201 protein-coding genes, 1 tRNA gene and 3 pseudogenes (2 of these 205 running past the window's edge) are annotated in these 227,327 nt (G+C 73.3%); 128 read left to right on the forward strand and 77 right to left on the reverse strand.

Annotated features, from left to right (window positions below; genetic code table 11):
• From hisB to hisF, 10 genes are all read left to right on the forward strand, one after another.
• A protein-coding gene (gene hisB, locus ABUL08_RS02395; RefSeq protein WP_350934060.1) for an imidazoleglycerol-phosphate dehydratase HisB crosses the window boundary here: on the forward strand, positions 1-86 show its 3' portion. 526 nt of this gene lie to the left of the window's left edge; 86 of the gene's 612 nt are visible here — the last part of the coding sequence; its start codon lies beyond the left edge, outside the window; the stop codon is at positions 84-86.
• Positions 87-144: 58 nt separating this feature from the next.
• Positions 145-303 carry a hypothetical protein gene (locus ABUL08_RS02400; protein ID WP_350934061.1) on the forward strand — a complete coding sequence of 53 codons (159 nt, stop codon included), beginning with the start codon at positions 145-147 and terminating at the stop codon, positions 301-303.
• Between the two features lies 1 nt (position 304).
• The gene (hisH, locus tag ABUL08_RS02405) at positions 305-928 is read left to right on the forward strand and encodes an imidazole glycerol phosphate synthase subunit HisH (protein WP_350934064.1); all 624 of its coding nucleotides are present in this window, start codon (positions 305-307) and stop codon (positions 926-928) included.
• Positions 929-980: 52 nt separating this feature from the next.
• Entirely contained in the window at positions 981-1,304 is a 324-nt protein-coding gene (locus ABUL08_RS02410) for a hypothetical protein (protein ID WP_350934066.1), read from the forward strand.
• Between the two features lie 16 nt (positions 1,305-1,320).
• On the forward strand, positions 1,321-2,049 hold the full coding sequence (gene priA, locus ABUL08_RS02415) for a bifunctional 1-(5-phosphoribosyl)-5-((5-phosphoribosylamino)methylideneamino)imidazole-4-carboxamide isomerase/phosphoribosylanthranilate isomerase PriA (protein ID WP_350934067.1): 729 nt from the start codon (positions 1,321-1,323) through the stop codon (positions 2,047-2,049).
• Complete coding sequence (locus ABUL08_RS02420; protein WP_350934069.1) at positions 2,046-2,459, forward strand: RidA family protein; 414 nt, start codon at positions 2,046-2,048, stop codon at positions 2,457-2,459. Before priA ends, ABUL08_RS02420 begins: the two co-directional genes overlap by 4 nt.
• An 81-nt stretch (positions 2,460-2,540) precedes the next feature.
• Positions 2,541-2,987 carry a MarR family winged helix-turn-helix transcriptional regulator gene (locus tag ABUL08_RS02425; protein ID WP_350934071.1) on the forward strand — a complete coding sequence of 149 codons (447 nt, stop codon included), beginning with the start codon at positions 2,541-2,543 and terminating at the stop codon, positions 2,985-2,987.
• Positions 2,988-2,992: 5 nt separating this feature from the next.
• Positions 2,993-3,424, forward strand: coding sequence for an organic hydroperoxide resistance protein (locus ABUL08_RS02430; protein ID WP_350934073.1), 432 nt, complete (start codon positions 2,993-2,995; stop codon positions 3,422-3,424).
• Positions 3,425-3,471: 47 nt separating this feature from the next.
• Positions 3,472-4,470, forward strand: a complete 999-nt coding sequence (locus ABUL08_RS02435) for an NADP-dependent oxidoreductase (protein WP_350934075.1) — start codon at positions 3,472-3,474, stop codon at positions 4,468-4,470.
• Positions 4,471-4,544: 74 nt separating this feature from the next.
• Positions 4,545-5,312, forward strand: a complete 768-nt coding sequence (gene hisF, locus ABUL08_RS02440; protein ID WP_242792851.1) for an imidazole glycerol phosphate synthase subunit HisF — start codon at positions 4,545-4,547, stop codon at positions 5,310-5,312.
• 69 nt (positions 5,313-5,381) lie between these two features.
• Here hisF and ABUL08_RS02445 read toward each other — a convergent pair whose 3' ends face one another.
• Both ABUL08_RS02445 and yczE read right to left on the reverse strand, forming a co-directional pair.
• Positions 5,382-5,843, reverse strand: coding sequence for a hypothetical protein (locus ABUL08_RS02445; protein ID WP_350934077.1), 462 nt, complete (start codon positions 5,841-5,843; stop codon positions 5,382-5,384).
• Between the two features lie 152 nt (positions 5,844-5,995).
• Positions 5,996-6,661, reverse strand: coding sequence for a membrane protein YczE (gene yczE / locus ABUL08_RS02450; protein ID WP_350934078.1), 666 nt, complete (start codon positions 6,659-6,661; stop codon positions 5,996-5,998).
• A gap of 59 nt (positions 6,662-6,720) precedes the next feature.
• Here yczE and yczR point away from each other — a divergent pair, with 59 nt between their 5' ends.
• The 3 genes from yczR (at position 6,721) to ABUL08_RS02465 (ending at position 10,895) form a co-directional block, all read left to right on the forward strand.
• Complete coding sequence (gene yczR, locus ABUL08_RS02455) at positions 6,721-8,178, forward strand: MocR-like transcription factor YczR (protein ID WP_350934081.1); 1,458 nt, start codon at positions 6,721-6,723, stop codon at positions 8,176-8,178.
• A gap of 67 nt (positions 8,179-8,245) precedes the next feature.
• A complete protein-coding gene (locus tag ABUL08_RS02460; protein WP_350934083.1) occupies positions 8,246-9,523 on the forward strand; it encodes a low temperature requirement protein A in 1,278 nt (425 codons plus the stop codon).
• Between the two features lie 34 nt (positions 9,524-9,557).
• Entirely contained in the window at positions 9,558-10,895 is a 1,338-nt protein-coding gene (locus ABUL08_RS02465) for a low temperature requirement protein A (RefSeq protein ID WP_350934085.1), read from the forward strand.
• 51 nt (positions 10,896-10,946) lie between these two features.
• Here ABUL08_RS02465 and ABUL08_RS02470 read toward each other — a convergent pair whose 3' ends face one another.
• The 3 genes from ABUL08_RS02470 to ABUL08_RS02480 all read right to left on the reverse strand — a co-directional run bounded on the left by ABUL08_RS02470 (position 10,947) and on the right by ABUL08_RS02480 (position 14,605).
• Positions 10,947-12,773 carry an AMP-dependent synthetase/ligase gene (locus tag ABUL08_RS02470; RefSeq protein ID WP_350934087.1) on the reverse strand — a complete coding sequence of 609 codons (1,827 nt, stop codon included), beginning with the start codon at positions 12,771-12,773 and terminating at the stop codon, positions 10,947-10,949.
• A gap of 138 nt (positions 12,774-12,911) precedes the next feature.
• Entirely contained in the window at positions 12,912-13,850 is a 939-nt protein-coding gene (locus ABUL08_RS02475) for a terpene synthase family protein (RefSeq protein ID WP_350934090.1), read from the reverse strand.
• A gap of 125 nt (positions 13,851-13,975) precedes the next feature.
• On the reverse strand, positions 13,976-14,605 hold the full coding sequence (locus ABUL08_RS02480) for a TIGR03085 family metal-binding protein (protein WP_350934091.1): 630 nt from the start codon (positions 14,603-14,605) through the stop codon (positions 13,976-13,978).
• 152 nt (positions 14,606-14,757) lie between these two features.
• On the opposite strand from ABUL08_RS02480, the gene ABUL08_RS02485 reads away from it, so the two are divergent.
• Entirely contained in the window at positions 14,758-16,632 is a 1,875-nt protein-coding gene (locus ABUL08_RS02485; RefSeq protein ID WP_350934093.1) for an ABC transporter ATP-binding protein, read from the forward strand.
• Positions 16,629-18,413, forward strand: a complete 1,785-nt coding sequence (locus tag ABUL08_RS02490; RefSeq protein ID WP_350934095.1) for an ABC transporter ATP-binding protein — start codon at positions 16,629-16,631, stop codon at positions 18,411-18,413. The genes ABUL08_RS02485 and ABUL08_RS02490 overlap by 4 nt, the downstream gene beginning before the upstream one ends.
• Here the strand turns inward: ABUL08_RS02490 and ABUL08_RS02495 are convergent.
• From ABUL08_RS02495 to ABUL08_RS02520, 6 genes are all read right to left on the reverse strand, one after another.
• A complete protein-coding gene (locus ABUL08_RS02495) occupies positions 18,410-18,985 on the reverse strand; it encodes a TIGR03086 family metal-binding protein (RefSeq protein WP_350934096.1) in 576 nt (191 codons plus the stop codon). The genes ABUL08_RS02490 and ABUL08_RS02495 overlap by 4 nt on opposite strands.
• Positions 18,972-19,454 (reverse strand): SRPBCC family protein, encoded by a 483-nt coding sequence (locus ABUL08_RS02500; protein WP_350934098.1) that lies wholly within the window; start codon positions 19,452-19,454, stop codon positions 18,972-18,974. The genes ABUL08_RS02495 and ABUL08_RS02500 overlap by 14 nt, the downstream gene beginning before the upstream one ends.
• The gene (locus ABUL08_RS02505; protein WP_350934100.1) at positions 19,451-19,810 is read right to left on the reverse strand and encodes an ArsR/SmtB family transcription factor; all 360 of its coding nucleotides are present in this window, start codon (positions 19,808-19,810) and stop codon (positions 19,451-19,453) included. Before ABUL08_RS02505 ends, ABUL08_RS02500 begins: the two co-directional genes overlap by 4 nt.
• Before the next feature lie 114 nt (positions 19,811-19,924).
• On the reverse strand, positions 19,925-20,524 hold the full coding sequence (locus tag ABUL08_RS02510) for a TetR/AcrR family transcriptional regulator (RefSeq protein WP_350934102.1): 600 nt from the start codon (positions 20,522-20,524) through the stop codon (positions 19,925-19,927).
• Positions 20,521-21,276 carry an ABC transporter permease gene (locus tag ABUL08_RS02515; protein ID WP_350934104.1) on the reverse strand — a complete coding sequence of 252 codons (756 nt, stop codon included), beginning with the start codon at positions 21,274-21,276 and terminating at the stop codon, positions 20,521-20,523. The genes ABUL08_RS02510 and ABUL08_RS02515 overlap by 4 nt, the downstream gene beginning before the upstream one ends.
• On the reverse strand, positions 21,273-22,019 hold the full coding sequence (locus ABUL08_RS02520) for an ABC transporter ATP-binding protein (protein WP_350934105.1): 747 nt from the start codon (positions 22,017-22,019) through the stop codon (positions 21,273-21,275). The genes ABUL08_RS02515 and ABUL08_RS02520 overlap by 4 nt, the downstream gene beginning before the upstream one ends.
• 108 nt (positions 22,020-22,127) lie before the next feature.
• On the opposite strand from ABUL08_RS02520, the gene ABUL08_RS02525 reads away from it, so the two are divergent.
• From ABUL08_RS02525 to ABUL08_RS02550, 6 genes and pseudogenes are all read left to right on the forward strand, one after another.
• Complete coding sequence (locus ABUL08_RS02525; protein ID WP_350934107.1) at positions 22,128-22,517, forward strand: MerR family transcriptional regulator; 390 nt, start codon at positions 22,128-22,130, stop codon at positions 22,515-22,517.
• On the forward strand, positions 22,514-23,518 hold the full coding sequence (locus ABUL08_RS02530) for an aldo/keto reductase (RefSeq protein WP_350934109.1): 1,005 nt from the start codon (positions 22,514-22,516) through the stop codon (positions 23,516-23,518). The genes ABUL08_RS02525 and ABUL08_RS02530 overlap by 4 nt, the downstream gene beginning before the upstream one ends.
• Positions 23,519-23,678: 160 nt before the next feature.
• Positions 23,679-24,353: pseudogene (locus ABUL08_RS02535) on the forward strand (phosphoribosyl-AMP cyclohydrolase); the annotation flags it as partial.
• Positions 24,354-24,533: 180 nt separating this feature from the next.
• Positions 24,534-24,968 carry a phosphoribosyl-AMP cyclohydrolase gene (hisI, locus tag ABUL08_RS02540; RefSeq protein ID WP_350938451.1) on the forward strand — a complete coding sequence of 145 codons (435 nt, stop codon included), beginning with the start codon at positions 24,534-24,536 and terminating at the stop codon, positions 24,966-24,968.
• Positions 24,965-26,518: an anthranilate synthase component I gene (locus ABUL08_RS02545; protein WP_350934111.1), complete on the forward strand. Its 1,554-nt coding sequence runs from the start codon at positions 24,965-24,967 to the stop codon at positions 26,516-26,518. Before hisI ends, ABUL08_RS02545 begins: the two co-directional genes overlap by 4 nt.
• 44 nt (positions 26,519-26,562) lie before the next feature.
• Positions 26,563-27,171, forward strand: a complete 609-nt coding sequence (locus ABUL08_RS02550; RefSeq protein WP_377522856.1) for a Trp biosynthesis-associated membrane protein — start codon at positions 26,563-26,565, stop codon at positions 27,169-27,171.
• Here ABUL08_RS02550 and ABUL08_RS02555 read toward each other — a convergent pair.
• Positions 27,164-27,439, reverse strand: coding sequence for a hypothetical protein (locus ABUL08_RS02555; protein WP_350938455.1), 276 nt, complete (start codon positions 27,437-27,439; stop codon positions 27,164-27,166). The genes ABUL08_RS02550 and ABUL08_RS02555 overlap by 8 nt on opposite strands.
• Positions 27,440-27,929: 490 nt before the next feature.
• Between ABUL08_RS02555 and trpC the strand changes: the two genes are divergently transcribed.
• The 3 genes from trpC to trpA are packed head-to-tail and all read left to right on the forward strand — an operon-like array spanning position 27,930 to position 30,808.
• On the forward strand, positions 27,930-28,733 hold the full coding sequence (gene trpC, locus ABUL08_RS02560; protein WP_350934114.1) for an indole-3-glycerol phosphate synthase TrpC: 804 nt from the start codon (positions 27,930-27,932) through the stop codon (positions 28,731-28,733).
• Between the two features lie 34 nt (positions 28,734-28,767).
• Complete coding sequence (gene trpB / locus ABUL08_RS02565) at positions 28,768-30,000, forward strand: tryptophan synthase subunit beta (RefSeq protein ID WP_350934116.1); 1,233 nt, start codon at positions 28,768-28,770, stop codon at positions 29,998-30,000.
• A gap of 4 nt (positions 30,001-30,004) precedes the next feature.
• Positions 30,005-30,808 (forward strand): tryptophan synthase subunit alpha, encoded by an 804-nt coding sequence (gene trpA / locus ABUL08_RS02570; RefSeq protein ID WP_350934117.1) that lies wholly within the window; start codon positions 30,005-30,007, stop codon positions 30,806-30,808.
• Positions 30,809-31,718: 910 nt separating this feature from the next.
• Here trpA and ABUL08_RS02575 read toward each other — a convergent pair.
• Positions 31,719-32,597 carry an NUDIX hydrolase gene (locus ABUL08_RS02575; RefSeq protein ID WP_350934119.1) on the reverse strand — a complete coding sequence of 293 codons (879 nt, stop codon included), beginning with the start codon at positions 32,595-32,597 and terminating at the stop codon, positions 31,719-31,721.
• Positions 32,598-32,699: 102 nt separating this feature from the next.
• On the opposite strand from ABUL08_RS02575, the gene lgt reads away from it, so the two are divergent.
• Positions 32,700-34,010 (forward strand): prolipoprotein diacylglyceryl transferase, encoded by a 1,311-nt coding sequence (gene lgt / locus ABUL08_RS02580; protein WP_350934122.1) that lies wholly within the window; start codon positions 32,700-32,702, stop codon positions 34,008-34,010.
• Positions 34,011-34,022: 12 nt separating this feature from the next.
• The gene (locus ABUL08_RS02585) at positions 34,023-35,210 is read left to right on the forward strand and encodes an FAD-dependent oxidoreductase (RefSeq protein ID WP_350934124.1); all 1,188 of its coding nucleotides are present in this window, start codon (positions 34,023-34,025) and stop codon (positions 35,208-35,210) included.
• 49 nt (positions 35,211-35,259) lie between these two features.
• Here ABUL08_RS02585 and ABUL08_RS02590 read toward each other — a convergent pair whose 3' ends face one another.
• The gene (locus ABUL08_RS02590) at positions 35,260-36,105 is read right to left on the reverse strand and encodes a GNAT family N-acetyltransferase (protein ID WP_350934126.1); all 846 of its coding nucleotides are present in this window, start codon (positions 36,103-36,105) and stop codon (positions 35,260-35,262) included.
• A gap of 145 nt (positions 36,106-36,250) precedes the next feature.
• Between ABUL08_RS02590 and gltB the strand changes: the two genes are divergently transcribed.
• Both gltB and ABUL08_RS02600 read left to right on the forward strand, forming a co-directional pair.
• Complete coding sequence (gene gltB / locus ABUL08_RS02595) at positions 36,251-40,909, forward strand: glutamate synthase large subunit (RefSeq protein WP_350934129.1); 4,659 nt, start codon at positions 36,251-36,253, stop codon at positions 40,907-40,909.
• On the forward strand, positions 40,902-42,410 hold the full coding sequence (locus ABUL08_RS02600; RefSeq protein WP_350934131.1) for a glutamate synthase subunit beta: 1,509 nt from the start codon (positions 40,902-40,904) through the stop codon (positions 42,408-42,410). The genes gltB and ABUL08_RS02600 overlap by 8 nt, the downstream gene beginning before the upstream one ends.
• 681 nt (positions 42,411-43,091) lie before the next feature.
• On the opposite strand, the gene ABUL08_RS02605 is transcribed toward ABUL08_RS02600, so the two are convergent.
• Positions 43,092-44,624, reverse strand: a complete 1,533-nt coding sequence (locus ABUL08_RS02605) for a M1 family metallopeptidase (protein ID WP_350934132.1) — start codon at positions 44,622-44,624, stop codon at positions 43,092-43,094.
• A gap of 202 nt (positions 44,625-44,826) precedes the next feature.
• On the opposite strand from ABUL08_RS02605, the gene ABUL08_RS02610 reads away from it, so the two are divergent.
• Positions 44,827-45,612 (forward strand): SGNH/GDSL hydrolase family protein, encoded by a 786-nt coding sequence (locus ABUL08_RS02610; RefSeq protein WP_350934135.1) that lies wholly within the window; start codon positions 44,827-44,829, stop codon positions 45,610-45,612.
• 54 nt (positions 45,613-45,666) lie between these two features.
• On the opposite strand, the gene ABUL08_RS02615 is transcribed toward ABUL08_RS02610, so the two are convergent.
• A complete protein-coding gene (locus ABUL08_RS02615; protein ID WP_350934137.1) occupies positions 45,667-47,082 on the reverse strand; it encodes an alkaline phosphatase PhoX in 1,416 nt (471 codons plus the stop codon).
• A gap of 194 nt (positions 47,083-47,276) precedes the next feature.
• Between ABUL08_RS02615 and ABUL08_RS02620 the strand changes: the two genes are divergently transcribed.
• The 3 genes from ABUL08_RS02620 to ABUL08_RS02630 all read left to right on the forward strand — a co-directional run bounded on the left by ABUL08_RS02620 (position 47,277) and on the right by ABUL08_RS02630 (position 50,936).
• On the forward strand, positions 47,277-49,793 hold the full coding sequence (locus ABUL08_RS02620) for an FtsK/SpoIIIE domain-containing protein (protein ID WP_350934139.1): 2,517 nt from the start codon (positions 47,277-47,279) through the stop codon (positions 49,791-49,793).
• 2 nt (positions 49,794-49,795) lie between these two features.
• Positions 49,796-50,641: a hypothetical protein gene (locus ABUL08_RS02625; RefSeq protein ID WP_350934141.1), complete on the forward strand. Its 846-nt coding sequence runs from the start codon at positions 49,796-49,798 to the stop codon at positions 50,639-50,641.
• Positions 50,642-50,723: 82 nt separating this feature from the next.
• Positions 50,724-50,936 carry a hypothetical protein gene (locus tag ABUL08_RS02630; protein WP_350934143.1) on the forward strand — a complete coding sequence of 71 codons (213 nt, stop codon included), beginning with the start codon at positions 50,724-50,726 and terminating at the stop codon, positions 50,934-50,936.
• A 19-nt stretch (positions 50,937-50,955) separates the two neighbouring features.
• On the opposite strand, the gene ABUL08_RS02635 is transcribed toward ABUL08_RS02630, so the two are convergent.
• A complete protein-coding gene (locus tag ABUL08_RS02635) occupies positions 50,956-51,210 on the reverse strand; it encodes a flavin reductase (RefSeq protein ID WP_350934145.1) in 255 nt (84 codons plus the stop codon).
• Positions 51,207-51,494 carry a hypothetical protein gene (locus tag ABUL08_RS02640; RefSeq protein ID WP_350934147.1) on the reverse strand — a complete coding sequence of 96 codons (288 nt, stop codon included), beginning with the start codon at positions 51,492-51,494 and terminating at the stop codon, positions 51,207-51,209. The genes ABUL08_RS02635 and ABUL08_RS02640 overlap by 4 nt, the downstream gene beginning before the upstream one ends.
• Before the next feature lie 191 nt (positions 51,495-51,685).
• Here ABUL08_RS02640 and ABUL08_RS02645 point away from each other — a divergent pair, with 191 nt between their 5' ends.
• From ABUL08_RS02645 to ABUL08_RS02660, 4 genes are all read left to right on the forward strand, one after another.
• Entirely contained in the window at positions 51,686-52,453 is a 768-nt protein-coding gene (locus tag ABUL08_RS02645; RefSeq protein ID WP_350934149.1) for a helix-turn-helix domain-containing protein, read from the forward strand.
• Positions 52,444-52,638: a DUF397 domain-containing protein gene (locus tag ABUL08_RS02650; RefSeq protein ID WP_350934152.1), complete on the forward strand. Its 195-nt coding sequence runs from the start codon at positions 52,444-52,446 to the stop codon at positions 52,636-52,638. The genes ABUL08_RS02645 and ABUL08_RS02650 overlap by 10 nt, the downstream gene beginning before the upstream one ends.
• A 137-nt stretch (positions 52,639-52,775) precedes the next feature.
• On the forward strand, positions 52,776-53,087 hold the full coding sequence (locus tag ABUL08_RS02655; RefSeq protein WP_350934154.1) for a hypothetical protein: 312 nt from the start codon (positions 52,776-52,778) through the stop codon (positions 53,085-53,087).
• Entirely contained in the window at positions 53,084-53,488 is a 405-nt protein-coding gene (locus ABUL08_RS02660; protein ID WP_350934155.1) for a hypothetical protein, read from the forward strand. Before ABUL08_RS02655 ends, ABUL08_RS02660 begins: the two co-directional genes overlap by 4 nt.
• A gap of 15 nt (positions 53,489-53,503) precedes the next feature.
• Here the strand turns inward: ABUL08_RS02660 and ABUL08_RS02665 are convergent, their stop codons facing one another.
• Positions 53,504-54,469, reverse strand: a complete 966-nt coding sequence (locus ABUL08_RS02665; RefSeq protein WP_350934157.1) for an FAD-dependent oxidoreductase — start codon at positions 54,467-54,469, stop codon at positions 53,504-53,506.
• Positions 54,470-54,594: 125 nt separating this feature from the next.
• Between ABUL08_RS02665 and ABUL08_RS02670 the strand changes: the two genes are divergently transcribed.
• The 5 genes from ABUL08_RS02670 (at position 54,595) to ABUL08_RS02690 (ending at position 59,611) form a co-directional block, all read left to right on the forward strand.
• Positions 54,595-55,380, forward strand: a complete 786-nt coding sequence (locus ABUL08_RS02670) for a LysR family transcriptional regulator (RefSeq protein ID WP_350934160.1) — start codon at positions 54,595-54,597, stop codon at positions 55,378-55,380.
• Between the two features lie 79 nt (positions 55,381-55,459).
• Entirely contained in the window at positions 55,460-55,723 is a 264-nt protein-coding gene (locus ABUL08_RS02675) for a DUF6244 family protein (protein ID WP_350934162.1), read from the forward strand.
• A 218-nt stretch (positions 55,724-55,941) separates the two neighbouring features.
• Positions 55,942-58,170 carry a M48 family metalloprotease gene (locus tag ABUL08_RS02680; protein ID WP_350934163.1) on the forward strand — a complete coding sequence of 743 codons (2,229 nt, stop codon included), beginning with the start codon at positions 55,942-55,944 and terminating at the stop codon, positions 58,168-58,170.
• A gap of 12 nt (positions 58,171-58,182) precedes the next feature.
• Positions 58,183-58,575, forward strand: a complete 393-nt coding sequence (locus tag ABUL08_RS02685) for an effector-associated constant component EACC1 (RefSeq protein WP_350934165.1) — start codon at positions 58,183-58,185, stop codon at positions 58,573-58,575.
• 217 nt (positions 58,576-58,792) lie between these two features.
• Positions 58,793-59,611 (forward strand): esterase/lipase family protein, encoded by an 819-nt coding sequence (locus tag ABUL08_RS02690; RefSeq protein ID WP_350934167.1) that lies wholly within the window; start codon positions 58,793-58,795, stop codon positions 59,609-59,611.
• A 61-nt stretch (positions 59,612-59,672) separates the two neighbouring features.
• On the opposite strand, the gene ABUL08_RS02695 is transcribed toward ABUL08_RS02690, so the two are convergent.
• Entirely contained in the window at positions 59,673-60,548 is an 876-nt protein-coding gene (locus ABUL08_RS02695) for an aldo/keto reductase (RefSeq protein ID WP_350934169.1), read from the reverse strand.
• A gap of 111 nt (positions 60,549-60,659) precedes the next feature.
• Positions 60,660-66,476: a PAS domain S-box protein gene (locus ABUL08_RS02700; RefSeq protein WP_350934171.1), complete on the reverse strand. Its 5,817-nt coding sequence runs from the start codon at positions 66,474-66,476 to the stop codon at positions 60,660-60,662.
• A gap of 214 nt (positions 66,477-66,690) precedes the next feature.
• Between ABUL08_RS02700 and ABUL08_RS02705 the strand changes: the two genes are divergently transcribed.
• From ABUL08_RS02705 to ABUL08_RS02725, 5 genes are all read left to right on the forward strand, one after another.
• Positions 66,691-67,056, forward strand: coding sequence for a YciI family protein (locus tag ABUL08_RS02705; protein WP_350934173.1), 366 nt, complete (start codon positions 66,691-66,693; stop codon positions 67,054-67,056).
• A gap of 257 nt (positions 67,057-67,313) precedes the next feature.
• The gene (gene pyk / locus ABUL08_RS02710) at positions 67,314-68,762 is read left to right on the forward strand and encodes a pyruvate kinase (protein ID WP_350934174.1); all 1,449 of its coding nucleotides are present in this window, start codon (positions 67,314-67,316) and stop codon (positions 68,760-68,762) included.
• A 55-nt stretch (positions 68,763-68,817) separates the two neighbouring features.
• Positions 68,818-69,702 carry an acyl-CoA thioesterase gene (locus tag ABUL08_RS02715; RefSeq protein ID WP_350934177.1) on the forward strand — a complete coding sequence of 295 codons (885 nt, stop codon included), beginning with the start codon at positions 68,818-68,820 and terminating at the stop codon, positions 69,700-69,702.
• Positions 69,703-69,781: 79 nt separating this feature from the next.
• Positions 69,782-70,252, forward strand: a complete 471-nt coding sequence (locus ABUL08_RS02720; RefSeq protein WP_350934178.1) for an RrF2 family transcriptional regulator — start codon at positions 69,782-69,784, stop codon at positions 70,250-70,252.
• Between the two features lie 133 nt (positions 70,253-70,385).
• Positions 70,386-71,375, forward strand: a complete 990-nt coding sequence (locus tag ABUL08_RS02725; protein ID WP_350938457.1) for a sulfite exporter TauE/SafE family protein — start codon at positions 70,386-70,388, stop codon at positions 71,373-71,375.
• A 441-nt stretch (positions 71,376-71,816) separates the two neighbouring features.
• On the opposite strand, the gene ABUL08_RS02730 is transcribed toward ABUL08_RS02725, so the two are convergent.
• The 3 genes from ABUL08_RS02730 to ABUL08_RS02740 all read right to left on the reverse strand — a co-directional run bounded on the left by ABUL08_RS02730 (position 71,817) and on the right by ABUL08_RS02740 (position 75,175).
• Positions 71,817-73,250, reverse strand: a complete 1,434-nt coding sequence (locus ABUL08_RS02730) for a pyridoxal-dependent decarboxylase (protein ID WP_350934180.1) — start codon at positions 73,248-73,250, stop codon at positions 71,817-71,819.
• A gap of 375 nt (positions 73,251-73,625) precedes the next feature.
• Positions 73,626-74,636 carry an LLM class flavin-dependent oxidoreductase gene (locus ABUL08_RS02735; RefSeq protein ID WP_377522774.1) on the reverse strand — a complete coding sequence of 337 codons (1,011 nt, stop codon included), beginning with the start codon at positions 74,634-74,636 and terminating at the stop codon, positions 73,626-73,628.
• Positions 74,637-74,695: 59 nt separating this feature from the next.
• A complete protein-coding gene (locus ABUL08_RS02740; RefSeq protein ID WP_350934184.1) occupies positions 74,696-75,175 on the reverse strand; it encodes an Lrp/AsnC family transcriptional regulator in 480 nt (159 codons plus the stop codon).
• A gap of 83 nt (positions 75,176-75,258) precedes the next feature.
• On the opposite strand from ABUL08_RS02740, the gene ABUL08_RS02745 reads away from it, so the two are divergent.
• Positions 75,259-76,437 carry a trans-sulfuration enzyme family protein gene (locus ABUL08_RS02745; RefSeq protein WP_350934186.1) on the forward strand — a complete coding sequence of 393 codons (1,179 nt, stop codon included), beginning with the start codon at positions 75,259-75,261 and terminating at the stop codon, positions 76,435-76,437.
• A 122-nt stretch (positions 76,438-76,559) separates the two neighbouring features.
• On the opposite strand, the gene ABUL08_RS02750 is transcribed toward ABUL08_RS02745, so the two are convergent.
• Positions 76,560-77,327, reverse strand: coding sequence for a transcriptional regulator (locus tag ABUL08_RS02750; protein ID WP_350934189.1), 768 nt, complete (start codon positions 77,325-77,327; stop codon positions 76,560-76,562).
• A gap of 13 nt (positions 77,328-77,340) precedes the next feature.
• Positions 77,341-77,416 (reverse strand) — tRNA-Leu (locus tag ABUL08_RS02755).
• Positions 77,417-77,510: 94 nt separating this feature from the next.
• On the opposite strand from ABUL08_RS02755, the gene ABUL08_RS02760 reads away from it, so the two are divergent.
• From ABUL08_RS02760 to polA, 8 genes are all read left to right on the forward strand, one after another.
• Positions 77,511-78,125 (forward strand): ANTAR domain-containing response regulator, encoded by a 615-nt coding sequence (locus ABUL08_RS02760; RefSeq protein WP_242792733.1) that lies wholly within the window; start codon positions 77,511-77,513, stop codon positions 78,123-78,125.
• A 72-nt stretch (positions 78,126-78,197) separates the two neighbouring features.
• Complete coding sequence (locus ABUL08_RS02765) at positions 78,198-79,370, forward strand: hypothetical protein (RefSeq protein ID WP_350934191.1); 1,173 nt, start codon at positions 78,198-78,200, stop codon at positions 79,368-79,370.
• Between the two features lie 259 nt (positions 79,371-79,629).
• Complete coding sequence (locus ABUL08_RS02770; protein ID WP_350934193.1) at positions 79,630-80,793, forward strand: branched-chain amino acid ABC transporter substrate-binding protein; 1,164 nt, start codon at positions 79,630-79,632, stop codon at positions 80,791-80,793.
• A gap of 97 nt (positions 80,794-80,890) precedes the next feature.
• Entirely contained in the window at positions 80,891-81,841 is a 951-nt protein-coding gene (locus ABUL08_RS02775) for a branched-chain amino acid ABC transporter permease (RefSeq protein WP_350934194.1), read from the forward strand.
• Positions 81,838-82,992, forward strand: a complete 1,155-nt coding sequence (locus ABUL08_RS02780) for a branched-chain amino acid ABC transporter permease (protein WP_350934196.1) — start codon at positions 81,838-81,840, stop codon at positions 82,990-82,992. Before ABUL08_RS02775 ends, ABUL08_RS02780 begins: the two co-directional genes overlap by 4 nt.
• Positions 82,985-83,905: an ABC transporter ATP-binding protein gene (locus ABUL08_RS02785; protein WP_350934198.1), complete on the forward strand. Its 921-nt coding sequence runs from the start codon at positions 82,985-82,987 to the stop codon at positions 83,903-83,905. Before ABUL08_RS02780 ends, ABUL08_RS02785 begins: the two co-directional genes overlap by 8 nt.
• The gene (locus ABUL08_RS02790) at positions 83,895-84,605 is read left to right on the forward strand and encodes an ABC transporter ATP-binding protein (protein WP_350934200.1); all 711 of its coding nucleotides are present in this window, start codon (positions 83,895-83,897) and stop codon (positions 84,603-84,605) included. The genes ABUL08_RS02785 and ABUL08_RS02790 overlap by 11 nt, the downstream gene beginning before the upstream one ends.
• A gap of 133 nt (positions 84,606-84,738) precedes the next feature.
• Positions 84,739-87,438, forward strand: coding sequence for a DNA polymerase I (gene polA / locus ABUL08_RS02795; protein WP_350934201.1), 2,700 nt, complete (start codon positions 84,739-84,741; stop codon positions 87,436-87,438).
• A 10-nt stretch (positions 87,439-87,448) separates the two neighbouring features.
• Here the strand turns inward: polA and ABUL08_RS02800 are convergent, their stop codons facing one another.
• The 5 genes and pseudogenes from ABUL08_RS02800 to ABUL08_RS02820 all read right to left on the reverse strand — a co-directional run bounded on the left by ABUL08_RS02800 (position 87,449) and on the right by ABUL08_RS02820 (position 90,102).
• Positions 87,449-87,829, reverse strand: coding sequence for a MerR family transcriptional regulator (locus ABUL08_RS02800; RefSeq protein WP_350934203.1), 381 nt, complete (start codon positions 87,827-87,829; stop codon positions 87,449-87,451).
• A gap of 19 nt (positions 87,830-87,848) precedes the next feature.
• Positions 87,849-88,598 carry an SDR family NAD(P)-dependent oxidoreductase gene (locus ABUL08_RS02805; protein ID WP_350934205.1) on the reverse strand — a complete coding sequence of 250 codons (750 nt, stop codon included), beginning with the start codon at positions 88,596-88,598 and terminating at the stop codon, positions 87,849-87,851.
• A gap of 53 nt (positions 88,599-88,651) precedes the next feature.
• Positions 88,652-88,996 (reverse strand): annotated as a pseudogene (locus tag ABUL08_RS02810) (DUF3140 domain-containing protein); the annotation flags it as partial.
• On the reverse strand, positions 88,986-89,201 hold the full coding sequence (locus ABUL08_RS02815) for a hypervirulence associated TUDOR domain-containing protein (RefSeq protein WP_350934206.1): 216 nt from the start codon (positions 89,199-89,201) through the stop codon (positions 88,986-88,988). The pseudogene ABUL08_RS02810 and the gene ABUL08_RS02815, both read right to left, overlap by 11 nt.
• Before the next feature lie 100 nt (positions 89,202-89,301).
• Complete coding sequence (locus ABUL08_RS02820; RefSeq protein WP_350934208.1) at positions 89,302-90,102, reverse strand: class I SAM-dependent methyltransferase; 801 nt, start codon at positions 90,100-90,102, stop codon at positions 89,302-89,304.
• Positions 90,103-90,480: 378 nt separating this feature from the next.
• On the opposite strand from ABUL08_RS02820, the gene rpsA reads away from it, so the two are divergent.
• Entirely contained in the window at positions 90,481-91,977 is a 1,497-nt protein-coding gene (gene rpsA / locus ABUL08_RS02825; protein WP_350934210.1) for a 30S ribosomal protein S1, read from the forward strand.
• A 308-nt stretch (positions 91,978-92,285) separates the two neighbouring features.
• A complete protein-coding gene (gene coaE, locus ABUL08_RS02830; RefSeq protein ID WP_350934212.1) occupies positions 92,286-93,467 on the forward strand; it encodes a dephospho-CoA kinase in 1,182 nt (393 codons plus the stop codon).
• Between the two features lie 19 nt (positions 93,468-93,486).
• Here coaE and ABUL08_RS02835 read toward each other — a convergent pair whose 3' ends face one another.
• Complete coding sequence (locus tag ABUL08_RS02835; RefSeq protein WP_350934214.1) at positions 93,487-95,052, reverse strand: LolA-like protein; 1,566 nt, start codon at positions 95,050-95,052, stop codon at positions 93,487-93,489.
• A gap of 300 nt (positions 95,053-95,352) precedes the next feature.
• On the opposite strand from ABUL08_RS02835, the gene uvrB reads away from it, so the two are divergent.
• From uvrB to ABUL08_RS02855, 4 genes are all read left to right on the forward strand, one after another.
• Positions 95,353-97,461 (forward strand): excinuclease ABC subunit UvrB, encoded by a 2,109-nt coding sequence (uvrB, locus tag ABUL08_RS02840; RefSeq protein WP_350934215.1) that lies wholly within the window; start codon positions 95,353-95,355, stop codon positions 97,459-97,461.
• Positions 97,462-97,476: 15 nt separating this feature from the next.
• A complete protein-coding gene (locus ABUL08_RS02845) occupies positions 97,477-98,355 on the forward strand; it encodes a helix-turn-helix domain-containing protein (RefSeq protein ID WP_350934217.1) in 879 nt (292 codons plus the stop codon).
• Positions 98,356-98,379: 24 nt separating this feature from the next.
• Entirely contained in the window at positions 98,380-98,748 is a 369-nt protein-coding gene (locus tag ABUL08_RS02850) for a VOC family protein (RefSeq protein WP_350934218.1), read from the forward strand.
• Positions 98,749-98,854: 106 nt separating this feature from the next.
• On the forward strand, positions 98,855-99,766 hold the full coding sequence (locus tag ABUL08_RS02855) for a DUF5753 domain-containing protein (RefSeq protein WP_350934220.1): 912 nt from the start codon (positions 98,855-98,857) through the stop codon (positions 99,764-99,766).
• Positions 99,767-100,198: 432 nt separating this feature from the next.
• Here the strand turns inward: ABUL08_RS02855 and ABUL08_RS02860 are convergent, their stop codons facing one another.
• Positions 100,199-100,492: an antibiotic biosynthesis monooxygenase family protein gene (locus tag ABUL08_RS02860; protein ID WP_350934221.1), complete on the reverse strand. Its 294-nt coding sequence runs from the start codon at positions 100,490-100,492 to the stop codon at positions 100,199-100,201.
• Between the two features lie 99 nt (positions 100,493-100,591).
• On the opposite strand from ABUL08_RS02860, the gene pnuC reads away from it, so the two are divergent.
• The 3 genes from pnuC to ABUL08_RS02875 all read left to right on the forward strand — a co-directional run bounded on the left by pnuC (position 100,592) and on the right by ABUL08_RS02875 (position 103,678).
• Entirely contained in the window at positions 100,592-101,245 is a 654-nt protein-coding gene (gene pnuC, locus ABUL08_RS02865; protein ID WP_350934223.1) for a nicotinamide riboside transporter PnuC, read from the forward strand.
• Positions 101,242-102,321 (forward strand): AAA family ATPase, encoded by a 1,080-nt coding sequence (locus tag ABUL08_RS02870; RefSeq protein ID WP_350934224.1) that lies wholly within the window; start codon positions 101,242-101,244, stop codon positions 102,319-102,321. The genes pnuC and ABUL08_RS02870 overlap by 4 nt, the downstream gene beginning before the upstream one ends.
• Positions 102,322-102,679: 358 nt before the next feature.
• Complete coding sequence (locus ABUL08_RS02875) at positions 102,680-103,678, forward strand: TerC family protein (protein WP_350934226.1); 999 nt, start codon at positions 102,680-102,682, stop codon at positions 103,676-103,678.
• Between the two features lie 61 nt (positions 103,679-103,739).
• Here ABUL08_RS02875 and ABUL08_RS02880 read toward each other — a convergent pair whose 3' ends face one another.
• Positions 103,740-104,663 carry a C40 family peptidase gene (locus tag ABUL08_RS02880; protein ID WP_350934228.1) on the reverse strand — a complete coding sequence of 308 codons (924 nt, stop codon included), beginning with the start codon at positions 104,661-104,663 and terminating at the stop codon, positions 103,740-103,742.
• A 57-nt stretch (positions 104,664-104,720) separates the two neighbouring features.
• Entirely contained in the window at positions 104,721-105,818 is a 1,098-nt protein-coding gene (locus ABUL08_RS02885; RefSeq protein WP_350934230.1) for a mandelate racemase/muconate lactonizing enzyme family protein, read from the reverse strand.
• A gap of 44 nt (positions 105,819-105,862) precedes the next feature.
• Between ABUL08_RS02885 and ABUL08_RS02890 the strand changes: the two genes are divergently transcribed.
• Positions 105,863-106,660 (forward strand): tyrosine-protein phosphatase, encoded by a 798-nt coding sequence (locus tag ABUL08_RS02890; RefSeq protein WP_350938459.1) that lies wholly within the window; start codon positions 105,863-105,865, stop codon positions 106,658-106,660.
• A gap of 48 nt (positions 106,661-106,708) precedes the next feature.
• Here the strand turns inward: ABUL08_RS02890 and ABUL08_RS02895 are convergent, their stop codons facing one another.
• From ABUL08_RS02895 to typA, 3 genes are all read right to left on the reverse strand, one after another.
• Positions 106,709-108,979, reverse strand: coding sequence for a cellulose binding domain-containing protein (locus ABUL08_RS02895; protein ID WP_350934232.1), 2,271 nt, complete (start codon positions 108,977-108,979; stop codon positions 106,709-106,711).
• A gap of 242 nt (positions 108,980-109,221) precedes the next feature.
• A complete protein-coding gene (locus ABUL08_RS02900) occupies positions 109,222-110,088 on the reverse strand; it encodes a serine hydrolase (RefSeq protein WP_350934234.1) in 867 nt (288 codons plus the stop codon).
• 187 nt (positions 110,089-110,275) lie between these two features.
• Positions 110,276-112,144 (reverse strand): translational GTPase TypA, encoded by a 1,869-nt coding sequence (gene typA, locus ABUL08_RS02905; RefSeq protein ID WP_350934236.1) that lies wholly within the window; start codon positions 112,142-112,144, stop codon positions 110,276-110,278.
• Positions 112,145-112,640: 496 nt separating this feature from the next.
• Here typA and ABUL08_RS02910 point away from each other — a divergent pair, with 496 nt between their 5' ends.
• The gene (locus ABUL08_RS02910; protein WP_350934237.1) at positions 112,641-113,837 is read left to right on the forward strand and encodes a S53 family peptidase; all 1,197 of its coding nucleotides are present in this window, start codon (positions 112,641-112,643) and stop codon (positions 113,835-113,837) included.
• 120 nt (positions 113,838-113,957) lie between these two features.
• The gene (locus ABUL08_RS02915) at positions 113,958-114,842 is read left to right on the forward strand and encodes a transglycosylase SLT domain-containing protein (protein ID WP_350934239.1); all 885 of its coding nucleotides are present in this window, start codon (positions 113,958-113,960) and stop codon (positions 114,840-114,842) included.
• A 62-nt stretch (positions 114,843-114,904) separates the two neighbouring features.
• On the opposite strand, the gene ABUL08_RS02920 is transcribed toward ABUL08_RS02915, so the two are convergent.
• On the reverse strand, positions 114,905-117,040 hold the full coding sequence (locus ABUL08_RS02920) for an MMPL family transporter (RefSeq protein WP_350934241.1): 2,136 nt from the start codon (positions 117,038-117,040) through the stop codon (positions 114,905-114,907).
• A gap of 176 nt (positions 117,041-117,216) precedes the next feature.
• On the opposite strand from ABUL08_RS02920, the gene ABUL08_RS02925 reads away from it, so the two are divergent.
• From ABUL08_RS02925 to ABUL08_RS02940, 4 genes are all read left to right on the forward strand, one after another.
• Positions 117,217-117,732 carry a MarR family winged helix-turn-helix transcriptional regulator gene (locus ABUL08_RS02925; protein ID WP_350934243.1) on the forward strand — a complete coding sequence of 172 codons (516 nt, stop codon included), beginning with the start codon at positions 117,217-117,219 and terminating at the stop codon, positions 117,730-117,732.
• Between the two features lie 295 nt (positions 117,733-118,027).
• The gene (locus ABUL08_RS02930; RefSeq protein ID WP_350934245.1) at positions 118,028-118,852 is read left to right on the forward strand and encodes a hypothetical protein; all 825 of its coding nucleotides are present in this window, start codon (positions 118,028-118,030) and stop codon (positions 118,850-118,852) included.
• Between the two features lie 62 nt (positions 118,853-118,914).
• Positions 118,915-119,490 (forward strand): ArsR/SmtB family transcription factor, encoded by a 576-nt coding sequence (locus tag ABUL08_RS02935; protein WP_350934247.1) that lies wholly within the window; start codon positions 118,915-118,917, stop codon positions 119,488-119,490.
• Positions 119,487-120,743, forward strand: coding sequence for an MFS transporter (locus tag ABUL08_RS02940; protein ID WP_350934248.1), 1,257 nt, complete (start codon positions 119,487-119,489; stop codon positions 120,741-120,743). Before ABUL08_RS02935 ends, ABUL08_RS02940 begins: the two co-directional genes overlap by 4 nt.
• A 69-nt stretch (positions 120,744-120,812) precedes the next feature.
• Here the strand turns inward: ABUL08_RS02940 and ABUL08_RS02945 are convergent, their stop codons facing one another.
• Positions 120,813-121,016 (reverse strand): cold-shock protein, encoded by a 204-nt coding sequence (locus ABUL08_RS02945; protein ID WP_007072071.1) that lies wholly within the window; start codon positions 121,014-121,016, stop codon positions 120,813-120,815.
• A 184-nt stretch (positions 121,017-121,200) separates the two neighbouring features.
• On the opposite strand from ABUL08_RS02945, the gene ABUL08_RS02950 reads away from it, so the two are divergent.
• Entirely contained in the window at positions 121,201-121,875 is a 675-nt protein-coding gene (locus ABUL08_RS02950) for a class I SAM-dependent methyltransferase (protein WP_350934250.1), read from the forward strand.
• A gap of 99 nt (positions 121,876-121,974) precedes the next feature.
• Entirely contained in the window at positions 121,975-122,586 is a 612-nt protein-coding gene (locus tag ABUL08_RS02955) for a DedA family protein (protein WP_350934252.1), read from the forward strand.
• A 78-nt stretch (positions 122,587-122,664) separates the two neighbouring features.
• On the opposite strand, the gene ABUL08_RS02960 is transcribed toward ABUL08_RS02955, so the two are convergent.
• Together ABUL08_RS02960 and ABUL08_RS02965 are read right to left on the reverse strand one after the other, a co-directional pair.
• Positions 122,665-123,318 (reverse strand): MBL fold metallo-hydrolase, encoded by a 654-nt coding sequence (locus ABUL08_RS02960; RefSeq protein WP_350934253.1) that lies wholly within the window; start codon positions 123,316-123,318, stop codon positions 122,665-122,667.
• A gap of 7 nt (positions 123,319-123,325) precedes the next feature.
• Positions 123,326-124,042 carry a maleylpyruvate isomerase family mycothiol-dependent enzyme gene (locus ABUL08_RS02965; protein WP_350934255.1) on the reverse strand — a complete coding sequence of 239 codons (717 nt, stop codon included), beginning with the start codon at positions 124,040-124,042 and terminating at the stop codon, positions 123,326-123,328.
• A gap of 184 nt (positions 124,043-124,226) precedes the next feature.
• Between ABUL08_RS02965 and rsgA the strand changes: the two genes are divergently transcribed.
• The 3 genes from rsgA to ABUL08_RS02980 all read left to right on the forward strand — a co-directional run bounded on the left by rsgA (position 124,227) and on the right by ABUL08_RS02980 (position 129,101).
• Positions 124,227-125,279 (forward strand): ribosome small subunit-dependent GTPase A, encoded by a 1,053-nt coding sequence (gene rsgA, locus ABUL08_RS02970; protein ID WP_350934257.1) that lies wholly within the window; start codon positions 124,227-124,229, stop codon positions 125,277-125,279.
• A gap of 222 nt (positions 125,280-125,501) precedes the next feature.
• Entirely contained in the window at positions 125,502-128,447 is a 2,946-nt protein-coding gene (gene uvrA / locus ABUL08_RS02975; protein WP_350934259.1) for an excinuclease ABC subunit UvrA, read from the forward strand.
• Between the two features lie 165 nt (positions 128,448-128,612).
• Positions 128,613-129,101: a Rieske (2Fe-2S) protein gene (locus tag ABUL08_RS02980; protein ID WP_350934261.1), complete on the forward strand. Its 489-nt coding sequence runs from the start codon at positions 128,613-128,615 to the stop codon at positions 129,099-129,101.
• Between the two features lie 45 nt (positions 129,102-129,146).
• Here the strand turns inward: ABUL08_RS02980 and ABUL08_RS02985 are convergent, their stop codons facing one another.
• Entirely contained in the window at positions 129,147-132,374 is a 3,228-nt protein-coding gene (locus ABUL08_RS02985) for a penicillin acylase family protein (protein WP_350934263.1), read from the reverse strand.
• 167 nt (positions 132,375-132,541) lie between these two features.
• On the opposite strand from ABUL08_RS02985, the gene uvrC reads away from it, so the two are divergent.
• Together uvrC and ABUL08_RS02995 are read left to right on the forward strand one after the other, a co-directional pair.
• On the forward strand, positions 132,542-134,479 hold the full coding sequence (gene uvrC / locus ABUL08_RS02990; RefSeq protein WP_350934266.1) for an excinuclease ABC subunit UvrC: 1,938 nt from the start codon (positions 132,542-132,544) through the stop codon (positions 134,477-134,479).
• Positions 134,480-135,441: 962 nt separating this feature from the next.
• Positions 135,442-136,098 carry a C39 family peptidase gene (locus ABUL08_RS02995; RefSeq protein WP_350934268.1) on the forward strand — a complete coding sequence of 219 codons (657 nt, stop codon included), beginning with the start codon at positions 135,442-135,444 and terminating at the stop codon, positions 136,096-136,098.
• Positions 136,099-136,150: 52 nt separating this feature from the next.
• On the opposite strand, the gene recQ is transcribed toward ABUL08_RS02995, so the two are convergent.
• A complete protein-coding gene (gene recQ / locus ABUL08_RS03000) occupies positions 136,151-138,013 on the reverse strand; it encodes a DNA helicase RecQ (RefSeq protein WP_350934269.1) in 1,863 nt (620 codons plus the stop codon).
• Between the two features lie 248 nt (positions 138,014-138,261).
• Here recQ and rapZ point away from each other — a divergent pair, with 248 nt between their 5' ends.
• From rapZ to secG, 7 genes are all read left to right on the forward strand, one after another.
• Complete coding sequence (rapZ, locus tag ABUL08_RS03005; protein ID WP_350938461.1) at positions 138,262-139,140, forward strand: RNase adapter RapZ; 879 nt, start codon at positions 138,262-138,264, stop codon at positions 139,138-139,140.
• Positions 139,137-140,117 (forward strand): gluconeogenesis factor YvcK family protein, encoded by a 981-nt coding sequence (locus ABUL08_RS03010; protein ID WP_350934271.1) that lies wholly within the window; start codon positions 139,137-139,139, stop codon positions 140,115-140,117. The genes rapZ and ABUL08_RS03010 overlap by 4 nt, the downstream gene beginning before the upstream one ends.
• Before the next feature lie 54 nt (positions 140,118-140,171).
• On the forward strand, positions 140,172-141,152 hold the full coding sequence (gene whiA / locus ABUL08_RS03015; RefSeq protein ID WP_200212777.1) for a DNA-binding protein WhiA: 981 nt from the start codon (positions 140,172-140,174) through the stop codon (positions 141,150-141,152).
• 263 nt (positions 141,153-141,415) lie between these two features.
• Positions 141,416-142,420, forward strand: a complete 1,005-nt coding sequence (gap, locus tag ABUL08_RS03020) for a type I glyceraldehyde-3-phosphate dehydrogenase (protein WP_350934273.1) — start codon at positions 141,416-141,418, stop codon at positions 142,418-142,420.
• The gene (locus ABUL08_RS03025; RefSeq protein ID WP_350934276.1) at positions 142,417-143,640 is read left to right on the forward strand and encodes a phosphoglycerate kinase; all 1,224 of its coding nucleotides are present in this window, start codon (positions 142,417-142,419) and stop codon (positions 143,638-143,640) included. Before gap ends, ABUL08_RS03025 begins: the two co-directional genes overlap by 4 nt.
• Positions 143,640-144,431 (forward strand): triose-phosphate isomerase, encoded by a 792-nt coding sequence (gene tpiA, locus ABUL08_RS03030; protein ID WP_350934278.1) that lies wholly within the window; start codon positions 143,640-143,642, stop codon positions 144,429-144,431. Before ABUL08_RS03025 ends, tpiA begins: the two co-directional genes overlap by 1 nt.
• Before the next feature lie 95 nt (positions 144,432-144,526).
• Entirely contained in the window at positions 144,527-144,787 is a 261-nt protein-coding gene (secG, locus tag ABUL08_RS03035; RefSeq protein ID WP_350934281.1) for a preprotein translocase subunit SecG, read from the forward strand.
• A 125-nt stretch (positions 144,788-144,912) separates the two neighbouring features.
• Here the strand turns inward: secG and pgl are convergent, their stop codons facing one another.
• From pgl to tkt, 6 genes are all read right to left on the reverse strand, one after another.
• Positions 144,913-145,683, reverse strand: a complete 771-nt coding sequence (gene pgl / locus ABUL08_RS03040; RefSeq protein WP_350934283.1) for a 6-phosphogluconolactonase — start codon at positions 145,681-145,683, stop codon at positions 144,913-144,915.
• A gap of 84 nt (positions 145,684-145,767) precedes the next feature.
• Positions 145,768-146,784: a glucose-6-phosphate dehydrogenase assembly protein OpcA gene (locus ABUL08_RS03045; RefSeq protein ID WP_350934285.1), complete on the reverse strand. Its 1,017-nt coding sequence runs from the start codon at positions 146,782-146,784 to the stop codon at positions 145,768-145,770.
• 22 nt (positions 146,785-146,806) lie between these two features.
• Entirely contained in the window at positions 146,807-148,321 is a 1,515-nt protein-coding gene (gene zwf, locus ABUL08_RS03050) for a glucose-6-phosphate dehydrogenase (RefSeq protein WP_350934287.1), read from the reverse strand.
• 103 nt (positions 148,322-148,424) lie between these two features.
• Positions 148,425-150,065 carry a glucose-6-phosphate isomerase gene (locus ABUL08_RS03055; RefSeq protein WP_350934288.1) on the reverse strand — a complete coding sequence of 547 codons (1,641 nt, stop codon included), beginning with the start codon at positions 150,063-150,065 and terminating at the stop codon, positions 148,425-148,427.
• 73 nt (positions 150,066-150,138) lie between these two features.
• Positions 150,139-151,317, reverse strand: coding sequence for a transaldolase (tal, locus tag ABUL08_RS03060; RefSeq protein ID WP_350934290.1), 1,179 nt, complete (start codon positions 151,315-151,317; stop codon positions 150,139-150,141).
• Positions 151,318-151,333: 16 nt separating this feature from the next.
• Complete coding sequence (gene tkt / locus ABUL08_RS03065; protein WP_350934292.1) at positions 151,334-153,472, reverse strand: transketolase; 2,139 nt, start codon at positions 153,470-153,472, stop codon at positions 151,334-151,336.
• 267 nt (positions 153,473-153,739) lie between these two features.
• On the opposite strand from tkt, the gene ABUL08_RS03070 reads away from it, so the two are divergent.
• The 3 genes from ABUL08_RS03070 (at position 153,740) to ABUL08_RS03080 (ending at position 156,209) form a co-directional block, all read left to right on the forward strand.
• The gene (locus ABUL08_RS03070; protein ID WP_350934295.1) at positions 153,740-154,699 is read left to right on the forward strand and encodes a heme o synthase; all 960 of its coding nucleotides are present in this window, start codon (positions 153,740-153,742) and stop codon (positions 154,697-154,699) included.
• A gap of 253 nt (positions 154,700-154,952) precedes the next feature.
• Positions 154,953-155,288, forward strand: a complete 336-nt coding sequence (locus ABUL08_RS03075) for a hypothetical protein (RefSeq protein ID WP_350934296.1) — start codon at positions 154,953-154,955, stop codon at positions 155,286-155,288.
• Between the two features lie 9 nt (positions 155,289-155,297).
• A complete protein-coding gene (locus ABUL08_RS03080) occupies positions 155,298-156,209 on the forward strand; it encodes an ATP-grasp domain-containing protein (RefSeq protein WP_350934298.1) in 912 nt (303 codons plus the stop codon).
• A gap of 295 nt (positions 156,210-156,504) precedes the next feature.
• On the opposite strand, the gene ABUL08_RS03085 is transcribed toward ABUL08_RS03080, so the two are convergent.
• Positions 156,505-157,503, reverse strand: coding sequence for a COX15/CtaA family protein (locus ABUL08_RS03085; RefSeq protein WP_377522788.1), 999 nt, complete (start codon positions 157,501-157,503; stop codon positions 156,505-156,507).
• Between the two features lie 233 nt (positions 157,504-157,736).
• Between ABUL08_RS03085 and ABUL08_RS03090 the strand changes: the two genes are divergently transcribed.
• From ABUL08_RS03090 to ABUL08_RS03140, 11 genes are all read left to right on the forward strand, one after another.
• Positions 157,737-158,387: a helix-turn-helix transcriptional regulator gene (locus ABUL08_RS03090; RefSeq protein WP_350938464.1), complete on the forward strand. Its 651-nt coding sequence runs from the start codon at positions 157,737-157,739 to the stop codon at positions 158,385-158,387.
• Positions 158,384-159,814, forward strand: coding sequence for a Fe-S cluster assembly protein SufB (gene sufB / locus ABUL08_RS03095; RefSeq protein WP_350934299.1), 1,431 nt, complete (start codon positions 158,384-158,386; stop codon positions 159,812-159,814). Before ABUL08_RS03090 ends, sufB begins: the two co-directional genes overlap by 4 nt.
• 97 nt (positions 159,815-159,911) lie before the next feature.
• The gene (sufD, locus tag ABUL08_RS03100; RefSeq protein WP_350934301.1) at positions 159,912-161,054 is read left to right on the forward strand and encodes a Fe-S cluster assembly protein SufD; all 1,143 of its coding nucleotides are present in this window, start codon (positions 159,912-159,914) and stop codon (positions 161,052-161,054) included.
• Entirely contained in the window at positions 161,054-161,380 is a 327-nt protein-coding gene (locus ABUL08_RS03105) for a non-heme iron oxygenase ferredoxin subunit (protein WP_350934303.1), read from the forward strand. The genes sufD and ABUL08_RS03105 overlap by 1 nt, the downstream gene beginning before the upstream one ends.
• A complete protein-coding gene (sufC, locus tag ABUL08_RS03110) occupies positions 161,380-162,153 on the forward strand; it encodes a Fe-S cluster assembly ATPase SufC (RefSeq protein ID WP_350934306.1) in 774 nt (257 codons plus the stop codon). Before ABUL08_RS03105 ends, sufC begins: the two co-directional genes overlap by 1 nt.
• 5 nt (positions 162,154-162,158) lie before the next feature.
• Positions 162,159-163,463, forward strand: a complete 1,305-nt coding sequence (locus ABUL08_RS03115; RefSeq protein ID WP_350934307.1) for a cysteine desulfurase — start codon at positions 162,159-162,161, stop codon at positions 163,461-163,463.
• Between the two features lie 45 nt (positions 163,464-163,508).
• Positions 163,509-163,979: a Fe-S cluster assembly sulfur transfer protein SufU gene (sufU, locus tag ABUL08_RS03120; RefSeq protein WP_350934309.1), complete on the forward strand. Its 471-nt coding sequence runs from the start codon at positions 163,509-163,511 to the stop codon at positions 163,977-163,979.
• Positions 163,976-164,374: a metal-sulfur cluster assembly factor gene (locus ABUL08_RS03125; RefSeq protein WP_350934311.1), complete on the forward strand. Its 399-nt coding sequence runs from the start codon at positions 163,976-163,978 to the stop codon at positions 164,372-164,374. Before sufU ends, ABUL08_RS03125 begins: the two co-directional genes overlap by 4 nt.
• Before the next feature lie 354 nt (positions 164,375-164,728).
• Entirely contained in the window at positions 164,729-165,358 is a 630-nt protein-coding gene (locus ABUL08_RS03130; protein ID WP_350934314.1) for a LysE family transporter, read from the forward strand.
• A gap of 33 nt (positions 165,359-165,391) precedes the next feature.
• On the forward strand, positions 165,392-166,030 hold the full coding sequence (locus ABUL08_RS03135; RefSeq protein WP_350934315.1) for an acVLRF1 family peptidyl-tRNA hydrolase: 639 nt from the start codon (positions 165,392-165,394) through the stop codon (positions 166,028-166,030).
• 159 nt (positions 166,031-166,189) lie between these two features.
• Positions 166,190-167,407: an RCC1 domain-containing protein gene (locus tag ABUL08_RS03140; RefSeq protein WP_350934317.1), complete on the forward strand. Its 1,218-nt coding sequence runs from the start codon at positions 166,190-166,192 to the stop codon at positions 167,405-167,407.
• An 83-nt stretch (positions 167,408-167,490) separates the two neighbouring features.
• Here ABUL08_RS03140 and ypfJ read toward each other — a convergent pair whose 3' ends face one another.
• Positions 167,491-168,408, reverse strand: coding sequence for a KPN_02809 family neutral zinc metallopeptidase (gene ypfJ, locus ABUL08_RS03145; RefSeq protein ID WP_350938466.1), 918 nt, complete (start codon positions 168,406-168,408; stop codon positions 167,491-167,493).
• 247 nt (positions 168,409-168,655) lie between these two features.
• Here ypfJ and ABUL08_RS03150 point away from each other — a divergent pair, with 247 nt between their 5' ends.
• Positions 168,656-170,260 carry an ABC-F family ATP-binding cassette domain-containing protein gene (locus ABUL08_RS03150; RefSeq protein ID WP_350934319.1) on the forward strand — a complete coding sequence of 535 codons (1,605 nt, stop codon included), beginning with the start codon at positions 168,656-168,658 and terminating at the stop codon, positions 170,258-170,260.
• Positions 170,261-170,347: 87 nt separating this feature from the next.
• On the opposite strand, the gene ABUL08_RS03155 is transcribed toward ABUL08_RS03150, so the two are convergent.
• Positions 170,348-170,941, reverse strand: a complete 594-nt coding sequence (locus ABUL08_RS03155) for a cadmium resistance transporter (RefSeq protein WP_350934322.1) — start codon at positions 170,939-170,941, stop codon at positions 170,348-170,350.
• Between the two features lie 221 nt (positions 170,942-171,162).
• On the opposite strand from ABUL08_RS03155, the gene ABUL08_RS03160 reads away from it, so the two are divergent.
• The 3 genes from ABUL08_RS03160 to ABUL08_RS03170 all read left to right on the forward strand — a co-directional run bounded on the left by ABUL08_RS03160 (position 171,163) and on the right by ABUL08_RS03170 (position 174,300).
• On the forward strand, positions 171,163-171,390 hold the full coding sequence (locus ABUL08_RS03160) for a helix-turn-helix domain-containing protein (protein WP_007462679.1): 228 nt from the start codon (positions 171,163-171,165) through the stop codon (positions 171,388-171,390).
• A gap of 46 nt (positions 171,391-171,436) precedes the next feature.
• Complete coding sequence (locus ABUL08_RS03165; RefSeq protein WP_350934324.1) at positions 171,437-172,204, forward strand: enoyl-CoA hydratase/isomerase family protein; 768 nt, start codon at positions 171,437-171,439, stop codon at positions 172,202-172,204.
• A 113-nt stretch (positions 172,205-172,317) separates the two neighbouring features.
• On the forward strand, positions 172,318-174,300 hold the full coding sequence (locus tag ABUL08_RS03170) for an ABC transporter ATP-binding protein (RefSeq protein ID WP_350938468.1): 1,983 nt from the start codon (positions 172,318-172,320) through the stop codon (positions 174,298-174,300).
• 10 nt (positions 174,301-174,310) lie between these two features.
• Here the strand turns inward: ABUL08_RS03170 and mug are convergent, their stop codons facing one another.
• The 6 genes from mug to ABUL08_RS03200 form a co-directional block, all read right to left on the reverse strand.
• Positions 174,311-174,988, reverse strand: a complete 678-nt coding sequence (gene mug / locus ABUL08_RS03175; RefSeq protein ID WP_377522791.1) for a G/U mismatch-specific DNA glycosylase — start codon at positions 174,986-174,988, stop codon at positions 174,311-174,313.
• Entirely contained in the window at positions 174,985-175,746 is a 762-nt protein-coding gene (locus ABUL08_RS03180; protein ID WP_350934327.1) for an SDR family oxidoreductase, read from the reverse strand. The genes mug and ABUL08_RS03180 overlap by 4 nt, the downstream gene beginning before the upstream one ends.
• Positions 175,747-175,788: 42 nt before the next feature.
• Positions 175,789-176,223: a hypothetical protein gene (locus ABUL08_RS03185; protein WP_350938469.1), complete on the reverse strand. Its 435-nt coding sequence runs from the start codon at positions 176,221-176,223 to the stop codon at positions 175,789-175,791.
• 62 nt (positions 176,224-176,285) lie between these two features.
• The gene (locus tag ABUL08_RS03190; protein WP_350934330.1) at positions 176,286-177,104 is read right to left on the reverse strand and encodes a DUF692 domain-containing protein; all 819 of its coding nucleotides are present in this window, start codon (positions 177,102-177,104) and stop codon (positions 176,286-176,288) included.
• Positions 177,101-178,021, reverse strand: a complete 921-nt coding sequence (locus ABUL08_RS03195; protein WP_350934332.1) for a TIGR04222 domain-containing membrane protein — start codon at positions 178,019-178,021, stop codon at positions 177,101-177,103. The genes ABUL08_RS03190 and ABUL08_RS03195 overlap by 4 nt, the downstream gene beginning before the upstream one ends.
• Positions 178,022-178,125: 104 nt before the next feature.
• Positions 178,126-178,698: a TetR/AcrR family transcriptional regulator gene (locus tag ABUL08_RS03200; RefSeq protein ID WP_350934333.1), complete on the reverse strand. Its 573-nt coding sequence runs from the start codon at positions 178,696-178,698 to the stop codon at positions 178,126-178,128.
• Between the two features lie 88 nt (positions 178,699-178,786).
• On the opposite strand from ABUL08_RS03200, the gene ABUL08_RS03205 reads away from it, so the two are divergent.
• The 3 genes from ABUL08_RS03205 (at position 178,787) to ABUL08_RS03215 (ending at position 181,442) form a co-directional block, all read left to right on the forward strand.
• Positions 178,787-179,638 (forward strand): carbon-nitrogen hydrolase family protein, encoded by an 852-nt coding sequence (locus tag ABUL08_RS03205; protein WP_350934336.1) that lies wholly within the window; start codon positions 178,787-178,789, stop codon positions 179,636-179,638.
• A gap of 61 nt (positions 179,639-179,699) precedes the next feature.
• A complete protein-coding gene (locus tag ABUL08_RS03210; RefSeq protein WP_350934337.1) occupies positions 179,700-180,344 on the forward strand; it encodes an HAD family hydrolase in 645 nt (214 codons plus the stop codon).
• Between the two features lie 168 nt (positions 180,345-180,512).
• A complete protein-coding gene (locus tag ABUL08_RS03215; RefSeq protein ID WP_350934339.1) occupies positions 180,513-181,442 on the forward strand; it encodes a serine protein kinase RIO in 930 nt (309 codons plus the stop codon).
• 70 nt (positions 181,443-181,512) lie between these two features.
• Here ABUL08_RS03215 and ABUL08_RS03220 read toward each other — a convergent pair whose 3' ends face one another.
• Positions 181,513-181,761: a DUF2630 family protein gene (locus tag ABUL08_RS03220; protein WP_350934341.1), complete on the reverse strand. Its 249-nt coding sequence runs from the start codon at positions 181,759-181,761 to the stop codon at positions 181,513-181,515.
• Positions 181,762-182,018: 257 nt separating this feature from the next.
• On the opposite strand from ABUL08_RS03220, the gene ABUL08_RS03225 reads away from it, so the two are divergent.
• The 7 genes from ABUL08_RS03225 (at position 182,019) to ABUL08_RS03255 (ending at position 189,955) form a co-directional block, all read left to right on the forward strand.
• Positions 182,019-183,356: a cytochrome P450 gene (locus ABUL08_RS03225; RefSeq protein WP_377522859.1), complete on the forward strand. Its 1,338-nt coding sequence runs from the start codon at positions 182,019-182,021 to the stop codon at positions 183,354-183,356.
• The gene (locus ABUL08_RS03230; RefSeq protein ID WP_350934346.1) at positions 183,353-184,285 is read left to right on the forward strand and encodes a terpene synthase family protein; all 933 of its coding nucleotides are present in this window, start codon (positions 183,353-183,355) and stop codon (positions 184,283-184,285) included. The genes ABUL08_RS03225 and ABUL08_RS03230 overlap by 4 nt, the downstream gene beginning before the upstream one ends.
• The gene (locus ABUL08_RS03235) at positions 184,282-185,922 is read left to right on the forward strand and encodes a prenyltransferase/squalene oxidase repeat-containing protein (protein WP_350934348.1); all 1,641 of its coding nucleotides are present in this window, start codon (positions 184,282-184,284) and stop codon (positions 185,920-185,922) included. The genes ABUL08_RS03230 and ABUL08_RS03235 overlap by 4 nt, the downstream gene beginning before the upstream one ends.
• A gap of 102 nt (positions 185,923-186,024) precedes the next feature.
• Positions 186,025-188,466 carry a nitrate- and nitrite sensing domain-containing protein gene (locus ABUL08_RS03240; RefSeq protein WP_350934350.1) on the forward strand — a complete coding sequence of 814 codons (2,442 nt, stop codon included), beginning with the start codon at positions 186,025-186,027 and terminating at the stop codon, positions 188,464-188,466.
• A gap of 91 nt (positions 188,467-188,557) precedes the next feature.
• Positions 188,558-188,983 (forward strand): roadblock/LC7 domain-containing protein, encoded by a 426-nt coding sequence (locus ABUL08_RS03245; RefSeq protein ID WP_350934352.1) that lies wholly within the window; start codon positions 188,558-188,560, stop codon positions 188,981-188,983.
• The gene (locus ABUL08_RS03250; RefSeq protein ID WP_350934353.1) at positions 188,980-189,369 is read left to right on the forward strand and encodes a DUF742 domain-containing protein; all 390 of its coding nucleotides are present in this window, start codon (positions 188,980-188,982) and stop codon (positions 189,367-189,369) included. Before ABUL08_RS03245 ends, ABUL08_RS03250 begins: the two co-directional genes overlap by 4 nt.
• Entirely contained in the window at positions 189,350-189,955 is a 606-nt protein-coding gene (locus ABUL08_RS03255) for a GTP-binding protein (RefSeq protein WP_350934355.1), read from the forward strand. The genes ABUL08_RS03250 and ABUL08_RS03255 overlap by 20 nt, the downstream gene beginning before the upstream one ends.
• A gap of 37 nt (positions 189,956-189,992) precedes the next feature.
• Here ABUL08_RS03255 and ABUL08_RS03260 read toward each other — a convergent pair whose 3' ends face one another.
• The 3 genes from ABUL08_RS03260 to ABUL08_RS03270 are packed head-to-tail and all read right to left on the reverse strand — an operon-like array spanning position 189,993 to position 191,974.
• Complete coding sequence (locus ABUL08_RS03260) at positions 189,993-190,634, reverse strand: GNAT family N-acetyltransferase (protein ID WP_350934357.1); 642 nt, start codon at positions 190,632-190,634, stop codon at positions 189,993-189,995.
• A gap of 51 nt (positions 190,635-190,685) precedes the next feature.
• Positions 190,686-191,045, reverse strand: coding sequence for a hypothetical protein (locus tag ABUL08_RS03265; protein ID WP_350934359.1), 360 nt, complete (start codon positions 191,043-191,045; stop codon positions 190,686-190,688).
• Positions 191,046-191,074: 29 nt separating this feature from the next.
• A complete protein-coding gene (locus ABUL08_RS03270; RefSeq protein WP_350934360.1) occupies positions 191,075-191,974 on the reverse strand; it encodes a LysR family transcriptional regulator in 900 nt (299 codons plus the stop codon).
• A gap of 92 nt (positions 191,975-192,066) precedes the next feature.
• Here ABUL08_RS03270 and ABUL08_RS03275 point away from each other — a divergent pair, with 92 nt between their 5' ends.
• Positions 192,067-192,798, forward strand: a complete 732-nt coding sequence (locus ABUL08_RS03275; RefSeq protein WP_350934362.1) for an SDR family oxidoreductase — start codon at positions 192,067-192,069, stop codon at positions 192,796-192,798.
• A 54-nt stretch (positions 192,799-192,852) separates the two neighbouring features.
• Here ABUL08_RS03275 and ABUL08_RS03280 read toward each other — a convergent pair whose 3' ends face one another.
• Positions 192,853-193,626, reverse strand: coding sequence for a class I SAM-dependent methyltransferase (locus tag ABUL08_RS03280; RefSeq protein ID WP_350934363.1), 774 nt, complete (start codon positions 193,624-193,626; stop codon positions 192,853-192,855).
• Positions 193,627-193,743: 117 nt separating this feature from the next.
• Here ABUL08_RS03280 and ABUL08_RS03285 point away from each other — a divergent pair.
• Both ABUL08_RS03285 and ABUL08_RS03290 read left to right on the forward strand, forming a co-directional pair.
• Positions 193,744-194,091 (forward strand): annotated as a pseudogene (locus ABUL08_RS03285) (ADP-ribosylation/crystallin J1); the annotation flags it as partial.
• A 411-nt stretch (positions 194,092-194,502) separates the two neighbouring features.
• Positions 194,503-194,958, forward strand: coding sequence for a barstar family protein (locus tag ABUL08_RS03290; RefSeq protein WP_350934365.1), 456 nt, complete (start codon positions 194,503-194,505; stop codon positions 194,956-194,958).
• A gap of 36 nt (positions 194,959-194,994) precedes the next feature.
• Here ABUL08_RS03290 and ABUL08_RS03295 read toward each other — a convergent pair whose 3' ends face one another.
• Entirely contained in the window at positions 194,995-196,587 is a 1,593-nt protein-coding gene (locus ABUL08_RS03295) for an MFS transporter (RefSeq protein WP_350934367.1), read from the reverse strand.
• A 122-nt stretch (positions 196,588-196,709) separates the two neighbouring features.
• Between ABUL08_RS03295 and ABUL08_RS03300 the strand changes: the two genes are divergently transcribed.
• On the forward strand, positions 196,710-197,486 hold the full coding sequence (locus ABUL08_RS03300) for a TetR/AcrR family transcriptional regulator C-terminal domain-containing protein (protein WP_350934370.1): 777 nt from the start codon (positions 196,710-196,712) through the stop codon (positions 197,484-197,486).
• Positions 197,487-197,550: 64 nt separating this feature from the next.
• Here the strand turns inward: ABUL08_RS03300 and ABUL08_RS03305 are convergent, their stop codons facing one another.
• A complete protein-coding gene (locus ABUL08_RS03305; protein ID WP_350934371.1) occupies positions 197,551-200,406 on the reverse strand; it encodes an aconitate hydratase in 2,856 nt (951 codons plus the stop codon).
• Positions 200,407-200,638: 232 nt separating this feature from the next.
• On the opposite strand from ABUL08_RS03305, the gene ABUL08_RS03310 reads away from it, so the two are divergent.
• Positions 200,639-201,652, forward strand: coding sequence for a LysR family transcriptional regulator (locus tag ABUL08_RS03310; RefSeq protein ID WP_350934373.1), 1,014 nt, complete (start codon positions 200,639-200,641; stop codon positions 201,650-201,652).
• On the opposite strand, the gene ABUL08_RS03315 is transcribed toward ABUL08_RS03310, so the two are convergent.
• Positions 201,646-202,290 carry a hypothetical protein gene (locus ABUL08_RS03315; RefSeq protein ID WP_350934375.1) on the reverse strand — a complete coding sequence of 215 codons (645 nt, stop codon included), beginning with the start codon at positions 202,288-202,290 and terminating at the stop codon, positions 201,646-201,648. The genes ABUL08_RS03310 and ABUL08_RS03315 overlap by 7 nt on opposite strands.
• Positions 202,291-202,496: 206 nt before the next feature.
• Here ABUL08_RS03315 and ABUL08_RS03320 point away from each other — a divergent pair, with 206 nt between their 5' ends.
• Entirely contained in the window at positions 202,497-203,153 is a 657-nt protein-coding gene (locus tag ABUL08_RS03320) for a DedA family protein (RefSeq protein ID WP_350934377.1), read from the forward strand.
• Between the two features lie 77 nt (positions 203,154-203,230).
• On the opposite strand, the gene ABUL08_RS03325 is transcribed toward ABUL08_RS03320, so the two are convergent.
• Entirely contained in the window at positions 203,231-203,890 is a 660-nt protein-coding gene (locus tag ABUL08_RS03325) for a C39 family peptidase (RefSeq protein ID WP_350934379.1), read from the reverse strand.
• Positions 203,891-204,654: 764 nt separating this feature from the next.
• Between ABUL08_RS03325 and ABUL08_RS03330 the strand changes: the two genes are divergently transcribed.
• Positions 204,655-205,032: an ArsC/Spx/MgsR family protein gene (locus tag ABUL08_RS03330; protein ID WP_350934382.1), complete on the forward strand. Its 378-nt coding sequence runs from the start codon at positions 204,655-204,657 to the stop codon at positions 205,030-205,032.
• Between the two features lie 16 nt (positions 205,033-205,048).
• Here ABUL08_RS03330 and ABUL08_RS03335 read toward each other — a convergent pair whose 3' ends face one another.
• The gene (locus tag ABUL08_RS03335; RefSeq protein ID WP_242792532.1) at positions 205,049-205,240 is read right to left on the reverse strand and encodes a hypothetical protein; all 192 of its coding nucleotides are present in this window, start codon (positions 205,238-205,240) and stop codon (positions 205,049-205,051) included.
• A gap of 19 nt (positions 205,241-205,259) precedes the next feature.
• Between ABUL08_RS03335 and ABUL08_RS03340 the strand changes: the two genes are divergently transcribed.
• Positions 205,260-205,922, forward strand: coding sequence for a hypothetical protein (locus ABUL08_RS03340; RefSeq protein ID WP_350934384.1), 663 nt, complete (start codon positions 205,260-205,262; stop codon positions 205,920-205,922).
• Between the two features lie 40 nt (positions 205,923-205,962).
• The gene (locus ABUL08_RS03345; protein ID WP_350934387.1) at positions 205,963-206,352 is read left to right on the forward strand and encodes a hypothetical protein; all 390 of its coding nucleotides are present in this window, start codon (positions 205,963-205,965) and stop codon (positions 206,350-206,352) included.
• 4 nt (positions 206,353-206,356) lie between these two features.
• Here ABUL08_RS03345 and ABUL08_RS03350 read toward each other — a convergent pair whose 3' ends face one another.
• Positions 206,357-206,737, reverse strand: coding sequence for a hypothetical protein (locus ABUL08_RS03350; RefSeq protein ID WP_350934389.1), 381 nt, complete (start codon positions 206,735-206,737; stop codon positions 206,357-206,359).
• A gap of 144 nt (positions 206,738-206,881) precedes the next feature.
• On the opposite strand from ABUL08_RS03350, the gene ABUL08_RS03355 reads away from it, so the two are divergent.
• The 3 genes from ABUL08_RS03355 (at position 206,882) to pulA (ending at position 214,011) form a co-directional block, all read left to right on the forward strand.
• Entirely contained in the window at positions 206,882-207,553 is a 672-nt protein-coding gene (locus tag ABUL08_RS03355; RefSeq protein WP_350934391.1) for a cellulose binding domain-containing protein, read from the forward strand.
• Positions 207,554-207,638: 85 nt separating this feature from the next.
• The gene (locus ABUL08_RS03360) at positions 207,639-208,340 is read left to right on the forward strand and encodes a cellulose binding domain-containing protein (protein WP_350934392.1); all 702 of its coding nucleotides are present in this window, start codon (positions 207,639-207,641) and stop codon (positions 208,338-208,340) included.
• A gap of 169 nt (positions 208,341-208,509) precedes the next feature.
• Positions 208,510-214,011 carry a pullulanase-type alpha-1,6-glucosidase gene (gene pulA, locus ABUL08_RS03365; RefSeq protein WP_350934393.1) on the forward strand — a complete coding sequence of 1,834 codons (5,502 nt, stop codon included), beginning with the start codon at positions 208,510-208,512 and terminating at the stop codon, positions 214,009-214,011.
• 149 nt (positions 214,012-214,160) lie between these two features.
• Here the strand turns inward: pulA and ABUL08_RS03370 are convergent, their stop codons facing one another.
• The 3 genes from ABUL08_RS03370 to ABUL08_RS03380 form a co-directional block, all read right to left on the reverse strand.
• Positions 214,161-216,044, reverse strand: a complete 1,884-nt coding sequence (locus ABUL08_RS03370) for a hypothetical protein (protein WP_350934395.1) — start codon at positions 216,042-216,044, stop codon at positions 214,161-214,163.
• Positions 216,045-216,398: 354 nt separating this feature from the next.
• A complete protein-coding gene (locus ABUL08_RS03375) occupies positions 216,399-218,195 on the reverse strand; it encodes a hypothetical protein (RefSeq protein WP_350934397.1) in 1,797 nt (598 codons plus the stop codon).
• Positions 218,196-218,494: 299 nt separating this feature from the next.
• Positions 218,495-219,952: an aminopeptidase P family protein gene (locus tag ABUL08_RS03380; protein WP_350934399.1), complete on the reverse strand. Its 1,458-nt coding sequence runs from the start codon at positions 219,950-219,952 to the stop codon at positions 218,495-218,497.
• A gap of 156 nt (positions 219,953-220,108) precedes the next feature.
• Between ABUL08_RS03380 and asnB the strand changes: the two genes are divergently transcribed.
• Positions 220,109-222,070: an asparagine synthase (glutamine-hydrolyzing) gene (asnB, locus tag ABUL08_RS03385; protein ID WP_350934401.1), complete on the forward strand. Its 1,962-nt coding sequence runs from the start codon at positions 220,109-220,111 to the stop codon at positions 222,068-222,070.
• Between the two features lie 112 nt (positions 222,071-222,182).
• Here the strand turns inward: asnB and ABUL08_RS03390 are convergent, their stop codons facing one another.
• Complete coding sequence (locus ABUL08_RS03390; protein ID WP_350934402.1) at positions 222,183-223,337, reverse strand: lytic polysaccharide monooxygenase; 1,155 nt, start codon at positions 223,335-223,337, stop codon at positions 222,183-222,185.
• Positions 223,338-223,794: 457 nt separating this feature from the next.
• On the opposite strand from ABUL08_RS03390, the gene ABUL08_RS03395 reads away from it, so the two are divergent.
• Positions 223,795-224,727, forward strand: coding sequence for a carbohydrate kinase family protein (locus tag ABUL08_RS03395; protein ID WP_350934404.1), 933 nt, complete (start codon positions 223,795-223,797; stop codon positions 224,725-224,727).
• Between the two features lie 5 nt (positions 224,728-224,732).
• Here ABUL08_RS03395 and ABUL08_RS03400 read toward each other — a convergent pair whose 3' ends face one another.
• Together ABUL08_RS03400 and ABUL08_RS03405 are read right to left on the reverse strand one after the other, a co-directional pair.
• Positions 224,733-225,560, reverse strand: coding sequence for an MBL fold metallo-hydrolase (locus ABUL08_RS03400; protein ID WP_350934406.1), 828 nt, complete (start codon positions 225,558-225,560; stop codon positions 224,733-224,735).
• Positions 225,557-225,961, reverse strand: coding sequence for a thioesterase family protein (locus tag ABUL08_RS03405; RefSeq protein ID WP_350934408.1), 405 nt, complete (start codon positions 225,959-225,961; stop codon positions 225,557-225,559). Before ABUL08_RS03405 ends, ABUL08_RS03400 begins: the two co-directional genes overlap by 4 nt.
• A 163-nt stretch (positions 225,962-226,124) precedes the next feature.
• Between ABUL08_RS03405 and ABUL08_RS03410 the strand changes: the two genes are divergently transcribed.
• Positions 226,125-227,156: a phosphatase PAP2 family protein gene (locus ABUL08_RS03410; RefSeq protein WP_350934410.1), complete on the forward strand. Its 1,032-nt coding sequence runs from the start codon at positions 226,125-226,127 to the stop codon at positions 227,154-227,156.
• 5 nt (positions 227,157-227,161) lie between these two features.
• On the opposite strand, the gene ABUL08_RS03415 is transcribed toward ABUL08_RS03410, so the two are convergent.
• Positions 227,162-227,327 carry the 3' end of a PH domain-containing protein gene (locus ABUL08_RS03415; RefSeq protein WP_350938471.1) on the reverse strand. 1,175 nt of this gene lie beyond the right edge of the window, so 166 of the gene's 1,341 nt are visible here — the last part of the coding sequence; its start codon lies beyond the right edge, outside the window — the gene reads right to left on this strand; the stop codon is at positions 227,162-227,164.

Consider the following 227,327-nt stretch of genomic DNA (forward strand, 5'->3'; position numbering starts at 1 on the left):
AGGCCGTCTCCCGCGCCCTGCGCGAGGCCACCGCGATCGACCCGCGCAACGCGGGCGTGGTGCCGAGCACCAAGGGCGCGCTCTGATGAGCGCGAGGAGCGCAGCGCGGCGGAGCCCCGCGGTCGCGAACGAAGGGCCGTGCTGATGGGTGCCGTCCTGTTGATCCTGGGCGGGGTCCTGGTGGGCGGGGCCTGGTCGTTGCACAAGCAGGGCGCGTCCCGCGTCGCGGTGCTGGTCGTCGGCGCGCTGGCCGCGCTGGCCACCGTCGCCGGGCTGCTCTGGCTGCTGCCGGGGAGGAACTGACATGGCCAAGCGGATCGTGGTGCTCGACTACGGTTCGGGCAATCTGCGTTCGGCCGAGCGCGCCCTGGAGCGGGCCGGCGCGGACGTCACGGTGACCGACGACCTGGTCGCCGCCGCCGAGGCGGAGGGCCTGGTGGTGCCGGGCGTGGGCGCGTTCGCCGCCTGCATGGCGGGGATCGAGGCGCTCGGCGCCGGCCCGGTCATCGCCGAGCGGGTGGCCGACGGGCGGCCGGTGCTGGGCATCTGCGTGGGGATGCAGGTGCTCTTCGCGCACGGCGACGAGCACGGCGTGGTGACCAAGGGGCTGGGGCTGCTGCCCGGCGGGGTGACGAAGCTGGCCGCCCCGCGGCTGCCGCACATGGGCTGGAACACCGTGGCGGCGCCGGCCGGCTCGGTGCTCTTCGCCGGGCTGCCCGCCGACAGCCGCTTCTACTTCGTCCACTCCTACGGGGTGAACGACGTGGCCGGGCTGACCGCGGCGGGCGCGACGGTGACCACCGCCCACCACGGGACCGACTTCGTGGCCGCCGTGGAGCGGGGTCCGCTCTCGGCGGCCCAGTTCCACCCGGAGAAGTCCGCCGACACCGGGGCGGCGCTGCTGCACAACTGGCTCACCAGCCTGTGAGCGCGAGGAGTGAGCCGGGGTTGCGAGCCCGGTCGGCCGCGGTGAGCGCGAGGTGAGCAAGGAGCGGGCCCGCCGTCGGGCGGCCCGCCAGGCCGAGGTGGAGCGCGAGCGCGTCGTCCGCCGCCGCCGGGTGGCCCGGCGGGAGCGCCGGCGGGCGGTCGTACGCCGGTTGACGCCGAAGCTGCGGCGCGGCCGGACCGGCCGGCTGGCCCGGCACACCCGCGGTGAGCGGGCGGCGATCGTGCTGCTCACCGGGGCGGCGCTGGCCGCCATCTGGAGTTTCGTCGACGACCTGGCGCTGCGGTTGGCGTTGGTCGTGTTGTTGCTGCTGGTCCTGCCGGCGATCGTGGTGATCGCCCTGGACCGTCGTACCTGATGCGAGGAGAAGACCTGTGAGCCTCACCCTGTTGCCCGCCGTGGATGTCGCCGACGGCCAGGCCGTCCGGCTCGTGCAGGGAGCCGCCGGCAGTGAGACCGGGTACGGCGACCCGGTGGAGGCCGCCCTGGCCTGGCAGTCCGACGGGGCGGAGTGGATCCACCTGGTCGACCTGGACGCCGCCTTCGGGCGGGGCACCAACGCGCACCTGCTGGCCGAGGTGGTCCGGCAGCTCGACGTGAAGGTGGAGCTCTCCGGCGGGATCCGGGACGACGAGTCGCTGCACGCGGCGCTGGGCACCGGGGCGGCGCGGGTGAACATCGGCACCGCCGCGCTGGAGAACCCGGAGTGGTGCGACCGGGTCTGCGGCGAGTACGGCGACCGGGTGGCGATCGGGCTGGACGTGCGGGGTCGTACCCTCTCGGCGCGTGGCTGGACCCGCGACGGCGGTGACCTGTTCGAGGTGCTGGAGCGGCTGGACAAGGCGGGTGCCACCCGCTATGTGGTGACCGACATCACCAAGGACGGCACGATGCGCGGGCCGAACCTGGACCTGCTGCGCGAGGTCTGCGCCCGCACGGACGCCCCGGTGATCGCCTCGGGTGGCGTCTCGACCCTGGACGACCTGCGCGCCCTGGCGACCCTGGAGTCGATCGGCGTGGAGGGTGTGATCGCCGGCAAGGCGCTCTACGCCGGGGCGTTCACGGTGGCCGAGGCGCTGGAGACGTTGCGGACCGCCTCGTGACGACGGTGGCGGGTGACGACGGGGTGGTCACCCGGCTCGGCTCGGGCGGCCCGTGGGAGGCCGTGTACGGCTACGCGCGGGTGGTCCGGGCCGGGAGCCTGGCCTGGACGGCCGGCTGCACGTCGACGGTTGACGGGCGGGTGGCGCACGTCGGCGACGCGGCGGCGCAGACCGCGCAGGCGCTGCGCATCGGGCTGGACGCGCTCGCCGAGGTGGGCGCGGCGCCGGCCGACGTGGTCCGGACCCGGATGTACGTGACGGACCGGATCTATGCCGACGAGGTGGGTCGGGCGCACAACGCGGTCTTCGGGGCGGTCCGCCCGGCGGCGACGATGGTGGTGGTGGCCGGCCTGATCGACCCGGATCACCTGGTCGAGGTCGAGTTGGAGGCCTGGCTCGGCGACCGCTGATCCCGGCCGCCCGATGTGTGGGCGGCCACATCGCGCTCCGATCGGTTGTGCGCAACTTAATTGCGCGCTACGGTTCTGGACGTGACCGATGATCTGGTGCTGCGCCGGCAGGTGTGCTTCGCCCTCTATGCGGCGTCGCGCGCCATCACCGACGTCTACCGGCCCATCCTCGACGAGTTCGGGCTGACCTACCCGCAGTACCTGGTGCTGCTGGTGCTCTGGGAGCGCGGCGACGACGCCCCCACGGTCTCCGAGCTCGGCGCCGCGCTGCGGCTGGACTCCGGCACGCTCTCCCCGCTGCTCAAGCGGCTGGAGGCGGCGGGCCTGGTGGTCCGGACCCGCGCCGCGCGCGACGAGCGACGGGTGGAGGTGGGGCTGACCGCCGACGGTGCCGCCCTGCGGCAGCGGATGGACGAGGTGCCGCTGCGGGTCGCCCGGGCGACCGGCCTCACCGAGGCCGAGCTGGTCGGCCTCCGCGACACCCTCACCCGGGTCACCGAGACGATCCACCGACAGAAGGAGCAGTGATCCCCATGCAGGTGCTCTACACCGCCTCCGCGCAGGCCACCGGCGACGGCCGGGACGGCCACGTCCGCACCTCCGACGGCACCCTCGACCTGGACCTGGCGATCCCGAAGGAGATGGGCGGCGCGGGTGGCGCGGCCAACCCGGAGCAGCTCTTCGCCGCCGGTTACGCGGCCTGCTTCCACTCCGCGCTGCGGCTGGTGGCCCGCAAGGCCAAGGCCGACGTCAGCGGCTCCGTCGTCGACGCGCAGGTCGGCATCGGCCCAAACGGCAGCGGCGGCTTCGGCCTGACCGTCGCCCTCGTGGTGGACCTGCCGGGGATCGAGCGCACCGCCGCCGAGCAGCTGGTGGCCCAGGCTCACCAGGTCTGCCCCTACTCCAACGCGACCCGTGGCAACATCGAGGTCGCCCTCACCGTCCGCGAGGCCGCCGCGGCCTGAGCGCCCCCGCCGGCCCCCGACCATCGCGTACGAAAGGACGACAGCGTATGAGCACCAACCGTGAGATCCACCTGGCCTCCCGCCCGCAGGGCTGGCCGACCGCCGACAACTTCCGCCTCGTGGAGACCGAGGTGCCCACCCCGGGCCCCGGCCAGATCGTGGTCCGCAACCAGTTCATGTCGGTCGACCCGTACATGCGGGGCCGGATGAACGACGTGAAGTCGTACGTGCCGCCGTTCGCGCTCGACGCCCCGCTCGACGGCGGCGCGATCGGCGAGGTGGTGGCCGGCGAGGCGGACGGGATCGCCGTCGGTGACACCGTGCTGCACGGCCTCGGCTGGCGCGAGTACGCGCTGGTCGACGCCAAGGCCGCCCGCAAGGTCGACCCCTCCCTCGCCCCGGTCAGCGCCTACCTGAGCGTGCTCGGCATGACCGGCCTCACCGCGTACGCCGGGCTGCTGGACGTGGCCGCGATGAAGCCGGGGGAGACGGTCTTCGTCTCCGGCGCGGCCGGCGCGGTCGGCAGCATGGTCGGCCAGATCGCCAAGCTCAAGGGCGCCGGCCGGGTGGTCGGCAGCGCCGGCTCCAAGGCCAAGGTCGAGCGGCTCGAGGCGCTCGGCTTCGACGCCGCCTTCGACTACCACGACGGCCCGGTGAAGGACGCGCTGAAGGCCGCCGCCCCGGACGGCGTCGACGTCTACTTCGACAACGTCGGCGGCGAGCACCTGGAGGCCGCCATCGGTGCCATGAACGTGCACGGCCGGGCCGCCATCTGCGGCATGATCGCGCAGTACAACTCCACCGAGCCGCCGGCCGCGCCGCGCAACCTGGCGCTGGTCATCGGCAAGCGGCTCACCCTGCGCGGCTTCCTGGTCGGCGACCACGGCAACCTGCGCGACCAGTTCGTCGCCGACATGGCCGGCTGGCTGCGCGACGGCAAGCTGTCGTACGACGAGACCGTGATCGACGGCATCGAGAACGCCCCGGAGGCGTTCCTGGGCCTGATGCGCGGCGAGAACCTGGGCAAGATGCTCGTCCGCGTCTGAGCACACCCCCGTCGCGGCGGTGGCCGGCCTCACAGGTCGGTCACCGCCGCGTCGGCGTTGGATAGGCTCATCGCATGACGGTGGCGGTACGGGTGATCCCGTGTCTGGACGTGGACGCCGGGCGGGTGGTCAAGGGGGTCAACTTCCTCGACCTGCGGGACGCCGGTGACCCGGTGGAGCTGGCGGCGGCGTACGACCGGGCCGGCGCCGACGAGTTGACCTTCCTCGACGTGACCGCCTCCTCCAGCGACCGGGGCACCATGCTCGACGTGGTCCGCCGCACCGCCGAGTCGGTCTTCATCCCGCTCACCGTGGGCGGGGGCGTCCGCCAGGTGGCCGACGTCGACACGCTGCTGCGTGCCGGGGCGGACAAGGTCGGGGTGAACACCGCCGCGATCGCCCGCCCGGAGCTGATCGCCGAGATCGCCGACCGGTTCGGTCGCCAGGTGCTCGTCCTCTCCCTCGACGTACGACGGGCCCCGGCGGGGACGACGCCGAGCGGCTTCGAGGTGACCACCCACGGCGGTCGCCGGGGCACCGGCATCGACGCGGTCGAGTGGGCGGCCCGCGGCGCCGAGCTGGGCGCGGGGGAGATCCTGCTCAACTCGATGGACGCGGACGGCACCAAGGCCGGCTTCGACCTGGCGTTGATCGAGGCGGTCCGCGCGGTGGTCGACGTGCCGGTGATCGCCAGCGGCGGCGCCGGTCAGGTGGCGCACTTCCCGCCGGCGATCGGCGCGGGCGCGGACGCCGTCCTCGCGGCGAGCGTCTTCCACTTCGGCGAGCTGACCGTCGGCGAGGTCAAGGACGCGCTGCGCGTCGCCGGGCACCCCGTCCGCTGACCCCCGGTTCCGGAGCGGTCGGCTGCCCGGCCCGGCCAGTCGCACGACCCGCCTACGGGCCCGACGCGCTCAGCCGCGGCCGGAGTGGCCCTCGGGGGAACGGCGCGGGGACGGGATCGAGCGGACCACGTACTCCTGGACGGCGGCGGCGTGGTCGTCCTCGGCGAGACTCCACTCGGCGGTGCCGGGCTCGTGCCGGCGGCTGAGCACCCCCTGCACGGTGTCCACCGTGGTCGCCAGCCCGGCGCTCGGCCGGCTGCGCCAGAGCTGTTCGCCCTCGGGGGTGATCCGGAACCAGCCGTCGGAGACGCTGACCAGGCCGGCGCCGACGAGGCGCCGGACGGCCGTCTCCACCTCGTGGCGTTCGGGGATCGTCCGGTTGAGATGGTCGGCGGTGGAGAGCACGTCGGTCAGCCGCACCCCCTCGGGCCGCCGGGTCGACGCCGCCCGGCGGTGCCGACCGGCGCCGCTCGCGATCACCAGTGAGACGAAGATCCAGGCGTCGGTCCGCCGCCATCCGTTCTCCCCCATGCACGAATGATGCCCGCCCCCGGCGGTGGAGAAAACACCTACTTTTGAGGTGGAACATCAGCGCAGCTCAGCGCCGGTCTCCCCGGTCCCGTCCGGTGGCGACCGCCTCGCACACCGTCATTCCCCGGCGGTGCGGCCGTCGATCGTGGTGGTCAGGCGGTCTCGGCCGCGGGTGCGGTGGGGCGGAGCGCGACGGGCTCCGGTTCGGGGCGCGCCGCCACCGCGAAGATCGGGATGAAGAACTGGGCCAGCGGTCCGATGGCGAGCGCGTAGGCGACGGTGCCGATGCCGACCGTCCCGCCGAGCAGCCAGCCCAGCGCCAGCACGGTGACCTCGATGACGGTGCGGACCAGCCGCACCGAGCGGCCGGGGCGGCGGGCCACGTACCCGGTCATCAGGCCGTCGCGCGGGCCGGGGCCGAGTCGCGCGCCGAGATAGAGCCCGGTGGCGGCGCCGTTGGCGACGATCCCGACGACCAGCAGGCCGATCCGGACCGACCACGGGCTGTCGGCCGGCAGCAGGGCCACGGTGGCGTCGACGACCAGGCCGATCACCAGGACGTTGCTGATCGTGCCGAGGCCGGGGCGCTGCCGCAGCGGGATCCAGAGCAGCAGCACGACGGCGCCGACGGCGATGGTGACGGTGCCGAACGAGAATCCGGTCTGCCGGGCCAGCCCCTGGTGGAAGACGTCCCACGGGTCCAGGCCGAGTTCGGAACGGATCATCAGCGCCATGCTGACGCCGTACAGGACGAGGCCGGCGTAGAGCTGGGTCAACCGGCGGACTGGCCGGTACCGGAGATTGCCAATCGGTGCCATGCATGCCACCCTAGGTGCCAATCGCGGCGCTAGTTAAAGCCAATTTCGGAGGGGTGGCCATGACCAGTCAGGTACGTGGCGCTCAACTGGCTCGGCTGCTCGGCCAGTGGCACGCGCTCCCCGGCCGGCGGCGCAGCCCGGACTACGCCGCGCTCGCCGCCGCGGTCCGGGGGCTGCTCGCCGACGGCCGGCTCCCCCTGGGGGTACGCCTGCCGGCCGAGCGGGAACTGGCGGAGGCGCTGCGGATCAGCCGGACCACGGTCACCGCCGCGTACCGGGAGCTGCGGGAGAGCGGCCACCTGGCCAGCCGGCGGGGCGCCGGGAGCTGGACGATGCTGCCCGGCAACCACCGGATGGCCAGCACCGGCCTCTGGACCCCGCAGGACGACCGGGACATGATCGACCTCGGGGTCGCGGCGCTGGCCGCCCCGCCGGAACTCGTCCCGGCCGCCCGGGCCGCCACCGAGGACCTGCCGCGCTACCTGGGCGGGGCCGGCTACCACCCGACCGGGATCATCGAGCTGCGCGAGGCGATCGCCCGGGCGTACACCGAGCGGGGGTTGCCGACCAGTCCCGAGCAGATCATGGTGACCAGCGGCACCCAGCACGCGCTCGACCTGGTGCTGCGGCTGGCGCTGTCGCCCGGCGGCGGCGTGCTGGTCGAGTCGCCGACGTACCCCAACGCCCTGGCGGCGCTCGCCGCCCGCCGAGCCCGGATCACCACCCACGGCCTGGCCGCCGACGGCACCGGCTGGGACGCCGACCTGCTGCTGGGCAGCATCCGGCAGGGCCGGCCGAAGCTGGCCTACCTGATCCCCGAGTTCCAGAACCCGACCGGGCACCTGATGCCCACCGAGCTGCGCGAGCGGCTGGTCGGCGCGGCCCACGCCGCCGGCACCGACCTGGTGATCGACGAGTCCTTCGTGGACCTGCCGCTGGACGGCACCGCGCTGCCCCCGCCGGTCGCCACCTTCGACCGGCACTCCCGGGTGATCAGCATCGGCGGGATGAGCAAGCCCTACTGGGGTGGCCTGCGGATCGGCTGGGTACGCGCCTCCGCCCCGCAGGTGCAGCGGCTCGCCGCCGCCCGGGTCGGCGTCGACATGGCCAGCCCGGTGCTGGACCAGCTCGTCGCGGTGCACCTGCTGGCCGACGCCCCGGCCATCGTGGCCGCCCGCCGTGCCCAGCTCGCCACCCAGCGCGACGCGCTGATCGACGCGCTGACGTCCCGGCTGCCGGACTGGCGGGTCACCGTGCCGCGCGGCGGCGTCACCCTCTGGGTCGAGTTGGACGGGCCGATCTCCAGCGCGCTCGCCCGGGCCGCCGAGGAGGCCGGCGTACGGCTGGCGCCCGGACCCCGGTTCGGCCTGGACGGCACCCTGGAGCGCTTCCTGCGGCTGCCCTTCACGCTGCCGGCGGCGGACCTGGCGGAGGCCGTCGGTCGGCTCGCCGACGTCCGTTACGACCTGGACCGCGCGGGTCGCCCGCAGTGGCGGGAACCCTCGGTCATCGCCTGACGGTCCGGGGGCGCGCCGGACGACCGGAGGAGCCCGCCGCCGCGCGCCGGCTGGAAGACTGTCCGCCGTGACGGACGGTACGCGGCGGGCGCCGCGGATGCGGGTGATGACCGAGGGCTCCACGGTCACCCCGCTGGAGCTCTTCTTCGACCTGGTCTTCGTCTACGCGCTCACCCAGGTGACCGCGCTGATGGCCGGCGACCTCACCTGGCGCGGGCTCGGGCAGGGCCTGCTGGTGCTGGCCCTGCTCTGGTGGTGCTGGTGCTGCTACGCCTGGCTCGGCAACACCGTACGGGCCGACGAGGGCGTGGTGCGGGTGGTCCTCTTCGCGGTCATGGCCACCATGTTCGTGGTCGCGGTGACCATCCCGGAGGCGTTCGTCGACCTGCCCGGCGGGCTGCCCGGCCCGGTGGTCTTCGCCGGCTGCTACCTGGTGGTCCGGGTGCTGCACCTGGTGATCTACTGGCACGCCGCCCGGGGCGACGAGGGCCTGCGCCGGCAGGTGCTGCGCGCCGCGCTGCCGATGCTCGGCGGCGCCACCCTGCTCTTCACCGCCGCGCTGCTGCCGCAGCAGCTCAGCGACGACCCGCACCGGGTCGCCGTGATCCGCACCCTGCTCTGGGTGCTCGCCCTGGCGATCGACTACGGCGGCATCATGGCGATCGGGGCGCGCGGCTGGCGGCTCTTCTCGGCCTCGCACTGGACCGAACGGCACGGCCTGATCATCATCGTCGCGCTCGGGGAGTCCCTCGTCGCGATCGGCGTCGGGGTCACCGCGCTCCCCATCTCCTGGCCGATCATCGTGGCCGCCTTCCTCGGCGTGGCGGTCACCGCCGCGCTGTGGTGGGCGTACTTCGACGTGGTGGCGATCGCCGCCGAGCGGGTGCTGGCCCGCGCGGAGGGCGCCGAACGGGCCGCGCTGGGCCGGGACTCCTACACCTACCTGCACCTGCCGATGGTCGCCGGGATCATCCTGCTCGCGCTGGGCTTCAAGAAGGTCCTGGCGTACGTCGGGGACGACACCCACCACACCCTCGCCGACCCGCTGCACGGGCTGGGCCTGCTCGCCCTCTACGGCGGCGTGGTCATCTATCTCCTCGGCCACCTCGGCTTCCGGCTGCGCAACATGGGCTCGGTGAACTGGCCCCGGGTGGTGGCGATGGTGCTGCTGGTGGCGCTGCTGCCGGTGGCCGACCACCTGCCGGCGCTGGCCGCCCTCGGGCTGCTCGCCCTGGTCTGCGCCGGGATGGTGGCCGCCGAGGTGGTGCTCTTCGGGGCGTCCCGGCGGGCGCTGCGCGACGCCTTCCTCGACGAGCACGGGGCCGGGCCGGCGCCGGGGCGGTGACGGCGGCCGGGCCGATCCGCGGTGCGACGCCCCGGTGAGCTGGGAGACTGCGCGGGTGGGGAACGGCGGCGGCGGGGCCCGGTGGTCGCGGGGGGTGCAGCCGGGCGGGCCGGGATCCCGGACCACCCGGCTGGAACTCTTCTACGACCTGGTCTTCGTCTTCGCCTTCCTCACCGTCACCAGCATCACCGCCACCGTCCCCACCCCGGTCAACCTGTTCCGCTGCCTGCTGGTGCTGGCCCTGCTCTGGTGGTGCTGGACCGGCTTCGCCGGCCTGGGCAACGCGGTCCGCGCCGACCAGGGCGTCCTGCCGGTGGTCGGCGTCGTCACCGTGGCGGCCACCTTCCTGCTGACGCTGAGCATGCCGGGGGCCTTCGTCGACCGGCCCGGCGGACTGAACGGCCCGCTGACCTTCGCCACCTGCTATTTCCTGGTCCGCGCCGGGCAGCTCGCGATCTTCGGCTGGCTGGCCCGCGGCGACCCGGTCCGGCTGCGCCGGTGGCTGCTGCTGGCCGCCCTGCCCCTGGTCGCGACCGTCCTGCTGGCGGTCGCCGGGACGGTGCCGCAGCGGCTCGCCGACCGGCCGACGGCGATCGCCGTGCAGTTGGCGCTCTGGACCGCCGCCCTCGCCGTCGAGTACGGGGGCGGGATGACGCTGGGCGGCGCGTACTGGGTGGTGGTCTCGGCCGGGCACTGGGCGGAACGGCACGCCCTGATGGTGCTGGTGGCGCTCGGCGAGTCGATCATCGCGCTGGGGATCGGCCCGAAGTTCATCAGCGGGCTGCCGCTGACCTGGCCGGTGGTGATCGCCGCCGTGCTCGGCATCGCGATCACGGCGGTGCTCTGGTGGGCGTACTTCGACACCCTGGCCTTCGCGGTCGAGCAGGCCCTGCACCACACCCGCGAGCCGGCCGCGCGGGCCCGGATGGCCCGCGACGTCTACACCTGGCTGCACCTGCCGATGATCGCCGGGATCATCTTCTTCGCCCTCGGCATCAAGGACCTGCTGGCCGAGTCGGCGGCCCCGGACACCCCGCCCTGGGGCGAGCCGCTGGGCGGCTTCTGGATCGTCGTGCTCTACGGCGGCGTCGGGGTCTATCTGCTCGGTCTCGTCGCCTGCGCGCTGCGGGCGCTGCGGGTCGTGCACTGGCCGCTGCTGGTCGCGGTGGGGCTGCTCGCCCTGGTCGCGCCGGTGGCCGCCCGGCTGCCGGAGCTGGCGGCCCTGGTGCTGCTGGCGGTGCTCTGCCTGGCCGCGGTGGTCGCCGAGACGCTCAGCGAGGACGGCCGGCGGCGGCAGGTCCGCCAGCTCGCGCTGGAGGAGCAGCTCGCGGCCGAGGAGGAGCAGAGCCGCTGGCGACGGCAACACCTCTGACCGCCCGGTACGGCCGCACCCGCGCCGGGCGCGGCCGTACCGGGCGACGGACTACAGCTCGGCGAGGCTGCCGGCGTACATCTTGTCGATCTCCGCCGCGAAGTTGCTCTCCACGCCCCGGCGCTTGATCTTCAGCGAGGGGGTGACCTCACCGTGCTCGATGGTCAGGTCGCGGGGCAGGATGGTCACCTTCTTGATCGTCTCCCAGCGGTTGAGCCGACCGTTCAGCTCGGCCACGTACCCCTCGACCATGGCCTGCGCCTCGGCCGAGGCGACGATCTCGGCGTACGGCCGGCCCTCCAGCGGGCCGCCGGCCGCCCAGCCGATGATCGCGTCCGGGTCGAGGGTGACCAGCATGGTGCAGAAGTTGCGGGCCTGACCGATCACGATCGCCTGCGAGGTGTACGGGCAGATCGCCTTGAACATGCCCTCGATGTGCGACGGCGCGATGTACTTCCCGCCGGAGGTCTTGACCAGGTCCTTCTTCCGGTCGGTGATCCGCAGGAAGCCCTGGTCGTCGAGGCTGCCGATGTCCCCGGTGCGGAAGAAGCCGTCCTCGGTGAACGCGGCGGCCGTCTCCTCGGGCAGGTTGTGGTAGCCGCGCATCACCGGGCGGCCCCGGACCAGGATCTCCCCGTCGGTGTCGATCCGGCACTCCAGGTCGCCCATCGCCTGCCCGACCGTGCCGATCCGCAGCGCGTCCGGCCGGTTGACGAAGTTGCCGGCGCTGGTCTCGGTGAGGCCGTAGCCCTCGGAGATGGGCAGGTTGGCGGCGGCGAAGAAGGTGGCGATCTCCTGGCTCAGCGGGGCCGCGCCGGAGACCAGCACCCGGATCCGGCCGCCCAGCCGGGCCTGGAGCTTGCTGAAGACCAGCTTCTCCGCCAGGGCGTACTTCAGCTTCAGCCCGGCCGGGACCGGCTTGCCGGCCTGCTCCAGCGCGACCTTGGCGGTGCCGACCCGGACGCCCCAGGCGAAGATCTTCGCCTTGGCGCCGCCGGCGTCCCGGGCCGTGGTGACGGCCTTGTTGTAGACCTTCTCGAAGACCCGGGGCGCGCCGCACATCAGCGTCGGCCGCACCACGGCGAGCAGCTCGACCAGCTTGTCCACCCGCCCGTCGACGTACGTCGGCAGGCCGACGTGGGTGGCGCCGCAGAGCAGCGTCTTGCCGAACGAGTGGGACAGCGGGAGCCAGAGATACTGCAGGTCGTTGTCGCGCAGCAGGCCCACCTCGGCCTGCGCGACGCCCTCCCAGCACCAGCCGCCGTGCAGCAGCTCGACGCCCTTCGGGCGCCCGGTGGTGCCCGAGGTGTAGATCAGGGTGGCCAGGTGCTCCGGTCCGACCCCGGCGACCAGCATGTCGACCAGGTCCGGCTCGGCCGCCAGGGCCCGCGTCCCGCGCTCCTCCAGCTCGGCCAGGGTGAGCTGGGGGACCGTCGCGGCCGGGTCGGGGGCGCCGTCGAAGAGCACCACGTGGGTGAGCGCGGGCAGGTCGGCGCCGGCGATCTTCGCCGCCTGCGCCGGGTTCTCGGCGAAGAGCACCCGGGAGCCGGAGTCGGCGATGATGTAGGTCGCGTCCTCGGGTTCGGTGGTCGGGTAGACCGTGGTGGTCGCCCCGCCGGCACACATGATGCCGAAGTCGGCGATCACCCAGTCCAGCCGGGTGTTCGCCAGGATCGCCACCGGATCCTCCAGGCCGACACCGAGCCCGTGCAGTCCGGCGGCGACCGCCCGGGCGCGCTGCCCCACCTGCTCCCAGGTCAGCCAGACCGGGCCGGAGTCGTCCGGGGCCGGATGGGCGAACGCGTGGCGGTCGGGGGTCGCCGCCACGCGCTTGAGGAACATGTCCGGGATGGAACGGTACGGTACATCGAGAGCCATCGCTGTAGCCGCCTTCGAGGGTGGAGGCGTGACGGGGGTCACGTCGTTTTGCGGTTACCGAAGAGTATTGCCTGCACCCGGGGAGCGGCTAGTGCCGTCCGTCCCCTCCTCGGCCGTCCCGCCAGGTGGAACGGTTGCTCAGGCGTACCGGGCGGCGCGCAGCGACCAGTCGTAGGTGCCCCGGATCCAGTTGCGCCGGGCGGCCAGGAATCCGGCGGCGTCCGGGTCGCCGACGAGCGCCGCGTCCCCCTCGACGTACGCGGCGAGGGCGGTGTTGAACCGGGCGGCCGCCGTGCGCAGCGCCACCGCCTCGCCCGCGCCCGACTCCCGGGCGATCGAGGTGACCAGGTTCAGCGGATCCGCCCCGGTCCGGTGCTCCTTGCCGAAGGAGAAGATGTCGTTGCACCAGCAGACCAGGTCGGCGGCGAGCACGTCCAGGGCCGCCACCGCCGGCTCCGCGTGCCGACCGGGCCGGGCCGCCGGGCCGTACGCCAGGTCGGTGAGGGTGAACGCGGGCCGGGCGGCGCCGGTGTGCCGGCGCAGCTGGACGTACTCGGCGACCGCCGGGACCCGGTGGTGCTCCCGGTAACCCGCCTCCCACAGCAGCGCCAGCAGGTATTCCCGCAACTGGCTGACCAGGCGCAGCAGCAGCGCGGGGCAGCCGCAGGCGCGGGCCCGGCGGCAGATGTCGTCCAGTCCGGCGGCGAGCCCCCGGGTCGCCGGCGGCGTGCCCGGGCCGCCGTACCCGTCCAGCACGGCGAGCAGAGCCGCGACGGTGGGAGCCAGCCGGACCGGCGTGGCACCGAGACCGTCGTCGTCGCAGGCGTCGTCCATCACGAAGAGCCAGCCGATCAGGTCGGTCAGCAGCCGGAGCCGCTCCACCGGGCCGTCCGGGCAGGTCCGCCCGGCCAGTTCGGCGGCGGCGGCGCGGCGCAGCCGGCGCTCCCGTTCCGCCCCGGCGACCAGGCCCAGCGCCCGGGCCCAGGCCAGGCTCTCCCCGGCGACCCGGTCCGTCTCGGGGTGCCGGCGGGCCGGAAAGGGGGGTTCGTGCAGGGCCGAGACCGCGAAGCTCCGCATGGGTGCCCCCTGTCGCGCCGCCCCCGGGTGGGGCGGCGGGCAGTAGGTTACGGCAGTGGATATCGGCACACGTCACTGGGCGGAGGAAACTTCACTTTCTCCTGCTGACCGATCCGGCCCACCGCTCACAGGCCCAGCGGAGCCGTCCGCAGCCGCTCGGCGAGGGCGCCGGGCCCGTCGAGCTGCACCCGGGCCACCCGCTGCCGCCCGGAGAGGAAGAGCGTCAGCTCGCCCGGCGCGCCCACCACGCGCAGCCGCTCGCCGCCCCGGCCCACGGTCAGCTCGCCGTACCCCGGCGCCTGCACCAGCAGGTCCGCCGGGAAGCGGCGCAACGCCATCCGGGCCAGCAGCGCGGTGCGCTTCCAGAGCGTCGCCTGCAACCCCGCCGGCAGGTCCCGCGGCAACCAGCCGGGCCGGGCCCGCCGGACGTCCTCGTGGTGGATGAAGAACTCCATCGTGTTGGCCAGCTCGTCGGTGAGCGGGTTGCTCAGCGGACTCCACACCGGTGGCCGACGCACCCGCGCCACCAGCTCCGGATACGACCCGGCGGCCGTCCGGCGACGCACCGCCTCGCCGTAGCGGCGCAGCGGCGGCAGCAGGATGCCCCCGGCCGCGTCCGGGCGGCGCTCCCGGACGATCAGGTGCGCCGCGAGATCGCGGGTGGTCCACCCGTCGTCGATCGTCGGCGCGTCCGGTCCCAGTTCCAGCATCAGGTCGGCGAGCGCCTCGCGCTCCGACCGGGCGTACCGCGGCATGGGTCGATGGTAGGCGCGCCCACCCCCGCCCGCCTCCCGCGCGCCGACCGGCGGTACGACGTGACGGCGGACATATCCCCTCCGGGTCGGCGGAGCTGGCGTCGACCGGTAAGGATGAGGGGATACAACGTGACTTACGGCGGGGGAACTGCGTGGCGAGCGGGACAAGTCGGGACGTCCTCGGCAGAGGGCTGCGCGTGCTCGGTCAGGCGATCCGGGAACAGCCGCGGATCTTCACGGTCGCGGTGACCGGCAGCGTGCTCTTCGGCCTGATGGTGATCGCCAGCGCGTACGTCGTCGGCGCGGTCGTCGGTGACGTCGTGGTGCCGGCGGTCGCCCGCGGCTCGGTGGCGGTCGGCGCCCTGGCCCTGGCCGCGGCGGCGCTCTTCGGGATCAGCGTGCTGCGGGTGGTCGGCATCTTCGGCCGCCGGCTCGGCGCGGGCTACATGCAGTTCCGCCTCCAGGCCGCCTACCGCCGCCGGGTCACCCGCCGCTACCTGGACCTGCCGCTGGCCTGGCACCACCGCAACGCCACCGGCACCCTGCTCTCCAACGCCAACTCCGACGTCGAGGCCGCCTGGTACCCGATCGCGCCGCTGCCGTTCGCGGTGGGCACGCTGGTCATGCTGGTCGGCGCGGTCGTCTCGCTCTTCCTCACCGACTGGGCGCTCGCCCTGGTCGGGCTGGCCGTCTTCCCCGCCCTCTTCGCCCTCAACGTGGTCTACTCCCGCCGGATGGCGCCCCGCCAGGCCCGGGCCCAGCGGTTGCGGGCCGAGGTCAGCGGGATCGCCCACGAGAGCTTCGACGGCGCGCTGGTGGTCAAGACCATGGGCCGGGAGGCGCAGGAGACCGCCCGCTTCGCGTCCCGCGCCGGTGAGCTGCGCGACGCGCTGATCGCCGTCGGCAAGCTGCGCGGCGTCTTCGACCCGATGCTGGAGACCCTGCCCAGCCTCGGCACCCTGGCCGTGCTGGTGGTCGGCGCCTTCCGGCTGCGGCAGGGCGCGATCACCGTCACCGAGCTGGTCAGCGTCGCCTTCCTCTTCACCGTGCTGGCCTTCCCGGTCCGGGCCATCGGCTGGGTGCTGGCCGAGCTGCCGCGCAGCGTCGCCGGCTGGGACCGGGTGCGCCGGGTGCTCGACGCCACCGGCGAGATGCCGTACGGCGACGTGACGCTCGACCCGGCCGAGTCGGGGCCGGCCACCCTCGCCTTCCACGACGTCCACTTCGCGTACGAGCCGGCCGAGGCGCACCTGCCCGGCGCCGAGGTGCTCGGCGCGGTCGGCTTCACCGTGCCCGCCGGGAAGACCGTCGCCCTGGTCGGGCCGACCGGGGCCGGCAAGTCCACCATCGCCTCGCTCGCCGTCCGGCTGGTCGACCCCGACTCCGGCACGGTCACCCTGGACGGGCACGACGTCCGCGACCTCACCGCCGCCTCGCTCGCCTCGACCATCGCGCTGGTCGCCCAGGTGCCGTTCGTCTTCGACGACACCGTCCGGGCCAACATCGCCCTGGACCGCGCCGGGGTCGGCGACGACGAGGTCTGGGCGGCGCTGCGGCTGGCCGAGGCCGACGGTTTCGTCGCCGCGCTGCCCGACGGGCTGGACACCATGGTCGGTGAGCGGGGCACCTCGCTCTCCGGCGGGCAGCGGCAGCGGCTCACCCTGGCCCGGGCGCTCGCCGGCCGGCCCCGGCTGCTGGTGCTCGACGACGCCACCAGCGCCGTCGACCCGCGCGTCGAGGCGGCCATCCTGGCCGGCCTGCGCGCCCCGGCACAGGGCGGCGCCGCCGCGTCGATCCTGGTGGTCGCCTACCGGCGGGCCACCATCGCCCTCGCCGACGAGGTGATCTATGTCGAGCAGGGCCGGGTGATCGCCCGCGGCACCCACCCCGAGCTGCTCGCCACCGTGCCCGGCTACGCCGACCTGGTCACCGCGTACGAGCAGGCCGAGCAGGAACGCGAACAGACCCGCACGTACGAGGAGGTCACGCCGCTGACCTCCGGCCTGGAAGTCGAGGTTGACCGGTGACCACCACCACTGAGCCGGAGCAGGCCGCCGAGTCGACGTGGCGGACGCTGCGGCGGGGGCTGGCGCTCTCCCCGGAGCTGAAGACCGGGCTGGCCGGCACGCTCGGCCTGGCCCTGGTCTACATGGTGGGTCGGGTGGCGGTGCCGGTGGCCGTGCAGCGCGGCATCGACAACGGCCTGACCGCCCCGGGCGGCCCCGACATGGGGGTGGTCGGCACGGTCGCCGCGATCACCGCCGCCGTGCTGGTGGTCACCACCACCTGCGGCTACCTGATGATGCGGCGGCTCTTCACGGTCAGCGAGACCGCCCTCGCCGGGGTGCGGACCCGGGCGTTCCGGCACGTGCACGACCTGTCGATGCTGCACCAGCAGTCGGAGCGGCGCGGCTCGCTGGTCTCCCGGGTCACCAGCGACGTCGACCAGATCACCCAGTTCCTCCAGTGGGGTGGCGTGATCCTCATCGTCAACCTCGGCCAGCTGGTGGTCACCACGGCCGTCATGCTGGCGTACTCCTGGCAGTTGACCCTGGTGGTGCTCGGCGCGTTCGCCCCGGCGCTGCTGGTGATCCGGCTGCTCCAGCGCCGCCTCGCCGCCGCCTACGGCGTGGTCCGGCAGCGGATGGGCACGCTGCTCGGCACCATCGGGGAGAGCGTGGTGGGCGCGCCGGTGATCCGGGCGTACGGCATCGCCGGGCGGACCGCCCGGCGGCTGGACACGGCGATCGAGGCGCAGCGGCAGGCGCAGCAGCGGGCCATCCGGATCAGCATCGTCGGCAGCTCGGTGGGGGAGCTGGCGGCGGGTCTGGCGCTGGCCGGCGTGGTGGTGCTCGGGGTGCTCCTCGGCGTGGACGGCTCGCTCTCCATCGGCCAGCTCACCGCGTTCCTGTTCCTGGTGACCCTCTTCATCCAGCCGGTGCAGATCGCCACCGAGGTGCTCAACGAGGCGCAGAACGCCATCGCCGGCTGGCGCCGGGTGCTCGACGTGCTGGACGTCGCCCCCGACGTGGCCGACCCGGGCGAGCAGGGCCGGGAGCTGCCGCCGGGCCCGCTGGACATCCGCTTCGATCGCGTCACCTTCGCCTATCCGGGCGGCCCGCCGGTGCTGCACGACGTGCGGCTGGACATCCCGGCGAAGAGCCGGGTGGCGGTGGTCGGCGAGACCGGCAGCGGCAAGACCACCTTCGCCAAGCTGCTCACCCGGCTGATGGACCCGACCTCGGGCGACGTGCTGCTCTCCGGGGTGCCGCTGCGGGAGGTGCGCTTCGACTCGCTGCGGTCCCGGGTGGTGATGGTGCCGCAGGACGGCTTCCTCTTCGACGCCACCGTCGGGGAGAACGTCCGGTTCGCCCGGCCGGAGCTGACCGACGCGCAGCTCACCGCCGCCTTCACCGAGCTGGGTCTGGCCGACTGGCTGGAGGGCCTGCCGTCCGGGCTGGACACCCCGGTCGGCGAGCGTGGCGAGGCGCTGAGCGTGGGGGAGCGGCAGCTGGTCGCGCTGGCCCGGGCGTACGTCGCCGACCCGGACCTGTTGGTGCTCGACGAGGCGACCAGCGCCGTCGACCCGGCCACCGAGGTACGCCTCCAGCGCACCCTGGACGCGGTGACCCGGGGGCGGACCACCCTGGCCATCGCCCACCGGCTCTCCACCGCGCAGGCCGCCGACGAGGTGATCGTGGTGGACCGGGGCCGGATCGTGCAGCGCGGCCCGCACGACGAGCTGCTGCGGGATCCGGACTCGGTCTACGCCCTGCTCTACGCCTCCTGGCTGGAGCAGACCCGCTAGCGCGTCGACCCCCACTCCGGGTCCCGGCCGATGAAGCCCAGCAGCCGGCTCTGCGCGCCCGCGTCGTCCTGGACCGGGACCCGGGGACCGTACTGCCCGGAGGAGCGGATGAGCTGCTCCATCGGCTCCATGCCGGCCAGCAGCTGGGCGCAGAGGTCCGGGTCGAGGCGGTCGTCCTGGCCGGTGGCCCGGGCGAGGTCCCAGGTGTGCATGAACACGTCGGTCGTGTAGAACTGGTCGATCGCGCGGTCCAGCGGCAGCTCGCCGATGTGCGGGTTGGTGAGCCGCCGGTCGGCGGTGGCCGGGTCGTCGAGCAGCGCCTGCATGGCGTCGCACCGTCTCTGCCACGCGTCCACCGGGTCGTCGTCGACGGACGGGCCGGGCGGCAGTTCCACGCCGGAGCCGGCGCGCAGGAACGGCGGGAACCACTCGACGAGGTGGCGTACCACGTCGCGGGCGGTCCACCCGGCTACCGGTGCCGGCACCTCCCACGACCGGGTGCCCCGGACCCGGTCGGTGAAGCCCCGGGCGATCTGCCGGTGCCGTTCGGCGGGACGGTCAGGCAGCGTCACGGGTGATCAGCTCCTGCAGCTTGGCGTAGCCCTCGTTGACCCCGACCTCCATGCCGCTGCGGAGCCACGCGTCGCGGCCCTCGAAGCTGTCCACGAGGGACTGGGCGTGCAGCCGGGTGCGCCCGTCGCCGAGGTCCTCGAACCGCAGCGTCTCCAGGGCCACGCCGTCGGGGTCGCCCTCGTAGGTGAACGTCTGCACGATGCGGTCCGGCCGGATCTCGTGGAAGCAGCCGTGGAACGCGTGTTCCTCGCCGTCGCGGGAGGAGACGAACCGGAAGCTGCCGCCGGTGCGGGCGTCCCACTGGTCGATGCGCGTCGTCAGCGAGTTCGGCCCGACCCACTGCGCGAAGAGTCGGGGATCGGTGTGCGCCCGGAACAGTTGCTCGGGTGTGGCCGCGAAGTCTCGGGTCAGCCGGATGACCGGCACTGTCGGGTCCGCTTCGATCGTGGTCTCGGCCATGAGGTTCATGCCGCGCTCCCCTTCTGCTCGTCGTCGGTCGGTTGCTCGTTCAGCGCCGTCAGGACGGCGTCGAGGCGGCGGTAGCGCTCTTCGGCCTGCCGCCGGTAGCGCTCGATCCACTTCTCCATCAGGTCGAAGACCTCCGTCTCCAGCCGTACCGGTCGGGGCTGCGGACCGGGCAGGCGGCTGACCACCCCGGCGTCCTCGAGCACCTTGAGGTGCTTGTAGACCGCCTGGAGCGACATCTGGAAGGGCTCCGCGAGCTGGTTGACGGTCGCGTCGCCGGACGCGAGCCGGCTCACCATGTCGCGCCGGGTCGGGTCCGCGAGCGCGGCGAAGACCCGGGACAGCGTGTCGGCGGCCATCACCACCTGGCCTTTCAACTCATCGGTTGAGTCAGACCGTAGGCCGCGTCCGAGGATGCTGTCAACCACTGGGTTGAAAAAAGGGGAGCGGTCGAACGGGCAGGGGCCGCGCGGTCAGGCGGTCAGCTCGCCGGTGAGGTAGCGCTGCACGGTCGGGCCGATCGCTCCGACCAGGGTCTCCGGGTCGGCGGACGCGACCGGCTCCAGCCGGATCACGTAGCGCATCATGGCCAGGCCGGCGAGCTGGGTGCCGACCAGCGCGCCGCGCAGCGGCAGCTCGGCCGGGTCCAGGTCGAGTCGGTCGAGGACGCGGCGCAGCACCTGGGTGACCAGGAACTCGCGCAGCAGCCGGGCGCTCCACTCGTTGTTCACCGCCGAGCGGAGCACGGCGACCGCCGCCGTGCCGGCCGGGGAGTCCCACACCCCGAGGAAGGTGCGGACCAGCCGTTCACCCACCCCGTCGGCGCCCCCGGCCAGCACGCCCGACAGCAGCTCGGCCGGGTCGACGGGGATGTCGACGGTGGCCCGGAACAGCTCCTCCTTGGTGCCGAAGTAGTGGTGCACCAGGGCCGGGTCCACCCCGGCGGCGGTGGCGATGACGCGGATCGAGGCCGCGTCGAAGCCGCGCTCGGCGAAGGCCGTCCGCGCCGCCGCCAGGATCGACTCGCGGGTGTCCGGGTTGCCGGGCCGGCGGCCGGTCGGTCGGGCCCTCATCCGCTGCGCCGACGCAGCGTCGCCGCGGCGAGGACCAGCGCCGCCACGGCCGCCCCGGCCACGATCGCCACGTCGCGCCACATCGTCCCGGTCGGGTCCGCGTGCGCGCCGACCTCCTGCAACGCCTCGACCGCGTACGACAGGGGCAGCACGTCGCTGATCGCCTGGAGCCAGCCGGCCATCTCGCCGCGGGGCACGAAGAGCCCGCAGAGCAGCAGCTGGGGGAGGACGACCACCGGCATGAACTGGACGGCCTGGAACTCGGTACGGGCGAAGGCGCTGCACAGTAGCCCGAGCGCCACGGCCAGCACGGCGTTGACCGCCGCGATCATGACCACCAGCCAGCCGCTGCCCGCGGTGTCCAGGTCGAACAGTCGGTAGGCCACCACGGTGGCGATGCTCGCCTGCACTGCCCCGGCCAGCCCGAACGCGATGCCGTAGCCGAAGAGCAGGTCGAGCTTGGCCAGCGGGGTCGTGAGCAGCCGTTCCAGGGTGCCGCTGGTCCGCTCCCGCAGCATGGCGATGCTGGTCACCAGGAACATGATGATGAACGGGAAGAAGCCCAGCATGATCAGGGCGACCCGGTCGAAGACGGTGGGCTGCCCGGGCGGGGTGGGCTGGTCGACGTACATGAAGTAGACCAGGGTGAGCAGCACGGTCGGCACCACCACGAGCAGCGCGACGGTCCGCTTGTCGTGCCGCAGTTGGCGCAGGATGCGCCCGGTGGTCGCGACCAGGATGCGGGGGTTCATCGCTGCTCCTCCTGCCCGGCGTGCCCCTGGGCCGCCTCGTTGGCCCGGATCAGCCGCAGGAACGCCGCCTCCAGGTCGGTGACCCCGGTGGCGGCGCGTACGCCGTCGGGGGTGTCGTCGGCGATGAGCCGCCCGTCCCGGATCAGCAGCAGCCGGTCGCAGCGGGCCGCCTCGTCCATCACGTGGCTGGACACCAGCAGGGTCGTCCCGGCGGCCGCCATCTCGTGGAACCGGCTCCACAGGTCGGCCCGCAGCACCGGGTCCTGGCCGACGGTCGGCTCGTCGAGGACGACCAGTTCCGGCTCGCCGACCAGTGCGCAGGCCAGCGACGCCCGACTGCGCTGGCCGCCGGAGAGGGTACCGACGAGCTGGCCGGCCGCCTCGGCCAGCCCGACGTCGGCGACCGCCCGGTCGGCCTCGGCCCGGCCTCGACCGTGCAGGGCGGCGAAGTAGCGGGCGTTCTCCCGGACCGTCAGGTCGGCGTAGACGCTGGGGGCCTGGGTCAGGTAGCCGACGCGGTGCCGCAGCTGCGGGTCGCCGGCCGGTCGGCCGAGCACGGTGACCGTGCCCGAGGTGACCCGCTGCACGCCGACCAGCGCGCGCATCAGGGTGGTCTTGCCGCTGCCGCTCGGGCCGAGCAGCCCGGTGACCGCGCCGCGCGGCACCGCGCAGCTGATGCCGTGCAGCACCCGCCGTCGGCCCCGGTCGACGACCAGGTCGCGGACCACTGTCGCGTCCTCCATCGTCCCGCCTCTCAGAAACTCATCATCTGTTGAACTCAACGCTAGATGAGTTGTCCGTCCGCGCGCAACGGTTGACTTCGAGTGCCCTCGAACTGGAAGCCTGGGTGCGTGGACATCAGCACGCGGGAGATGAGCCTCACCGTCGGTGAGGCCGCGGAACGGGTCGGCCTGACCACCTACACGCTGCGCTGGTACGAGCAGGAGGGCCTGGTCGCCCCCGTCGGGCGGGACTCGGCCGGCCGACGGCGCTACACCGAGGGCGACGTCAACTGGCTGATGCTGCTCACCCGGCTGCGCCGGACCGGGATGCCGGTGCGGGACATGCGCCGCTACGCCGAGCTGGCCCGGCAGGGCGATCGCACGCTGGGCGCCCGGCGGGCGCTCTTCGAGGCGCACCGGGCCCGGGTACTGGGCCGGATGGCCGAACTGGAGGAGGACCTCAAAGTGCTCGACTACAAGATCGACGCGTACCGCAGGGCAGAGGAGGAGCAGGCATGATCCGGCGACGAGTGGGCGCGACCGGCCCGGAGGTCTCGGCGATCGGCCTGGGCTGCATGGGGATGAGCTTCGCGTACGGCACCGGTGACGACGCCGAGTCGACGCGGACCCTGCACCGGGCCCTCGACCTGGGCGTCAACCACCTGGACACCGCCGACATGTACGGCTTCGGCGCGAACGAGCGGCTGCTGGCCCCGGTCGTCCGGGCCCGCCGGGACGAGGTCTTCCTGGCCACCAAGTTCGGCAACCGCAGCTCCGGCGACCGCTTCGGCGGCACCGGCACCCCGGGCGCGTACGTGGACAGCAGCGCCGCCTGGGCCCGGGAGGCCTGTGACGCCTCGCTGAGCCGGCTCGGGGTGGAGACCATCGACCTGTACTACCTGCACCGGCGCGACCCGGCCACGCCGATCGAGGAGACCGTCGGCGCCCTGGCCGAGCTCGTGGCGGCCGGCAAGGTACGCCTGGTCGGGCTCTCCGAGGTCAGCCCGGCGACGCTGCGGGCCGCCCACGCGGTGCACCCGATCGCCGCCGTGCAGATGGAGTACTCCCTGTTCAGCCGGGACGTCGAGGGTGAGATGCTCGCGACCTGCCGGGAGCTGGGGGTGTCGCTGGTGGCGTACTCGCCGGTGGGCCGGGGGCTGCTCACCGGGGCGATCACCAGCCGCGAGCAGCTCGCCGAGGACGACTGGCGCAAGAACGTGCCGCGTTTCGCCGAGGAGAACCTGGACGCCAACCTGCGGCTCGTCGAGGCGGTCCGGGCGGTGGCGGCGGAGATCGGCTGCACCCCGGCCCAGGCGGCGCTCGCCTGGCTGCTGGCCCAGGGCGACGACATCCTGCCGATCCCCGGCACCAAGCGGGTGCGATACCTGGAGGAGAACGCGGCGGCGGCCGACATCCGCCTCGACCCGGAGCAGCTGGCCCGGCTCCGGGAGGCCGTACCGGCCGGCGCGGTGGCCGGGGAAAGGTACACCGAGGCAGGAATGCGAACCGTCGGGCACTAGCCTTGCCATCGGACACCCGGTCCGCCAACGGTCATTGCGCCGGAGATCGGGCATCCGGCACGATGGCCCGGTGGGTCCCGCTCCGTTGCCCGAGACCGGTTTCCTCGACGACTGGGCCGCCCGCCTGCGGCAGGCCGCCGACCGTCCCGTCGTCGGGATCATGCTGCGCGGCAGTCACGCCCGACGGGGCGCCACCGAACACAGCGACGTCGACCTCGACGTGCTCGTCGCCGCCGACGACCCACCCGCCGCCCCGGCACCCGGGGCGGCGGGCCGGCCGTCGACCGCACCACCCTCGGCCGGGTCGACCAGCCGGCCGTACGCCGTCCGCCGGGCCTTCCTCGCCGAGTTCGAGGGCCGGCTGGTGCACGTCTCGGTGGCCGCCCGCGACGTCCGCTCCTGGGTGCACCGGCTCGGCGAGCCGGCGGACTGGGCGTTCGGGCTGCCGGTGACCGCGCCCGCCCGGCTGATCTGGGCGGTCCCCGAGTGGCGACGCCGGATCGACCTGCCGGTGCTCTGTCAGCCCGCGGACGAGCCCCGGCTGGAGGAGCTGATCGCCACCCTGGGCAAGGTCGCCGGGGCGCGCTGGGCCGACGACCCGGTCGGGGTCCGGCTGGCCGCCGCCGACCTGGCCCGGCTCTGCCCGTCGGTGCTGCGGCTGGCCAACCCGTCGGTCCGGGTGGTCTCCCGCCGGGCCGCCTTCGCGGCGGCCCTGGACCTGCCCGTCGCCCCGCCCGGCTACCGCGACGACATGCTGCTCTGCCTCGGGCTGCGCCCCGGCTCCACCGGCCAGGTGGTGGCCGCCGCCGCCCGCCTGGTCACCGGGACCGTCCCGCTGATCCGCCCGTACGCCGGTCAGCTCGCCGAGACGGTCGGCGCCGACCTGGCGGAGGCGCTGCTCGACGGCCGGCTCGACCGCTACCTGGCCCAGCTCACCCGCTCCGTGGAGCGCACCGCGCCCGCGGGTCGGGACACGTCGCCGGTGCCCACCCCGCGTACGGGAGAATGGCTGACTGTGTCCCCATCCGACGCGCCGCTGACCGGCGCCCCCACCAGCTCCGGCGAGCCACCGGCCCCCGGTCCGGCCCGCCCGTCCCGGCTCGACCCGGCGATCGCCGCCCGGCTGCGCCGTACGCCCGACGGCCTGGTGGCCGCGGTGGTGCGCCAGCACGACTCGGGCGAGGTGCTGATGGTCGCCTGGATGGACGACGAGGCGCTGCACCGCACCCTGACCACCGGCCGGGCCACCTACTGGTCGCGCAGCCGCCAGGAGTACTGGGTCAAGGGCGCCACCTCCGGCCACCACCAGCACGTCCGCTCGGTCGCCGTCGACTGCGACGGGGACGCGCTGCTGGTCAGCGTCGACCAGGTCGGCGCGGCCTGCCACACCGGCCACCGGACCTGCTTCTTCACCGAGCTGCCGGTCACCTCGCCCGAGGCGGCGTCATGACCGACGGCACGGTCAGCCCCGACCAGGGCGCCTTCACCGAGCTGGCGGCCCGCTGGCGGGTCGTCCCGGTGACCCGCCGACTGCTCGCCGACGCGGAGACCCCGGTCGGCGTCTACCGCAAGCTCGCCGGCGGACCGGGCACCTTCCTGCTGGAGTCGGCCGAGCAGGGCGTCGGCTCGGCCGGGATGGCCTGGTCCCGCTACTCCTTCATCGGCGTCCGCAGCAGCGCCACGCTCACCGAGCGGGACGGCGCCGCCGTCTGGACCGGCGAGCCGCCCGCCGGGGTGCCGGCCACCGGTGACCCGGTCCGGGTGCTGCGCGAGACGGTCACCGCGCTGGCCGGTCCGGCCTGGGACCCGGCCAGCGGGATGCCGCCGCTGACCGGCGGCATGGTCGGCTTCCTGGGGTACGACCTCATCCGCCGCTTCGAGCGGCTGCCCGAGCTGACCGACGACGACCTCGGCGTCCCCGAGCTGGGCATGATGCTCGCCACCGACCTGGTGGTGCTCGACCACTACGACGGCTCGGCGATCCTCGTCGCCAACGCGGTGCTGCCGCCGCCGGACGCGCCGGGGCGGGACGCGCTGGTCGCGGCGGCGTACCACCACGCGGTGGGGCGGCTGGACGCGATGACCACCGCGCTGTCCCGACCGATTCCGCCCATGATCTCCACCGTCGGCCGGCCCGCCGTCGGCGAGGTGACCAGCCGGACCCCCGACGGCGGCTACCCGAAGGCGGTCGAGGCGGCCAAGGAGGCGATCCGGGCCGGCGAGTGCTTCCAGATCGTCCTGGCCCAGCGGTTCGAACGGCCGACCCACGCCGACCCGCTCGACGTCTACCGGGTGCTGCGCACCACCAACCCCAGCCCCTACATGTACCTGCTGCGCTTCGACGGCTTCGACATCGTCGGGTCGTCCCCGGAGGCGCACCTGAAGGTGAACACCGCGGCCGACGGCCGGCGGCGCGCGCTGCTGCACCCGATCGCCGGGACCCGGCCCCGCGGCGGCACCCCGGCCGCCGACGCCCGGCTCGCCGCCGAGCTGCTCAGCGATCCCAAGGAGCGCTCCGAGCACGTGATGCTGGTCGACCTGGGCCGCAACGACCTGGGCCGGGTCTGCCGCCCCGGCACCGTCGAGGTGCCGGAGTTCGCCACCATCGAGCGGTACAGCCACGTCATGCACATCGTCTCGACCGTGGTGGGCGAGCTGCGGGAGGACTGCACCGCCTTCGACGCGCTCGCCGCCACCTTCCCGGCCGGCACCCTCTCCGGCGCGCCGAAGGTCCGGGCCATGGAGATCATCGAGGAGCTGGAGCCGGTCCGGCGCGGCCTCTACGGCGGCACCGTCGGCTACTTCGGCTTCGGCGGCGACCTGGACATGGCGATCGCGATCCGGACCGCGCTGATCCGCGACGGGCGGGCGTACGTGCAGGCCGGGGCGGGCGTGGTGGCCGATTCCGATCCGGCCGCCGAGGACCAGGAGACCCGGAACAAGGCCGCCGCGGTGCTCGCCGCGATCGCCGCCGCCGAGACCCTCCGGCCGGCCCGGTGAGCGACCCGACCCCACCCACCGACCCGACGCCGTCCGCCGACCCGATCCGGCCCGTCGAGCCGCCGGTAGCGGAGACGTCGCGGACCGAGGGGTCGGCCGGCGCGTCGTCCGCGCGGGGGCGGCGCGAGCTGACGTACGCCGTGCTGTGCTGCCTGGCCGGCGCGGGCCTGGCCTGCTGGGCGGCGACCCGGACCTGGTCGGTGGAGCTGATCCCGCGCGGCGCGCTGCCGCCGTCGCGGCAGGTCCGCACCGGCACCGACCTGCTGCCCTGGCTCTTCCCGCTGGCGCTGGTCGCGCTCGCCGGTGGCGGCGCGGTGCTGGCCACCCGGGGGCGCGTCCGGCGGCTGCTGGGCGGTCTGCTGACGCTGCTCGGGCTGGCCGTCGCGGCCGGCGGCGGCTACGGCCTCACCGCCGACTTCGGCGGCCAGGTGAGCCGGCAGTGGCCGGCGCTCTGCCTGCTGGGTGGGCTGGTCGCGGCGGCCGGTGGCCTGCTCACCGCGCTACGCGGCGGCGGCTGGCCGGCGATGGGTGCCCGCTACGAGCGCCCGGCCGCGACGGCGGAACAGCCCGCCACGGCCGGTCCGGCGGTCGGCCGGGGCACCCGCGACGCGTGGGACGCGCTGGACCGGGGTGAGGACCCGACGGTCAGCTGACCGGCTGGCCGGTGCGGGCCTCGCGGCGGTCCCGGGCGGCGGCCCGGGCGGCGGCCAGCTCGGCGACCAGACGCTCCAGCTCGGCGCGCTGCTCGGCGCGGGCCCGGTCGGCGCAGACCGCCTCCCAGGCGTTGCCGCGGGCGGTACGCGTCCGGCCCTCGCCGACGACGGCGCGTTCGAGGGTGTGCACCATGCCGACCGCGAGCGAGGCGACGGTCCGGGAGATGGTGGTGAGTCCGATGCTCTGGTTCGGGCTGATGGTGCTCATGGTCACCCCGCACGGGATCGTGGGCGAAGGGTCGGCAGGCGCCTCATCGAGTCTGCCCGAGGAAGATGCTGCCGGGCTCACGTTTCGCCGTCGTGAAGCGCAGGTCAACTCTCCTGCGGCCGGTACGACCTGGGCAGGGCCGTTCGTCCTTGAGCTTCGTCACAGCATCGACGGAGATCACAGTTCTGCGTGCGACGCCCGGCCGTGATGAGATGAAGCATGGGCGATGGTCGATACGGAGCGGGGCGGTGCCCGACCGGTCGGGGTGACGCCGCTCGATGGGCGCGGTGGCGCTGCGTGACACCCCGTTCACCGCAAGTCGGCCATCATGCCACAGCCCATCTCGTGAGGAGCGCCATACCCCCGGCACTTGTCGCCAGGTGGCGCCACCTAGCATCGGCCCATGACACCCGGAGAGGGGAGTCCGTTGGTGACTGCTGAGCATGCGCACGCGGAGGGGGACGGAGCCGGATCGGCATCGTCCGCAAGCGTGCTCGACGAGATTCTGGCCGGCGTCCGCGAGGACGTGGCCCGGCGCCAGGAGCAGGTTCCGCTGGAGCGGATCCGTGAGCTGGCCGCCGCGGCGCCGCCGCCGCTGGACGCGTACGCGGCCCTGCGCCGGCCCGGCGTGGCCGTGATCGCCGAGGTGAAGCGCTCGTCACCGTCCAAGGGGCGGCTGGCGGAGATCGCCGACCCGGCCGACCTGGCCGGCGACTACGCCGCCGGTGGGGCCCGGGCGATCAGCGTGCTCACCGAGGGCCGCTGGTTCGGCGGGTCGCTCGACGACCTGGCCGCCGTCCGCGCCGCGGTGAAGGTGCCGGTGCTGCGCAAGGACTTCGTGGTCTCCAGCTACCAGGTGCACGAGGCCCGCGCCCACGGCGCCGACCTGGTGCTGCTGATCGTCGCCGCGCTGGAGCAGAACGCCCTGGTCGGGCTGCTGGAGCGGATCGAGTCGCTCGGCATGACCGCGCTGGTGGAGGTGCACACCGAGGAGGAGGCGGACCGGGCCCTGGAGGCCGGCGCGCAGGTGATCGGGGTCAACGCCCGTGACCTGCGTACCCTGGAGGTCGACCGCGCGGTGTTCGAGCGGATCGCGCCCGGCCTGCCCAGCAGCGTCGTCAAGATCGCCGAGTCCGGTGTGCGCGGTCCGCACGACCTGATCCGGTACGCCTCGGCCGGCGCCGACGCCGTGCTGGTGGGGGAGGGCCTGGTCACCCAGAAGAGCCCCCGCGAGGCGGTCGCCGAGCTGGTCAACGCCGGGAACCACCCGGCGACGCCCCGTCCGGTGCGCTGATCGCGCGCCGACACCTCAGCGAGAGGACAACGCGATGAGCGCCAACGTGTCGGCCCCGGCCGGCCAGGTTCCCGACGCCGCCGGTCACTTCGGCCGCTTCGGCGGGCGTTTCGTCCCGGAGGCGCTGGTCGCGGCGCTCGACGAGCTGGACGCCGCCTACCGCAAGGCGATGACCGACGAGGACTTCCTCGCCGAGTTCGGTGCCCTGCTGCGGGACTACGCGGGCACCCCGTCGCTGCTGTACACCGCTGAGCGGTTCTCCGCGAAGGCGGGCGCGCGCATCCTGCTGAAGCGGGAGGACCTGAACCACACCGGCGCGCACAAGGTGCGCAACGTGCTGGGCCAGGCCCTGCTCACCCGGCGGATGGGCAAGAAGCGGGTGATCGCGGAGACCGGCGCCGGGCAGCACGGCGTGGCCACCGCCACCGCCGCCGCCCTGTTCGACCTCGACTGCGTGGTCTACATGGGCGAGGTGGACACCGAGCGGCAGGCGCTCAACGTGGCCCGGATGCGGATGCTCGGCGCCACCGTCGTCCCGGTGACCACCGGCTCGCGCACCCTCAAGGACGCGATGAACGAGGCGATGCGGGACTGGGTCGCCAACGTCGACGACACCCACTACCTGATCGGCACCGCCGCCGGCCCGCACCCGTTCCCGGAGATGGTCCGGGACTTCGTGCGCGGCATCGGCGAGGAGGCCCGCCAGCAGTGCCTGGACCTGACCGGCGCGCTGCCGGACGCGGTCGCGGCCTGCGTCGGCGGCGGCTCCAACGCGCTGGGCATCTTCCACGCCTTCGTGGATGACGCCGACGTCCGGCTGTACGGCTTCGAGGCCGGCGGCGAGGGCGTCGAGACCGGTCGGCACGCGGCCAGCATCACCGGCGGCAGCTCCGGCGTGCTGCACGGCACCCGGACGTACGTGCTGCAGAACGAGGACGGTCAGACGATCGAGTCGCACTCGATCTCGGCCGGCCTGGACTACCCGGGCGTCGGCCCGGAGCACGCGTGGCTGCACGACAGCGGACGGGCCACCTACACGCCGGTCACCGACCGCGAGGCGATGGCCGCGTTCGAGCTGCTCTGCCGTACCGAGGGGATCATCCCCGCGATCGAGAGCTCGCACGCGCTCGCCGGCGCGTTGAAGATCGCCCCGACGCTCGCCGCCGAGCTGGGCCGGGAGCCGGTCATCGTGGTCAACCTCTCCGGCCGGGGCGACAAGGACGTGCACACCGCCGGCGAGTACTTCGGCATCCTCGACAAGGAGTGACAGCGTGAGTCGGATCGGGGTCGCCTTCGACAAGGCCCGTGCCGACGGGCGGGCCGTGCTGGTCGGCTGCATGCCGGCCGGGTTCCCCACCGTCGAGGGCAGCATCGCCGCGATGACCGCGATGGTCGAGGCCGGGGTGGACGTCATCGAGGTGGAGATCCCGTACTCCGACCCGGTGATGGACGGGCCGGTCATCCAGAAGGCCAGCGACATCGCCCTCGCCGGCGGGGTGCGTACCGCGGACACGCTGCGCATCATCGAGGCCGTCGCGGCCACCGGCGCCCCGGTGGTCACCATGACCTACTGGAACCCGATCGAGCAGTACGGCGTCGACGCCTTCGCCCGTGACCTGGCCGCCGCCGGCGGCACCGGGCTGATCACTCCGGACCTGATCCCGGAGGAGGCGGACGCCTGGCTGGCCGCCTCGGACGCCCACGGCCTGGACCGGACGTTCCTGGTCTCCCCGTCCTCCACCGACGCCCGGCTGAGGATGACCGTGGAGCACTGCCGGGGCTTCGTCTACGCCACCGCGATCATGGGCGTCACCGGTGCCCGGTCGCAGACCTCCGACGCCGCCCCGGTGCTGGTCTCCCGGCTGCGCGAGGTCACCGACCTGCCGATCGGCGTGGGTCTCGGCGTGGGCACCGGCGCGCAGGCCGGCACCGTGGCCGGGTACGCCGACGGCGTCATCGTCGGCAGTGCCCTGATCCGCTGCCTGCTCGACGCCGACGACGAGGCCGCCGGCCTGGCCGCCCTGCGCGCCCTCAGCGCCGAACTCGCCGAGGGCGTCCGCAACCCCGTCCGCTGACCGCCCGCCCCCGCCCGCCGTCAACGACCGTCGGTCGCCTGCGCCCGTGTGGCTCTGGCCGCCGTCGGTCCGCACCGGGTAGCTGTTCCCCGTCGGTCCACGCTTCGTGGCTGCGTTCGGGTGGCCGGGCTGCGGCGACTGCGGCGCGGTTTGCCCGCTCGCCTGCGGCTGCGCCGAGGTCGCGCCTGCCTGCCGCTGCGTCGGACGGTTGCCGGCATCGAGCAGCAGGGTGTTGCTCGGTCCCGCTGGCCGCACGGTCTTGCCGTGCCGCTCGGTGTTGCCGTGCCGCTCAATGTTGCCGTACCGCTCGGTGTTGCCGTGCCGACCGGTATTCGCCGGGCCGCTCGGCGCTATCGAGCCGTCCGGCTCCGCTGGCAGGCCGTGGGTGGCGCTGGCCATGAGGGTGGCGCTGGCTTCCCGCCGGTGATCGACGTCCGTTCACCTGGTGTCCGGTCTTCGGCGCGGACGCTACGAGTTTGATGACGTATTCGAATCACCGCTGGCCGCGGTTCGCCCAAGATCCGCCCTGTTTCCCGGAAAGAGTGGCTTCCCTGTCCGCGGTAGCCCCTCTTTCCCGGAAACAGGGCGATCCGGGGGCGGTCGCCGAGCTGCCAGGGGCGACCGCCGGTGGTGAGCAGCGGTGCCGAGGGGCGGTGGCGATCAGCGGTGCCGAGGGGCGGTAGTGAGCGGGGGTGCCGAGCAGCGGTGGCGAGGGGCGGTGGTGAGCGGCGGGTGATTCGTTTACGTCATCAGAGTTGTAGTCGGTGTGGAGTGGCTCGGGGGCAAGGCGCTCGTGGTGCGGGCAGTGGCGCGGAGGGGTGCCCGCCGATGTCCACGCCGCGCACCCTCGCCAGCTCCGCCCGGGAGCGCGTCTGGCGACCGGGAAGCCTGGTGTGGAGGGGCGTCCGGTTCAACGGCTGTGACCGGTCTGGGCACCACCCCGGTCAGTCCGCTGGGTGGGCGGGGTCGACTCCGTCGGCCCGGCCGACTTCGGCCCGGCCGAGTTCGTGCCGGCTGACTTCGTGCCCGCCGAGTCCGTGCGGGCTGAGTTCGTGCCGGCTGACTTCGTGCCCGCCGAGTCCGTGTGGGCCGAGTCGGTGCCGGCCGAGTTCGTGCCGGCTGACTCCGTGCCCGCCGGGTCCTGGTGGGCGGGCGCCCGCTCGGCAGCGTCGGCGATGAAGGTGGGGCGGCCCCGTCGAGGCGTCGGACCGGGCTCCGGCGGTGCCTGACGGAGCAGGTTCGAGCAGGCTGGTGCTGGTGCTGGTGCTGATGGCAGCGCCGAGGGCGGGGGCGGGGGTGGGGGCGGGAGCGCGGGGTCGGGCAACGGGCTTGAGTGGGCGGGTACCGGATCCGGGGTGTGGCGGAGGACGCCTGAGCGGCCGGCCCGCGCGTCGGCGAGAGCGGCTGCGGTGATCGGGGTGACGGGGTCCGGCGACTCGGTCGGCGGGTGCCAGCGGAGGCGGCAGCCGCCCGCCGGTTCGGCCGTCGGCCGGCCATGGTGGGCGCGGGCCCGGAAGACGTGCACCAGCACGTCCGGCACCGGGTGCGGGCGACCCGCCGGGCCGCTCCCGGCGCGGGTGAGCCGGTAGAGGCCCACGAGGTCGATCAACTCGACGTCCCAGCCGGTCTCCGCCCGGATCTCGCGGACCACGGCCACGGACGGGCACTCGGCGCGGTGCAGCCGGCCGCCGGGCAGCGCCCACCGCCCGCCCAGTTCCCGGCGGCAGAGCAGCACCCGGCCGGTGTCGTCGGTGACGACCGCGGCGACCGCCCAGGTGAGCCCGCTCATGGACAAAGAGCGTACGGCGGTGCAAACCAGAAGTCATCCGACCCGCGAGCCGCCCGGACCGGGGTGCCGCGGGGGTGGTCCGCCCCGGTAGCGTGTGCACCCGTGACCCTCGCCCCGATGACCCCACTGGCGGCCCTGCCCAGCCCCAGCACCGCCGTATGGCAGCTCGGTCCGGTGCCGCTCCGGGCGTACGCGCTCTGCATCATCGCCGGCATCGTGGTGGCCTGTGTGGTCACCGAACGTCGGCTGCGTCAGCGGGGGGTCGCCCCCGGCGCGGTGCTCGACATCGCGGTCTGGGCGGTACCCACCGGGATCATCGGCGCCCGGATCTACCACGTGATCACCTCGCCGGAGAAGTACTTCGGCGACGGCGGGCAGCCGCTCAAGGCGTTCGCCATCTGGGAGGGCGGCCTCGGCATCTGGGGCGCGGTCGCCGGTGGCGCGATCGGCGCCTGGATCGCCGCCCGGCAACTCGGCATCCCGTTGACCGTGGTGGCCGACGCGCTGGCCCCGGGCCTGCCGCTGGCCCAGGCCGTGGGGCGGTTCGGCAACTGGTTCAACAACGAGCTCTACGGCGGCCGCACCACCCTCCCGTGGGGGCTCGAGGTGCACGTCATGGACCCGGACCACCCCGGGCACGCGCTGCGCGACGAGTCCGGCAACCCGGTCCTGCAACCGGGGCTCTATCACCCGACCTTCCTCTACGAGGCGCTCTGGAACGTGGGCGTCGCCGTGCTGGTCTTCGTCCTCGACCGCAAGCTGCGGCTCGGCCGGGGTCGGGCCTTCGCGCTCTACGTGATGGGCTACACGGCCGGCCGGTTCTGGATCGAGCTGATGCGTACCGACGAGGCCAACCGGATCCTCGGCCTGCGGCTCAACGTCTGGACCGCCGGGCTGGTCTTCCTCGGCGCGCTGATCTACTTCCTCCGGGTCCGTGGGCCCCGCGGCTACCTGGTGCCGATCGGCGTTCCGGCCACTCCCGTCCCGCCCGCGGGCGGCGACGTCTCCCAGGTCGACCTCTCGACCCGGGAGGCCGGCCCGGCCACGGTCGCCCCCGAGGGTTACCGGGTGGTCAGCGAGGAGCAGTTCCGCACCTACCAGGAGACCGGCGAGGTCCCCGCCGAACCCACCCCCGCCGACACCGAACCCACGGCCACCGAGCCACCGGCCACCGAGCGCCGGGAGACCGAACCCACGGCCACCGAGCGCCGGGAGACCGAGCCCACGGCCACCGAACCGCCGGTCACCGAGCGCAGGGACACCGGGTCCAGGGACACCGGAGCCGGCGCGGGTCGTAGCGGGGCCGTCGGGCCCGCCGAGGTCGAGGAGGAGCCGGTCGAGCACGCGGACGCGCCGGGCTCCGCCGACCGGGCCGGTGCCACGGGCACCCGCCCCGCCGACCGGGACAGCTGAGCGGGGGTAGTCATGCGTACCGCGGTGGTGGTCGGCGCCGGTCTCGGCGGCCTGGCGGTGGCGGGTGCGCTGGCCCGCTCGGGCTGGCAGGTCACCCTCCTGGAGCGGGCCGACCGGGTCCGCCCGGAGCCGACCGCCGTCGTGCTCTGGCCCAACGGGGTACGCGCGCTGCGCGCCCTCGGCCTCGGCGCCGGGCTGGACGCCATCGCCACCCCGCTGCCCGACGGCGGGATCCGTCGCCCCGACGGGCAGTGGCTGGTGCAGCCGCGCCCCACGCCCGCCGAGCGGATGCCGGTGGTGGTGCACCGGGAGGACCTGCACGACGCGCTGATCGCCGGCCTCGGCGACCGGGTGGAGCTGCGTACGGGAGCAGCCGTCCGGAGCGTCCGGGCGAACGCCGGGGAACGGCCCGCCGTGAGCGACGGGGCGCGCACCATCGAGGCGGACCTGGTGGTCGCCGCCGACGGCACCGACAGCGAGATCCGTCGCCAGCTCGCCCCCGAGGCGGCCGTGGTCAGCTCCGGGTGTGCCGCCTGGCGGGCGGTCATTCCCTGGTACCAGGCACCGAAGCTCCCCGCCGACCAGCCGGTGGGCGGCGAGACGCTGGGGGCCGGCTACCGGTTCGTGGCCGCCTCGCTGGGCGAGCGCGGCGCCGCCGGCGGCTCCAGCCGGGGCGGCATCTACTGGGTGGCCACCGCCGCCGGCGCGCCCCGCCCCGAGCCGCCGGAGACCCAGCTCGCCCTGCTGCGGCGCTGGTTCGCCGGCTGGCCCGCGCCGATCGCCGAGCTGCTCGACGCCACCGACCCGGCCGACCTGGTGCAGCAGGAGATCCGCGAGCTGCGCCCGCTGCCCCGGGCGTACGGCTTCCCGGCCGGGCCGGGCGGAGTGGTGCTGCTCGGCGACGCCGCGCACGCCATGCCGCCACACCTCGGGCAGGGCGCCTGCCTCGCCTTCGAGGACGCGGCGACCCTCGCCTCGCTGCTGCGCGAGTCCCGGCTGCCCGACGCCGTGGCGTCGTACGACCGGCTGCGCCGGCCCCGCGCGGCGACCATGGTCCGGCAGACCCGCCGGATGTCGGCGGTGCTGCAGACCCGGGGACGGCTGGCGCTGCGCGCCCGCGACGCGGCCCTGGGCACGATCAGCCCCCGGCTGCGCAACACGGCCGCCTCCGCCGCCGCCCAGTGGCAGCCGCCGACCTGAGCGGCCGGTGGTGATCCGTGGCGACCGGTGACGACCGTCGGTCGGGCGGTCAGCCGATGACGGCGGCCGGCTCGGCGATGCAGGCGGTGCCGACGCGGCGGAACCCGACCCGCAGGTAGACCCGGGCGATCTCCTCGCTGCCGGCGGAGAGGAAGACCAGGTCGGTGCCGTCGGCGCGCAGCTCGTGGGCGAGGGTGGCGGTGACCGCCGCGCCGAGCCCCCGGCGGCGGGCCGACGGCAGGGTGGCCACGCCGGCGATCTCCGCGACGTCGTCGACGCGCATCGCCATCCCGCTGGCCAGCGCCCCCTCCTCGGGGGTCTCGGCGAGGACCGAGACGCGCCGGCCGTCGGCGATCCGGGCGCTCTCCTCGGCCAGCGCGGCCACGTCGAGCCGGGCCACGGTGGCGTCGCGCTCGGTGGGTCCGGCGTCGCCCCGGGCGGTGCCGCCGTGGGAGAAGCCGACCGCCGCGACGGCCCGGCGGATCGCCACGTCCGCGGCGAAGCCGGGGGAGGCCGGGTCGAGCACCCGCACCGGTACGTCGCTGAGCGTGGCCGGGTCGGGCAGGGCGGCCGGGTCGAGCACCATCAGCGGCGCCTCCAGCACGCTCAGCCCGGCGGACCGGGCGACCGCGAGCAGGTCGGGGGTGACCTCGTGCACCCATTCGAACGCCTCGGGGAGTCCCAGCTCCCGCTGCCGGGTCCGGACGGCGGTCACGTCGGCCAGCGACGGCGGCGTGGTGGCGCCCAGCCGCGGCCGGGCGTAGAACGGCCATCCGACGCCGTCGCGGACGAAGAGCACCAGGCCGCCGTACTCCTCGGTCCGGGCACCGTCGCGGGGCACCGCGTCGTAGAAACGCTCCAACCGGTCGACCAGCTCAGCACGTACGACATCCACCGCGCGAGACTACACGTCCCAGATGTTGGAAGTGTGATCAATCCGAACTGGCCTTGCGTGGTGCGCCCTAACGTAGACTCAATAAACCCACGAGGGCCGACGTCGTCCCGACCATGATCCAACCTGAGTGACGACAGGAGGCCCGGTGGCCTTTCCGTACCCTCTCAGCAGCCCGCAGTCGGCCCCGCCCGCGGCCGGGCTCTACGACCCCGCGCAGGAGCACGACGCGTGCGGTGTGGCCTTCGTGGCCGACCTGCACGGGCGCCGGTCGCACGAGGTCGTCGCGAACGGGCTCGGCGCGCTCTGCCGGCTGGACCACCGGGGCGCCCGGGGCGCGGAGCACAACACCGGTGACGGCGCCGGCATCATGATCCAGGTGCCGGACGCGTTCCTGCGCGCCGTGACGGACTTCCCCCTCCCGCCGGCCGGCCAGTACGCCACCGGCCTGGTCTTCCTCCCCGACGACGACGCCGCCGAGGCGCGCGCCCGCCGGGTGGTGGAGAAGTACGCCCTGGTCGAGGGCGCCGACGTGCTGGGCTGGCGGAACGTCCCGACCGACCCGAGCGGCCTGGGCGAGACGGCGCTGGCGGCGATGCCCCGGGTCCGGCAGCTCTTCCTCGCCGCGCACCGGCTCACCGACTCGCCCGCCGGCCGGGCCGGTTCCCCGCTGACCGGGCTCGACCTGGACCGGGTGGCGTTCTGCGTCCGCAAGCAGGCCGAGCGGGAGACCGCCGAGCGGGGCGTGCCGGCGTACTTCCCCTCGCTGTCCGGGCGGACCATGGTCTGGAAGGGCATGCTCACCCCCGACCAGCTCCCGGCGTACTACCCGGAGCTGACCGACGAGCGGGTGGTCAGCGCGATCGCGCTGGTGCACTCCCGCTTCTCCACCAACACCTTCCCGTCCTGGCCGCTGGCCCACCCGTACCGGTTCATCGCGCACAACGGCGAGATCAACACGATCCGGGGCAACCGGAACTGGATGCAGGCCCGGGAGGCGCTGCTGCGCAGCCCGAACATCCCGGGCAACATCCGCCGGGTCTTCCCGGTCTGCACCCCCGCCGCGTCCGACTCGGCCAACTTCGACGAGGTCCTGGAGCTGCTGCACCTGGCCGGGCGGAGCCTGCCGCACGCGGTGCTGATGATGATCCCCGAGGCGTGGGAGAACGACCCGGACATGCGCGCCGACAAGCGCGCCTTCTACCGCTTCCACGCCAGCCTGATGGAGCCGTGGGACGGCCCGGCCTCGGTCGCCTTCACCGACGGTGAGATCGTCGGCGCGGTGCTGGACCGCAACGGCCTGCGCCCGGGGCGCTGGTGGCGGACCGCCGACGGCCTGGTCGTGCTGGGCAGCGAGGCGGGCGTGCTCGACCTCGACCCGGCGACCGTGGTCGCCAAGGGTCGCCTCCAGCCGGGGAAGATGTTCCTGGTCGACACGGTCAACGGCCGGATCGTCTCCGACGACGAGATCAAGGCCGAGCTGGCCGCCGCCCAGCCGTACGCCGAGTGGCTGCACGCCGGCCTGATCGAGCTGGACGACCTGCCGCCGCGCGAGCACATCGTCTACACCCACGACTCGGTCCGGCGCCGCCAGCAGACCTTCGGTTACACCGAGGAGGAGCTGAAGATCCTGCTCGCGCCGATGGCGCGGGTCGGCGCGGAGCCGATCGGCTCGATGGGCACCGACACCCCGATCGCCGCGCTGTCGACCCGGCCGCGGCTGCTCTACGACTACTTCCACCAGCTCTTCGCCCAGGTCACCAACCCGCCGCTGGACGCCATCCGGGAGGAGCTGGTGACCAGCCTGGCGTCGACCATCGGCCCGGAGGGCAACCTGCTGGATCCGGGCGCGGCGAGCTGCCGGCAGATCGTGCTGCCCCACCCGGTGATCGACAACGACGAGCTGGCCAAGATCCTCTCCATCGACGAGGACGGCGACCTGCCCGGCTTCAAGGCGGTCCGGGTCTCCGGGCTCTACCGGATCCGGGACGGCGGCGCCGGCATCAAGGCCCGGCTGACCGAGATCTGCCGGCACGTCTCCGAGGCGATCGAGGACGGCGTACGGATCCTGGTGCTCTCCGACCGGGACTCCAACGCCGACCTGGCCCCGATCCCGTCGCTGCTGCTCACCGCGGCGGTGCACCAGCACCTGGTCCGGGAGCAGACCCGGACCCAGGTGGCGCTGATCGTGGAGTCCGGCGACTGCCGCGAGGTGCACCACGCGGCGGTGCTGATCGGGTACGGCGCGGCGGCGGTCAACCCGTACCTGGCCTTCGAGTCGGTGGAGGACATGATCTCCACGGGCGCGCTGGTCGGCGTGGAGCCGCGCAAGGCGGTCCGCAACTACGTCAAGGCGCTCGGCAAGGGCGTCCTGAAGATCATGTCGAAGATGGGCATCTCGACGGTCTCGTCGTACTGCGGTGCGCAGGTCTTCGAGGCGGTCGGGCTGGACACCCGGCTGGTCGAGCGCTACTTCCGGGGCACCCCCAGCAAGATCAGCGGAATCGGGCTGGCCGAGATCCACGCCGAGGTGGCCGCCCGGCACGCCCTGGCCTGGCCCGCCCCCGGCACCCGGACCTCCGACCGGCTGGAGGTCGGCGGGGAGTACCAGTGGCGGCGCGAGGGGGAGCTGCACCTGTTCAACCCGGAGACGGTCTTCCTGCTCCAGCACGCCACCCGCAGCCGCCAGTACGACGTGTTCCGGCAGTACACCGCCAAGGTCGACGAGCTGGCCGCGAAGGCCGGCTCGCTGCGGGGTCTGTTCACCCTGCGGACCGGGGTGCGTCCGGCGGTGCCGCTGGACGAGGTGGAGCCGGCCAGCGAGATCGTCAAGCGGTTCGCCACCGGCGCCATGTCGTACGGGTCGATCTCGGCGGAGGCGCACGAGACCCTCGCCATCGCGATGAACCGCCTCGGCGGCAAGTCCAACACCGGTGAGGGCGGCGAGGACGTCGACCGCCTGCGCGACCCGCAGCGCCGCTCGGCGGTCAAGCAGATCGCCAGCGGCCGGTTCGGTGTGACCAGCGAATACCTGGTCAACGCCGACGACCTCCAGATCAAGATGGCGCAGGGCGCGAAGCCCGGCGAGGGCGGCCAGCTGCCCGGCAACAAGGTCTGGCCGTGGATCGCCCGGACCCGGCACGCCACCCCGGGCGTCGGCCTGATCTCGCCGCCGCCGCACCACGACATCTACTCCATCGAGGATCTCGCCCAGCTCGTCCACGACCTCAAGTGCGTCAACCCGGCCGCCCGGGTGCACGTCAAGCTGGTCAGCGAGGTCGGCGTGGGCACCGTCGCGGCGGGTGTCGCCAAGCTCAAGGCCGACGTCATCCTGATCTCCGGCCACGACGGCGGCACCGGCGCGTCGCCGCTGAACTCGCTCAAGCACGCCGGCACCCCGTGGGAGCTGGGCCTGGCCGAGGCGCAGCAGACGCTGCTGCTCAACAAGCTCCGCGACCGGGTCACCGTGCAGGTCGACGGTCAGCTCAAGACCGGCCGGGACGTGCTGATCGCGGCGCTGCTCGGCGCCGAGGAGTTCGGCTTCGCCACCGCGCCGCTGATCGTCGAGGGCTGCGTGATGATGCGGGTCTGCCACCTGGACACCTGTCCGGTGGGCATCGCCACCCAGAACCCGGTGCTGCGCGAGCGGTTCACCGGCCGGCCGGAGTTCGTGGAGAACTTCTTCCTCTTCCTCGCCGAGGAGGTCCGCGGGTACCTCGCCGAGCTGGGCTTCCGGTCGATCGAGGAGGCGATCGGGCAGACCGAGCTGCTCGACCTCACCCCGGCCATCGACCACTGGAAGGGGCACGGGCTGGACCTGGCGCCCGTACTCCAGCTGCCGGAGCTGCCGGCGGACGCCGCGCGACGCGGCATCCGGGCCCAGGACCACGGCCTGGAACTGGCGCTGGACAACGAGCTGATCGCCCTCGCCGAGCCGGCGCTGCGTGACGGCACACCGGTCCGGGTCGAGGTGGCGGTGCGTAACGAGCACCGCAGCGTCGGCGCGATGCTCGGCGGCGAGGTGACCCGCCGCTTCGGCGGCGCCGGCCTCCCCACCGACACGATCGAGTTCCTGCTGCACGGCACCGCCGGGCAGTCGTTCGGCGCGTTCCTGCCGCACGGGGTCACCCTGCGACTGCACGGCGACGCCAACGACTACGTCGGCAAGGGCCTCTCCGGCGGCCGGCTCGTCGTCCGCCCGGACACCGCCGCGCCGTTCGCCGCGGGCCCGGCGCCGGCGGGGGAGCGGGCCGAGGACCAGATCATCGCCGGCAACACCATCCTGTACGGGGCCACGGCCGGCGAGGTCTTCCTGCGCGGCCGGGTCGGCGAGCGGTTCGCGGTGCGCAACTCCGGCGCGGTGGCCGTCGTCGAGGGGGTCGGCGACCACGGCTGCGAGTACATGACCGGCGGCACGGTGGTGGTGCTGGGCGAGACGGGGCGCAACTTCGCCGCCGGCATGTCCGGCGGCACCGCGTTCGTCTGGCAGCTCGACCGGCGTCGGGTCAACACCGAGCTGGTCGACCTCTCCCCGCTGCGGGACGAGGAGCGGGACCGGCTGCACGAACTCGTGCAGCGGCACTTCGCCGAGACCGACTCGGCCGTCGCCGAGGAGCTGCTGAAGCGCTGGCCGGAGGCGGTGCAGGAGTTCACCGCCGTGGTGCCCCGGGACTATCGCCGGGTGCTGGAGATCATGCGGGCCGCCGAAGCCGCCGGCCGTGACGTCGACGACGCGGTGATGACCGCGCTGACCCCGTCCGTGCCGCCCGTCACCCGGGTGGCGGCCCAGGAGGTTGCTCGTGCCTGACCCGAACGGTTTCCTGCGCTACGACCGGCGGCTGCCGGCCCGCCGTCCGGTGCCGGTGCGGATCACCGACTGGCGGGAGGTCTACCCGCCGGCCGGTGAGGAGCTGATCCGCGAGCAGGCCACCCGCTGCATGGACTGCGGCATCCCGTTCTGCCACGAGGGCTGCCCGCTGGGCAACCGCATCCCGGACTGGAACGACCTGGTCCGCACCGGCGGCTGGGACGCCGCGGTGGAGTCGCTGCACGCCACCAACAACTTTCCCGAGTTCACCGGCCGGCTCTGCCCGGCGCCCTGCGAGGCGGCCTGCGTGCTCGGCCTCGGCGGTCAGCAGCCGGTGACCATCAAGCAGGTCGAGGTGGAGATCGCGAACGCGGCGGTGGCCCGGGGCGGGCTGCGGCCGCACCCGGTGCCGGCGCCGACCGGCCGGTCGGTCGCCGTGGTCGGCTCCGGGCCCGCCGGGCTCGCCGCCGCGCAGCAGCTCGCCCGCGCCGGTCACGCCGTCACCGTGTACGAGCGCGACGACGCGATCGGCGGCCTGCTCCGGTACGGCATCCCGGACTTCAAGCTGGAGAAGGAGCACATCGACACGCGGCTGGCCCAGCTCGCCGCCGAGGGCGTGCAGTTCCGCACCGGGGTGAACGTCGGCGTCGACGTCACCGCCGACGAGCTGCGCGCCCGGCACGACGCGGTGCTGCTGGCCTGCGGCGCCCTCCAGGGCCGGGACACCCCGGAGACGCCCGGGCGGGAACTGCGCGGCGTGCACCAGGCGATGTCGCACCTGGTCGCCGCCAACCGGGTAGTCGCCGCGGCCGGCCAGGGCCGACCCGCCCTGGCGGTGCTGCCCGACGGCACCCCCATCGACGCCGCCGGCAAGCACGTGGTGATCATCGGCGGTGGCGACACCGCCGCCGACTGCCTGGGCGTGGCGCACCGGCAGGGTGCGGCCGGCGTACACCAGCTCGACCTCTATCCCGAGCCGCCGAGCAGCCGGGACGCCGAGCGGGACCCGTGGCCGACCTGGCCCTGGGTGCTGCGCAACTACCCGGCGCACGAGGAGGGCGGCGACCGGGTCTTCGCGGTGGCGGTGCAGGAGTTCGTCGACGACGGCACCGGCCGGGTCAAGGGGGTCCGGATCGCCGAGGTGACCGTGGAGAAGCGGGACGGCCGGCGGATCGTCACCGCGCTGCCCGGTTCGGAGCGGGAACTGCCGGCCGATCTGGTGCTGCTCGCCATCGGGTTCGAGGGCACCGAGCAGCAGCCGCTGCTGACGCAGTTCGGGGTCACCCGCAACCCGCGCGGCGCGGTCGACGCCCGGCCCGACTGGCAGACCGACGCGGACGGCGTCTTCGTCGCCGGTGACATGCACCGGGGCGCGTCCCTGATCGTCTGGGCGATCGCCGAGGGCCGCGCGGCGGCTGCCGCCATCCACACGTACCTGGGTGGGGTGGGCACGCTGCCCGCGCCGGTGGACCCGGCCCGCCAGCCGCTGGCCGCCCGCTGACCCAGGCCGTCGACTCCGGCCAGCCGGACCGCTTCAGTCGCCGACGAGGTGCACCACCGGACGGGTGCACCTCGTCGGCTTGCGGCCTGTCCTCGTCCCGGCCGGTGCTTCGTCGGCCGGCGGCCTGCACTGGTCCGGCCGGCGCTTCGTCGGCTGGCGGCCTGCACTGGTCCGGCCGGCGCTTCGTCGGCCGGCGGCCTGCACCGGTCCGGCCGGTGCCTCGTCGGTCCGCGGGCCTTCGCCCGGCTGCCGCTGTCGGAGATGTCCCGTCGAGCCCTCACCGGTGCTGTACCGCTGACGCTACGAACTTGATTACATCAATGGATCACCGTGCCGACGACTGACGGCGGACGTCGTCGAGCATGTTGGAACGCCGACGACCCCGACGGCGTCACCGCCTGATTCATTGATGTAATCAAGTTCGTAACGTGTCCGAAGACATGGCTGGTGTCCGATCGGGCGTGGGCGTGCGATCAGCCGGGGCTGCGCGGGGCTGCGCGGGGCGGTGCGGGGCTGCGCGGGGCGGTGCGGGGCGGTGCGGGGCGGTGCGGGGGCGGTGCCGGGCGGTGCGGGGGCGGTGCCGGGCGGTGCGGGGGCGGTGCCGGGCGGAGTTGGGTGGGGCGGGGCGAAGCCGGCCGGCCGCCCGTCCCCGGGACCTGGGGCGGGCGACCGACCGACGACTCAGTGCGCCAGCAGCTGACGCGCGTCCCGGATCTTCGTCCAGGACTTCGGCTGGGCGGGGGCGGCCATCCGGGCCGTGGCGGTGCTCAGCTCCGGCCGCCCGGCGGTGAAGAGCCAGGTGGTGAAGACGGCGTCCAGGTCCTGCCCGGAGAGGCGCTCGGCGAGCGCCTGGAACTGGGCGATGGTGCCGTTGCCGTAGCGGTGCCCGGCCGTCCACTCACGCAGGATCCGGAAGAAGGCGTCGTCGCCGACGGCCAGCCGGAGCTGGTGCAGCGCCATCGCGCCCCGGTCGTAGACCGCGTCGTCGAAGACCCGGTCGGCGCCCGGGTTGCCCGGGAGCACCTGCCAGAACGGGTCGTCGGCCGGGTAGCCGGCGTAGGTGAAGTCGAAGAGCTCCTGGGCGGTCCCCTCGCCCTGCTCCTCCGACCAGAGCCACTCGGCGTACGAGGCGAAGCCCTCGTTCAGCCAGATGGCGCTCCAGTCCGCCACCGACACCGAGTCGCCGAACCACTGGTGGGCGTTCTCGTGCACCACCACGTACGGGTTGGCGCCGCGCCGCCAGAAGCTCGGCCCGAACACCGGGCGGGTCTGCGTCTCCAGGGCGAAGCCGATGCCGTCGATCGGGCCGGCGACGCCGCCCTGCGCCTCGAACGGGTACGGACCGAAGATGCCGCTCTCCCAGTCGACGATCTCGGCGGTCCGCTCGATGCTGGCCCGGGCGGCCGGCTCCCGCTCGCCCAGCGTGGTGCTGTACGCGTTCACCACCGGCTGCCCGTTCGGCGCGGTGTCGGTGACGATGTCGTACTGGCCGATGGCGAGGAACGCCTGGTAGGTGGCGCCCGGCCGGGTGCTGCGCCAGCTCCACCGGGTGCGGTTGCCGGCCTCGGGGAGCGGGGCCCGGGGCTGGAGGCCGTTGCTGATCACCTCGACACCGGTCGGCACCGAGACGGAGATGTCCCAGGTGGCCTTGTCCTTCGGGTGGTCGTTGCTGGGGAACCACCACCAGGCCGACTCGGGTTCGTTGACCGCGAGCGCCCCGTCGGCGGTGCGTTTCCAGGACGTCCAGCCCGGGGTGGTCACCTGGGACGGGACCCCGGCGTACTTCACCACGACGGTGAGCTGCTGCCCGGCGGTGATCGGTCGGGGCGCGTCCACCACGAGTTCGTGGACGCCCTCGCGGTGGAAGGTGGCCGGCCAGCCGTTCACCCGGACCGACTCCACGTCGAGCAGGAAGTCGAGGTTGAACCGGGACAGCGCCTGGGTGGCCTTCGCCAGGACGGTGGTGGTGCCGCTGAGCCGGTCGGTGGCCGGTTCGTAGCGCAGCCGTACGTCGTAGTGGTCGACGTCGTAGCCGCCGTTGCCGTAGTCGGGGAAGTAGCTGTCGCCGAGGCCGGCGCTGCCGGGGGTGCCGGTGGCCGAGGGCGACGGCCGGCCGTGGCCCGGTGGGGCGGTGTGGCCGGGGGCACCGGTGCCGACGGTGCCGGCGGTGGTGACGGTCAGCGCGGCGATGGCCGCGGTCAGGACGCGTCGCACGAGGTGGACTCCCTCCATCGTGGTGTGGGGCACCGGCCAACCTAATCGACAGTTGTGAACATGTGTGTCCCGGCTCCGCGTCGTCGGCTATTCATTTTATGTCGATGTTTCGATAGTATTACCGGCCAGTAACACCACCATCACCTCTGGCCACGCGCGCGGTCGAAGGGCTCCACCACCCCTGTTCCGTGGAGGTCCCGTCATGCTCCGTCGCGTCCGCACCGCACTCGTCGCCGCTCTCGCCGCGACCCTCGGCGTCGTCGCCGTCCCCGGCGTCGCCCAGGCGGCCACCGTCAACTACGTCGCCCTCGGCGACTCCTACTCCTCCGGGGTCGGGGCTGGCCCGTACGACCTCTCCACCTGCCTGCGCAGCCAGAAGTCGTACGCCCCGCTCTGGGCCGCCGCCCACGCGGTCAGCAGCTTCCGCTTCCCGGCCTGCGGCGGCGCGGTCACCGCCGACGTCATCAACGGCCAGGTCAGCGCGCTGAGCAGCACCACTACGCTGGTCACCATCACCATCGGCGGCAACGACGCCGGCTTCTCCGACGTCATCACCAGCTGCCGCTTCGGCAGCACGTCGAGCTGCACCAACGCGGTGAACACCGCGAAGAGCTTCGCCACCGGCACGCTGCCCGGCCGGCTCGACGCCACCTACGCGGCGATCCGGAACCGGGCGCCGAACGCCCGGCTGGTGGTGCTCGGCTACCCCCGGCTGTTCGAGACGAACTGGTGCGGCCTGCTCGCCATGAGCACCTACAAGCGGACCATCCTCAACGAAGCCGCCGACCTGCTCGCCTCGGTCATCGCCGACCGGGCCGGCGCGGCCGGCGCCACCTTCGTCGACACCCGGTCGGCCTTCGCCGGGCACGGGGTCTGCGCCGCCGACCCGTGGAGCCACGACGTCAGCGGGGTCGTCGAGGCGTACCACCCGGACGCCGACGGCTACCGGTACGGCTACCTGTCGGCGCTGACCGCCGCCATCGGCTGACGTACGCCGACGGCCGGCACCCCACCCGGGGTGCCGGCCGTCCCGCGCGTCGACTCAGGACACGTCCGCGTTGCTCGGCCGCCCCCACGGGCCGGTGATGGCGAAGACGTAACCCGGGTCCTGGATGTTGGCGAAGAGGATCGTCCCGTCCGCGCTGAACGTCGGGCCGGTGAACTCGCTGGAGTTGATCTCGTTCCGGGCCAGCGGGTACGCCTTGCCCTGCGCGGTCACCCCCACCAGGTGCGACACCCCGTCGCCGTCCTCGGCCAGGATCACCCCGCCGTACGGCGAGACGGTGATGTTGTCCGGCCCGTCGAAGTTGCCGGCGTCGGCGTCCGGGTCGGCGTTCACCCCGAAGATGGTCTTCAGGGTGATCGACTCGGTGCGCGGGTCGTAGAACCAGACCTGGCCGTCGTGCTCGTTGACGCTGCCGTCGTCGGAGCGGGCGAAGCTGGCCACGAAGTACGCGCCGCCGTCCGCCCACCAGGCGCCCTCCAGCTTGCGGCTGCGGGTCACCTGCTCGTCGGTGAACTGCTTGCGCACCGAGACGGTCTTCGCGTCCCGGTCCGGCACGTCCACCCACTCCACCTTGTAGCGGGTGCCCGGAGTGGTGGCCTCGGAGAGGTCGGCGATGTGCCGGCTGCCGAGGGAGCAGCTCATCGCCTGGAGGCTGCCCGCCGTGTCACCGTCGGGGCGCTCCGCCAGGGCGCGCAGCGCGCCCTTGCCGGCCCGGAAGCCGGCCGGCGGCGTCCACCGGAAGTACAGGCCGTGCGGCCCGTTGGCGTCCTCGGTCAGGAAGATCGAGTGGGTGTACGGGTCGACCGCCACCGCCTCGTGCGCGTACCGGCCGAGGAACTTCAGCGGCACCGGGTTCTGGTTGGCGGCCCGGTCGTGCGGGTCGACCTCGAAGACGTACCCGTGGTCCCTGAGGTATTTCCCGACGGCCTTCTGCTCGGTCTCCTCGCAGGTCAGCCAGGTGCCCCAGGGGGTGATGCCACCGGCGCAGTTGTTGTGCGTGCCGGCCACGCTGACGTACTCGCGCAGCCGCCGGCCGTGCTGGTCCACCTCGATGGTGGTGGTGCCGCCCCGGGCACCCGGGTCGTAGGTCAGCCCGGCCAGCGCCGGCACGCCGTACGGCTCGCTGCCGCCGATCTCGTGGTTGTTGACCAGCACCGAGCCGTTGGGGCTGCGGAAGCAGCCGGTGCCGTCGGCGTCGCTCGGGGTCGGCTGCCCGGACTCCAGCAGCGTCGCGCCGGCCTGCGCCACGATCGTGTACGAGAAACCGGGCGGCAGGGCCAGCAGGCCCGCCGGGTCCGGGACCAGCTCGCCGTAGCCGACCGCCGGCCGGGTCGCGGCCCGGGCCGCCGCCGGTCCCGCGATGGCCTCCAGGTTGCCGGCCACCACGATGCCGAGGCCGCCGGCCGCGCCGCCGCGCAGCAGGGAGCGGCGGGAGAGGGGGGAGGAGGTCACGTCGTCGCCTTCCTGTTCACCAGTGTCGTTCCACCAGCAGGCAAGCCGTCCCGGGGGAACGGCGGGCCACGGGGCCGACGGCGCCGAGGTGAACAGTGGGCCAACCCTCCGTGCGGCCTCGCGCGCTGTGCCCATCCGGTACGCGTCCGTTAGGGTTCCTCCGATATCGGATCAGCGCGTCGGAGGGGCGGAGCGTGGGCAGGCTCGCGACGGCGTACGGGCAGGCGGTCGCCGCGCACCGGGAGGCGCTGCGGCGCTGGCAGCGGGCCCGTCAGGCGCTCGCCGCCGCCGGACCGGCCGCCCCCGGCAGTCCCGAGCTGGTGGCCCGGTTGGCCCGGCTCGGCACCGACCTCGCCGGCAGCGTCACCGCCGACCTCACCGCCGCGCCGGTCCCGGTGCGCATCGGCGAGGCGCGCAGCCTCGACGGCGGCTTCCCGGTGCTGGTGCCGCTGGCCGGCGGCACCCACCTGGCGGTGGACGTCGACGCGCGGGACCCACGGGTCGGTGAGCTGCTCCGCGCGGTGATCGTCCGGCTGCTGGCCGCCGCGCCGCCCGGCGCCGTCCGGGTCGCCGGGATCGATCCGGCCGCCTTCGGGGCCGCCTTCCTGCCGTTGCGTCCACTGCTCGACGCCGGTGTGCTCGCCCCGGCGGCCACCACCGCCACCGAGATCGCGGCGCTGCTCGACGAGGCGGAACGACACGCCCGGGCAGCCCAGCACGCCGGTGCGGCCGACCAGGAGCTGCTGCTGATCGTGGCCGCGTCGGCCCCGCCGCCCCGGGAGCTGGCCCGGCTCGCCGCGCTCACCCACGCCGGTCCGGCCGCCGCGGTCTGCGTCCTGCTCGCCGGGTGGCCACCGGCCGGGCCGGGTGGCGCGCCGCCGCTGGGCGCCACCACCGCACTGCGGCTCAACGAGCGGTACGCGCTGGTCGGTGACCCGCCCGGGCAGCCGTTCAGCGTCGACGGCAGCGGACTGGCCGCCCCCGTCGTGCTGGACGGCGACCCGGCCGCCGGCACGGTGGCCGCCCTCGGCACCCGGCTGGCCGCCGCCACCCGACGCGCTGAGGCGGTGCGCTTCACCGACCTGCTGCCCGAGCGGCGCTGGGCCGAGTCGTCGGCCACCGGTCTGCGGACCGTCCTCGGCCGCTCCGGTCGGCAACCCGTCAGCGTGGCCTTCGACGACGCCACCCCGCACTGGCTGGTCGGCGGCCGGACCGGCGCCGGCAAGACCGTGCTGCTGCTCGACGTGCTCTACGGCCTCGCCGCCCGCTACGCCCCGACGGAAGTTCAGCTGCACCTGCTCGACTTCAAGGAGGGGGTGAGCTTCACCGAGTTCGTCCCCACCGACCGGGACCCGTCCTGGCTGCCGCACGCCCGCGCCGTCGGCATCGAGTCCGACCGGGAGTACGGCGTGGCCGTGCTGCGCGATCTGCGTGAGGAGCTGACCCGACGGGCCGGCCTGCTCAAGCGGCACGGCGTCACCAAGCTCGCCGACCTGCCCCCGAACGCCCGGCCGCCCCGGATCGTCACCGTGGTCGACGAGTTCCACGTGCTGCTGGCCGGCAACGACGCGCTCGCCCGGCAGGCCGTCGACCTGCTGGAGGAGTTGGCCCGCAAGGGCCGCTCGTACGGGCTGCACCTGGTGCTGGCCAGTCAGAGCACGACCGGCATCGAGGCGCTCTACGGCCGGGCCGAGGCGATCTTCGGGCAGTTCCCGCTGCGGCTGGCGCTGCCCGGCGGCAGCGGCGTGCTGGACCCGCTCAACGACGCCGCGAAGACCCTCGCGGTCGGTGCCGCCGTGCTGAACACCGCCGGCGGGGTGGCCGGCGCGAACGTCGAGGTCCGCTTCCCCGACGCGCACGCCGCCGCCAACGACCTGGCGACGCTGCGCCACGAGCTGTGGGCGGCCCGGGCGGCGGGCGCGCGACCCCCCACCGTCTTCCGCGGGTACGAGACGCCCCGGCTCGCCGACGATCCGACGTGGACCGCGCTGCGGCCCACCACCGACCCGCCGCTCGCCCTGGTCGGCCGCACGGTCGACGTGGCCGGCAGCCCCGCCGCGTTCCGCCTGGACGCCACCCCCGGCCGGCACCTCGCCGTGGTCGGCACCGACGAGGTCGGCGTCGACGTGCTGCGGGCGACCACCCTCGGCCTGGCCCGGCAGCACGCCCCCGGCACCGCCCGGTTCCTGCTCGCCCCGCTCGCCGCCGGGACGGTCGACCGCGCCGACGACCTGGCGATGACCCTGGCCGCCGCCGGCCACCCCGTCGAACGCCTCGACGTCGCCGCCCTCCGCGCCCGCATCCCCCTGCTCGCCACCCCGCCCGGCGGCGCGCCGAGTCGGACATATCTGGTGGTGTTCGGGGTGGACGCGGCCTCCGCCACGCTGGCCGCCACCGACCCGGTCACCTTCCGTTCCGGCCACGACGAGCTGCGGGCCCTGCTGCGCCAGGGACCCGGGCACGGGGTGCACCTGCTCGGCTGGTGGCGCGGGCTGCGCCGGCTCGGCGAGGACCTCGGCGGCGCGCAGCACCGCGACGACGTGACGTGCCTGGTCGCGCTCAACGTGCCCGGTGGCGAACTCGGCCTGCACCTCGGCGTGCACGACCTGAGCTACACCCCGCGCGCCGGGCGGGCCCTGCTGGTGGACCGGCACGACCACCGGACCAGCCTGATCGTGCCCTTCGTCGACGACGCGGACGAGCAGGAGTGACGGTGCCCGGATTCGACGAGTACGCGGCCGTCGCGCGGCAGCTCTCCGCGCGGCGGCGCGGCGGGGAACAGGCGGTCGCCGCCGAGGCGGAACGTCGCCGTGCGTTGGCCGCCGCCGTCGAGCAGCTCGGTCAGCGGCTCGCCGCCCAGGGGCAGCGCCTCGACCAGCTCGGCCAGGCCATCGGCGTCGACGCGGCCGACCGGGCCGCCACGCCCGCCGTGCCGGTCGGGGTGACCCCGTCGGGCGGGACGGCCGGTGTCGCCCCGTCGGGCGGGACGGCCGGGGTGCCGGGGGAGGGGCAGTCGTCGGCCGGAACCGGGGCGGGCGGGACCGGCGGCGCAGCCGCCGCGCCGGGGCGGGCGGGGGTCGGGGCGTATCCGGACGGGGGCGTGGGGGAGACGGCCGTGCCCGCGCCGCGGCCGGCGGGGGACGATCCGGCGGCGGAGCTGGACGCGGCCCGGCAGCTCGCCGACTCCGCCGACCGGCACGGGCGGGAGGCCGAGGCGCTCGCGCACCGGCCCGCGCTGCTGCCCACCTGGTCGCCGCTGGCCCGGGCGGTCGCCGTGTACGCGGGCTGCGCCCTCGCCGGTGGCGTGCTGCTGCTGGTCGCGGCGGTCTCCCCGGCGACCCAGGCGCTCGGGCTGGGCCTCGTGCTCGCCGCGATGTGTACGGGCGTGCCGGTCGTCGCCTTCGTCGCCGGCCACCTGATCCTCGGTCGCTGGGGCAGCCCGGTGATCGGCGGTGACGTGCCGACCTCCCGGTACGTGCCGCTCGGCTTCGTGATCTGCGCGCTGCTCTCCCCGACCCTCTACTGCGCCTACATCCTCGCCTTCCGCCTCCTCCGCTGACCGCGCCGTCGCCGCCGGTCACCGGGTCGCCCGAGATCTTGGAAGTCTCCGGCCCTTCCCGGGGCACTTTCGCTCCAAGAAAGTGCTGGACAGGGCGATTGCCAGCAACAAGATCCTGGGCAAGAACTTCGTCACGAAGTACGGGACCAAGCAGGGAATCATCGTTCTCGGTCGGGTGGCGCCGTTCGGCATCGGCGCGGTGATCGGTGGTGGCGCCAACGCGGCCCTCGCCACCCTGGCGGTGCGGGCCGGCCGACGCGCCTTCGGCGAACCTCCGGCCTCCTGGCCCGAGTGAGTCGAACCCGGGCGCTCGGTCACTTCGCCGCCCGGACCCAGCCGAGGAAGCGCTCCTCCAGGCGTGGAGCGGTGCTCTGGTCGAGGTCGGCCAGGTGCTGCCGGGCGACCGTCATCAGCGCCGCCAGATGGACCAGCAGGCCCACCCGGTCGTGGCCGTACTCGCGCAGGAGCGACAGCCGTGCCCGCCCGCAGGGCCACGGGTGTGCGCAGGCACGGCAGAGCCAGGTCGGCGGCAGGGCGGTGTGCTCGCGTCGCCGGGGGAGGGTCGTCATCGGGCCACCCGCTCCCGCCTGAGGAGTGTCGCGTCCGGGCCGGACGGGACCGGGTCGGGCAGCCGGCGCAGGCCGTCGCGGAGGACGAAGAGTTCCCGCTTGGCGACCGCCTGCCCCTGCCGGCCGAGCTGGTAGACCTCGATCCACGTCCAGCCGTGGGGCGGGTGCCGGTCGGTCAGCTCGCGGACGACCCGGACGCGGATCGGGACGGTGAACTGCGGGGACGTCTCGCGCGTCAGCAGCAGCAGCTCACCGGCCCGGATCCTCGGGGCTGTCTCGGGCACCGCGTCCCCCTGTCCGGTCGGAAGGGGCCGCCCCAGTGTTCGCCTGTGGCGGCCCCGACGGGACGCGACCGCCGGGCTCCGCCTCCACCGGCCGCGCCGTCCTCTGTGGCAAGATTCCCGCGCGTCACTGGTCAGATACACCGCGTAGCGATATGGTCGGCGGATATTCGGGACGTCCCAACGGAGGGGCCGTGAACGACGCGTTGCGGGTGGCGCTGCACGAGACCGGACTCACCACAGAGGCACTTGCCGAGCGGGTGGGGGTCGACCCGAAGACGGTCGGCCGGTGGCTCAGCGAGGGGCGGATCCCGCACGGGCGGCACCGGGTGTCGGCGGCCGAGGTGCTGCGGCGGGACGTGTCGGACATCTGGCCGGACACATCGAGACGTCGTGAGCCGGTCTGGTTCCGTCCCTGGCAGGAGATCGAGCGGGAGGCGGTGTCGCTGCGCTCCTTTGAGCCGCTCGTGCTGCCGGGCCTGCTCCAGACCGAGGCATATGCCCGGGCCGTTCTTGACGGGGGCGGCCTGATTCCGCGCGCTGACGTCGAACGTCACCTGGCGGCCCGCCTCGCCCGGCAGGGCGTGCTGCGCCGGGACGACCCGCCGCAGTTCACCGCCGTCATCGACGAGGGAGTGCTGCGCCGACCGGTGGGCGGTCGGGAGACCATGCGCGAGCAGGTGCGGGCCTTGGTGGACGCCTGCGCCGAGCCGCACATCCGGGTCCACGTCGTGCCGTCCACCGTGGGTGTCTACGCCGGACTGAACGGGCCCTTCGTGATCGCGACCTGCCCGGACCATCGGGTCGCCGGCTATCTGGACAACCAGTTGCAGGGACAAGTGGCTAGCGATCCCGACGACATCGCGGCCATGATGACGGCGTGGGAGAACGTGCGCGGCGAGGCGCTCTCGCACCGGCAGTCAGTCGACCTTCTCAGGGAAGTGGCGCAGACATGGAGCTGATCGGCGCGCGGTGGCGCAAGAGCAGCCGCAGCAGCGGCAACGGTGGCAACTGCGTCGAGGTCGCCGACAACCTGCCGGGAGTGGTCGGGGTCCGCGACTCCAAGGACCCGACCGGCCCGGCCCTGACCTTCACCCCCGACTCCTGGCGGGCCTTCGTCACCCGGCTGGCCGACCGGCGCCCCTGAAACCCTCCTTGCCGGGAGCGCTGCCTCATCGAGGTCGCTCCGAGCCCGCCCGTCGCCCCACCGATCCCGTCCCGGCTGTCCGGCTGCCCGCGTGTCATTCTGGGGCGGCGTCGGTGCGATCCGTTAGCATTCCGGGTATGACCGGACCGGTGACCAAGAAGTCGTTCTCCTTGCCGCAGGACGTCGCGGAGCGCCTGGAGCGTGAGCCGAACGCCAGCGCGTACGTCGTCGACGCCGTGCGGGCCCGGATGCGCGCCGAGGACCTCGACGCCGAACTGGCCCGGCGTGGCATGACCGTGACAGCGGAGGGGCGGGCCCGCGCCCGGGCGCAGCGCGCACAAGTGGAGCAGGAGTGGTCGCCCGGCCGGCGGGCGGCGCTGCGGGAGCGGTCACGCCGGGCGGCGCAGGAGATGCTGGACGGCACCGACGGTAGCGCGTCCGCGGCATGACCGATCCGGAACTGCCTCCGGTGCGCCTGGTGCTGGACCGCTCGGCGCTGCTCGCCTACGTCGCCGGGTCGATGCACGTGGCCGAGCCGCTGCATGAGGTGGCGCAGGACGGTGTCCGCTTCGGTGTGCCGGCCGTCGCGGTGGCGGAGGCGCTGGCGATGATCGACGATGCCGGCGATCGGGCGGTGCTGCATCGGCTGCTGGAGCGTCCCGCGTGCGCGGTGCTGTCCACCTGGGGCGAGGAGTGGCAGGAGTTGGCGTACTGGCGCGGGGAGACCGGCCGGGTCGATCTCGCCGCCGCCGTCATGGCGGTGCTCGATCATGACGCCTGCGTCCTCACCAGCGAGGGCAAGGCATACGGCGACGGTGGCGACCTGCCGGCGATCGTCTTTCCGGGCTGACGGCACCTGACCGGGTCAACGGTCCAGGTCCATCCCGTCGAGGGCGAGCATCGCGACTTCGTCGGCGCAGCCCCAGGACAGCGTCACACCCGCGCCCCCGTGTCCGTACGCGTGCACCAGCCGCCGCCCGTCGGCGCTCGTCGCCTCGACGCGGGGCCCGCCGTGCCGGGCCGGTCGCAGCCCGACCCGCTCGCCGAGGACCGCCGCGTCGGCCAGCTCCGGCACCAGCGCCACGCAGCGGGCCCGGATCGCCGCCGACACCGCCGGATCTGGCCGGGTGTCCCACTCGCCCGGCTCGAAGGTGCCGCCGAGCACCACGTCGTGCCGTCGCGGGTGCACGTAGGTGATCCCCGCCGGGTTCTCCTCGTCCCGGACCGAGGTGGTCAGGCCCGGGTTGGCGACCAGCACGAGCCGGCCCCGGACCGGGTGCACGGCCGGGTCGTCGGCGAGCCGGCCGGCGGCCAGGCCGGTGGCGTTGACCACGGTGGGGGCGAGCGCGAAGCCGTCGGTGAGCCGCGTCAGCCGACCGGGCAGCACCCGGCCGCCGACGGCGACGAAGCGGTCCCGCAGCCAGCCCAGGTAGGGCAGCATCTCCACGGTCGGCGCGGTGAACCGCAGCTCCGCCGCGTACGGCCCCTCGCCCGGCCGGACGGTCAGGTCGCCGGTCGCCGCCGCCCACCACGGCGGCCCGTCCCACGGGCGGCGCAGCAGCATCCGGGTCGGCCGGGCCACCACGCCGGGCACGCCCGCCGCCGCCTGTCGGGCCAGTTCGGTGTGGGTGTCGGTGGCCCAGCGCAGCACCCGGGGGTCCGCCTCGGTGTGGCTGGGATACCAGACCGCGGCGGCCACCGCCGAGACGGTCTCCGCCGGGTCGTCGGCGGCGAGCAGGTCGACCCGGGCACCCCGTTCCCGCAGTCGGACCGCCGCCGTCATCCCGATGATCCCGCCCCCGACCACCAGCACGTCCGCTCGTTTCCGCATCGCCGGCCTCCCGCGTCCGGGCCGCTCCGGGACCGGGCGGCTGGACCCCGATCGTGTCGCCGGTGCCCGTCCGGCGTCCAAGAGGGATTCGGCCGGTGGCGATAAGCGGCGCTTATGCTCGCGGCATGGCTGTGTCGGATCCCGGGCGAGACGACCTGCGCCGGTGGCGCTATTTCGTGGTGCTCGCCGAGGAACTGCACTTCACCCGGGCCGCCGCCCGGCTGCGGATCGCCCAGCCGGCGCTCAGCCAGCAGATCCGGGCGCTGGAACGGCAGCTCGGCGTGCCGCTGCTGCGCCGCGACAGTCACGGCTGCACGCTGACCGGGGTCGGCGAGCAGGTCGCCGCCGAGGCCCGGCGACTGCTCGCCGAGGTGGACGCGGCCACCGCCCGGATCCGTGACCTGGTCGGCGGGCGCGGCGGGCGGCTGCGGCTCGCGTACACCCGCTCGGCCCGGGGCGGCCGGGTCGACGCGCTGGTGGCGCGCTTCCGGGCCGCGCACCCGGAGGTGGAGGTCGTCGCCGAGACGGGCTGGACCGCGCCCAACGTCGCCGGCCTGCTCGCCGGCCGTCGCCGCGTGCGGCGCGCCGAGGTGGCCGGGCTGCCGGCGGTGATGTGGCCCCGGGAGAACGGCCCCGGCATGTTCGACCGGACCGTCGCGCAGGTCTGGCCCGACGGCGGCTTCCACCTGGTCCGGCAGGAACCCGACGACGAGCAACTGCTGCGCGCGGTGGCGGGCGGCGACGTGGTCGCGGCCGTGCCGGCCGGCCGGGCCCGCGCCCTGAAGGTGCCCGGGGTACGCCTGCGCCGCTTCACCGCCCCCACCCCGACCGTGGACGTCGCCCTCGCCTGGCGGACGGACACCACCGACCCGGCCGTACGCCGCCTCGTCGCCCTGCTCGACGCCGGCTGACTGCCGTCCCGGCCCGTTCCGTGTCAGGATCTCCCCGTCGGCCTGCGGTGGCCGGAGTGGACGATGCGGGGGAGGGCGCGTGAGCGCGGCGCAGATCATCGCGAGGCTGGCGGCGGCGGCCCAGAAGCTCGACGAGGCGAAGGCCAAGACGGCCGCCGCCGCGCAGGACGCCGCCGAGGCGCGGGCGCTGGTCGCCGGGGCGCTCGAAGGGGTCGCGGCGGGGCCGCTGATCGGGGTGATCGACGCGTACCGGCAGGCGCTCAGCCAGGCCGTGCAGGGCGGCGAGCCCGCCAAGCAGCACGTCCAGGAGACCATCGCCAAGGTGCAGGCGCTCGGCAGCTGACCGGCGCTCGGCGGGACGGCCGGCGCGATCACGGGTAGCGACCGGTCCACTCAGGACGGTAATGTGCTCCGACGTCGAATCCTGGTGATCCGGTTCGACGCATTCTTTCGCCCGGCACTGTCCGACGGTCGGCCCCGCCGCCCGTCCGACCCGTCGTGCCGGGAGCCGTTCCGCCACCTGCCGCGCCGACGGGTGGCGACCGAGCCGAGGAGCCGCCGGTGCGCGAGCCGGAGCCCACAGCGGAGACCGGACCGCAGGTCAGGGCCGCCGTCGAGGAACCTTCCGCCGACCCGTCGCCCGCCGACGCGAGCCGGGGTCCCAACTTCGCCGACCGTCCCCCCGGCTACCCGAGCGCGTGGGTGTGGCTGCGCGCCGGCATCCTGCGGGACTGGCGGGGCGTGCTGGGCGCGTTCCTGGCCACCTGGTTTTATCTGCCGGTCGCCCTGCTCGCGGCGGTCTGGGGCGGCCTCGCCCTGGGCGCCGCCGGTCTCTTCGTGGGCGGCACTCAGCTCAGCGACGCCGTGCCGCCGGAGATACGCGACGCGCCGCTGGTCGGTGCCCTGCTCGACGCGTTCCTGAGCCGCTCCGGCGGCCTCGTCGGTGGCTTCCTCTTCTTCGTCGCGGGCTTCCTGGCCGGCATCCTGGCCGTGCTCGTCCTGCCCTGGCGGGACGCGTTCGACGAGCCGGCGAACCTGCTGACCGGTCTCGCCGGCGTGGTCGCCGCCGCCGCGCTGACCGGCGTGCTCTACACCCTCTACCGGGTGCTGCTGGAGCCCCGGCTGCTGGTCGTCTCCGGGGCCCGCCGGCTCAGCCGCCGCGAGGCCGACCGGCTCCGGCCGATCCTGTACGACTGCGCCCGCCGGCTCGACCTGCCGGGCGTGCCCCGGCTGCTCATCGAGGACGACCCGGTGCTGACCAACGCCCGTACCTACGCCCGGCACGTGGTCGTCACCACCAGCCTGCTCACCGAGTCCGACGAGGACATCGCGGCGCTGCTCAGCCACGAGCTGGTGCACTGGCGCACCGGGGACGAGGTGACCAGCGCGTTCGTCCGTGGGGTCGCGCTGCCGTTGGTGCTGGTGCACGCGGTCCCGACCTGGCTGATGCGGACCTTCCCGCACCCGGCCACCAACTTCGTGGTGTTCGTCTTCTTCTGGCCGGTGCTGCTCACCATGAAGTACGTGGTGCTGCCGCTGCACTCCCGGGACGTCCGGGCCGCCGAGTACCGGGCCGACGCCGGGGCCGTGCTCGCCGGCCACACCCGGGGCATGCGGGACATGCTGGAGCGGCGCAAGTCGTTCGAGAGCGGTCGTAGCGGCTGGGACGAGGCGGTCTGCGCCACGCATCCCCCGTCGGAGCTGCGGCTGGACCGCCTGGACCGGCTGAGCGCCGCCGCCACCGACCCGGCACGCGCCGGGTCGGACGTCGCCCCGGTCAGTGCCGCGCAGCTGTTCGGCCCGGCCGGTGGGATCGGCACCCCGCGCTCCTGGGTGGTGGTGGGCGTGGTGATGCTGGTCGCCTGCCTCGGCACTGGTGTGCTCGGGGTGGCGCAGTGGGCGCTGTTCCGGCCCGGGACGGTCGTCGACGACTACTTCGAGGCGCTCGCCGACCACGACGCGCGGGCGGCGCTGGAGCAGTTGACGCCCGGCGCCCGGTCGGCGGTCGGCACCGACGACCAGCTCGCCCGGATGGTCGAGGCGAAGAGCTACCAGCCGCCGACCGACGTCGAGGTGCAGTCGATCGACCGGGACGGCGACAAGGCCGTCGCCAAGGTCTCCTTCTCCCTGGCCGGCCAGCGAGGAACCGTCGAGCTGCCGCTGGAACGCCAGGAGTCGGCGACCCTCGGCCTGTTCCACGAGTGGCGGATCGCCACCGCACCCGCGACGCTCCGTCTCCCGGAGGGGATGCCCGGCCTGACGGTCGACGGGGTCGCGGTGCCGGCCGGTGGGGACGCGGGCGTCAGCGTGGCGCTGCTGCCGGGGGCGTACACGGTGGGTGGTCCGCGCACCCTGCTCAGCGAGACGCCGGCGCAGCCGGTGCTGGTCGTACCCGGGCAGGAGAGCGCGGGGAGCGCGGAGCTGGCGCCGACCGTCACGCCGGACGCCCAGCGGGCCGCGGAGGAGAGCGTGCGGCGCTACCTGGACGCCTGCGCCGCGAAGACGGTGGCCGCGCCGGAGGGTTGTCCCTTCCGGTACTACACCGGCAGCACGGTGAAGAAGATCGCCTGGAAGATCACCGCGTACCCGAAGGTCGAGCTGACCCTGACCGGTCCCACCACGGCCCGGGTGTCCACGCCGGCCGGAGCCGAGGGGTCGGCCCAGGCGACCGGCACCACCGCCGACTACTTCGGCGGCAGCACGCCGTTCACCGACGAGGACACCTTCGGGGTCAGCGGGGTCCTGTCGGTGGTCGACGGCAAGTTGACCTTCCTGCCCGGCGACGAGTGAGTGGAGAACCGAGTGAGCCACCCGTCCCCGCGGCCCGGCACGCCCGTCCGGCTGCTGCTGACCCCGCGCGCCAGCCGGCCCGTCCAGGTCGGGCTGCTGCCCTGGATCCACCGGCGTCCGGAGTTCCGGGCCGCCGTGCGGGACGCGACCACCACGGGTGGTCGCCCCGGCTTCAGTGACGCGGTGATCATCGCGGTGGTGGCGCAGGGACTGCTGCCCGGGCTCTTCAACCTGGTGCAGTCCTGGGTGGACCAGCAGCGTACCGAGGTGAGCATCCGCGTCCAGGTCGCCGACGCCGAGGTGGAGCTTCAGGTCAGCGGTCGCACGAACCCGACCTCGCTGCTGGAGCAGACCACCCGGGCGCTGCGCGAGGCGACCGGGGGCGGGGCCGACGGGGCGGCCTGATCGGCTGGTCAGCGCGGGGGTCGGGCGGGGACGCGCCCGGCCCCCGCGTCGTGCGCCCGGTATGCCGGAAGACACAGACCGCGCGACTTCTTGTTACCCGCGCGTAACTTTTCATTGACGGGTGTGAAACGCACCACGCATGATCGTGCCACCGATCGATCGGACCCCCCACCCACCCGTCCCGGCTCCCCGGGTACCTCCCACCGGAGGTGCAGCCATGCTGCTCCGAACGATCCTCGCCGCTACCGGCGTCGTCGCCGCCCTGCTCGTCCCGGCCACCGCCGCGCAGGCCGCCGACCGCACTCCCGCCAGCGCCGCCACCAGCACCGTCGCCCCGTCCGCCGCCGCTGACAGCGGGGCCGCGCTCGCCGCCGCCGACGCCAATCCCGTCATCGTCGTCGGCGGTCTGATCGGCGTCTCCATCGCGTACGAGCCGATCGCCGCCCGGCTGCGCGCCGACGGCTACCGGGTCTCCATCTACCAGCTGCCCAACCTCGGCTTCGGCGACATCCGCGAATCCGCCAAGGCTCTCTCGTCCTATGTGGACCAGGTCCGCGCCACCACCGGCGCGGCCAAGGTGGACCTGGTCACCCACTCCGAGGGCGGCCTCGTCTCCCGCTGGTACGTCAAGTTCCTCGGCGGCGCGACGAAGGTCGACCACTACCTCAGCCTCGGCAGCCCGCAGTACGGCACCTACGTCGCCAACATCCTCAAGTTCGTCGGCCTCGGCAGCTGCGCCGGCATCCCCGCCTGCCAGCAGATGTCCATCGGCTCCAGCTTCCTCGGCGACCTCAACAGCGGCGACGGCACCCCCGGAACGGTGCGCTGGAGCACCATCCGCACCTGGCAGGACGAGCTGGTCCGCCCCGTCGACAACGCGGTCCTCGGCGACGGCGCCAGCAACGTGCTCATCCAGTCGTGGTGCCCGCTGCGGGTCGTCGGCCACCTCGGCCTCGTCCTCGACGGCACCACCTACTCGGCGGTCCGTCAGGTGCTCGCCGACGCCGCGATCCGCCCCAACTGCTTCGCCCTCTGACCCGCACACCGACGGCCGGCCACCCCACCAGGGGCGGCCGGCCGTCCGGCGTACGCGAGGCTCAGGCGGCCTTGGCGAGCGACTCGAACTCGTCGTCGGTGAGCTGCACCTCGGCGGCGGCCACGTTCTCCTCCAGGTGCGCCACGGAGGACGTACCCGGGATGGGGAGCATGACCGGCGACCGGCGCAACAGCCAGGCGAGCGCGAGCTGCGCGGGCGTCGCGCCGTGGTCGGTGGAGATCGCGTCCAGCGGACCGCCCGGCTTCGCCAGGTTGCCGGTCGCGATCGGGAACCACGGGATGAACGCCAGGTCGTTGCGCTCGCAGTGGTCGAGCACGTCCTCGGCGCTGCGGTCGGCCAGGTTGTAGAGGTTCTGCACCGAGACGATCGGAGTGATCTTGCGGGCCGCCTCGATCTGCTCCACGGTCACCTCGGACAGCCCGATGTGCCGGATCTTGCCCTCCTGCTTGAGCAGGGCCAACTCACCGAGCTGATCCTCCAGCGGCACCTGCTCGTCGATCCGGTGCAGCTGGTAGAGGCCGATCGACTCCAGCCCCAGGTGACGCAGGCTCAGCTCGCACTGCTGGCGCAGGTACTCCGGGCGGCCCACCGGCCGCCAGTCGCCCGGACCCGAACGGGTCAGCCCGGCCTTGGTCGCGATCACCAGGTCGTCGGCGTACGGGTGCAGCGCCTCCTTGATCAGCAGCTCGGAGACGAACGGCCCGTACGAGTCGGCGGTGTCGATGAACGTGACGCCCAGCTCGTACGCCCGGCGCAGCACCCGGACGGCCTCCGCGGGATCCTTCGGGTCGCCCCAGACCCCCGGGCCGGTGAGCTGCATCGCCCCGTAGCCCAGCCGGTCGACCTGCAGGTCGCCGCCGATCCGGTACGTCCCCGACGCCTTCGCGGGCTGGGTGCTGCTGGCACTGGTCGCCATCACGGTCCTCCTGTGCGTCGTCGTCTGCGGCAAATCTAGTCACCGACCCGGTGCATTTCCCCAGGATCGCCGCCTTCAACGTCACCCACCGGATTGTGAGTGGGGACATCCTCAGCCGACGTGCCGCAGCACCACCAGCGCCTGGTCGTCCTCCGAGCCGGAGAGGTCGCGCAGCAGCGCGTCGGCGATCGCCTCGACCGGCTCGTCGCGCACCCCGACCAGCACCCGGTGCAGCGCCGCCACCCCCTCGTCGTACTCCCGGTCGCGCCGCTCCACCAGCCCGTCCGTGTACGCCACCAGCAGGTCACCCGGGCCGAACGGCATCGTGGTGACCGTCATCGGCTCCGTCACCATCCCCAACGGCATCGCGTTCACGGTGGTGACCGTCTCCGGCACCCCGCCCGGGCGCAGCAGCACCGGATGCGGGTGACCGGCCCGGGCCACGTGCACCACGCCGGCCGCCGGATCGACCACCAGCACCACGCAGGTGCCCAGGAAGCCGAAACCGAGCAGCTCGGTCAGCCGGACGAAGACCTCCGTCAGCGGCACGCCCAGCCGGATCAGCGTGTTGAGCATGGTCCGCAGCTGCGCCATGTCGGCCGCCGCCTCCACCCGGTGCCCGACCACGTCACCGAGCACCACGGCGAGCCGGTCGTCGCCGAGCCCGACCAGGTCGTACCAGTCGCCGCCCAGGTGCAGGCCGCTCATCGCCGGCTGGTAGCGGGTGGCGATCTCCAGCCCGCTCGGGGTGGTCAGGGCCGAACTGCGCAGCCGCCCGGCCAGCCGGGTCACCAGGTTGTGCTCGGCGGCGGCCAGCCGGACCCGCTCCAGGGTCTGCTCGCACAGGTCGGCGATGGTGTCCAGCAGCGCCAGGTCGCCCTCGCGCAACGGTCGCTCCCGCCGCCATCCGAAGCCCAGCGCCGCGATCGGCTGCCGCTGCGCGTCGAACAACGGCAGTGCCACCGTGGTCACCATGCCGTGCGCGCCGACCGGGTCGGGCAGGCCCGGGAACCGGGCGGCGAAGTCGGCCCGGTTGCGCAGGATGATCCGCTCCCCGTTGCGCAGCGCCCGGGCCACCGGCCGCGGGTCGTCGACGGTCAGGTCGTTGAAGGTGGCGGCCAGCCCGTCGGGCACCTCGCCGTTGTACCAGAGCCGGACCCGGCGCCCCTCGTCCCGCATCGCCAGCCCCGGCAGGGCCGCGCCGAGCGAGACCGGCGCGGCGGTGAGGATGACGTCGATCGCCTCCATCGTGGACCGGGCCACGCTCAACCGGGCGGCGAAGTCGGCCATCGCCTGCGCCGACCCGGTCAGCTCGGCCCGCTGCAGGGCCTGGCTGCAGAGCCCCGCCACCGCGTCCAGCAGACTGCGCAGCGCCTCGTCGTCGGTGACCGGCCGGTCCCAGCACACCTCCAGCGCGCCGAGCGCGCCGCCGTCGCCGTAGCGCAGCGGCAGGCAGACGCCGGTGGTGCCGTCGTCCCCGCCGAGCGGCAGCACGGCGTTGTCACGGACCGCCCGGGCCAGCGGCTCGTCGGCGTCCATCGGCAGCTCACCGGCGGGCGCGTCACCGCCGGCCACCTCCAGCACGGTCGCGCCCGGCGCGGCGATCGCCACCCGCAGCACGGCGGCGTCCACCACCGCCGGCGCGAGCGTGGTCACCGCGTCGACGATGGCCGCCCGGCCGCGCGCCGAGCTGAGCCCACCGGCCAGCCGCCCCAGCGCCTCCGCCTGCCGCAGCGTCCGCTGCCGGTCACTGATGTCCCGGGCCACCGTCGCCACGAAGGCGGTGGTGTGCCGGTCGTCGCCGGTGGTCACCGTGAACGTCTGGTGGTCGACCTCCACCTGCTCGCCGGTGTCGAGGCGGACCAGCCGGCTCTCCGCCCGGTGGTGGCCCCGGCTCAGCGCGGCCGGGATCAGCTGGTTGCGCCACACGTCGCGGGCGTCCGGGGCGGCGAAGTCCACCAACGCCAGGCCGTCCACGCCGTCGGTCCCGTCGAGACCGACCAGCGCCCGGCCGGCCGGGTTGACATAGACCGCCTGTCCGTCGGGGGCGGCGACCGCGATGAAGTCACCGGAGCGCTCCACCAGGGCCTGGAAGAGCCGCAGCTCGGCCTGGGTGGTCCGTTCGGCGGTCAGATCCATCGCGTACGCCAGCCAGCGCAGCGGCTGCCGCTGGAGGGCCACCACGCCGATCTGCACCGGCACCCGGCGCCCGTCGGCGTGCCGGTACTCCTTGTCGTAGGTCCGGGCCCGGCCGGTCTCCGCCAACTCGGCGAGCGCCCGCCGGTCCGCCTCCTCCCAGCCCGGGGGAGTGAGCCCCGGCCAGTCCAGCCGGCCCCGCGCCAGGTCCTCGCCGGTGTAGCCGAGCATCGCCAGGAACGCCTCGTTCGCCTCGGTGATCCGCTCGTCCTCGCCGCCGAAGACGGCCAGCACGTCGGTGGCGGCGAGCCGTTCGAAGCGGGCCCGTTCGGTGCCGAGCGCCTCCAGCAGCCGGGTGCGTTCGGTGACGTCGACGACGGTGAACCCGAGCCCCACCAGCTCCCCGGTGTCGGCGATCCGGATCGGGAAGTAGCTGGCCACCATGTGCTGGCGGCCGGTCGCCGGGGGCTCGGCGTCGGCGCTGAACTCCACCCCGACGATCGGCCCCTGCGCCAACGCCCGGCGCATCAACTCCTCTATCCGTGGCTCGTACATCGGCAGGCACTCGCTCGGCCGCAGGCCGAGGTGGTCGGCGGCGGGCAGCCGGTTCATCGCCGCCAACGCCGGATTCACCAGCAGGTAGCGCAGCTCGGTGTCGACCAGCCCGAAGCCGACCGGCGCGCTGTCCAGCAGGGCCTGGCTCACCGCCGCCGTACGCCGGGCCGACTCCTCGGCGCGCTGCTGGTCGACCCGGGCGGCGGCCTCGGCCCGCCACGCGCGTTCCCGTTCGGTGGCCTCGCGGACCGCGTTGCGCAGCCCCGCCACCGTCACGCCCTGCGCGTCGACCGTCTCCACCCGCTGCAACGCCTGGCTGCCGGCCACGGTGAGCAGCCCGCCGAGCATCCGCTCGTCCGCGCGGACCGGTCGGGGAGCGGGGAACTGCACCCAGTACGTCCACTCCCGGGTGGCGGTGCGGAGCCGGCCACCGACCCCCGGCACCTCCGAATCCGGGGCCGGCCCGTCGGGCTCCGCGCCGGTCAGCCGGGCCGCCACCGCCGGGTCCAGCCCGTCGACCCGCCCGGCGTCGCCGTACACCGGTCCGACGTCGTCCCGCCGGGCCAGCCAGGCCGTCCCGTCGAAGGCCCGGCCGAGGGCGTCCGCGGTCAGCGTGAGGACCGCCGCCTCGTCGGTCGCCCCGCCCAGCCGGTCGACCAGGGCGGCGGCGGCCCGGTGCCGCTGCGCCACCTCGTGCTCGGCGGTCACGTCCCGGACCGTGCCGACCAGCAGCACCCGGTCGTTCTCCGGATCCGGCACCTCGGTCGCGGAGACGGACACCCAGTACAGCCGGCCGTCCGGGTGCTGGAACGGCACCTCGTACCCGCCGACGTGCTCGTCGAGCAGGTGCACCAGGGCCCGGTCGAGCAGCGCCCGCTCCTGCGGGTGGGTCGCCGGGTCGGGCCACCACGGGTAGGGCGGCCGGTAGGGGCCGCCCGCCTGGCCGTACCCGGTGAGCCGCTCGAACGTTCCGTCGACCTGGAGGATCGTGCCGTCGGAGTCGGCCACCCAGACCCCGTCGGAGATCGACTCCACCACCTGGGCGGCCCACTCGCCCCGGCGCAGCCGGGCCCGGGCGCGGTCCAGGTTGGCCCGCACCCGGGCCAGCAGCTCACCCGCCGCGAAGGGCTTGACCAGGTAGTCGTCCGCACCGGCGGCGAGCCCCTCCATCGCGGCCTCCGGGCCCGCCCGGGCCGAGAGCAGCACCACCGGCAGGTCGGTGGTGCGCGGGTCGGCGCGCAGCGCGGCGAGCAGGCCGAAGCCGTCCAGGCGCGGCATCATCACGTCGGCCAGCACCAGGTCGGGCAGCTCGGTGGCGATCGAGGCGAGGGCGGCCCGCCCGTCGCCGAGGGAGCGGACCCGGAAGTGCGGGGCGAGCAACTGCGACACGTACGAGCGCAGGTCCGCGTTGTCATCGACGAGCAGCACCAGCGGGGCGTCGGGCGGGCCGGTCAGCCCGTCGTCGTCGACCGGAACGGTCAGCTCCCCGGCGAGCGCCGAGGCGGTGACCGGCACGGCGGTGACCGGGGCGCGTGGCGTTCCGTCGGCCCCCTCGCCGTACGGGATCCGGACGGTGAAGGTGCTGCCCGTCCCCTCGGTGCTGGCCACGTCGACCACCCCGTCGTGCAGGGTGACCAGCTCGCGGACCAGGGCCAGCCCGATCCCGGTGCCCTCGGCGGAGCGCCCGGCCGGCCCGGCGACCCGGTGAAACCGCTGGAAGAGCTGGGGAACCTCGGCGGCGGGGATGCCCACCCCGGTGTCGGAGACGGTGAGCCGGATCCGCCCGTCCTCGTCGGCCAGCCGCAACCGGATCGTCCCGGCCACCGTCGCCTTGAGGGCGTTGGAGAGCAGGTTGAGGACGATCTTCTCCCACATCACCCGGTCCAGGTACGCCGGGCGGGGCAGCCGGTCGCAGTCCACCTCGAAGGTGAGGCCGGCCCGCTCGACGGCCGGGGCGAAGGAGGCGGCCAGGTCCCGGGTGAACCGGCTGACGTCCACCGCGACCCGGTCGGGCGACAGCCGACCCGCCTCGATCCGGGTGAAGTCCAGGACGCTGTCGACCAGCCGGCGCAACCGGGCCGCGTTGCGGTCGACCAGTTCGAGCCGCTGCCGCAGCGCCGCCGGCAGCGGCTGCGCCGGGTCGGTGAGCGCGTCGCGTACCGGGCCGGCGATCAGGGTGAGCGGGGTGCGCAGCTCGTGGCTGACGTTGGCGAAGAAGGCGGACTTCGCGGCGTCCAGGTCGGCCAGCGCCTCGGCCCGCCGGTGCTCCGCCTGGTAGGCGGTCGCCCCGGCCAGCGCGGTGCCGATGTGCCCGGCCAGCAGCTCCACGAAGGAGCGGTAGTCGGCGTCGACCGGGCGACGCGGGTTCAGCCCGGCGACGAGGACGGCCGTCGGGGCGGCGCCACCGGGCTCCGGCACGGGCACCAGCGCCACCATCGGCGTGCCGGGGCGGTCCGGGTCCTGGGTCGGGTCGGCCGGCACCAGGCGGGTCTCGCCGGCGGCCAGCACCTCGGCCAGCGGCCAGGAGTCCTCGGCCCCGGCCGGCGTGGTGTCCTCGGTTCCGGCGACCTGCCGGGGCCCCGCGGCCCCGGTGACGACGAGCCGGACGAACGGCACGTCGGGATGACCGTTGATGATCTTGACGGCCCGTCGTCCCACCTCGTCCGGCTCGGCGATGTCGGCCAGCCCGGCGGCGAGGGCGCTGAGCAGTCGCAGCCGCCGGTCACCGACGACCTCGTCGGTGGTCTCGGTGACCGCGGTGAACACCCCGCCCGGCGTGCCCGACTCGTCGACGATCGGGCTGTAGGAGAAGGTGAAGTAGCACTCCTCGATGAAGCCGTTCCGGTCCAGCAGCAGCAACTGGTCCTGGTTCCAGGTCGCACCCCGCCCGGCCAGCACGTCGGTGAGCATCGGTCCGATGACGTCCCAGACCTCGGGCCACACCTGCGCCCCCGGGCGACCCAGCGCGTCCCGCTTCGACGCCCCGAGGATCGGCAGGTAGGCGTCGTTGTGCAGCATCACCAACTCGTCGCCCCACCACAGCAGGATCGGGAAGCGGGAGTGCAGGCAGATCATCACCGCCGTACGCAGGCTCGACGGCCACTGCTCGATCGGGCCCAGGGGGGTGGCGGACCAGTCGTGCGCCGCGATCGCCGCGCCCATCTCCCCGCCGGTGGCGTAGACGGTCCGCCACCGCGAGTCGCCCGGTGGAGTGCCGGCGGACGCGCCCTCGCTCACGCTGGGACCTCCGCTCGCCGACCTTCTCCTCACCACCCGGAAAAGTACCAGCGTCGAGCCGACCCGGCCGGGTTCGATCTTGGTGCTCGCCGATCTGCGCGGACGAACGGCGTGGCACGTCGAAGACCGGGCCGGCGCTCGGGGCAGTTGCGCCGAGCGGCCGACGCGCCGCCGCCCCGCGTGCGACCCTGGGCGTACGTCGGGAGGGGGCCTCATGACGGGCACGCCACAGGTCGACTTCGCGCTCGACACGTACGAGTGCATCGTGCTCTATCCCGGGCCGTCCGGTCGGGCGCTGCCCGAGGAGACGGTCCAGCGGCTCCAGGCCGAACACCTCCAGCACATGCAGGCCCTCCAGCGGCGCGGCATCATCCTGATCGACGGCTCGGTCGACGGCCCGGCCCGGGAGCCCGACCCGCCGATCGGATTCGGGCTGGCCCGTACCGGCTCGGTGGACGACGTACGCAGCGTGATGGAGGCCGACCCGGCCGTGCAGGCCGGGCTCTACCGGGTCGACGTGCTGACCTTCCTCTGCCCGGCGGGCTCGCTGGAGTTCCCGCTCGCCAAGACGCAGAGCTGACCGGCCCCTCCGCCGCCCCGTCGGGCCCGTTCCGCGCTCCGGTCGATCGACGGGACGGGGCGCTCGCCGGGAGCACTCCGGCGCAGCAGGTGCCCGGGCGGTACGATTTCCGCCGCGCGGTCGCCGATGCCCGCCACACACGACGTTCCGGTGCGGTTCCGTCCGCCCGCTGCGCGGTAATCGCGCGTCGTTGGACAATTGTTCCGCAGTCCGAAAGGGGTCGTCCGCCAGGCCGACCCGGAGGAGAGACTAGCCTGATGGGCGTGACACGCCGCGCGAAGATCGTCTGCACTCTTGGCCCCGCCACCTCGTCCCCGGAGCGCATCCGGGGACTCGTCGAGGCGGGTATGAACGTGGCGAGGCTCAACTTCAGCCACGGCAGCCACGCCGATCACGAGTCGGTCTACCGACTGGTCCGCGAGGCCGCCGACGCGGCCGGCCACCCGGTCGCCATCCTGGCCGACCTGCAGGGCCCCAAGATCCGGCTCGGGAAGTTCGCCGACGGCCCGCACGAGTGGCGTACCGGTGACTCCGTGGTGATCACCAGCGACGAGATCATCGGCACCAAGGAGCGCGTCTCCTGCACCTACCGCAAGCTGCCGCAGGAGGTGAAGCCGGGTGACCGGCTGCTGATCGACGACGGCCGGGTCGCCGTCGAGGTCAGCGACGTCACCGGCAACGACATCCGCTGCCTGGTCACCGAGGGTGGCCCGGTCTCCAACAACAAGGGCGTCTCGCTGCCCAACGTGGCGGTCAGCGTCCCGGCGATGTCCGACAAGGACGCCGAGGACCTGCGCTTCGCCCTCGGCCTCGGGGTCGACCTGATCGCGCTCTCCTTCGTCCGCTCGGCCGACGACATCAAGCTCGTCCACGCGATCATGGACGAGGAGGGTGTCCGCCGGCCGGTGCTGGCCAAGGTCGAGAAGCCCGAGGCGGTCGACCACCTCGAGGCGATCGTGCTCTCCTTCGACGGCGTCATGGTCGCCCGCGGTGACCTCGGCGTGGAGCTGCCGCTCGACCAGGTGCCGCTGGTGCAGAAGCGCGCCGTGCAGCTGTGCCGGGAGAACGCCAAGCCGGTCATCGTGGCCACCCAGATGCTCGACTCCATGATCGAGAATTCCCGGCCGACCCGCGCCGAGGCGTCCGACGTGGCGAACGCGGTGCTCGACGGCGCGGACGCGGTGATGCTCTCCGGCGAGACCAGCGTCGGCAAGTACCCGGTGCTCACCGTCAGCACCATGGCGAAGATCATCACCACCACCGAGGCCGGCTCGATCGGCGTGCCGCGGCTGCAGCACGACCCGCGTACGCACGGCGGCGCCCTCACCGTCGCCGCCTCCTCGATCGCCCGGGCCATCGGCGCGAAGGCCATGGTCGCCTTCTCGCAGACCGGCGACACGGTCAAGCGGCTCGCCCGGCTGCACTGCGACCTGCCGCTGCTGGCCTTCACCCCGGTTCCCGAGGTGCGCAACCAGCTCGCCCTCTGCTGGGGCGTGGAGACCTTCCTGATGCCGTTCGTCGAGCACACCGACGACATGTTCCGCCAGGTCGACCAGGCGCTGCTCGGCCTCAACCGGGCCAACCCCGGCGACTACGTGGTCATCGTCGCCGGCAGCCCGCCCGGCACCCCGGGCTCCACCAACACCCTCCGGGTGCACCAGCTCGGCTCGCTGGTCGACGCGGCCGCCGCCCGGGCGTTGCAGTGAGTGCGAGGAGTGAGCCGGGGTTGCGAGCCCCGCAGTCGCGAACAGAGGCGGTGCAGTGACGGACGGCGGGGTCGCCACGGGTCAGGCGGCGGTGGACCAGCTCCTGGAGGTGCTCGACCTGGAGCACACCGGCGAGATGACCTTCCGGGGGATGAGCCCCCCGGTCGGTCCGCAGCGGGTGTACGGCGGCCAGGTCGCCGGCCAGGCGCTGGTCGCCGCCGGGCGCACCGTCGACCCGGAGCGCTTCGTGCACTCGCTGCACGGCTACTTCGTCCGCCCCGGCGACCCCGCCGAGCCGATCGTCTACGAGGTGGAGAACGTCCGGGACGGCCGGTCGTTCTCGGTGCGCCGTTCGGTGGCGCTCCAGCACGGCAAGCCGATCTTCTTCATGTCGGCGTCCTTCCAGCGGCACGAGGAGGGGCTGGACCACCAGGCCCCCACCCCACCGGACGTGCCCGGCCCGGAGGACGTCCCGACCATGACCGACCGGCTGGCCCGCTATCCCGAGCGGCTGGGCATCTGGGGACAGATCCCCCGCCCGATGGACGTCCGCTACGTCGGCGAGCCCGGCTGGGTACGCCCCGGCGACCGGCCGGCCGAACCGCAGCAGCGGGTCTGGATGCGCATCGACGGCAAGCTCCCCGACGACCAGCTGCTGCACGCCTGCGCCCTCACGTACGCCTCGGACCTGACGCTGCTCGACTCGGTGCTGTCGGTGCACGGCGAGGTCTGGGGGCCCGGGGGAGTGGTGGGGGCGAGCCTCGACCACGCGCTCTGGTTCCACCGGCCGTTCCGGGCCGACGAGTGGTTCCTCTACGACTGCTGGAGCCCGTCCGCCTCGGGCGGGCGCGGCCTGGCCACCGGTCGGATGTTCACCACCGACGGCCGGCACATCGCCAGCGCCGTGCAGGAGGGCCTGCTGCGCCGGGTCGGCGCCTGACCGGCGGGTCGCCGTTCCGTGGCCGTTCGGCCGAGGGGCGGCGACCCGGCCGGCCGATCAGCGGACTAACCTGACCGGCATGCGTCTTTCCGCCCGGGTCGACTACGCGCTCCGCGCGGCCGCCGAGCTCGCCTCGGTCACCGACGGCGGGGCGACCGGGCGCAGCCGGCCGGTCACCGCCGAGCAGATCGCCCGGGCGCAGGACATTCCGCCGAAGTTCCTGGAGAGCATCCTGCTCCAGCTGCGCCGGGGCGGCATCGTGCACGCCCAGCGCGGCCCGGAGGGCGGCTACTGGCTGGCCCGGCCGGCCGGCGAGATCACCCTGGCCGAGGTGATCCGGGTCATCGACGGGCCGTTGGCGCACGTTCGCGGTCAGCGGCCGGAGCAGCTCGGCTACCAGGGAGCCGCCCGGGCCCTGCAGGACGTCTGGATCGCGCTGCGCGCCAGTGAGCGCGAGATCCTGGAGCTGGTCACCATCGGTGACGTGGCCACCGGCGCGCTGCCGTTGCGGGTCAACGAGCTGGCGGCGGACCCGCGCGCCTGGAGCTGACCGGACGCCTTTCCGGCACCCCGCCGGGCCGTCCGGCGCGTCCCACCAACCGGATAGGGGACTTGACCGGAGCGGCTTCGTGGCGCATTGTCGACCAAGTTGATAGGAGATGCCGAAAAGACAGGGGGCGCTCGTGCGCAAGCTGCTGATCCTCGCTCTGGTCGGGCTCGCCGCGCAGCTGGTCGACGGCGCGCTGGGCATGGCGTACGGGCTGACCTCGTCCACCCTGCTGCTCTTCGCCGGGGTGGCACCGGCCGCCGCGTCCGCCTCCGTGCACCTGGCGGAGATCGGCACCACGCTCGCCGCCGGGCTCTCGCACTGGCGGTTCGGCAACGTCGACTGGCGGGTGGTCGGCCGGATCGCCGTGCCGGGCGCGATCGGCGCGTTCGCCGGGGCCACCTTCCTCAGCTCGATCTCCACCGAGTCCGCCGCCCCCTGGATGGCCGGAATCCTCTTCACCCTCGGCGCGTACCTGCTGGTGCGCTTCTCCCGGCCGCTGCGCGCCAACCGGGCGGCCGGCCCGCTGCGGGCCCGCTTCCTCGGCCCGCTCGGCCTGGTCGCCGGCTTCGTCGACGCCACCGGCGGCGGTGGCTGGGGCCCGGTCGCCACCCCGGCGCTGCTGGTCTCCGGTCGGATGGAGCCGCGCAAGGTGATCGGCTCGGTGGACACCGCCGAGTTCGTGGTGGCCGGCGCCGCCAGCATCGGCTTCCTGATCGGACTGGGCTCCCAGGGCTTCCTGCTGCCCACCGTGGCGGCGCTGCTGATCGGCGGCCTGGTGGCCGCCCCGATCGCCGCCTGGCTGGTCCGGATCGTCCCCGCCCAACTGCTCGGCGCCACCATCGGCGGCGTCATCGTGCTGAGCAACGCCCGCACCCTGCTGCGCGCCGGTGAGGCCGACGGTGCGGTGCCCGCCGTGGTCTACGGCCTGCTCACCGCCGGCTGGGTGGTCGCGGTGGCCCTCGCGGTGCGGGCGCTGCGCCGTACCCGTCGGGCCCGGGCCCTCGCCGAGGCCGCGCTGCTGACCACCGACACCGTCACCGCGCCCGCCGCGGGCGCGGCCGGGGCGACGACGTCTGCCGCCTCGGAGCAGCCCCGGCCGCTGGCCGCAGCCGTCGAGGGCTGACGGTCGGCGTGGCGGGCGAGCGGGCGGGCCGGCGGGCGTGGCGGTCTGCCTGACGGCCGCGACGCGGGCCCACCGGCTTCAGCCGGCCACCCTTCTCCGGGCCTTTCCCCCACCTGCGCTGCCGCCGGGTACGAGCGGGCCGGTCGCTTTCCGTAACGTCACGCAGTGTGCGGTACTCGGTAGGGCGATCGGTCGCACGCCGCAGCCTTTGCTCTGCTGACACGGACGCAACACCAGAACCGACCAGCGAGAACAGGAAAATTGCCGGATGGCGATCTCCGTCGAAAAGTGACGGAGGGTTGGTGTTGCGTGGGTGTCAGCAGAGCAAAGGGAAGAAGGGCCGGGCCCTGCCCTCCGCTGGATATCACCCGGCGTGACGGGCTGTCAGCAGTCTCTCGCGGGTGGTGCGCGACGAACCCGGCCACCGGGCCGGTCAGCCCGTCAGCCCGTCAGCACGTCGGTGGCGGTCGCGGCGAGCAGGTCCCACGCCTCGTCCACGTGCTTCTCGGTGGTCAGCGGGGAGCCGACCGCGAGGCGGAGCGAGTACCGGCCGTCGACCCGGGTGTGCGTCAGGTGCACCCGGCCGGTGGCGTTGACCCGCCGCAGCAGCTCGGCGCTCACCTCGTCGGCCGCCCGCAGCCGGAAACAGACCAGCGAGAACGGGTGCGCGGCGGTCAGCTCGAACCGGTCGTCGGCCTCGATCCGCTCGGCGAAACGGTCGGCCAGGGCCACCCCGGAGCGGATGTGCGCCCGTAGGCCCTCCACGCCGTACCAGCGCAGCACGAACCAGAGCTTGAGCGCCCGGAACCGCCGACCCAACGGCACCTGCCAGTCCCGGTAGTCGATCACCGCGCCGGACTCGCTGGCGGCGTTGCGGAGGTATTCCGGCAGCACCGTCAGCGCCTCGATCAGCTCCCCTGCGTCGGCCACCCAGAAGGCGTCGCAGTCGAAGCCGGTGAGCAGCCACTTGTGCGGGTCGAAGCAGTACGAGTCGGCGTGCTCCAGGCCGTCGTGCGTCCAGCGCAGCTCCGGGCAGACCGCGGCCGCTCCGGCGTACGCGGCGTCGACGTGCAGCCAGATGCCGTACTCGGCGCAGATCGCACCGATCTCGGGCAGCGGGTCGATGGCGGTGGTGGAGGTGGTCCCGACCGTCGCCACCACGATCGCCGGCACCACGCCGGCGGCCCGGTCCGCCTCGATCGCCGCGCGCAGCTCCTCCGGACGCATCGCCTGGGTCCGCGGGTCCACCTCGACCGGGCGGACCCCGTCGGAGCCGAGCCCGGCGATCCGGGCCGCCTTCTCGATCGACGAGTGGCCCTGGGTCGAGGTGTACGCGCGGTAGCGCCGGTCCACCCCGGTCTCCCGCCACCGGCCCCCGCTGGCCCGGTGCAGCGCCACCAGCAGCGCCACCAGCGTCGCCGAGGACGCCGAATCCTGGATCACCCCGCCACCGCGACCGGTGGAGCGGAACCGCTGCGGCAGGTCCAGCAGCTCCGCCAACCAGTCCAGCATCACCGTCTCCAGCTCGGTGCAGGCCGGGCCGGTGGCCCAGAGCATGCCCTGCACGCCGAGCCCGGCGCTGACCAGGTCGCCCAGCACGCTCGGACCGGAGGTGTTGGCCGGGAAGTAGCCGAAGAAGCCCGGGTGCTGCCAGTGGGTCAACCCCGGCGTGACCACCCGGTCCAGGTCGGCCAGCACCGCCTCGATCGGCTCGCCGTGCGCTGTCGGGCCGGCCGACAGGGCGGCGGCCACCGTGCCGGGCGGGTCCTGGGAGGTCACCGGACGCTGCCCGAGCGTCGTCCAGTAGTCGGCGATCCAGTCGACGACCGCGTAACCGGCCCGCCGGAACTCCTCCGGGTCCATGTGCTCAGCCATGCCCCGAGTCGATCAGGTGGCCGGGCGCGGATCAAGGGCAGGGGCCGGTTGGGTGTCGAGAAAGCGTCGTCCCACGATCGGCGGGCGCGGAGCCGTCGTACCGTGCTGCTCGGCGCGGCAGCGGCCGTCACCCCCGTGGCCGGCGCGCTCACCACCGTCCGCCCGCGACGCCGGCTACAACGCCGCGCTGACCCACCGGACCCGGATACGAAGGCACCGGGTCGCCAGCCGCGGAATCCGCTCAGCCGGCGACCCGGTGCACCACACCGCAGCACCCCCGCGACCCGTCCCGATCGGGGAGTGCCGTACCACCACCGGGGATAAAACTAGACGCGCCGCGCGACGGTGGGGTGACGCCGCTGTGAAGAGCGTGTTTCAGGCTGCCCGGCGCAGGCCGCCCGCCACCTTCTCGGCGATCAGCTCGAACGAGCGGACCCGGTCGGCCACGTCGTACACCATCGTGGTCAGCATCAGCTCGTCCGCGCCGGTCCGGGCCAGCAGCTCGCCGAGCTGCCGGGCGACGGTCTCCGGCGAACCGGTCGCCTGACCCTCCCGGCGCTGCGCGACGAACTCCCGCTCCAGCTCCGTGTACGGGTAGGCCGCCGCCTCCTCGGGCGTGGCGAGGGGCTCCGGCCGCCCCGACCGCAGCTTGAGGAAGGAGAGCCCGGCGGGCCCGGCCAGCCAGTGCGCCCGCTCGTCGGTCTCGGCGCAGACGGCGTTCACCGCGACCATCGCGTACGGCCGGTCCAGCCACTGCGACGGCCGGAAGTGCTGCCGGTAGAGCGCCAGGGCGGGCAGCGTGTTCTGGGAGCTGAAGTGGTGCGCGAACGAGAAGGGCAGCCCGAGCAGCCCGGCCAGCTGCGCGCTGAACCCGCTGGAGCCGAGCAGCCAGACCGCCGGTTGCTCGCCGCGCCCCGGAGTGGCCGTGATCGGCCCCGGCTGCTCGCCGCTGAAGTAGTTCATCAGGTCCGCCAGCTCCCGGGGGAACCCCTCCGCCGACAGCCCCTCCATGGTGCGTCGCAGCGCCAGCGCGGTCACCTGGTCGGTGCCGGGCGCCCGGCCGATGCCCAGGTCGATCCGGCCGGGGTGCAGCGCCTCCAGGGTGCCGAACTGCTCGGCGACCACCAGCGGCGCGTGGTTGGGCAGCATCACCCCACCCGAGCCCAGTCGGATCGTGCTGGTGTTCGCGGCCAGGTGCGCCAGCAGCACCGCCGGCGCCGAACTCGCGATCGCCGGCATGTTGTGGTGCTCGGCCACCCAGAACCGGCGGTAGCCCAGCTCCTCGGTGCGTCGGGCCAGCTCGGTGGTGTGCCGCAGCGCCTCACCGGCGCTCGCGCCGGCAGCGACCGGGGCAAGATCAAGAACAGACAACGGTACGTCTATCACACCGTTCGCCAACTCCCCACGCGCCGGAATTGTTCCCCTCGCCGCTTACGTCACACCGGTCAGCCCACCCCGCGCGCCTGTTCGAAGATCAGGCTGGTCTGGGTGTGCTGCACCACCGGATCCACCGCCAGATGATCCAGCACGAAGTCCCGCAGCGCGTCGCCCGACGCCGCCCGTACGTGCAGCACGTAGTCCTCCGCCCCGGCCACGTGGAACACCGACACCACCCCCGGCAGTCGCACCGACCGGGCCCGGAACGCGTCCACCGCCGCCCGCTCGTGCGCGGTCAACCGCACCGACACCAACGCCTGCAGCGGCAACCCGACCGCCGCCGGGTCCACCTCGGCGTGGATCCCGCGGATCGCCCCGCACTCGCGCAGCGCCCGAGTACGCGTCAGACACGTCGACGGCGCCACCCCCACCCGCTCCGCCAGCGCGTTGTTCGGCAGCCGACCGTCGGCGGTCAGCTCGGTCAGGATCGCCCGGTCCACGTCGTCCAGCGCCGCGAAGCGCCGCACATCATTCTGTACAGCCAGCATCCGACCATCATTCACCGAACTTAACAACGTTGGAAGACGCCGTTACAGAATCTTGTTCGACACTATTGCCCTCGATCACTCTGATGTTCGACGCTTCCGCCATGACAGCCGTGGACACCCGAGCCGTGCACGCCGGGCGCGACGACCTCGCCGCCCTGGGCGTCCACGTGCCGCCCATCGACCTCTCCACCACCAACCCGCTGCCCTCCGTGGAGGACGGCGGCGACGCGTACGAGCTGCTCGCCACCGGTGGCACCCTCCCGCCCGGCGGCAGCGCCGTCTACCAGCGCCTCTGGAACCCCACCGTCGCGCGCTTCGAGAACGCCCTCGCCGAACTCGAAGGCACCACCGACGCCGTCGCCTTCGCCAGCGGCATGGCCGCCCTCACCGCCGCCCTGCTCGCCGCGACCCGCGACGGCAAGCGGCACCTCGTCGCCGTCCGCCCCCTCTACGGCGGCACCGACCACGTCCTCGCCACCGGCCTGCTCGGCACCGAGGTCACCTGGGCGCGCCCCGACGAGGTCGCCGCCGCGATCCGCCCCGACACCGCCCTCGTCATCGTCGAGACCCCGGCCAACCCCACCCTCGACCTGGTCGACATCACCGCCCTCGCCCGGGCCGCCGGCGACGTCCCGCTCCTGGTCGACAACACCGTCGCCACCCCCGTACTCCAGCAGCCGGCCCGGCACGGCGCCGCGCTCGTGCTGCACAGCGCCACCAAGAGCATCGGCGGCCACGGCGACGTGCTCGCCGGCGTCGTCGCCTGCGACGCCGACTGGGCCGCCCGGCTGCGTCAGGTCCGCGCCGTCACCGGCGCGATCCTGCACCCGCTCGGCGCCTACCTGCTGCACCGCGGGCTCCAGACCCTGCCGCTGCGGGTCCGCGCGCAGCAGGCCGGCGCGGAGAAACTCGCCGCCTGGCTCGCCGGCCACCCCGCCGTCGCGCGGGTCCACCACCCCTCGGCGCACGACCCGGCCGGGCTGGTCGGCCGCCAGATGTCCGGCACCGGAAGCCTGCTCGCCTTCGAGGTACGCGGCGGCGCTCCCGCCGCCGCGGCGGTCGCCGGGGCCTGCCGGCTGATCACCCACGCGGTCTCGCTCGGCGGCGTCGACACGCTCATCCAGCACCCGGCCTCGCTGACCCACCGGCCCGTCGAGGGGGAGGCCAAGCCCTGCGGCGGGCTGCTGCGGATCTCCGTCGGACTGGAGGACCCGGAGGACCTGCGCGCCGACCTGGAGCAGGCACTCGCCCGGCTCGCCTGAGCGCGGGGCCGTCCACCGGTCCCGCCTGTGGCATCGGGGTTCGCCGGTCATGGACTTCGGCCGACGGCACCGGGGCGTTCGCCGGTCGGGATCCGAGGCCGGCGGAGCCGAGGGTCCGTCGGTCAGGACTTGGGGCCGACGTGCCGGTCGAGGACGGCGACCGCTTCCCGGCGGGCGACGGAGAGCGAGTTGCGGCGGTTCATCTTCCAGGAGATTCCGAGCAGATCGAGAGCCCACTGACACAGCCCCATGATGTCGGCCGACTCGTTGGTGAACATGTAGCGCGGATAGACGTAGCCCTTGCCGCGCACGGTGACCCGGTTGGCGACGCGACAGCCGTCGGAGTGGAAGAGCCCGCGCAGGAACTCGCCGGGGTGCGCCTCGACGATCTCCCGTTGCCAGCCGGCGAGGACGATCGGGCGTTCGTGCTTCTTGCCGGGCCCGTGCTGCGGGAACAGGCACGGCCAGTGCTTGCCGTAGCTCTGGACATTGACGCAGCCCGGGTGCGGCACGCGCTGCACCTTTTCGGCTAGCACCGCCCGCATCGCGTCGTCACACGCTTCGATGAGACCCGGCCAGGTGGCCGTGCAGGAGATCCGAAGCACCGGCACGCGGGCGGTGGTCACCAGATGCCCGTCGCCCAGGTAGAGGCCGAGGAGATAGGCGTAGGCCGCCGGATTGGAGGGGGCAGAGTGGCCGTCCCGACAGCGGAAACACCGGAGGGCCGTGCCGAGCATGACAGGGTCTGGTCGATCCCTGCACCAGTGCCACACGGTGCGACAGCTCAGACTGACGGTCCGGGCGGCTTCGGCGACCGTGACGCCTGACAGGAAGACCTGCCGCGCTCGGGCGCGTATCTCGGGCGGATGCACAGGGGCATCCTCGAACACCCGTACGACATTTTGGTGCCCCCGGTGGGATTCGAACCCACACTGTATGGATTTTGAATCCATCGTCTCTGCCATTGGACTACAGGGGCCTTCGGTGTCTCGGCCCGAACAGGTTACCCACTACGCTAAGGGCGGTGGTACCCGGCACGGCGGGTACCGCGTACGAACTGGTGGGAGTGGCTCGTGGCCGAGACGGATGCTGAGCGCAGGCGCGTACTGATCGCCGAGGACGAGGCGCTGATCCGGCTGGACCTGGCCGAGATGCTGGTCGAGGAGGGCTACGAGGTCGTCGGCGAGGCCGGTGACGGCGAGACCGCCGTCCGGCTGGCCGAGGAGCTGAAGCCCGACCTGGTCATCCTCGACATCAAGATGCCGATCATGGACGGGCTGGCCGCCGCCGAGCGGATCGCCGGCGCCCGGATCGCCCCGGTGATCATCCTGACCGCGTTCAGCCAGCGCGACCTGGTGGAGCGGGCGCGGGCGGCCGGCGCGATGGCGTACCTGGTCAAGCCGTTCCAGAAGAGCGACCTGGTGCCGGCGGTGGAGATCGCGCTGTCGCGCTACTCGGAGATCGCCGCGCTGGAGGCGGAGGTCGCCGGGCTGACCGACCGGCTGGAGATCCGCAAGACCGTGGAGCGGGCCAAGGGCGCGCTGATGACCACCTACGGGATGACCGAGCCGCAGGCGTTCAAGTGGATCCAGCGCACGGCGATGGACCACCGGATGACCATGAAGGAGGTCGCCGAGCGGATCCTCGCCGAGACCGCCGGCGGCGAGGTGGCCCAGCCCACCGCCTGACCGGTTCCGGCGGCGGGATTCCGGCGCTCCGGAGGGGCCCACGTGTCGTCTCCGGTCGATACGATCGCGGCCATGCGTGCCCGGTGTGCACTGGCGGTGCTCGGCCTGGTGGCCGTGCTGCTCGCCGGTTGCCGGGCGTCCGGCCACGCCGCGCCGACGTCGCCGGAGCCCGCCCGTCCGGCCTGGCAGTCGGTGACCCTGCCCGTGCCGCCCGGCGCGCCGGGCCGACTGCTGCTGCGGGACGCGACGGCCTGCGCCGGCCGCTGGTTCGTGGTGGGCGCGCTGGTGGACGCCGCGGGGGTGACCCGTCCGGCGGCGTGGACCAGCGCCGACGCCGTCGGGTGGACGCCGCTGCGCCCGGTGCCGCGCAGCCCGTACGGGGCGGAGAACGTGCTGACCGCGGCGGGCTGCCGGGACGGTCGGCTGGCGGCGGTGGGTGGCCGCAGCGGCGGGGTGCACGGCAATCCGAGGATCAGCACCTGGCGGCAGTCGGGTGACGGGTCGTTGGTGGAGGTGCCGGCCGAGTTCGAGGTCTTCGGCGGCCCGGACGCGGTGAACGTGGGCCGGATCGCAGGTGGCCCGCGGGGCTGGCTGATCTCCGGCAACCGGTCCACCGGCGCGGCGGCCTGGCTCTCCGCCGACGGGTCGGACTTCCGGCTGGTCAGCGGGGTGCCGGGGTTGGCCGCCGACGGGGCCGGCCGGCCGTGGGTGTCCGACGGCGTGGCGACGGGGTCGGGGTGGCTGCTGGCGGGCTCGGTGCTGTCGTCGGGGCGTACCGGATCGGATCCGGTGGTGTGGCGCTCGGCGGACGGTCTGACCTGGCGGCGCGCGGTGTTGTCGGTGGCGGCGACCGACGAGGACCTGCAGCGGGTGGTGCGGCTGGGGGAGCGCGTGGTGGCGGTGGGTCGCCGGGGGGACGGGCTGGGGGCCTGGCTGGGCGACGGCGGGGCGTGGCGGGCGGGTGGCGGTTTCGGCGGGGCGGGTACGGACCGGCCGGGTCGGGTGTGGGCGTCGGCGGCGGTGGCCGGCGGGGTCCTCGCGGTGGTGGCGGGCGGGGCGACGGGCGCCGGGTGGTTCTCCCGGGACGGGGTGGCCTGGTCGTCGGTGACCCTGCCGGTGGCGGTGCCCGCTCGTAGTGACCGGACGGTGGCGGTGGCCGGCGGGGATGCCTCGGCGTTACTGCTGGTGGACGACGGGACGGGGGCGCAGGTGTGGCGTGCGGACGGCCCGTGGAGCCCCGGCTGACCCTCCCACCAGCGTGTTTCCGGTGGGTGTCGGATGTCCGCTTTTCCCCTTCGAGGGGGGCGTGTGTTACAGCACATCTGTGAATCCGACCACTCAACGTAACGGTTCGGTCAACCCCACCGTCCAGGGCTTACGGCGTGCCCCACAGGTGGGATAACGTCCCGCCCCAGACCGGGATCGCGGTCGGTCCGGCCATTCCCTCGCAAGGTCCAATTCGCGCTGGGTGGTCCGGGCCTTCGGACGGAGGAGGGTACGAGCCGTGAGGCAGAAGCTCGCTCGGGTGCTCGGTGGTGTGGCCATCGGCGCGCTCGTTTTCAGTGGCGCGGCCTGCAAGGCCGACAGCGGTAGTGAGGCCGGCGGCGGTAAGGGCGCCTGCGACCTGAAGATCGGCTTCTTCGGCCCGCTGACCGGCGACGCCGCGGGTCTCGGTATCCACATGCGCAACGGCACCAAGCTGGCCATCGACCAGTACAACAAGGACAACGCCGACTGCAAGGTCAACCTGAGCGAGTACGACTCGCAGGGTGACCCGGCGAAGGCCCCGGCCCTGGCCCAGCAGGCCGTCGGCGACACCAAGGTCGTCGGCATCATCGGCCCGGCGTTCTCCGGCGAGTCCGAGGTCGCCGACCCGATCTTCGACGAGGCCGGCCTGCCGATCATCACCCCGTCGGCGACCCGTCCGAGCCTGAGCACCAAGAACTGGAAGATCTTCCACCGGGGCGTCGGTAACGACACCTCGCAGGGCCCGGCCGCCGGTCGCTACATCAAGAACGTGCTGAAGGCCGACAAGGTCTACGTCGTCGACGACCAGTCGGCGTACGGCGCGGGCCTGGTGGACGAGGTCAAGAAGGTCATCGGCACCCCGGCCGGCCAGGACAAGATCCAGGTCAAGCAGACCAACTTCTCCGCCGTCGTCACCAAGATCCAGAGCAGCGGCGCGAACGTCCTCTTCTTCGGTGGTTACTACACCGAGGCCGGCCTGCTGCTCAAGCAGCTCAAGGGCGCGGGCTGGAAGGGCACGATGGTCGCCGGTGACGGTGTCAACGACGCCAACTTCATCAAGGTCGCCGGCGAGCAGGTCGCCGAGGGCACCATCCTGACCTGCCCGTGCGCCCCGGCCACCGCGGCCAAGGGCACCTTCGTGACCGACTACAAGGCGGCCTTCGACAACGCCGAGCCGGGCACCTACGCCGACGTGTCGTACGACATCACCAAGATCATGCTCGAGGGCATCAAGGCCGGTAAGACCTCCCGCGCCGACCTGCTGAGCTTCATCAACTCCTACAACGGCACCGGCGGCGCCACCGGCGTGACCTACAAGTTCGAGTCCAACGGCGAGCTGGACCCGGCCCAGGTCATCGTCTGGGCGTTCAAGGTGAACGCGGGCAAGGTCGTCCCCGACATCGAGATCCCGAAGGCCTGACCGGTTCTGTCCGGTCCCGCCACGGGACACCAGGTGTGTGCGGCCGGGAGTGTTTTCTCCCGGCCGCACCACTTGGCCGCACAGTTGGAGCCCCCACTTGAACTTCGATGAGCTGTTCGGGAACTTCCCGGCACTGACCATCACCGGGTTGGAACAGGGCGCGATCTACGCGCTCGTCGCCCTCGGCTACACCCTGGTGTACGGCGTCCTGCGCCTGATCAACTTCGCCCACTCCGAGGTCTTCATGGTCGGTACCTTCACCGCCCTGTGGACCTGGGAGGCCCTCGGCTACAACCAGAACTCGGCCGCCCCGTCGCTCGGGCCGCTGATCCTGGCGGTGGTCGCCGGCCTCGTGGTCGCGATGGCCGCCTCGGCGCTCACCGCGGTCACCGTCGAGCTGGTCGCCTACCGCCCCCTGCGCCGCCGCAACGCGCCGCCGCTGGCCTTCCTCATCACCGCGATCGGCGCCTCCTTCGTGCTCGCCGAGTCCTTCGGCATCGGCACCAGCCGTGCGCCGTTCGGCATGCCGGAGTTGATCCCGCAGAAGACGGTCTTCACGGTCTTCGGCGCCGGGATCACCAACCTCCAGCTGCTCATCCTCGCCGTCACGCTGATCATGATGATCGCGCTGGACCAGTTCGTGAACCGCAGCCGGCTCGGCCGCGGTATCCGGGCGGTCGCCCAGGACGCGGACACCGCCGCCCTGATGGGCGTCAACAAGAACCGCGTCATCCTGCTGGTCTTCGTGCTCGGCGGCCTGATGGCCGGCGTCGGCGCCCTGCTGTGGGACGTACGGTTCGGGTTCACCAAGTTCAACGTCGGCTTCCTGATCGGGCTCAAGTGCTTCGCGGCCGCGGTGCTCGGCGGCATCGGCAACCTGCGCGGCGCGCTGCTGGGCGGCCTGCTGCTCGGCGTGGTGGAGAACTACGCCGCCGGCCTCTTCGGCGGCGACTGGAAGGACTTCACCGGCTTCGTGCTGCTGATCGTCCTGCTGATGTTCCGGCCGACCGGTCTGCTCGGCGAATCTCTCGGGAGGGCGCGCGCATGACCGCCACCGTGGACAAGAAGCGGACCTCGGTCCTCAAGGGTCGCTGGGCGGCGATGCCGAAGCCGGTGCGGATGACCGCGCTCGCCGCGCTGGTCGTGCTCCTCTACATCCTGCCCAACAAGTGGTTCTACGAGTACCTGGGCTTCCCGATCGGCAGCGAGTACTTCGCGCTGTACACGACCCGGTCGGACTTCGCCGGCGTGCTCTTCGACACCGCGGTCTTCGTGCTGCTGGCGGTGGGGCTCAACGTGGTGGTCGGCTTCGCCGGCCTGCTCGACCTCGGCTACTTCGGCTTCTACGCGCTGGGCGCGTACACGGTGGCGTTGTTGACGTCGCCGGAGAGCCGGTTCGGCACGAACTGGCCGTGGCTGGCGGCGGTGCCGATCGCGGTCATGGTGGCGATGGTCTCCGGGGTGATCCTCGGTGGTCCGACCCTGCGGCTGCGCGGCGACTACCTGGCCATCGTGACCCTCGGCTTCGCCGAGATGATCCGGCTCTACGCCGCCCGGCAGGACGGCCTGCTCCAGGGCCAGCGGGGCATCCCCGCGATTCCGCACCCGCCGGGCAAGGGCTCGGACGGCAAGGCGCTCTTCGGGGTGGTCGACGCGCGCCCCTACTACTGGCTGATGCTCACGCTGATCCTGGTGGTGCTGCTGCTGATCCGGAACCTGGCCAACAGCCGGGTCGGCCGGGCCTGGGTGGCGATCCGGGAGGACGAGGACGCCGCCGAGATCATGGGCGTGCCGACGTTCAAGTACAAGCTCTGGGCGTTCGCGATCGGCGCGGCGGTGGCGGGCCTGACCGGCGCGGTCTTCGCCGGTAAGCAGACGTTCATCAACTCGGACCAGTTCGTGCTGGAGAGCTCGATCCTGGTGCTCGCCGCGGTCATCCTGGGCGGTGCCGGCAACATCAAGGGCGCGATCCTCGGTGGTGCCATCACCTGGTACCTGCCGGAGTGGCTGCGGGGCGTCGGTGACCTCATCGGGGTCAACTTCGACGCCGCCGAGTACCGGATCCTGGTCTTCGGTCTGGTCGTCATCGTGATGATGATCTTCCGGCCGCAGGGTATGGTGCCCAACCGTCGGCGGGCGGCCGAGTTCGCCGACCGGCGCAAGGAAGCGGTTCCCCAGGAGACGGTGCCCAATGAGTGAGCCGCAGATGCACAGCGAGCGGGACGAGACCAGCGAGCGGGACATCGCCGACGACGGTCGCAGCACCGTCGGCGTGCCGCCGGCGAAGGGGGCCGACCAGCCGGTCGAGCCCACCCCGGGCGACACCGCCCCGGCCGGTCGGGAGCCGCTGCTGGAGGTCGACAACGTCACCCTCCGCTTCGGCGGTGTGGTGGCCCTCGACAAGGTCGCCTTCACCCTCTACAAGGGCGAGATCCTCGGCCTGATCGGCCCGAACGGCGCCGGCAAGACGACCTGCTTCAACGCGATGACGGGTGTCTACCGGCCCACCGAGGGCGAGATCCGGTTCCAGGGGCAGCGCACCAACGGCAAGCGCCGGTCCTGGATCACCAAGGCCGGCATCGCCCGGACGTTCCAGAACATCCGGCTCTTCCCGGAGATGACCGCGCTGGAGAACGTGATGGTGGGCGCGGACGCCCACCACAAGACCAGCGTGATCGCCGCCATGCTGCGGCTGCCGCGGCACTGGCGGGAGGAGCGGGAGGGCCGGGAGGAGGCGTACCGGCTGCTGCGCTTCGTCGGCATCGAACGCCGCGCCGGGGACCTGGCCCGCAATCTCTCGTACGGCGAGCAGCGCCGGCTGGAGATCGCCCGGGCGCTGGCCACCAAGCCGACCCTGCTCTGCCTGGACGAGCCGGCCGCCGGCTTCACCCCGGCGGAGAAGGAGGAGCTGAACGGTCTGATCCGTAAGATCCGGGACGACGGCACCACGGTGCTGCTGATCGAGCACGACATGCGACTCGTCATGGGTGTGACCGATCGGATCGTGGTGCTGGAGTTCGGCAAGAAGATCGCCGAGGGCCTGCCGGCCGAGGTCCGCGAGGACCCGAAGGTGATCGCGGCCTACCTGGGGGTGCCGACCGATGCTGCTTGAGATCAAGGACCTGACCCTGCTGTACGGGCGGATCCAGGCGCTGCACGGGATCAGCCTGCACGTCAACGAGGGCGAGGTGGTGGCGCTGATCGGCGCGAACGGCGCCGGCAAGACCACCACCATGCGCGCGATCTCCGGGCTGCGCCCGGTGGCCCAGGGCTCGATCGTCTTCGACGGCACCGACGTCACCCGGATGCGCGCCGACCTGCGGGTGGCGCGGGGCATCGGGCAGGCGCCCGAGGGTCGCGGCGTCTTCCCCGGCATGACCGTGCTGGAGAACCTGGAGATGGGGGCGTACACCCGCCGGGACAAGGGTGGCATCGCCGAGGACATGAAGATGGTCATGGACCTCTTCCCCCGGCTCGCCGAGCGGCGCAAGCAGGCCGGCGGCACGCTCTCCGGCGGTGAGCAGCAGATGCTGGCGGTCGGTCGGGCGCTGATGGCCCGACCGCGGCTGCTGCTGCTGGACGAGCCGTCGATGGGGCTCGCCCCGATGCTGATCCAGCAGATCTTCGAGATCATCACCCGGATCAACGAGCAGGGCACCACGATCCTGCTGGTGGAGCAGAACGCCCAGCAGGCGCTCTCCCGCGCCCACCGGGGCTACGTGCTGGAGACCGGCCGGATCGTCAAGGAGGGGTCCGGCCAGGACCTGCTGCACGACCCCGCGGTCAAGGAGGCGTACCTCGGCGTGGCCTGAGGTCGTACCGTCGGCGGCCGGTCGTCCCTCCCGGGGCGGCCGGCCGTCGCGTTTGCTCCCGGCCGTCGCTTTCCGGCGGCGACGCGGTGCCGCCGGCTCAGGGATGTCGGGCGTACGGACTAGAGTCGCTGCCGTGACAGCTACGACGCCGCGCCTGCTCCTCGTCGACGGACACTCCCTGGCATACCGGGCCTTCTTCGCCCTGCCGGTGGAGAACTTCTCCACCACGACCGGGCAGCCGACCAACGCGGTCTACGGCTTCACCTCGATGCTGATCAACGTGCTCCGCGACGAGCAGCCCACCCACATCGTGGTGGCGTTCGACGTCTCCCGCCGCTCCTTCCGCACCGAGAAGTACGCGGAGTACAAGGCCGGCCGCAGCGAGACCCCCAGCGACTTCAAGGGCCAGGTCAGCCTGGTCAAGGAGGTCCTCGCCGCGCTGCGCATCCCGGTGGTGGAGCGGGAGGGCTACGAGGCCGACGACGTCATCGCCACCCTCGCCTGCCAGGCCCGTGACCAGGGCATGCAGGTGCTGATCAGCACCGGTGACCGGGATGCCTTCCAGCTCGTCGGCGACGACGTCACCGTGCTCTATCCCCGTAAGGGCGTCTCCGACCTGGCCCGGATGGACCCGGCCGCGATCGAGGCGAAGTACGGCGTCGGCCCGCAGCGCTACCGGGACCTGGCCGCCCTGGTCGGCGAGACCAGCGACAACCTGCCCGGCATCCCCGGCGTCGGCCCGAAGACCGCCGCCAAGTGGATCAACACGTACGGCGGGGTGGAGGGCGTCATCGCCCGGGCCGACGAGATCAAGGGCAAGGCCGGTGACAGCCTCCGCGAGCGGCTCGCCGACGTGATCCGCAACTACGAGATCAACTGCCTGGTCTCCGACCTGGAGCTGCCGGTCCGCCCGGAGGACGCCCGCTGGCAGGGCTGGGACCGGGAGGCGGTGCACCAGGTCTTCGACACCCTCCAGTTCCGCATCCTGCGCGACCGGCTCTACCAGTACCTGGAGGCCGTCGAGCCGGAGGCCGAGGCGGGCTTCGACCTGGCCGGCGAGAAGCTCACCGAGCCCGGCGCGCTCGCCGGTTGGCTGGAGACGCACGCCCCGGCCGGCACCCCGGTCGGGCTTGCCGTCAAGCTGGACACCGGTCCCAACCGGCGGCACACCGCGAGCGTGACCGGGATGGCGCTGGCCACCGCGGCCGGGGCGGCGGCCTGGTTCGACCCGGCCACGCTGGACCCGGCCGACGAGTCGGCGCTCGCCGGCTGGCTGGCCGACGGCGAGCGGCCTAAGGTGCTGCACGACAGCAAGCCGGCCGTGCTGGCCTTCGCCGCGCACGGCTGGGAGCTGGCCGGGATCGCCCGGGACACCCAGATCGCCGCCTACCTGGCCCGACCCGACCAGCGCTCCTACGACCTGACCGACCTGGCGCTGCGCTACCTGCACCGGGAGCTGCGGGTCGACGCGCCGGAGACCGGTCAGCTCACCCTCGACGGGCTGGGCGTCGACGGCGAGGCCGAGCAGAACCTGATGCTCCAGGCCCGGGCCACCCTCGACCTGGCCGACGCGATCGACGCCGAGCTGTCCCGCGACGGCGAGCAGTCCGCCCGGCTGATGGCCGGCGTGGAGCTGCCGCTGATGCGGGTACTGGCCACCATGGAGCGCACCGGCATCGCCGCCGACACCGACTACCTGTCCGAGCTGGAGGCGCACTTCGCCGCCGAGGTGAAGGCCGCCGCCCAGGGCGCGTACGCGGCCGTCGGCCGGGAGTTCAACCTCGGTTCGCCCAAGCAGCTCCAGGAGATCCTCTTCGGCGAGCTGGGGCTGCCCAAGACCAAGAAGATCAAGACGGGTTACACCACCGACGCGGACGCCCTCCAGTGGCTCTACGCGCAGCAGCCGCACCAGGTGCTGGAGCACCTGCTGCGCCACCGGGACGTGGCGAAGCTCAAGTCGACGGTCGACGGGCTGCTCAAGTCCGTCTCCGACGACGGCCGGATCCACACCACGTTCAACCAGACGGTGGCGGCCACCGGCCGGCTCTCCTCCACCGAGCCCAACCTGCAGAACATCCCCATCCGCACCGAGGAGGGGCGACGCATCCGTCGGGCCTTCGTGGTGGGGGAGGGCTACGAGTGCCTGCTCACCGCCGACTACAGCCAGATCGAGATGCGGATCATGGCGCACCTGTCGTCGGACGACGCGCTGATCGAGGCGTTCAACTCCGGCCACGACTTCCACGCCGCCACCGCCTCGTCGGTCTTCGCCGTCCCGGTCGACCAGGTCACCGCCGACCAGCGTCGCAAGATCAAGGCGATGAACTACGGCCTGGCGTACGGGCTGAGCGCGTTCGGCCTCTCCCAGCAGCTCGGCATCACCGCCGAGGAGGCCCGGGGCCTGATGGAGAACTACTTCACCGGCTTCGGCGGCGTCCGCGACTACCTGCACGAGGTGGTGGCCCGGGCCCGGCAGGACGGCTACACCTCCACCATCCTGGGCCGCCGGCGCTACCTGCCCGACCTGGTCAGCGACAACCGGCAGCGCCGGGAGATGGCCGAGCGGATGGCGCTGAACGCCCCGATCCAGGGCTCGGCGGCCGACATCATCAAGGTCGCCATGCTGCACGTGGACGACGCGCTGCGCGACGCCGGGCTGCGGTCCCGGATGCTGCTGCAGGTGCACGACGAGCTGGTCTTCGAGGTCGCCCCCGGCGAGCGGGAGACGCTGGAGGCGCTGGTCCGCAGGCAGATGGGCGAGGCGTACCCGCTGTCGGTGCCGCTGGAGGTCTCCGTCGGCGAGGGCCGCGACTGGAACAGCGCCGACCACTGACCCCGGCGGGTCAGGGGCGGGGTGGACCGTCCGGGGCCACGGAACCGGCGGCGGTGTGCAGGACGGCGGCGAGCCGGTCCCGGATCGCCGCCTGGGCGGCGATCCGGGCGTCGAGGACAGCCAGTCGCTCCCGACCCACCCGGATGCCGGCGGGGGAGGGGGCGGCGGTCGCCACGTCCCCGTCCAGGCAGGGCAGGAAGACCCGCACGTCGTCCAGGGTCAGCCCCGCCGCCAGCAGGTGCCGGACGTTGCGGACCCGGACGACGGCCCGCTCGTCGTAGTGCCGGTAGCCGTTGGCCGCCCGGCACGAGTCGATCAGGCCGTGCTCCTCGTAGTGACGCAGCGCCCGTGGCGTGGCGCCGGTGCGCCGGGCCAGCTCGCCGATCCGCATCCCGCTCCTGTCCCCTCGCTCACGCGACCACCGCGCCGCCGTCGACCGGCAGCACGACGCCGGTGACGAAGCCGGCGTCCGGGTCGCAGAGGCGCTGGATCGCCCAGGCTACTTCCTCGGGTCGGCCGACCCTGCCCAGCGGGGTCCGGGCCAGCTGCCACTCGCGTACCGCCGCCCGGCGTTGCGGGGTGAGTCCCTGGTGCACGCCGATCGGCGTCTCCACCGCCCCGGGCGCCACCGCGACCACCCGGACCCCGCGCGGCGCCAGCTCCACCGCCCAACTGCGGGTCAGCGAGTCGAGGGCGGCCTTGCCGGCCGCGTACACCGAACTGCCGGGCCAGGCGCGCTGGCCCACCGACGTGCTCACGTTGACCACCACGCCTCCGGTCGCGGTGAGTGCGGCGAGCGCGGCGTGGACCAGCCGTACCGGCGCGAGCAGGTTGGTCTCCAGCTGGCGTCGCGCCGCGGCCTCGTCCAGGTCGGCCAGCGCGCCGCCGCCGGCCACGCCGGCATTGTTGACCAGGACGTCGAGGCGGCCGTACCGGTCCAGAGCGGCGTCGACGATCAGCCGGGGCGCGTCGGGTGCCGTGACGTCCGCCGGCAGCGGCACGATCCGCGGCCGCTCGCCGGCGGTCTCGGCCAGCGGTGCCGCACGTCGGCCCACGGCGAGGACGTGGGCGCCGGCCTCGGCGAAGGCGCGGGCGGTGGCCCGGCCGATGCCGGTGCCGGCCCCGGTGACGACGACGACCCGTTCGACTGTTCCGGTCATGCCGGCGATCCTCCGACCCTGCCGTCAACGGCAGGGTCAAGCCGGCCGGGTCAGCCCTTGAGCGGGTCGTGGCCCCAGTTCATCAGCGACCAGCGCCACTTGGTGTCGCGGATGTCGCCGGAGGGGCGCTGGGCCATGTGCCGGTGCACGTAACCGACCACCTTGCGCATGTGCTGGTAGTCGGCCGAGGAGAGTTCGGCGCGCTTGCGGCGCAGCAGGTCGATGATCCGTCGGCCGGACTCGTGACCGACGGACTCGCCGCCGCCCGACTGTCCGCCCTTGTGCCAGCCGACCCGCTTCGACTCGTCGGTCTCCAGCCAGCTCGACAGCTCACCGGGCTTCATGTTCACCGCCTCGGTGAACTCCCGATAGATCTCCTGCTCGTCGTCACCCTTCACGGCGCAGCACCTCCGGCCGGTGGGCGACGTCGCGGCCCGAGTCGTCGTTGCGGATCCGGTACTGCGGGTCCTCCGGCGACGCGTCCACCGCGTGCCCGCGTACGTGGGTCCGCTCGGTGATCTTCTCCTCGACCACGCCGTACGCCCGCCCGCTGTGGCTGGCCCAGGAGACGTGGTCGCCCGTTCGGAACTCCTTCTCGGCCATGCCGGTCGGGTACCCGCCGGTCCGGCCCGAAAACGCCGGACGGCGACCGGCGGAGTGATCTCTCGATGACCGACTCGTGCCGCCGCCCGCCCGGGCTGCGTCAGGCCGGCTTCTCGGCGACGAAGATGGCGGTGCCGGGGAAGAGCCGGCCGCGCAGCGGGCTCCACTGGCCCCAGATCCCCTCGTGCCCCGCGGGCCACTCCGGCTCCACCAGGTCGAGCAGGCGGAAACCCGCCCCGACCAGCTCCCTGATCCGGTCGCCGAGGGTGCGGTGCTGCTCGACGTAGGTGGCCACCCCGTGTTCGTCCTGCTCGACGTACGGGGAGCGGTCGAAGTAGGAGTGGACGGCGGTCAGCCCGCCCTCGCCGGGGTCGTCGAGGAAGATCCAGCGCATCGGGTGGGTCACCGAGAAGACCCACCGGCCGCCGGGGCGCAGCACCCGGGACACCTCGCGCATCACCGCCGCCGAGTCGTCGACGAACGGGATCGCGCCGAACGCCGTGCAGACGACGTCGAAGGCGGCGTCGGCGAAGGGCAGGGCGAGCGCGTCGGCCTGCACCAGCGGCACGCGTACGCCGGTGGTGGCGGCGGCGCGGGCGGCGTGCCGCAACATGCCGGCGGAGAGGTCCAGGGCGACCGGCCGGGCACCCTGGGTGGCCAGCCAGCGGGCGGCGGACGCGGCGCCGCAGCCGAGTTCCAGGACGCGGCGGCCGCCGACGTCGCCCAGCAGGTGGGCGTCGGCCTCGCGCAGCCCCTCGGGACACCAGACGAAGTCCACGTCGCCCAGGAAGGCGCCGTGCTCGGCCTGGTAGTCGTCGGCGTCGGCGTCCCACCAGCCGCGGTTGGCGCGGCGCACCTCGCCGTCGCCGACCCGGCGTCGGGTCACCCTGTCGTCATCCACCCGGGTCACGCTAGGCCCCGGCCGCCCCGGTACGGTCACCGGCCGCCCCGGCGCGTCGCCACCGCCCGACACGGATGGGGCTGATGTGACGGACGAGACAGCGATGGCCCCTTACCGCGCGAAATCTCCTCTTTCGCAGCTGGCGCGGGTGCGACAGGACGGGAGGCCTTGCACGCTGTGGTAATGCAGCGGGTAGGCTAGACGATGCGCTCGCGGATCGTGTGCCTCGGCAGGGAGCAGGTGCGCGGTCACCGGAGCCACTAATGATCTTCACTTGGCGATCGTTCGGTGTGCCCGGCGGCGGATCCGTTGGCGCGAAATGGTCACTGCGACACCACGCCTGCTGTGACAACCCATCCGACCGGAGCAACCGCCCACATGACGAGCAGCATCGAGGCCCCCTCGAGCGCCACCCGGGTCACCCACGACGATCTCGGTTCCGAGGAGGCTTTCCTCGCCGCGATCGACGAGACCATCAAGTACTTCAACGACGGCGACATTGTCGAAGGCACCGTCGTCAAGGTCGATCGGGACGAGGTCCTGCTCGACATCGGCTACAAGACCGAGGGCGTCATTCCCTCTCGGGAGTTGTCGATCAAGCACGACGTGGACCCCGCCGAGGTCGTCTCGGTCGGTGACCACATCGAGGCCCTGGTCCTCCAGAAGGAGGACAAGGAGGGTCGTCTGATCCTCTCCAAGAAGCGGGCGCAGTACGAGCGGGCCTGGGGCACGATCGAGAAGATCAAGGACGAGGACGGTGTCGTCCGCGGCTCGGTCATCGAGGTCGTCAAGGGTGGTCTCATCCTCGACATCGGGCTGCGTGGCTTCCTGCCCGCCTCGCTCGTCGAGATGCGGCGGGTGCGTGACCTGCAGCCGTACGTCGGCCGCGAGCTCGAGGCCAAGATCATCGAGCTGGACAAGAACCGCAACAACGTGGTGCTGTCCCGCCGGGCGTGGCTGGAGCAGACGCAGTCCGAGGTGCGCACCGAGTTCCTCAACAAGCTGCAGAAGGGCCAGGTCCGCAAGGGCGTCGTCTCCTCGATCGTCAACTTCGGCGCGTTCGTCGACCTCGGCGGCGTGGACGGTCTGGTGCACGTCTCCGAGCTCTCCTGGAAGCACATCGACCACCCGTCCGAGGTCGTCGAGGTGGGCCAGGAGGTCGAGGTCGAGGTCCTGGACGTCGACCTGGACCGCGAGCGGGTCTCGCTGTCGCTGAAGGCGACCCAGGAGGACCCGTGGCGGCAGTTCGCCCGCACCCACGCGATCCAGCAGATCGTGCCGGGTAAGGTCACCAAGCTGGTCCCGTTCGGCGCCTTCGTCCGGGTGGACGACGGCATCGAGGGCCTGGTCCACATCTCCGAGCTGGCCGAGCGCCACGTGGAGATCCCGGAGCAGGTCGTCCAGGTCGGCTCCGAGGTCATGGTCAAGGTCATCGACATCGACCTGGAGCGCCGCCGGATCTCGCTGTCGCTCAAGCAGGCCAACGAGGGCTTCGTCGAGGGCGAGGAGCACTTCGACCCCACCCTCTACGGCATGGCCGCGACGTACGACGCCGAGGGCAACTACATCTACCCGGAGGGCTTCGACCCGGAGACGGGCGAGTGGCTCGAGGGGTACGACAAGCAGCGCGAGACCTGGGAGAACCAGTACGCCGAGGCCCGTCAGCGCTGGGAGGCCCACACCAAGCAGGTGCAGACCTCCCGGGCCGCCGACGCCGAGGCCGCTGCCAACCCGGCTCCGCCCGTGTCGACCGGTGGCACCACCACCTCGACCAGCTCGTCGGCCCCGAGCCGACAGGCCGAGGAGCCGGCCGGCACCCTGGCCACCGACGAGGCGCTCGCCGCTCTGCGGGAGAAGCTCGCCGGCGGCAAGTGACCGCTGCGACACCTCCGGCCCGGCGCGTCTGACGACGCGGCAGGCCTGAGACGTCACTGACGACGGGCCCCGCCCCCACGATCCGGTTCCACCGGGTCACCGGGGGCGGGGCCTTCGCCATGTCCAGCCCGCCCCGCCCCGCCCCCGGGCGTCCGTGGTTCGACAAGATCGTCTGATGGTCCCGGCACTCGTGGCCGGCGTGTCGATGCCGGGACGTGCAAACGATCACGCGAGCGCCAGCGGCCGGTGGGGGACATGCGGTGGGGTGCCGGGTTGGCGGTGGGCGGGGGATCGGGTTGACTGGTCCGGTGCTGATGGTGGGACTGACCGGTGGGATCGGATCCGGCAAGAGCGCCGTGTCGGCGCGGCTCGCCGCGCTCGGGGCGGTGGTGATCGACGCCGACCGGATCGCCCGCGAGGTGGTCGCGCCCGGGTCGGCGGGGCTGGCCGAGATCGTCGCCGCCTTCTCCGACCGGGTTCTCGACGCCGACGGGGCGCTCGACCGTGCCGCGCTGGGCCGGCTGGTCTTCGCCGACGAGGCGGCCCGCCGCCGGCTGGAGGCGATCACCCATCCTCGGGTGCGGGCGCGTACGGCGGAACTGGCCGCCGCCGCACCGGCGGACGCGGTGGTGGTCAACGACGTGCCGCTGCTGGTGGAGGCGGGGCTCGCGCCGACGTACCACCTGGTGGTGGTGGTGCAGACGGCGGTGACCACCCGGCTGGCCCGGCTGACCGGCGCCCGCGGCATGGACCGGGCGGAGGCCGAGCGGCGGATCGCCGCGCAGGCCGACGACGCCCGCCGGCAGGCGGCGGCGGACGTGGTGCTGCCGAATGACGGCACCCTGGACGAGCTGCACGCCGCCGTGGACACCCTCTGGCGGGACCGGCTGGTGCCCTACGAGCGGAACCTGCGCGAGCGGCGGGCGGTGCGGCCGGAGCCGGCCACCCTCACCGAGGCCGACCCGACCTGGCCGCAGCAGTACGCCCGGCTGGCCGCCCGGATCCGGCACGCGGTCGCCCCCGCCGACCTGCGGGTGGACCACGTCGGCTCGACGGCGGTGTCAGGGCTCGCCGCCGAGGACGTGATCGACATCCAGCTCACGGTGGGGTCGCTGGCCGAGGCGGACGGGCCGCTCGCGGAGCGACTGGCCGCCGCCGGGTTCCCGCGCCTGCCCGGCGAGCGGTGGGACAGCCGGCGCCCGGCGGGCGACGACCGGTGGGCGGAGCGGTTGCACGGCAGCGCCGATCCCGGGCGGCCGGTCAACCTGCACCTGCGGGTGGCCGGGTCGCCGGCGTGGCGGTACGCCCTGCTGCTGCGCGACCACCTGCGTGCCGACCCGGACGAGCGTTCCGCCTATCTGCAGCTCAAGCGGGAGCTGGTGGCCGCCGCCCCGGACGCGGCGACCCACGGGACGTTGACGGACCCCTGGTTCGACGAGGAACACCTGCGGGCCGAGGAGTGGGCCGCGCAGACCGGCTGGCGGCCCTGACCGGAGGCGACGCGCGGGTTCAGCGCCGCCGGGGTCGGGGTGCCGGAGCAGGTACGGGCGGCCCGCCCGTCGGCAGCGCCGGCACCGCCGCGGGGCTCAGGTCGAGCTGCGCCCACAGCCCCGGCCCGGTCCGTAGTTCCACTCGGCGCAGCAGACCCGTGCGGTCGATCCAGTAGCGCAGCGCCGGTGACCTCGGTACGCGTACCTCGATGACGTCGACGGTGCGGTCGGCCACCCGGTCGTCGCGCAGCCGGACGGCCGAGTGGGCGGGGACCGCCGTCGCGCCCGCCCGCAACGCCGTGGCCACCAGCCGGTCCAGGTCGTCGCCGGGCGGCCGGGCCGGGGACCAGGTGAGGCCGCTCGGCGGGGGGAGCGGGGGCCGGGCGGCCGGGTCGGTGTCCGCTCCGGCGGGCAGCTCCACCCGGCTGACCCGTCCGGCCCGGTGCCGCAGCAGGGTCCGGTCCGCCGGTGCGGCCACGTCGCCCACGCCCAGGTACGCCGTCTGCCCGGCCCAGTTCAGCCAGCCGCCGCCGCGCAGGTTCCGGGTCGGGTCGAGCGGCGCCGTCAGGGTCAGCGTGGCCCCACCGGCCGCGCGGAGTCGGGCCGGTAGCCGGGCCAGCCGCTCGGTCTCGGCCTCGGCGAGCGCCCGGGGCAGCCCGGGGTGACCCCCGAGCGCGTCGATCGGGCGCAGCGTCGGGCGGTCGCTGCGGGCCAGCTCGACCGTGACGGGAGTGCCGTCAGGCAGCGGACCGGCCAGCCGGTGCAGCCGGGCGTCCGGGTCGAGCCAGAGCCGGAACTCGGGGCCGCCCGACGCGGCGCTGCCCGGGGTGTCAGGCGGCAGCGGCGCCCGGAGCACGTCGACCGGCGTGCCGGCGACGGTGTCGCGGCCGGTCCAGCGTGCGGCGGCGGGGAGCGTCGCGACGTCCGGCGCCGTCCGCGCCGCGCCGAGGTCGAGGAGCAGGTCCACCACGGAGGCCAGGTCACGCCCGGCGGGCGGCGCGGGCAGCCGCCACCGGTCGGTCGGGGGGACCAGCGGCGGCGGTGCGGGGGTGGGCGCGGCGGCCGGGTCCGGGCGGGCCAGCAGCGCCGCGCCGGTCGCCTGGACCAGGCCGCGGTCCGTGCCGGCGCCCGGTCCGCCGACGTCCAGGTAGACCAGCGGCCGGGACCAGTCGACCCAGCCGACCAGTTCGGTACGCCCCGACCCGCGGCCCACCGTGACGTGCACCCCCGAGCGGACGTCCCGGTAGTTGGTGACCCGTACCGCGGCGAGTCGTTCGGCCTCGGCGGCGGTGAGCGGGCGGGCCGCGTCGGCCGGCTCGGACGCCCAGTCGGGCAGCCCGACGACGAGCGCCGCCGCGGAGGCGGTGGCGAGCACGGCGAGCGCCAGCAGGGTGATCCGCCGGTGTCGGCCCGGCCCGGTGGCCTGGTCGGTCGGGTCGTCCCCGTCGGGCTCGGCGCCGCCGTCGGCCGGTGCGGTGTCGGCCGCCCCGCTGTCGGCCGCTCGGGTCTCCGTCGCGGGCGCGGGCGGGTCGACCGGTCGGGAGGCGTGGACGGGTCGGATCGGTCCGGCGGGGGAGGTCTCCACGAGTGGAGAACGCGCCGGCCGGTCGGGGGTGACGAGCAGGGGCGCTCGCGGCGGCCGGTCAGCGCCTCCAGCGCGACCACGTCGGGCGCGCACTCCGGTGATGTCCAGGTGCTGCGACCCACTGTGCCGGGGGCGGCGGCCCGCGTTGGGGCGACCACCGGCCCGGTCGGCCGCCGCGAGCGGCCTACGACGAGAGCGTAGCCCCGTGGGATGGTCCACACAACGGGAATATCGAAGGTGGTCAGGCGGCCGGGGTCGGCTCGCCCCGAAGTGTCGGACCTCCGGCGTACCGTGGTGGTCATGGCGCTCGACATTCCCCGGCTGGACGGCCGCTTCCAGGTCGTCAGCGACTTCCAGCCCGCCGGCGACCAGCCGGCCGCCATCGACGAGCTTGAGCGTCGGGTCCGGCGTGGTGACCGTAACACGGTGCTGCTCGGCGCGACCGGCACCGGCAAGAGCGCCACCACGGCGTGGCTCGTCGAGCGGCTGCAACGCCCGACCCTGGTGCTCGCCCCCAACAAGACGCTCTGCGCCCAGCTGGCCAAGGAGTTCAGCGAGCTGCTCCCGCACAACGCGGTCGAATACTTCGTCTCCTACTACGACTACTACCAGCCCGAGGCCTACATCCCGCAGACCGACACCTACATCGAGAAGGACTCCTCGATCAACGAGGAGGTCGAGCGACTGCGGCACAAGGCGACCATGTCGCTGCTCACCCGGCGGGACGTGGTCGTGGTGGCGACCGTGTCGGCGATCTACGGCCTCGGCACCCCGGAGGAATACCTCGACCGGGCGGTCCGCATCCGGATCGGCCAGGAGATCGAGCGGGACAAGCTGCTGCGCCGGCTGGTCGACATCCAGTACACCCGCAACGACATGGCCTTCCAGCGGGGCACCTTCCGGGTCCGCGGCGACACGCTGGAGATCATCCCGGCGTACGAGGAGCTGGCGCTGCGGATCGAGTTCTTCGGCGACGAGGTGGAGAAGCTCTACTACCTCAACCCGCTCACCGGCGACGTGGTGCGCGAGGCCGACCACCTGCTGATCTTCCCGGCGACCCACTACGCGGCCGGCCCGGAGCGGATGGAGCGGGCGATCGGCGACATCGAGGTCGAGCTGGCCGAGCGGCTGGCCGAGCTGGAGCGGCAGGGCAAGCTGCTGGAGGCGCAGCGGCTGCGGATGCGCACCACCTACGACATCGAGATGATGCGCCAGGTCGGCTTCTGCTCCGGCATCGAGAACTACTCCATGCACATCGACGGTCGGCTGCCCGGCAGCCCGCCGCACTGCCTGCTGGACTACTTCCCCGACGACTTCCTCACCGTCATCGACGAGTCCCACCAGACGGTCTCCCAGATCGGCGGCATGTACGAGGGCGACGCCTCGCGCAAGCGGATGCTGATCGACCACGGCTTCCGGCTGCCCAGCGCCGCCGACAACCGCCCGCTGCGCTTCGACGAGTTCCTGGAGCGGGTCGGGCAGATGGTCTACCTCTCCGCCACCCCCGGCGCGTGGGAGCTGGAGCAGGCCCAGGGGGAGTATGTCGAGCAGGTGATCCGCCCGACCGGGCTGGTCGACCCCGAGGTGGTGGTGAAGCCCACCAAGGGGCAGATCGACGACCTGATGCACGAGATCAAGCTGCGTACCGAGCGGGACGAGCGGGTGCTGGTCACCACGCTGACCAAGAAGATGGCCGAGGACCTCTCCGACTACCTCCTGGAGAACGGCATCCGGGTGCGCTACCTGCACTCCGAGGTCGACACGCTGCGCCGGGTGGAGCTGCTGCGCGAGCTGCGCAAGGGCGAGTACGACGTGCTGGTCGGCATCAACCTGCTACGGGAGGGGCTCGACCTGCCCGAGGTCTCCCTGGTGGCGATCCTCGACGCCGACAAGGAGGGCTTCCTGCGCAGCGGCCGGTCGCTGATCCAGACGATCGGCCGGGCGGCCCGGAACGTCTCCGGCCAGGTCCACATGTACGCCGACAAGATCACCCCGTCGATGGCCTCGGCGATCGACGAGACGAACCGGCGGCGGGACAAGCAGATCGCGCACAACGAGGCGAACGGGATCAGCCCGGAGCCGCTGCGGAAGAAGATCCACGACATCCTGGACGACATCTACCGCGAGGCCGAGGACACGGAGAACAGCCGGGTCGGCGGCGCGGCGCGGCAGTTGTCCCGGGGCAAGGCGCCGGTCAAGGAGACCCGCAGCCGCAGCCGGGGCGGGGCCGCCACGCCGTCCCGCGAGGGGATGGCGCGGGCCGACCTGGCGAACCTCATCCAGGAGCTCAACGACCAGATGCTCGCCGCCGCGCGGGAGTTGCAGTTCGAGCTGGCCGCGCGGATCCGCGACGAGGTCGCCGACCTCAAGAAGGAGCTGCGCGGGATGGACGCGGCCGGCGTGCGCTGACGGGACGGGGGCGGGGTGGAGGCGGTGCTCGCCGAGGCGGTCGTCGGGCTGCCGGACCCCCGCCTGCGCCCGTACGTGGACCGTTACCTCGGCTACCGCGAGCGCGTGCCGCACCTCCTGGCACGCCGGGAGGCGGCCGGCGCCTTCGTGGTGCTGATCCTCGGCTGGGGCGACCCGATGGACGTGGTCGACCACCGGCACGCCGGACGCGGCGCGTACGGGGTGGACTCGTTCGTGGCCGGGCCGTTCGACGCGTACTGCACGACGCGGACGGCGGGTCTGGGGGTGGGCGTGCAGGTGCTGCTCTCCCCGCCGGCAGCCCGTCGGGTGCTGGGCGTGCCGCTGGGCGAGCTGACCAACCGGGCGGTGCCGGCCGACCGGGTGCCGGGCGGGGCCGGGCGGGGTCGGCGCGACGAGGGCTGGCTGGGCCGACTGCGGGACCGGTTGGCGCAGGCGCCGGACTGGCCCCGCCGGTTCGCCCTGCTCGACGCGGCGCTGGCGGACCGGCTGGCCGACGCCGTCCCGGTCGACCCGGCGCTGGCCGGTGCCTGGCGCCTGCTGGCCGGCAGTCGGGGGCGGATCGGGGTGGCGGAGCTGGCCGCGGAGGTGGGCTGGAGTCGGGGGCACCTGGCCGGCCGGTTCCGCCGCGAGCTGGGCCTGCCGCCGAAGTCGGTGGCCCGCCTGCTGCGCTTCCAGGCCGCGTACGCGTCGCTGGGGCGGGAGCTGATCGCCGCGCCGGGGGTCGCGCCGGTCCACGGTGACGGCTGGGCGGAGCTGGCGGTGCGCTGCGGCTACTACGACCAGTCGCACCTGATCCGCGAGTTCCGGGAGTTCACCGGGGAGAGCCCCACGGGGTTGACGGTGGCCGGCCGACATTCGTCCAATCCCGGCTGACCGCGCGGGCCGCAGACTCGACGTATGAGCAGCATCTTCCCGGTCTTCCGCTATCCCGACGCCCACGCCGCCGTGGCCTTCCTCCGGGACGCGTTCGGCTTCACCGTGCAGGAGGTGCACGAGGGCCCCGACGGCGACCTGCGGCACGCCCAGCTCCGCTACGGCGACGACCTCGTCATGCTGGCCTCCGGGGCCGGTCCGCAGGTCCGCCCCGCCGATGACGACCACCGGATCTACGTGGTCGTCGACGACATCGACGCGCACCACGCGCGCGCGGCGGCGGCCGGCGCGGAGATCGTGGTCGCGCCCTTCGACACCGACTACGGCTCGCGGGACTACACGGCCCGCGACCTGGCCGGCAACGTCTGGTCCTTCGGCACGTACCGGCCCTGACGCCGGGACGCGTCACGAGAGGGCGCAGTCGCCCGGTTGCGGTGTGCGAGCAAGGTATTGCCCTGTGTGACGGTCATGCGTACGCTCCCTCGGTGGGGAGGCACGGATGCCGTCATCAGCAAGTCCCGTCATCCGGCGGGCGCGACTCGGCGCGGAGCTGCGTCGGCTGCGTCGCCGGGATGCGCTCACCCTGGAACAGGTCTGCGGCCGGCTGGGGTGGGCGTCCACGTCGAAGCTGTCCCGCATCGAGCTGGGCCAGAGCCGACCCGACCTGGCCGACGTGCTCGACCTGCTCGACGTCTACCAGGTCCCGCCGGATCAGCGGGAGGCGCTGATCCTCATCGCCCGGGACGCCGCCACGAGCCGCGGCTGGTGGAAGGGGCTGGGCGAGATGGGGGAGCGCCAGCGCGGCTACGCCGAGCTGGAGTCGAGCGCGGCGACCATCGTGGAATACCAGCCCGCCGTGGTGCCGGGGCTGTTGCAGACCCCGGCGTACGCGCGGCTGCGGGTGGCGGCCGGCGCGCTGTTCTGCCCGGAAGTCGACGCGGAGGCCGACGTACGGGCCCGCGCGCTCCGGCAGGACCTGGTGCGCCGGCCCGATCCGCCCCGGTACACGGCGCTGCTCGACGAACGGGCCTGCGACCCGGGTGGCGTGCCGCTCGACGTCTGGCGCGAGCAGTTGCGGCACCTGATTGCCCTCGCCGACCGGCCGCACATCACCATCCGCCTGCTCTCCCGGGACGCCCGTCCGCACGGCGACGTGCACCCGCTCGCACCCTTCTCGTACTACGCCTTCCCGGACCCGGCCGACCCGCGCACGGTGATGGTGGAGACCCTCACCACCGACCTGCGGCTGGTGGGCGAGGAGGACATGGCCCGCTACGAGCGGCTGATCGACTGGCTGCTCGCGGCGGCGCTCAGCGCCGAGGAGACGGTGGCGGAGCTGGCCCGGCGGGTGGAGCTGCCGGTGGTGCCCCGGCCCCGCGTCCCGGTCGCGGGCGGCGCGGCGGAGCACTGAGCGCCGCTCACCGGTGGCGCCCGAACCCGCCCTCGGAGTCGATCACCTGCCCGGCGAGCCAGCCGGCGTCGGCCGAGCAGCGGAACCGGACCGGTGGGAGGTCTCGTCGCCCAGTTCGGCCAGGAGCGCCGGGACACAGGCCGGTGCCGGGCATGGCCGCAACCGGTCACGGCCGCGCGGACCACCGGGCCCGGCGCCCCCGATGCCCGTCGGGACCGGCGGCCCGCGCGTTCGGGCGCACGCTAACCCAGCGGTACGACAGCCCGAGCCCGACCCGGCGGCCCGACAGCTTCAGCCCCACCGCCCGAAGACCGCTCCCGCCGACAACCCAGTCCGACGGACCGGGCCGACGCGTCAGGCCGACAGCCCAGTTCGACGGATCGGACCGACGCGTCAGGCCGGCAGCCCGAGCCGACAGCCCGAGCCGGCGGGTCAGGCCGGGACGTCGACGAAGTGCTCGACCAGCGGCGGGCCGGCGAAGTGCGGGCCGATCAGCGCCCGCCACTGCTGGAACCGCTCGGTCTGGCGGAAGTTGACGTCGTGCGCCTCCACCGAGTCCCACTCGACGAGCAGCACGAAGCGGGACGGCGACTCGACGCCGCGGGTCATCCGGACCGACCGGCACCCCTCGGCGCCGGTGATCACCGGGTACGCCTCGGCGTAGGCGGCGGCGAACTCGTCCTCGTGCCCGGGGGTGACATCGATCAGCGCGACCTCAAGAACCATGACCGAAGCCTCGCACGTCGTACGGGCCCGGGTGTGCCGCGGGGTCTGTTCCGGTGCGCTTTCCCGCTCTAGGGTGGGCGGGCACACGGGGAGGAAGACATGATCGACTGGCTCACCGGCACGGCGTTCAGCGTGGCCGGCACCGCGACCACCTGGGCGGAGGTGCTCGGCTTCGGCACCGGCGTGGTGAACGTCTGGCTGGTCGCCCGGCAGCACATCGCGAACTGGCCGATCGGCATCGCCAACGTGCTGCTGCTCATGCTGCTGTTCTGGACCGCCGGCCTGTACGCCGACGCCGGCCTCCAGGTCGTCTACGTCGTGCTCGGGGCGTACGGCTGGTGGCACTGGCTCTTCGGCGGCGAGCGGCGCAGCCGGCTCACCGTGGCCCGGACGGGGCGACGGGAGTGGTGGGGCCAGGCGGTCGCCGGGGTGCTGCTCACCGCCGTCCTCTGGGTGCTGCTGGACCGGCTCACCGACTCGACGGTGCCGCTGGCCGACGCGGTCACCACCGCGCTCTCCCTGCTCGCCACCTACGGTCAGACCCGCAAGCTGGTGGAGAGCTGGTGGCTCTGGATCGTGGCCGACCTGATCTACATCCCGCTCTACGCGTACAAGGGTCTGTGGTTGACCGGCGGGCTCTATCTGATCTTCCTGGCGCTCTGCGTGGTGGGGTTGCGGGCCTGGCGGGCCGACCTGCGCCTGCGGTCGACGGCGACCGCCGTGCCGCCCGGCCCGGCCCCGGTGGCCGCGTGAGCGCGCCGGTCGAGGGCCGGGAGTTCCGGCACGGGCTGGTGGTGGGGAAGTTCTACCCGCCGCACGCCGGGCACCACGCGCTGATCGAGGCCGCCGCGGCCCGCTGCGCGGCGGTCACCGTGGTGGTCGCGCCGTCCCGCCGGGAGTCGGTCCCGCTCGACGAGCGGGTCTCCTGGCTGCGGGAGGCGCACGCGGCCACCCCGTGGGTCCGGGTGGTCGGCCGGTACGACGACCACCCGGTGGACTACGCCGACCCGGCGGTCTGGGACGCGCACTGTGCGGTGTTCCGGGAGGCGGTCGGGGCGGAACCGGTCGACGCGGTCTTCTCCTCCGAGACGTACGGCGGGGAGCTGGCCCGCCGGTTCGACGCCGTGCCGGTCTGCGTCGACCCGGACCGGCGGGCGGTGCCGGTCTCCGGCACCGCGGTCCGGGCGGACCCGGCGGGGCACTGGCGGTGGCTGCACCCGGCGGTGCGGGCCTGGTTCGTCCGCCGGGTCGTGGTGGTGGGCGCGGAGTCCACCGGCACCACGACGATGGCCGCGGCGCTCGCCGCCCACTACGGCACCGCCTGGGTCCCCGAGTACGGCCGGGAGCTGACCGCGCGCAAGCTCGCCGGGCTGCGGCGGCACCGGCCGGCGGCGACGGTGGCCGAGGTGTCCTGGGGGCGGGACGACTTCGTCGAGGTGGTCCGGGCGCAGCAGGCCGCCGAGGACGCCGCCGCCCGGGTCAGCGGGCCGCTGCTGTTCTGCGACACCGACGCCCGGGCCACCGCGGTCTGGGAGGAGCGGTACCTCGGTTCCTCGTCGGCGGCGGTCCGGGCGGCGGCCCGCCGACCGGCGCTCTATCTGCTCACCGACCACGAGGGTGTCCCGTTCGACGACGACGGCCTGCGCGACGGGGAGCACCTGCGGGCCTGGATGACCGGCCGGTTCCGGGCCGAGCTGGCCGACTGCGGGGTGCCGGTGGTGGAGCTGCGCGGCCCGCATCCGGAGCGGCTGGCGACCGCGGTGGCGAGCTGCGACGCGCTGCTGGCCGCCGGCTGGTCGCTCGCCGACCCCCTGGTCCCCACCTCCTGATCCACAGGCGGAGCCAGGGATCGACGTCACACCTAGCCTCCTAGGACGCACTACGCGGTGCGCGCCACCGCACACCGGAAAGTGATGCCATCGTCAATCCGGGTCGCCGGAGATGCGCCGGACACCCGGGATGGTGAACAATGGCGGCCGAGGAGGGGAGTATTCCCCCGCGACAGAGTCGTCAGCACGGACGTCCGCCGACCCCCGGCGACACGACCCGGCTCCGTCGGTCGCCGACCCGTCACCGGGCCGGTGGCGGAAGAGACCTCCGACAGTCACCAGAGTCAGCGTCGACGCACCCCGGCCCCTCACCCGGCGTACGGTGTGCCCGACGCTGCGTGTCTGCCGGAGGATGGAATTGAACGTGTCCGGATACGTGTGGGCCGCGACCCTCGTCGCGATGACGGCGGTTCTGCTCGTCGACCTGCTGATCATCGGTCGGCGACCGCACGAGCCCAGCGTCCGTGAGTCGAGCCTCTGGGTCGCCTTCTATGTCGGGTTGGCCCTGCTCTTCGGCGTGGGACTCTGGCTCACCGCCGGCGCCGGCGCGGCCGGCCAGTTCTACACCGGGTGGCTCACCGAGTACAGCCTCTCGGTGGACAACCTCTTCGTCTTCGTGATCATCATGGCCCGGTTCGCGGTGCCCCGGCAGTTCCAGCAGAAGGTGCTGCTCATCGGCATCGTGCTGGCGCTGGTGATGCGCGGTGGCTTCATCGCCGCCGGCGCCGCGCTGATCGCCCAGTTCTCCTGGGTCTTCTACATCTTCGGCGCGTTCCTGATCTACACCGCGATCAACCTGGCCCGGCAGGGCGAGCCGGACGAGGACGAGTTCAGCGAGAACCTGCTGATCCGGTGGAGCCGCAAGGCGCTGCCGCTGTCGCGGACCTTCGACGGCGCGCGGATGACCACGCACGAGAACGGCCGGCGGCTCTTCACCCCGATGCTGATCGTCATGATCGCCATCGGCACCACCGACCTGATCTTCGCGCTGGACTCGATCCCGGCGATCTTCGGCATCACCCAGGAGCCGTACCTGGTCTTCACCGCGAACGTGTTCGCGCTGATGGGGCTGCGGCAGCTCTACTTCCTGCTCGGTGGGCTGCTGGACCGGCTGATCTACCTCAGCTACGGCCTGGCCGTGGTGCTCGGCTTCATCGGGGTGAAGCTGGTGCTGGAGGCGCTGGCCGACAACAACCTGCCGTTCATCAACGGCGGCGAGCACGTGGCCTGGGCGCCGCACATCCCGATCTGGCTCTCCCTGCTGGTCATCCTCGGCACGCTGGCCGTGGCGACCGCCGCGAGCCTGGTCAAGTCGTCCCGGGACCGCCGTCGGGAGCTGGCCGAAGCGCGCCGCTGACCGGCACGTCGCACGCGGGGGCGCTGCCGGGGACGGGAGCGCCCCCGCGACGCGTACGGGGTCAGACCCGGTGCGCGCCGACCAGGGTGGCCAGCCGGTCGGCGGGAAGCTGCTCCTCGACCACCCGGCGCTGCCGGTAGCAGGCGTGCAGCATCCGCCGTCGCTCGCCGTGCGGCTCGCCGGTGACGATGCCGACGTGGTGGATCCGCCGCCCGGGCCGGGCGAAGAAGTAGAGGTCGCCGGGGCGCTCGTCGCCGAGGGCCAGCGGGGTGGTGGCCTCGGCCTGGTCGTCGGCGTCGCGGGGGAGGACCAGCCCGAGTCGGCGCCAGGCCAGGTGCACCAGGCCCGAGCAGTCGATGCCGTGGCGGGTGAGGCCACCCCACACGTACGGCACGTCCCGCAGCCGCTCGGCCACGGCGAGCGCCTCCTTCGGCTCGGGCCGTTCGGCGGGGAGCAGCGCCAGGTCCCCCTCGGGGGCCCAGAGCCGCTCGGTGTGCCCGGGGACGTGCACCGGGCGCCGGCCGTCCACGGGTCGGCAGGCCGGGGTGAGCCGGGTGCCGAGGGCGACCCCGGCGAGCGCCACCGGCCCGTCGGCGCTGCCGTGCAGGGTGGTGGTGAGCGCGTCGACCACCAGGGGAGTGGCCGGTGTCCCGGTGTCGTCGGCCGGGGGAACGGTCAGCTGCGCCGTGGGCAGCCAGCCGGGGTAGCCGCGCGGGTCGTGGGAGGCGGCCGGCTGGCCGAGGGCGACGACCTGCGCCCAGCCGTCCGCGCGCAGCCCGGTGACGAGCACCCGCTCACCGAGCAGGAGCTGGCTCAGCACGCACTCGCCGACCCGTTGGTCGGGGTCCATCCCGGCGACCCAGGCGGCCGTGTCGGGGGCTGCGCCGAGTGCCGGGCGGTCGACGGGGCGTACCGCGTCGGGGGAGGTCCAGAGGGTCGCCACCGGCACCCGGACGACGGCCTCGCGGCCCGGTTCCAGCTCCACGCCCACCCCCAGCTCGTGCCGCTCTCACCGGGACCCTATGAAAGATTCCAACGAGCATCAACCACGAGTTTGCATCTTTGCTTCAGAGACGGAGGTGACGCCCAGGCCGGGAGCGTCGGGCAGCAGGACCGTCGCACCGTCGTACCGGATGCCGCCGCGCACCGGTGACCAGGCCAGCCACCAGGCGGCGTCGAGGTCGGAGACGACCGTGGTGCCGTACGCCGCGACCAGGCTCGCCGCCGCGCCGATGCCGATCTGGCTCTCCATCATCGAGCCGACCACCGTGCCCACCCCGTGCGCGGCGGCCAGGTCCAGCAGGGTCCGGGCGGTGTGCAGGCCGCCGCACTTGGCGAGCTTGACGTTGACCATGTCGGCCGCCCGACGGCGGATCACCTCGACCAGGTCCCGCACCCCGAAGACCGACTCGTCGGCGAGGATCGGCAGCTCCACCCGGTCGCTGACCCAGGCCAGCCCGTCCAGGTCCCAGCGGGCGACGGGCTGCTCGACCAGCTCGACGTCGAGCCCGGCGTCGGTGATGCCCCGGATGATCCGGACCGCCTCGCGCGGCGTCCAGCCCTGGTTGGCGTCCAGCCGGATCCGCACCTGCGGCCCGACCGCCGCGCGGACCGCGCGGACCCGCTCCAGGTCGCCGCCGGCGTCGGTGCCGACCTTCAGCTTCAACACGCCGAACCCCTCGCTGCGGCGCTGCCGGGCCGCCGCCGCCAGCTCGACGGCCTCGCCGGCGGCCAGGGTGACGTCCGTCGGCACCCGCAGGGCGGTGCCGCCGAGCAGCCGGACCAGGGGTACGCCGAGCCGGCGCGCGGCCAGGTCGTGCAGCGCCACGTCCACGGCCGCCTTGGCCGACTCGTTGCCGGCCACCGCCCGTTGCACCTCGGCGCAGCGGGCCACCAGGTCGTCGGCGTCCCGCCCCGCCAGCGCCGGGGCGATGACCTCCCGTACGCACGCCTCCGCGCCGGCGATGGACGCGCCGGTCACCTGCCAGACCTGCGGCGCCTCGCCGAAACCGGACCGCCCGTCGTCGTCGATCAGCTCCACGACCAGGGTGTCCACCGTGGTGGTCCGGCGCAGCGCGGTCACGAACGGGGTGTGTAAGGGGGCGGAAAGCCGGTGGGTGCGTACCGCGGCGATCGTCATGTGCGGCACCCTATACGCAGGTGAGCGCGAACAGGGGAGAGCCGATGGGGCAGCGGGACTGGGAACTGGTGGGCGCGCCGAACGCCCGTGACCTGGGTGGCCTGCCCGCGGCGGACGGGCGGCGGGTACGGGCGGGCCGGCTGATCCGGACCGCCGCGCTGGGCCGGCTCACCGACGAGGACCTGCCGGTGCTGGGCAAGCTCGCCCCCGCCTGCGTGGTGGACCTGCGGGACGCCTCCGAGCAGGACGTCGCCCCGCCGGACCGGCTGGTGGGCGACCCGACGGTGGTGCACCTGCCGGTGCACGATCCGGCGCATCCGGTCTTCACGTACGTCTCGGCGGTGCTGCTCGGCCACGACCTGGGCGCGTACGACGAGCTGGCGGCCGAGGGCACGCCTGCGGCGATGGCGGCGATCTACCGGTGGTTCGTCACCGGGGAGTCGGCGCGGGCCGGGTTCGGGGCGGCGGTGCGGCTGGCGGCGCAGGAGCGCAACCTGCCGCTGCTGTTCCACTGCTCGGCCGGCAAGGACCGCACCGGCTGGCTGGCGGTCGTGCTGCTGACCGCGCTGGGCGTGGACGACGCGGCGATCCGGGCCGACTACCTGCGGCACAACGAGCTGACGGTGAGCCTGCGGGAGGTGCTGCTGGAGGCGATGACCCGGCGGCGGCCCGAGCTGGACCCGGCGGCGGTCCGCCCGGTGCTGGAGGTGCGGCCGGAGTACCTGGACGCCGCGTACGACGAGGTGCGGCGGGTGCACGGGTCCTTCGAGGCGTACCTGCGGGACGGGTTGGGGGTGACCGACGAGGTGGTCGGCGCGCTGCGGGACGCCCTGCTGGAGTGAGGGTGCCGCCGGTCGGGGCGGGTGTCGGACCGCCCCGACCGGCGGGCCTCAGGCCACGGTCACGTTGTCGAGATAGACGGCGGAGGTGCCGCTGCTGTCGGCGGGGCTGATCACCTGCACCCCGACCTCCCGGACGTCGCCGAGGTTGGCCACCCCGGCGAGGCTGAGGGTGAGCGTGGAACCGGCGGGGGTCAGGGCGACCGGTCCGCCGTCGTACCAGGTCCAGGAGGGGCCGGTCTTGACGTACACCTTGACCTGGACGCCGCTGCCGGCGTTGCCCCAGCCGGCGAGCTTGGCCGACACCCGCAGGGTGGTCCGGCCGCTCAGGTTGGCCGCCCCGGTCCGGGCCAGGTACGCGGTCCGCGCGCCGAGGGTGAGGTCACCCTTGAGCGAGTGGGTGCCGGAGGTGGCCCAGTCGGTGACCGACCAGGGTCCGCCGGCCAGGTTGGTGCCGCCCCAGCCGTCGGTGCCGGACTCGAAGTCCCAGAGGGTGGTGCCGACGCTGGAGCCCTCGCCGGTCTTCAGCGCGGGCGAGGCCGGGCCGGCGACGCCGTCGACGGTGTAGCCGGTGACCTGGTACCAGGCGGCGGTGGCCGGTGCGGAGGTGTCGGTCCACGGGGTGTTGTTGTCCGACGCGCACTTGTCGCAGACGGTGGTCCAGGGTCCGTCGGCGCCGGTGGTGGAGCGCCGCACGGTGTAGCGGGCGGCGGTGCTCGCCCCGCGCCAGGCCAGGGCCACCCCGCCGCCGGTGCGCTGGGCGCTGGTCAGCAGCGGTGCGCCGGGCGCCGGCACCGGCGGTACGGCGACGCCACTCATCGCGTACTGGAAGCGGCGGATGGCGTCGGCGCGGCCGCGCATCGTGGCGTCGTCGCCCGGGTAGTGCAGGGTGTAACCGTCGTTGTGCTGCACGTACCCGAAGTCGTCCCGGTGCGGGAAGATCTGCCAGAACAGTGCCCCGGTGACGTTCGGGTCGCCGACCAGCGGGTCGAGCTTGGCGCTGGTCACGTCGGTGGAGCCGTACTCGCCGGCCAGGTAGACCTTGCCGTGCGAGGTGATGTCCCGGGCGTCGTTGCGGATCTGGTCGGCGGAGTTGAACGGGTAGTAGTGGGCGTCCACGATGTCCACCTCGTCGACGCCGTACTCCTGGCCGCTCCAGTGCGAGGCGACCAGGGTCTGCGGGGAGAGCTGCTTGAGGTGCGCGGAGATGGTCCGGATCCAGGTGGTGTTCACGCCGGTCAGCTCGTTGCCCAGCTCCCAGGCGAGCACCGTCGGATCGTCCTTGAAGGCCGTCTTCGTGTACGGGTTGACGTGGTTGAGCAGGTGGTCGATGTACGCCTCGAACGCGGCGACCGCCCGTGGGTCGGTGTAGAACGCGTCCTCGGGCAGGCCGAGCCAGTCGGTGAAGTCGTGCCGGCCGCCGTGGTACCAGTGCCAGTTATCGGTCAGCGGCACCACCAGGTGCAGTCCGCGTGACCTGGCGGCGGCGACGGCGTAGTCGATGGAGGCGAACGCCTGGTCGTTGAACTGGCCGAGCTTCGGTTCCAGGGTTAGCGGGTGGGCAGTGGAGATGCCGAGGGTGTGCGAGCGGACCACGGTGGCGCCCATCGCCTTGGCGGTGTCCAGGCCGTCGTCGATCCGGAAGGTCGTCGGGTAGGCGATGCCGCCGACGTTCTCGTCCAGCCCGAGCCAGCTCAGGTTGACCCCGCCGAACCGGAACGGCCGCCCGTCGAGCAGCAGCTTCGTGCCCTGCCGGGTGACCCGGCCGATGCCGGGCGGGTCGGTCGGGTTCGGGTCACCGGTCGGGCTGGTGCTCGGGCTGGTGCTGGGGCTCGGGCTGGTGCTGGGGCTCGGGCTGCTGCTCGGCGACGTGCTGGGGCTGGTCGACGGCGTGGTCGTCGGGGCGGGCCCGGTGCACGGGTCGCCGTTGAGGGTGAACGCGGTCGGCGCGGGGTTGCCGCCGGTGTAGTTGAGGCTGACGCCGGCGGTGGTGGAGGCGCCGGTGCCGATGGTGGCGTTCCAGTCGGCGTTGCGCAGGGTCACCGCCGCGCCGGTCTGCTGGTAGCTGCCGTTCCAGCTGGAGGTGACCTGCTGGGTGCCGGGGAAGGTCCAGCCGAGCGTCCAGCCGGTGAGGCTGGCGCCGTGGTTGGTGACGGTGACGTCGACGGTGGCGCCGCTGCCCCAGTCGTTGGTGGGCTGCCAGGTGACCGTGCAGGCGGTGGTGGCGGCGTGCGCCGCGGGCAGGGCGACGACGGCGCCGGCCAGCAGGGTGGCGGCGGCGCAGCCGAGGGTGAGGGGTCGGTACCGGGCGCGGAGGCGCATGAGGTGATCTCCTCGCGGTTCTGACTGAATCGGTTAAGGCAAGCCTGCCCGCGCGTCGACATCGACGCGAGGCTCGCCGGGGTGGCCGAGACGTTCTCGGATCGGGTGCCTGCGCGGGCTGCCCGGGCCGCGCGCCGCCGTCGTCCTCCGGCTCAGGGCCGACGGCAGCACGATGGTATTTCTGAACCGGTTCAGTAGTCAACGGCGGTCGATGTCCCGGCGCGCCGGTGGGGAGGTGGGGGTCAGGCCGTCAGGTCGTGGCGGGCGGCCCAGACCTGGGCGGAGATGTCGGCGATCAGCCGGCAGGCGTCGTCCTCGACCTGCTCACCGTCCGGCCCGCCGTCGGCCAGGTCGGTGGTGGTGCAGACGACGATCACGTACGGCGGCGCGTCGGGCGGGTAGACCACGCCGGCGCCGTGCCGCACCCCGCGTACCCAGCCGTTCTTGTGCGCGATCGGGGTGCCCTCGGGCAGCCCGGAGGCCAGGTCCTCCCGGTGCTCCTGGGCGAGCAGGACGTCCCGCATCGCCGCGCAGGCTGCCGGGGAGGCCAGCGGCCCGGGCGTCTCCGCGCCCCGGGCCAGCGCGTCGAGCAGCGCGGCCAGATCGCCCGCGGTCACCAGGTTGGTGATGCCGGCCTCCCGTGCGGCGAAGTCCTCGATGCCCCGGCCGGTCACGCTGTTCCGGGCTCCGCCCAGCGCCCACGCCTGCGCGACGGCGGGCAGCCCGACCCGGCCGATGACGATGTTGGTGGCCAGGTTGCTGGACCGGACGATCATCCGCTCGGCGAGCCAGCGCAGCGGCGCCGTCCCGCCGACCCGCTCCCACACCGCCTCGTCGTTGTCGTAGTGCCGGGCGCAGGAGAACCGGGGGGCGCCCGGCAGCGCCGAGTCGAACGCGTTCCGCACCGGGATCGGGGCGTCCAGGTCGAGCGTGCCGGCCTCGGCGGCCCGGTGCAGCGCCACCAGCACGGCGAGCTTCATGGTGCTCGCCGCGTAGTGGGTGGCCGCCGGCAGCCGGGTCCAACTCGGCGCCGCGCCGAGCCGTGCCACGTACGCCGAGACGGTGCCCGGCACCCGGTCCAGGTGCGCGTCGAGGTCAGCCCAGATCATGCGGCTGACCGTAGCCGATCAGGGCGGAGCCGGTCTGCCCGGTGGTCGTCGCCGGGCTGCGCGACGGCCATCGGAGACGTCGGCCTGCCCGACGGCCTCGGAGACGTCGGCGTCCGCGACGGCCATCGGAGACGCCGGAGCCCGGACCACCGAGGGGCGGTCCGGGCTCCGAGGGTGCTGACGGTCGTCAGCCGGCGTGCTTGCGGCGGGCGGCGGCCCGGCCGCGCTGCTGCTGGTCCAGCACCACCTTGCGGATGCGGACCGCGGTCGGCGTCACCTCGACGCACTCGTCCTCGCGGCAGAACTCGAGGGCCTGCTCCAGCGACAGCTTGCGCGGCGGGATCAGCTTCTCGGTCTCGTCGGAGGTCGACGCCCGCATGTTCGTGAGCTTCTTCTCCTTGGTGATGTTGACGTCCATGTCGTCGGAGCGGGAGTTCTCCCCGACGATCATGCCCTCGTACACCTCGGTGGTGGGCTCGACGAAGAGCTGGCCGCGCTCCTGAAGGTTGATCATGGCGAACGGCGTGACCACGCCCGACCGGTCGGCGACCAGGGAGCCGTTGTTCCGGGTCCGCAGCTCACCGAACCACGGCTCGTACGACTCGAAGACGTGGTGCAGGATGCCGGTGCCGCGGGTGTCGGTGAGGAACTCGGTCCGGAAGCCGATCAGGCCCCGGGCGGGGACCAGCCACTCCATCCGGATCCAGCCGGTGCCGTGGTTGACCAGCTGCTCCATCCGGCCCTTGCGGGTCGCGAGGAGCTGGGTGATCGCGCCCAGGTACTCCTCCGGCGCGTCGATGGTCAGCCGCTCGACCGGCTCGCAGGTCTTGCCGTCGATCTCCCGGGTGACCACCTGCGGCTTGCCCACGGTCAGCTCGTACGACTCGCGCCGCATCTGCTCGACCAGGATGGCCAGGGCCAGCTCGCCACGGCCCTGCACCTCCCAGGCGTCCGGCCGCTCGGTCGGCAGCACGCGCAGCGACACGTTGCCGATCAGCTCCTTGTCGAGCCGGTCCTTGACCATCCGGGCGGTGACCTTGGCGCCCTTGACCCGGCCGACCAGCGGCGAGGTGTTGGTGCCGATGGTCATCGAGATGGCCGGCTCGTCGACGGTGATCAGCGGCAGCGGCACCGGGTTCTCGGCGTCGGCCAGGGTCTCACCGATCATGATCTCCGGGATGCCGGCGACCGCGATGATGTCGCCGGGGCCCGCCGAGTCGGCCGGCTTGCGCTCCAGCCCCTCGGTGATCAGCAGCTCGGAGATGCGGACCCGCTGGGTGCTGCCGTCGGTGCGGCACCAGGCCACCGTCTCGCCCTTGCGGATGACGCCCTGCCGGACCCGGCACAGCGCCAGCCGGCCGAGGAACGGCGACGCGTCGAGGTTGGTGACGTGCGCCTGGAGCGACGCGCCCTCCTCGTACGCGGGCGGCGGGATGGTGTCGAGCAGGGTGCGGAACAGCGGCTCCAGGGAGGTGCTGTCGGCCGGCACCGCGCCGTCGGCGGGCTGGGTCAGCGAGGCGATGCCGTCGCGGGCGCAGGCGTAGACGATCGGGAAGTCGATCTGCTCCTCGTCGGCGTCCAGGTCGAGGAAGAGCTCGTAGGTGTCGTCCACGACCTCCTTGATCCGGGCGTCGGGACGGTCCACCTTGTTGATCACGAGGATGATCGGCATCCGGGCCTTGAGCGCCTTGCGCAGCACGAAGCGGGTCTGCGGCAGCGGGCCCTCACTGGCGTCCACCAGCAGCACCACACCGTCGACCATGGTCAGGCCCCGCTCGACCTCGCCGCCGAAGTCGGCGTGGCCGGGGGTGTCGATGATGTTGATGGTGACCGGGTCGGACCCGTCCGCCGGCAGGTACCGCACGCCGGTGTTCTTGGCCAGGATGGTGATGCCCTTTTCCCGCTCGAGGTCCATCGAGTCCATGACCCGCTCGGTGGTCTCACCACGGGCGCCGTAGGCGCCGGCCTGCCGCAACATGGCGTCGACCAGGGTCGTCTTGCCGTGGTCGACGTGGGCGATGATGGCGACGTTGCGGAGGTCGGTGCGAAGCTGCATACCCTCCATACTCCTGTCTGCGGTTGCCGGGACACGGGTCGGGGTGGCCCCCGAGGTGCCCGGATCTCTGCCGAAACTGCTGTTCCGACCGTTCCCGGCGGTCGGCACGCCGGTCCCCGTCGTGCGGGTACCGGATGTCCGACCTGCCGAGCTGACCGCGGGGGTCGGCCGTCCCTGGTGATGCACCTGGTCAACCGCGACGGTCGTCGCGGCGGGACCGGGGTGATCTTCGGTCTGCTGGTGCCGGGAGGGCACCCCCGCTGCTGGTCGGCTTCCTAGCGTACGCGGGGCCGCCGCGGGGCGTGCCGGCGCTGCGGGCTGACGGCGGTGGCCGTGACAGGCGACACATTTCCTCGTCGCGCACCGGAGTGGCGCAGTAACGCCGACGGGGCGAAAAACGCTCCGTAGTCGATCGATCAACTTCCATTGCTTGCCCCGAGCAACGGGCTTACGCTCCTGCGCAGGTCAGCTCCTCCCTCCCCATTTGGAGAGCCACATGCGCATCACCCGTCGCATGGCCGGCCTCGCCGTCGCGGTCACCGCCGCGTCGTCCTGGCTGACCCTCGCCAACCCGGTGCAGGCCCAGTCGCCCACCGGCGCCGCCCACGCCACCCTGCACTCCTGCGCCGCCCCGGCGGCCGGGACGGCCGCCTGCCACGCCGTCCTGCGCACCGACGTCGCCCCGCTCGCCGGTGGCGGCACCGCCGCCGCCACCCCGTCCGGCTACGGGCCGGCCGACCTCCAGTCGGCCTACCGGCTGCCGTCGGCCACGGCGGGCGCCGGCCAGACCATCGCCATCGTCGACGCGTACGACGACCCGACCGCCGAGGCGGACCTGGGCGTCTACCGCAGCCAGTACGGCCTGCCGCCCTGCACCACCGCCAACGGCTGCTTCCGCAAGGTCGACCAGAACGGCGGTGCCACCTACCCCCGCAAGGACGGCGGCTGGGCGCAGGAGATCTCGCTGGACCTCGACATGGCCTCGGCGGTCTGCCCCAACTGCAAGATCCTGCTGGTCGAGGCGAAGACGAGTTCCTTCGCCAACCTCGGCGCCGCGGAGAACACCGCCGCCCGGCTCGGCGCCACCGTGATCAGCAACAGCTACGGCGGCTCGGACGCCTCCGACGCCACCTACGGCTCCTACTACAACCACCCGGGCGTGGCGATCACCGTCAGCTCCGGTGACAGCGGCTACGGCGTCGAGTACCCGGCCTCGTCGCACTACGTCACCGCGGTCGGCGGCACCTCGCTGACCCGCTCCGGCACCACCCGCGGCTGGACCGAGACGGTCTGGAACGGCGCGGGCAGCGGCTGCTCGACGTACAACACCGCGCTCAGCGGGCAGGCGTCGGTCGGTACCGGCTGCGCCAAGCGGGCGGTCGCCGACGTCTCCGCCGTGGCCGACCCGAACACCGGCGTCGCGGTCTACGACAGCACCGCCTACCAGGGGTACGTCGGCTGGCTGGTGTTCGGCGGGACCAGCGTCTCCGCGCCGGTGATCGCCGGGGTCTACGGGCTGGCCGGCAACGCCGCCTCGATCGACAACAACTACCCGTACGCGCACGCCGGTTCGCTCTTCGACGTCACCTCCGGCACCAACGGCAGCTGCCCCACCACCCAGTGGTGCACCGCCCGCGCCGGCTGGGACGGCCCGACCGGCCTCGGCACGCCCAACGGGGTGGACGCCTTCTGACCCGTCCCCGGTGACGGTGGGCCCGGCGCGGAACGCGCCGGGCCCACCCGCGTCCGACGGGGCTTCGCGGGATCCGGCTTCTTGTTAGGGTCCGCTGACAGCCACGGGGGAGGGGTCGGGATGCGTCGATTCATGGGCCGGGCGGGAGCGGCGGTCGTCGCCGGCCTGCTGCTGGCCGGCGGGATGACCGGGTGTGGCGGCGAGGAGCGCACGCCCCGCGGGGTGGCCGCGCCGGTCGAGCTGCCCACCGAGCAGCCCGTCGAGGCCGCCGCCGACGAGCCGAGCGAGGCCCCGCCCGCGGTGGAGGCGATGGGCGTCGCGCCCAGCGCCCGGCCCAGCGCGAGCGTCCGGCCCGGTCTCACGGCGAAGCCGAGGCCGAAGCCGACCCGGACGGCCGCCGGTCCGCTGGCCGTCCCGAAGCCGCCCACCGAGACCCGGGTGCCGCCGCCCCCGCCGAAGCCGGCGCCCAGCGGCTGCCAGCCCAGCCACAAGGGCACCCCGGCGACCCGCAGCCAGGTCAAGGCGGCGCTGGCCGACGCGGCGGCGAAGACCTACTGGCCGACCTCCGCACCGGACATCGCGATCCCGCTGACCCTGCTCAAGGCGACCGCCTGGCAGGAGAGCGGCTGGCAGTCCGACATCGTCGCCTGCGACGGCGGGATCGGGCTGATGCAGGTGATGCCGGCCACCGCCGACTGGATGAACCAGCGCTTCGGCGAGTCGTACGACATCGACGACTACCGGGACAACGCCTACCTGGGCGCCAACTACCTGGCCTGGCTGACGAAGTACATCGGCGACATGTACTTCGAGTCGGACTACCGACTGGACGCCTCGCTGTGCACCGCGGAGCTGGACTCCTGCCTGCTCAACGCGGTGATCTCGGCGTTCAACTACGGGCACGGCGCGGTGGCCCGCGACGGGGAGCCGCTGGCCGTCCCCAACCCGCAGTACGTGCGCAACGTGCGGGCGCTGATGACCGAGTGCGTCTGCCTGAGCTACTGACCCGCCCGCGACGGGGGCCGTGGCGCAACGTCCGCCACGGCCCCCGTCGGGTCGGGAACGGGTCAGTCCCGGGCGGTGACCGGCTCGGCCGGCGTCGGCGTCCGGTCGGTCGGGGCGTCCGGCTCCCGGTGGATCCGGCCCGGCCACCAGAACCGGTCGCCGAGCACGAACGCCAGCGCCGGCACGAGCACCGTACGGACCAGCAGGGTGTCGAGCAGGACACCGATGCAGACGATGATCCCGATCTGGGTCAGCGTGATCAGCGGGAGCACACCGAGGACGGCGAAGACCGCGGCGAGCAGGATGCCGGCGCTGGTGATCACCCCGCCGGTGACCCGCAGGGCGGAGAGCATGCCGTCGCGGGTGCCGGTCCGCCGGGCGTCCTCGCGGGCCCGGGTGACCAGGAAGATGTTGTAGTCCACGCCGAGCGCCACCAGGAACACGAAGGCGAGCAGCAGGACCCCGCTGTCCAGGGCCGGGAAGCCCAGCACGTGGTCGAAGAGCAGCCACGCCGCGCCGAGGCTGGCGAAGAACGACGCGATGACGGTGAGCACCAGTAGCAGGGGCGCGAGCAGGCCGCGCAGCAGCAGCACGAGCACCGCGCCGACGAGCAGCAGGATGATCGGCAGGATGAGCCGCTGGTCCCGACCGTTGGCCTCGTCGGTGTCGTAGGTGGCCGCGACGGTGCCTCCCACCACGGCCCCGTCGAACCGGTCCACGCCGTCGACCGTCGGCGGGGCCGAACCTGGCACGGCGGTGACCGCGTCGCGGAGCGCCTCGATCGTCCGGTCGGAGGCCGGGGTGCCCGGCTCAGCGTCCAGCACCACGTCGACCTGGGCCACCGTGCTGCCCGCGTCGCCGGGGCGCGCGGAGGCGACCCCGGGCACGGCTGCCGCGGCCCGGGTGACCGCCGACACCGCCGACGGGGTGGTGAGCACGGCGACGGGCTGCGTGGTGCCGGCGGGGAAGGCCCGGGCGAGGGTCTCCGCACCGGCCACCGCCTCGGGCTTCACCCGGAACTGCTCGGTCTCGGAGAGCCCGGTCCGGATGCCGAGGCTGCCGAGGGCCAGGCCGGCGAGCAGCAGCGTCGAGAGCACCGCGACGGGCACCGGACGGCGCACCACGGCGGCACCCAGCCGACCCCAGAGCCGGCCCTCGCGCACCTGGTCGCCGACCCGGGGCACGAACGGCCAGAACAGGCCGCGGCCGAAGATCACCAGCACGGCGGGGAGGACGAACAGCGCCGAGAGCATGGCGAACACGACGCCGGTGGCGCAGGCCACGGCGAGCGCCCGGTTGGTCTCCTGCTCGGACAGCAGCAGGGTGAGCACGCCGAGGACGACGGTGCCGCCGCTGGCGAGGATCGGCTCGGCGGTGCGGCGCAGGGCGGCCCGCATGGCGGCGAAGCGGTCCTGCTCGCGGTGCAGTTCCTCCCGGTAGCGGGCGATCAGCAGCAGCGCGTAGTCGGTGGCGGCGCCAAAGACCAGGACGCTGGCGATGCCGGTGACGGCCCCGTCCTGGAGGTGGATGCCGACGGCCGGGACGATGGTGTCGACGGCGCGCAGGGTGAGCTGCTCGGTGGCGGCGACCACCACCAGCGGCACGATCCACAGGAACGGGCTGCGGTAGGTGACCAGCAGCAGCAGCGCGACGACCGCGGCCGTGACGAGCAGGAGCGTGGTGTCGGCGCCCTCGAAGACCTTGGTCAGGTCGGCCGTGAAGGCGGGTCCGCCGGTCACCTCGACGGTGAGGGCGTCGGGCAGCGCCTGGAGGGACCCGCGGAGCTGGTCGACGGTCTGCGCCACCTGCTCCTGGCCGCCGGCGGTGGAGAGCGGCACGGCGACGAGCGCGACGGTGCCGTCCGGGGAGACCTGCGGCGGGCTGACCCGACCGCCCACCGCGAACCGGGCCAGCCCGGCGGAGGCGCTGGTGAGGGCGGCGCGGTCCGGTTCGGTGAGCGCGCCCCGGTCGTCGCGGCTGGCGACCACGATGGCGGGCTGCACGTCGCTGGAGGGCAGCTCCCGCTGGAGTCGCTCGACCTGGGTCGACTGCCACTCGACGGAGAGGCCGGTGGCGGAGACGGGCGTGGGGTTGTCCGGTTTCGGCAGGCCGAACACGGCCGCGCCGATGGCGATCGCGGCGACCACGGTGAGCCATGCTGCCAGTCGGCCGCGGGCTACGCGGGTGAACAGAGACATCGGGTGCCCTCACGGTACGTGGACGGTAAAATCTCGACTGCCGAGAGTTTCGCTCATCAAGAGTAACCGGGCAACTCGAAGGGGCGGCTCCGAGACCGGCGGGATCGTCCGGGTCGTTCTATGCTGCTGAACGGCCTGTTGACAGGGGGGATCGACGAGACGTGGCAGCGCACGGCATGTATCGGCGACGGGACGACCGGCGCGGGCAGATCATCGCGGACATCGCCAATGACCTGCGCCGCTACTCCGTCGACGCGCAGCACGTCGGGCACGCCTTCGCCGGCCTGCACGGGCTGAACGCCACCGACCTGCACGCGCTGATCGCGGTGATGGACGCCGAGCTGGCCGGCGACCCGATCACGCCCGGCCGGCTCGGGGAGCAGCTCAACCTCTCCTCCGGCTCGGTCACCGCCCTGATCGACCGGTTGGAGCGCGGCGGGCACATCCGGCGCGACCGGGACACCGCCGACCGGCGCAAGGTCTTCCTGCACTACGCCGACCGGGGCGCCGCCCTGGCGATGGAGTTCTTCCGGCCGCTCGGCGCCCGGACCGACCGGGTGATGGACCGCTTCAGCGACGAGGAGCTGGAAGTGGTGCACCGCTTCATGGCCGAGATCAGCGCCTCGGTACGCGAGCACCGGGATGCCGTCCGCGCCGCCCGCCCGGAGGCGCCCCGCCGGGCGGCGGACTGACCGGAGCGGTCGTGCACTGTCGACTGTCCCGCTCGGACGCCTCGACGTAACGCTGGGTTCACGTTTCCCACGGGCATCCGGCCGCCCCGACCAGCTGGTGCCAGGGTGGCGTCCACAGTCGCCCGCAGTTCCAGATAGTGCGTCTGACCTGGGCATACATTCGATCCCCCAGATATCCTCTGGTCAACTGCTCGACGTCGCGCACCACTTCACCCGGCTCAACCCGATCGCCCTGTCGCCTACAGGGTGTGACTGTCGTGCCCGTTTCCCGATCCAACCCCGGAGGGGGGACCCGATGACGCGGGCTCCTGCCAACCTGTTGGCCGTACGCAGTCTGCTGCTCACCTATCTCAACGTGGACCCGAACACCGAACGCAGCCAGGATCTTGAGCCGGCCGAGGTCGGCATCGTCGGCGACCCCGACCACCGTGGTGGTTACCACTGCGGTTCCGACCGGGTGGTGCCCAACGACTACTCCGTGGTCGAGTCCCTCCGGGACTCCAGCGGGCTGACCCTCGACGCCGCCGCCCTCGACGTGGGGATGTTCGAGGTCCGGGTCAACGGGGTGACCCACAACCTGTTCACCTTCTCGAGCTGGTGCGTCGCCCAGTGCGTCGCGGACACGCCCGACAGTCGGGACCTCAGATCGATCATCTACTCACCCGACGGCCGGACGGTGAAGCGGTGGGACCGACTGAACAGGCGGAGCACCGGCGACGACAGTCACCTGTGGCACACCCACTTCAGCTTCTTCCGCGACTCGATCAAGGCGGGCCGGGACCAGACCCCGCTGTTCCGCCGCTACCTGACCACCATCGGACTCATGGAGGACACCATGCCGCTCACCGAGGCTGACATGCCGATCATCCGCGCCGCCCTGCACAGCACCGAGATCGGTCGGACGGGGGTGACCTTCGGGCAGGTGATGGACCTGATGCGGGGGGTCCCCGGCCAGATCGCCACCTTGCAGAGTCTGATCAACACGAAGGACTTCGTCGACGAGCAGGCGATCGTCTCCGGGATCCTCGCCACCCTCACCCCGCAGGCCATCGCCGCGGCCATCCCGCCGACGATCGCCAAGCAGGTGGCCGACGAACTCGCCGCCCGCCTCGTCGCCTGACCGGCAACACTTATTGCGCAACGGCTCTTGTCCATCTCTCGGATGGGTGAGACGGTGTCGGTGTGACCGATCGCTCCGTACGACAGATCACCGACTCCCGGGTCCTGGCGGCACTGGCCCACCCGCTGCGCTGGCGGTTGATGGACCTCCTCAACGTGGACGGTCCGTCAACCGTCGGCATGCTCGCCGAACGCACCGGCCAGGCACCCGCGAACGTGAGCCACCACATGAAGGTCCTGGCCGGCTGCGATCTCGTGGCCGAGGCCCCGGACCGGGCCCGTGACCGGCGGGAACGCTGGTGGCAACTGGTCGACCGGTCGCTGCGCTGGTCGACCGCCGACTTCGCCGCCGACCCCGCGGCCCACGCCGTCGCCGACGCCGCCACCTCGCTGCACCTCGACCGGCACACCACCCAGGTCCGTGCCTGGTACGCCGCCGGCGAGGCCGCGCACAGGGCCTGGGAGGACGGCCCCTTCGTCGCGAACCGGTGGCTGCGCCTCACCCCCGAGGAACTCGCCGAACTGGGGCGCGAGGTCGTCGATCTGCTGGCCCGCTGGGCGGACCGGCCGACGCCCGACGACGGCCGCGATCGCGAGCCCGTCCTCGTCTTCGCCTACGGCGTGCCGGGACAGCCGTGACCAGTGCCCCGGCGACCGTGCCGGCCGGGCTCCGGGGGCACCGGGACTTCCGGCTGCTCTGGACCGGTCAGGCGGTCAGCGCCGTCGGCAGCAACGTGACCGCGGTGGCCCTGCCGCTGGTCGCGGTCGCCGTCCTCGACGCCGGCACCTTCGCGGTGGCCGTCCTCACCGCCGCCGCCTGGCTGCCCTGGCTGCTGGTCGGCCTGCCGGTCGGCGCCTGGGTCGACCGGCTGCCCCACCGACCGGTCATGATCATCTGCGATCTGGTGTCGCTGTTGCTCTTCCTGAGCATCCCGGTGGCCGCCGTCGCCGGCCTGCTCACCGTGGGCCAGCTGCTGGCGGTCGCGCTCGGCGGTGGACTCGCCCGGGTCTTCTTCGAGACCGCCGACCAGGCCTACCTGCCCACCCTGCTCCGGCCCGAGCAGGTGCCGGCGGGCAACGCCCGGATCCAGGCCACCCAGACGGCCAGCTACGTGGTCGGGCCCGGTCTCGCCGGGGTGATCGCCCAGGCGGCCGGTGCCGTCACGGCGCTGCTGGTCGACGCGGTGAGCTTTCTCATCTCGGCGGTCTGCCTGTGGCGGATCCGCGCGGTCGAGCCGGCGCGTCCGCCGGCCCGGACCGGGGCGTCACTGCGACAGGAGATCGCCGTCGGCGTGCGGTTCGTCGCCCGCGACCCGTACCTGCGGGTGTTGGCGGTCTTCGGGGCGGCCAGCAACATCGGGCTGGTGGGCTACCAGGCCGTCCTCGTGGTGTTCCTGGTCCGGACGGTCGGCCTCCCGCCCGGCCAGGTCGGTGTCCTGATCGGACTGACCAGCCTCGGGGGCGTCCTCGGCGCGACCATCGCCACCGCCGTCGCCCGCCGGGTCGGCACCGCCCGGGCACTGCTGCTCGCCGGGGCGGGCACCGGACCGCCGGCGCTGCTCGTCCCGCTCACCGGCGCGGGCCCCCGGGTGGCCTGGCTGCTGCTCGGCGGGGTCGTGGTCAGCCTGGCGGTCGCGGTGGGCAACGTGGTCAAGGGCAGCTTCCGTCAGACGTACACACCGCCGGCGCTGCTCGGCCGGGTGACGGTGAGCATGCACCTGCTCAACTACGGCACCATTCCGCTGGGCGCGGTGGCTGCCGGCGCCATCGGCGGCGCCTGGGGTCCGGGACGGGCGATCTGGATGCTGACCGGCTGGCTGGCGGTGACCCCGCTCATCCTGCTGCTCGGTCCGCTGCGCCGCCGCCGTGAGCTGCCGCTGCGACCGGCCTGATCTGCCCGGAAACTGCCCCGGACGCGCTGCGGCGGCGGTCGGGAACCGACCGCCGCCACCGGCACGGAGCTACATCGGGCGGACGTTGTCCGCCTGCGGCCCCTTCTGCCCCTGGGTCACCTCGAACTCGACCTTCTGGCCTTCGTTGAGTTCCCGGTAGCCGCTCGTCGCGATGGCCGAGTAGTGGACGAACACGTCCGGGCCTCCGCCGTCCTGCTCGATGAAGCCGAAGCCCTTTTCCGAGTTGAACCACTTGACCGTGCCGGTTGCCATGCAATCTCTCCCTGTTCAATGCGGGTGAACACCGACCGTGCGGTCGGTGATCGCCCATTACCTCCCCGACAGTAGCCCCCCGGAGGCGGATTTGCTGCCGGAAGTGCCGTCGTAGTTCCATCGAATCCTCTCGGCGGGCCGGAAAGTGGCACCCCGGGCGGCGGGACAGGGCATGCTTGCCTCGATGAGAAGCCCCGCGGCGCTGGCCGAACTGGAACGTGAGATCGCCGCGCCCGGCGCCGGGCTGGACCGGCTCCGGTTGACCGAGACGCCCTTCGTGCCCGAGGTCCGGCTGCACCTCGCCGAGGACGCGATCGTCTGGTGGGCCCGGATGGAGGCCGACGCCGGTCACACCCTGCCGCCGCCGTACTGGGCGTCGGCCTGGCCGGGTGGGCAGGCGCTCGCCCGGCACCTGCTCGACCACCCCGGGCTGACCGCCGGTCGGCGGGTGCTGGACCTCGCCGCCGGTTCCGGTCTGGTGGCGATCGCCGCCGCGCTCGCCGGGGCCGAGCGGGTGGTCGCCAATGACATCGACCCGTACGCGGTGGCCGCCGTCACGGTGAACGCCCGGGCCAACCGGGTCGCCGTCGACGTCACCGCCGGTGACCTGCTCGACTCCCGCGTACAGGCCGACCTGCTGCTCGCCGGGGACGTCCTCTACAGCCCGGAGATGGTCGCGCGGGTGCTGCCGTTCCTGCGCCGGGCCGCCGCCGACGGCGTCGAGGTGCTCATCGGTGACCCGGGCCGGGGCCACGTGCCGGCCGAGGGAATGGAGGTGGTGGCGAGCTACCCGGTGCCCACCACCGAGCCCTTCGTCGAGTCGCCGGTCCGCCGGGTCCAGGTGCTGCGGCCGCACTGACCGTCGCCCGGCTCGGGGTCGACCCCGAGCCCGGGATCAGGGCGCGGTGGGGGATCCGACCCGATGTCCGCGGCCGCCCGCCGGCCATAGCGTACGGGCATGACGGAACTGCTGGCCCAGGTCGGGGAACTGCCCACCACCGCACTGATGGGGCTGCTCGGCGTGGTCATGCTCGCCGACGCCGTACCCCTGGTCGGGGTGCTGGTGCCCGGCGACGCGGCGGTGCTCGCCGCGGTCGGCGCGGGACGCCCGGCCACCGGGCCGGCGACCGTGCTGGCGGTGGTGGCCGGCTGCCTGGCCGGCTGGTCGCTGAGCTTCCTCGCCGGCCGGCGCTGGGGCGACCAGCTGCGGGTCAGCCGGGTGGGCGGCTGGATCGGCGAGTCCCGGTGGGCCGCGGCCGAGGCGGTCCTGCGCCGCGGCGGCGGGCGGATGGTGCTGGTCGCGCCCTTCCTGCCGGTGCTCAACGCGGTGCTGCCGCTGGCCGCGGGCGGGCTGCGGATGTCGTACCGGAGGTTCCTCGGCTGCGCGGCCGTCGGCGCGACGGCCTGGGCGGGGCTCTATGTGGCGCTCGGCACGGCGGCCCGGGCGGTGGCCGCGCTGCTGCCCGGCGCGCCCAGTCCGACCGTGCTCACCATGCTGGTCGGCCTGGTGCTCGCCGTCCCGGTGCTGCTCGCCGCCCGGCACCGGCTCCGGGCGGCGGGTGCGGCCTGACCTGGCGGGAACCGCCCGGGGGACACGGGGCCCGGCGGGCGGGTGGCCGGTGCGACGAGGGTCGCACCGGCCGGGCGGTCACCAGCCGCGGGCGCGCCACTGCGGCAGGGACGGCCGCTCCGCGCCGAGCGTGCTGTCGCGGCCGTGACCGGGATAAAACCAGGTCTCGTCCGGCAGCGTGGCGAAGAGCTTCCGCTCCACGTCGTCGATGAGCTGGCCGAAGCGCTCCGGGTCCTTGTCGGTGTTGCCGACCCCGCCCGGGAAGAGACTGTCGCCGGTGAACAGGTGCGGCGTCCCGGCCGGGTCGCGGTAGAGCAGCGCGACGGAGCCCGGGGTGTGCCCCTTGATGTGGATCACTTCGAGGGCGCAGTCGCCGACCGGGACGGTGTCGCCCTCGGCGAGCGGGTCCGCCTCGATCGGCAGCCCGTCCGCGTCGTCGGTGTGCACCAGCGCCCGGGCGCCGGTCTTGGCGACGACCTCCTCCAGCGCGACCCAGTGGTCCATGTGCCGGTGGGTGGTGACCACCGCGGCGAGCCCGCCGTCGCCGACCAGTTCGAGCAGCCGGGGGGCCTCGTTGGCCGCGTCGATCAGCACCTGCTCGCCGGTCTCCCGGCAGCGCAGCAGATAGGCGTTGTTGTCCATCGGGCCCACCGACAGCTTGGTGATGGTGAGCCGGTCGAGTTCGCGTACGGCCGGCGCACCGCCGGGCGTGACGTCTCCGGTGTAGGTCATGCGTCCTCTATATCCACTCGGGAGGGGTCGGCAGGGTGCCGTCGGGGGTGACCGTGAGCGCCTCGCCCGCGCTGCGGCCGATCAGCCAGGCGGCCAGCTCGGCGGCGGGCCCGGCGACCGTGGGCGCGTCCGTCGGGTCGCCGACGACCAGCTCGTGGGCGCTGCCGTCGAAGCGCAGCAGCATGGCCGGCGCGTCGGCGCGGTCGGCCAGGCCGCCGGCCACCTCGTGCAGCAGCCGCTGGGCGAACGCCTCGGACCAGTCGCCCGGCCGGTAGCCGGCGGCCAGGTCCACGTGGTGCACCTCGACCTCGCGCAGCCGGCCCCAGACCAGCGAGGCGGCCGGCCACGGGCCACGCCGGGTCTCGACGGTGGCCGCCCAGGCCGCCACCGGCATCGCGGCCACCGCCTCGGTGAACCGCTCCGCGCTGCGGCGCAGGTCGGACAGGAGCGCGGCGGGCGGTCGGGCGGCGCCCGCCTCGATGTCGGTGGCCCGGGTGGCGGCGCTGGCGTACATCGGGATCGACTCACCGGTGCGGGCCGAGGTGAGCAGGTTGACGAAGGCGTCGGCGTTGCGGGCGAGGTGGGTCAGCACGTGCCCCCGGGTCCAGCCCGGCAGCAGGGAGTCGGCGGCGACGTCCGCGGCGTCGAAGGCGCCCACGACGTGCAGCAGGCGGGCGGTGGCGTCGTCCAGGTCGCCGGTCAGCAACAGGGGATCGCTGGTCACCCGTCGACCCTAGCGGTCGGACGGCGTACGCGTCGTCGGGGAAATCGCTTTCGGCGCGTCGCCGGTCCACCTACCGTCGGCACTCGGACGAACGCGGCACCGGAAGTCGGAACGGAGGTGGTGGCCATGCCGGGATCAGCACGCGTGCGCCGCCCGCCACCCCCTCCACCCCGATGAGGATGCCATGACCATCGACCTGACCGCCCTCGGCTGGGACGCCGGGTGGGCGGCACACGTACGACGACGCAGCGACCACCGGCCGGGCCGGGTGACCCGGGTCGACCGGGGGGTCTGCACCGTGCTCCGCGCCGACGGACCGGTCCGCGCCAGCCTCGGCGGTGGTGTGCTGGCCGCCGCCGCCCGGGACCTGACCGCCCTGCCCAGCGTGGGCGACTGGGTGCTCGTCGGCAGCTGGCCCGACGGGCGGGCGACCATCGAGTCGGTGCTGCCCCGGCGCACCGCGCTGATCCGCCGCACCGCCGGCAAGGACGCCGTCGGGCAGGTCCTCGCCGCCAACCTGGACAGCGTCGCGATCGTCGAGGCGGTGCACCCGGAGCCGGACGTCGCCCGGATCGAGCGGGCGCTCTCCCTGGTGCACTCCTCGGGCGCCCGAGCGCTGATCGTGCTCACCAAGGCCGACCTGGCACCGCACCCGGAGGCGATCGCCCGGCAGCTCGCCGCCGTCGCCCCCGGGGTGCCGGTGCTGCCGGTGAGCGCGGAACGCGGCACGGGGCTCGACGTGCTCCGGCCCGAGGTCGCGCCCGGGCGCACGCTCGGCCTGCTCGGCCCGTCCGGCGCCGGCAAGTCGACCCTGGTGAACGCCCTGGCCGGCGCGGTGGTGATGCCCACCCAGGCGGTCCGCCGGGTGGACGGCAAGGGCCGGCACACCACCACCTGGCGCTCGCTGGTCGCGGTGCCCGGCGGCGGCGCGGTGGTGGACACCCCGGGCGTACGGGCGGTCGGTCTGCTGGACGGCGTGACCGGCCTGGACCGTGCCTTCGCCGACATCGTCGAGCTGGCCGCCGGCTGCCGGTACGCGGACTGCGGGCACGACGGCGAGCCGGCCTGTGCGGTGCGGGCGGCCCTGGAGACCGGCGAGCTGCCGGTGCGCCGCTGGGAGAACTGGCGGCGGCTGCAGCGGGAGGTGGCCTTCGAGACCCGCCGCCGGGAGGCCCGGCCGACCGGCGAGCGGCGGGGCGGTCGGCGCGGGGGCCGGCGGCGCGAGGTGCGGCCCTGAGGGGGCGCGGGTGACCGGTCGGGCGGGGCGTGACGCGTCTCGCCCGACCGGGTTGAACTGGGGGAATGTGTGGGCGCGGGAAGTTGTCGTACCTCGGGGCTAGAGTTGCCGGGGCGTTCTTCCTGCGTCCCTGACCGCTTGCAGATCGCCTCCTGAACCGCCCGGAAGCACCCCGGAGCGGACAGAGTCACCTCATCTTCTTCACCCGGGAGTACACGGACCGTGGCCGACCGACTCATCATCCGTGGCGCGCGCGAGCACAACCTCCGTGACGTCAGTCTCGACCTGCCCCGGGACGCCCTGATCGTCTTCACCGGGCTCTCCGGATCGGGCAAGTCGAGCCTGGCCTTCGACACGATCTTCGCCGAGGGGCAGCGCCGCTACGTCGAGTCGCTCTCGTCGTACGCCCGGCAGTTCCTCGGCCAGATGGACAAGCCCGACGTCGACTTCATCGAGGGGCTGAGTCCCGCCGTCTCCATCGACCAGAAGTCGACCTCGCGCAACCCGCGCTCCACCGTCGGCACCATCACCGAGGTCTACGACTACCTGCGCCTGCTCTTCGCCCGGATCGGCGAGCCGCACTGCCCGGTCTGCGGCGAGCGGATCTCCAAGCAGAGCCCGCAGCAGATCGTCGACCGGGTGCTCGCCATGACCGAGGGGACGAAGTTCATGGTGCTCGCCCCGGTCGTGCGCGGCCGCAAGGGGGAGTACGTCGACCTCTTCGCCGAGCTCCAGTCCAAGGGCTACGCCCGGGCCCGGGTCGACGGCGTGGTGCACCCGCTGACCGAGCCGCCCAAGCTCAAGAAGCAGGAGAAGCACACCATCGAGGTGGTCATCGACCGGCTCACCGTGAAGCCGAGCGCCAAGCAGCGGCTGACCGACTCGGTGGAGGCCGCGCTCGGTCTCTCCGGCGGTCTCGTCCTGCTCGACTTCGTCGACCTGGCCGAGGACGACCCGGAGCGGGAGCGTCGCTACTCCGAGCACCTGGCCTGCCCCAACGACCACCCCCTGGCGATCGAGGACCTGGAGCCCCGGGTCTTCTCCTTCAACGCGCCCTACGGCGCCTGCCCGGAGTGCACCGGCCTGGGCACCAAGAAGGAGGTCGACCCGGAGCTGGTCGTCCCCGACCCGGAGCGCACCCTGCGCGAGGGTGCCATCCAGCCCTGGGCCACCGGCCACAACCTCGAATACTTCCTCCGCCTGCTGGAGGCGCTCGGCGAGAGCCAGCACTTCGACGTCGACACGCCCTGGCGGGCGCTGCCGTCGCGGGCGCAGAAGACGATCCTGCACGGCTCCGACGACCAGGTGCACGTCCGTTACCGCAACAAGTACGGCCGCGAGCGCTCCTACTACACCGGCTTCGAGGGCGTGGTGCAGTGGATCGAGCGCCGGCACACCGACACCGAGTCCGACTGGTCGCGCGACAAGTACGAGGGCTACATGCGGGACGTGCCCTGCGCGGCCTGCGGCGGCACCCGGCTCAAGCCGGAGGTGCTCGCGGTCACCCTGGCCGGCCGGAGCATCGCCGAGGTCTGCAACCTGTCGGTGGGGGAGGCGGCCGACCTGCTCGCCGGCATCGAGCTGACCGACCGGCAGAAGATGATCGCCGAGCGGGTGCTCAAGGAGATCAACGCCCGGCTGAAGTTCCTGCTCGACGTCGGTCTGGACTACCTCTCCCTGGACCGCCCGGCCGGCACCCTCTCCGGCGGCGAGGCGCAGCGCATCCGGCTCGCCACCCAGATCGGCTCCGGCCTGGTCGGGGTGCTCTACGTGCTGGACGAGCCGTCGATCGGCCTGCACCAGCGGGACAACCACCGGCTCATCGAGACGCTGATCCGGCTGCGGGGGCTGGGCAACACGCTGATCGTGGTGGAGCACGACGAGGACACCATCCGGGTCGCCGACTGGATCGTCGACATCGGCCCGGGCGCCGGTGAGCACGGCGGCCGGATCGTGCACAGCGGCTCGGTGCCCGCTCTGCTGGAGAACGACGAGTCGGTGACCGGGGCGTACCTGTCCGGGCGGCGGTCGATCCCGACGCCGTCGGCGCGCCGGCCGCAGACCCCCGACCGGGAGCTGGTGGTGCACGGGGCGCGGGAGCACAACCTGCGCAACCTGACCGTCTCCTTCCCGCTCGGCCAGCTGATCGCGGTCACCGGGGTCAGCGGTTCGGGCAAGTCGACGCTGGTCAACGACATCCTGCACGCGGTGCTCGCCAACCAGATCAACGGCGCCCGGCTGGTCCCCGGCCGGCACACGCGGGTCACCGGCCTGGAGCACGTGGACAAGGTCGTGGGCGTCGACCAGTCGCCGATCGGCCGGACGCCCCGGTCGAACCCGGCCACCTACACCGGCGTCTGGGACCACGTCCGCCGGCTCTTCGCCGAGACCACCGAGGCCAAGGTCCGGGGGTACGGTCCGGGCCGGTTCTCGTTCAACGTCAAGGGTGGCCGCTGCGAGGCGTGCTCCGGCGACGGCACCATCAAGATCGAGATGAACTTCCTGCCGGACGTCTACGTCCCCTGCGAGGTCTGCAAGGGCGCCCGCTACAACCGGGAGACCCTGGAGGTGCACTACAAGGGTCGGACCGTCTCGGACGTGCTGGAGATGCCGATCGAGGAGGCGGCCGAGTTCTTCTCCGCCATCCCGGCCATCCACCGGCACCTCAAGACGCTGAACGACGTGGGCCTGGGCTACGTCCGGCTCGGCCAGCCCGCGCCGACGCTCTCCGGCGGCGAGGCGCAGCGGGTCAAGCTCGCCTCCGAGCTGCAGAAGCGCTCCACCGGGCGGACGGTCTACGTGCTCGACGAGCCCACCACCGGCCTGCACTTCGAGGACATCCGCAAGCTGCTGATGGTCCTGGAAGGGCTGGTCGACAAGGGCAACACGGTGATCACCATCGAGCACAACCTCGACGTGATCAAGACCGCCGACTGGGTCATCGACATGGGTCCCGAGGGCGGTCACCGGGGCGGCACCGTGCTCGCCACCGGCACCCCGGAGGAGGTCGCCGAGGTGGCCGAGAGCCACACCGGTCAGTTCCTGCGCCAGGTGCTCAAGCTCGACGGCGAGGCGAAGGGCGCCCGGGCGGCCACCACCCGGGCCGCCAAGGCCAACGGCGGCGCGACCAGGTCGCGGGCCCGCAAGGCCGTGGCCGCCGCGCGCTGAGCGACGGTACGACGCACGCGGAACGGGCGGACCGGAAATTCGGTTCGCCCGTTCGCATTACGCGCTCCGTGACGCGCCGGTGTGAACCGTGCGGCACAGTGGTGCGTGTCCACAGTCGTGGCCGCGGATCACGAGGGGCGGCGGCAGCCGAGAGGAAGGTCGGAGATGAGTGACGATCAGCAGCTGACCGGGCCGGGGAGTCAGACGCGCCGCGCCCTGCTGGCGGGCGCCGGTGCGGTCGGGGCGGCGGTCGTGCTGGCCGCCTGCGGCAGCGACGACGACTCCGGCGCGGGGACCTCCGCGCCGACCAGTGGCGGCCCGGGCGCGAGCAGCGCCGGTGACCCCGCCGGCGGCGGCCGGGACAGCTCGGCGCCGCTGGCCCGTACCACCGACATCCCGGTCGGCGGCGGCGCGGTCTACGCCAGCAGGGGTGTGGTGATCACCCAGCCGGAGCCGGGGCAGTTCAAGGGCTTCGACCCGATCTGCACCCACCAGCGCTGCCCGGTGTCGAACGTCGACGGCGGCACCATCAACTGCACCTGCCACAACAGCCGGTTCTCCATCACCGACGGCTCGGTCAAGGCCGGCCCCGCCCCGCGCCCGCTCGCCCCGAAGAACATCAAGGTCGAGGGCGACCAGATCTCCCTCGCCTGACCCGTCCCGGCCGGCGCGGGGTGTCCCGCGCCGGCTGGGGGCCGGTCACTGCGCGTAGACGGCCAGCTCCCAGAGGGAGAAGCCGTAGGAGGTGGCCCGGGTCAGGCCGTGCATCCGGACGTACCGGGCGGTGGTCGCCGGGAAGGCCGCCACGTCGGTGCCGCCGTCGCCCGCCGTGGTCGACCAGACCGGCCGCCAGGTCGTCCCGTCCGTCGACAGCTCGATCCGGTACGACCGCGCGTACGCCGCCTCCCAGGCCAGCGCCACCCGGCCGACCGGGCGGGCCGACCCGAGGTCCACGGTGAGCCACTGGTCGTCGGACCAGGCGCTGCCCCAGCGGGTGCCCAGGTCGCCGTCGACCGCCTTGCCGGGGCCGAGCAGGAACTGGCTGCTGGACGCGGTCACCGGCCGACCGGCGGCGAGGTTGGACAGGTCGTCGCCGCGCTTCGCCGGGAACGAGACGACCTGCTGGTAGGTGGGCCGGTTCTGCCAGGCGATGGTGGCGTGTTTGATGCCGCCCAGCGGCGACTGGACGATCGCGTCGGCGCACCACTGGTCGCCGGCGGCGCAGGAGGCGTCACCGGGATAGACCTCGCCCGCCGGGGTGGCCGCCGCGCTGCGCAGGGTGTCCAACAGGATCTGCCGGCAGCCGGCCAGGTCGCCGCCGCCGCAGTAGGGGCGGCCCAGCCCGCCCCGGACCGGGTCGCCGAGCACCGTACGCAGGTCCTTGTCGACCCAGCCCCACCAGCCGTACTGGAACGACGAGCCCTTGTGGGCCTGGGACTCGTTCGCCGAGCCGGGCAGGTCGGACCCGTCGCCCTGCTGGTGGCCGGAGGGGGACTCGTTGATCTGGAGGGCGTTGACCAGCGACTGGTAGAGGCCGGCGCCGAGCGGGGCGGCGAACATCCCCCGGACCAGCAGCGGCCACCAGGCGTCGAAGGTGCGGATCGCGTCGGCGTGCTGATAGACCTTCGACCCCTTGGCGGTCTCCACCCGCAGCGCGCCGGCCTGCCGCCACGCCTTGAGGCGGCTGATCTCGGTGGCCAGGGCGGGATCGGTGACCGGCTGGCTCTCCAGCACCCGGATCAGCTCGTCGAGCACCTCGGCGCCGCGCAGGTCGGTCAGGCCGGCCTGCTCCACCAGTGAGGTCAGCGAGGCCCGGTCGAAGGTCCGCCCGGCCGCCAGGGCCGCCTGCACCGGCCGGTCCAGCAGGTCCGCCCGCTGTACCGCGCCGAAGCTGAAGTTGCCGTCCGCCGCGCCGAAGTCCGCGGCCTGCTTGTTGTTCCAGCTGACGTAGTAGTCCTGGTCGACCGAGTGCGGGTGCGCCGCGAGCGGGGCGTACGCGGCCGTGTTGGTGGTCGGGTCGTAGCCCTGCCACTCGTACGCCGGCTCGGCCCGCATCGGCAGGTTCGGATCGGACCCGGCGGCGCGCACCGGGTTACGCCCGGAGTTGAAGTAGGCCGCCTGGGTGGAGTTGACGTAGAACCAGTTGAACGCGTAGTCGACGCTGTTCGCGGCGGCGAAGAAGGCCTCCGCCGAGCCCATCTGGCCGGGGTCGTTGAAGAGCTGGAAGCCGATCGCCGAGTCGGCCTCGTGCCGGTACGTCGAGCGGAGCTGGGTGAACGCGTGCGGCCGGCCGCCCACCGTGCCCCGCCACGCCACCAGCCCCAGCTTCGTCCGCCAGGCCACCAGCTGGTACGACCCGGCCGGGGTGCTGTCGGCGACGGTGGGACTCCACCGGTTGACGTGCGCGAGCCGCTCCATCGGCAGGCAGGCGCCCCGGTAGAGGTAGTGGTCGGCGGCGAGGGTCGGCGCGCTCCCGTCGGTGGTGCAGAGCGGCAGCGCGTACGTGTCGGTGATGTCGTGGACCGACGAGGTGGCGCTCCATGCGTAGTCCTGACCCCGGCCGAGCAGCACATAGAGGTTGAGCCCGGCGAACGCGGCACCCCGGGCGCTGATCCCCGGTCCCTGCAGCTCCTGCACCATGAGCAGCTGCGGGGAGAAGTAGCCGGTCTGCGGCCCGAACACGGCGACCGGGTGGCCGGTGGCCGAGTGCGCGGCGCTGACCAGGACCGCGTTGGACATGCCCCGGTGCTGCGGGGAGATGGTCAGTCCGGACAGCGCGGCGGCCAGCTCGGAGGAGCCGGTGGCGGCGGTGCTGCCGGCCGAGCCGGTCGGGTCGGTGACCACCGGTTCGGGTCGGGTCGAGCCGGCGTCCGGAAGCACCACGCCGGCCGCGTCGGCCGGCGCGTCGCCGTACGGGAAGCGCTGCCCGTCGTGCAGGGTGAGCACCGCCTCGGGGTCGTTGCGGCCCCGGAACGCGGTCCACACCTTGTCGCCCTCGACCGTGCCGTAGCGGGCGCGGGCGGCGATCCGGACCAGCGCGGACTGCATCTCGTTGCCGCCGCCCCCACCGAAGAGCCCGCCGACCACCCCGGCGATGGCGATCAGGTCGGTGAGCTGGAACGGCTCCGGGCCGCCGGCGTTGGTGACCGCGTCGAGGTGCCCGGTGAGCACGTACTCGCCGGGGCAGTTGCGGTTCGCCATGCAGACGCCGATGTAGGCGTTGATGCCGGCGATGTACTCCTGCACGTCGGCGTAGAGCTGCTCGCCACGCGGTCCCTTGGCGCGCAGCCCCTCGACCTGGGCCCGCAGGTCGTCCTCGGTGTAGGGCGAGCTGCGCCAGACGCTCTGCTCCAGCGCCCGGTTGCCGGGGGCCCCGCCGGCGAACGAGGTGAGCGTGCCGCGGCCGACGTGCCGGAGCAGGTCCATGGTGAAGAGCCGGTCCTCGGCGCCGGCGTATCCGGCGCCGTACATGGTGCCGCCGCGGGTGGTGCCGGTGACGTGCGGCACTCCGGTCGCCCGGTCCCGCACGATGCGGACGTCGGCGCGGGGGGAGTAGTCCCGCTCGACCTGGGTGGGCGGTACGCCGAAGGACGCGTCGGCGAAGAACGTGCCGATCTGCTCGGGGCGCAGCCCGGCGTACCCGTAGACCAGGTCGGCGTAGCGGCCGAGCTGGTCGGCGGAGTGCCGGGGCAGGGTGCCGAGGGTCTGGTTGCCGAGGATGTCGACGAGCGTGGCGTTGCCGTTCTGGCCGGGCGGCAGGATGTCGCCGCACTCGCCGAGGCAGTGGTCGCCGGGGGCGAAGAGGCCGGTGGTGGGGGTGGCGGCCGTGGCCGGCGGGGTCGGGGACGCGACCAGGCCGGCGGCCACGAGGAGGCCGGTGGTGAGGCCGGCGAGGAGCCTGCGGGGGGTGGTGGGGGGACGGTGCATGTGATCCTCCGCGGGGGATGGGGATCATTACACGAAGAACATTCGGATACCGGATGGTAACGTCGATCGCCATCGAATTGGAAGTGGTCGATGCCGGTGGGCCGCCGTGCGGGCCGGCCGGCTCGCCGCGAACGGGAGTGTCGGAAGCAGCGACTAATCTCGGAGCCGTGGCTGATCCCTCGACCTACCGTCCCGCGCCCGGCACCATCCCCGAGTCACCGGGGGTCTACCGGTTCCGTGACGGCACCGGCCGGGTGATCTACGTCGGCAAGGCGAAGAACCTGCGCAGCCGGCTCAACTCCTACTTCGCCGACCTGTGGGGGCTGCACCAGCGGACCCAGCAGATGGTCACCACCGCCGAGTCGGTCGACTGGGTCACCGTCGGCACCGAGGTCGAGGCCCTTCAGCTCGAATACACCTGGATCAAGCAGTACGACCCGCGGTTCAACGTCCGCTACCGCGACGACAAGTCGTACCCGTACCTGGCGGTCACCCTCGACGAGGAATACCCGCGGCTCCAGGTGATGCGGGGCGCCAAGCGCAAGGGGGTGCGCTACTTCGGGCCGTACTCGCACGCCTGGGCGATCCGCGAGACGCTCGACCTGCTGCTGCGGGTCTTCCCGGCGCGGACCTGCTCCTCCGGGGTGTTCAAGCGGGCCGCCCAGGTCGGTCGCCCCTGCCTGCTGGGCTACATCGGCAAGTGCTCCGCGCCCTGCGTCGGCACCGTCTCCGCCGCGCGGCACCGCGAGATCGTCGACGACTTCTGCGACTTCATGGCCGGTCGCACCGACACCATGGTCCGCAAGCTCGAACGGGAGATGATCCAGGCCAGCGAGGAGCTGGAGTTCGAGCGGGCCGCCCGGCTGCGCGACGACGTCGCGGCGCTGCGCCGGGCGATGGAGAAGCAGACCGTCGTGCTCGGCGACGGCACCGACGCCGACGTGGTCGCGTTCGCCGACGACCCCTTGGAGGCCGCCGTCCAGGTCTTCCACGTCCGCGACGGGCGCATCCGCGGCCAGCGCGGCTGGGTGGTGGAGAAGACCGAGGAGCTCAGCGCCGGCGACCTGGTGCACCACTTCTGCACCCAGGTGTACGGCGACGAGCAGGGCGAGGGCGACGTGCCCCGGGAACTGCTCGTCCCCGAACTGCCCGCCGACGCGGAGGCGCTCACCGACTGGCTCTCGGCCCACCGGGGCAGCCGGGTGTCCCTGCGGGTGCCGCAGCGCGGCGACAAGAAGTCGTTGATGGAGACGGTGGAACGCAACGCGAAGGACGCCCTCGCCCGCCACAAGCTCAAGCGGGCCGGCGACCTGACCACCCGCAGCAAGGCGCTCGACGAGATCAGCGACGCGCTCGGCATGCGGACGTCACCCCTGCGCATCGAGTGTTTCGACGTCTCCCAGATCCAGGGCACCGACGTGGTGGCCAGCATGGTCGTCTTCGAGGACGGGCTGCCCCGCAAGAGCGAATACCGCCGGTTCATCGTCCGGGGCGCCACCGACGACCTCTCCGCCATGCACGAGGTGCTGCGCCGACGCTTCGCCCGCTACCTGGACGCGCGGGCCGAGAGCGGGGAGATCGGCGAGGAGACCGCCGGCGACCCCGACCGGCCCGGCATCGACCCGACCACCGGGCGGCCGCGCAAGTTCGCGTACCCGCCGCAGCTCGTCGTGGTCGACGGTGGCGCGCCGCAGGTGGCCGCCGCCGCGCAGGCCCTCGCCGAGCTGGGCATCGACGACGTGGCGCTCTGCGGGCTGGCCAAGCGGCTGGAGGAGGTCTGGCTCCCCGACGACGAGTTCCCGGTCATCCTGCCCCGCACCTCCGAGGGCCTCTACCTGCTGCAACGGGTACGCGACGAGGCCCACCGGTTCGCCATCACCTTCCACCGCCAGCGCCGTTCCAAGCGGATGACGGAGTCGGCGCTGGACACCGTCCCCGGCCTGGGCGAGGTACGCCGCAAGGCGCTGCTGCGGCACTTCGGCTCCCTCAAGCGCCTCTCCGCCGCCACGGTCGAGGAGATCACCGAGGTTCCCGGGGTGGGCAGACGGACCGCCGAGGCCATCCTCGCCGCCCTCGACGACACCCCCGAGCCCCCCAAGCCCTGACCCGGCTGCCACCCGGAGGCCCGGTCCCGTCGCGTCCGCGTCGACCGTCCGCCGTCCGCCGTGCGCCGTGCGCCGTGCGCCGTGCGCCGTGCGCTGTCCGCTGTCCGCTGTGCGCCGTCCGCCGTGCGTCGTCCGCCGTCCAAGATCGCGCTCAATGGTGGATCGAGTGGCATCCGACGCCGCTCGATCCCACTGTTTCCTGGATCGAGCACGCTCTTGGCCGTGGGAGGCCGCCCGGGGACGCGGCGCCGTCCGGTGGAACGTCATGGAGGTTTCCGGGCGTGGGTGACCTACACGGCGTTCCACCGACCGCTCCGTCTCGCCGCTTCTGGTCGGAGCGCCGCAACCACCCTGCCGCGTCCTGTCCGCACGTCCGCGCGAGATGTGCCGATCGTCCGGTTCCGGGCTCCGGGCTCCGGGCTGGTCGGCGGCTGGTTCCGGGTTCCGGGCAGGTCGGGGGCGGCTGGGTTCGGGTTCTGGGCCCGTGGGCGGCGGCTGGTTCCGGGTTCCGGGCCGGTCGGCGGCGGCTGCGTGGTTGGTGGCGGTTCGTCCCGTGGTCGGGGCCACCCGACGGGCGGAATCATGCCGGGGGTGGGGTCGTTGAACATGGCAGACCGCGCGGCATCCCGGCCCCCGAGCCGGTGACCGCCGGTCGGAATGACCGGCCACCGGCCGTCGTTACATCCCCGGGCCGCGAACACCGGGTCCCCACCGGCGAGGCCGTGGGAATGAGTCCCCGCCGCCGGTCGTTACATCCCCGGACCGCGAACACCGGGTCCCCACCGGCGAGGCCGGGGGAATGACTCCCCGCCGCCGGTCGTTACATCCCCGGGCCGCCGAGCAGGTCGACCACGACCGCCGGACACCCCGAAGACTTCCCCCCTTTTTCGCGGCACCCCGCGCACCCCCCGGTGCGTCGGCGTGTGTGCCGCGCACCCCCGAATGGAAGGCGTGATCTGATCATGGCTACCACTCTGCTGCGCAAGACCGTCCTGACCGCTGCCGGTATCGCCGCCACCGCCGGTGGCATCGCCGGCCCCGCCATCGCCGCCCAGGCCGCGCCGGCCGAGAAGGCCGCCTCGTCGGTCACCACCGACCGCCGTCACGGCGGCGGCGAGCGGGAGCTGAACGTGCGCTACGAGGCGCAGCCCAACTTCTACTACTGCGGCCCCGCCGCGACCCGCAACGCCCTGAGCGTCCTCGGCAAGAACATCGACGTCGACGCCATGGCCAAGGAGATGGGCACCACCGAGGCGGGCACCAACTCCATCAACGACATCACCCCGGTGCTCAACAAGGAGACCGGCAAGCACTACCGGTCCGTCGAGATCCGGGACAGCAAGGCCGACGACAAGCAGACCGAGACCCTGCGCGCCGACATCGTGCGTACCGTCGACGACGGTCGGGCCGTGGTGGCCAACATCGCCGGCACCGCCACCGACACCGACGGTGTCACCCACTCCTTCGAGGGCGGGCACTACATCAGCGTCGTCGGGTACCGCGACGGTGGGAAGACCGTCACGATCGCCGACTCCGCCAACCCGGACACCGCCGCCTACCGGATCAGCGTGGACAACCTCGCCGACTGGATCGCCACCCGCGGCTACACCGCCTCCTGACCGGCAACAACCGAAAGGGCCGTCCCCACCACGGGGACGGCCCTTGTCGTCGTCAGGCGTCGGTGGTGAGGACGGCGAGGATCTGCTCGCCGTACTTGGCGAGCTTGTTCTCGCCGACACCGCTGATCCGGGACAGCTCGGCCAGCGAGGTCGGGGCGTCGGTGGCGATCTGCCGGAGCGTGGCGTCGTGGAAGATCACATACGCGGGGACGCCCTGTTCCTTGGCGGTGGCCGCCCGCCAGGCGCGCAGCCGTTCGAAGAGCGACCCGGCGGCCGGGTCCAGTTCGGCGACCACCGTGGCCGCGCCGCGGGGCTTGGCCGAGCGGCTCGACGGCGCCTTCTCCGGCTCGCGCCGGAGGGTCACCGTGCGGCGGCGACCCAGCACCTCGGCGCTCGCCTCGGTGAGCGCCAGGGTGCCGTAGTCGCCCTCGACCGCGAGCAGCCCCTCCGCCAGCAACTGCCGGACCACGCCCCGCCACTCCGCCTCGCGCAGGTCGGTGCCGATGCCGAAGGTGGAGAGCTGGTCGTGGCCGTACTGAGTGATCTTGTCGGTCTGCTTGCCGAGCAGGATGTCCACGCAGTGGCCCGCGCCGAAGCGCTGGTTGCGCTCGCGGTCGAGGCGGAAGACGGTGGAGAGGAGCTTCTGCGCGGCGACGGTGCCGTCCCAGGACTCCGGCGGGCTCAGGCAGGTGTCGCAGTTGCCGCAGGCCGTCGTGGTCGTCTCGCCGAAGTATTCGAGCAGCTGCACCCGCCGGCAGCGGACCGTCTCGCAGAGGGCCAGCATCGCGTCCAGGTGGGCGGCCAGGTTGCGCCGGTGGGCCAGGTCGCCCTCCGACGTCTCGATCATCTTGCGCTGCTGCACCACGTCCTGGAGCCCGTACGCCAGCCAGGCGGTCGACGGCAGGCCGTCCCGGCCGGCGCGGCCGGTCTCCTGGTAGTAGCCCTCGACCGACTTCGGTAGGTCGAGGTGGGCGACGAAGCGCACGTCTGGCTTGTCGATGCCCATCCCGAACGCGATGGTGGCCACCATGACCAGCCCGTCCTCGCGCAGGAAGCGCTGCTGGTTGGCGGCGCGGGTCGCCGCGTCCAGGCCGGCGTGGTAGGGCAGCGCGGCGATGCCGTTCTGCACCAGGAACTCGGCGGTCTTGTCCACCGAGGCGCGGGAGAGGCAGTAGACGATGCCGGCGTCGCCCGGATGCTCGTCGCGCAGCAGGCTCAGCAGCTGCTTGCGCGGCTCCCGCTTGGGCACGATCCGGTATTGAATGTTGGGCCGGTCGAAGCTGGCCACGAAGTGCCGGGCGTCGGTGAGGTTGAGCCGGGTCGCGATCTCCGACCGGGTGGCGCTGGTCGCGGTGGCGGTCAGCGCGATCCGCGGCACCCCCGGCCAGCGTTCGTGCAGCATCGACAGGTTGAGGTAGTCGGGGCGGAAGTCGTGCCCCCACTGCGACACGCAGTGCGCCTCGTCGATCGCGAAGAGCGCGATGCGGCCGCGTTCCAGCAGCTGGAGGGTCGACCGCACGGCCAGCCCCTCTGGGGCCAGGTAGAGCAGGTCCAGCTCGCCGGCGACGTACGCCGCCTCGACCCGCCGGCGCTCGGCCAGGTCCTGCGTCGAGTTGAGGAAGCCGGCGCGGACGCCGACCGCGGTGAGCGCGTCGACCTGGTCCTGCATGAGCGCGATCAGCGGCGACACGACCACCGCGACACCCGGCCGGACCAGGGCGGGGATCTGGTAGCAGAGCGACTTGCCGCCACCGGTCGGCATCAGCACCAGCGCGTCGCCGCCGGCCACCACGTGCTCCACCACCTCGTGCTGGAAGCCGCGGAAGGCGTCGTAGCCGAACACCCGCCGGAGCACCCCGGCGGCGTCCTCGGCCCGCGGGTCGGTGGCGGTGACCAGCTCGGTGGGGGAGACCATTCGCGCAGTCTACGAGCGTCCCCCGACACCCCGTCCCGCCCCGCGCCGCCGTGGCGGTGACCGGCGGGAACCGGACAACCGGTTGTTCCGGTCGTCACCCCGTGGAATCCCGGGCGGGGTCCCAGCCGTTAGAGTCGCTGATTGACCACGCGCGGCCGACCGGCCGCGGCGCCACGGCCAGGGGGTAACGGGTGAGCGAGGCGCGGACGACGGCGGACCTGGTGCCGACGGGGACGGCGGTGCCGGCGGTGGCCGGGCAGCCGGCGGAGGAGACCAGCCTGGTGGTGGTCACCGGCCTCTCCGGCGGCGGCCGCAGCACGGTGGCCCGGGCGCTGGAGAACGTCGGCTACTACGTGGTCGACAACCTGCCCCAGGCGTTGCTGCTGGACATGGCCGAGCTGGCCTCCAAGGCCGGCGGCGCGGCCCGGCGTACGGCGATGGTGCTGGACGTCCGGTCGCGGGCCTTCTCCACCGACCTGGCCGGCGCGATCCGGGAGCTGAAGGAGCGCGGCTTCTCGCCCCGGGTGGTCTTCGTCGACGCCGACGACGAGGTGCTGATCCGCCGCTTCGAGAGCGTGCGCCGCTCGCACCCGTTGCAGGGCGAGGGGCGGCTCGCCGACGGCATCGCCAACGAGCGGGCGCTGCTGGAGGAGGCCCGCGACCAGGCCGACGTGATCATCGACACCAGCCACCTGAACGTCAACCAGCTGCGCCGCCGGGTCGAGGAGCTCTTCGGCGGCGAGGACGCCCGTCAGCTGCGGGTCACCGTGCTCTCCTTCGGCTTCAAGTACGGCCTGCCGCCGGACGCCGACTTCGTGCTCGACGCCCGGTTCCTGCCCAACCCGTACTGGGTGCCGGAGCTGCGGGAGCACACCGGGCGGGAGGAGGCGGTCAGCTCGTACGTGCTCGGGCAGGAGGGCGCGGACGCCTTCGTCTCCGCGTACGCGGACCTGGTCAACGCCACCACCGCCGGCTTCGAGCGGGAGGGCAAGCGCTACCTGACCGTGGCGGTCGGCTGCACCGGCGGCAAGCACCGCAGCGTCGCCATCGCCGAGGAGCTCTCCGGTCGGCTGCGCCAGTCCGGTCTCTCGGCCAACGCGCAGCACCGGGACCTGGGGCGGGAATGACCCGTACGAAGGTCGTCGCCTTCGGTGGCGGGCACGGGCTCTCGGCGTCCCTGCGGGCGCTGCGGCACTGCGTACCCGAACTCGACCTGGACATCACCGCGGTGGTCACCGTCGGCGACGACGGCGGCTCCAGCGGCCGGTTGCGCGCCGAGCGGGGCGGCCTGCCCCCGGGTGACCTGCGGCAGGCCCTGGTCGCGCTGGCCGGTGACCACCCGGCCACCCGGCGCAGCGCCGACCTCTTCCAGCACCGCTACGCCGCCGTCGGCGGCCCCGGCGCGGTCGCGGGGGACGGGCTGGCCGGGCACGCCGTCGGCAACCTGGTGCTGTGCGGCCTGATGGAGCAGCTCGGCGACCCGGTGGCCGCCCTCGACCACGCCGGCGCGATGCTCGGCGCGGTGGGCCGGGTGCTGCCGATGTCCCGGCAGCCCGTCGGGATCGAGGCCCGGGTCCGTGGCGCGGCCCCGGACCGCCCCGACGAGATCCGCACCGTACGCGGCCAGCACCAGGTGGCGGTGACCACCGGGCAGGTCGAGTCACTGCTGCTCACGCCCGCCGCCCCGGCCGCCTGTGCCGAGGCGGTCGCGGCGATCGGCGCGGCGGACTGGTTGATCTTCGGGCCGGGCAGCTGGTACACCAGCGTGCTGCCGCACCTGTTGGTGCCGGGGCTGGCCCACGCGATCGTCGCCAGCCCGGCCCGACGGCTGGTGACCCTCAACCTGGTGGCCGAGAAGGAGACCCGGGGGCTGTCCCTGGCCGACCATCTGGCCACCCTGCGCCGCTATCTGCCCGAGCTGAAGCTGGACATGGTGCTGGCGGACTGCACGGCGGTGGGTGACCCCGAGGCGGTCGAACGTGCGGCAGAATCGCTGGGTGCCCGGCTGGTCCTCGCTCCCGTCGCCGTCCTCGACGGCACACCCCGTCATGATCCGGCTGCCCTGGGCGCCGCGCTGGTGCCTGTCCTGGGCGCCGATCGTTAAGCACGTACGTAATCACCGGCGACACGCCGGTACCGGTCCGTGGAGGGGCGCACTATGGCGATGACGGCTGCGGTCAAGGACGAGCTGAGTCGGGTCGACGTGCCCAAGCCCTGCTGCCGGCGGGCGGAGATGGCCGCCCTGCTGCGCTTCGCCGGTGGGCTGCACATCGTGTCGGGTCGCGTGGTGGTCGAGGCCGAGCTGGACACCGGCGCGGTGGCCCGGCGGCTGCGGCGGGAGATCGCCGAGGTCTACGGCTACCCGAGCGAGATCCACGTGCTCGCCTCCGGCGGGCTGCGCAAGGGCAGCCACTTCATCGTCCGGGTGGTCAAGGACGGCGAGGCGCTGGCCCGCCAGACCGGGCTGCTCGACGTGCGGGGTCGTCCGGTGCGGGGCCTGCCGCCGCACGTGGTCGCCGCGAACGTCTGCTGCGCGGTCTCCGCGTGGCGGGGCGCGTTCATGGCCCACGGCTCGCTGACCGAGCCGGGCCGTTCCAGCGCGCTGGAGATCACCTGCCCCGGCCCGGAGTCGGCCCTCGCGCTGGTCGGCGCGGCCCGCCGGATCGGCATCGTGGCGAAGAACCGCGAGGTCCGCCAGGTCGACCGGGTGGTGGTCAAGGACGGCGACGCGATCGCCGCGCTGCTCACCCGGATCGGCGCCCACTCCAGCGTGCTGGCCTGGGAGGAGCGCCGGGTCCGCCGCGAGGTGCGGGCCACCGCGAACCGGCTGGCCAACTTCGACGACGCCAACCTGCGCCGGTCTGCCCGCGCGGCGGTCGCCGCGGCGGCCCGGGTCACCCGCGCGCTGGAGATCCTCGCCGAGGACGCGCCCAACCACCTGACCTCGGCCGGCCGGCTGCGGCTGGAGCACCGGCAGGCCTCGCTGGAGGAGCTCGGCGCGCTGGCCGACCCGCCGTTGACCAAGGACGCCATCGCCGGCCGGATCCGCCGGCTGCTGGCGCTCGCCGACAAGCGGGCCCGCGACCTGGGCATCCCGGATACGGAAGCGGCCGTCACGCCCGACATGCTCGTGGTCTGATAGGACGGTGGGTCGCCACTCTGCGAGCGGGATCACCACCCGACGCAGCGCGGCGCCGCACGCTCGGATAGGGTCGCTGCGTACGGCAAGGGGGCCGCGCACAGGCACTCCTCGCCGTGCTCACCGCCTCCGGCGGTCAGGTCCTCCAGACCGCGGCGAGGTGGCCGAGATGAACCGTCAACGGCCGGCTCCAACGGTCGGCGAACAATCTCCGCCGGTCGGGGTCTGACGCCGGCGGACCAGAACGCGAGGAGATGGGACCTGTGACCATCCGGGTTGGCATCAACGGCTTCGGCCGGATCGGCCGTAACTTCTTCCGGGCAGTGCTGGCGTCCGGCGCTGACATCGAGGTCGTCGCGGTCAACGACCTGACCGACAACGCGACTCTCGCCCACCTGCTCAAGTACGACAGCATCCTGGGCCGCCTGCCGCACGAGGTGAAGGCCACCGCCGACGAGATCACCGTGGGCGGCAAGACCATCAAGGCGTACGCCGAGAAGGACCCGGCGAAGCTGCCGTGGGGCGAGGTCGGCGCCGACGTCGTCATCGAGTCCACCGGGTTCTTCACCGACGCCACCAAGGCCAAGGCGCACGTCGACGGCGGGGCCAAGAAGGTCATCATCTCCGCCCCGGCGAAGAACGAGGACGTCACGGTCGTCATGGGCGTCAACCACGACCAGTACGACCCGGCCAAGCACACCATCATCTCGAACGCCTCCTGCACCACCAACTGCCTGGCCCCGATGGCGAAGGTCCTGCACGACACCTTCGGCATCACCAAGGGTCTGATGACCACCATCCACGCGTACACCCAGGACCAGAACCTGCAGGACGCGCCGCACAAGGACCTGCGTCGGGCCCGGGCCGCCGCGCTGAACATCGTCCCCACCTCGACCGGTGCCGCGAAGGCGATCGGCCTGGTGCTGCCGGAGCTGAAGGGCAAGCTGGACGGTTACGCGCTGCGGGTGCCGATCCCGACCGGCTCCGCCACCGACCTGACCGTCGAGGTCGGCCGGGAGACCACGGTGGACGAGGTCAACGCCGCGCTGAAGGCCGCCGCCGAGGGCCCGCTCAAGGGCTTCCTCAGCTACAACGAGGACCCGATCGTCTCCGCCGACATCGTCACCGACCCGTCGTCGTGCATCTTCGACGCGCCGCTGACCAAGGTGATCGGCAACCAGGTCAAGGTCGTCGGCTGGTACGACAACGAGTGGGGCTACTCCAACCGCCTCGTCGACCTCGTCAAGCTGGTGGGTCAGTCGCTGTGACGATCCGCAACCTCGACGACCTGCTCGCCGAGGGGGTGTCGGGTCGGCGCGTGCTGGTGCGCGCCGACCTGAACGTCCCGCTCGACAAGCAGACCGGTGAGATCACCGACGACGGCCGGATCCGGGCCGTCCTGCCGACGCTGAGCGCGCTGGTGCAGGCCGGCGCCAAGGTGGTCGTCTGCTCCCACCTGGGTCGCCCCAAGGGCGCGCCGGACCCGCAGTTCAGCCTCCGGCCGGTCGCCGGCCGGCTGGGTGAGCTGCTCGGCGCGCCGGTGCACTTCGCGGAGGACACCGTCGGTGACTCCGCCCGCTCCACCGTGGCGGGCCTGGCCGACGGTCAGGTCGCGCTGCTGGAGAACCTGCGCTTCAACAAGGGCGAGACCAGCAAGGACGAGGCCGAGCGGGGCGCCTTCGCCGACCAGCTCGCCGCGTTCGGCGACGCGTACGTGGACGACGCCTTCGGCGCCGTGCACCGCAAGCACGCCAGCGTCTACGACGTGCCGGCCCGGCTGCCGCACGTGGCCGGCCGGCTCGTGCTGCGCGAGGTCGAGGTGCTCGGCAAGCTGACCGGCGAGCCGGAGCGCCCGTACGTGGTGGTGCTCGGCGGCTCCAAGGTCTCCGACAAGCTGGCGGTGATCGAGGCCCTGCTGCCGACGGTCGACCGACTGCTCATCGGCGGCGGGATGTGCTTCACCTTCCTCAAGGCGCAGGGCCACGAGGTGGGCTCCTCGCTGCTGGAGGAGGAGATGGTGGAGACCTGCCGCAACCTCCTGGAGCGGTCCGAGGGCAAGATCATGCTCCCGGTCGACGTGGTGGCCGCGGACGCCTTCGCCCCGGACGCCGCGCACGACACGGTGCCCGCCGACGGCATCCCGAGCCACCGGCTGGGGCTGGACATCGGCCCGGAGACGGTCGCCGGCTTCGCCGCCGCCATCAAGGACGCCGCCTGCGGAGAACCCGGAGGTGCGCGGACGATCTTCTGGAACGGCCCGATGGGTGTGTTCGAGATGCCGGCGTTCGCCAACGGCACCCGCGGGGTGGCCGAGGCGATCGCGAAGGCCGACGCGTTCAGCGTGGTCGGCGGCGGTGACTCCGCCGCGGCGGTCCGCGCCCTGGGCCTCGACGAGTCGTCGTTCGGGCACATCTCCACCGGTGGCGGCGCCTCCCTGGAATACCTGGAGGGCAAGACCCTCCCTGGCATCGCGGCGCTGGAGGACTGATGGCGGGCTTCACCCGCCGGCCGCTGATGGCCGGCAACTGGAAGATGAACCTGAACCACCTCGAGGCGAACCTGCTGCTGCAGAAGTTGGCGGCGAGCCTCACCGAGAAGCACCTCACCGACGTCGAGACGGTGGTCCTGCCGCCTTTCACCGACCTGCGTACCGTGCAGACCGCGGTGGACGGCGACAAGCTGCTGATCGGCTACGGCGGGCAGGACCTGTCGCCGTACCAGTCGGGGGCGTACACCGGGGACATCTCCGGTGCGATGCTGGCCAAGCTGGGCTGCACGTACGTGGTGGTCGGGCACTCCGAGCGGCGGCAGTACCACTACGAGGACGACGCGATCGTCAACGCCAAGGTGGCCGCCGCGCTGGCCAACGGGCTCACCCCGATCCTCTGCATCGGCGAGGGGCTGGAGATCCGGGAGCAGCTGCGGCACGTGCCGCACTGCTGCGACCAGCTCGACGGGGCCCTGAAGGGGCTCACCCCCGAGCAGGTCACCAAGGTCGTCGTGGCGTACGAGCCGGTCTGGGCGATCGGCACCGGCAAGACGGCCACTCCGGAGGACGCCCAGGAGGTGTGCGGGGAGGTCCGCAAGCGGCTGGTCGAGACCTACGGCCAGGGCACGGCGGACCAGGTCCGGATCCTCTACGGCGGTTCGGTCAAGTCCTCGAACGTCGCCTCGATCATGGCTCAGCCGGACGTGGACGGGGCGCTGGTCGGGGGTGCGAGCCTGGACGCCGAGGAGTTCGCGAAGATCTGCCGGTTCCCGGAGCACATCGCCCGCTGATCGCTCGCTATCCTTGACCCTGCCCGTCCGCAGGCCGGTGCCGCGTGCCCGACCAGCCCGGGCAGATGATCGCTACGAGAGGACTGACCGCAACCATGCCGATCGCGTTCGCATACACGTTGATCGTGTTGTTGATCATCACGAGCATCATGCTCACCCTGCTGATCCTGCTGCACCGAGGTAAGGGCGGCGGGATGTCGAGCATGTTCGGCGGTGGCGTCAGCTCCAGCCTCGCCGGGTCGTCGGTGGCCGAGAAGAACCTCGACCGCTACACCGTCCTGGTGGGGATCGTCTGGTTCGCCTGCATCGTGGGGATCGGCCTCTGGCTGCGCCTCCAGATGAGCAGCGGGTCCTGACCGGCGGCGTCAAGGTCGTATCTTCTGCGCGCGGTCCGTCACGACGGGCCGCGCGCAGTGCTTTGTCCGCCGGTGTCGCACGCGAAGGGGCCCCTGCCAGTGGCAGGGGCCCCTTCGTCGCAGGATCAGCGGAGGCTGCGCAGGCGGGCCGGCACGTCGGCCGCCGCCGCCCGGTCCAGCAGCCAGAGGGTACGGGCGACGCCGTGCGCCCCCGCCGCCGGCAGCTGCACCGGACCCGCCCCGGCCAGCGCCATCCCCACCGCCCGGGACTTGTCCGCCCCGCTGGCCACCAGCCAGACCTCCTCGGCGGTGTTGATCGCCGTCAGGGTGAGCGTGGTCCGCACCGGCGGCGGCTTCGGGCTGCCCCGCACCGCGCTGACCGGCCGGCTGTCGTGGTGCACGGGGTGCTCCGGGAAGACCGACGCCACGTGCCCGTCCTCGCCCACCCCCAGCATCAGCACGTCGAAGTGGGGGAGCGCGGCGTGCCCCGGGCGGGCCGCCGTGGCCAGCTCCTCGGCGTACCGGGCGGCGGCCCCCTCGGGGTCGTTGCCGGCCGGGCCGTCCGAGGCCGGCATCGGGTGGATCCGGGCCGGGTCCAGCGGCACCGCGTCCAGCAGCGCCGCCCGGGCCTGGGTCTCGTTGCGCTCCGGGTCGCCGGCCGGCAGGAAGCGCTCGTCGCCCCACCAGACGTCGACCCGGGACCAGTCGACGGCGTCGCGGGCCGGCAGCGCCGCCACCGCCCGGTACACCGCTGCGGCGATCCGCCCGCCGGTCAGCACCACCGAGGCCTGGCCCCGGTCCGCCTGCGCGTCGAGCAGCTTCACCACCAGCCGGGCCGCCACCGCCTGCGCCAGCAGATCGGCGTCGGCGTGGACGGCGACACTCGCCTCACTCATTCGTTGTGCCTTCGTGTTCCGACCGCAACGCGGTCACCTGTCGCTGTCCGGCCGCCGAGCGGCCCCGTACGCCGTCGACCGCGCTCACTCGTGCGCGGTCGCGCCGGCGTGCGCGCTGATCCCCGCCTCGGCTCGCTGGGCGGTCGCCGGGTCCTTCCACACGTGCCGCCGGTGGGCGGGGCGCTGGTCCAGCCCGGAGAGGCCGGCGGTGGCGCCCAGCGCCTCCGCGTAGACCTGGTCGGCGTCGAGCCGCCGCAGCTCCTCGGCCAGCTCGTCACCGAGCGGCCGACGCACCAGCGGCAGCGTCCGGTCGTCCTGGCCGGTACGCCGGAACCGCGCGATGCTGTCGTCCCGGCTCAGGGTCAACTCGTCGCCGTTGGCGCAGCGCAGCTGCACCTCGCGCATCCGCGGGTATTCGTCGGTGTGCTCCCAGACCGGGTCGATGCCGAGCCGGGCGGCCAGCCAGCCGCGCATCAGCGCCGCCGTCGGGTCGGTCCGCGGTGCCACCACGGTCGCCTCGGTGACCCGGGCCTGGGTGGTGTCGAACGCCCCGGCGACCAGGGTGCGCCACGGGGTGATCCGGGTCCACGCCAGGTCGGTGTCGCCGGGGGCGTAGTCCACCGCCCGCTGCTTCAGCGCCGCGATCGGGTCGGCCGCCTGCGCCGCGTCGGTGATCCGCCGGTCGGCCACCACGCCGAGGAAGTCGGTCGAGATCTCCACCGGGGGCTCGCCGTGCCACCAGGTCACCACCGGCACGTCCGGCACCAGCAGCGGCATCACCACCGACTCGGCGTGCAGGGCCAGCCGCCCGTACATCCGGGTGACCACGGCCTCGCACGGGCCGAGCCGGCCGCCGACGACGATCTCGGCGTCCAGCCGGTTACGGTCCCGCTCGACGTCGGAGCGGACCACCACGATGATCCGGCACGGGTGGGCGGCCGCCGCGATGGTCGCCGCCGCCTCCGCCTCCCGGACCTGCTTCTCGTCCGCCACCACGATCAGGGTGAGCGCCATGCCGCTGGCCACCCCGCCGGCGCTGCGCCGCTCGGCGGCGAGCGCCTTGACCACCTCGTTGCCGGTGGTGTCCCACAAGCCGATCAACGGATCCTCCAGCTCTGCTCGGTCATGCCCGCCGCCAGGCCCGGCCCTCGCGGGCCAGCATCTCGTCGGCCGCGCGCGGCCCCCACTCACCGGCCCGGTACGGCTCCGGCTTCGTGCCCGTCCAGGCGTGCTCCAGCGGGTCCACGACCTGCCAGCTCTGCTCCACCTCGGCGGCGTCCGGGAAGAGCGTCCGGTCGCCGATCAGCACGTCCAGCACCAGCCGCTCGTACGCCTCGGGGCTGGACTCGGTGAACGCCTCGCCGTACTGGAAGTCCATCGCGATGTCGCGGACCTCCATCGTCGTGCCGGGCACCTTGGAGCCGAACTTCAGCACCACGCCCTCGTCCGGCTGGACCCGGATGACGAGCTGGTTGGGGCCGAGCGACTCCATGTCCGCCGGGTTGAACGGCAGGTGCGGCGCCTTCTTGAACATGATGGCCACCTCGGTGACCCGGCGGGGCAGCCGCTTGCCGGCGCGGATGTAGAAGGGCACCCCCGCCCAGCGGCGGTTCTGGATGCCGAGCCGGACGGCGACGTACGTCTCGGTGGTCGAGTCGTCCGGCACGCCCTCCTCGTCCAGGTAGCCGACGGCGCGCTCCCCGCCGACCCAGCCGGGCAGGTACTGGCCGCGGACGGTGTCCCGGGCCACGTCCTTCGGCACCGTGATGGCCTTGAGCACCTTGAGCTTCTCGGCGCGGATCTCGTCGGCGTCGAAGCTGGTCGGCTCCTCCATCGCCACCAGGGCGAGGAGTTGCAGCAGGTGGTTCTGGAGCACGTCGCGGGCGGTGCCGACGGTGTCGTAGAAGCCGGCCCGGGTGCCGATGCCGACGTCCTCGGCCATGGTGATCTGCACCGAGTCGACGTACTTGGAGTTCCACAGCGGCTCGAAGAGGTTGTTGGCGAACCGCAGGGCCAGGATGTTCTGGACCGTCTCCTTGCCCAGGTAGTGGTCGATCCGGAAGACGTCCTGCCCGGTGAAGACGTCGTCGACCAGGTCGTTGAGCTCCTTCGCGGAGGGCAGGTCGTTGCCGAACGGCTTCTCCACCACGACCCGCCGCCAGCCGCCGGACTTGGCGTTGTCCGCCATGCCGGTGCGGGCGAGCTGCTTGAGCACCACCGGGAAGGCCGCCGGGGGGATGGAGAAGTAGAAGGCGGCGTTGCCGGGGATGCCGTGGCTGGTGCGCAGCTCGTCCAGCGTGGTGGCGAGCTGGTCGAAGGCCGCGTCGTCGTCGAACGAGCCGCCGACGAACTTGATGTTGCCGGCCAGCCGGGCCCAGACCTCGTCCCGCCAGGGGGTGCGGGCGTGCTTGCGGGCCGCCTCGCAGGCCAGGGTCTCGAAGTCACCGTCGCCCCAGTCCCGCCGGGCGAAGCCCAGGACCACGAAGCCGGGCGGCAGCAGTCCCCGGTTCGCCAGGTCGTAGACCGCCGGCAGCAACTTCTTCCGCGCCAGGTCACCGGTGACGCCGAAGATCACCAGAGCGCAGGGCTCCGGGATCCGGGGCAGCCGCCGGTCCTGGGGGTCGCGCAGCGGGTTCAACGTATCTCCTCGATTCGCGACTGCGGGGTTCGCGGCACCGGCTCGCTCGTCGCGCTCACCGGTGTCCCCTTGCCCCGCGGGGTTCGTCTCGTCCATCGTCACGTCAGTGCCGTCCGGCCGCAACGAGGAGCTGGGCGATGCCGGCCGCCCGGTCGGTCAGGTGCAGTCGCAGCACCGGTCGGTCCCGGTCGGCGAGGGCCTGCCGGTCGCCGGCGGCCTGCGCCGCCTGAAGCTCCCCGAAGGTGTACGGACGGCCGGGCACCGGCAGATCATCGGCGACCGCGCCGGTCAGCTGAAGATGGCTGCCGACGGCGGGACCGCCCTTGTGGTACTGGCCGGTGGAGTGCAGGTAGCGGGGGCCCCACCCGAAGGTCACCGGCCGGGCGGTGGCCGCGGCGAGCAGCGGGCGCAGGCCGGCCACGTCGGCGTCCGCGTACCGGTCGAGGTACGCCGACACCGCCAGGTAGCCGTCGTCGCCGAGCCCGTCGAGCAGCCACCGCAGCAGGCCGGCCAGGTCGCCGGGGGCGCCCGCCGGGGCGTACGCCTCGATCGCGCCCTCGGTGAACGACGGCGTCTCGGCCGGGGGACCGGCGGCCAGCAGGCGGGCGGTGTTGTCCTTGCTCTCCGCGACGTTCGGCTGGTCGAACGGGTCGACCCCGAGCACCGCGCAGGCGACGGCGGTGGCGTACTCCCAGGTCAGGAACTGGGCGCCGAGCGGCCCGTTGACCGCGACGTCCGCGCCGCCGCCCCCCGGCACGTCACCGGCCGGCAGCGCGCCGCCGTAGGCGACGGTGAGCACGCCGGGACCGGTCGCGCCGGGCGCCTGCGGGGACTCGACGACGACCGGCAGCAGGCCGAGGCCGGCCTTGCCGGTGGACTCGGCGAGCAGCTGTTCGACCCAGTCGCCCAGCCCGTCCAGGCCGGTGCCGTCGTCGACCAGCGCGACGGTGTCCCGGCCGGTGGTGGCCGCCGCGCCGAGCGCCGCGCCCAGGGCCAGTGCCGGGTTGTCCCGGTCCCGGCCCAACGATTCGCCCAGCGCCTCGGCGTCGTCGAGCAGCTCCATCACCGGCACCCCGGCCAGCGCCGCCGGGACCAGGCCGAACGCGGTCAGCGCCGAGTACCGGCCGCCCACCTCCGGATCGGCGGGGATGGTCACCACGCCCAGCTCGGCGGCGATCGCCGCCAACGGCGAGCCGGGGTCGGTGACCACCACGACGTGCCGGGCGGCCTCCGCCTCGGTCATCCCCGCGTCGAGGAAGGCCTGCCAGTAGGCCCGCCGGTGGCTGTCGGTCTCCACCGTCGTGCCGGACTTGCTGGAGATCACCACGACGGTGCGCTCCAGCCGGTCGGCCAGCGCCGCGCGGACCTGCCCCGGGTCGGTGGTGTCCAGCACGGTCAGCGGGCGGCCCAGGGCGCGGGCGATCACCTCGGAGGCCAGCGAGGAGCCGCCCATCCCGGCGAGCACCACGTGGTCCAGGTCGGCCAGCTCGTCGATCAGCTCGGCGAGCTGGGGGAGCAGCTCTCGGCTGCGCAGGTGGGTGTCCAGCCAGCCGAGCCGGGTCCGGGCCCCGTCCTGCGCCGCCGGTCCCCACAGGGTGGGGTCCTTCGCGGCGAGCCGGCCGGGGACGTCCCGCTCCACCAGGGCCGCCCGGACGGACGCCGGCGCGGACCGGTCGACCGGGTCCGCGCCGTACACGGCCAGCCCGGCCGCCGCGTCCACCGGGCCGGTCAGCAGGTCGCTCATGTCGCCACCGGACCGGGCCGGACGACGGCGGGGCGCGCCCCGGGAGACCCCGGGGCGCATCCGACGCCGATCGTCACGCGTTGCCCCCGGCCTGCTGGGCGGCCTGCGCGTTGCCCTTGGCGGCCCGGCCCGGCTTGCCGGTGCCCTTGGCCGCCTCGGTCAGCGACTTCTTCACCCCGTCGAGCAGCTCCAGCCAGCTCGCCTCGAACTTCTCCACGCCCTCGCGCTCCAGGGTGGCGATCACGTCGGCCATGTCCACGCCGACGGCCTGGAGGTCGGTGAAGACCTTCCGGGCCTCGTCGTACGAGCCGGTGATGGTGTCGCCCCGGGTCTCGCCGTGGTCGGCGTACGCGTGGATGACCGACTCCGGCATGGTGTTGACCGTGCCGGGGGCGATCAGCTCCTCGACGTAGATCACGTCCCGGTAGTCCGGGTTCTTCGTCGAGGTGGAGGCCCAGAGCGGGCGCTGCGGGTGGGCGCCGGCGTCGGCCAGGGCCTGCCAGCGCGACGAGGAGAAGACCTCGCTGTAGCGCTCGTACGCCAGCTTGGCGTTGGCGATCGCGGCCTTGCCACGCAGCGCCTTCGCCTCGTCGGAGCCGATCTTCTCCAGCCGCTTGTCGACCTCGCTGTCGACGCGGGAGACGAAGAACGAGGCGACCGAGCCGATCTTGGACAGGTCGTGCCCGTTCGCCTTCGCCTGCTCCAGGCCGGCGAGGAAGGCCTCCATGACCGCCGAGTAGCGGTCCAGCCCGAAGATCAGCGTCACGTTGACGCTGATCCCCTCGGCCAGAGTCGCCGTGATCGCCGGCAGGCCCTCCTCGGTCGCCGGGATCTTGATGAAGAGGTTCGGCCGGTCGACCAGCCACCAGAGCGCCTTCGCCTCGGCGACGGTCTTCTCCGACTCGTGGGCCAGCCGCGGGTCGACCTCGATCGAGACCCGGCCGTCCACCCCGGCGCTGCCGTCGTACGACGGGCGCATCACGTCGCAGGCCCAGCGCACGTCGTACGTCGTGAGCATGCGGACCGCCTCCTCGACCTCCAGGCCACGGGTGGCCAGGTCCTTCAGCTGCCAGCTGTACTCGTCGGCGTCGCTGAGCGCCTTCGCGAAGATCGTCGGGTTGGTGGTCACGCCGGCCACGTGGCACTCGCGGCGGAGCTGGTCCAGCCCGCCGGAGCTCAGCCGTACCCGGGAAAGGTCGTCGAGCCAGACCGCCACACCCGCGGCGGTGAGTTCGCTCAGCTTGTCCGTCATGCCGTCCACGCTCCCCTCAGTTGCCGGTCGTGAAACCGGTGATGTCGCCCACCCGGGTCAGCGCCGCGTGCGCGGCGGCCACGATCCGGTCGGGGGTGAACCCGAACTGCTCGAAGAGCACGGTGTGCGGGGCGCTCGCGCCGTAGTGCTCCAGGCTCACGCTCTCGCCGCTGTCGCCGACGATCCCGCGCCAGGACATCGCGATGCCCGCCTCCACGCTCACCCGTGCCTTTACCCCGCGCGGCAGCACCGACTCCCGGTACGCCTCGTCCTGCTCGTAGAACCACTCCTGGCAGGGCATCGAGACGACCCGGGTGGGGGTGCCGTCGGCCTCCAGCCGCTCCCGGGCGGTGAGGCAGAGCTGCACCTCGGAGCCGGTGCCGACGATGATCACCTGCGGCTTGCCGTTGGACGCCTCGGCCAGCACGTAACCGCCCTTGGCGGTGCCCTCGGCGGGACCGAACTGCTCCCGGTCGATGGTCGGCAGCGGCTGGCGGGACAGCGCCAGCGCGGTCGGCCGGTCGGTGTGCTCCAGCGCCTGCCGCCACGCCCACGCGGTCTCGTTGGCGTCGGCCGGGCGGACCACGTCCAGGCCGGGGATGGCCCGCAGCGCGGTCAGGTGCTCCACCGGCTGGTGGGTCGGGCCGTCCTCGCCGAGGCCGATCGAGTCGTGCGTCCAGACGTACGTCACCGGGAGCTTCATCAGCGCCGCGAGCCGGACGGACGGGCGCATGTAGTCGCTGAAGACCAGGAACGTGCCGCCGTACACCCGGGTGCCGCCGTGCAGGGCGATGCCGTTGAGGATCGCGCCCATGGCGTGCTCACGGATGCCGAAGTGCAGGGTGCGGCCGTACTCGTCGCCCGGGAAGTCCTTGGTGGCGTGCACCGCCGGGATGAAGGACGGCTCGCCCTTCATGGTGGTGTTGTTGCTCTCCGCCAGGTCGGCCGAGCCGCCCCAGAGTTCGGGCAGGACCGGCGCCAGGGCCTCCAGCACCTTGCCGGAGGCGGCCCGGGTGGCCACGCCCTTCGCGTCGGTCGGGAAGGTGGGCAGCGCGTCGGTCCAGCCCTGCGGCAGCTGCCGGACGGCCATCCGGTCCCAGAGCGCCTTGCGCTCCGGGTTGGCCTTCGCCCACGCGTCGAAGGCGGTGGTCCACGCGGCCTGCGCCTCGGCGCCCCGCTCCAGCACCTTCCGGGCGTGCCCGAGAACCTCCTCGTCGACCTGGAAGGTCTGCTGCGGGTCGAAGCCGAGGATCTCCTTGGTGGCCTTCACCTCGTCCGCGCCGAGCGCGGAGCCGTGGATCTTGCCGGTGTTCTTCTTGTTCGGCGCGGGCCAGCCGATGATGGTGCGCAGCGCGACGAACGAGGGACGGTTCGTCTCGGCCTTCGCGGCCAGCAGCGCCTGGTGGAGCGCCTCGACGTCCTCGTGGTAGTCGTCCTGGTCGGCGTCGCCGCGCCGCCAGTCGACGGTCTGCACGTGCCAGCCGTACGCCTCGTAGCGGGCCGCGACGTCCTCGCTCTTGGCGATCCGGGTGTCGTCCTCGATCGAGATCTCGTTGTCGTCGTAGATCACGCAGAGGTTGCCCAGCTGCTGGTGCCCGGCGAGCGCGCTGACCTCGTGGGAGATGCCCTCCTCGATGTCACCGTCGGAGGCGATGCACCAGATGTCGTGCCGGAACGGCGAGTCGGCGCGGTCCGGGTCCGGATCGAAGAGGCCGCGCTCGCGGCGGGCCGCCATCGCCATGCCGACCGCGTTGCCCAGGCCCTGGCCGAGCGGGCCGGTGGTGGTCTCCACGCCCGGGGTGTGCCCGTGCTCGGGGTGACCGGGGGTGAGCGAGCCCCACTGCCGCAGCGACTTGAGGTCGTCCAGGGCGAGCGGGTAGCCGGAGAGGAAGAGCTGGATGTAGAGGGTCAGGCTGGAGTGCCCGGCGGAGAGCACGAACCGGTCCCGGCCCGGCCAGTTCGGGTCGGCCGGGTTGTGCCGCATGACCCGGTTGAAGAGCAGGTACGCCGCGGGCGCGAGGCTCATCGCGGTGCCGGGATGGCCGTTGCCGGATTTCTCGACGGCGTCCATGGCCAGTACGCGGACGGTGTCGACGGCCCGGCGGTCGAGGTCGGACCAGTTGAGTGCGGGTTGCTCGGGTCGGTTGGCAGCCACGATGGTTGTGCTCCTCGGCAGATGGGCGGAACCCTCACTGATGACCCTATCGAGCGGTCCTAAACGTCCGCCCGGGGATCACCGCATGCTCTTCGGCAGGTCTCCGGCGGCATCGGCCCTTGCGCCGCGACTGTGACGCCCCGCACCGTTGTCGGGTCGCCCGGGCAGCACAAACGACGACGCGTAGTGTGTGGGGCGGTGTGTGGACCCCGACGGGTTCCGACCGACCCCGATCTCCCCCCTGCCGATGCCGGAAGGTGGCAATCCGTGAGCATGATCACCGAGCGCCCCGTCAGCAACCCTGCCGGGCAGCCGCCGGTGCGCACGGGGGCCGCGGTGCCGGCGACCGGGCGGCGGGACGTCCGCGCGGTCGTCTCGGCGTACGTGGCGCTGACCAAGCCCCGGATCGTCGAGCTGCTGCTGGTGACCACGGTGCCGGCCATGATGCTCGCCGACGGCGGCATGCCGTCGCTGTGGCTGGTGGCCGTGGTGCTGATCGGCGGCTCGCTGGCGGCCGGCGCGGCCAGCGTCATCAACTGCTACATCGACCGGGACATCGACCAGTTGATGCGGCGCACCAAGCGCCGCCCGCTGCCGGCGCACACCGTGTCGCCGCGCAACGCGCTGGTCTTCGGGCTGGTGCTCGCCGTGGTCTCGGTGGCGCTGATGGCCGTGGCCACCAACTGGCTGGCGGCCGGGCTGACCCTGGCGGCGATCGCCTACTACGACCTCGTCTACACGCTCTGGCTCAAGCGGACCACCGCCGCGAACACCTTCTGGGGCGGGGCGTGCGGGGCGGCGCCGGTGCTGATCGGCTGGGCCGCGGTCACCGGCTCGCTGTCGCCGGCCGCGTGGGGGCTCTTCGCGGTGGTCTTCTTCTGGCAGATGCCGCACTTCTACGCGCTGGCCATCAAGTACAAGGCGGACTACGCCCGGGCGGGCATCCCGATGCTGCCGGTGGTGGCGTCGGTGCGCCGGGTCAACACCGAGATCATCGTCTTCTCGTGGCTGACCCTGCTCTCCTCGCTCGCCGTCTGGCCGCTGGGGATGAGCCCGATCTACGGGGTCACCGCGCTCGTGGTGGGCGGCATCTTCGTGGTGGAGGCGCACAAGCTCTGCCGGCGGGCGGCCCGGGGCGAGGCGGTCAAGCCGATGCGGCTGTTCCACTGGTCCACCACGTACCTGACGATCCTCTTCGCCGCGGTGGCGCTCGACGCGCTGCTCTGAGCGGCCGGGGCGCGGTACCGGAAGTGGCCGGATCTCCGCAGGTCCGGGATTTCATCAGAATTTTTTTCGCCCTGAGTTCAGGTGGCTCAAGTCGGACAGATTGTGACGATCTCCCCCGCCCGTTTCGCCCTTCCTTATCCGGACATGCCCGGTCAAATTACCTGCGGTCTTCCTTAAACCAACAGGTAATTGGCATCACAAATAGTTCATGGTTCTCGCACATACGGGTGGGACTCTGCTTAGGCTTCGCGTCATGGCAGATGGTTCCGATACGACGCTGACGGCTCAGCAGGCCGCCCCCGCCCAGGCCCCCAACGGTCTGGTTTCGGGCATCAAGTCGTTCGCCGCCGGTCACGGCGGGGCGAAGGCGGTCATCGAGTACGTCGGCAAGCGCGGTGCGCGAATCGTCCTCGTGGGTGAGGACGGCGCGTGGGCCGACCAGTTCGCGGACGACACCGTCGTCGCGCGGCAGGCCTGCGCCACGGCGGGGGTCACCGTCGAGAACACCTGGGAGCGGGAACTGATGGACCAGATGCGTCCGAGCAACGACCTGTGGCGGTCGATGGCCCGGCGCACGATGGCCCGTTAGACACATAAATTGACCGATCACCACCAGTCGACCCGGGGGAGACCCCGGGTCGCTCTCGTCACCTGTGCCGCGCTGCCCGACCTCGACCCGGACGACCGGCTCGTGCTCGCCCCCCTCGCCGCCCTCGGCGTCGCCGCGGAACCGGTGATCTGGGACGACCCGAGCGTGGACTGGTCCCGGTACGACCTGGCCGTGCTCCGCTCACCGTGGGACTACGCGCTGCGGCGCGACGAGTTCGTCGCCTGGGCGCAGACCGTCCCGCACCTGGTCAATCCCGCCGAGGTGGTCCGCTGGAACACCGACAAGCGCTACCTGGCGGAACTGGCCGCGGCCGGCGTACCGACCGTGCCGACGGCCTGGGTCGAGCCGGGGGAGAGCTGGGTCGCCGCCGCCGGGTCCGGGGAGTACGTGATCAAGCCGGCGGTCAGCGCCGGCAGCCAGGACACCGGCCGGTACGACCTGGCCGACCCGGAGCACCGGGCGCTCGCCGAGGCGCACGTCGCCCGGCTCTCCGCCGCGGGCCGGGTCGGCATGGTCCAGCCCTACCTGAGCGCCGTGGACACCGAGGGCGAGACGGCCCTGCTCTTCGTCGCCGGGCCCGACGGCCTGACCTTCAGCCACGCCATCCGCAAGGGGCCGATGCTGACCGGTCCCGACCGGGGCGAGGCCGCGCTGTACAAGCAGGAGCGGATCGACCCCCGGACCGCCACCCCGGAGCAGCTCGCGGTCGCCGAGCGCGTCCTCGACGCGGTCCCGGGCGGCACCGGGTCGCTGCTCTACGCCCGCGTCGACCTCATCCCCGGCCCGGACGGCTCCCCGGTCCTGGTCGAGCTGGAACTCACCGAGCCCAGCCTCTTCATCGGCCACGCCGACGGCGCCCCCGACCGCCTCGCCACCGCCATCACCACCCACCTCCCCTGACCCCCCGGCCCGGGCCTCAACCCGACCCCTCCCCCCGCACGACGCGCCCCGCGCGCTGTGCTCCCGCCCCGCGCGCTGTGCTCCCGCCCCGCGCGCTGTGCTCCCGCCCCGCGCGCTGTGCGCCCGCCCCGCGCGCTGTGCGCCCCAGCCTCGCGTGCCGCCCATGATTCGCGCAGTTTCCGGGAAAGAGGGGCTTCGGTCCTGCCGGAAGGCCCTTTTTCCGGGAAACTGCGCCCTCGGCCCGGGTGGGGTGCGGTCGCCCCACTGGCGGGGCGGGTGGGGCAGGTGGGGTGGGTCAGGCGGCGGCGGTGACGGGCTCGGCGGGGGCGGCGGGCGTCGTGGCCGGGGTGGTCGGGCGTCGTTCGCGGGTGGACCAGAGCACCGCGAGGGTGGCGAGCAGGACCAGGCAGGAGCCGAGCATGTGCGCGGCGACCAGCGCCGCCGGCAGGTGGGTGAAGTACTGCACGAAGCCGATCAGCCCCTGACCCAGCTCCACCGCCACCAGCACCCCGGCGGCCCGGGTGGCCCGCGTCGCGCCGACCGTCTGGAAGGCGAAGACCAGCGCCACGGAGAGCCCGATCAGCAGGAAGACCCCGTCGGCGTGCACCTGGGAGATCGCCTGCGGGTCCAGGCCGTTGCGCTTGGCGCCCAGGTCGCCGGCGTGCGGGCCGCTGCCGGTCACCCAGGTGCCGACCACCAGGACGGCCGCGCTGACCAGCGTGGTGAGCAACGCGAGGGTGCGCAGCGGGCGGGGCACCGCGGGCACCGCCGGGACGTCCGGGTCGACGGTCCGCCGCCAGAGGGCGTACGCGAGGCCGATGACCACCATCGAGAGCAGGAAGTGCAGGCCCACCACCCACGGGTTGAGGTGGGTGCGCACGGTGATCCCGCCGAGGATCGCCTGCGCGGGGATGCCGAGGAAGACCGCCACCGAGAGCCGGACCAGCTCCTTGCGCCGCGGCCGGTACGCGAGCGCCGCCAGGACGGTGGCCAGCGCGATGACGCCGACGACGAAGGTGAGCAGCCGGTTGCCGAACTCGATCACCCCGTGCACGCCCATCTCGGCGGTGGTGGTGTACGACGTGTCGGTGCAGCGGGGCCAGGTGGGGCAGCCGAGGCCGGAGGCGGTGAGGCGGACCGCCCCGCCGGTCACCACGATCGCCACGTTCGAGATGATCGAGGCGTACGCGAGGCGGCGCAGCAGCGCGATCGACACCGATCGGTCGAGCAGGCGACGTAGCGCGGCGGGGGCCGGGAACCGGACGGATCGCTTCACGGAGCGAATCCTACGCACCGTAGTGGTACCCGATCGGGCGACTCGGCGCGGTCGGTGGTCGGGATCACCGGGACCCGGGTTTGCGGGCCTCCGGCGAATTACGTAACGTTGCCGTTGTGAAAAACGCGGCGGCGCTCTCCGGGCACCAGCCGACGACCGCTCCGGCCGTCGGCGGGGCGCGGCGTGCCGTCCGGCGCGCCGAGCCGGATTCCACCGCCACCGACCTCTCCACCCGGGACCGGGTCACCCAGCTGCTGCTGGAGCGGGGTGCGACCACCGCCGCCCAGCTCGGCACGGCGCTCGGGCTCAGCCCGGCGGCGATCCGCCGGCACCTCGACGCGATGCTCGCCGACGGCGACGTCGTCGCCCGCGAGCAGGCCGTGCGGGGCAGCCGTGGTCGGGGCCGCCCAGCCAAGGTGTTCCTGCTGACCGACGCCGCCCGGGTCCGCTGCGGCACCCACCACTACGACAACATCGCCACCGCCGCGCTGCGCTGGATCGCCGACAACGGCGGTGCCGACGCGGTCGAGGCGTTCGCCGCCGACCAGGTGGCCGCCCTGGAGGACCGCTGCCGGGCCGCGATGGAGGACGCCGGCACCGACCCGCTCGCGCGGGCCGAGGCGCTCGCCGGCGCGCTCACCGCCGAGGGCTACGCTGCCAACGCGTCCACGATCGCCTCCGGCGGCCAGCTCTGTCAGCACCACTGTCCGGTGGCGCACGTGGCCGCCGAGTTCCCCCAGCTGTGCGAGGCCGAGACCGCGGTGATCTCCCGTCTGGTCGGCACCCACGTGCAGCGCCTGGCCACCATCGCGCACGGCGACGGGGTGTGCACCACGCACATCCCCGGCCAGCTGCGTGCCCAGTCCGGAAACACCGTCACCACTGTGAGGACAGATAGATGACCGAGCAGATCGTTCAGCCCCTGACCCAGGAGGAGCAGCTCGCCGCCCTCGGTCGTTACGAGTACGGCTGGTCCGACCCGGACGCCGCCGGGGCTGTCGCCCAGCGCGGCCTCAACGAGGCGGTGGTGCGGGACATCTCGGCGAAGAAGAACGAGCCGGCCTGGATGCTCGACCTGCGCCTGAAGGGCCTGCGCCTGTTCGGCCGCAAGCCGATGCCGGCCTGGGGCGCCGACCTCACCGGGATCGACTTCGACAACATCAAGTACTTCGTGCGGTCCACCGAGAAGCAGGCCACCAGCTGGGAGGACCTGCCCGAGGACATCAAGAACACGTACGACCGGCTGGGCATCCCCGAGGCGGAGAAGCAGCGCCTGGTCGCCGGTGTCGCCGCGCAGTACGAGTCCGAGGTGGTCTACCACAAGATCCGTGAGGACCTCGAGGAGCAGGGTGTCATCTTCCTGGACACCGACACCGCGCTGCGCGAGCACGAGGACGTCTTCAAGGAGTACTTCGGCACGGTGATCCCGGTCGGCGACAACAAGTTCGCCGCGCTGAACACGTCCGTGTGGTCCGGTGGCTCGTTCATCTACGTGCCGAAGGGCGTGCACGTGGAGATCCCGCTGCAGGCCTACTTCCGGATCAACACGGAGAACATGGGCCAGTTCGAGCGGACCCTGATCATCGTCGACGAGGGTGCGTACGTGCACTACGTCGAGGGCTGCACCGCGCCGCTCTACTCCTCCGACTCGCTGCACAGCGCCGTCGTGGAGATCATCGTCAAGAAGAACGCGCGCTGCCGCTACACGACCATCCAGAACTGGTCGAACAACGTCTACAACCTGGTCACCAAGCGCGCCGTCTGCCACGAGGGCGCGACCATGGAGTGGGTCGACGGCAACATCGGCTCCAAGGTCACCATGAAGTACCCGGCGGTCTACATGACCGGCGAGCACGCCAAGGGCGAGGTGCTCTCGGTGGCCATGGCCGGCGAGGGCCAGCACCAGGACGCGGGCGCCAAGATGGTGCACGCCGCGCCGCACACCAGCAGCACCATCGTGTCGAAGTCGATCGCCCGTGGTGGCGGCCGCACCTCGTACCGGGGGCTGGTGCAGGTGCTGGAGGGTTCGCACAGCAGCCGGAGCACGGTCAAGTGCGACGCCCTGCTGGTCGACACCATCTCCCGCTCGGACACCTACCCGTACGTCGACATCCGCGAGGACGACGTGTCGATGGGTCACGAGGCGACCGTCTCCAAGATCAGCGACGACCAGCTCTTCTACCTGATGAGCCGGGGCCTGAGCGAGGACGAGGCGATGGCGATGATCGTGCGCGGCTTCATCGAGCCGATCGCCAAGGAGCTCCCGATGGAGTACGCCCTGGAGCTCAACCGCCTGATCGAGCTCCAGATGGAGGGCGCGGTCGGCTGACGCCGCCGCCGCCCGGCCACGGACGGACCCGGACCCGGTACACCGGGTCCGGTCCAGCCCGCTTCGACCCTCCGATTCATGACAGACCAAGGAAGAGATGACTACCCAGGCTTCCGCGCCGCCCAGCACCAAGTCGCAGGCGCTCCGCTCGTACGACGTCGCCGACTTCCCGGCCCTGACGGGCCTGGAGGAGGAGTGGCGTTTCACCCCGCTCAAGCGCCTGCGCGGCCTGGTCGGCGGGGCGCAGGCCGCGACCGGTGCGGTCCGGCACGAGTACGGTGACCTGCCCGAGGGCGTGACCGTCTCCCGGGTCGGCTCCGACGACCCGCGGATCGGCAGCGTGCTCACCCCGGTGGACCGGATCAGCGCGCTCGCGCACGGCGCGGCCGACGGGGCGCTGCTGGTCGAGGTCGCCCGGGACGCCGTGGTGGCGGCGCCGGTGAACCTGCGGGTGGTCGGCGAGGGCGCCGAGGGCGTGGCCTTCGGGCACACCTTCGTCGAGGTCGGCCGGTTCGCCGAGGTCACCCTGGTGCTGGAGCACGTCGGCTCGGCCACCCTGGCCGACAACGTCGAGGTGTCGGTGGCCGACGGCGCGAAGCTGACCCTGGTCACCGTGGCCGACTGGGCCGGCGACGCCGTCCAGGCGCAGCACCTGAAGGTCAAGCTGGGCCGGGACGCCAAGGTGATCCACGTCCAGGTGAGCCTCGGCGGCGACCTGGTCCGGCAGTACACCAGCGTGGAGTACACCGGCCGGGGCGGCGAGGCCGAGCTGTACGGCGTCTACTTCGCCGACTCGGGCCAGCACCTGGAGCACCGCCAGCTGGTCGACCACACCGTGCCGGACTGCCGCAGCTACGTCGGCTACCGGGGCGCCCTGCAGGGCGAGAGCGCGCACACCGTCTGGGTGGGTGACGTGCTGATCCGGGCCGAGGCGACCGGCACCGACACGTACGAGATCAACCGGAACCTGCTGCTCACCGACGGCGCCCGGGCGGACTCCGTACCCAATCTGGAGATCGAGACCGGCGAGATCGCCGGCGCCGGCCACGCCAGCGCGACCGGCCGCTTCGACGACGAGCAGCTCTTCTATCTGATGGCCCGGGGCATCCCGGAGGGCGAGGCCCGCCGCCTGGTGGTCCGCGGCTTCTTCGCCGAGCTGATCAACAAGATCCCGGTCGAGGAGCTGCGCGAGCGGCTCGGCGACGCGATCGAGGCGCGCCTCACCAAGGCCGGTGCCTGATGATCAGGGTCTGCTCGACCGAGGACCTGCCGAAGGGCAGCGTGATCAGCGCCGAGGTGAACGGCACCAAGCTGGCCCTCGTGCACGGCGAGGACGACCGGTTCTACGCCGTGTACGACGAGTGCTCGCACGCCGCCGTCGCGCTCTCCGAGGGGGAGGTCGAGGGGTGCACGCTGGAATGCTGGCTGCACGGATCCCGTTTCGACCTTCGTACGGGTGAGCCCTCCGGCCTCCCCGCCACCGAACCCGTTCCCGTCTATCCCGTCGAAGTCCGCGACGGCGACATCTACGTCAGTCTGACGCCGAGCAATGGAGTGACCCGCTGATGAGCACCCTGGAGATCCGCGACCTGAAGGTGTCGGTCAAGCTGCCCGAGGGTGAGCTCAAGCCGATCCTGGCCGGTGTCGACCTGACCGTCCGGTCGGGGGAGACCCACGCGATCATGGGCCCGAACGGCTCCGGCAAGTCCACCCTGGCGTACTCGATCGCCGGCCACCCCAAGTACGAGATCACCGGCGGCTCGGTGACCCTCGACGGCGAGGACGTGCTGGCCATGTCCGTCGACGAGCGGGCCCGCGCCGGCCTCTTCCTGGCCATGCAGTACCCGGTCGAGGTGCCCGGCGTCTCGGTCGCCAACTTCCTGCGGACCGCCAAGACCGCCATCGACGGACAGGCGCCGAAGCTGCGCACCTGGGGCGGCGAGCTGCGCGGCGCGATGGAGAAGCTCCAGATGGACCCGGCGTTCGCCCAGCGCAACGTCAACGAGGGCTTCTCCGGCGGCGAGAAGAAGCGGCACGAGATCGTGCAGCTGGAGCTGCTCAAGCCGAAGATCGCCATCCTCGACGAGACCGACTCCGGCCTCGACGTGGACGCGCTGCGCGTGGTCAGCGAGGGCGTGAACCGGGTGCGCGACACCGGCGACACCGGCCTGCTGCTGATCACCCACTACACGCGCATCCTGCGCTACATCAAGCCCGACTTCGTGCACGTCTTCGTCGCCGGCCGGATCGTCGAGCAGGGCGGCCCGGAGCTGGCCGACAAGCTCGAGGAAGAGGGCTACGAGCGGTACGTCGCCGGAGCCGGCGCGGCCCGGGCCTGACTCCGATGACCTCCCTGACCATCCCGGCGGGCATGCCGCAGTACGACGACGTGCCCCGCTTCGACGTGGCGCGGGTGCGGGCCGACTTCCCGATCCTGGACCGGGAGGTCAACGGGCACCCGCTGGTCTATCTCGACAGCGCCAACACCTCGCACAAGCCGCGTCAGGTGCTCGACGTCCTCGCCGAGCACTACGCGCTGCACAACGCCAACGTGTCGCGCTCGGTGCACACCCTGGGCACCGAGGCGACCGAGGCGTACGAGGGGGCGCGGGCGAAGATCGCCGCGTTCGTCAACGCGCCGAGCGTGGACGAGGTGGTGTTCACCAAGAACTCCACCGAGGCGATCAACATCGTGGCGTACGCCTTCTCCAACGCCTCGCTGCGCGCCGACGCCGACCCCCGGTTCCGGATCGGCCCCGGCGACGAGATCGTGATCTCGGAGATGGAGCACCACTCGAACATCGTCCCGTGGCAGCTGCTCGCGGAGCGGACCGGCGCGACCCTGCGCTGGTTCCCGCTCACCGAGTCCGGCCGGCTGGACGAGTCGGGGCTGGCGGAGCTGGTCACCGAGCGGACGAAGATCGTCTCGCTGGTGCACGTCTCCAACATCCTCGGCACGGTCAACGCGACCGCGCGGATCACCCAGCGGGTCCGTGAGGTGGGGGCGCTGCTGCTGCTCGACTGCTCGCAGTCGGTGCCGCACATGCCGATCGACGTGGTCGACCTCGACGCGGACTTCATCGTCTTCACCGGCCACAAGATGTGCGGCCCGACCGGCATCGGCGTGCTCTGGGGCCGCGGCGAGCTGCTGGCCGCGATGCCCCCGGTCATGGGCGGCGGCTCGATGATCGAGACGGTGTCGATGGCGCGGTCGACGTTCGCCGCACCGCCGGCCCGGTTCGAGGCGGGCACCCCGCCGATCGCCGAGGCGGTGGCGCTCGGCGCGGCTGTCGACTATCTCACCGGCGTCGGCATGCGGGCCGTCCAGTGGCACGAGAAGGAACTGACCGCGTACGCGTTGGACGCCCTGGCCACCGTCCCCGGCCTGCGGATCTTCGGTCCGACGGTGCCGGTCGGGCGGGGCGGGACCATCTCGTTCGCGCTCGGCGACATCCACCCGCACGACGTCGGGCAGGTCCTCGACTCGCTCGGCGTGCAGGTGCGGGTGGGTCACCACTGCGCCAAGCCGGTCTGCACCCGGTACGGCGTACCGGCCATGACGCGGGCGTCGTTCTACCTGTACACCACGACCGAGGAGGTCGACGCCCTGGTGTCGGGCCTGGAGCAGGTGCGGAAGGTGTTCGAATGAGCCGGGCGACGCAGGAGCCGGGCGAATCGACGGGAGTCCAGCCTGATGCAGCTTGAGTCTCTTTACCAGGAGATCATCCTGGATCACTACAAGCACCCGCACGGCCGTGGCCTGCGTGACGCCGACGAGCCGGGGGACCGGGTCGCGGAGGCGCACCACGTCAACCCGACCTGCGGTGACGAGATCACCGTCCGGGTGGCCACCGACGGCGACGCGCTGCACGACATCTCGTACGACGGCATGGGCTGTTCGATCAGTCAGGCCTCGGCGAGCGTGCTGCACGAGCTGCTGCGCGGCCGGGACGCGGGAGAGGCGTTCGCGGTGCACGCGGCGTTCGTCGAGTTGATGTCCGGCCGTGGCCAGGTCACGCCGGACGAGGACGTGCTCGGTGACGGGGTGGCGTTCGCGGGTGTCGCCCGCTACCCGGCCCGGGTCAAGTGCGCGCTGCTGCCGTGGATGGCGTTCAAGGACGCCGCGGCACGCGCCGGTGTGAACCCGACGGAGGTTAAGGCATGAGCAGCGAAGAGACCAGCACGCCGGAGGCCGGCGCGGTGGCGACCGACGACGCGGCGGCGGCCGGCCGTGGGAAGGCCGCCATCGCCGACATCGAGGAGGCGATGAAGGACGTCGTCGACCCCGAGCTGGGCATCAACGTGGTCGACCTCGGCCTGGTGTACGGCGTACACGTGGACGACGAGAACGTGGCCACGCTGGACATGACGCTCACCTCGGCGGCCTGCCCGCTGACCGACGTGATCGAGGACCAGGCCCGGCAGGCGCTGACCACCGGCCCCGGTGGGGGACTGGTCGACGACATCCGGATCAACTGGGTGTGGCTCCCGCCGTGGGGCCCCGACAAGATCACCGACGAGGGGCGGGACCAGCTCCGCTCCCTCGGCTTCAACGTCTGACCCCTGCGGTCGACAGCCCCGCGAGCGCGGTGCCCCTCCCGGGGTGCCGCGCTCGCGCCGTCGACGCCCCGCCCGCGCCCCGCGGCGGCCCAGCATGATCGTTTGCATCTCCGGGCACCGACACGCCGGCCGGGAGTGCTGGGAGCTGCAAACGATCTCCGCCCCGCGCCCCGCGCCCCGCACCCCGCACCCCGCGCCCCGCGCCCGAAAACCCGTTTCCGGTACGGCGTCGGCCCGGCCAGAATGGCCCGGTGACCGATCTCCGCAGCCGCCTGCTCCTGCCCGCCCACGCCGTCGTCGGCGGGGCGCGACAGCAGTGGGTGACTGTCGGGGGGTGGTCCGGGCCCGCCCGTCATGGGTGAGGCCTTCCTCGCCGGTCTGCTGGCCGGCTACGGCGTCGCCATCCCCGTCGGCGCGATCGCGATCCTCGTTCTCGGCCTCAGCGCCCGTACCTCCTTCCGGGTGGGTGCCGCCGCGGCCCTGGCGGTCGCCACCGCCGACGGTCTCTACGCGGCCCTCGCGGCGCTCGGCGGCGCGGGACTCGCCGGGGTCGTCGCCCCGGTCGCCGGCGAACTGCGGGTGGTCGCCGCGCTGGTTCTGCTCGGGCTCGCCGGCCACGGCCTGCGCGCCGCCTGGCGGGCCCGGCGGCCGGCCCCCACGCCCGCGCCGGCGCGGGCCGGGCTCACCACCCCGGGTCGGGCCTTCGTCGGCGTGCTGGGGCTGACCCTGCTGAACCCGACCACGGTCGTCTACTTCGCGGCGCTGGTGCTCGGTCGACGGGACACGGCCGACCCGGACGCCACCACCGCCGCTCTCTTCGTCGCGGGCGCGTTCCTGGCCTCGGCGAGCTGGCAACTGCTGATCGCCGGTGGCGGCTCGCTGGTCGGCCGGGCGCTGGCCGGACCCCGTGGCCGGCTGGTCACCGGGCTGGTCTCCAGCGCGCTGATCGCCGCGCTGGCCGTCGCCACGCTGCTGCCGGGGTGACCGGGGGTCGGCGGCGTGCCGTACGGTCGGGCGGTGACCAGTCGACCCGCAGCCGGGGGCGGCCGGTGGGTCGAGGTCGACCCGACCCGCGTCGCCCGCTGGGTCGAGGGCTTCGCCGACCGGCACGGCCCGCCGACCACCACCACCGAGGCGTACGGGCTGCTGCTCGCCGCCCCGGACGGCGCGACCGCCGAGCTGCACTCCCCGCCCGGGGCGCCGCCCACCGCCGACGTGGCCGGGTTCGTGGCCGCCGCCGTCGCACCCCGCCGGCTCGGCCTGCTGCTGGCCCGCAAGGGCGCGGTGGCCGTCGGTGTGGCGGCGGGGGAGAAGCTGCTCGTCTCCAAGGTGGACACCCGGTACGTGCAGGGCCGCACCGCCGCCGGCGGCTGGTCGCAGCAGCGGTTCGCCCGGCGGCGCGACAACCAGGCGAAGGCGGCCCTGGGCGACGCGGCGGAACTGGCCGTACGCCTGCTGCTGCCGGAGGTGTCGAGCCTGGCGGCCCTGGTCTGCGGCGGTGACCGGCGGGCGGTGGAGACGGTGCTGGCCGACCGCCGGCTGGCCCCCCTCGGCGCGCTGCGTGCCGGCCGCCTCCTCGACGTGCCGGAACCCCGGCACGCCGTCCTGGTCGCGGCCGTCTCCGCCGCCCGAGCGGTCCACATTCTGGTCCGCTGAGCGGCGGAGATCCCCGCAAGACGGTCAATCCCCTCCGGCGATGATGCATCGAGCTGAGCCGATGCATAAGGTCGGTGTCACGAAGTGGTGGGCCTCCGGGCGGCCCACCGGGGCAGCTTCGTCGTCCAGGCACCGACTTCGTTGGGAGAGAACACCCTCATGAACGCACATCAGTACGGTCGGCTGCGGGCCCGGTGGCGCCGTGCGACCCGACTTCTCGCCGCAGCGGCGGCGATGGTCACCGGAACCGCCGCGCTCACCACCGCGCTGGCGGTCGGCCCCGCGTCCGCCGCCGTCAGCCCCGTCGAGGGCGGCACGCTGGCCGCCCCGTCGGTCACCGCTGTCACCGCGGGCCTCGCACACACCTGCGCCACCACCGCCGACACGGCGTTGTGGTGCTGGGGCGCCAACTACGCCGGACAGCTCGGCGACGGGACCACCGCGAACCGGACCACCCCGGCCCGGGTCGGCACCGCCACCGGCTGGGCCGGTGTCGACGCCGGCGCCAGTCACACCTGCGCGGTACGGACCGACAGGACGCTGTGGTGCTGGGGCGGCAACAACCGGGGCCAGCTCGGCGACGGGACCACCACGAGCCGGAGCGCCCCGGTGCGGGTCGGCACCGCGACCACCTGGGCCCGGGTCAGCGCCGGCTACGAGCACACCTGCGCCGTACGCACCGACGGGACGCTCTGGTGCTGGGGCTTCAACCGGACCTCCCAGCTCGGCGTCGGCACCTCGCCCTGGACCGCGACCAGCCCGCTCCAGGTCGGTACGGCGACCACCTGGGCGGCCGTCACGACCGGCTTCGCGCACACCTGTGCGGTACGCACCGACGGGACGCTCTGGTGCTGGGGTTACAGCTCGGACGGGCAGCTCGGTCTCGGCACCCTGGGGTCGCAGACCACGCCGGCGCAGGTCGGCACCGCGACCGGCTGGAGCGGCGTGACAGCCGGCTACGCGCACACCTGCGCGGTCCGCAGCGGCACCCTGTGGTGCTGGGGTGACAACGGCTACGGGCAGCTGGGCGTGGGTAGCGGCTACCAGACCGCACCGGTCCAGGTCGACGCGACCAGCACCTGGCGCGGGGTCGGCGGCAGCAGCGACACGACGTGTGCCGTGCGCACCGACGGCAGCCTCTGGTGCTTCGGCAAGAACACCACCGGGCAGGTGGGCGACGGCACCACCACCCACCGCTCCACGCCCACCCGGGTCGGCTCCGCCACCACCTGGACCGACAGCCTCGCCGTCACCGAGCACGGCTGCGCGGCCCGCACCGACGGCAGCCTGTGGTGCTGGGGCGACAACAGCGGCGGCCAGTTGGGTGACGGCACCACCACCGGGCGGTCCGCCCCGGCCGTGGTGACCCTGGCCTGACCGGCTGACACAGCTGTGCCGTCGGCCCGGCCGCTGTCCTTGGTGGCAGCGGCGCGGGCCGACGGCACGGTCCTGCGGCGTCGTTACTGGCCGCTGCCGAAGGTGTCGCAGGCCTTCGGGTCGCCGGTCGAGTAGCCCTTGGTGAACCACTGCTGGCGCTGCTCGGAGGTGCCGTGGGTGAACTCGTCCGGGTTCACCGGGCGGCCCGCCCGCTTCTGGATCGCGTCGTCACCGATCTTCTCGGCGGTGTCGATCGCCTGCTGGATGTCCTGCTCGGTGATGCTCTTGAAGATCTTCTGACCCTTCGCGTCCGAGGTGCCGGTGGCGTTCTTGGCCCAGGCGCCGGCGTAGCAGTCGGCCTGAAGCTCCAGTTTCACCGAGAGCGCGTTGGCGTTGTTCGGGTCGCGCTGCTGCTGGCGGCGCATCTGCGCCTCGGTGCCGAGCAGGTCCTGCACGTGGTGGCCGTACTCGTGGGCCAGCACGTACGGCTGAGCGAACTCACCCTCCGCGCCGAGCTGGTCGGCGAGCAGCTTGTAGAAGGTCAGGTCGATGTAGACCAGGTCGTCGGCCGGGCAGTAGAACGGCCCGACGCCCGAGTCGGCCTGCCCGCAGCCGGTGTTCACGCCCTGGCTGAAGAAGACCGTCTTGGACGGCTTGTACTGGTCGCCGAAGACCTCCGGCATCGCCTTCGTCCAGTACGCCTGGATCGAGTTGACGTAGAGGGTGTTGCGGCAGTCGAGCTGCTTCAGGGCGTCCTGCGCCGAGCACTTCTGCTCCAGCGAGGTGTTGTCGCCGGTGTCGGAGCCACCGCCGCCGTTGGTCGCCGCGTTGAGGCCGAAGCCGCCGCCGACCAGGGCGACGAGCACGGCGATGATGATGCCCACGATCCCGCCCCGGCCGCCGCCGATCGGGATCGGTATGCCCATCCCGCCGCCGCCACCGGATCCTCGCCGGTCGTCCACCTGGCTGGTGTCGACCTGCGCGTTCTCGTTCAGCTCCATGTTGACCCCGATCACCGATCAGTCAGTGTGTGGTGGTTGGTACCGGACCGGGTCCGGACGGCGAATTCGGTACCCGATGATCTTGTCCGGTAATCCGCAGGAGCGCCAGACGACGCCCGGTACACTTGACGGGTGCTGCGCTGCGAAGGCTGAACGGCCCCGCGCCGACGGGAGGAAACGAACCCGCCGGCGCTTTCGCGTGCCCTGAGTCAGCCCTTCCGGAACCCCGAGAGCGAGTACCACCACCATGATCACTGCCACCGGTCTGGAACTGCGCGCCGGTTCCCGGATCCTGCTGTCCGACACCACGCTGCGGGTGCAGCCGGGTGACCGGATCGGCCTGGTCGGGCGCAACGGTGCCGGCAAGACCACCACGCTGAAGGTGCTGGCGGGCGAGGGACAGCCGTACGCCGGCCAGATCGACCGGCGCAGCGCGATCGGCTACCTGCCGCAGGACCCCCGCACCGGCGACCTGGAGGTCACCGGCCGGGACCGGGTGCTCTCCGCCCGGGGCCTCGACGTGCTGATGGCGCAGATGAAGGAGCTGGAGGCGAAGCTCGCCGAGGACACCGACGAGAAGCTGGTCCGCCGCTACGGCGCGCTGGAGGACCAGTTCGCCGCCCTCGGCGGGTACGCCGCCGAGGCCGAGGCGGCCCGGATCTGCTCGAACCTCGGCCTGCCCGACCGGGCCCTGGCGCAGACCATCGGCACCCTCTCCGGCGGTCAGCGCCGCCGCATCGAGCTGGCCCGGATCCTGTTCCGCGACGCCGGTGAGAACGGCGGCGGCATCCTGCTCCTCGACGAGCCCACCAACCACCTCGACGCCGACTCGATCACCTGGCTGCGGGGCTTCCTGGCCAACCACAAGGGCGGCCTGATCGTGATCTCCCACGACGGCTCGCTGCTGGAGTCGGTGGTCAACAAGGTCTGGTTCCTGGACGCCACCCGCTCGGTCGTCGACGTCTACAACCTGGGCTGGAAGGCGTACCTGGAGGCGCGGGAGACCGACGAGCGGCGCCGCCGCCGGGAGCGGGCCAACGCCGAGAAGAAGGCCGGTGCGCTGATGGCCCAGGCCGACAAGATGCGGGCCAAGGCCACCAAGACCGTCGCCGCGCAGAACATGGCCCGCCGCGCCGAGAAGCTGATCTCCGGCCTGGAGGAGGTGCGCCACGCCGACAAGGTGGCCAAGGTGCGCTTCCCGACCCCGGCGCCGTGCGGCAAGACCCCGCTCACCGCGAGCGGCCTGTCGAAGTCGTACGGGTCGTTGGAGATCTTCACGGACGTCGACGTGGCGGTGGACCGCGGCTCCCGGGTGGCCATCCTCGGCCTCAACGGCGCCGGCAAGACCACCCTGCTGCGGATGCTGGGCGGCCTCCTGCCGCCCGACACCGGTGAGGTACGCCCCGGCCACGGCCTGCGGCTGGGCTACTACGCCCAGGAGCACGAGACCCTGGACGTGGACCGGACGATCCTGGAGCACATGCGCAGCGCCGCCAGCGACCAGAACGACACGGACCTGCGCAAGATCCTCGGCGCGTTCCTCTTCTCCGGGGAGGACGTGGACAAGCCGGCCGGTGTGCTCTCCGGCGGCGAGAAGACCCGGCTGGCCCTGGCCACGCTGGTCTGTTCCGGCGCGAACGTGCTGCTGCTGGACGAGCCGACGAACAACCTCGACCCGGTCAGCCGGGAGCAGGTGCTCGACGCCATCGCCCGCTATCCCGGCGCGATCGTCCTGGTCACCCACGACCCGGGCGCCGTCCTGGCCCTCAAGCCCGACCGCGCCATCCTCCTGCCCGACGGCGACGAGGACGCCTGGTCCGACGACCTCCTCGAACTCGTCGAACTCGCCTGACCCGCGTCGACCACGAGGCCGGCGGCGGTCTCGGAGATCCACACCCGCCGCCAAACTCATGATCAACGGCGGGGAGTGGCGAGTGGGTCAGGACAGGAGGCGGGGGAGGACGCCGGAGGTGACCAGGATGGTCGCGCCGATGGCGATGAAGACCGCCGGCACCAGCCGGTGCCCGACCCGGCCGACCAGCCGGACCACCGTCGGGTGGCTGCCCAGCAGGGCGGCGACGGCGCACCAGAGCGCGACCAGCACGGCGAAGACGAGCAGCCACACCAGGCCGGTGGCCGGGTCGAGGGAACGGAACACCGGCACGTAGACCGCGATGTTGTCGGACCCGTTGGCGATCGTCACCCCGGCGACACCGAGCAGGCTGCCCACCACGGCCGGCGGTGCGTCGTCGTCGGCGCGACTGACCAGGGCGCGGATCCCCAGCCCGATGGGCAGCAGGCCGAGCAGGCCGGTCCACGGGTCGGGCACCACCAGCAGCCCGGCGGCGACCACCACCGCGGCGGTGACCAGCGCGCCGATGCCGAGATACTGGCCGGCCACGATGTGCCAGGGGCGGGGCCGCCCGGCGCTGCGCGCGGCCACGAAGAGCACGGTGAGCACGACGATGTCGTCGAGGTTCGTCGCGGCGAAGACGGCGGCCGCGCCGGCCGCGGCGGCGAGCGGGTCGATCACGCCCGGCAGGGTACGGCCCGGCGTCGCCCCCGGCGAGCCGTGAGCGCTCCCACCCGCGGGTGATCTCCGGTCGGCCGGTCGGAAGGTTCACTCTATCGGGAAGGTGACATCGCATAGCGTGTCGGTTGGCGAAGAGTTGATATCTGGCGCATGATCGTTCGAGGCGGTCTAATAGGTGGGACCGTATCCGAACCGCACAGTCTGGGACGTGAGGAATCAGCATGGCAGCCACTGGCACAGCCACCAGCACTGAGAAGGGTCGCCGGATCGTCGGAGCCGAGCGTCAGACGCTCGCCAAGGACCTGGTAAAGCGGTACACCTCCGGTGAGAGCATCCGTGCGCTCGCGGCCTCCACCGGCCGTTCCTACGGATTCATCCACCGGGTGCTCACCGAGTCCGGGGTGCAGCTGCGGCAGCGCGGCGGCGCCCGGCGCCGGAAGAAGGCGTGACCCGCCCGCCAGCGTCGTCCACCAGCGTCGTGCTCCGGTTCGTCCGGTGACCGCCGAGACGACCGGGGTACGACTCGACTGCGACGGGCCGGTCGCCACGGTCACGTTGTGCCGGCCCGACGTGCTCAACGCCCAGACCCCGGCCATGTGGCGCGCGATGAGCGACTTCTCCCGGGACCTGCCGGGCGACGTGCGCGTCGTCGTCGTACGCGCCGAGGGGCGGGCCTTCTCCGCGGGCCTGGACCTGTCGGTGGCCGGTGCCTCCGGCCCCGGGTCCTTCGCGGAACTCTCCACCCTGCCCGAGCAGGAGTGTGCCGACCGGATCGCCGGCTACCAGGGCGGTTTCACCTGGCTGCACCGGCCCGACGTCATCTCGGTGGCGGCCGTGCAGGGGCACGCCATCGGCGCCGGATTCCAACTCGCCCTCGCCTGTGACCTGCGGGTGCTCGCCGAGGACGCCAAGCTCTCCATGGCCGAGGTGACCCTCGGTCTGGTGCCCGACCTCGCCGGCACGAAGCGTCTGGTGGAGCTGGTCGGCTATGCCCGCGCACTGGAGATCTGTGCCACCGGCCGCCGGATGGACGCCGCCGAGGCAGACCGGATCGGCCTGGCCAACCTGGTCGTGCCGACCGCCGAGCTGGACGCGGCGGTGCGGGACCTGACCGCCGGCCTGCTCGCCGGCAACCGGGACGCCGTGGTGGAGATCAAGGCGCTGCTCGCGGGCGCCGGCGGGCGCTCCCACGCCGAGCAGCAGCGCGCCGAGCGGGAGGCCCAGACCCGCCGGCTGCGTGACCTCGCCGGTCGCGGAGAATAGTAAGGACCGTTCGGGAAGATCCGGGTTACTCGCGAGGTTGTCGTAGTCGTCGGGAGAATTGACCCGGACGACGCGTGCTGCCCACGACCCGGAGGTGACGAGTGTCCAGTCCGATGCACGGCGGGGGCATGGCGGGCTGGAGCATGCTCCGGTCGATGCGCAGCCAGGACGAGGTCTCCGGGCACCAGCTCAAGCGCGGCACCGCCAAGCGGATCGTCGCCTTCGCCCAGCCCTACCGGCGCGACATCGTCGTCTTCCTGGTCACCGTGGTCATCTCCGCGGTCATCGGGGTGGCGACCCCGGTGCTCGCCGGTGACGTGATCAACGCGATCAACCGGGGCGGCACCGAAGCGGGCGCGGTGGTGATCCGGCTGGCCCTGGTGATCGGCGCGCTGGCGGTCGCCGACGCGCTCTTCTCCCTCGCCCAGCGGTGGTACTCGGCCCGGATCGGCGAGGGGATCATCCTCGACCTGCGCACCCGGGTCTATGACCACGTCCAGCGGATGCCGCTGCAGTTCTTCACCCGGACCCAGACCGGCGCCCTGGTCAGCCGGCTCAACAACGACGTGCTCGGCGCCCAGCGGGCCTTCACCTCGACGCTCTCCGGGGTGGTCAGCAACGTCATCCAGCTGGTGCTCACTGCCGGCGTGATGTTCACCCTCTCCTGGCAGATCACCACGCTCTCGCTGGTCATGCTGCCGATCTTCATCATCCCGGCCCGCCGGGTCGGCAAGCGGCTCGCCGAGATCACCCGGGAGTCGTACAACCTCGACGCGAAGATGAACGCGACGATGACCGAGCGGTTCGGCGTGGCCGGGGCGCTGCTGGTCAAGCTCTTCGGCTCGCCCGAGGTCGAGGCGCGCCGCTTCGCCGGCCGCGCCGAGCGGGTCCGCGACATCGGCATCCAGTCCGCCATGTACTCGCGGACGTTCTTCGTGGCGATGCTGCTGGTGGCCTCCCTGGCCCAGGCCCTCACCTACGGCCTCGGCGGCTGGCTCGCGGTCACCGGCGCGGTCAGCGCGGGCACCGTGGTCACCCTCGCGCTGCTGCTCACCCGCCTCTACGGCCCGCTGACCGCGCTCTCCAACGTCCGGGTGGACGTGATGAGCGCCCTGGTCTCCTTCGACCGGGTCTTCGAGGTGCTCGACCTGCACCCCGGCATCGAGGAGAAGCCGGGCGCGGTGCCGGTCCCCCGGGGCAACGGCCGGGTCGAGTTCCGCGACGTGCGGTTCCGCTACCCGAGCGCCGCCGAGGTGTCGCTGGCCTCCCTGGAGGAGGTCGCCACCCTGGACCGGACGATCAACGAGCCGGTGCTCAAGGGGGTCTCCTTCGGCGTGGAGCCGGGGCAGATGGTGGCCCTGGTGGGCCCGTCCGGCGCCGGCAAGTCGACGCTCTCCATGCTCATCTCCCGGATCTACGACGTCACCGACGGCCAGGTGCTGGTCGGCGGGGTCGACGTCCGGGACGCCACCCTCGCCTCGCTGCGCGACGAGATCGGCGTGGTCACCCAGGACTCCCACCTGTTCCACGAGACCATCGCGGAGAACCTGCGCTACGCCAAGCCGGACGCCACCGACGACGAGATCTGGGCCGCCCTGGCCGGCGCGCAGGTCGCCGACCTGGTCCGCTCCCTGCCCGACGGGCTGGAGACGACGGTCGGGGAGCGGGGCTACCGCTTCTCCGGTGGTGAGAAGCAGCGCATCGCGATCGCCCGGCTGCTGTTGAAGGCCCCGTCGATCGTGATCCTCGACGAGGCCACCGCGCACCTGGACTCCGAGAGCGAGGCGGCCGTGCAGCGGGCGCTGTCGGTGGCGCTGACCGGGCGTACGGCGCTGGTGATCGCGCACCGGCTCTCCACGGTCCGGGACGCCGATCAGATCCTCGTCCTCGACGGGGGGCGGATCGTCGAGCGGGGCCGGCACGACGAGCTGGTCGCCGTCGGTGGGCTCTACGCCGAGCTCTACCGCACCCAGTTCGCGGTCGCCGACTCGCCCACCCCGTACGCCGGGCCGGAGCAGCCGGACCCGGTGGTGCGGACGGTGCCGATGGGCACGTACGTGGCGGAGGAGGCCCTGCCGCCCGCCGTCGCCAACTGACCCTGGCGGGTCAGGCCCGCTCGCCGCGGGTCGCCGCGCGCAGTTCACCGAAGGCCGCGCCGAGGGTCTCGGCGGTGAAGTGCGCGTTCAGTCCGCTCGGGTTGGGCAGGACCCAGAGCCGGGCCCCGCCGAGCAGCTCCGGCTGCGGCCCGAAGGTCGCCTTCGGGCGGGTGAAGCCGATCCGGTAGGCGGTCACCCCGACCACCGCGACCCACCTCGGCCGCCACCGCGTCACCTTGGCGGTGAGCAGCTCCGCGCCGGTCACCAGCTCCGCCGCGCTCAGCTCGTCGGCGCGGGCGCTGGCCCGGGCCACCATGTTGGTGATGCCCAACCCGAGGCTGAGCAGCTCGTCCTGCTCGCTCGGGTGGAGTTGGCGAGGGGTGAACCCGCCACGGTGCAGCGCCGGCCAGAACCGGTTGCCCGGGCGGGCGAAGTGCCAGCCGGTCGCCGCCGACCAGAGACCCGGATTGATCCCCACGAAGAGCACGTCCAGCCCCGGACCGAGGAGATCCGGAAGGGTCCGGTCGGCCGCCGCCGCCAACTCCGCCCTGCTCGGCCTCCCACCTCCCCTCACCCTCACCCCCGCCGCACCCTCCTGGTGATCAAGAGGTTTGCGTCCCGTGGAGCCCGCCTTCGTGACGCGAACTTCTTGATCACCGGGGCCGGGGCCGGGGTCGGGGGTGGTCATAGGGTGCGGAGGGCGCCGCCGTCGACCGGGACGGTGACCCCGGTGACGAAGCCGGCGGCGGGGGAGAGCAGGAAGGCGGCCACCCGGCCGAACTCGGCCGGCTCGCCGATCCGGCCGAGCGGGATGGCCGCCTCGGCCTCGGTCCGGGCCCGCTCGGGGTCGCCGGTGGCGGCGAAGAGTTCCCGGTTGCGGTCGGTGAGGATCCGCCCCGGCAGCAGGCCCACCACCCGGACGCCCCGGGGGCCGTACTCGTCGGCGATGTCCTTGGCCACGCCGGCCAGGCCGGGGCGCAGGCCGTTGGAGATGCCCAGGCCGGGCACGGGGCTGCGGGCGGAGGTGGAGAGGACCAGCCCGATCGCGCCCCCGTCGGTGAGGGCGGCGGCGACCGTCCTGGCCGCGCGGACGGTGCCGAGGAAGACCGTCTCGAAGGACTCGCGCCACTGCTCGTCGGTGACCTGGGCGGCGGTGCCCCGGGGCGGACCGCCCACCGAGATCAGCGCGCCGTCGAGGCGGCCGAACTGCTCGCGGGCCGCGGCGACGAGCCGGTGCGGGGTGGCCGGGTCGGTGAGGTCGGCGGTCAGCCCGATCGCGTGTTCCGGGCCGCCGAGCGCGTCGACCGCGGCGGCCACCCGCTCGGGGGCCCGCGCCGAGACGACCACCTTCGCGCCGTCGGCCACCAGCTGCTCGGCGGTGGCGAGGCCGAGGCCGCCCGAGGCACCGGTCAGCACGTACACCCGGTCGGCGAGTCCGAGATCCATGACGCCGATCCTGCCGTACTCCGTGCCGGTCCGCAGCGGGGGTCAGCCGGTGGCGGGGCGGAGCAGGCGTACCCGACCGGCGAGCTGCACCGCGACGGCGCCGCCGGCCCGGGCCACGGCCGGCAGCCGGCGCGGCCGGGGCGCGCGCCGACCGTCGTAGCGGGTGGCCGCCTCGCGGGCGACCAGCTCCTCCGCGCCGAGCGGCGGGAGCGTGCCCCGGTCGCGCAGCTCCCGGGCCAGGTCCCAGCCGTCGCGCAACGAGCCGTTGGTGGGGCGGCCGGCCGCCCAGTCGGCGAAGGTGCCGGGCCAGTCTGCGCCGAGGCCGGCGGCGAGCAGTGGCCAGTGCCGGGCCACGTCGCCGGCCCGTTTGCGCAGCAGCGCGCGGCGGGCGACGTCGACCGGGACCGGGTCGAAGCCGGGCGGCGTCGGGGCCCCGGCGACCAGGGACGCGACCAGCGCCGCCTGCCGCGCGGCCAGACCGGTCCCGGCGTCGGGGGCGGTGTCCCCGCCGGTGCGACCCGTCGGTCGTTCCCGGCCGGTCACGTGACCACCGGGAAGCCGCCCGCGACGGCGAGGGCGTCCAGTTCGCCGCGCAGCTCGGCGGCGGGCGGGTAGCAGCCGTCCCGTTCCAGCAGCAGGGCCGGCGGCCGACGCCGCGCGCACAGGTCGCGGACCAGGTCGAGCACCTCGGCGGGGACCGGGTCGGTGTGCGTGTCGTGATAGAAGCCGCCCTGCTCGGCGCCGCCCGCGACGTGCACGTAGGCGATCCGCTCCAGCGGCAGCCGGTCCAGCAGGGCCGCCGGGTCGCCGCCCCGGTTGCGCGCGTTGGCGTGCACGTTGGCGATGTCGAGCAGCAGCAGCGCCCCGGTGGCGTCCAGGATCTCGGTCAGGAAGTCGGCCTCGTCGAGCTCGTCGTCCGGCCAGTCGAAGAGCGCGGCGATCGGTTCGAGGGCGATCGGCACCGGCAGCTCCGCCTGCGTCCGCCGTACGTTCGCCACCACCGCGGCGACCGCCTCCCGGCTGCGCGGCAACGGCAGCAGGTGCCCGGCCTCCAGGCCGCCGGCCCGGACGAACGCGATGTGCTCGCTGACCAGCGGCGCGTCGACCGCCGCGGCCACCCCGGCCAGGTGGGCCACCCGCGCGGCGTCCACCGGCTCGGCGCCGCCGAGCGACAGCTTCACCCCGTGGGGTACGACGGTGACGCCGCGTCCCCGCAGCTCGGCCAGCTCGGGCGGGAGCGGGCCGGCCGGCGCGACGGTCTCCGCCACCACCTCGACGAAGCGCAGCCCGGGCAGGCCGGCCACGAAGCCGGCGATCTCCGGCCGCCAGCCGATCCCGATCCCCGACGGCGTCGTCATCCGCCGCACCCGCCACCGCCGCAGCCGCCGCCCCCGCAGGAACTGCCACCGCCGCACGAGCTGCCGCTGCTGCAGGAACTCCCGCCGCCGCACGAGCTGCCCGACGAGCCGGTGCCGGTCATCGCCTGGCGCTGCACCTCGGCCTGCGCCGCGAAGCCGGGGTCCATCGCCCAGATGGTGGCGGTGCCGAAGAGCGCCACCCCCATCGCGGCGTCGGACGGACCGTAGGTGGCGTAGGCGGGGGCGGCGGACGGCCGCAGGAAGGTGTGCCGGCGACGCAGCTCGCGCAGCTCCCGGTTGGCGGCGCGGGTGCGCCAGGGCACCCGGGCCAGCAGCAGGAACGCGATGAACAGTGGCACCAGGGTGAGCATCAGGAAACCGGCCGGTTTGCCGTGGGAGAGGCCGGTGACGAGCCGGAAGCCGCCGAGCAGCAGCAGGGCGAAGATCAGCATCGGGCCGCGCCGGACGGCGTTGCGGCGGGCGGGGGAGAGGGCCAGCCCGCGCTGCTGGAGGCCGTCGCGCAGCTGCTCCAGCGCCCGGGCCACCCACTCGTCGCCGCGCAGCTCACGGGCGGTGAGGTTTCGGCCGGCGGCGTTGTAGATCGCCTGGTCCAGCGGGGTCACCCCGGCCGGCATCGACCCGGCGACGGTGAGGCGCCGGTCGACGCCGACGCCGACCACGCCGCTGCGGCGCAGGCCGCCCAGGGCGGTCCAGACGGCGAGCTGGTCGCCGCCGTTGAGGTAGGCCACCTGCTGCGGACCGAGTGGGGCGCTGCCGGCGGTCGACGGACCGGCCAGCGCGGTGAGCCGGTGCACCAGGCTGCCGACGACCAGCACGGCCGCCGCCAGGAGGTACCACCGCAGGAAGACGGGGCCGGGGATGCCCCAGGTGTCGCCGGGTGCCGCGAGGACCGTCATGATCTGCTCCTGTCGCGAGGGGTGCGCGGCCCCATTGTGGAGCAGCCCCGCCAGGGATGATCCGGTGGAGCGGTCGAGTTACCGGACCGAGATCCGGCGCCGGCTCAGCGCCGGCGGACCGCCTCCTCGACGAGGTCCAGCACCGGCCCCAGGTCGCCGGCCGGTCGACCCATCGCCAGGTGCAGCACCAGCCCGTCGTACGCCAGCTCCAGGAACTGGGCCAGCACGTCGATCGGTACGTCCTCACGCAGCACCCCGGCGTCCCGCTGGCGGACCAGCCGCTCCCGGGTGGCCTCGGCGATGGCCGCGGAGCGTTCCGCCCAGCGTCGGGCGAACGACGGGTCGGTGCGCAGCCGGCGGGAGACCTCCAGCTGGCTGCCGAGCCAGCCGGTGGTGTCCGTGGAGCCGGCGCGGGCGAGCAGGTCCCGCATCACCTGGACCAGGCCGTTGCGGGCGACCGTCTCCACCATGGCCGCGGCGTCGTCCTCGGCGACGGCGAGGAAGAGCGAGTCCTTGTCCCGGAAGTGGTGGAAGATCGCGCCGCGGGAGAGGCCGGTGGCCTCCTCCAGGCGGCGTACGGTGGCGCCTTCGTAGCCGTGCCGGGCGAAACACGCCCGCGCGGCGCCGAGGATCTCCTGCCGGCGCGCGTCGAGCTGGTCCTGGCTTACTCTGGGCACGGGTCGATCGTGTCAGGTGCCCCGACGGTACGCAAACCGTACGTACGGCTTGGGATCTGCCGGTGCCGTTCCGGTCTACGATCAGCCGGTGACCCCGCTTCCCGCGCGCCCGCTGACCGTGGCGACCGTACAGGCCCAGCCGGTCCCGGGTGACCTCGCCGGCAACGCCGTCGCCGCCGCCCGGTGGACCGACCGGGCCGCCGCCGCGGGTGCCCGGGTGGTCGTGCTGCCCGAGCTGTTCCTGCCGGCGTACCACCCGCCGACCCTGGCCGCCGACCCGACCGGCACCGACCTGGCCGCCACTGCCGACGGGGCGGTGCATGACCCCCGCCTGGACCCGCTGCGGCAGGCCGCCCGGGGCGGCGGGACGACCGTGGTGCTCGGCGCGGCGGTCCGCCACCCCGACGCGCGCCGGACCATCTCCTCGCTGGCCGTCGACCCGTCCGGCGCCGTCCGGGTGGCGTACGACAAGCAGCAGCTCTGGGGCGGTGAGCGCGACCTCTTCGACGCCGGCCGACGCGGCGCCACCCTGCTCGTCGACGACTGGCGGCTGGGTCTCGGCATCTGTTACGACGGCTGCTTCCCCGAGCACGGCCGGGCCGCCGCCGACGACGGCGCCCACGGCTACCTCTGCCCGAGCGGCTACCTGGCCGGCTCGGCGCACCGGCGCGACCTCTACTACGCCGCCCGGGCCCTCGACAACACCATGTACGTGGTCTTCGCCAACGCCGTCGGCGGCGCCGACCCGTGGCGGTTCAACGGCGGCGCGGCCGTCTACGACCCCGAGGGACGCCCACTGGCCCGGGGCGCCGACACGGGGGAGGAGCTGCTGGTGGCCGAACTCGACCCGGCCGCGCTCGCCGCCACCCGGTCGGCGCACAGCATGCTCACCGACCGCCTCCCCGACCAGGGCCTCCCCCGATCGGTGCTGCGCGGCTGACGGACGGTGCAGGGCAACTCGGCCCTGTCGGCGGCGGGTCGCAGTCCCGTAAGGTGCCCGAGTGCCGCTGCTCCTGCTCGACCTGGACAACACCCTGCTCGACCGGGCAGGGCCGTTCCGTGCCTGGGGTGAGCGGTTCCTGGCCGGCATCGGCGCGCCGGCCGCCGACATCGACTGGCTGCTCTCCATCGACGCGGACGGGCTGACCGACCGGTGGGACGTCGCGGACGCCATCCGGGACCGGTACGCGCTCCGCATCCCCTCCATCGACCTGGTCGAGGAGCTGCACGACGGGGTGGTGGCGAACACCCGGCTCGACCCCCTCGTGGCCTGCGCGCTGCGGATCGCCGACGACGCCGGCTGGGTGCCGGTGGTGGTCACCAACGGCACGGCCCGCCAGCAGGACGCGAAGATCCGCGGTACGGGACTGGACCGCTACGTCGCCGACTGGGTGATCTCCGAGGAGGTCGGGGTCAGCAAACCCAATCCGAGGATCTTCGCGCTCGCCGCGCAGCGGGCCCGGCTGCCGCTGCGCGGGGCGTGGGTGGTCGGGGACAGCCCGGAGGCGGACATCGGCGGCGCGGCCGCCGTGGGCCTGCCCAGCGTCTGGCTGCACCGGGGCCGGAGCTGGTCGGACACCCGGTTCGCGCCGACCCGCACGGTGGACGGGCTGATCGCCGCGGTGGCCGTGGTCCTCGGCGGCTGAGCGGGTCGTAAATCGGTTGACCACGGCGTGAGCCGCCGGTGAACATGGGGGCCGCGCGACGGGCGCTGCCGGGTGTCACCCGGTCGAGGAGAGGAGGTCGGTCATGGCCGTCTTCGCAGGGTCGTACCACCTGCCTCCATCAGCCTCGATCGAAGGATCATCCCCACCTTGCGTGAACACGACACCCCGGCGCCCGAGCGCCGTGGCCGCGGCAGACGCCGCTTCGACGACGACGAACCCACCTTCCTGAAGCGCGGCCGGCCCGCCGAGCCGGCCCTCGCCGAACCCGACGACGAACCCGACCCGCAGGGCCGCTGGTCCACCTGGGACCAGGCCGTGCACGGGCCGGAACCACACCCCGACTGGCTGGTCACCGAGCTGGCCGCGAAGGACACCGAACTCGGCGTGCTCAAGACCGGCAAGGAGGCGGACGTCCACCTGGTCCGCCGCGCCGTGCCGGACACCGACCGCTCCTGCCTGCTGGCCGCGAAGCGCTACCGCGACGCCCAGCACCGGCTCTTCCACCGGGACGCCGGCTATCTGGAGGGCCGCCGGGTCCGCCGGTCCCGGGAGAACCGGGCCATGGAGGGGCGTACCGCGTTCGGTCGGCAGATGATCGCCGGGCAGTGGGCGGCGGCCGAGTTCGGCGCCCTCGCCCGGCTCTGGGAGATCGGCGCCGCCTCCGGGCGGATCGCCGTGCCGTACCCGGTCCAGTTGATCGGCACCGAGCTGATGCTGGAGTTCGTCGGGGACGCCGCACAGGGCGAGGCGGCACCGCGGCTGGCCCAGCTCCGTCCCGACGCCGCCGGGCTGCGCGACCTCTGGGAGCAGCTCGTCGACGCGCTGGTGGTGCTGGCCCGGGCCGGCTACGCCCACGGCGACCTGTCCCCGTACAACCTGCTGGTGCACCGGGGGCGGCTCGTCATGATCGACCTGCCGCAGGTGGTCGACGTGGTGGCCAACCCGCAGGGCGCGGAGTTCCTCGCCCGCGACGTCCGGGTGGTCGCCACCTGGTTCGTCGCCCGCGGCCTGCCGGCCGGGGACGCGGACCAGGCCGCGCTGACCGAGGTGCTGCTGCGGGAGGCCGGCCTGCGCTGAGCGCGGACGTCCCGGGCGGGGGCCACCCCGCCCGGGACGTCTCCGTCCGTCCCGCCGGCCAGCGGGCGGGTCACTGCAGGTAGCGCTCCACCTCCGACAGGGGCCGCTCGCCCTGGGCGTCGGGGTCGCCGTGCGCCTGCCGGGCCGCCCGGCGGCGGCGCAGCAGGTCCCAGCACTGGTCCAGCGACTCCTCCAGCGCCCGCAGCCGCTCCTTGGCGTCGTCGTCGGTGCCGGACTCGTGCTCCTGGGCGGTCGAGCGGAGCCGGTGCTCCTCGTCGACCAGTTCGGAGATCCGGTTCAGGATGGTCTTGTCGTCCATGCCCCTGAGCCTGGCACAGGGGACCGGGCCGCGCTCAGCTTCTTTCCGGGTGGCGCCGCGATGTTCCACCTGCGGAATTCTCACCACGAGCAGGTCTGGAGGATCTCTCGCGTCGGTGACATGCTCATGACTCACCGGAGCGGCCCGACTCCACAGGTGACCAGCCGATGTGGACGAGGCGTGCCGAGACGAGGAGAGCTGGGATGTCCGACGCGGTGAGCGGTGATCCCGCCCCGACCGCCGGCAGGGCGGTCAACGTGCCCGTACGCCGGGCGCTGCCCACGCTGCTGAAGGACCCGCTCGGGGGACTGGTGCGGATCGCCGACGAGGCGCGGGGCCAGGTCGTCCGGCTCAACCTCGGCACGTTCCGGCCCTGGCTGGTCAGCCACCCCGAGCACCTTCAGCGGGTGCTGCGCGACAACGCGGCCAACTACGTCCGCGACGACCGGGGCCTGCTCTGGCGTCCGGTGCGCCGGGTGGTCGGCGAGGCGATCCTGGTCGCCGAGGGGGAGGTCTGGGAGTCGAGCCGGGCCGCCCTGCAACCGCTGTTCACCGCGAAACGGGCGGAGACCCTGGTCGAGCGGATGGCGGAGGCGATCGGCGAGGCCGTGGACGACTGGGTCGAGCCGGCCCGGGCGGGCCGCCCGATCGACGGTGCGCGGGAGCTGAAGACGCTGGTCCTGCGGGCCACCATGCGGGTGCTCTTCGCCGACCGGATCTCGCTCGCGGACGCGCTGCGGATCAGCGCCGCCCTCGACACGGTGACCACCGCGATGATGCCCCGCCTGGTGGCGCCGTTCGTCCCGTACGCGGTGCCGATGCCCGGCGACCGGGCGTTCCGGGAGGCGGTCCGCACCATCGACCAGGTGGTGCTGCCGATCATCCGGTCGGTCCGGGCCCGGCCCGACGACGGCGACGACATCATCGCCACCCTCTGCCGACCCCGGCCGGACGGGCGGGTGCCCGACGAGTACCAGATCCGGGGCGACGTGGTGGCGATGTTCTCGACCGCCACCGAGACGACCATCGCGCTGCTGTCCTGGCTCTGGCCGGTGCTGGCGACCCAGCCCGACGTGGCGGCCACGCTCCACGAGGAGGTCGACCGGGTGGTCGGCGACGGGCCGGTCCGCCGGGAGCACCTCGGCGAGCTGCGCTACACCCGGATGGTCCTGGACGAGCTGCTCCGGCTCTATCCGGCCGGCTGGCTGATCCCCCGGACGGCGGTCGCGGACGACGTGCTCGGCGGCGTCCGGATCCCCGCCGGGGGCACGGTGCTGGTCAGCCCGTACGTGACCCAGCGGATGGCCACCTTCTGGCCGGACCCGACCCGGTTCGACCCGGAGCGGTTCGCCCCCGACCAGCCGCGCCGCCGCTACCGCTACGCGCACTTCCCGTTCGGCGGCGGCCCCCACCGGTGTCTGGGCCAGTACCTGTTCCTGCTGGAGGCCCAGCTCATCGTGGGCACCGTGCTCAGCCGGTTCCGGTTCCGGCTGGCCGGGCCGGCCGACCTGACGCCACGGATGGGTGCCTCGCTGTCGCCCCGGCAACGGATGGCGCTCACGCTCACCCCGGCGCGCGGCCCGGTCGGCCGGTGACCGCCCCACCGGCGGCGGCCAGCGGCACGCTCGACGGCGGAGCGCCGTCGGCCTCGGTGGCCGAGCAGGGCCGGATCTGCGCCCTGGCCACTCGGGGGCTGCGCGACCTCCAGGACGTCGCCGCCCGCCATCCGGGGCTCTTCTCGGCCGAGACGTTCGACCCGGCGCTGCTCAGCTCGGTGGCCACCGCCATCGCCTTCACCGCGCCCTGGTATCCGGCGTCCCGGCTGCGCCTCACCACCCGGGTGCTGCTCTGGGTCTTCGCCGCCGACTGGGCGATCGACACCCGGGCCGGCAGCGCCGACGAGGTGCGCCGTACGGTCGCGGAGTGCCTCGCGGTGGCCGACGGCGCGCCGCCGCCGCCGGGCGCGGAGCTGGCGCACCTGCTGGCCGAGATCCGCGACGAGCTGACCACCGCGCCGGCCTGGGCCGCGCTGCGCACGGTGTGGCGGGACGAGCTGGACCGGATGTTCCGCGCGGTGGCCCGGGAGTGGGAGTGGAAGAACCTGCCGGCCGACCCGGTGACCGGCCGGCCGGCGCTCAGCCTCGACGGGTACCTCGACAACGCCGACAACCTGGCGTGTTCGTTCGTCAACGTGACCCACTGGATCGCGGTGGGCGACCCGGACTGCGTCGACCACCTCACCGAGCTGCGCAGCGTCGGGCGGGACGTGCAGCGGGTGCTGCGCCTGGTCAACGACCTGGCCACCTACCGGCGGGACGTGGAATGGGGTGACCTCAACGCGCTGCTGCTGGTCGCCGAGCCGACCGAGGTCACCGACCGGCTGACCGAGCTGGCCGCCGACTGCCGGGAGCGGATCTCCGCGCTCGCGGACCGCAGCCCCCGGCAGGCCGAGTACCTGCACCGGCAGATCTCCTACACCAGCGGCTTCTACCAGCTCTCCGACTTCTGGGGGGCGGCCCGGTGACCGGGCCCGCCGCGTCCGCCGTGGTGCCGCTGCGTCGCGCGGACGCGCTGGTCGAGCAGCTGTCGCGGCAGCCGTGGGGGCAGGTCGACCCCTCCACGTACGAGACGGCCCGGCTGGTCGCGGACGCGCCCTGGCTGCCCGGGCACCCGGCCCGCGTCGCGCACCTGCTGCGCGGGCAGCGGGCCGACGGCGCCTGGGGACCACCCGAGGGGTACGCGCTGGTGCCGACCGTGAGCGCCGTCGACGCGCTGCTGGCGGAGCTGGCCCGGCCGGGGGAACCGGCCGCCGGCCTGCTCGACGCGGTGGCGGGCGGGCTGCGGGCGCTCCGCGGTCCGCTCGCCCGGCTCGTCCTGCCGGACACGCCCGGCGCCGACCTGATCGTGCCGGCGCTGGTCGGCTCGATCGGCGAGCGGCTGGACCGGTTGGACGGGGGCCTCCGGCACCGGCTACCGGTCGGTCGGCCGGCGCTGCCTCCCGGTGTCACCCGGGAGCGGCTCGACCGGATCCGGGCGGTGGTGGCGGCCGGTGCCGACCTGCCCGCCAAGCTCGCCCACTTCGTCGAGGTGCTGGAGCTGCCGGCGGGGCGGCTGCCCGGCGCGCACGGCACCGATCCGCTGGCGGTGGGCGCCTCCCCGGCGGCGACGGCGGCCTGGCTCGCCGCGGCCGGCCCGTCCGACGGGGCGGCGGCCCGGGACTTCCTGACCGGGCTGGTGCGGCACGGCGGCGGCCCGGTGCCCTGCCCGACGCCGATCACGGTCTTCGAACGGGCCTGGGTGCTCAGCGCTCTGCTCCGGGCCGGCCTCCCGGTGGTCCCGCCGGCGGTGCTGGTGGAGAGCCTGGCCGTGGCGACGGGGAGGAGCGGCATCGCCACCGGGGCCGGCCTGCCGACGGACGCGGACACCACCGCCGTCGCCCTGGACGCGCTGGGCCGGCTCGGCCGCCCCGCCGACCCGGCCGTGCTGTGGGAGTACGAGACGGACGAGGGGTTCTGCACCTGGCCGGGGGAGGACGGCTTCTCGGTCACCACGAACGCGCACGTCCTGGACGCCTTCGCCCGGCACCTGCGCCGACACCCGGGGGCGGGTGCCCGGCACCGGGCCGTCCCGGCGCGCCTCGCCGGGGTGCTGCGGGAGCGGCAGGGTGCCGACGGCGGCTGGCGGGACCGCTGGCACGCCTCTCCCTACTACGCCACCGCGTGCTGCGTGTCGGCACTGGTCGACTCCGGGGCCGGTCCGGCGGCGACGGACGCGGTCGCCGCGGCGGTCCGCTTCGTGCTGCGGACGCAGCGCCCGGACGGCTCGTGGGGGCGCTGGGCGGGCACCGTGGAGGAGACGGCGTACGCCCTGCACGTCCTGCTCGCCGCGCCGTGGGCCGCCGCCGGGGTGACCGCCGCGATCGCCCGTGGCTACGGCCGGCTGATCGATCCGTCCGACGGGCCGCATCCTCCACTGTGGTACGGCAAGGAGTTGTACCGCCCGGTGGCCGTCGTCGGGGCGGCCGTGCTTGCCGCCACGCAGCTGGCCTCGGAACACCTGCTGGGCGTGGGGAGAGAGCTGCCGATCCGGGAGCCGGCGAGGGTGCGCGGAGCGGGTGCACCGGACATTCAGCGACTTGAGGGTACCTGTGGACACTGCTAGCGTACGCACAGCCTGCGGCCCCCTGGACGGCACTGGCAGGACGAGCCCCCTCTACATGATCATGCGTTGACGAGCTGATCAGCGCCCTGTCTGGACGGTCCGATGCGTTCTCGCGGTACCAGCATTCGCACCAAGATCGTCGCCCTCCTGCTCTCGCTGGTCGCCCTCTGGGCGTTCGCGGCGTGGATCACCGTGCGGGACGGCTTCAATCTCCTCGGCGTGCAGATGCTCAACAGCAAGGTCTATGTGCCCAGTGAGCCGCTGCTGCGCCAACTGCAACTGGAGCGTCGGCTCGCCACCGCGTACCTCAGCATCCCCGCCGCGCCGCAGCGCGACGCGTACCAGGCGGAGCAGCGCCGGGCCGAGGAGCTGGCCGCCACCTTCGAGGGCTCCGTCAAGGACTGGCAGGTCGACCTGGCCGGCAGCACCCTGCTGCGCAGCCGCCTCGACCAGTCGGTGCAGCGGCTGAACGCGCTGCGCGACCTGCGCAAGGCCGTCAACGAGCGGAGCATCGACCGGGTGGCCGCCGCCCAGGGCTACACCGAGGCGATCGAGTCGATCTTCCAGGTCTACGACGTCACGGGCAGCCTGGACGACAAGGAGATCGCGGCCGACGCCGCCGCCCTCATCCAGCTCAACCGGATGAAGGAGCTGATCTCCCAGCAGGACGCGCTGGTCAGCGGCCTCTCCGGCAGCCGCCGGATCAGCGGCCCCGAGTACGCCCGGTTCTCCTCCCTGGTCGGCGCCGAACGCTTCCTCGGCACCGAGACCGCCGCCCGGCTCTCCCCGGACGACCAGCGGCGCTACCGGCAGCTCAGCGAGGGCGAGGCGTTCAGCCGGCTGCGCTCGACGCAGGACCAGATCATCCGGGACGGCCGCCCGAGCGACGTGCTGCCCTTCGACGACGCCCGGTGGCGGGCCACCGTCGACCCGGCGCTGAACGCCGTCGACGAGGTGGTGAGCGCGGGCGGTGACGGCATCGTCAGCCGGGCCACCGGCACCGCGATCATGGTGATCGTCCGCCTGGTGCTCGCCACCGGTCTCGGTCTGCTCGCCGTCATCGCCTCGATCGTCATCTCCATCACCACCGCCCGGACCCTGCTGCGCCAGCTCGAACGGCTGCGCGAGGCCGCGCACACGCTGGCCGAGGAGCGGCTGCCCGGCGTGGTCGAACGGCTCGGTCACGGCGAGGAGGTCGACGTCGCCCGCGAGGCGCCGCCGCTGCAGTTCGGCGACGACGAGATCGGGCAGGTGGGCCGGGCGTTCAACGCGGTGCAGGAGACCGCGATCCGGACCGCGGTCGAGCAGGCCGAGCTGCGCCGCAGCGTCCGCGAGGTGTTCCTCAGCCTGGCCCGGCGCACCCAGGCGCTGGTGCACCGCCAGCTCACCCTGCTCGACGCGATGGAACGTCGGGAGCACGACGCGGAGGAGCTGGAGGACCTGTTCCGGGTCGACCACCTCGCCACCCGGATGCGGCGCAACGCCGAGAACCTGATCGTCCTCTCCGGCTCGACGCCGGGCCGGTCCTGGCGACGCAACGTGCCGATGGTCGACGTGATCCGCGGTGCGGTCGCGGAGGTCGAGGACTACACCCGGGTGAACGTGCTGCCGCTCGGACGGGTGTTCCTGGCCGGTCGCGCCGTCGGTGACGTCATCCACCTGCTGGCCGAGCTGATCGAGAACGGCCTCTCCTTCTCGCCGCCGCACACCAGCGTCGAGGTGCGCGGCCAGATGGTGGGCAACGGCTTCGTCATCGAGATCGAGGACCGCGGGCTCGGCATGCCCGAGGAGGACCTCGCCGCCGCCAACCACCGCATCGTGGACCGCTCCGAACTCAACCTCGCCCAGGCCTCCCGGCTCGGCCTCTACGTGGTCAGCCGGCTCATCGAGCGGCACGGCGTACGGGTCCGGCTCAAGGAGTCCCCGTACGGCGGGACGACCGCCGTGGTGCTGATCCCGCTCGAACTGGTCACCGCCGACGCGTCCGGCCCCGTCGCCGCCGACCCGCCGTCCCGCCCGGCCGGTGTCGACCCGGTCGCCACCCCGGTCGCGGCCGGACCGTCCGGGCCGGTCGACCCGGCCCCGGCCGCGGTGGAGGTGCGCACCGCCGCCGTCGACACCGTCCCCACCGGCGACGGCGCGACCTCGGGCGCACCGTCGACCCTGCCGACCCGGACCCGGCGCCGGCAGCCGGCGCTGGAGGAGCCGACCGTCTCCACCGGCCTGCCGACGACGACGCCGGCCGAGCCGCAGCCGGCGGTGCCGGCCGCGACGCCGCCGACCGGGTCGGCCGATCCGCAGCGCACCGACTCCGGGCTGCCGGTACGGGTACGGCAGGCGAGCCTGGTGCCGGAGCTGCGGGACGAGACGTCCGACCCGGACGCCGACGACGACGCGACCCGCCCGCCGGAGCAGGTGCGGCGGATGATGGCCTCCTACCAGAGCGGCACGAGACGCGGGCGTACCGACGCGGCGCGGCTGGTCGGCGGGGCCGGCCGGGAGGCGGGACCGGCGTCGGACACCGCGGACGAGCAGACGACCTGACGAGGGCGTCCGCCCGACGGCACCGGTCGCCGGGCGGACGACGACCACGGACGAGAACGGCGACACCAGCCGGGGGAGAAGAGGACGACGAGTGGCGCAGAAGACCGCAACGAGTTCCGACCTGACGTGGTTGCTGGACGACCTGGTCGGCCGGGTGAAGCAGGCGGAGCACGCCGTCGCGCTCTCCACCGACGGGCTGCTGATGGCCGCGTCGAAGGGGCTGAGCCGGGACGACGGCGAGCACCTGGCAGCCATGGCGGCCGGCATCCAGAGCCTGGCCCGGGGCGCCGGCAAGCGGTTCGGCGGCGGGCAGGTGCAGCAGACCATCATCGAGATGCAGTCGTCGTTCCTGTTCGTCACGGCGGCCGGCCGTAACGCGTGCCTGGCGGTGCTCGCCTCCGAGGACGCCGACGTCGGCCTGATCGCGTACGAGATGGCGATGCTGGTGACGCGGGTCGGCAAGTTCGTCGCCTCGCCGACCCGTGAGGTGTCGCCCGGCGAGAACCTGGCGCGATGACCGCCCCCGGCGAGCCCGCCGCACAGGAGTGGGTGGACGACCATGCGGGCCCGGTGGTCCGCCCGTACGCGGTGACCGGCGGCCGGGCCCGCCCCGTCACCGGCACCTTCGACCTGATCTCCCTGGTCACGGCGACCCGGGCCGACGTGGGCTCGGAGGCCGGCCTGGGTCCCGAGCACGTGGCCATCGTGGGCCTCTGCCAGCGGATCCAGTCGGTGGCCGAGGTCGCCGCCCATCTGGACCTGCCGGTGGGCAGCGTCCGGGTGCTCCTCGGCGACCTGGTGGCCCGCAATCTGGTCCGGGTCCGTGAACCACGGGCCACTTCGGCCGGTCTTCCCGACGAGAGCGTTTTCGAGGCGGTAATCAATGGACTACGTGCGCTCTGAGCGGCCGGCCGGCGCGGCGCCGCTGCCCACCGCGATCAAGATCCTCATTGCCGGCGGCTTCGGTGCCGGCAAGACCACCATGGTCGGCGCGGTCAGCGAGACCCGGCCGCTGCGGACCGAGGAGGTGCTGACCGAGACCGGCATCGGCATCGACGACCTCTCCGGCGTGGAGGACAAGACCACCACCACGGTGGCGATGGACTTCGGCCGGATCACCATCAGCGACGACCTGGTGCTCTATCTCTTCGGCACGCCCGGACAGGACCGGTTCTGGTTCGTCTGGGACGAGCTGGCGCTCGGTGCCATCGGCGCGGTGGTGCTCGCCGACACCCGGCGGCTCGCCGACTGCTTCCCGTCGATCGACTACTTCGAGGAGCGGGGCACCCCGTTCGTGGTGGCGGTGAACTGCTTCGAGGGCTCCCGGGAGTTCCGATTGGACGAGGTGCAGACCGCGCTGAACCTCGACCCGGGCGTGCCGGTGCTGCTCTGCGACGCGCGGCAGCGGGAGTCCAGCAAGGAGGTCCTCATCACCCTGCTGGAGCACGCGATGAAGACCCGCGAGGCCCGCCGCCGCGCCGCCGACTGACCCACCCGACCGGCGTACGCGATGCCGCCCGCCCCGGTCACCCGCCGAACATCGGGCGGCAGGCCCGCAGCCCCTGGACCCGCACCGGGGGTCGCTCCTGCCGTTCCCAGTTCTGCCGGGTGAGCCGGAGGCGGTCGGACACGACCGCCTCGCCGTCGCGGGCGTCGACCGAGATGCCGTCGGGCTCGTAGCCGAGCTTGCGGGAGACCCGCTGGGACGCGTGGTTGTCCTGGAACACCTCGGTGCGTGCCGCCCGCGCGCCGAGGTGGTCGAAGGCCAGCGTGAGCAGGCCGATCCGCGCCTCGGTGCCGTGACCCCGGCCGTGGTGGTCGACGCCCAGCCAGGAGGAGGTCGAGACCTCGCGGAGCACCGCGAAGTCCCGGGCGCGCAGGGTGACCATGCCGAGCGGCTCCCCCTGGTGCAGCACCGCGAGTCCGAGGCTCCACTCCGCCGCGCTCCACCCCGCAAGCCGGCTCCAGTGTCCCTGGAGCACGGACCGCGCCCGGTCCTCGGGGCCGCCGTCGGTCCACGGCGTCAGGAACGGACGTTCGTCCGCCCGGTGCACACCGTTGGCGGCCACCTCGGCGAGCCGCGCCAGTTCCTCCTCCCTGGGCAGCCGGAGTTCGAGGCGTGGCGTGACGATGGTCAGGCCGTACGGGGGCCACAGGTCAGCGAGCACGGCACCGATCATCGACGGTGCGGTGGGTACGGCGCCATCTGGTTCTCGGGGCTACCGCAGCCAGCGCAGCGCGGCGTCGGCGGTGTCCTCGGGCGTGCTGTTGAAGGCGATGGCGGCGCCGGGTGCATGCCGCCGGACCAGGTTGACGACCTGCTCGAAGAGTTCGAGCAACGGCTCGTGCTTACGGATGCCGCCGCCGACCACCACGCAGGCGTAGTCCTTCGCGGCCAGCGCCGCGACGATCGTCGCCTCGGCGGTCTCGTCCGGCACGACCAGACACAGGTCCGCCTCGATCCCGTGCGCCTCGAACCTGGCCTGGCCACGGGCGATGGCCGCCACCACCGGCTCCGGATCCCAGCCCGGGATCCGGACCGGGTCGAGGCCGATCACCAGCACTGGTCCGGATGCCATGTGTCCTCCTGTCGTCGTCCGACCGGGTCCTAGACCGGCACCAGGCCGGGTTCCGGGGCGGGGTGGCCGGCGTCGCCGTACGACAGGCGGGTGGCCGTCCGGACCAGCGCGGCGAGGGCACGGGACCGGCTCTGCGGTGGCCAGGCGATCACCGTGGTCACCGCCGGGGCATCCGTCACCGGCACGGTGGTGAGATCGTCACGGAGGTGGACCCGGCACGACTCGGGCAGCACGGCCACGGCGCGGCCCAGCGCGATCAGTTGATAGAGCTGCGCGTGGTCCCGCACCTGCGGGCCCGGGCCCTCCGGGTAGCTGCCGTCGTGGCGTGGCCAGCGCGGCAGCGGCAGATCGGCCAGCGCGGCGACCTCGGCCACCCGCAGCTCGGCCCGCCCGGCGAGGGGGTGCCCGACCGGCAGGACCGCGACCTGCTGCTCGGTGCGCAGCTCCTCGCTGTCGAACCCGCTGGCCGAGTCGAACGGCCGGTGCAGCAGCGCCACGTCGGCGCGTCCGTCGCGCAGCAGCCGCTCCTGCTCGCCGATGCCGCAGAGCAGCACCTCGACGGTGACCGCGTCGGGCTCGGCGGCGTACGCGTCGAGCAGCCTCGGCAGCAGCTCACCGCTGGTGCCGGCCTTCATGACCAGGACCAGGCCCGGCTCGCCGGAGGCGGCCAGGGCGGCGCGGCGGGTACGGCGGCCGGCGGCGTCGACCGCGTCGAGTGCCGCGCGGGCCTCGCGCAGCAGCACCGAGCCGGCCGCAGTGAGGCTGACCGCGCGGCTGGTGCGGTCCAGCAGGGTGACGCCGAGTCGCCGTTCGAGCTGCCGGATGGCCCGCGACAGCGGCGGCTGCGCCATGCCGAGGCGGGTCGCGGCCCGCCCGAAGTGCAGTTCCTCGGCGACCGCGACGAAGTAGCGCAGCTCCCGCGTCTCCATCCGACCAGCGTACCCGCACCGATACCCGTCAGGTATCGCTGGACACCTGGACGGTGTTGGTGGCCGGCCCGGTCGCGGCCAGCATGGGTGTCATGAACGAACGGACGATCGCGCTGGTCACCGGCGCGAACAAGGGAATCGGATACGAGATCGCCGCGGGTCTGGGCGCCCTCGGCTGGAGCGTCGGCGTCGGCGCCCGGGACGAGCAGCGCCGGGAGGAGGCGGTGGCGAAGCTGCGGGCCGCCGGGGTCGACGCGTTCGGCGTACCGCTGGACGTGACCGACGACGCGAGCGTGGCCGCCGCCGCCGAGCTGGTGCGGGAGCGTGCCGGCCGCCTCGACGTGCTCGTCAACAACGCCGGCGTGACCGGCGGCATGCCGCAGCAGCCCAGCACGGTCGACCTGGCGGCGGTGCGGACGGCCGTGGAGACCAACGTCCTCGGCGTCCTGCGCGTCACCAACGCAATGCTGCCGCTGCTGCGCCGCTCCGCGTCACCCCGGATCGTGAACATGTCCAGCGGCGTCGGCTCCCTCACCCGGCAGACCGCCTCCCTCGACGAGCGCGAGACGGGCCCGCTGTCGGCCGCGTACTCGCCGTCGAAGACCATGCTCAACGCGGTGACCATCCAGTACGCCAAGGAGCTGCGCGACACGAACATCCTGATCAACGCCGCCTGCCCGGGCTTCGTAGCGACCGACCTCAACGGGTTCCGCGGCGTGCGTACCCCCGAACAGGGCGCGGCGGTCGCGATCCGGCTGGCGACGCTGCCCGACGACGGCCCCACCGGCGGGTTCTTCGAGGACGCCGGGGTGGTGCCCTGGTGAACGCCGGAGGGCCCCGTTCCGCGCGGTCGCGGAGCGGGGCCCTCCCGGGGTACGTCAGCCCGCGTCACCGCTGCTGCGTCGCGCGAGGTGGACGGTGACGTCGGCGGTGACCTCCACGGCCTCCGGCAGGACCCGGACGATCCGGTCGAAGACCTGCTCGCGCGCGGCGGGCGGCAGGGTGAGATAGGCCGAGACGGTGGAGAGCAGACCGACGAAGTCGTGGGCGGTCATCGTCAGGCGTCGCTCGATGACGGACTGCCGCACGTCGGTGAACCAGGCGGACCGGGCGAGTTCCGTGCCGGGCCACTGGAGGACCTGGTCGGCGGGCGTCCCGTCGGGAGACGGCACCTCGTCGCTGTCCAGGAACGGCGCCCGGGCCGCGTGGACGGCCTCCGCCACGGCCGGGTCGGCCAGCCGGAGCGGTCCACCGAACGAGGCGAAGACCCCGCCCGGTTCCAGCAGCGCGGCCATCCTCGACCACCGTCCCTCCGGCCTCGTCCAGTGCAGCGCCGCCGCCGCGTACACCAGCCCGTGGCTCTCGCCCGGTGGCAGGTCCTCGAAGGCGGCCTGCACGGTGCGGACCCCCGTGGGCACCTGCCGCCGTAGCTCGGCGAGCATGGCGGCGTCCGGTTCGGTCGCGGTGACCGCGATTCCCCGCCGGGCGAACAGCCGGGTCGCCTTGCCCGTCCCGGCACCGATCTCCAGGGCGGTCCGCACCGGCCGACCCGCGTACGTCAGCACCAGGTCGGCGAGCGCCGCCGGATATCCCGGCCGGAACCGCTCGTACGCCTCCGCCACCGTCCCGAAACTCAGCGCACGCCCGGTCATGCCGAGCATCCTGACACGGTGGGCCCCGTCGACGCCCGGTCTTTCGGGGCCGTCGGCGCACACCGCCGGGTCGGAAAACGGTGGCGTGCGCGCCGGGGATCGAGCAGGCTGCGGATCATGGGAAACTCGGACCCGGTCACCCTCTGGCGGCCCACCGGGCAGGCCGAACTCGATCTCGTCGCGGCGTCCGGCTGGCGGGCCTGGCCACCACGCCTGCCCGACCAGCCGATCTTCTACCCGGTCCTCAACCGCTGGTACGCCACGAAGATCGCCCGCGAGTGGAACGTCCCCGCCAAGGGCGTCGGCTACGTGACCCGGTTCGACGTCGAGCGCTCCTATCTGGACCGTCACCAGGTGCGGCAGGCCGGTGGCCGGGACGTGCGCGAGTACTGGATCCCCGCCGAGGAACTCGCCGAGTTCAACGCCCACCTGGTCGGGCCGATCGTCGAGGAGGCCGACTACCGCGGCCCGGTCGGTGACCAGGAGTTCACCGAGGCCGCTGAGGCCCTGGGCCGGGCCCTTCCCGCAGCCTGGCGCGGCTACCTGCAAGGTGAGTCGTGGTTCCGGCGCGGTTGGCTGCCGAGCGGCGCCTACGTCTGGCTCAATACGCCACTCGAGATGCTGGAGGTGCAGGACGCGTGGGGTGACGGCACCGACGCGCACCCCGGCATCGCGATCATCGGCGGGGACGGTTCCCGGGAACAGCTCGTCCTCGACCTGCGCAGCGACCCGGCACCGGTGCTGCTGGTCGACATCTCGAGCGACGGCTGGGACGGCGCGATCCGGCAGGCCGACGACGTGAGCCAGTTCCTCGACCGCGTCGAGGCGGGCACCTTCGAGTTCCGCTTCGCGGACCGGTAGATGCCGGGAGACGGGGTGACGGGTCGGCTCACGGCGTGCGCGCGGGGTGCCCTGGTGGAGCTGGCGGCGGTGCTGCCGGCGGCCGGCAGCTTCGTGGTCGCCCGGCTCGACGGCACGCGGATGCCGGACGCGGACCACGCCTTCTACGAGTTCTCCGACGCGCTGCTCTTCCCCGGCTACTTCGGCTGGAACTGGGCCGCGCTGTCGGACTGCCTCCGTGACCTGCACTGGTTGCCCGCGGACGGGTATCTGATCGTGGTGGAGAACGCGTCCCGGTTGCTGTCGGGCTCCACCGAGGACCGGCAGACGCTGTTCCGAGTCCTGTCGCGCGCCGTGCAGGACTGGGCTGACCCGCTCGGGCGGCCGGACGACCGGAGCGTCCCGTTCACCGTGCTGCTGCTCTGCGACCGCGACGAGGAGGCGGCGTCGCTGCGGGAGGAGATCGCCCGGGCGATGCACCAGCCGCGCTGAGAGCGCCGGCTGGTGCATCGCACGGAGTTCTCGTGGTCAGACCGCGGCCGGGCGGTCGAGGGTCGGGACGTCGGCGGGTGGCCCGTCCGGTCGCGCCGCTGCCGCGTCGACGGCGTGGGCGTGGCGGAGCAGGACGACGCAGAGCACGGCGGCGACCAGCATCACCACCCCGGCGGCGACGGCCGCGGCGTGCATGCCGTCGAGGAACGCCGCCCGCGCCGCCGTCAGGATCAGCGCGCCGGTCCCGCCCGGCAGTCGGGCCGCGGTGGTGAGGGCGCCGGCCAGCGTCTCCCGGGCCTCGCCGGTGGCCACCGGCGGTAGGCCGTCGGGCAGCGCCGGACCGATCCGGAGCCGGTAGACGGCGCTGCCGACGCTGCCCAGCAGGGCCATCCCGAGGGCGCCGGCGAACTCCGTCGCCGACTCCAGCAGGCCGGAGACCGAGCTGGCCCGCTCGGCGGGCGCCTCGCCGAGGACCACGTCGGTGACCAGGGACATCACCACCACCAGGCCGACGGCGTAGAGGCTCGCGCCGATCATGACGGGCCACAGGCCCGACCCGGGTCGGACCGCGGTCAGCACCGCGAAGCCACCGGCGGCGACGACGAAACCGGCGGCCATGACGTACGCCCGGTTGGTCCGGCGGGCGGCGACCGCCGCGAGCGGTGCGGCGGCCCCCACCCCGACGGTCGGCAGCAGGCTCCACAGCGCCGCCCGCAGCGGGCTCATGCCGAGGACGAGCTGGAGGTACTGGGTGGTGAAGATGGCGAAGCCGACCAGCGCGAACGTGGCGAGCATGGTGACCAGCAGGGAGGCGCCGAACGCCCGACGGCGGAACAGCGTCAGGTCGATCATCGGCTCGGGCCGGGTCCGCTGCCGGTGGAGGAAGAGGGCGCCGACGGCTGCTCCGGCGAGGAGGGCCGCCGCCGGCAGCGGCGCGAAGCCGTCCCGGGCCAGCTCCTTGATGCCGTAGATCATGGGCAGGATGGCGGCCAGCGAGAGCACCGAGCCGACCAGGTCGAAGCCGGTGGCGTGCGGCGTGCGGAACTCGGGCAGCAGGACCGGGCCGAGGAGCAGCAGCAGGGCCATCGCCGGGATGTTGATCAGAAAGACCGATCCCCACCAGAAGTGTTCGAGCAGGAAGCCGCTGAGCACCGGCCCGATCGCGATGCCGCCGGTCATCGCGGCGGTCCAGATCGCGATCGCCGTGCCCCGCTGCCGGTCGTCCTGGAACATGTTGCGGATCAGGCCGAGCGTCGACGGCATCAGGGTGGCGCCGCCGATGCCCAGCAGCGCCCGGGCGAGGATCAGCACCTCGGCGCTGCCGGCGTACGCGGCCAGCAGCGAGGCCGCGCTGAACGCGGCGGCGCCGACCAGCAGCAGCCGACGCCGCCCGATCCGGTCCCCGAGGGAGCCCATCGTGAGCAGCAGGCCGGCGAGGACGAAGCCGTACATGTCGAAGATCCAGAGTTGCTGAGTGCTGGTCGGGGCCAGCTCCCGGCTGATGAACGGCACGGCGAAGTAGAGCACCGACACGTCCATCGAGACCAGCAGCAGGGGCAGCATCAGCACCCCGAAGCCGAGCCATTCCCTTCGGCCCGCCCGGGGCCCCTCCGTGTTCACCGCATCCATGCCGACACCCTCATCCGTCGGGAGTCACGTCACCGCGACCCGCTAACTGCGTACGCCATACGCGTTACTGCGTAGGTTATACGCAGTAATAGGATGGCGGTCAAGCCACGGGAAGCGGAGCGATGACAGACGACACCGACAGCGGACTGCCGGCCAGCCTCGAAGCCGCCTGGGGGCTGCGGGAACGGCCGACCAGAGGACCGAAGCGCGGGCTGAGCCTGGACCGGATCGTCCAGGCCGCGATCGCCGTCGCCGCGGCGGACGGCCTCGCCGCGGTCTCGATGGGCCGGGTCGCCAAGGAACTCGGCACGGCCCCGATGTCGCTCTACCGGTACGTCGCCGCGAAGACGGAACTGCTGGACCTGATGACCGACGCCGCCTTCGGGCCGCCGGAGCCGACGCCCGGCCCCGAGGTCACCTGGCGCGAGGGCATGAGCCGGTGGGCCTGGGATCAGCTGGCCGGCTTCCGGCGGCATCCCTGGTTGCGGCACGTTCCGGTCGGTTCGCCACCGATCCTGCCGAACCAGATCGCCTGGATGGAGCACGCGCTCGCGGTGCTCCGCCCGACCGGCCTCACCGGGCCGGAGAAGATCGCCACCGTGCTGCTGGTCAGCGGCTACGTGCGCTACTGGGCCACGGTCACCCTCGACGTCCAGGCCGTCGCGCAGGCCGCCGGCTCGACCGCCGAGGAGGCGATGGCCACGTACGGGCGGCGGCTCGCGAAGGTCGTCGACCCCGCCCGGTTCCCCGAGGTCAGCGAGCTGATGAGCAGCGGTGGCCTGGACGACGAACCGGGCAACCCCGACGCGGACTTCGTCTTCGGCCTGGAGCGGATCCTGGACGGCGTCGAGGCGCTGGTCCGCTCCCGCGCGACCGGGCACGCCGCGGCCACCGGCTGACCCGGCGCAGACGCCGAAGGGCCCCTCACCCGCCGTCGCGGGAAGGGGCCCTCCGTCGGGTACGTCAGCTCGCGATCATGCGGCGCAGCACGTACTGCAGGATGCCGCCGTGCCGGTAGTAGTCCGCCTCACCCGGGGTGTCGATCCGGACCACCGCGTCGAACTCCACGCCGGTGTCGGTGGTGACCTTCACCGTGCGCGGGGTGTCGCCGTCGTTGAGCGCGGTCACGCCGGTGATGGAGAAGGTCTCCGTGCCGGTGAGCCCGAGCGACTCGGCGGTCGTGTCGACCGGGAACTGCAACGGCAGCACGCCCATGCCGATCAGGTTCGAGCGGTGGATCCGCTCGTACGACTCGGCGATGACCGCCCGGACACCGAGCAGCATGGTGCCCTTCGCCGCCCAGTCCCGGGACGAGCCGGAGCCGTACTCCTTGCCGGCCAGGATGACCAGCGGGATGCCCGCCTCCTGGTAGGCGGTGGCGGCGTCGTAGATCGAGGACTGCTCGCCGGTCAGGTGGTTGACCGTGAAGCCGCCCTCGACACCGGGGACCAGCTGGTTGCGCAGCCGGATGTTGGCGAAGGTGCCCCGGATCATCACCTCGTGGTTGCCCCGGCGGGAGCCGTACGAGTTGAACTCGTGGCGCGGCACGCCGTGCTCGGCGAGGTACTTCCCGGCGGGGGAGTCGGCCTTGATCGAGCCGGCCGGGGAGATGTGGTCGGTGGTCACCGAGTCACCGAGCCGGGCCAGCACCCGGGCGCCGGTGATGTCCACGACCGCCTTCGGCTCCCGCTCCATGCCCTCGAAGTACGGGGGCTTGCGCACGTAGGTGCTCTCCCCCTCCCAGGCGAAGGTGTCGCCGGTCGGGGTCGGCAGCGACTGCCAGCGCTCGTCACCGGCGAAGACGTCGGCGTACGCGGCGCTGAAGCCGGTCGCGCCGATCGCCTGGCCGATGACGTCCTGGATCTCGGCGCTGTTCGGCCAGATGTCGCGCAGGAAGACCGGGTCGCCCTGGGCGTCCTCGCCGAGCGGCTCGTTGGCCAGGTCGATGTCCATCGTGCCGGCCAGCGCGTACGCGACCACCAGCGGCGGGGACGCCAGGTAGTTCATCTTGACGTCCGGGTTGATCCGGCCCTCGAAGTTCCGGTTGCCCGACAGCACCGAGACGACGGCGAGGTCGCCCTCGTTCACCGCGGCGGAGACCTCCTCCGGCAGCGGGCCGGAGTTGCCGATGCAGGTGGTGCAGCCGTAGCCGACCAGGTTGAAGCCGAGCTTCTCCAGGTAGGGCGTGAGGCCGGCGCGGTCGTAGTAGTCCATGACGACCTTGGAGCCCGGCGCCAGCGTGGTCTTGACCCACGGCTTGCGGGTCAGGCCCTTGTCGACGGCGTTGCGGGCGAGCAGCGCGGCGCCGAGCATGACCTGCGGGTTGGAGGTGTTGGTGCAGGAGGTGATGGCGGCGATCACCACGGCGCCGTGGTCCAGCTCGTACTCGACGCCGTCGGCGCCGGTCACCCGGACCGGGTTGGTGGCCCGGCCGCCCGCGCCCACCGCGGCCGTCTCCAGGTCGCGCGGCGCGTCGGCCGGGTCGTTGACCCCGTTGGCCGGGGAGTCGCTGGCCGGGAAGGACTCGGCGCTGGCCTCGTCGGCCGGGCCGTCGGTGCCGAACGGCTTCTCCTGCTGCGGCACGCCCGGCTTGCGGCCGGGGTCGCCACCGGTCTCGTCGGCGGCCACGTAGTCGGTCAGGGCCGAGCGGAACAGCGTCTTGGCGCTGCCCAGCGGCACCCGGTCCTGCGGGCGCTTCGGGCCCGCCAGGGACGGCTCGATGGTGCTCAGGTCGAGTTCCAGCCGCTCCGAGTAGTCCGGCTCGTGGTTCGGGTCGTGCCAGAGGCCCTGCTCCTTGGCGTACGCCTCGACGAGCGCGACCTGCGCGGCGTCGCGGCCGGTCAGCTCCAGGTAGCGGACGGTCTCGGCGTCGATCGGGAAGATCGCGACGGTGGAGCCGTACTCCGGGGACATGTTGCCGATGGTGGCCCGGTTGGCCAGCGGCACGGCGCTCACGCCGGGGCCGTAGAACTCGACGAACTTGCCGACCACGCCGTGCTTGCGCAGCATCTCGGTGATGGTCAGCACCAGGTCGGTGGCGGTGGTGCCGGCCGGCATCTCGCCGTGCAGCTTGAAGCCGACGACCCGGGGGATCAGCATGCTGACCGGCTGGCCGAGCATGGCGGCCTCGGCCTCGATGCCGCCGACGCCCCAGCCCAGCACGCCCAGGCCGTTGACCATCGTGGTGTGCGAGTCGGTGCCGACCACGGTGTCCGGGTACGCCTGGCCGTTGCGCTCCATGATCGTGCGGGCCAGGTACTCGATGTTGACCTGGTGCACGATGCCGGTGCCCGGCGGGACGACCTTGAACTCGTTGAACGCGGTCTGGCCCCAGCGCAGGAACTGGTAGCGCTCCTTGTTGCGCTCGTACTCCAGCTCGACGTTGCGCTCGAAGGCGTCCGCGCGGCCGAACAGGTCGGCGATGACGGAGTGGTCGATGACCAGCTCGGCCGGGGCGAGCGGGTTGACCTTGGTGGCGTCGCCGCCGAGGTCGCGGACGGCCTCCCGCATGGTGGCCAGGTCCACGACGCAGGGCACGCCGGTGAAGTCCTGCATGAGCACCCGCGCCGGGGTGAACTGGATCTCCACGCTCGGGTCGGCGTCGGCGTTCCAGGCGCCGAGCTCGCGGATGTGGTCGGCGGTGATGTTCGCGCCGTCCTCGGTCCGCAGCAGGTTCTCCAGCAGGATCTTCAAGCTGTAGGGCAGTCGGTCGTGGCCCTCCACCTTGTCGATCTTGAAAATCTCGTAGCTCGCGTCTCCGACGCGTAGCTGGGTCTTCGCACCGAAGGTGTCGAGGCTCGCCACGTCGTACTCCTTCACACCAGCGACCGTGAGTAGTCCTGAGCAGTCTGTCGCACCGACCGGGACGACGCCCCGGTTAGGTGACACTTACCGCCGATTCTCGTTCAACAAAACCGTACGTCCGTCTTGCTATCAACGCAAGTTCGTACGCGGTCGCGGGGACACATTCGTGATGCACTATGGATGCGTCGGCGGATGCGGCGACCCGTCGGGCTCCGGAGGGTCCCCGCGGTCGAACGGAGGCGACCGGGTGGAGCTGGAGGTCCGACAGCTGCGAGTTTTCCTGGCCGTGGCCCGGTCGGAGAGCTTCAGCCGGGCCGCCCTGTTCCTCGGGCTCACCCAGCCGGCGGTGACGGCTCACGTCAAGCGGCTCGAACGGCACTTCGGCCTGCCGCTGTTCGCCCGCACCACCCGGATGGTCCGCCTCACCGAGGCGGGTCGACGGCTGCTGCCCCTGGCCGAGCGGGTGGTGTTCGACCTGGCGGAGGTGGACCGGGTGATGGCCGGCGGCAGCCCGGCGACGTTCCGCTTCGGCGCGGAGGCGCCGGCGCTGACCAGGATCCTCGGGCCGCTGCGGCGACTCCTTCCGACGACGGACTTCGACGTGGTGGTGGAACTGTCCGAACGCAGCGTCGCTCAGATCCGGGCCGGTCAGCGGCACGCCGCCCAGGTCTACGACTTCGAGGTGTCCCCGCTGCCGCTGGACGGACTGGGCTCGGTCGTGCTGGACCGGGAGCCGATCTGGGCGGTGCTGCCCCGCTCGCACCGGCTGGCGGAAGCGCCCGCGGTCGCCCTGGCCGAGCTGGCCGGCGACCCGTGGGTGCTCCGCCCGACCGGGCAGCGGCTGCGCCGGTTCGTCGTCGAGGCGTGCCGCAGCGCCGGGTTCGAGCCCCGCGTGCGCCACGCGGCCACCGACGGCACCGCCATCGAGTACATGATCGCCGATCACGGCTGCGTCACCCTGGGATCGCCGATCAACCTCGGCAGTCCGCACTACGTCCAACGTCCCCTGGCCGACCCGGTGGAGAGAACCCTCCGGCTGGTCTGGTCCACCGGCGAGGTGGCCCATGAGCTGGTCGTCGTGGTGGCCGACCTGATGCGGGGGCGCTATCTCGACGCGGCCCTGACCAACAATCCGGAGTACGGGCGGACGCTGCTCGACCGCCGCCGGCGCGCAGCCGTTCCCGCCGCCGGAGCGCCGGCGGCGGGAAGGGTCAGCGTGCCCCCGACGGGGGCGTCGGTGCTACCCGGCCCGGCTCAGTAGCCCGGGAACCTCGTGGTGTCGTACGTCCCGACCGTCCAGCTCCGGCCACCGCCCCAGTCGAAGGTGGTCGTCGTGCTGTGTGCCATGGACCAGACGACGCCGATGCCGGTGGGGACGAACTCGATGCCGTAGCCGTGCTGCACGCAGTTCCCCTTCTCCCGGATGTTGGTGAAGCTGACGCTGGTTCCCCCCGCCGTGACGTTGATCGTCCCCGACGAGGTCGACGGGTTGACGGTGAAGCCGAACCCGACGGTGCTGAAGGTGAAGGTGTCGATCTGGGTCACCTTCACCGGGACGTTGTTGGTGATGCCGTATCCGCTGCACGAGGAGGAGTTCCCGCTGACGAAGATCCGGCCGACGTTGTTGGTGACCGCCTGCTTCTTGTAGCTGACCTTGTCACCGAGGTTCACCCAGGCGAAGTAGGGGTCGATGTCGTACAGCTCCCGGTCGCCGCGGAGCCAGGTCTCGCAGTTGCGCCACCCGTCGGTTCCCTGGGAGCCGCAGGAGATGCCGTACTCGGCCCGGGCGGGTGCGGCGGGCAGGACCGTGGAGGCGACCGCGGCGAGGGCGGCGACCACCGCGAGCAGGGCCGTGAGTGGACGGCCGCGTGGTGACCACCGGAGCAGAGAACCGATCATGGTAGGACCTTTCTCGCCGTACCCGAGGCTTTTCGGGTAGAGGAACGGGTGGTCCCAGGATCAGACAGCCGACAGAGCGAGAGAAATCAATACTTCATGGGGTGTCATAAGCCGCCGCTATAGGTGAACCGCTCCCGATCTCGTGCTCACCCGGGCGCATCGGAGAGGTGACGGTAGGGTTCGAGGTCGGAGCGGAAGGAGCAGCCGTGGTCGACGTACAGCACTGGCTCTCCGCGCTGCCGCCGGGCGTCGTCTATCTCCTCGTCGCCGCGGTGATCGGCGTGGAGAGCATGGGCGTGCCGCTGCCCGGCGAGATCGTCCTGGTCAGCTCCGCCCTGCTCGCCGCCACCGGCGTCGTCGAACCGCACTGGGTCGCCACCGCCGCCGCAGCCGGCGCGATCATCGGCGACTCCATCGGGTACGCCATCGGACGGCGGGGCGGTCGCCCACTGCTGGCCCGGCTGGGCCGGCGCTTCCCCCGACATCTCGGCCCCGGGCAACTCGCCCGTGCCGAGCAGAGCTTCGCCCGGCACGGCGTCTGGGCGGTCTTCTTCGGCCGCTTCGTGGCACTGCTGCGGATCCTCGCCGGCCCGCTCGCCGGCGCGCTGCACGTCCCGTACCGCCGCTTCCTGCTGGCCAACGCGGCCGGCGGCCTGGTGTGGGCCTTCGCCACCACCTACCTGCTCTTCAGCGTGGGCCGGGCGGCCGAGCACTGGCTCAAGGACATCTCCTGGGCCGGCCTCGCCCTGGCCGTCGTCGCCGGGCTGGTCAGCACCTGGTGGCTGCGCCGCCGGGCCCGCCACCTCGATGAGCCCGAGGCCGCCGACGCGGCCGAGCCGGTGAAGGCCGGCACCGACCGCTGACCTCCCGGCCTGCCCTGGTCGACGGACGACGAAAGGGCCGCCCCCGTGGTGGGGACGGCCCTTTCGGTTGTCGCCGGTCAGGAGGCGGTGTAGCCGCGGGTGGCGATCCAATCGGCGAGGTTGTCGACGCTGATCCGGTAGGAGGCCTGGTCCGGGTTGGCGGAGTCGGCGATCGTCACGGTCTTCCCACCGTCGCGGTACCCGACGACGCTGATGTAGTGCCCGCCCTCGAAGGAGTGGGTGACACCGTCGGTGTCGGTGGCGGTGCCGGCGATGTTGGCCACCACGGCCCGGCCCTCGTCCACGGTGCGGACGATGTCGGCGCGCAGCTTCTCGGTCTGGGCGTCGTCGGCCTTCGGCGTCTTGATCTCGACGCTGTGGTAGACGTCCTTACCGGTCTCCTTGTTCAGCACCGGGGTGATGTCGTTGACGCTGTTGGTGCCGTTCTCGGTGGTGCCCATCTCCTTGGCCATGGCGTCCACGTCGATGGCCTTGCCCTGGACGGAGAGGGCGTTACGCGTGGCGGCGGGGCCGCAGTAGTAGAAGTTGGGCTGCGCCTCGTAGCGCACGTTCAGCTCGCGCTCGCCGTGGCCCTTGCGGTCGGTGGTGACCTGCGCGGTCCGGCCGGTCTCGGCGGGCGACGCGTGGGCGGCGATGGCGGGGCCGGCGATGCCACCGGCGGTGGCGGCGATACCGGCAGCGGTCAGGACGGTCTTGCGCAGCAGAGTGGTAGCCATGATCAGATCACGCCTTCCATTCGGGGGTGTGCGGCACACACGTCGACGCACCGGGGGGTGCGCGGGGTGCCGCGAAAAAGGGGGGAAAGTCTTTGGGGGTGTCCGGCGGTCGTGGTCGACCTGCTCGGTGGCCCGGGGGTGTAACGACCGGCGGCGGGGAGTCATTCCCCCGGCCTGGCCGGTGGGGACCCGGTGTTCGCGGCCCGGGGATGTAACGACCGGCGGCGGGGAGTCATTCCCCCGGCCTCGCCGGTGGGGACCCGGTGTTCGCGGCCCGGGGATGTAACGACGGCCGGTGGCCGGTCATTCCCGACCGGCGGTCGTCGGCTCGGGGGCCGGGATGCCGCGCGGTCTGCCATGTTCAACGACCCCACCCCCGGCATGATTCCGCCCGACGGGTGGCCCCGACCACGGACATCCACCCCTCAACCTCGCACCGCGCCATGATGTCTTCGCCACGCCGCCGCAGCCGGCCCCAACCACGCCGGAAACCGGACAATCCGCGCACACCGCCCCACCATGCCGTCGGGTCCGGCGCGGGAGTGCGGTGGGTGGAACGTCATGGACCTCATCCCGGTCGGGAAACCTCCATCACGTTCCACCGATGCCACACGGCCCCCGGACGGCGGCCTCCCACGGCGGCGCAGGAGCGTGCTCGATCCGGGCAACAGCGGGTCGAACGGCGTGGGATGCCACTCGATCCAGGATCCCGCGCGATCTCGGGCGGCGGACGCGCCGGCGGACGGTCTGCGACGATGCCGGGCATGGAGATCTGGGACAACCCGGCCTGTTCCAAGTGCGCCGGCGCGCGGAGCAGCCTCGACGAGGCGCGGGTGCCGTACCGGCTGCGGGCGTATCTGGTGGAGCCGCCGAGCGCGGCCGAGCTGACCGAGGTGCTGCGGCGGCTCGACGCCCGCGCGTGGGACATCTGCCGCACGGGGGAGCCGGCGGCGGTCGCCCTCGGCCTGGCCGGCTGGGGGCGGGACGACGCCGACGAGCCGCGCTGGATCGCGGCGATGGTGGCGCACCCGGAGCTGATCCAACGCCCGATCCTGCTGCTCGACGACGGTGGCGCGCTCGTCGGGCGTACCCCGGAGTCGCTGGCGGAGGCGGTGCGCCGCGCGGCCCGCGACGGCGGGTGAGCGGCGCGGCGCCGGGTCAGGCCCGGTCGTCGGCCGGGCTGGGACTCCCGGCGGCCTTCGCGTGCCGCTCGCGCAGCCGGTCCCGGATCTCCTCCGGGGTGTACGCGCGGCGCCGCCGCTCCGCCCGGGCGATGACCACACCGGACGCCGCGACGCCGGCCAGGCCGGCCAGCCCGAGCACCTTCCACCACCGCACACGTTGCCGCATCCGCTTAGGGTAGTCCCTCATGAGCATCAGCCTGGACGAGGCCGTGGAGCTGACCCGGACCGGCGACGTGTGGGTGTTCCGGGGGCGCAGCGTGCCGGACCGCGCGATCCAGTTCACCACCAACAGCCCGGTCAACCACGTGGGCATGGCCGTGGTGCTGGACGACATGCCACCGCTGATGTGGCACGCCGAGCTGGGCCGGTCCCTGCCGGACCTGTGGACCGGCACCCACCAGCGCGGGGTGCAGCTGCACGACCTGCGCGACGCGGTCTGCGTCTGGGCCAACCGGTACGGCCAGCGCGCCTGGCTGCGCCAGCTCGAACCGTCGGCCGACGCGCCGATGGAGGAGGCGGTGCTGCGGACCGTGGCCCGGCTCGACGGCACCCCGTTCCCCTCCACCGCGCAGCTCGCCTGGCGCTGGGCCCGGGGGCGGGTGCCGACCGTGCGGCGTCGTACGTCGTCCACCTCGGAGGGTGGGGGCGTGTCGGTGCGGGACCGGGCGCTGGAGACCGCGTACTGCGCCGAGGTGGTGGCGGTGACCTACGAGGCGATGGGGCTGCTGCCGGCCGGCCGGCGTCCCAACTGGTACGACCCGGGACGCTTCTGGAGCGGCGACGATCTGGACCTGCGGGACGGCGCGCGGCTGGGTGAGGAGATCGAGGTGCGCATCCCGCCTCGCTGAGCAGGTTTGCTGAGGTGGCCGCGGGGCTATTGAGTGCGGCGTGAAGGCTTCCACGGATTTCGACACGCTGACCGAGTTCTTCGACCGGTACGGCGTGGCGCTCACCGTCGGCGACGTGCCCGCCATCGCCGGCTGCTACGCCCTGCCCGGTCTGGTGGTCGCCGACACCTACAGCTTCTCGTTCACCTCGCCGGCCGCCGTGGCCCTCTCCTTCGTCGGCGCCGCCCCGGACTACCAGGAGCGGGAACTGATCGCGGCGAACGCCCTGATCGAGGACGTGCAGCCGGTCTCCGCGCTGCTCACCGAGGTGGCCGTCCGGTGGGAGTTCCTGGACAGCCAGGGGCAGGCCGTGCCGGGGGAGCGCTACCGCTACCTGCTGCGCAGCACCGACGACGGCCCGGCCATCTGCACCGTCATCCGTACGGCCTGACCGATCACCCGCCGCGACGCCACGCCGTCCGTGTCGCCGGCGCCCAGGGCGGTCTCGTCGCCGAACGACCGGGCCAACGGCCGCGCCGCCCGAAGCAGCTCCGTCGCGTGCCCCGTCGTCGGGCACCGGCCCGGCCCTCGTACCCGAGACGGCCGACAACCTCGTCCAGGCCCGGGGCGAGCCGGTGCCGAAGGACGATCCTGCCCAGGCTCTCGTCGTCCCCGGCCCGCCAGCGGGTGGTGCTCGGCACCCAGCCCTCCGCAGGCGACGTCGCCTGCGTCCACAGCTCGGTGACGGGGCGGGCGAAGCCCTCGACGGTGTGCTCGGCCATCGCGGCGAGGAAGCTGGTGTGTACCCGTTCGGTGGGCGGGATCAGCAGGGCCATGGTCGTGAGTAGACCCGAAGCGTCCCCCGGCGACCAGCCGTTTTCCGTGGGCCACCGACGGACGGCCGGATCATCCGGGGCCGGCTGTGCTGGCCGCCCCGGGCTGGCTACGCTGGCGCGTCGGCGGTGGCGGAGGGGGACCTGATGAGCGTCCGGCATGACGAACGGACCGGCTCGTCGTCGTTGTCGAGGATGGTGACCTCGGCGCCGTGGCTCGTGGTGGTGCTCGGCGTGGGTCTGCTGGCCACCCTGCTGGTGTTCGCGCTGCTGTCCCTGCGTTCGCCGCAGCCGCAGGCGATGCCGGAGCCCGCGCCGCCGATCTACCTGCCGCTCGCCCCGCCGACCACGTCCGCCGCGCCGAGCGACGCCCCGCTGGTGGCCGTGGACACCACCGGTTCGGCGACGTCGTCGCCCAGCGTGAGCCCCTCGGCGCGACCGTCCGGGTCGGTGCGGCCGTCGGTCTCGGCCCGGCCCGCGTCCGGTGTGCCGCTCTCCGGCACGGTGACCGCCCGTTACCAGGCCACCAGCAGCGACCGGACCTCGTTCACCGCGCGGCTGACCGTGGCCAACGGGTCGGCCCGTGCCCAGGAGTGGCGGGTGGAGCTGCTCTTCACCGGCAACGTCAAGAGCATCCAGGCGTCCTCGGCGTCCGGGGTGTCGGTCACCTCGCAGGGCAACGGGTGGTACGTGCTGCGCGGCACCGGTCCGCTCGGATCGGGGGAGAGTGCGATCGTGGAGATGAGCTTCAGCCGTACCGGCAGTGGCGACCGGCCGGGTCAGTGCACCGTCAACGGGTCGGACTGCGCCCTCGGCTGACCCGGTGGTCCGCTGCCGGGTCGGGCACTTTCCGACATTGCCGTCGATCGCTACGCTCACCGGACGGGACCGACAGGGGAGGGGCATGTCCGGCACTCGCCGCAAACGACCGTTGCCCGGTGCCAGCACCGCCATCGCCTCGTCGCCCTGGGTCGTGGTCTCCATCGGCGTGATCGTGATGGTGGTGCTGCTGATCGTCGCGCTGGGCGCGGCCCGGGGGCGGCGGCCCTTCGACGCCCAGCCGGGCCCGCCGCCGGCGACCGTGCCGCTGCCCGACCTGCCGTCGCCCACCCCGTCGCGGGTCGACCCGACGGTGACCGCGCCGGTCGTGCCGGGGCTGTCGCCGCGGTCGACCGTCCTGCCGAGTGCCGTCGCGCCGACGGCCGGCCCGTCCGGGTCGTCGGGGGGTGGCGCGGGGAGCGGACGCCCCACCCCGGCTCCCGCGCCGTCGTCCGCCGCCCCGCCGCCCTCCCCGGTCACCGGCCGGTACGCGGTGGTGGACACCTTCGACGGCGGCTTCATCGGCGAGGTGCGGATCAGCAACGCCGACTCGACCGCCCGGGGTTGGACGGTGCGCCTGGTCTTTCCCACCGGGCGTCTGGTCACCTCCTGGGTGGAGGGTGCGGAGCAGGGGCGGGCCAGTGTCTCCGGCGAGGTCTTCACGTACACCAGCGGGGTCGACCTGGCGGCCGGGGCGTCAGTGCCGTTGCGCTTCCACTTCGAGGCCACCGGCACCACCCGGCCCGCCGGGTGCACGGTCGACGACGCCCCCTGTTCCGGGCTCTGACCGCGTCGTCGGGACCCGCCCGATCACCCTCGGCGACCGTCGCGGTGCGGGCGATGACGGCAGGTTTCGCAAGCCGGCTGCTTTGTTGCGACTTGGTTTGCAAGGTATTGCAGAATGTTTCGGCAAGAGCTAGCGTGCGGGCGAATCAGCGACCAGAGGAAGGCCGTCGATGAAACCCCCGCCGATATCCCGCAAGGCGTTGCTCGCCTTGGTCTCCAGTCTCACCCTCGCCCTCGTCGGCGTGCCGGTCGCCGTTCACCAACTGGGCAACGACAGCACCGACCGGGCCCCCCGCACCGACCTCCTCGCCGCCGCCGGTGCGGCGCAGTGGAGCCAGGAGCCCTCCGCCGAGGCCCTGCTCAAGGCCGGCGACAGCACCGCCAAGGCCGACCAGTTCTACTTCGTCCTGCCGGACCGCTTCGCCAACGGCGACAAGCGCAACGACACCGGCGGTCTGACCGGTGACCGGCTGAGCACCGGGTACGACCCGACCGACAAGGGCTTCTACCACGGCGGCGACCTCAAGGGCGTCATCAACAAGATCGACTACATCCAGGGCCTCGGCACCACCGCCATCTGGCTCGCCCCGATCTTCAAGAACCGGCCCGTGCAGGGCACCGGCGCGGACGTCTCCGCCGGCTACCACGGCTACTGGATCACCGACTTCACCCAGGTCGACCCGCACTTCGGCACCAACGAGGAGCTGAAGCAGCTGGTCAAGCTGGCTCACCAGCGGGGCATCAAGGTCTACCTCGACGTCATCGTCAACCACACCGCCGACGTCATCAAGTACGCCGAGGACAAGTACGCGTACGTCGACAAGAAGACCGCGCCGTACAAGGACGCGCAGGGGCGGCCCTTCGAGGACCGTAACTACGCCGACGGCACCCGGGAATTCCCGAAGGTCAACCTGAAGTCCTTCCCGTACACGCCGACGTTCGCCACCCCGGCCGACGCGAAGGCCAAGGTCCCGGCCTGGCTGAACGACCCGACGATGTACCACAACCGCGGTGACTCGACCTTCGCGGGCGAGAACAGCGAGTACGGCGACTTCTTCGGCCTGGACGACCTGTGGACCGAGCGTCCCGAGGTGGTGCGCGGGCTGACCAAGGTCTACGGCGACTGGATCGGCAACACCGGCGTCGACGGCTTCCGGCTGGACACCGTCAAGCACGCCAACCTCGACTTCTGGCCGCAGTTCAGCCAGGGCATCAAGCGGGCCGCCGAGAAGGCCGGCAAGAAGGACTTCTTCATGTTCGGCGAGGTCTACAGCGCCGACCAGGAGATCGAGTCGACCTACGTGCGACGCGGCGGCCTGCCGGCCACCCTGGACTTCTCGTTCCAGGAGGCGGCGCGCGGCTACACCGCCGCCGACGGCTCCGCCAAGGCCCTCGCCGACATGTACGCCAAGGACGACCTGTACGCCGCCCGGGACACCGACGCGCGCCGGCAGACCACCTTCCTCGGCAACCACGACATGGGCCGGATCGGCTCGTTCATCGCCGCGGCCGGCGGTGACGACGCCAGCCAGCTCAAGCGCGACCAGCTCGCCCACCAGCTGATGTTCCTCACCCGCGGGCAGCCCGTCGTCTACTCCGGCGACGAGCAGGGCTTCACCGGCCCCGGCGGCGACAAGGACGCCCGGCAGGACATGTTCGCCTCGAAGACGGCGGACTACCTCGACGACGACCTGATCGGCACCACCCGCACCCACGCCAGCGACCAGTACGACAGGACCCACCCGCTGTACCGCACCATCGCCGAGCTGGGCAAGCTCCGCGCGGCCAACCCGGCCCTGCGGGACGGCGTCCAGGTCACCCGGTACGCGGCCGAGGGCGCGGGCGTCTTCGCCTTCTCCCGGATCCTGCCGTCCCAGCGCATCGAACACGTCGTCGCGGTGAACAACGCGTCCACCCCGCAGACTGTCTCGGTGGACACCTGGTCGGCCGGCGCCACCTTCACCGGCCTCTACGGCGGCGCGGCCACCTCGACGGCCGGCGCCGACGGCAAGCTGAGCGTCACCGTGCCGGCGATGTCGGCCGTGGTGCTCAAGGCCGACCGGGCCATCCCGCAGGCCGACGCCGCCCCGGGCGTCACCATCACCGCGCCGGGCGCCGACCCGGTCGCCACCAAGGCCACCGTGACCGCCAAGGTCACCGGCGACCCGCTGGCGACCGTCACCTTCGCCGCCCGGGTCCCCGGCGGCAGGTGGACCCTGCTGGGCACCGCGCACACCGCGCCGTACACCGTGCACCACGACCTCGTCGGCCTGGCCGGCGGCACGAAGGTCGAATACAAGGCCGTCGTCCGCGACGGCAAGGGCCGGACGGCGAGCGCCCGCTCCACCGGCGTCGTCGGCACCCCGGCCCAGGGCGCGTCGCGGGACTGGGCGGTGGTGCACTACCAGCGTCCGGCCGGCGGCTACGCCGACTGGGGCCTCTACACCTGGGGCGACATCGACCCGGCGTACGCCACCGAGTGGCCCAAGGGGCAGCCGTTCGCCGGCGAGGACTCGTTCGGCCGGTTCGCCTGGGTCAAGCTGAAGCCGGGCGCGAAGTCCGTCGGCTTCCTGGTGGTCGACAAGGACGGGAACAAGGACGTCGGCAACGACCGCGCCATCGACGTGACGCAGACCGGTGAGGTCTGGGTCAAGCAGGGCGACGGCACGCTCTACCCGACCCGGCAGGCCGCCACCGGCGAGCCCGACCCGGCGGTCGACCAGAGCACCGCGCTCATCCACTGGCGCAAGGCCGACGGCAACTACGACGGCTGGGGCCTGCACCTCTGGGACGGCGCCGCCAACCCCACCGACTGGGGCAACCCGCTCAAGCCGGAGAAGATCGACTCGTACGGGGCGGTCTTCCGGGTGCCGCTCGCGGCCGGGGCGACCGGGCTGAACTACATCATCCACAACGGTGACGCCAAGGATCAGCCCGACGACCAGCGGCTGGACTTCGGCACCGCCGGACACGAGGTGTGGCTGCTCGCCGGGGTCAAGGGACGGCTGCTGCCGGCCACCTCCTCCGGCGTCGCGAAGGACGTGGACATCACCAAGGAGAAGGCGCAGTGGATCGACCGGTCCACCGTCGCCTGGCAGACCGGGCCGACCGACGGCAAGCAGTACGCCCTCGTCGCCGCCCCGGCGGGCGGGCTGAGCATCACCGACGGTGAACTCTCCGGGACGTACACCACGCTGCCGCTGCGGGCGCAGCGCAACGGGCTCACCGAGGCCCAGCGCGCGGCCTGGCCGCACCTGTGGGCCTACCACGCCTTCAGCCTCGGCCAGGCCGACCTGGCCAAGGTGCCGGCGGCGCTGCGCGGGCAGCTCGTGGTGACCGAGCGGGACGCCGCGGGCACCCTGCTCGGCGCGACCGGGGTGCAGATCCCGGGCGTGCTCGACGACGTCTACCGGGCCGCCACCACGGCGAAGCTCGGGCCGACGTTCGCCGGCAAGGTCCCCACCCTGGCGGTCTGGGCGCCCACCGCCCGGACGGTGTCGCTCCAGCTCTTCGACTCGGCCACGGCCGAGCCGACGAAGACCGTGACGATGAGCCGCAACGACCGCACCGGCGTCTGGTCGGTGCGCGGCACCAAGGCGTGGACCGGTCGCTACTACCGCTACCAGGTGGAGGCGTGGCAGCCGGCCGCGCAGAAGGTGGTCACCGCCTCGGTGACCGACCCGTACTCGGTGGCGCTGGCGCCGGACTCGACGCACAGCCAGATCGTCGACCTGACCGACCCGGCGCTCGCGCCGGCCGGCTGGGCGACGCTGCGCAAGCCGGCGGCCGTGCCGTCGTCCAAGGCGCAGATCTCCGAGCTGTCGGTCCGCGACTTCTCCATCGCCGACGCGAGCGTGCCGGCCGAGCGGCGGGGCACCTACCTCGCCTTCACCGACCCGAACACGGCCGGCATGAAGCACCTGAAGTCGCTCGGCGACGCGGGGGTCAACTACCTGCACCTGCTGCCGACGTTCGACTTCGCCACCATCCCCGAGAAGCGGGCCGACCAGCAGCAGCCGGCCTGCGACCTGGCCGCGCTGCCCCCGGACTCCGACCAGCAGCAGAAGTGCGTCACCGCCGTGGCGGAGAAGGACGGCTTCAACTGGGGGTACGACCCGCTGCACTACACCGTGCCGGAGGGCGGCTACGCCGTCGACCCGAACGGTGCGAAGCGGACCACCGAGTTCCGGCAGATGGTCGCCGGGGTCAACCAGGCGGGCCTGCGCGTGGTGATGGACGTCGTCTACAACCACACCTCGGCCGCCGGCACCGACCCGAAGTCGGTGCTCGACCAGGTGGTGCCCGGCTACTACCACCGGCAGCTGGACGACGGCAGCATCGCCAACTCCACCTGCTGCGCCAACACCGCCCCCGAACACGCCATGATGGGCAAGCTCGTGGTGGACTCCCTGGTCACCTGGGCCAAGGCGTACAAGGTGGACGGTTTCCGGTTCGACCTGATGGGTCACCACCCGAAGGCGAACATCCTGGCCGTCCGGGCCGCGCTGGACAAGCTCACCGTGGCCCGCGACGGCGTGGACGGGAAGAAGATCCTGCTCTACGGCGAGGGCTGGAACTTCGGCGAGGTCGCCAACGACGCCCGGTTCGTGCAGGCCAGCCAGGTCAACATGGCCGGCACCGGGATCGCCACCTTCAACGACCGGCTCCGCGACGCGGTCCGGGGCGGGGGCCCGTTCGACGGGAACCCGCGGGTGCAGGGCTTCGCCTCCGGCCTGTACACCGACCCGAACGGCGACGACGTCAACGGCACCGCCGCCGAGCAGAAGGCCCGGCTGCGGCACTCGCAGGACCTGATCAAGGTCGGCCTGACCGGCAACCTGCGCGGCTACCGGTTCACCGACTCGTCGGGCAAGGTCGTCACCGGTGCGCAGGTGGACTACAACGGCTCGCCGGCCGGCTACACCGCCGCGCCGGGCGAGGCGGTCACCTACGTCGACGCGCACGACAACGAGATCCTGTACGACGCGTTGGCGTACAAGCTGCCGCAGGACACCTCGGCCCAGGACCGGGCCCGGATGCAGGTGCTCGCCCTCTCCACCACCGCCCTCGGGCAGGGACCCGGGTTCGTGACGGCCGGCTCGGAGCGGCTGCGCTCCAAGTCGCTGGACCGTAACTCGTTCAACTCCGGTGACTGGTTCAACCAGATCCGCTGGGACTGCACGCAGGGCAACGGCTTCGGCGCCGGTCTCCCGCCGGCGCAGGACAACCAGGACAAGTGGCCGTACGCGAAGCCGCTTTTGGCCGACCCGAAGCTGGTGCCGGACTGCGCGGCGATCAACCTGGCCGACGCCCGGTACGCGGAACTGCTCAAGGTCCGCGAGTCCTCGCCGGTCTTCGGGCTGACCACCGCCGACCAGGTGCAGAAGCGTGTCGCCTTCCCGCTCTCCGGCGAGAACGAGACCCCGGGGGTGCTCACCATGACCCTCGACGCTCGCGGGCTGGGTGGGACGTGGAAGTCGGTGACCGTGGTCTTCAACGCCACCCCGAAGGCGGCGGAGCAGACGGTGACCGGTCTGCGCGGGTCGAACGTGGCCCTGCACCCGGTGCTGCGGAACTCGGCCGACCCGGTGCTCCGGACGGCCTCGTTCGACAAGGCGAGCGGCACGTTCACCGTGCCGGCCCGCAGCGTGGCGGTCTTCGTCCAGCAGTGACCACCCGTTGGTGACGTCGGCCCCCGTCCGCGATCAGCGGACGGGGGCCGACGGCGTTCGGACGTGCTGCGGCGGGGAGACGGGTCCGGCCCCCTGCCACCGAAGTGGCAGGGGGCCGGCGGTCCGTCCGGTCCGAGCGTGGGCCTGCGTCAGTTGAAGCAGTCCTTGACGGTCCCGGCGCAGTTGGTCGGGTCGTTGTCGGTCACGGTCGACGTCTCGTCGAGCTTGACCCGGCCGTCGATGTTGAGGATGCCCCCGGCGACCCGGTGCAGCTTGGACGAGTCGGTGGCGGTGTTCTTGGTGACGCGGGTCTTGGTCAGGGTGACCGTGCCCTTGTTGTTGAAGATGCCGCCGCCGTTGAGGGCGGTGTTGCCCTTGATCTCGGTGTCCCGCAGGGTCAGGGTGGCGTTGTCGCCCCGGCCCTCCGGTCCCTCCGCGAAGCCTTCCTCGACCTTGACCAGCCACTCACCGTTGAAGATGCCGCCGCCGAAGCCGCCGGCGGTGTTGTCGACGATCTTGCTGTCGGCGATGGTGGCCGTGGCCTCCTGGCGCTCGTCGCGGCCGGGCACCAGGCCCGCCTCGCGCTTGCCGCCGGTGTTGACGACGCCGCCGCCCCCGTAGTTCGCGTGGTTCTTGGCGACGACGACGTGGTCGAGGTCGATGTCGGTGTCCTCGGCGTAGATGCCACCGCCGTTGCGGCAGGCGGTGTTCTCCTTGACGAAGGAGTAGCTGACCTGGAGGAACCCGCCCGAGCTGAACAGACCGCCGCCGTTCTCGCCGGCCTGGTTGCCCTCGATGGAGCTCTTGAAGATCTCCACGCTGCCGGCCTCGTCGCGGCCGTCCACGAGGACGCGCGGGTAGCCCTCCTTCTTGCCGCGCCCGTTGGCGATGCCGCCGCCGTTGTCGCCGGCGGTGTTGTGGGCGACGTGGGACTCCTTGACCTTGAGCAGGCCGGTGTTGAAGATACCGCCGCCGTTCTCGCGGGCGTGGTTGTCCTCGACGGTGCTCCAGGCCAGGTCGACCCGGCCGTAGTTGGCGATCGCGCCACCGTTGCCCTCGGCGTTGTTGCCGATCAGCTTCACCTTCTCCAGGTGGGCGCTGCCGCCGTGCTCGACCAGCAGGGCACCGCCGTCCGCCTCGCCGCCCTTGTGCGGCGCCGCGCCGGAGAGCCCGGCCTGCGCCGCCTGCGGAGCCGACGCGGGGACCCCCTGCGGAGCCGCCGCTGCCTGCGCCCCCTGCGGAGCCGCGGCGGCCTGGGCCCCCTGCGGGGCCTGGACGACCTGCGGCGCCTGGACGGCCTGGCCGCCCTGCGGAGCCGCGCCGCCCTGGCCGCCCTGCGGGGCCTGGAGGTTCTGGCCGCCCTGGGTGCTGGTCGAGGGTGCCTGGCCGTACTTGAACTCGGCGGCGTTGCCGCCCTTGAGGGTGACGTCCTTCAGGGTGAGGTCGCCGCCGTCGGCGACGCGGAAGAGCCGGAAGGCGTCTTCGGAGTCGCGCTTGATGGTGGAGTCCTCGCCCTTGATGGTGATCTCCTGCCGGATGGTCGGCAGTGCCGCGCCGGCCTTGCGGTCGGAGAAGCTCAGCTCGTACGTGCAGTGCGGGGCGAGCTTCAGGGTGCCGCCGTGGTCCCGGTTGGCCAGGTCCACGGCCTCGATCAGCTTCTCGTCGTCGCAGGGCACCTCCCGCACGCGCCCGTGGTCGTCGCGGTCCCGGTCCTTGTCCCGGCCGTGCTCGCCACGCTCGTCGCGGCCCTTGCCGTCCCGGCCGTACTGGTCCTCGGCGTTCCGCGCGTCGCGATCCTTCTCGTCGCCCTGCTCGTCGCCGTGGTTGTCGTCGCTGACCTGCTGGGCGGTCGACCACTTCACGTCGGCCAGCCGGTGGGGACCGGTGGCCCCGGTGGTCGCGTACGCCACGCCGGCCAGGCTGACCGCCCCGGTCAGGCCGACGACGCCGGTGGCGAGCCAGAGCCGACGACGACGGATCGGGGAGGTCGTCTCACGAGTGGCGTCATCGTTATTGCGAAGGTTGTTGGACATCGGAGCTCTCTGCCCTCTCCTTGTACCAGGCAAGGTCGCTTCGTCACAGCGAGGCGGCCTTCGCTACAAATCGGTTGTAGCTGCTGAGAAACACCGTATGAGAACCTTCTTCGCCTCGTGTGCATATGCGAAAAAAGCCCACATCCGGGACGTGGGCGGTGCAGCGGGCAGCAGGGCGGACGGCGATGCCGCAGCGGTGTCACGAGGACCAAGGGGGCCGTGCGGGGCGGAAAGCCGATGGTCACCGACGCCCGCCGCATTCGGGACGCGCCCGACGTACCCCTCGAAGGGGGCGAGGGGAGTCCCTTCCCGTCGCCGGGCGACGGAAAGGGACCCCCGCGGTTATGTGGTGGTTCAGTTGAAGCAGTCCTTGACGGTCCCGGCGCAGTTGGTCGGGTCGTTGTCGGTCACGGTCGACTTCTCGTCGAGCTTGACCCGACCGTCGTTGTTGAGGATCCCGCCGGCGACCCGGTGCAGCTTGGACGAGTCGGTGGCGGTGTTCTTGGTGACGCGGGTCTTGGTCAGGGTGACCGTGCCCTTGTTGTTGAAGATGCCGCCGCCGTTGAGGGCGGTGTTGCCCTTGATCTCGGTGTCCCGCAGGGTCAGGGTGGCGTTGTCACCCTTGCGGTCCCCGCCGTCGGGCGCCTGCAGGAAGCCGTCCTGGAGCTTGACCTCCAGGTCGCCGTTGAAGATGCCGCCGCCGAAGCGTCCGGCGGTGTTGTCGACGATCCTGCTGTCGGCGATGGTGGCGGTGGCCTCCTGCTCCTTCCCGGCACCGTCGTACGACGGGCCGTCCTTCTTCTTCTCGCCGCCGGTGTTGACGATGCCGCCGCCGTCCTTGTCGGCGTGGTTCTTGGCGACGATCACCTTCTCGAGGTCGAGGTCGGTGTCCTCGGCGTAGATGCCACCGCCGTTGCGGCAGGCGGTGTTCTCCACGACGGCGCCGAACGCGATCTTGACGAACCCGCCGGAGCTGAACACGCCACCGCCGTTGTCGCCGGCCTGGTTGCCCTCGATGGTGCTCTTGAAGATCTCCACGCTGCCGGCCTGGTCGCGCCCGTCGATGACGACGTGCGGGTAGCCGTACTTCCTGCCGTGGCCGTTGGCGATACCGCCACCGTTCTTGACGGCGGTGTTGTGGGCGACGTGGGACTCCTTGACCTTGAGCAGGCCGGCGTTGAAGATGCCGCCACCGCTCTCCCGGGCGTGGTTGTCCGCGACCGTGCTCCAGGCCAGGTCGACGCGGCCGTAGTTGGCGATCGCGCCGCCGTTGCCCTCGGCGTTGTTGTCGACCAGCTTCACCTTCTCCAGGTGGGCGCTGCCGCCGTGCTCGACCAGCAGCGCACCGCCGTCGGCCTCGCCGTCCTTGCGCTGCCCCGGGCCCCCGGGACCGCCCTGCGCAGCCGCGCCGCCCTGGCCGCCCTGCGGGGCCTGGAGGTTCTGGCCGCCCTGGGTGCTGGTCGAGGGTGCCTGGCCGTACTTGAACTCGGCGGCGTTGCCGCCCTTGAGGGTGACGTCCTTCAGGGTGAGGTCGCCGCCGTCGGCGACGCGGAAGAGCCGGAAGGCGTCTTCGGAGTCGCGCTTGATGGTGGAGTCCTCGCCCTTGATGGTGATCTCCTGCCGGATGGTCGGCAGTGCCGCGCCGGCCTTGCGGTCGGAGAAGCTCAGCTCGTACGTGCAGTGCGGGGCGAGCTTCAGGGTGCCGCCGTGGTCCCGGTTGGCCAGGTCCACGGCCTCGATCAGCTTCTCGTCGTCGCAGGGCACCTCCCGCACGCGCCCGTGCTCGTCGCGGTCCCGGTCCTTGTCCCGGCCGTGCTCGCCACGCTCGTCGCGGCCCTTGCCGTCCCGGCCGTACTGGTCCAGCCGGTTCTGCTCGTCGGCGTCGGTGCCGCCCTTCTCGTCGGCGTCCTTGCCGGTCTCGTCCTCGGTGGTGCCGGCGTCGCTGACGTTCTGCGGCGCGGCGACGTGGTTCTCCGACGCGCGCTGTGCGTCGTCGGACTTGTTGTCCCGAGCGGCGAGACCACCCAGCGCCGCCAGACCGACGACGCCGGTCAGCCCGGCCACGCCGGTGGCGACCCAGAGCGCCCGCCGCCTGTTCGTCGGCGGGGTCATCGGCGCCCCGCCGTCGGTAGTCGTTACGTCGTTGGACATCAGAGCCTTCCGCCCTTTCGTGCTTCAAAGGCGCCGCACCACCCCAGGTGGGGCGACCTGCTACAAATCGGTTGTAGCCTCTGATAGTCACCGTATGAGAAGGATCCTCGCGACGAGGACTTATCCGAGAAAACCCCGCATTCCGCTCACATCCGGGACGGGTGGTACTACCGGCCCGTGCGGGCAGGAAGGGCGCTGAGCAGCGCAAACAGCGGCGGGCCCCGGTGTCGGCGTCAGCGCGACAGCAACGGTCGCGGACGCCGGCGACGGGACCCGCCGCAGGTGGTCGTACGGGAGGGTCAGCCCGGCAGGCGCGGACCCGCCTCGCGCTGCTCGGCGAGCCAGGTCTCCACCTCGTCGGCGCGGCGCGGCAGGCCGGCCGAGAGGTTCACCGCACCGGTCGCGGTGACCAGGATGTCGTCCTCGATCCGCACCCCGACGCCGCGCAGCTCCTCGGGGACCAGCTCGTCCTCCGGCTGGAAATAGAGCCCCGGCTCCACCGTCAGCACGTAACCCTCGCCCAGCTCGCCGTCCCGGTAGCGCTCCTTGCGGGCGTTGGCGCAGTCGTGCACGTCGATGCCGAGCATGTGGCTGGTGCCGTGCAGCGTCCAGCGACGATAGATCGTCGAGGCCGGGTCCATCGCCTCGTCCACGCTCACCGGCAGCAGCCCCAGGTCCCGCAGCGCCTCGGCGAGCACCCGCATGGCGGCCTGGTTCACGTCCCGGAACGCCACCCCCGGCCGGATCACGTCGATGCCCGCCTGCTGCGCGGCGAGGACGGCGTCGTACACCTGGCGCTGGAGCGGGGTGAACCGGCCGTCGACCGGCAGCACCCGGGTGACGTCGGCGGTGTAGAGGTGGCGGTTCTCCACCCCCATGTCCATCAGCAGCAGCTCACCCGGCCGGGTGGCACCGTGGTTGTGCACCCAGTGCAGGATCGTGGCGTGCTCACCGGCACCGACGATCGAGTTGTAGCCGACGTCGTTGCCGTCGTGCCGGGCGCGCAGCGCGAAGATCCCCTCCAGCAGCCGCTCCGACACCGCCCGGTCGGCCGGCAGCGCCCGGGCCACGTCCTCGAAGCCGCGGACGGTCGCGTCGCAGGCGTCCTGGAGCTGGGCGATCTCCCACTCGTCCTTGACCAGCTTCAGCTCCGCGATCGCCACGGCCAGCTCCCGGTCGCGCGCCGGTCGGCCGTCGAGCGGGCGCACGGCCGCGTCCACCCGGGCGTCGAATCCCCGCAACACCCGGGTACGCCCCGGCGCGCAGTCGGCCAGCGCCGCGTCCAGCTCGGTCAGGTCCTCGGTCGGCAGGCCCAGCTTGGTCGAGCGCTCGCCGAGGGTGGGCCGCCGACCCACCCAGAGCTCGCCGTTGCGGCTGCGGAAGAACTCGTCGGTCCGCCGCGACGACCGGGGACGCATGAAGAGCGTGGCGTCGTGGCCCGAGCCGTTCGGCCGCAGCACCAGCACGCTGTCCGGGTCGTGGTCGCCGGTCAGGTAGGCGAAGTCGCTGCCCGGCCGGAACGGGTGGTCGGTGTCGTTGGCGCGTACCTTCTCGCCGCCGGTCGGGATCACCAGGGTCTCGCCGGGGAAGGTCGCGGAGAGCGCGGCCCGCCGCTTCGCGTAGTTCGGCACCTCCGGTCGGGGGCCGACCGGCAGTTCGGTGTCCCGCCAGCCCTGCCGCATGAACGTCAGGAACGCCTCGGGGAAGTCCGGGTCGTGCGACTGCGTCCCGTCCGGCTGCGTCCGTTCCTCGGTCATGATCGGCCCCCTTGCGCGTCGTTGCTGGTCCAGACGCTACCGGGCCGCCGGAGCCGGGCCTCCCGCGGTGCCGCGGCGGCCGGTCGCGGGGCGCGGGAGGGGGCAGAGCCAGCGGTGCCGCGACGCCCGGACGGCCCGCGTGAAAAGATGCTGACCATGTGCGGACTCCTGGCCTTCTTCAGCGCGCGCGGCGACGCCGCCGCCCACCGCGACAACATCGCCGGAGCACTGGAGTGCCTGCACCACCGCGGCCCGGACGAGACCGGGGTCGAGGTGGTCGGGGACGCCTCCGGCCAGTACGCGGACGGCGTGTTCGCGCACAAGCGCCTGGCCATCATCGACGTGGCGCTCAGCCACGAGCCGCTGCCCTACGCGGGTGGCCGCTACCTGCTCACCTTCAACGGTGAGATCTACAACTACATCGAGCTGCGCGACGAGCTGATCCGGGACTTCGGCGCCCAGTTCGCCACGAACGGCGACGGCGAGGTGATCGTCGCCGGCTACCACTACTGGGGCGAGCAGGTGCTCACCCGGCTGCGCGGCATGTTCGCCTTCGTCATCTGGGACCGGCAGGAGCGGCGGGCGTTCGGCGCCCGGGACTACTTCGGCATCAAGCCGCTGCACTACCTGGAGACCGCCGACGGGCTCTACCTCGCCTCGGAGAAGAAGGCGCTGCTGCCGTTCGCGCAGTCGGCGTACCAGGGGGACGCGGGGATCGACACCGCCAACCTGAGCCACTACCTGACCCTCCAGTACGTCCCGGAACCGGGCACCCTGCACCGGGGGGTCAACCGGATCGGGTCGGGGGAGTACCTGACCTGGACGCCGGGCGGCCGGATCGACGTGCGCCGGTGGTACCGGCCGGTGTTCCGCCCCGCGCCGGTCTCCGACGAGCAGAAGCTGTACCACGAGATCCGGGAGACGCTGCGGGAGAGCGTCCGGATGCACATGCGCTCGGACGTGCCGGTCGGCTCGTTCCTGTCCAGCGGGATCGACTCGACCGCGGTGGTGGCGCTGGCCCGGGAGTTCAACCCGAACATCCTCACCTTCACCGTCGGCTACGACGTCCCCGGCTACTCCGAGATCGACGTCGCCCAGGAGTCGGCCCGGCACCTCGACGTCACCACGATCCCGACCAAGATCGGGCCGCAGGACATGATCGACGCCCTGCCGAAGATCATCTGGCACCTGGACGACCCGGTGGCCGACCCGGCGCTGGTGCCGCTCTACTTCGTCGCCAAGAAGGCCGCCGAGCACGTCACCGTGGTCCTCTCCGGCGAGGGCGCCGACGAGTTCTTCGGCGGGTACACCATCTATCGCGAACCGCTCTCCCTCGGCACGGTCAACGGCCTGCCGGGCGGGGTGCAGAAGGGCCTGCGGGCCGTCTCCAAGGCGATCCCGCAGGGGGTCAAGGGCAAGAGCTTCCTGGAGCGCGGCACCACCCCGATCGAGCAGCGCTACTACGGCAACGCCCGGATGTTCACCGAGGAGGAGAAGCAGCAGCTGCTGCGCCGCTACGACCCCTCGGTCCGCTACACCGACGTCACCGCGCCGATCTACGCCGAGTGCACCGAGCTGGACGACGTCACCAAGATGCAGTACGTCGACCTCTACACCTGGCTGCGCGGCGACATCCTGGTCAAGGCCGACCGGATCTCGATGGCGCACTCGCTGGAGGTGCGGGTGCCCTTCCTCGACCGCGAGGTCTTCGACGTGGCGGCCGGCATCCCGGTGGACCTGAAGCTCCCGCCCCGCTCCGACGCCACCAAGTACGCGATGCGCCAGGCGTTGCAGGGCGTGGTGCCGCCGGCCATCGTCAACCGCAAGAAGCTCGGCTTCCCGACCCCGACCCGGGTCTGGCTGCGCGGCGAGATGTACGAGTGGGCCCGGCACGTGCTGTCCACCTCCGGCGCCGGTGACCTGCTCGACCTGTCGTACGCGATGCGGCTGCTGGAGGAGCACAAGCGGGAGGAGGCGGACCACTCCCGCAAGGTGTGGACCGTGCTCATCTTCTGCATCTGGCACGCCATCTTCGTGGCGAAGACCCTCGACCCCGGCATCCAGCGCAACCAGTCCGCCCTCCTGACCAAGCCGGTCGTCGGCAGCATGGTCCGCTGACCCCCACCCCCACCGCGGGGCTTGTCGATCAAGAGGTTTGCGTCAGCCGGAGCCCGTCCGGTGACGCAAACCTCTTGATCGTTTCAGCCGGCGTGGTCCGGGCCGGTGGGGGTCAGCGGCCGGAGCAGGTGACGGTGGGGAGGGTGTTGGTGCCGGTGGTGGAGGCGGTGAAGCCGAAGGTGGTGGTGCCCTCGGGGGCGAGGGTGCCGTTCCACGCGGCGTTGGCGACGGTCACCGTGGCGCCGGTGGTGCTCGCCGTGCCGTTCCAGAGCTGGGTGAGCCGCTGACCGCTGGGCCAGCTCCAGCTCGCCACCCAGCCGCCGTAGCTGCGCGTGCTGTGGTTCATGATCATGACCTCGCCCTGGAAGCCGCCCGGCCACGCGCTGACCACCTTGTACACCGCCATGCAGCCGCTCCCCGGCGCCGGGGTGGTCGAGGTCGGCGTCGGAGTGGGCGTCGGGCTCGGCGCGGTCGGGGTGGGGCTGGGCGTGGTCGGGGTGGGCGTCGGGCTCGGCGTGGTCGGGGTCGGGGCCGGGGTGGTCGGGGTGGGCGTGCCGCCCGGGCCGGTGCCGGTGACCTCGCCGTTGCCGCCGTCGAAGGTGACGTCGGAGCAGCCGAAGAAGTTCTCCTGGCTGTCCGAGCGGACCCAGCGGGAGTAGATGATGTGCCGCCCGCTCTTGTTCGCCGGCAGGTTGCCGCTGAAGTAGTAGTACCCGCCGTCGGTGCCCGGCGAGCCGCTCTGCGGCGGGTTGGTGACGGTCAGGAACGGCTGGTCCTCCAGGTCGCTCCAGGCCAGCGGCCGGGTCGGGCTCCAACTGTCCTTGGTGACGTAGTAGTAGAAGGTGCCCGGATGGGCGGCCCAGTTGCTGTACCGGAAGTCGTGCCTCGCCCCGGCGGTCAGGTGGGTCACCGGCCAGTCCGTGCGGGCCAGGTCGTACCCGCTGTAGCCGGGGTTGCCGCCGCTGCACAGCTTGCCGTCGGGGATGAAGCCGACGGTCCGGCCACCGGCGTCGGAGCGCAGCACGCCGAACCAGTTGTAGAGCGAGTTGGCCCCGCTCTCGGCGACCGCTGCCGCGCAGGCGGGGTTGTTGGGCTTGATCTCACCGGTCGAGGTGAGGCCGTCCTTCCAGCACAGGTAGGTCCGGCTGCCCGGGGTGATCGCCGCGCCGTGCGCGGCGGCCGGATCCGAGCCGGTGGTCAGCGCGACGGCGCCGAACAGGAGGGTGGCGGCCGCGGTGAGCAGCGCGGCCGTACGGGATCGGTGCACGGGTTCTCCTGACTCGCGGGGCGTGGCCCGCACCGGACCGCCCCGCTGCGACGAGCGGATGCGACTGTCGCGGTGCCGCGCCCGGCGGGCCGTCGTACGGCCGGGCGGAACGCGCACCGCCTGCGGTCCGTGACACGGACCGGGGTGCCCTCGCTGGTCGACCGGATCCCGACGCCGGCGGCGCGGCAGCCCCCGCGCCGGTCCGGCAAGCGCCATCCCATCACGCCCCGACACCGGGGCGCAATAGCCGAACGTCGATATGACTGATGCCGGCCCCGGCCGCCTCCGATGCCCTTTGCTCTGCAGCCACCCACGCAGCAGGTGACGCACAGTGCTTGCTGCGCGGATGGCTGCAGAGCAAAGGGGCCGCACCGTGGGCCCGGGTCCGCGTCGTCCCCGTGCGCCGGACCGGCCCCGTGCGTCAGGATCATGGGTACGACGAACGGAGGGAACCACGATGGGGTACGCGGTGGTGCTCGGCGAGGCACTGGTCGACCTGCTCGACGCCGAACACGACGGGCAGCCCGTCTACCGGCAGGCGATCGGCGGCGGCCCGCTCAACGTGGCGGTGGCGGTGGCCCGGCTCGGCGGCGACGCCCGGTTCGTCGGCTCCCTCGGCGACGACGCCCTCGCCGACCGGATCCGTGCCTTCCTGACCGGGGCGGGCGTCGGGCTGACCGGCGCGGTGACCGTACCGGCGCCGACCGCGCTCGGCGTGGCCACCTTCGCCGGCCCCGAACCCGACTTCCGCTTCTACGGCGAGCCCCGCTCGTACGCCCTGCTCACCGCCGACGACCTGGACGTCGCGCTGGTCGAGGGGGCGGACGTGCTCTACTGCGGGTCGATCGTGCTGCTCGAACCACCGGTGCTCGCCGCCGCCCGCCGGGCCTGGTCGATCGCCGGTGCGCTGCGGGTCTTCGACCCGAACGTCCGGCCCCGGCTGCTCACCGGCCCGGAGTCGCTCGCCGGGCTGCGGGAGGTGGTCGCCGAGTTCGCCGCCAGCGCCCACCTGGTGAAGCTGAGCACCGTCGACGCCGAACTGCTCTATCCCGGGGAGCCGGTCGAGGGAGTGGCCGCGTACCTGCGGGAACTCGGCGCGACCACGGTGGTGGTCACGCTGGGCGCGGCCGGCGCGCTGGTCGCCGCCGGCCCCGACCTGGTCCGCATCCCCGCGCCGAAGGTCGACGCGGTCGACGCCACCGGCGCGGGCGACTCGGTGATGGGTGCCCTGATCGCCGACCTGCTCACCGAGGGCGAGCCCACCGACCCGACCGGCTGGCAGCAACGGGTCGCCTTCGCCCTGCGCGTCGCCGCCCTGGTCTGCGAGTCCCCCGGGGGCGCCGTCTCGATGCCCACCCGCGCCGCCGTCACCGCCCGCTTCCCCGCCTGACCGCCCTAGGCGGTGCCGTCGAGTTCCGCGAAGCCGCGGCGGGCGGCGACGAGGCCGGCGCGGGCGCCGAAGGGGGACTCGGCGGCGACGCGCTCCGGCGGGGCGGCGGCGGTGTGGGCGGCGCGGATCAGCCAGGCCTGCTCGACGAACTGGGCGTGCTGGGCGCGGACGAACCCGACGTCGACCGGCTCGCCGTGGCCGGGCACCACCACCGTCGTGGGCGTGGTCAGCCGCAGCAGGTCGGCGACCGCGTCCGGCCACTGCAACGGGTACGACTCCTCGAACGCCGGCGGTCCGCTTTGCTCCACCAGGTCGCCGGCGACCAGCAGCTCCGCGTCCGGCACGTGCACCACCAGGTCGGCGTCGGTGTGCCCGTGCCCCGGGTGGCGCAGCAGCACCCGCCGGCCGCCCACGTCCAGCACCGTCTCGGTGTGCACGGTGTGCGTCGGGGCGAGCAGCACCGTGTCGGCCAGCTCGGCGGCGAGCCCCGGCTGCTCGTCGCGCATCTCCTCGTACGCGGCCCGGCGTAGCCGGTCCGGGTCGCGCAGCGCGGCGGCGGCCAGCTCGTGCGCGTACACCGGGCGGGGTGGGTCGGCGGCCAGCGTGGCGTTGCCGAAGCAGTGGTCGAAGTGGTGGTGGGTGTTCACCACGACCCACGGGTGCGGGGTGACCCGCCGGGCCGCCTCGGCCAGCTCCCGCGCCTGCCCGGCGGTGGAGAGGGTGTCCACCAGCAGCGCCGCGTCGGCACCGACCACCAGCGTGACGTTGACGTGCAGCAGCGGGTCGCGCAGCACGTGCACCCGGTCGGCGACCTCGACGAAGCGGCCGGTCACGACGCGGCCCCGGCCCGCTCGACGAACCGCTGCCGGTCCACCAGCACCCGCTCGACCCGGCCCTGCGCCACGGTCTGGCCGCCGTCGGTGACGGCGACCTCGAAGCGCAGCCGCCGGCCGTCGACCCCGGTGAGGGTGGCCTGCGCCACCACCGTCCGGCCGACCGGGGTGGGCGCGGTGTGGTCCAGCTCGACCCGGAGCCCGACCGTGGTCCCCCCGGGCGGCATCCGGGTGGCGGTGGCCGCCACCGTCGCCGCCTCGGCCAGCGCGAGCACCCGGGGCGTGCCGAGCACCGGCACGTCCCCGGAGCCCACCGCCTGGGCGGTGTCCGCGTCGGTCACGGTCAGCTCGACCCGGGCGGTCAGGCCCGGCGAAAAGGGTGCGTCCGGCTGCTCCTGCATGCGTCCAGCCTAGGGGCTGCCCGGCCACCCGGCCCGTACGCGCCGGCAACCGGCCGCCGGCCTCGGCGGGACCGGCCGGCGCCCGGGCGGTCCCCCCCCCGGTCGCCGAGCGGGCGGCGGTCGGCGTCTGCCGCCCCGTCGCCCGCCGTTAACCTTGACCGCGATGGCCGTCGTGACAGATCCCCAGCCCCCCACCCCGACCGAGCCGGCGCCCGACGGCGGCCGGCGCCGGATCGTCGCCATGACGGTCTGGGCGGTCCTCTTCGTGGCCGGTTGGCTGGTGATCGGCCTGCCCACCGACCCGGCGTACGCCTTCCTCTGGATCTGGGCGGGCACCGTCGCGTGGAACTCGTCCCGGCCGTGGCGCAGCCACCTGCGCTTCGCCCGGGACTGGATCCCGGTGGTGCTGCTGCTGGCCGCCTACAACCTCTCCCGGGGCTTCGCCGACAACGGCGCGACGCCGCACGCGCTGGAGCTGATCGTCGCCGACCGTTTCCTGGCCGGCTGGGCGACCGGCGGCGAGGTGCCGACCGTCTGGTTGCAGCAGCACCTCTACCGGCCCGAGGTGCACTGGTGGGACATGCTGGCCAGTTGGGTCTACTTCTCCCACTTCGTGGTCTCGCTGGCCGCCGCCGGGGTGCTCTGGCTGCGCAACCGCTCCCGTTGGGCGGCGTTCATGCGGCGCTGGGGCTTCCTCTGCGCCGCCGGGCTGGTCACCTACTTCCTCTATCCGGCCGCGCCGCCGTGGTGGGCCGCGCAGAACGGCCTGCTCACCGAGGTCGCCCGGATCTCCACCCGGGGCTGGCAGGCGTTCGGCATGCACGGGGCGGGCAACGTGCTCAACGCCGGCCAGATCGCCTCGAACCCGGTCGCGGCGATGCCCTCGCTGCACACCGCCTTCGCCCTCTTCGTGGTGCTGTTCTTCCTGCCGGCCACCCGTCGGCGCTGGTGGCCGCTGCTGCTGGCCTATCCGCTGGCGATGACGTTCACCCTGATCTACAGCGGCGAGCACTACCTGATCGACGTGCTGGTCGGCTGGGCGTACGTGGGGATGACCTTCCTGGTCGTCGGCCTGGCCGAACGCGCCTGGGCGGCCCGGCGGGCCCGGCCCGCGGTGCCGCCCGGCGCGATCCCGGGGCCGCGCTCCGGTGCGGAGCCGGCGGCGAAGCCCGCTCCGGCGCCCGTCGAGCGCTGACCCGGCTACCGCCGCCGTCGACCGTCGGCGCGGCGGGCCTGCTGCGCCCGCGCGGTCAGCTCGGCGGCGAGCGCCCACGCCTCGGCCACGTCCCGGTCGTGCGCGACCGCGCCGGCCCCGCCGGCCGTGTCGGCGTGCACGGTGGCCAGCCGCAGCCGGCGCTGCGCCGGC

Origin of the sequence: Micromonospora sp. CCTCC AA 2012012, from assembly GCF_040499845.1 — a bacterium.
Taxonomy (GTDB): Bacteria; Actinomycetota; Actinomycetes; order Mycobacteriales; family Micromonosporaceae; genus Micromonospora; species Micromonospora mangrovi.

Bases quoted from the DNA above. Each gene is read 5' to 3' on its own strand.
- ABUL08_RS02400 (WP_350934061.1), top strand. From the start codon at position 145: ATGGGTGCCGTCCTGTTGATCCTGGGCGGGGTCCTGGTGGGCGGGGCC.
- hisH (WP_350934064.1), top strand. From the start codon at position 305: ATGGCCAAGCGGATCGTGGTGCTCGACTACGGTTCGGGCAATCTGCGT.
- ABUL08_RS02430 (WP_350934073.1), top strand. From the start codon at position 2,993: ATGCAGGTGCTCTACACCGCCTCCGCGCAGGCCACCGGCGACGGCCGG.
- ABUL08_RS02435 (WP_350934075.1), top strand. From the start codon at position 3,472: ATGAGCACCAACCGTGAGATCCACCTGGCCTCCCGCCCGCAGGGCTGG.
- hisF (WP_242792851.1), top strand. From the start codon at position 4,545: ATGACGGTGGCGGTACGGGTGATCCCGTGTCTGGACGTGGACGCCGGG.
- ABUL08_RS02445 (WP_350934077.1), bottom strand. From the start codon at position 5,843: ATGGGGGAGAACGGATGGCGGCGGACCGACGCCTGGATCTTCGTCTCA.
- yczE (WP_350934078.1), bottom strand. From the start codon at position 6,661: ATGGCACCGATTGGCAATCTCCGGTACCGGCCAGTCCGCCGGTTGACC.
- yczR (WP_350934081.1), top strand. From the start codon at position 6,721: ATGACCAGTCAGGTACGTGGCGCTCAACTGGCTCGGCTGCTCGGCCAG.
- ABUL08_RS02470 (WP_350934087.1), bottom strand. From the start codon at position 12,773: ATGGCTCTCGATGTACCGTACCGTTCCATCCCGGACATGTTCCTCAAG.
- ABUL08_RS02475 (WP_350934090.1), bottom strand. From the start codon at position 13,850: ATGCGGAGCTTCGCGGTCTCGGCCCTGCACGAACCCCCCTTTCCGGCC.
- ABUL08_RS02480 (WP_350934091.1), bottom strand. From the start codon at position 14,605: ATGCCGCGGTACGCCCGGTCGGAGCGCGAGGCGCTCGCCGACCTGATG.
- ABUL08_RS02500 (WP_350934098.1), bottom strand. From the start codon at position 19,454: ATGAACCTCATGGCCGAGACCACGATCGAAGCGGACCCGACAGTGCCG.
- ABUL08_RS02505 (WP_350934100.1), bottom strand. From the start codon at position 19,810: ATGGCCGCCGACACGCTGTCCCGGGTCTTCGCCGCGCTCGCGGACCCG.
- ABUL08_RS02510 (WP_350934102.1), bottom strand. From the start codon at position 20,524: ATGAGGGCCCGACCGACCGGCCGCCGGCCCGGCAACCCGGACACCCGC.
- ABUL08_RS02515 (WP_350934104.1), bottom strand. From the start codon at position 21,276: ATGAACCCCCGCATCCTGGTCGCGACCACCGGGCGCATCCTGCGCCAA.
- ABUL08_RS02520 (WP_350934105.1), bottom strand. From the start codon at position 22,019: ATGGAGGACGCGACAGTGGTCCGCGACCTGGTCGTCGACCGGGGCCGA.
- ABUL08_RS02530 (WP_350934109.1), top strand. From the start codon at position 22,514: ATGATCCGGCGACGAGTGGGCGCGACCGGCCCGGAGGTCTCGGCGATC.
- ABUL08_RS02545 (WP_350934111.1), top strand. From the start codon at position 24,965: ATGACCGACGGCACGGTCAGCCCCGACCAGGGCGCCTTCACCGAGCTG.
- ABUL08_RS02555 (WP_350938455.1), bottom strand. From the start codon at position 27,439: ATGAGCACCATCAGCCCGAACCAGAGCATCGGACTCACCACCATCTCC.
- trpB (WP_350934116.1), top strand. From the start codon at position 28,768: ATGAGCGCCAACGTGTCGGCCCCGGCCGGCCAGGTTCCCGACGCCGCC.
- ABUL08_RS02575 (WP_350934119.1), bottom strand. From the start codon at position 32,597: ATGAGCGGGCTCACCTGGGCGGTCGCCGCGGTCGTCACCGACGACACC.
- ABUL08_RS02585 (WP_350934124.1), top strand. From the start codon at position 34,023: ATGCGTACCGCGGTGGTGGTCGGCGCCGGTCTCGGCGGCCTGGCGGTG.
- ABUL08_RS02610 (WP_350934135.1), top strand. From the start codon at position 44,827: ATGCTCCGTCGCGTCCGCACCGCACTCGTCGCCGCTCTCGCCGCGACC.
- ABUL08_RS02635 (WP_350934145.1), bottom strand. From the start codon at position 51,210: ATGACGACCCTCCCCCGGCGACGCGAGCACACCGCCCTGCCGCCGACC.
- ABUL08_RS02650 (WP_350934152.1), top strand. From the start codon at position 52,444: ATGGAGCTGATCGGCGCGCGGTGGCGCAAGAGCAGCCGCAGCAGCGGC.
- ABUL08_RS02655 (WP_350934154.1), top strand. From the start codon at position 52,776: ATGACCGGACCGGTGACCAAGAAGTCGTTCTCCTTGCCGCAGGACGTC.
- ABUL08_RS02660 (WP_350934155.1), top strand. From the start codon at position 53,084: ATGACCGATCCGGAACTGCCTCCGGTGCGCCTGGTGCTGGACCGCTCG.
- ABUL08_RS02665 (WP_350934157.1), bottom strand. From the start codon at position 54,469: ATGCGGAAACGAGCGGACGTGCTGGTGGTCGGGGGCGGGATCATCGGG.
- ABUL08_RS02670 (WP_350934160.1), top strand. From the start codon at position 54,595: ATGGCTGTGTCGGATCCCGGGCGAGACGACCTGCGCCGGTGGCGCTAT.
- ABUL08_RS02690 (WP_350934167.1), top strand. From the start codon at position 58,793: ATGCTGCTCCGAACGATCCTCGCCGCTACCGGCGTCGTCGCCGCCCTG.
- ABUL08_RS02695 (WP_350934169.1), bottom strand. From the start codon at position 60,548: ATGGCGACCAGTGCCAGCAGCACCCAGCCCGCGAAGGCGTCGGGGACG.
- ABUL08_RS02705 (WP_350934173.1), top strand. From the start codon at position 66,691: ATGACGGGCACGCCACAGGTCGACTTCGCGCTCGACACGTACGAGTGC.
- pyk (WP_350934174.1), top strand. From the start codon at position 67,314: ATGGGCGTGACACGCCGCGCGAAGATCGTCTGCACTCTTGGCCCCGCC.
- ABUL08_RS02720 (WP_350934178.1), top strand. From the start codon at position 69,782: ATGCGTCTTTCCGCCCGGGTCGACTACGCGCTCCGCGCGGCCGCCGAG.
- ABUL08_RS02730 (WP_350934180.1), bottom strand. From the start codon at position 73,250: ATGGCTGAGCACATGGACCCGGAGGAGTTCCGGCGGGCCGGTTACGCG.
- ABUL08_RS02740 (WP_350934184.1), bottom strand. From the start codon at position 75,175: ATGCTGGCTGTACAGAATGATGTGCGGCGCTTCGCGGCGCTGGACGAC.
- ABUL08_RS02745 (WP_350934186.1), top strand. From the start codon at position 75,259: ATGTTCGACGCTTCCGCCATGACAGCCGTGGACACCCGAGCCGTGCAC.
- ABUL08_RS02765 (WP_350934191.1), top strand. From the start codon at position 78,198: ATGCGTGCCCGGTGTGCACTGGCGGTGCTCGGCCTGGTGGCCGTGCTG.
- ABUL08_RS02780 (WP_350934196.1), top strand. From the start codon at position 81,838: ATGACCGCCACCGTGGACAAGAAGCGGACCTCGGTCCTCAAGGGTCGC.
- ABUL08_RS02785 (WP_350934198.1), top strand. From the start codon at position 82,985: ATGAGTGAGCCGCAGATGCACAGCGAGCGGGACGAGACCAGCGAGCGG.
- ABUL08_RS02790 (WP_350934200.1), top strand. From the start codon at position 83,895: ATGCTGCTTGAGATCAAGGACCTGACCCTGCTGTACGGGCGGATCCAG.
- ABUL08_RS02800 (WP_350934203.1), bottom strand. From the start codon at position 87,829: ATGCGGATCGGCGAGCTGGCCCGGCGCACCGGCGCCACGCCACGGGCG.
- ABUL08_RS02805 (WP_350934205.1), bottom strand. From the start codon at position 88,598: ATGACCGGAACAGTCGAACGGGTCGTCGTCGTCACCGGGGCCGGCACC.
- ABUL08_RS02815 (WP_350934206.1), bottom strand. From the start codon at position 89,201: ATGGCCGAGAAGGAGTTCCGAACGGGCGACCACGTCTCCTGGGCCAGC.
- rpsA (WP_350934210.1), top strand. From the start codon at position 90,481: ATGACGAGCAGCATCGAGGCCCCCTCGAGCGCCACCCGGGTCACCCAC.
- uvrB (WP_350934215.1), top strand. From the start codon at position 95,353: ATGGCGCTCGACATTCCCCGGCTGGACGGCCGCTTCCAGGTCGTCAGC.
- ABUL08_RS02850 (WP_350934218.1), top strand. From the start codon at position 98,380: ATGAGCAGCATCTTCCCGGTCTTCCGCTATCCCGACGCCCACGCCGCC.
- ABUL08_RS02855 (WP_350934220.1), top strand. From the start codon at position 98,855: ATGCCGTCATCAGCAAGTCCCGTCATCCGGCGGGCGCGACTCGGCGCG.
- ABUL08_RS02860 (WP_350934221.1), bottom strand. From the start codon at position 100,492: ATGGTTCTTGAGGTCGCGCTGATCGATGTCACCCCCGGGCACGAGGAC.
- pnuC (WP_350934223.1), top strand. From the start codon at position 100,592: ATGATCGACTGGCTCACCGGCACGGCGTTCAGCGTGGCCGGCACCGCG.
- ABUL08_RS02885 (WP_350934230.1), bottom strand. From the start codon at position 105,818: ATGACGATCGCCGCGGTACGCACCCACCGGCTTTCCGCCCCCTTACAC.
- ABUL08_RS02890 (WP_350938459.1), top strand. From the start codon at position 105,863: ATGGGGCAGCGGGACTGGGAACTGGTGGGCGCGCCGAACGCCCGTGAC.
- ABUL08_RS02895 (WP_350934232.1), bottom strand. From the start codon at position 108,979: ATGCGCCTCCGCGCCCGGTACCGACCCCTCACCCTCGGCTGCGCCGCC.
- ABUL08_RS02900 (WP_350934234.1), bottom strand. From the start codon at position 110,088: ATGATCTGGGCTGACCTCGACGCGCACCTGGACCGGGTGCCGGGCACC.
- typA (WP_350934236.1), bottom strand. From the start codon at position 112,144: ATGCAGCTTCGCACCGACCTCCGCAACGTCGCCATCATCGCCCACGTC.
- ABUL08_RS02910 (WP_350934237.1), top strand. From the start codon at position 112,641: ATGCGCATCACCCGTCGCATGGCCGGCCTCGCCGTCGCGGTCACCGCC.
- ABUL08_RS02915 (WP_350934239.1), top strand. From the start codon at position 113,958: ATGCGTCGATTCATGGGCCGGGCGGGAGCGGCGGTCGTCGCCGGCCTG.
- ABUL08_RS02920 (WP_350934241.1), bottom strand. From the start codon at position 117,040: ATGTCTCTGTTCACCCGCGTAGCCCGCGGCCGACTGGCAGCATGGCTC.
- ABUL08_RS02925 (WP_350934243.1), top strand. From the start codon at position 117,217: ATGTATCGGCGACGGGACGACCGGCGCGGGCAGATCATCGCGGACATC.
- ABUL08_RS02930 (WP_350934245.1), top strand. From the start codon at position 118,028: ATGACGCGGGCTCCTGCCAACCTGTTGGCCGTACGCAGTCTGCTGCTC.
- ABUL08_RS02945 (WP_007072071.1), bottom strand. From the start codon at position 121,016: ATGGCAACCGGCACGGTCAAGTGGTTCAACTCGGAAAAGGGCTTCGGC.
- ABUL08_RS02950 (WP_350934250.1), top strand. From the start codon at position 121,201: ATGAGAAGCCCCGCGGCGCTGGCCGAACTGGAACGTGAGATCGCCGCG.
- ABUL08_RS02955 (WP_350934252.1), top strand. From the start codon at position 121,975: ATGACGGAACTGCTGGCCCAGGTCGGGGAACTGCCCACCACCGCACTG.
- ABUL08_RS02960 (WP_350934253.1), bottom strand. From the start codon at position 123,318: ATGACCTACACCGGAGACGTCACGCCCGGCGGTGCGCCGGCCGTACGC.
- rsgA (WP_350934257.1), top strand. From the start codon at position 124,227: ATGACCATCGACCTGACCGCCCTCGGCTGGGACGCCGGGTGGGCGGCA.
- ABUL08_RS02980 (WP_350934261.1), top strand. From the start codon at position 128,613: ATGAGTGACGATCAGCAGCTGACCGGGCCGGGGAGTCAGACGCGCCGC.
- ABUL08_RS02985 (WP_350934263.1), bottom strand. From the start codon at position 132,374: ATGCACCGTCCCCCCACCACCCCCCGCAGGCTCCTCGCCGGCCTCACC.
- ABUL08_RS02995 (WP_350934268.1), top strand. From the start codon at position 135,442: ATGGCTACCACTCTGCTGCGCAAGACCGTCCTGACCGCTGCCGGTATC.
- recQ (WP_350934269.1), bottom strand. From the start codon at position 138,013: ATGGTCTCCCCCACCGAGCTGGTCACCGCCACCGACCCGCGGGCCGAG.
- ABUL08_RS03010 (WP_350934271.1), top strand. From the start codon at position 139,137: ATGACCCGTACGAAGGTCGTCGCCTTCGGTGGCGGGCACGGGCTCTCG.
- whiA (WP_200212777.1), top strand. From the start codon at position 140,172: ATGGCGATGACGGCTGCGGTCAAGGACGAGCTGAGTCGGGTCGACGTG.
- tpiA (WP_350934278.1), top strand. From the start codon at position 143,640: ATGGCGGGCTTCACCCGCCGGCCGCTGATGGCCGGCAACTGGAAGATG.
- secG (WP_350934281.1), top strand. From the start codon at position 144,527: ATGCCGATCGCGTTCGCATACACGTTGATCGTGTTGTTGATCATCACG.
- pgl (WP_350934283.1), bottom strand. From the start codon at position 145,683: ATGAGTGAGGCGAGTGTCGCCGTCCACGCCGACGCCGATCTGCTGGCG.
- ABUL08_RS03055 (WP_350934288.1), bottom strand. From the start codon at position 150,065: ATGAGCGACCTGCTGACCGGCCCGGTGGACGCGGCGGCCGGGCTGGCC.
- tal (WP_350934290.1), bottom strand. From the start codon at position 151,317: ATGACGGACAAGCTGAGCGAACTCACCGCCGCGGGTGTGGCGGTCTGG.
- ABUL08_RS03075 (WP_350934296.1), top strand. From the start codon at position 154,953: ATGGCAGATGGTTCCGATACGACGCTGACGGCTCAGCAGGCCGCCCCC.
- sufB (WP_350934299.1), top strand. From the start codon at position 158,384: ATGACCGAGCAGATCGTTCAGCCCCTGACCCAGGAGGAGCAGCTCGCC.
- sufD (WP_350934301.1), top strand. From the start codon at position 159,912: ATGACTACCCAGGCTTCCGCGCCGCCCAGCACCAAGTCGCAGGCGCTC.
- ABUL08_RS03105 (WP_350934303.1), top strand. From the start codon at position 161,054: ATGATCAGGGTCTGCTCGACCGAGGACCTGCCGAAGGGCAGCGTGATC.
- sufC (WP_350934306.1), top strand. From the start codon at position 161,380: ATGAGCACCCTGGAGATCCGCGACCTGAAGGTGTCGGTCAAGCTGCCC.
- ABUL08_RS03115 (WP_350934307.1), top strand. From the start codon at position 162,159: ATGACCTCCCTGACCATCCCGGCGGGCATGCCGCAGTACGACGACGTG.
- sufU (WP_350934309.1), top strand. From the start codon at position 163,509: ATGCAGCTTGAGTCTCTTTACCAGGAGATCATCCTGGATCACTACAAG.
- ABUL08_RS03125 (WP_350934311.1), top strand. From the start codon at position 163,976: ATGAGCAGCGAAGAGACCAGCACGCCGGAGGCCGGCGCGGTGGCGACC.
- ABUL08_RS03130 (WP_350934314.1), top strand. From the start codon at position 164,729: ATGGGTGAGGCCTTCCTCGCCGGTCTGCTGGCCGGCTACGGCGTCGCC.
- ABUL08_RS03140 (WP_350934317.1), top strand. From the start codon at position 166,190: ATGAACGCACATCAGTACGGTCGGCTGCGGGCCCGGTGGCGCCGTGCG.
- ypfJ (WP_350938466.1), bottom strand. From the start codon at position 168,408: ATGGAGCTGAACGAGAACGCGCAGGTCGACACCAGCCAGGTGGACGAC.
- ABUL08_RS03150 (WP_350934319.1), top strand. From the start codon at position 168,656: ATGATCACTGCCACCGGTCTGGAACTGCGCGCCGGTTCCCGGATCCTG.
- ABUL08_RS03160 (WP_007462679.1), top strand. From the start codon at position 171,163: ATGGCAGCCACTGGCACAGCCACCAGCACTGAGAAGGGTCGCCGGATC.
- ABUL08_RS03170 (WP_350938468.1), top strand. From the start codon at position 172,318: ATGCACGGCGGGGGCATGGCGGGCTGGAGCATGCTCCGGTCGATGCGC.
- mug (WP_377522791.1), bottom strand. From the start codon at position 174,988: ATGACCACCCCCGACCCCGGCCCCGGCCCCGGTGATCAAGAAGTTCGC.
- ABUL08_RS03180 (WP_350934327.1), bottom strand. From the start codon at position 175,746: ATGGATCTCGGACTCGCCGACCGGGTGTACGTGCTGACCGGTGCCTCG.
- ABUL08_RS03190 (WP_350934330.1), bottom strand. From the start codon at position 177,104: ATGACGACGCCGTCGGGGATCGGGATCGGCTGGCGGCCGGAGATCGCC.
- ABUL08_RS03195 (WP_350934332.1), bottom strand. From the start codon at position 178,021: ATGACGGTCCTCGCGGCACCCGGCGACACCTGGGGCATCCCCGGCCCC.
- ABUL08_RS03220 (WP_350934341.1), bottom strand. From the start codon at position 181,761: ATGGACGACAAGACCATCCTGAACCGGATCTCCGAACTGGTCGACGAG.
- ABUL08_RS03240 (WP_350934350.1), top strand. From the start codon at position 186,025: ATGCGTTCTCGCGGTACCAGCATTCGCACCAAGATCGTCGCCCTCCTG.
- ABUL08_RS03250 (WP_350934353.1), top strand. From the start codon at position 188,980: ATGACCGCCCCCGGCGAGCCCGCCGCACAGGAGTGGGTGGACGACCAT.
- ABUL08_RS03255 (WP_350934355.1), top strand. From the start codon at position 189,350: ATGGACTACGTGCGCTCTGAGCGGCCGGCCGGCGCGGCGCCGCTGCCC.
- ABUL08_RS03265 (WP_350934359.1), bottom strand. From the start codon at position 191,045: ATGGCATCCGGACCAGTGCTGGTGATCGGCCTCGACCCGGTCCGGATC.
- ABUL08_RS03270 (WP_350934360.1), bottom strand. From the start codon at position 191,974: ATGGAGACGCGGGAGCTGCGCTACTTCGTCGCGGTCGCCGAGGAACTG.
- ABUL08_RS03275 (WP_350934362.1), top strand. From the start codon at position 192,067: ATGAACGAACGGACGATCGCGCTGGTCACCGGCGCGAACAAGGGAATC.
- ABUL08_RS03280 (WP_350934363.1), bottom strand. From the start codon at position 193,626: ATGACCGGGCGTGCGCTGAGTTTCGGGACGGTGGCGGAGGCGTACGAG.
- ABUL08_RS03295 (WP_350934367.1), bottom strand. From the start codon at position 196,587: ATGGATGCGGTGAACACGGAGGGGCCCCGGGCGGGCCGAAGGGAATGG.
- ABUL08_RS03300 (WP_350934370.1), top strand. From the start codon at position 196,710: ATGACAGACGACACCGACAGCGGACTGCCGGCCAGCCTCGAAGCCGCC.
- ABUL08_RS03315 (WP_350934375.1), bottom strand. From the start codon at position 202,290: ATGATCGGTTCTCTGCTCCGGTGGTCACCACGCGGCCGTCCACTCACG.
- ABUL08_RS03325 (WP_350934379.1), bottom strand. From the start codon at position 203,890: ATGGCTACCACTCTGCTGCGCAAGACCGTCCTGACCGCTGCCGGTATC.
- ABUL08_RS03330 (WP_350934382.1), top strand. From the start codon at position 204,655: ATGGAGATCTGGGACAACCCGGCCTGTTCCAAGTGCGCCGGCGCGCGG.
- ABUL08_RS03335 (WP_242792532.1), bottom strand. From the start codon at position 205,240: ATGCGGCAACGTGTGCGGTGGTGGAAGGTGCTCGGGCTGGCCGGCCTG.
- ABUL08_RS03340 (WP_350934384.1), top strand. From the start codon at position 205,260: ATGAGCATCAGCCTGGACGAGGCCGTGGAGCTGACCCGGACCGGCGAC.
- ABUL08_RS03350 (WP_350934389.1), bottom strand. From the start codon at position 206,737: ATGGCCCTGCTGATCCCGCCCACCGAACGGGTACACACCAGCTTCCTC.
- ABUL08_RS03355 (WP_350934391.1), top strand. From the start codon at position 206,882: ATGAGCGTCCGGCATGACGAACGGACCGGCTCGTCGTCGTTGTCGAGG.
- ABUL08_RS03360 (WP_350934392.1), top strand. From the start codon at position 207,639: ATGTCCGGCACTCGCCGCAAACGACCGTTGCCCGGTGCCAGCACCGCC.
- pulA (WP_350934393.1), top strand. From the start codon at position 208,510: ATGAAACCCCCGCCGATATCCCGCAAGGCGTTGCTCGCCTTGGTCTCC.
- ABUL08_RS03370 (WP_350934395.1), bottom strand. From the start codon at position 216,044: ATGTCCAACAACCTTCGCAATAACGATGACGCCACTCGTGAGACGACC.
- ABUL08_RS03375 (WP_350934397.1), bottom strand. From the start codon at position 218,195: ATGTCCAACGACGTAACGACTACCGACGGCGGGGCGCCGATGACCCCG.
- ABUL08_RS03380 (WP_350934399.1), bottom strand. From the start codon at position 219,952: ATGACCGAGGAACGGACGCAGCCGGACGGGACGCAGTCGCACGACCCG.
- asnB (WP_350934401.1), top strand. From the start codon at position 220,109: ATGTGCGGACTCCTGGCCTTCTTCAGCGCGCGCGGCGACGCCGCCGCC.
- ABUL08_RS03395 (WP_350934404.1), top strand. From the start codon at position 223,795: ATGGGGTACGCGGTGGTGCTCGGCGAGGCACTGGTCGACCTGCTCGAC.
- ABUL08_RS03405 (WP_350934408.1), bottom strand. From the start codon at position 225,961: ATGCAGGAGCAGCCGGACGCACCCTTTTCGCCGGGCCTGACCGCCCGG.
- ABUL08_RS03410 (WP_350934410.1), top strand. From the start codon at position 226,125: ATGGCCGTCGTGACAGATCCCCAGCCCCCCACCCCGACCGAGCCGGCG.